Source organism: Ewingella sp. C233, from assembly GCF_055407225.1.
The window spans coordinates 1-230,686 of record NZ_JBUZRI010000004.1 but is presented as its reverse complement, the minus strand read 5'-3'; the positions used below and the strand labels follow the sequence as shown (position 1 = coordinate 230,686).

194 protein-coding genes are annotated in these 230,686 nt (G+C 53.8%); 112 read left to right on the top strand and 82 right to left on the bottom strand.

Going from position 1 to position 230,686, the window contains the following annotated elements:
* Nucleotides 1-410: 410 nt before the first annotated feature.
* The 5 genes from dppA to dppF all read left to right on the top strand — a co-directional run bounded on the left by dppA (nucleotide 411) and on the right by dppF (nucleotide 6,227).
* On the top strand, nucleotides 411-2,018 hold the full coding sequence (gene dppA / locus ACZRKO_RS18570; RefSeq protein WP_463738718.1) for a dipeptide ABC transporter periplasmic-binding protein DppA: 1,608 nt from the start codon (nucleotides 411-413) through the stop codon (nucleotides 2,016-2,018).
* Nucleotides 2,019-2,225: 207 nt separating this feature from the next.
* Nucleotides 2,226-3,245, top strand: coding sequence for a dipeptide ABC transporter permease DppB (dppB, locus tag ACZRKO_RS18565; RefSeq protein ID WP_463738717.1), 1,020 nt, complete (start codon nucleotides 2,226-2,228; stop codon nucleotides 3,243-3,245).
* Between the two features lie 10 nt (nucleotides 3,246-3,255).
* A complete protein-coding gene (dppC, locus tag ACZRKO_RS18560; RefSeq protein ID WP_463738716.1) occupies nucleotides 3,256-4,170 on the top strand; it encodes a dipeptide ABC transporter permease DppC in 915 nt (304 codons plus the stop codon).
* 10 nt (nucleotides 4,171-4,180) lie between these two features.
* Nucleotides 4,181-5,206 (top strand): dipeptide ABC transporter ATP-binding protein, encoded by a 1,026-nt coding sequence (gene dppD, locus ACZRKO_RS18555; RefSeq protein WP_463738715.1) that lies wholly within the window; start codon nucleotides 4,181-4,183, stop codon nucleotides 5,204-5,206.
* Nucleotides 5,196-6,227 carry a dipeptide ABC transporter ATP-binding subunit DppF gene (gene dppF, locus ACZRKO_RS18550; RefSeq protein ID WP_463738714.1) on the top strand — a complete coding sequence of 344 codons (1,032 nt, stop codon included), beginning with the start codon at nucleotides 5,196-5,198 and terminating at the stop codon, nucleotides 6,225-6,227. Before dppD ends, dppF begins: the two co-directional genes overlap by 11 nt.
* Nucleotides 6,228-6,292: 65 nt before the next feature.
* Here the strand turns inward: dppF and ACZRKO_RS18545 are convergent, their stop codons facing one another.
* A complete protein-coding gene (locus tag ACZRKO_RS18545; protein ID WP_463738713.1) occupies nucleotides 6,293-7,435 on the bottom strand; it encodes a glycosyltransferase family 9 protein in 1,143 nt (380 codons plus the stop codon).
* 143 nt (nucleotides 7,436-7,578) lie between these two features.
* Nucleotides 7,579-9,471: a bifunctional metallophosphatase/5'-nucleotidase gene (locus ACZRKO_RS18540; protein ID WP_463738712.1), complete on the bottom strand. Its 1,893-nt coding sequence runs from the start codon at nucleotides 9,469-9,471 to the stop codon at nucleotides 7,579-7,581.
* A 415-nt stretch (nucleotides 9,472-9,886) separates the two neighbouring features.
* Here ACZRKO_RS18540 and ACZRKO_RS18535 point away from each other — a divergent pair, with 415 nt between their 5' ends.
* Nucleotides 9,887-11,278 (top strand): carbohydrate porin, encoded by a 1,392-nt coding sequence (locus ACZRKO_RS18535; protein WP_463738711.1) that lies wholly within the window; start codon nucleotides 9,887-9,889, stop codon nucleotides 11,276-11,278.
* Between the two features lie 208 nt (nucleotides 11,279-11,486).
* Here the strand turns inward: ACZRKO_RS18535 and ACZRKO_RS18530 are convergent, their stop codons facing one another.
* The 7 genes from ACZRKO_RS18530 to ACZRKO_RS18500 form a co-directional block, all read right to left on the bottom strand.
* A complete protein-coding gene (locus tag ACZRKO_RS18530) occupies nucleotides 11,487-12,500 on the bottom strand; it encodes a glycosyl hydrolase family 8 (protein WP_463738710.1) in 1,014 nt (337 codons plus the stop codon).
* Between the two features lie 9 nt (nucleotides 12,501-12,509).
* Nucleotides 12,510-12,989 (bottom strand): cellulose biosynthesis protein BcsD, encoded by a 480-nt coding sequence (bcsD, locus tag ACZRKO_RS18525; RefSeq protein WP_463738709.1) that lies wholly within the window; start codon nucleotides 12,987-12,989, stop codon nucleotides 12,510-12,512.
* A gap of 16 nt (nucleotides 12,990-13,005) precedes the next feature.
* A complete protein-coding gene (locus ACZRKO_RS18520) occupies nucleotides 13,006-16,839 on the bottom strand; it encodes a cellulose biosynthesis protein BcsC (RefSeq protein ID WP_463738708.1) in 3,834 nt (1,277 codons plus the stop codon).
* Between the two features lie 69 nt (nucleotides 16,840-16,908).
* Complete coding sequence (bcsB, locus tag ACZRKO_RS18515; protein WP_463738707.1) at nucleotides 16,909-19,419, bottom strand: cellulose biosynthesis cyclic di-GMP-binding regulatory protein BcsB; 2,511 nt, start codon at nucleotides 19,417-19,419, stop codon at nucleotides 16,909-16,911.
* Entirely contained in the window at nucleotides 19,416-21,521 is a 2,106-nt protein-coding gene (gene bcsA, locus ACZRKO_RS18510; protein WP_463738706.1) for a UDP-forming cellulose synthase catalytic subunit, read from the bottom strand. Before bcsA ends, bcsB begins: the two co-directional genes overlap by 4 nt.
* 30 nt (nucleotides 21,522-21,551) lie before the next feature.
* Entirely contained in the window at nucleotides 21,552-22,355 is an 804-nt protein-coding gene (gene bcsQ, locus ACZRKO_RS18505) for a cellulose biosynthesis protein BcsQ (RefSeq protein ID WP_463738705.1), read from the bottom strand.
* Nucleotides 22,346-23,098: a hypothetical protein gene (locus tag ACZRKO_RS18500; RefSeq protein ID WP_463738704.1), complete on the bottom strand. Its 753-nt coding sequence runs from the start codon at nucleotides 23,096-23,098 to the stop codon at nucleotides 22,346-22,348. The genes bcsQ and ACZRKO_RS18500 overlap by 10 nt, the downstream gene beginning before the upstream one ends.
* 583 nt (nucleotides 23,099-23,681) lie before the next feature.
* Between ACZRKO_RS18500 and hmsP the strand changes: the two genes are divergently transcribed.
* From hmsP to ACZRKO_RS18485, 3 genes are all read left to right on the top strand, one after another.
* The gene (gene hmsP, locus ACZRKO_RS18495; RefSeq protein WP_463738703.1) at nucleotides 23,682-25,673 is read left to right on the top strand and encodes a biofilm formation regulator HmsP; all 1,992 of its coding nucleotides are present in this window, start codon (nucleotides 23,682-23,684) and stop codon (nucleotides 25,671-25,673) included.
* 236 nt (nucleotides 25,674-25,909) lie between these two features.
* Complete coding sequence (locus ACZRKO_RS18490; RefSeq protein WP_463738702.1) at nucleotides 25,910-27,193, top strand: dicarboxylate/amino acid:cation symporter; 1,284 nt, start codon at nucleotides 25,910-25,912, stop codon at nucleotides 27,191-27,193.
* A 336-nt stretch (nucleotides 27,194-27,529) separates the two neighbouring features.
* On the top strand, nucleotides 27,530-29,056 hold the full coding sequence (locus tag ACZRKO_RS18485; RefSeq protein ID WP_463738701.1) for a M16 family metallopeptidase: 1,527 nt from the start codon (nucleotides 27,530-27,532) through the stop codon (nucleotides 29,054-29,056).
* 131 nt (nucleotides 29,057-29,187) lie between these two features.
* Here the strand turns inward: ACZRKO_RS18485 and kdgK are convergent, their stop codons facing one another.
* Together kdgK and ACZRKO_RS18475 are read right to left on the bottom strand one after the other, a co-directional pair.
* On the bottom strand, nucleotides 29,188-30,120 hold the full coding sequence (gene kdgK, locus ACZRKO_RS18480; RefSeq protein WP_463738700.1) for a 2-dehydro-3-deoxygluconokinase: 933 nt from the start codon (nucleotides 30,118-30,120) through the stop codon (nucleotides 29,188-29,190).
* A 203-nt stretch (nucleotides 30,121-30,323) separates the two neighbouring features.
* Nucleotides 30,324-30,527, bottom strand: coding sequence for a 2-hydroxymuconate tautomerase family protein (locus ACZRKO_RS18475; RefSeq protein WP_463738699.1), 204 nt, complete (start codon nucleotides 30,525-30,527; stop codon nucleotides 30,324-30,326).
* Nucleotides 30,528-30,814: 287 nt separating this feature from the next.
* Here ACZRKO_RS18475 and pdeH point away from each other — a divergent pair, with 287 nt between their 5' ends.
* Together pdeH and ACZRKO_RS18465 are read left to right on the top strand one after the other, a co-directional pair.
* Nucleotides 30,815-31,591 carry a cyclic-guanylate-specific phosphodiesterase gene (gene pdeH / locus ACZRKO_RS18470; protein WP_463738698.1) on the top strand — a complete coding sequence of 259 codons (777 nt, stop codon included), beginning with the start codon at nucleotides 30,815-30,817 and terminating at the stop codon, nucleotides 31,589-31,591.
* A 106-nt stretch (nucleotides 31,592-31,697) separates the two neighbouring features.
* Nucleotides 31,698-33,761, top strand: a complete 2,064-nt coding sequence (locus ACZRKO_RS18465) for an AsmA family protein (RefSeq protein ID WP_463738697.1) — start codon at nucleotides 31,698-31,700, stop codon at nucleotides 33,759-33,761.
* 42 nt (nucleotides 33,762-33,803) lie between these two features.
* Here the strand turns inward: ACZRKO_RS18465 and ACZRKO_RS18460 are convergent, their stop codons facing one another.
* From ACZRKO_RS18460 to ACZRKO_RS18445, 4 genes are all read right to left on the bottom strand, one after another.
* Nucleotides 33,804-34,574, bottom strand: coding sequence for a CDP-diacylglycerol diphosphatase (locus ACZRKO_RS18460; RefSeq protein ID WP_463738696.1), 771 nt, complete (start codon nucleotides 34,572-34,574; stop codon nucleotides 33,804-33,806).
* A gap of 66 nt (nucleotides 34,575-34,640) precedes the next feature.
* Nucleotides 34,641-35,963, bottom strand: coding sequence for an MFS transporter (locus ACZRKO_RS18455; protein WP_463738695.1), 1,323 nt, complete (start codon nucleotides 35,961-35,963; stop codon nucleotides 34,641-34,643).
* 289 nt (nucleotides 35,964-36,252) lie between these two features.
* The gene (yhjD, locus tag ACZRKO_RS18450) at nucleotides 36,253-37,377 is read right to left on the bottom strand and encodes an inner membrane protein YhjD (RefSeq protein ID WP_463738694.1); all 1,125 of its coding nucleotides are present in this window, start codon (nucleotides 37,375-37,377) and stop codon (nucleotides 36,253-36,255) included.
* A 125-nt stretch (nucleotides 37,378-37,502) separates the two neighbouring features.
* Nucleotides 37,503-38,402, bottom strand: a complete 900-nt coding sequence (locus tag ACZRKO_RS18445; RefSeq protein ID WP_463738693.1) for a LysR family transcriptional regulator — start codon at nucleotides 38,400-38,402, stop codon at nucleotides 37,503-37,505.
* A 127-nt stretch (nucleotides 38,403-38,529) separates the two neighbouring features.
* On the opposite strand from ACZRKO_RS18445, the gene ACZRKO_RS18440 reads away from it, so the two are divergent.
* Nucleotides 38,530-39,288, top strand: a complete 759-nt coding sequence (locus ACZRKO_RS18440) for an SDR family NAD(P)-dependent oxidoreductase (protein WP_463738692.1) — start codon at nucleotides 38,530-38,532, stop codon at nucleotides 39,286-39,288.
* 9 nt (nucleotides 39,289-39,297) lie between these two features.
* On the opposite strand, the gene ACZRKO_RS18435 is transcribed toward ACZRKO_RS18440, so the two are convergent.
* On the bottom strand, nucleotides 39,298-40,044 hold the full coding sequence (locus tag ACZRKO_RS18435; RefSeq protein ID WP_463738691.1) for a flagellar brake protein: 747 nt from the start codon (nucleotides 40,042-40,044) through the stop codon (nucleotides 39,298-39,300).
* A 262-nt stretch (nucleotides 40,045-40,306) separates the two neighbouring features.
* On the opposite strand from ACZRKO_RS18435, the gene ACZRKO_RS18430 reads away from it, so the two are divergent.
* The 5 genes from ACZRKO_RS18430 to ACZRKO_RS18410 all read left to right on the top strand — a co-directional run bounded on the left by ACZRKO_RS18430 (nucleotide 40,307) and on the right by ACZRKO_RS18410 (nucleotide 44,765).
* Entirely contained in the window at nucleotides 40,307-40,897 is a 591-nt protein-coding gene (locus ACZRKO_RS18430) for a cytochrome b (RefSeq protein WP_463738690.1), read from the top strand.
* Between the two features lie 31 nt (nucleotides 40,898-40,928).
* On the top strand, nucleotides 40,929-41,465 hold the full coding sequence (locus tag ACZRKO_RS18425; RefSeq protein ID WP_463738689.1) for a tetratricopeptide repeat protein: 537 nt from the start codon (nucleotides 40,929-40,931) through the stop codon (nucleotides 41,463-41,465).
* 46 nt (nucleotides 41,466-41,511) lie between these two features.
* Nucleotides 41,512-42,015, top strand: a complete 504-nt coding sequence (locus ACZRKO_RS18420; RefSeq protein ID WP_463738850.1) for a sigma-70 family RNA polymerase sigma factor — start codon at nucleotides 41,512-41,514, stop codon at nucleotides 42,013-42,015.
* On the top strand, nucleotides 42,012-42,785 hold the full coding sequence (locus ACZRKO_RS18415; protein WP_463738688.1) for an anti-sigma factor family protein: 774 nt from the start codon (nucleotides 42,012-42,014) through the stop codon (nucleotides 42,783-42,785). The genes ACZRKO_RS18420 and ACZRKO_RS18415 overlap by 4 nt, the downstream gene beginning before the upstream one ends.
* Before the next feature lie 312 nt (nucleotides 42,786-43,097).
* The gene (locus ACZRKO_RS18410) at nucleotides 43,098-44,765 is read left to right on the top strand and encodes a malate:quinone oxidoreductase (RefSeq protein ID WP_463738687.1); all 1,668 of its coding nucleotides are present in this window, start codon (nucleotides 43,098-43,100) and stop codon (nucleotides 44,763-44,765) included.
* Between the two features lie 82 nt (nucleotides 44,766-44,847).
* Here the strand turns inward: ACZRKO_RS18410 and ACZRKO_RS18405 are convergent, their stop codons facing one another.
* From ACZRKO_RS18405 to ebgR, 4 genes are all read right to left on the bottom strand, one after another.
* Entirely contained in the window at nucleotides 44,848-46,344 is a 1,497-nt protein-coding gene (locus ACZRKO_RS18405) for an amino acid permease (RefSeq protein WP_463738686.1), read from the bottom strand.
* Nucleotides 46,345-46,510: 166 nt separating this feature from the next.
* Nucleotides 46,511-46,963, bottom strand: coding sequence for a beta-galactosidase subunit beta (locus tag ACZRKO_RS18400; protein WP_463738685.1), 453 nt, complete (start codon nucleotides 46,961-46,963; stop codon nucleotides 46,511-46,513).
* Nucleotides 46,963-50,025, bottom strand: a complete 3,063-nt coding sequence (ebgA, locus tag ACZRKO_RS18395; protein ID WP_463738684.1) for a beta-galactosidase subunit alpha — start codon at nucleotides 50,023-50,025, stop codon at nucleotides 46,963-46,965. The genes ACZRKO_RS18400 and ebgA overlap by 1 nt, the downstream gene beginning before the upstream one ends.
* Nucleotides 50,026-50,228: 203 nt before the next feature.
* On the bottom strand, nucleotides 50,229-51,209 hold the full coding sequence (ebgR, locus tag ACZRKO_RS18390; RefSeq protein WP_463738683.1) for a transcriptional regulator EbgR: 981 nt from the start codon (nucleotides 51,207-51,209) through the stop codon (nucleotides 50,229-50,231).
* A 254-nt stretch (nucleotides 51,210-51,463) separates the two neighbouring features.
* Between ebgR and ygjJ the strand changes: the two genes are divergently transcribed.
* Nucleotides 51,464-52,492, top strand: coding sequence for a protein YgjJ (gene ygjJ / locus ACZRKO_RS18385; protein ID WP_463738849.1), 1,029 nt, complete (start codon nucleotides 51,464-51,466; stop codon nucleotides 52,490-52,492).
* Nucleotides 52,492-54,891, top strand: coding sequence for an alpha-glucosidase (gene ygjK, locus ACZRKO_RS18380; RefSeq protein ID WP_463738682.1), 2,400 nt, complete (start codon nucleotides 52,492-52,494; stop codon nucleotides 54,889-54,891). The genes ygjJ and ygjK overlap by 1 nt, the downstream gene beginning before the upstream one ends.
* 99 nt (nucleotides 54,892-54,990) lie before the next feature.
* Here ygjK and cytX read toward each other — a convergent pair whose 3' ends face one another.
* Nucleotides 54,991-56,250: a putative hydroxymethylpyrimidine transporter CytX gene (gene cytX, locus ACZRKO_RS18375; protein ID WP_463738681.1), complete on the bottom strand. Its 1,260-nt coding sequence runs from the start codon at nucleotides 56,248-56,250 to the stop codon at nucleotides 54,991-54,993.
* Between the two features lie 112 nt (nucleotides 56,251-56,362).
* Nucleotides 56,363-57,022 carry a Qnr family pentapeptide repeat protein gene (locus ACZRKO_RS18370; RefSeq protein WP_463738680.1) on the bottom strand — a complete coding sequence of 220 codons (660 nt, stop codon included), beginning with the start codon at nucleotides 57,020-57,022 and terminating at the stop codon, nucleotides 56,363-56,365.
* A 139-nt stretch (nucleotides 57,023-57,161) separates the two neighbouring features.
* On the opposite strand from ACZRKO_RS18370, the gene dcp reads away from it, so the two are divergent.
* From dcp to ACZRKO_RS18355, 3 genes are all read left to right on the top strand, one after another.
* Complete coding sequence (gene dcp, locus ACZRKO_RS18365; protein ID WP_463738679.1) at nucleotides 57,162-59,327, top strand: peptidyl-dipeptidase Dcp; 2,166 nt, start codon at nucleotides 57,162-57,164, stop codon at nucleotides 59,325-59,327.
* Between the two features lie 156 nt (nucleotides 59,328-59,483).
* On the top strand, nucleotides 59,484-60,542 hold the full coding sequence (locus ACZRKO_RS18360; RefSeq protein ID WP_463738678.1) for a bifunctional transcriptional activator/DNA repair enzyme AdaA: 1,059 nt from the start codon (nucleotides 59,484-59,486) through the stop codon (nucleotides 60,540-60,542).
* 15 nt (nucleotides 60,543-60,557) lie between these two features.
* Entirely contained in the window at nucleotides 60,558-61,310 is a 753-nt protein-coding gene (locus ACZRKO_RS18355; protein ID WP_463738677.1) for an isocitrate lyase/PEP mutase family protein, read from the top strand.
* On the opposite strand, the gene ACZRKO_RS18350 is transcribed toward ACZRKO_RS18355, so the two are convergent.
* Both ACZRKO_RS18350 and ACZRKO_RS18345 read right to left on the bottom strand, forming a co-directional pair.
* A complete protein-coding gene (locus ACZRKO_RS18350; RefSeq protein ID WP_463738676.1) occupies nucleotides 61,282-62,508 on the bottom strand; it encodes an MFS transporter in 1,227 nt (408 codons plus the stop codon). The two genes, ACZRKO_RS18355 and ACZRKO_RS18350, sit on opposite strands and share 29 nt — an antisense overlap.
* 133 nt (nucleotides 62,509-62,641) lie before the next feature.
* A complete protein-coding gene (locus tag ACZRKO_RS18345) occupies nucleotides 62,642-63,343 on the bottom strand; it encodes a TetR/AcrR family transcriptional regulator (protein WP_463738675.1) in 702 nt (233 codons plus the stop codon).
* Nucleotides 63,344-63,427: 84 nt separating this feature from the next.
* Between ACZRKO_RS18345 and ACZRKO_RS18340 the strand changes: the two genes are divergently transcribed.
* Entirely contained in the window at nucleotides 63,428-64,927 is a 1,500-nt protein-coding gene (locus ACZRKO_RS18340; RefSeq protein WP_463738674.1) for an MDR family MFS transporter, read from the top strand.
* A gap of 629 nt (nucleotides 64,928-65,556) precedes the next feature.
* Here the strand turns inward: ACZRKO_RS18340 and ACZRKO_RS18335 are convergent.
* The gene (locus tag ACZRKO_RS18335) at nucleotides 65,557-66,369 is read right to left on the bottom strand and encodes a Cof-type HAD-IIB family hydrolase (RefSeq protein ID WP_463738673.1); all 813 of its coding nucleotides are present in this window, start codon (nucleotides 66,367-66,369) and stop codon (nucleotides 65,557-65,559) included.
* A gap of 190 nt (nucleotides 66,370-66,559) precedes the next feature.
* Here ACZRKO_RS18335 and ACZRKO_RS18330 point away from each other — a divergent pair, with 190 nt between their 5' ends.
* Complete coding sequence (locus ACZRKO_RS18330; RefSeq protein WP_463738672.1) at nucleotides 66,560-68,392, top strand: ABC transporter ATP-binding protein; 1,833 nt, start codon at nucleotides 66,560-66,562, stop codon at nucleotides 68,390-68,392.
* 25 nt (nucleotides 68,393-68,417) lie between these two features.
* On the opposite strand, the gene ACZRKO_RS18325 is transcribed toward ACZRKO_RS18330, so the two are convergent.
* The 7 genes from ACZRKO_RS18325 to ACZRKO_RS18295 all read right to left on the bottom strand — a co-directional run bounded on the left by ACZRKO_RS18325 (nucleotide 68,418) and on the right by ACZRKO_RS18295 (nucleotide 73,927).
* Nucleotides 68,418-69,539, bottom strand: a complete 1,122-nt coding sequence (locus tag ACZRKO_RS18325) for a GNAT family N-acetyltransferase (protein WP_463738848.1) — start codon at nucleotides 69,537-69,539, stop codon at nucleotides 68,418-68,420.
* A 97-nt stretch (nucleotides 69,540-69,636) separates the two neighbouring features.
* Nucleotides 69,637-69,942 (bottom strand): hypothetical protein, encoded by a 306-nt coding sequence (locus ACZRKO_RS18320; RefSeq protein ID WP_463738671.1) that lies wholly within the window; start codon nucleotides 69,940-69,942, stop codon nucleotides 69,637-69,639.
* Between the two features lie 17 nt (nucleotides 69,943-69,959).
* Entirely contained in the window at nucleotides 69,960-71,225 is a 1,266-nt protein-coding gene (locus ACZRKO_RS18315; protein ID WP_463738670.1) for a PTS sugar transporter subunit IIC, read from the bottom strand.
* A gap of 183 nt (nucleotides 71,226-71,408) precedes the next feature.
* Nucleotides 71,409-71,711, bottom strand: coding sequence for a PTS sugar transporter subunit IIB (locus ACZRKO_RS18310; RefSeq protein WP_463738669.1), 303 nt, complete (start codon nucleotides 71,709-71,711; stop codon nucleotides 71,409-71,411).
* A 37-nt stretch (nucleotides 71,712-71,748) separates the two neighbouring features.
* The gene (locus ACZRKO_RS18305; RefSeq protein WP_463738668.1) at nucleotides 71,749-72,192 is read right to left on the bottom strand and encodes a PTS sugar transporter subunit IIA; all 444 of its coding nucleotides are present in this window, start codon (nucleotides 72,190-72,192) and stop codon (nucleotides 71,749-71,751) included.
* 219 nt (nucleotides 72,193-72,411) lie between these two features.
* Nucleotides 72,412-72,990 carry a P-loop nucleotide/nucleoside kinase family protein gene (locus tag ACZRKO_RS18300; RefSeq protein ID WP_463738667.1) on the bottom strand — a complete coding sequence of 193 codons (579 nt, stop codon included), beginning with the start codon at nucleotides 72,988-72,990 and terminating at the stop codon, nucleotides 72,412-72,414.
* Nucleotides 72,983-73,927, bottom strand: coding sequence for a tagatose-bisphosphate aldolase (locus ACZRKO_RS18295; protein WP_463738666.1), 945 nt, complete (start codon nucleotides 73,925-73,927; stop codon nucleotides 72,983-72,985). The genes ACZRKO_RS18300 and ACZRKO_RS18295 overlap by 8 nt, the downstream gene beginning before the upstream one ends.
* Nucleotides 73,928-74,161: 234 nt before the next feature.
* On the opposite strand from ACZRKO_RS18295, the gene ACZRKO_RS18290 reads away from it, so the two are divergent.
* From ACZRKO_RS18290 to msrA, 3 genes are all read left to right on the top strand, one after another.
* Nucleotides 74,162-75,094: a sugar-binding transcriptional regulator gene (locus tag ACZRKO_RS18290; protein ID WP_463738665.1), complete on the top strand. Its 933-nt coding sequence runs from the start codon at nucleotides 74,162-74,164 to the stop codon at nucleotides 75,092-75,094.
* A 367-nt stretch (nucleotides 75,095-75,461) separates the two neighbouring features.
* The gene (locus tag ACZRKO_RS18285) at nucleotides 75,462-75,971 is read left to right on the top strand and encodes a DUF1003 domain-containing protein (RefSeq protein WP_463738664.1); all 510 of its coding nucleotides are present in this window, start codon (nucleotides 75,462-75,464) and stop codon (nucleotides 75,969-75,971) included.
* Nucleotides 75,972-76,163: 192 nt separating this feature from the next.
* The gene (msrA, locus tag ACZRKO_RS18280; protein WP_463738663.1) at nucleotides 76,164-76,712 is read left to right on the top strand and encodes a peptide-methionine (S)-S-oxide reductase MsrA; all 549 of its coding nucleotides are present in this window, start codon (nucleotides 76,164-76,166) and stop codon (nucleotides 76,710-76,712) included.
* 84 nt (nucleotides 76,713-76,796) lie between these two features.
* Here the strand turns inward: msrA and gorA are convergent, their stop codons facing one another.
* The 3 genes from gorA to ACZRKO_RS18265 all read right to left on the bottom strand — a co-directional run bounded on the left by gorA (nucleotide 76,797) and on the right by ACZRKO_RS18265 (nucleotide 79,957).
* The gene (gorA, locus tag ACZRKO_RS18275) at nucleotides 76,797-78,149 is read right to left on the bottom strand and encodes a glutathione-disulfide reductase (protein WP_463738662.1); all 1,353 of its coding nucleotides are present in this window, start codon (nucleotides 78,147-78,149) and stop codon (nucleotides 76,797-76,799) included.
* 178 nt (nucleotides 78,150-78,327) lie between these two features.
* On the bottom strand, nucleotides 78,328-79,170 hold the full coding sequence (locus ACZRKO_RS18270) for a 23S rRNA (adenine(2030)-N(6))-methyltransferase RlmJ (RefSeq protein ID WP_463738661.1): 843 nt from the start codon (nucleotides 79,168-79,170) through the stop codon (nucleotides 78,328-78,330).
* A 187-nt stretch (nucleotides 79,171-79,357) separates the two neighbouring features.
* Nucleotides 79,358-79,957, bottom strand: a complete 600-nt coding sequence (locus tag ACZRKO_RS18265) for a histidine phosphatase family protein (protein WP_463738660.1) — start codon at nucleotides 79,955-79,957, stop codon at nucleotides 79,358-79,360.
* A 270-nt stretch (nucleotides 79,958-80,227) separates the two neighbouring features.
* Between ACZRKO_RS18265 and prlC the strand changes: the two genes are divergently transcribed.
* Together prlC and rsmJ are read left to right on the top strand one after the other, a co-directional pair.
* Complete coding sequence (gene prlC / locus ACZRKO_RS18260; RefSeq protein WP_463738659.1) at nucleotides 80,228-82,303, top strand: oligopeptidase A; 2,076 nt, start codon at nucleotides 80,228-80,230, stop codon at nucleotides 82,301-82,303.
* Between the two features lie 14 nt (nucleotides 82,304-82,317).
* Entirely contained in the window at nucleotides 82,318-83,064 is a 747-nt protein-coding gene (gene rsmJ, locus ACZRKO_RS18255; RefSeq protein WP_463738658.1) for a 16S rRNA (guanine(1516)-N(2))-methyltransferase RsmJ, read from the top strand.
* On the opposite strand, the gene ACZRKO_RS18250 is transcribed toward rsmJ, so the two are convergent.
* Both ACZRKO_RS18250 and uspA read right to left on the bottom strand, forming a co-directional pair.
* Nucleotides 83,049-83,867: a MerR family transcriptional regulator gene (locus ACZRKO_RS18250; RefSeq protein WP_463738657.1), complete on the bottom strand. Its 819-nt coding sequence runs from the start codon at nucleotides 83,865-83,867 to the stop codon at nucleotides 83,049-83,051. The two genes, rsmJ and ACZRKO_RS18250, sit on opposite strands and share 16 nt — an antisense overlap.
* A 170-nt stretch (nucleotides 83,868-84,037) precedes the next feature.
* Entirely contained in the window at nucleotides 84,038-84,487 is a 450-nt protein-coding gene (gene uspA, locus ACZRKO_RS18245) for a universal stress protein UspA (RefSeq protein WP_463738656.1), read from the bottom strand.
* 367 nt (nucleotides 84,488-84,854) lie between these two features.
* Between uspA and uspB the strand changes: the two genes are divergently transcribed.
* A complete protein-coding gene (gene uspB / locus ACZRKO_RS18240) occupies nucleotides 84,855-85,190 on the top strand; it encodes a universal stress protein UspB (protein ID WP_463738655.1) in 336 nt (111 codons plus the stop codon).
* A gap of 101 nt (nucleotides 85,191-85,291) precedes the next feature.
* Here the strand turns inward: uspB and pitA are convergent, their stop codons facing one another.
* Nucleotides 85,292-86,806, bottom strand: coding sequence for an inorganic phosphate transporter PitA (pitA, locus tag ACZRKO_RS18235; RefSeq protein ID WP_463738654.1), 1,515 nt, complete (start codon nucleotides 86,804-86,806; stop codon nucleotides 85,292-85,294).
* 317 nt (nucleotides 86,807-87,123) lie between these two features.
* Between pitA and ACZRKO_RS18230 the strand changes: the two genes are divergently transcribed.
* The 3 genes from ACZRKO_RS18230 to ACZRKO_RS18220 all read left to right on the top strand — a co-directional run bounded on the left by ACZRKO_RS18230 (nucleotide 87,124) and on the right by ACZRKO_RS18220 (nucleotide 90,294).
* Complete coding sequence (locus ACZRKO_RS18230; protein ID WP_463738653.1) at nucleotides 87,124-88,326, top strand: BaiN/RdsA family NAD(P)/FAD-dependent oxidoreductase; 1,203 nt, start codon at nucleotides 87,124-87,126, stop codon at nucleotides 88,324-88,326.
* 406 nt (nucleotides 88,327-88,732) lie between these two features.
* The gene (locus tag ACZRKO_RS18225; RefSeq protein ID WP_463738652.1) at nucleotides 88,733-88,939 is read left to right on the top strand and encodes a DUF6434 domain-containing protein; all 207 of its coding nucleotides are present in this window, start codon (nucleotides 88,733-88,735) and stop codon (nucleotides 88,937-88,939) included.
* A 104-nt stretch (nucleotides 88,940-89,043) separates the two neighbouring features.
* A complete protein-coding gene (locus ACZRKO_RS18220) occupies nucleotides 89,044-90,294 on the top strand; it encodes a sensor domain-containing diguanylate cyclase (RefSeq protein WP_463738651.1) in 1,251 nt (416 codons plus the stop codon).
* Between the two features lie 68 nt (nucleotides 90,295-90,362).
* Here ACZRKO_RS18220 and aqpZ read toward each other — a convergent pair whose 3' ends face one another.
* Nucleotides 90,363-91,064 (bottom strand): aquaporin Z, encoded by a 702-nt coding sequence (aqpZ, locus tag ACZRKO_RS18215; protein ID WP_463738650.1) that lies wholly within the window; start codon nucleotides 91,062-91,064, stop codon nucleotides 90,363-90,365.
* A gap of 296 nt (nucleotides 91,065-91,360) precedes the next feature.
* Nucleotides 91,361-94,810, bottom strand: coding sequence for an autotransporter outer membrane beta-barrel domain-containing protein (locus ACZRKO_RS18210; RefSeq protein ID WP_463738649.1), 3,450 nt, complete (start codon nucleotides 94,808-94,810; stop codon nucleotides 91,361-91,363).
* A 346-nt stretch (nucleotides 94,811-95,156) separates the two neighbouring features.
* On the opposite strand from ACZRKO_RS18210, the gene ACZRKO_RS18205 reads away from it, so the two are divergent.
* The 3 genes from ACZRKO_RS18205 to ACZRKO_RS18195 all read left to right on the top strand — a co-directional run bounded on the left by ACZRKO_RS18205 (nucleotide 95,157) and on the right by ACZRKO_RS18195 (nucleotide 99,945).
* Nucleotides 95,157-96,467: a TolC family outer membrane protein gene (locus tag ACZRKO_RS18205; protein WP_463738847.1), complete on the top strand. Its 1,311-nt coding sequence runs from the start codon at nucleotides 95,157-95,159 to the stop codon at nucleotides 96,465-96,467.
* Nucleotides 96,468-96,606: 139 nt separating this feature from the next.
* On the top strand, nucleotides 96,607-98,766 hold the full coding sequence (locus ACZRKO_RS18200) for a type I secretion system permease/ATPase (RefSeq protein WP_463738846.1): 2,160 nt from the start codon (nucleotides 96,607-96,609) through the stop codon (nucleotides 98,764-98,766).
* Nucleotides 98,767-98,769: 3 nt separating this feature from the next.
* Nucleotides 98,770-99,945: a secretion protein HlyD gene (locus ACZRKO_RS18195; protein WP_463738648.1), complete on the top strand. Its 1,176-nt coding sequence runs from the start codon at nucleotides 98,770-98,772 to the stop codon at nucleotides 99,943-99,945.
* Nucleotides 99,946-100,273: 328 nt separating this feature from the next.
* Here the strand turns inward: ACZRKO_RS18195 and ACZRKO_RS18190 are convergent, their stop codons facing one another.
* Nucleotides 100,274-101,245, bottom strand: coding sequence for an alpha/beta hydrolase (locus ACZRKO_RS18190; protein ID WP_463738647.1), 972 nt, complete (start codon nucleotides 101,243-101,245; stop codon nucleotides 100,274-100,276).
* Nucleotides 101,246-101,335: 90 nt separating this feature from the next.
* On the bottom strand, nucleotides 101,336-101,839 hold the full coding sequence (locus ACZRKO_RS18185; protein WP_463738646.1) for a GNAT family N-acetyltransferase: 504 nt from the start codon (nucleotides 101,837-101,839) through the stop codon (nucleotides 101,336-101,338).
* 517 nt (nucleotides 101,840-102,356) lie between these two features.
* Between ACZRKO_RS18185 and ACZRKO_RS18180 the strand changes: the two genes are divergently transcribed.
* The 9 genes from ACZRKO_RS18180 to licT all read left to right on the top strand — a co-directional run bounded on the left by ACZRKO_RS18180 (nucleotide 102,357) and on the right by licT (nucleotide 112,852).
* Entirely contained in the window at nucleotides 102,357-103,052 is a 696-nt protein-coding gene (locus ACZRKO_RS18180) for a pirin family protein (protein ID WP_463738645.1), read from the top strand.
* A gap of 269 nt (nucleotides 103,053-103,321) precedes the next feature.
* The gene (locus ACZRKO_RS18175) at nucleotides 103,322-103,645 is read left to right on the top strand and encodes a PTS sugar transporter subunit IIB (RefSeq protein ID WP_463738644.1); all 324 of its coding nucleotides are present in this window, start codon (nucleotides 103,322-103,324) and stop codon (nucleotides 103,643-103,645) included.
* The gene (locus ACZRKO_RS18170) at nucleotides 103,642-104,967 is read left to right on the top strand and encodes a PTS sugar transporter subunit IIC (protein WP_463738643.1); all 1,326 of its coding nucleotides are present in this window, start codon (nucleotides 103,642-103,644) and stop codon (nucleotides 104,965-104,967) included. The genes ACZRKO_RS18175 and ACZRKO_RS18170 overlap by 4 nt, the downstream gene beginning before the upstream one ends.
* A gap of 31 nt (nucleotides 104,968-104,998) precedes the next feature.
* Nucleotides 104,999-106,381 (top strand): glycoside hydrolase family 1 protein, encoded by a 1,383-nt coding sequence (locus tag ACZRKO_RS18165; protein WP_463738845.1) that lies wholly within the window; start codon nucleotides 104,999-105,001, stop codon nucleotides 106,379-106,381.
* A gap of 11 nt (nucleotides 106,382-106,392) precedes the next feature.
* Nucleotides 106,393-107,313: a LacI family DNA-binding transcriptional regulator gene (locus ACZRKO_RS18160; RefSeq protein WP_463738642.1), complete on the top strand. Its 921-nt coding sequence runs from the start codon at nucleotides 106,393-106,395 to the stop codon at nucleotides 107,311-107,313.
* Between the two features lie 80 nt (nucleotides 107,314-107,393).
* Entirely contained in the window at nucleotides 107,394-108,389 is a 996-nt protein-coding gene (gene gntR / locus ACZRKO_RS18155; RefSeq protein ID WP_463738641.1) for a gluconate operon transcriptional repressor GntR, read from the top strand.
* Nucleotides 108,390-108,583: 194 nt separating this feature from the next.
* Nucleotides 108,584-110,452, top strand: a complete 1,869-nt coding sequence (locus ACZRKO_RS18150; RefSeq protein ID WP_463738640.1) for a beta-glucoside-specific PTS transporter subunit IIABC — start codon at nucleotides 108,584-108,586, stop codon at nucleotides 110,450-110,452.
* Nucleotides 110,453-110,483: 31 nt separating this feature from the next.
* Nucleotides 110,484-111,896 (top strand): glycoside hydrolase family 1 protein, encoded by a 1,413-nt coding sequence (locus ACZRKO_RS18145; RefSeq protein WP_463738639.1) that lies wholly within the window; start codon nucleotides 110,484-110,486, stop codon nucleotides 111,894-111,896.
* 128 nt (nucleotides 111,897-112,024) lie between these two features.
* Nucleotides 112,025-112,852, top strand: coding sequence for a BglG family transcription antiterminator LicT (gene licT / locus ACZRKO_RS18140; protein ID WP_463738638.1), 828 nt, complete (start codon nucleotides 112,025-112,027; stop codon nucleotides 112,850-112,852).
* Nucleotides 112,853-112,877: 25 nt separating this feature from the next.
* Here licT and ACZRKO_RS18135 read toward each other — a convergent pair whose 3' ends face one another.
* Entirely contained in the window at nucleotides 112,878-113,393 is a 516-nt protein-coding gene (locus ACZRKO_RS18135; RefSeq protein WP_463738637.1) for a gluconokinase, read from the bottom strand.
* A gap of 247 nt (nucleotides 113,394-113,640) precedes the next feature.
* Between ACZRKO_RS18135 and gntT the strand changes: the two genes are divergently transcribed.
* Entirely contained in the window at nucleotides 113,641-114,957 is a 1,317-nt protein-coding gene (gene gntT, locus ACZRKO_RS18130) for a gluconate transporter (RefSeq protein ID WP_463738636.1), read from the top strand.
* Between the two features lie 98 nt (nucleotides 114,958-115,055).
* On the opposite strand, the gene ACZRKO_RS18125 is transcribed toward gntT, so the two are convergent.
* Nucleotides 115,056-115,649 carry a YhgN family NAAT transporter gene (locus ACZRKO_RS18125; RefSeq protein WP_140474209.1) on the bottom strand — a complete coding sequence of 198 codons (594 nt, stop codon included), beginning with the start codon at nucleotides 115,647-115,649 and terminating at the stop codon, nucleotides 115,056-115,058.
* A gap of 202 nt (nucleotides 115,650-115,851) precedes the next feature.
* On the opposite strand from ACZRKO_RS18125, the gene asd reads away from it, so the two are divergent.
* From asd to glgP, 6 genes are all read left to right on the top strand, one after another.
* Nucleotides 115,852-116,955, top strand: coding sequence for an aspartate-semialdehyde dehydrogenase (gene asd / locus ACZRKO_RS18120; RefSeq protein ID WP_463738635.1), 1,104 nt, complete (start codon nucleotides 115,852-115,854; stop codon nucleotides 116,953-116,955).
* A gap of 401 nt (nucleotides 116,956-117,356) precedes the next feature.
* Nucleotides 117,357-119,543: a 1,4-alpha-glucan branching protein GlgB gene (gene glgB / locus ACZRKO_RS18115; protein ID WP_463738634.1), complete on the top strand. Its 2,187-nt coding sequence runs from the start codon at nucleotides 117,357-117,359 to the stop codon at nucleotides 119,541-119,543.
* Complete coding sequence (glgX, locus tag ACZRKO_RS18110; protein ID WP_463738633.1) at nucleotides 119,540-121,546, top strand: glycogen debranching protein GlgX; 2,007 nt, start codon at nucleotides 119,540-119,542, stop codon at nucleotides 121,544-121,546. The genes glgB and glgX overlap by 4 nt, the downstream gene beginning before the upstream one ends.
* Before the next feature lie 51 nt (nucleotides 121,547-121,597).
* Entirely contained in the window at nucleotides 121,598-122,875 is a 1,278-nt protein-coding gene (gene glgC, locus ACZRKO_RS18105) for a glucose-1-phosphate adenylyltransferase (protein WP_463738632.1), read from the top strand.
* A 269-nt stretch (nucleotides 122,876-123,144) separates the two neighbouring features.
* Nucleotides 123,145-124,581 carry a glycogen synthase GlgA gene (gene glgA / locus ACZRKO_RS18100; protein ID WP_463738631.1) on the top strand — a complete coding sequence of 479 codons (1,437 nt, stop codon included), beginning with the start codon at nucleotides 123,145-123,147 and terminating at the stop codon, nucleotides 124,579-124,581.
* A gap of 40 nt (nucleotides 124,582-124,621) precedes the next feature.
* Nucleotides 124,622-127,069, top strand: coding sequence for a glycogen phosphorylase (gene glgP, locus ACZRKO_RS18095; protein ID WP_463738630.1), 2,448 nt, complete (start codon nucleotides 124,622-124,624; stop codon nucleotides 127,067-127,069).
* A gap of 63 nt (nucleotides 127,070-127,132) precedes the next feature.
* Here the strand turns inward: glgP and glpD are convergent, their stop codons facing one another.
* The 7 genes from glpD to ulaG form a co-directional block, all read right to left on the bottom strand.
* Nucleotides 127,133-128,644, bottom strand: a complete 1,512-nt coding sequence (gene glpD / locus ACZRKO_RS18090; RefSeq protein ID WP_463738629.1) for a glycerol-3-phosphate dehydrogenase — start codon at nucleotides 128,642-128,644, stop codon at nucleotides 127,133-127,135.
* A 278-nt stretch (nucleotides 128,645-128,922) separates the two neighbouring features.
* Nucleotides 128,923-129,681: a DeoR/GlpR family transcriptional regulator gene (locus tag ACZRKO_RS18085; protein WP_140474201.1), complete on the bottom strand. Its 759-nt coding sequence runs from the start codon at nucleotides 129,679-129,681 to the stop codon at nucleotides 128,923-128,925.
* A gap of 9 nt (nucleotides 129,682-129,690) precedes the next feature.
* The gene (gene glpG, locus ACZRKO_RS18080; protein ID WP_463738628.1) at nucleotides 129,691-130,527 is read right to left on the bottom strand and encodes a rhomboid family intramembrane serine protease GlpG; all 837 of its coding nucleotides are present in this window, start codon (nucleotides 130,525-130,527) and stop codon (nucleotides 129,691-129,693) included.
* A gap of 305 nt (nucleotides 130,528-130,832) precedes the next feature.
* The gene (locus ACZRKO_RS18075; RefSeq protein ID WP_463738627.1) at nucleotides 130,833-132,023 is read right to left on the bottom strand and encodes a trans-sulfuration enzyme family protein; all 1,191 of its coding nucleotides are present in this window, start codon (nucleotides 132,021-132,023) and stop codon (nucleotides 130,833-130,835) included.
* A 164-nt stretch (nucleotides 132,024-132,187) separates the two neighbouring features.
* Nucleotides 132,188-132,508 (bottom strand): thiosulfate sulfurtransferase GlpE, encoded by a 321-nt coding sequence (gene glpE, locus ACZRKO_RS18070; protein WP_463738626.1) that lies wholly within the window; start codon nucleotides 132,506-132,508, stop codon nucleotides 132,188-132,190.
* A gap of 94 nt (nucleotides 132,509-132,602) precedes the next feature.
* A complete protein-coding gene (ulaR, locus tag ACZRKO_RS18065; protein ID WP_463738625.1) occupies nucleotides 132,603-133,358 on the bottom strand; it encodes an HTH-type transcriptional regulator UlaR in 756 nt (251 codons plus the stop codon).
* Nucleotides 133,359-133,477: 119 nt separating this feature from the next.
* Nucleotides 133,478-134,542, bottom strand: coding sequence for an L-ascorbate 6-phosphate lactonase (gene ulaG, locus ACZRKO_RS18060; protein WP_463738624.1), 1,065 nt, complete (start codon nucleotides 134,540-134,542; stop codon nucleotides 133,478-133,480).
* Nucleotides 134,543-134,954: 412 nt separating this feature from the next.
* Between ulaG and ulaA the strand changes: the two genes are divergently transcribed.
* From ulaA to malQ, 8 genes are all read left to right on the top strand, one after another.
* The gene (gene ulaA, locus ACZRKO_RS18055) at nucleotides 134,955-136,358 is read left to right on the top strand and encodes a PTS ascorbate transporter subunit IIC (RefSeq protein ID WP_463738623.1); all 1,404 of its coding nucleotides are present in this window, start codon (nucleotides 134,955-134,957) and stop codon (nucleotides 136,356-136,358) included.
* Nucleotides 136,359-136,372: 14 nt separating this feature from the next.
* Complete coding sequence (gene ulaB / locus ACZRKO_RS18050) at nucleotides 136,373-136,681, top strand: PTS ascorbate transporter subunit IIB (RefSeq protein ID WP_463738622.1); 309 nt, start codon at nucleotides 136,373-136,375, stop codon at nucleotides 136,679-136,681.
* A 9-nt stretch (nucleotides 136,682-136,690) separates the two neighbouring features.
* Nucleotides 136,691-137,161: a PTS ascorbate transporter subunit IIA gene (gene ulaC, locus ACZRKO_RS18045; protein WP_463738621.1), complete on the top strand. Its 471-nt coding sequence runs from the start codon at nucleotides 136,691-136,693 to the stop codon at nucleotides 137,159-137,161.
* Nucleotides 137,162-137,178: 17 nt separating this feature from the next.
* Nucleotides 137,179-137,835 (top strand): 3-keto-L-gulonate-6-phosphate decarboxylase UlaD, encoded by a 657-nt coding sequence (locus tag ACZRKO_RS18040; RefSeq protein ID WP_463738620.1) that lies wholly within the window; start codon nucleotides 137,179-137,181, stop codon nucleotides 137,833-137,835.
* 10 nt (nucleotides 137,836-137,845) lie between these two features.
* Entirely contained in the window at nucleotides 137,846-138,709 is an 864-nt protein-coding gene (locus tag ACZRKO_RS18035; RefSeq protein WP_463738619.1) for an L-ribulose-5-phosphate 3-epimerase, read from the top strand.
* Entirely contained in the window at nucleotides 138,703-139,392 is a 690-nt protein-coding gene (locus tag ACZRKO_RS18030) for an L-ribulose-5-phosphate 4-epimerase (protein WP_463738618.1), read from the top strand. The genes ACZRKO_RS18035 and ACZRKO_RS18030 overlap by 7 nt, the downstream gene beginning before the upstream one ends.
* A 177-nt stretch (nucleotides 139,393-139,569) precedes the next feature.
* Nucleotides 139,570-141,990 carry a maltodextrin phosphorylase gene (gene malP / locus ACZRKO_RS18025; protein WP_463738617.1) on the top strand — a complete coding sequence of 807 codons (2,421 nt, stop codon included), beginning with the start codon at nucleotides 139,570-139,572 and terminating at the stop codon, nucleotides 141,988-141,990.
* A gap of 8 nt (nucleotides 141,991-141,998) precedes the next feature.
* Nucleotides 141,999-144,074: a 4-alpha-glucanotransferase gene (gene malQ / locus ACZRKO_RS18020; RefSeq protein ID WP_463738616.1), complete on the top strand. Its 2,076-nt coding sequence runs from the start codon at nucleotides 141,999-142,001 to the stop codon at nucleotides 144,072-144,074.
* A gap of 45 nt (nucleotides 144,075-144,119) precedes the next feature.
* Here the strand turns inward: malQ and ACZRKO_RS18015 are convergent, their stop codons facing one another.
* From ACZRKO_RS18015 to gntX, 3 genes are all read right to left on the bottom strand, one after another.
* Nucleotides 144,120-145,538: a DUF1996 domain-containing protein gene (locus ACZRKO_RS18015; RefSeq protein WP_463738615.1), complete on the bottom strand. Its 1,419-nt coding sequence runs from the start codon at nucleotides 145,536-145,538 to the stop codon at nucleotides 144,120-144,122.
* A gap of 261 nt (nucleotides 145,539-145,799) precedes the next feature.
* Nucleotides 145,800-146,375, bottom strand: coding sequence for a Fe-S biogenesis protein NfuA (gene nfuA / locus ACZRKO_RS18010; protein WP_463738614.1), 576 nt, complete (start codon nucleotides 146,373-146,375; stop codon nucleotides 145,800-145,802).
* Between the two features lie 103 nt (nucleotides 146,376-146,478).
* Complete coding sequence (gntX, locus tag ACZRKO_RS18005) at nucleotides 146,479-147,171, bottom strand: DNA utilization protein GntX (RefSeq protein ID WP_463738613.1); 693 nt, start codon at nucleotides 147,169-147,171, stop codon at nucleotides 146,479-146,481.
* 44 nt (nucleotides 147,172-147,215) lie between these two features.
* Between gntX and bioH the strand changes: the two genes are divergently transcribed.
* The 10 genes from bioH (at nucleotide 147,216) to mdcH (ending at nucleotide 156,028) form a co-directional block, all read left to right on the top strand.
* On the top strand, nucleotides 147,216-147,986 hold the full coding sequence (gene bioH, locus ACZRKO_RS18000) for a pimeloyl-ACP methyl ester esterase BioH (protein WP_463738612.1): 771 nt from the start codon (nucleotides 147,216-147,218) through the stop codon (nucleotides 147,984-147,986).
* A 234-nt stretch (nucleotides 147,987-148,220) separates the two neighbouring features.
* On the top strand, nucleotides 148,221-148,490 hold the full coding sequence (locus tag ACZRKO_RS17995; RefSeq protein ID WP_463738611.1) for a YdgH/BhsA/McbA-like domain containing protein: 270 nt from the start codon (nucleotides 148,221-148,223) through the stop codon (nucleotides 148,488-148,490).
* A gap of 317 nt (nucleotides 148,491-148,807) precedes the next feature.
* Complete coding sequence (mdcA, locus tag ACZRKO_RS17990; RefSeq protein ID WP_463738610.1) at nucleotides 148,808-150,469, top strand: malonate decarboxylase subunit alpha; 1,662 nt, start codon at nucleotides 148,808-148,810, stop codon at nucleotides 150,467-150,469.
* Complete coding sequence (locus ACZRKO_RS17985; RefSeq protein ID WP_463738609.1) at nucleotides 150,469-151,332, top strand: triphosphoribosyl-dephospho-CoA synthase; 864 nt, start codon at nucleotides 150,469-150,471, stop codon at nucleotides 151,330-151,332. Before mdcA ends, ACZRKO_RS17985 begins: the two co-directional genes overlap by 1 nt.
* A 42-nt stretch (nucleotides 151,333-151,374) precedes the next feature.
* The gene (locus tag ACZRKO_RS17980; RefSeq protein ID WP_463738608.1) at nucleotides 151,375-151,677 is read left to right on the top strand and encodes a malonate decarboxylase subunit delta; all 303 of its coding nucleotides are present in this window, start codon (nucleotides 151,375-151,377) and stop codon (nucleotides 151,675-151,677) included.
* Nucleotides 151,667-152,503 (top strand): biotin-independent malonate decarboxylase subunit beta, encoded by an 837-nt coding sequence (locus tag ACZRKO_RS17975; RefSeq protein ID WP_463738607.1) that lies wholly within the window; start codon nucleotides 151,667-151,669, stop codon nucleotides 152,501-152,503. The genes ACZRKO_RS17980 and ACZRKO_RS17975 overlap by 11 nt, the downstream gene beginning before the upstream one ends.
* The gene (gene mdcE / locus ACZRKO_RS17970) at nucleotides 152,500-153,324 is read left to right on the top strand and encodes a biotin-independent malonate decarboxylase subunit gamma (RefSeq protein ID WP_463738606.1); all 825 of its coding nucleotides are present in this window, start codon (nucleotides 152,500-152,502) and stop codon (nucleotides 153,322-153,324) included. The genes ACZRKO_RS17975 and mdcE overlap by 4 nt, the downstream gene beginning before the upstream one ends.
* A 154-nt stretch (nucleotides 153,325-153,478) precedes the next feature.
* Nucleotides 153,479-154,441: an AEC family transporter gene (locus ACZRKO_RS17965; RefSeq protein WP_463738605.1), complete on the top strand. Its 963-nt coding sequence runs from the start codon at nucleotides 153,479-153,481 to the stop codon at nucleotides 154,439-154,441.
* A 19-nt stretch (nucleotides 154,442-154,460) separates the two neighbouring features.
* Nucleotides 154,461-155,084, top strand: coding sequence for a malonate decarboxylase holo-ACP synthase (locus tag ACZRKO_RS17960; RefSeq protein WP_463738604.1), 624 nt, complete (start codon nucleotides 154,461-154,463; stop codon nucleotides 155,082-155,084).
* Nucleotides 155,085-155,092: 8 nt separating this feature from the next.
* A complete protein-coding gene (gene mdcH, locus ACZRKO_RS17955) occupies nucleotides 155,093-156,028 on the top strand; it encodes a malonate decarboxylase subunit epsilon (protein ID WP_463738603.1) in 936 nt (311 codons plus the stop codon).
* Between the two features lie 185 nt (nucleotides 156,029-156,213).
* Here mdcH and ACZRKO_RS17950 read toward each other — a convergent pair whose 3' ends face one another.
* The 6 genes from ACZRKO_RS17950 to greB form a co-directional block, all read right to left on the bottom strand.
* Nucleotides 156,214-157,137 (bottom strand): LysR family transcriptional regulator, encoded by a 924-nt coding sequence (locus ACZRKO_RS17950; protein ID WP_463738602.1) that lies wholly within the window; start codon nucleotides 157,135-157,137, stop codon nucleotides 156,214-156,216.
* A complete protein-coding gene (locus ACZRKO_RS17945) occupies nucleotides 157,130-157,369 on the bottom strand; it encodes a FeoC-like transcriptional regulator (RefSeq protein WP_463738601.1) in 240 nt (79 codons plus the stop codon). Before ACZRKO_RS17945 ends, ACZRKO_RS17950 begins: the two co-directional genes overlap by 8 nt.
* 8 nt (nucleotides 157,370-157,377) lie before the next feature.
* Entirely contained in the window at nucleotides 157,378-159,693 is a 2,316-nt protein-coding gene (feoB, locus tag ACZRKO_RS17940) for a Fe(2+) transporter permease subunit FeoB (RefSeq protein WP_463738600.1), read from the bottom strand.
* Between the two features lie 66 nt (nucleotides 159,694-159,759).
* The gene (gene feoA, locus ACZRKO_RS17935; protein ID WP_463738599.1) at nucleotides 159,760-159,987 is read right to left on the bottom strand and encodes a ferrous iron transporter A; all 228 of its coding nucleotides are present in this window, start codon (nucleotides 159,985-159,987) and stop codon (nucleotides 159,760-159,762) included.
* 402 nt (nucleotides 159,988-160,389) lie between these two features.
* Nucleotides 160,390-162,735 (bottom strand): Tex family protein, encoded by a 2,346-nt coding sequence (locus tag ACZRKO_RS17930; protein ID WP_463738598.1) that lies wholly within the window; start codon nucleotides 162,733-162,735, stop codon nucleotides 160,390-160,392.
* Nucleotides 162,736-162,858: 123 nt separating this feature from the next.
* Nucleotides 162,859-163,347: a transcription elongation factor GreB gene (gene greB / locus ACZRKO_RS17925; protein WP_463738597.1), complete on the bottom strand. Its 489-nt coding sequence runs from the start codon at nucleotides 163,345-163,347 to the stop codon at nucleotides 162,859-162,861.
* 284 nt (nucleotides 163,348-163,631) lie between these two features.
* Between greB and ompR the strand changes: the two genes are divergently transcribed.
* Nucleotides 163,632-164,351 carry an osmolarity response regulator transcription factor OmpR gene (gene ompR, locus ACZRKO_RS17920; protein WP_049597277.1) on the top strand — a complete coding sequence of 240 codons (720 nt, stop codon included), beginning with the start codon at nucleotides 163,632-163,634 and terminating at the stop codon, nucleotides 164,349-164,351.
* Nucleotides 164,348-165,715, top strand: coding sequence for a two-component system sensor histidine kinase EnvZ (envZ, locus tag ACZRKO_RS17915; RefSeq protein WP_463738596.1), 1,368 nt, complete (start codon nucleotides 164,348-164,350; stop codon nucleotides 165,713-165,715). The genes ompR and envZ overlap by 4 nt, the downstream gene beginning before the upstream one ends.
* A 629-nt stretch (nucleotides 165,716-166,344) precedes the next feature.
* Here the strand turns inward: envZ and pckA are convergent.
* The 5 genes from pckA to ACZRKO_RS17890 form a co-directional block, all read right to left on the bottom strand.
* Complete coding sequence (gene pckA / locus ACZRKO_RS17910; RefSeq protein WP_463738595.1) at nucleotides 166,345-167,964, bottom strand: phosphoenolpyruvate carboxykinase (ATP); 1,620 nt, start codon at nucleotides 167,962-167,964, stop codon at nucleotides 166,345-166,347.
* A 243-nt stretch (nucleotides 167,965-168,207) separates the two neighbouring features.
* Nucleotides 168,208-169,092: an Hsp33 family molecular chaperone HslO gene (gene hslO / locus ACZRKO_RS17905; RefSeq protein ID WP_463738594.1), complete on the bottom strand. Its 885-nt coding sequence runs from the start codon at nucleotides 169,090-169,092 to the stop codon at nucleotides 168,208-168,210.
* A gap of 31 nt (nucleotides 169,093-169,123) precedes the next feature.
* Complete coding sequence (gene hslR / locus ACZRKO_RS17900; RefSeq protein ID WP_463738593.1) at nucleotides 169,124-169,528, bottom strand: ribosome-associated heat shock protein Hsp15; 405 nt, start codon at nucleotides 169,526-169,528, stop codon at nucleotides 169,124-169,126.
* Between the two features lie 25 nt (nucleotides 169,529-169,553).
* Nucleotides 169,554-170,243, bottom strand: coding sequence for a GMP/IMP nucleotidase (yrfG, locus tag ACZRKO_RS17895; protein ID WP_463738592.1), 690 nt, complete (start codon nucleotides 170,241-170,243; stop codon nucleotides 169,554-169,556).
* Between the two features lie 112 nt (nucleotides 170,244-170,355).
* Nucleotides 170,356-172,500 carry an intracellular growth attenuator family protein gene (locus ACZRKO_RS17890; RefSeq protein ID WP_463738591.1) on the bottom strand — a complete coding sequence of 715 codons (2,145 nt, stop codon included), beginning with the start codon at nucleotides 172,498-172,500 and terminating at the stop codon, nucleotides 170,356-170,358.
* A gap of 359 nt (nucleotides 172,501-172,859) precedes the next feature.
* On the opposite strand from ACZRKO_RS17890, the gene nudE reads away from it, so the two are divergent.
* Nucleotides 172,860-173,417 (top strand): ADP compounds hydrolase NudE, encoded by a 558-nt coding sequence (gene nudE / locus ACZRKO_RS17885; RefSeq protein WP_463738590.1) that lies wholly within the window; start codon nucleotides 172,860-172,862, stop codon nucleotides 173,415-173,417.
* A gap of 86 nt (nucleotides 173,418-173,503) precedes the next feature.
* On the opposite strand, the gene mrcA is transcribed toward nudE, so the two are convergent.
* A complete protein-coding gene (gene mrcA, locus ACZRKO_RS17880; protein WP_463738589.1) occupies nucleotides 173,504-176,062 on the bottom strand; it encodes a peptidoglycan glycosyltransferase/peptidoglycan DD-transpeptidase MrcA in 2,559 nt (852 codons plus the stop codon).
* A 121-nt stretch (nucleotides 176,063-176,183) separates the two neighbouring features.
* Between mrcA and ACZRKO_RS17875 the strand changes: the two genes are divergently transcribed.
* The 11 genes from ACZRKO_RS17875 (at nucleotide 176,184) to trpS (ending at nucleotide 186,305) form a co-directional block, all read left to right on the top strand.
* Entirely contained in the window at nucleotides 176,184-177,032 is an 849-nt protein-coding gene (locus ACZRKO_RS17875) for a pilus assembly protein HofM (protein ID WP_463738588.1), read from the top strand.
* Complete coding sequence (locus tag ACZRKO_RS17870; protein WP_463738587.1) at nucleotides 177,032-177,580, top strand: PilN domain-containing protein; 549 nt, start codon at nucleotides 177,032-177,034, stop codon at nucleotides 177,578-177,580. The genes ACZRKO_RS17875 and ACZRKO_RS17870 overlap by 1 nt, the downstream gene beginning before the upstream one ends.
* A gap of 11 nt (nucleotides 177,581-177,591) precedes the next feature.
* Nucleotides 177,592-178,476, top strand: coding sequence for a hypothetical protein (locus ACZRKO_RS17865; protein ID WP_463738586.1), 885 nt, complete (start codon nucleotides 177,592-177,594; stop codon nucleotides 178,474-178,476).
* The gene (hofQ, locus tag ACZRKO_RS17860; protein ID WP_463738585.1) at nucleotides 178,473-179,753 is read left to right on the top strand and encodes a DNA uptake porin HofQ; all 1,281 of its coding nucleotides are present in this window, start codon (nucleotides 178,473-178,475) and stop codon (nucleotides 179,751-179,753) included. Before ACZRKO_RS17865 ends, hofQ begins: the two co-directional genes overlap by 4 nt.
* A 344-nt stretch (nucleotides 179,754-180,097) precedes the next feature.
* The gene (aroK, locus tag ACZRKO_RS17855; RefSeq protein WP_104923635.1) at nucleotides 180,098-180,619 is read left to right on the top strand and encodes a shikimate kinase AroK; all 522 of its coding nucleotides are present in this window, start codon (nucleotides 180,098-180,100) and stop codon (nucleotides 180,617-180,619) included.
* 57 nt (nucleotides 180,620-180,676) lie between these two features.
* Entirely contained in the window at nucleotides 180,677-181,759 is a 1,083-nt protein-coding gene (aroB, locus tag ACZRKO_RS17850) for a 3-dehydroquinate synthase (RefSeq protein ID WP_463738584.1), read from the top strand.
* A gap of 136 nt (nucleotides 181,760-181,895) precedes the next feature.
* Nucleotides 181,896-182,954 carry an SPOR domain-containing protein gene (locus ACZRKO_RS17845; protein ID WP_463738583.1) on the top strand — a complete coding sequence of 353 codons (1,059 nt, stop codon included), beginning with the start codon at nucleotides 181,896-181,898 and terminating at the stop codon, nucleotides 182,952-182,954.
* 80 nt (nucleotides 182,955-183,034) lie between these two features.
* Nucleotides 183,035-183,847 carry an adenine-specific DNA-methyltransferase gene (gene dam, locus ACZRKO_RS17840; protein ID WP_463738582.1) on the top strand — a complete coding sequence of 271 codons (813 nt, stop codon included), beginning with the start codon at nucleotides 183,035-183,037 and terminating at the stop codon, nucleotides 183,845-183,847.
* Nucleotides 183,848-183,899: 52 nt separating this feature from the next.
* Nucleotides 183,900-184,589 carry a ribulose-phosphate 3-epimerase gene (gene rpe / locus ACZRKO_RS17835; RefSeq protein WP_463738581.1) on the top strand — a complete coding sequence of 230 codons (690 nt, stop codon included), beginning with the start codon at nucleotides 183,900-183,902 and terminating at the stop codon, nucleotides 184,587-184,589.
* Nucleotides 184,582-185,256, top strand: coding sequence for a phosphoglycolate phosphatase (locus tag ACZRKO_RS17830; RefSeq protein WP_463738580.1), 675 nt, complete (start codon nucleotides 184,582-184,584; stop codon nucleotides 185,254-185,256). Before rpe ends, ACZRKO_RS17830 begins: the two co-directional genes overlap by 8 nt.
* A 26-nt stretch (nucleotides 185,257-185,282) precedes the next feature.
* On the top strand, nucleotides 185,283-186,305 hold the full coding sequence (gene trpS, locus ACZRKO_RS17825) for a tryptophan--tRNA ligase (RefSeq protein ID WP_463738579.1): 1,023 nt from the start codon (nucleotides 185,283-185,285) through the stop codon (nucleotides 186,303-186,305).
* A 77-nt stretch (nucleotides 186,306-186,382) separates the two neighbouring features.
* On the opposite strand, the gene ACZRKO_RS17820 is transcribed toward trpS, so the two are convergent.
* From ACZRKO_RS17820 to nirB, 5 genes are all read right to left on the bottom strand, one after another.
* Nucleotides 186,383-188,095, bottom strand: coding sequence for a ShlB/FhaC/HecB family hemolysin secretion/activation protein (locus tag ACZRKO_RS17820; protein ID WP_463738578.1), 1,713 nt, complete (start codon nucleotides 188,093-188,095; stop codon nucleotides 186,383-186,385).
* A gap of 108 nt (nucleotides 188,096-188,203) precedes the next feature.
* On the bottom strand, nucleotides 188,204-189,394 hold the full coding sequence (locus ACZRKO_RS17815) for a collagen-like triple helix repeat-containing protein (RefSeq protein WP_463738577.1): 1,191 nt from the start codon (nucleotides 189,392-189,394) through the stop codon (nucleotides 188,204-188,206).
* A 246-nt stretch (nucleotides 189,395-189,640) separates the two neighbouring features.
* The gene (gene cysG, locus ACZRKO_RS17810; protein ID WP_463738576.1) at nucleotides 189,641-191,038 is read right to left on the bottom strand and encodes a siroheme synthase CysG; all 1,398 of its coding nucleotides are present in this window, start codon (nucleotides 191,036-191,038) and stop codon (nucleotides 189,641-189,643) included.
* Nucleotides 191,039-191,051: 13 nt separating this feature from the next.
* Nucleotides 191,052-191,378, bottom strand: coding sequence for a nitrite reductase small subunit NirD (gene nirD / locus ACZRKO_RS17805; protein WP_463738575.1), 327 nt, complete (start codon nucleotides 191,376-191,378; stop codon nucleotides 191,052-191,054).
* Nucleotides 191,375-193,927, bottom strand: coding sequence for a nitrite reductase large subunit NirB (gene nirB / locus ACZRKO_RS17800; RefSeq protein WP_463738574.1), 2,553 nt, complete (start codon nucleotides 193,925-193,927; stop codon nucleotides 191,375-191,377). The genes nirD and nirB overlap by 4 nt, the downstream gene beginning before the upstream one ends.
* Before the next feature lie 212 nt (nucleotides 193,928-194,139).
* Here nirB and ACZRKO_RS17795 point away from each other — a divergent pair, with 212 nt between their 5' ends.
* Nucleotides 194,140-195,423 carry a cytosine deaminase gene (locus ACZRKO_RS17795; protein WP_463738573.1) on the top strand — a complete coding sequence of 428 codons (1,284 nt, stop codon included), beginning with the start codon at nucleotides 194,140-194,142 and terminating at the stop codon, nucleotides 195,421-195,423.
* A 10-nt stretch (nucleotides 195,424-195,433) separates the two neighbouring features.
* Here ACZRKO_RS17795 and ACZRKO_RS17790 read toward each other — a convergent pair whose 3' ends face one another.
* From ACZRKO_RS17790 to ACZRKO_RS17780, 3 genes are read right to left on the bottom strand one after another with little or no spacing between them, the layout of a single operon-like run.
* Nucleotides 195,434-196,429, bottom strand: a complete 996-nt coding sequence (locus ACZRKO_RS17790; protein ID WP_463738572.1) for a LacI family DNA-binding transcriptional regulator — start codon at nucleotides 196,427-196,429, stop codon at nucleotides 195,434-195,436.
* A gap of 40 nt (nucleotides 196,430-196,469) precedes the next feature.
* Nucleotides 196,470-197,777 (bottom strand): 6-phospho-beta-glucosidase, encoded by a 1,308-nt coding sequence (locus ACZRKO_RS17785; RefSeq protein WP_463738571.1) that lies wholly within the window; start codon nucleotides 197,775-197,777, stop codon nucleotides 196,470-196,472.
* A complete protein-coding gene (locus tag ACZRKO_RS17780) occupies nucleotides 197,764-198,087 on the bottom strand; it encodes a PTS sugar transporter subunit IIB (RefSeq protein ID WP_463738570.1) in 324 nt (107 codons plus the stop codon). Before ACZRKO_RS17780 ends, ACZRKO_RS17785 begins: the two co-directional genes overlap by 14 nt.
* A gap of 324 nt (nucleotides 198,088-198,411) precedes the next feature.
* Between ACZRKO_RS17780 and ppiA the strand changes: the two genes are divergently transcribed.
* The 6 genes from ppiA (at nucleotide 198,412) to argD (ending at nucleotide 203,531) form a co-directional block, all read left to right on the top strand.
* Nucleotides 198,412-198,981, top strand: a complete 570-nt coding sequence (gene ppiA, locus ACZRKO_RS17775) for a peptidylprolyl isomerase A (protein ID WP_463738569.1) — start codon at nucleotides 198,412-198,414, stop codon at nucleotides 198,979-198,981.
* Between the two features lie 88 nt (nucleotides 198,982-199,069).
* Complete coding sequence (locus ACZRKO_RS17770) at nucleotides 199,070-200,623, top strand: helicase HerA-like domain-containing protein (RefSeq protein WP_463738568.1); 1,554 nt, start codon at nucleotides 199,070-199,072, stop codon at nucleotides 200,621-200,623.
* A gap of 115 nt (nucleotides 200,624-200,738) precedes the next feature.
* Nucleotides 200,739-200,909 carry a YhfG family protein gene (locus ACZRKO_RS17765; RefSeq protein ID WP_463738567.1) on the top strand — a complete coding sequence of 57 codons (171 nt, stop codon included), beginning with the start codon at nucleotides 200,739-200,741 and terminating at the stop codon, nucleotides 200,907-200,909.
* On the top strand, nucleotides 200,899-201,501 hold the full coding sequence (locus tag ACZRKO_RS17760; RefSeq protein ID WP_463738566.1) for a putative adenosine monophosphate-protein transferase Fic: 603 nt from the start codon (nucleotides 200,899-200,901) through the stop codon (nucleotides 201,499-201,501). Before ACZRKO_RS17765 ends, ACZRKO_RS17760 begins: the two co-directional genes overlap by 11 nt.
* A 57-nt stretch (nucleotides 201,502-201,558) precedes the next feature.
* Nucleotides 201,559-202,134 carry an aminodeoxychorismate synthase component II gene (locus tag ACZRKO_RS17755; RefSeq protein WP_463738565.1) on the top strand — a complete coding sequence of 192 codons (576 nt, stop codon included), beginning with the start codon at nucleotides 201,559-201,561 and terminating at the stop codon, nucleotides 202,132-202,134.
* 179 nt (nucleotides 202,135-202,313) lie between these two features.
* Complete coding sequence (argD, locus tag ACZRKO_RS17750) at nucleotides 202,314-203,531, top strand: bifunctional acetylornithine/succinyldiaminopimelate transaminase (RefSeq protein WP_463738564.1); 1,218 nt, start codon at nucleotides 202,314-202,316, stop codon at nucleotides 203,529-203,531.
* 600 nt (nucleotides 203,532-204,131) lie between these two features.
* Here argD and ACZRKO_RS17745 read toward each other — a convergent pair.
* Together ACZRKO_RS17745 and crp are read right to left on the bottom strand one after the other, a co-directional pair.
* Nucleotides 204,132-206,216: a YccS/YhfK family putative transporter gene (locus ACZRKO_RS17745; protein ID WP_463738563.1), complete on the bottom strand. Its 2,085-nt coding sequence runs from the start codon at nucleotides 206,214-206,216 to the stop codon at nucleotides 204,132-204,134.
* A 94-nt stretch (nucleotides 206,217-206,310) separates the two neighbouring features.
* Nucleotides 206,311-206,943: a cAMP-activated global transcriptional regulator CRP gene (gene crp / locus ACZRKO_RS17740; RefSeq protein ID WP_140474130.1), complete on the bottom strand. Its 633-nt coding sequence runs from the start codon at nucleotides 206,941-206,943 to the stop codon at nucleotides 206,311-206,313.
* A 360-nt stretch (nucleotides 206,944-207,303) separates the two neighbouring features.
* Between crp and ACZRKO_RS17735 the strand changes: the two genes are divergently transcribed.
* On the top strand, nucleotides 207,304-207,711 hold the full coding sequence (locus tag ACZRKO_RS17735) for an OsmC family protein (RefSeq protein WP_463738562.1): 408 nt from the start codon (nucleotides 207,304-207,306) through the stop codon (nucleotides 207,709-207,711).
* A gap of 4 nt (nucleotides 207,712-207,715) precedes the next feature.
* Here the strand turns inward: ACZRKO_RS17735 and ACZRKO_RS17730 are convergent, their stop codons facing one another.
* Complete coding sequence (locus ACZRKO_RS17730) at nucleotides 207,716-208,624, bottom strand: LysR substrate-binding domain-containing protein (RefSeq protein WP_463738561.1); 909 nt, start codon at nucleotides 208,622-208,624, stop codon at nucleotides 207,716-207,718.
* Nucleotides 208,625-208,816: 192 nt separating this feature from the next.
* Here ACZRKO_RS17730 and ACZRKO_RS17725 point away from each other — a divergent pair, with 192 nt between their 5' ends.
* Complete coding sequence (locus tag ACZRKO_RS17725) at nucleotides 208,817-210,013, top strand: MFS transporter (RefSeq protein WP_463738560.1); 1,197 nt, start codon at nucleotides 208,817-208,819, stop codon at nucleotides 210,011-210,013.
* Nucleotides 210,014-210,037: 24 nt separating this feature from the next.
* Nucleotides 210,038-211,222 carry an amidohydrolase gene (locus ACZRKO_RS17720; protein ID WP_463738559.1) on the top strand — a complete coding sequence of 395 codons (1,185 nt, stop codon included), beginning with the start codon at nucleotides 210,038-210,040 and terminating at the stop codon, nucleotides 211,220-211,222.
* A gap of 5 nt (nucleotides 211,223-211,227) precedes the next feature.
* Here ACZRKO_RS17720 and ACZRKO_RS17715 read toward each other — a convergent pair whose 3' ends face one another.
* From ACZRKO_RS17715 to ACZRKO_RS17705, 3 genes are all read right to left on the bottom strand, one after another.
* On the bottom strand, nucleotides 211,228-212,097 hold the full coding sequence (locus ACZRKO_RS17715) for a phosphoribulokinase (protein ID WP_463738558.1): 870 nt from the start codon (nucleotides 212,095-212,097) through the stop codon (nucleotides 211,228-211,230).
* 146 nt (nucleotides 212,098-212,243) lie between these two features.
* Nucleotides 212,244-212,492, bottom strand: a complete 249-nt coding sequence (locus ACZRKO_RS17710) for a YheU family protein (RefSeq protein WP_463738557.1) — start codon at nucleotides 212,490-212,492, stop codon at nucleotides 212,244-212,246.
* On the bottom strand, nucleotides 212,489-213,472 hold the full coding sequence (locus ACZRKO_RS17705) for a hydrolase (RefSeq protein ID WP_463738556.1): 984 nt from the start codon (nucleotides 213,470-213,472) through the stop codon (nucleotides 212,489-212,491). The genes ACZRKO_RS17710 and ACZRKO_RS17705 overlap by 4 nt, the downstream gene beginning before the upstream one ends.
* 99 nt (nucleotides 213,473-213,571) lie before the next feature.
* Between ACZRKO_RS17705 and ACZRKO_RS17700 the strand changes: the two genes are divergently transcribed.
* The 5 genes from ACZRKO_RS17700 to tauD all read left to right on the top strand — a co-directional run bounded on the left by ACZRKO_RS17700 (nucleotide 213,572) and on the right by tauD (nucleotide 217,796).
* The gene (locus tag ACZRKO_RS17700) at nucleotides 213,572-214,174 is read left to right on the top strand and encodes a LysE family translocator (RefSeq protein WP_463738555.1); all 603 of its coding nucleotides are present in this window, start codon (nucleotides 213,572-213,574) and stop codon (nucleotides 214,172-214,174) included.
* A gap of 164 nt (nucleotides 214,175-214,338) precedes the next feature.
* Nucleotides 214,339-215,340 (top strand): taurine ABC transporter substrate-binding protein, encoded by a 1,002-nt coding sequence (gene tauA, locus ACZRKO_RS17695; protein WP_463738554.1) that lies wholly within the window; start codon nucleotides 214,339-214,341, stop codon nucleotides 215,338-215,340.
* 10 nt (nucleotides 215,341-215,350) lie between these two features.
* Nucleotides 215,351-216,118, top strand: coding sequence for a taurine ABC transporter ATP-binding subunit (gene tauB / locus ACZRKO_RS17690; RefSeq protein WP_463738553.1), 768 nt, complete (start codon nucleotides 215,351-215,353; stop codon nucleotides 216,116-216,118).
* Nucleotides 216,115-216,954: a taurine ABC transporter permease TauC gene (tauC, locus tag ACZRKO_RS17685; protein ID WP_463738552.1), complete on the top strand. Its 840-nt coding sequence runs from the start codon at nucleotides 216,115-216,117 to the stop codon at nucleotides 216,952-216,954. The genes tauB and tauC overlap by 4 nt, the downstream gene beginning before the upstream one ends.
* On the top strand, nucleotides 216,951-217,796 hold the full coding sequence (gene tauD / locus ACZRKO_RS17680) for a taurine dioxygenase (RefSeq protein ID WP_463738551.1): 846 nt from the start codon (nucleotides 216,951-216,953) through the stop codon (nucleotides 217,794-217,796). Before tauC ends, tauD begins: the two co-directional genes overlap by 4 nt.
* Before the next feature lie 149 nt (nucleotides 217,797-217,945).
* On the opposite strand, the gene ACZRKO_RS17675 is transcribed toward tauD, so the two are convergent.
* Nucleotides 217,946-219,862: an ABC transporter ATP-binding protein gene (locus ACZRKO_RS17675; protein WP_463738550.1), complete on the bottom strand. Its 1,917-nt coding sequence runs from the start codon at nucleotides 219,860-219,862 to the stop codon at nucleotides 217,946-217,948.
* A 184-nt stretch (nucleotides 219,863-220,046) separates the two neighbouring features.
* Between ACZRKO_RS17675 and kefG the strand changes: the two genes are divergently transcribed.
* The 4 genes from kefG to slyD all read left to right on the top strand — a co-directional run bounded on the left by kefG (nucleotide 220,047) and on the right by slyD (nucleotide 223,529).
* Nucleotides 220,047-220,601, top strand: a complete 555-nt coding sequence (gene kefG / locus ACZRKO_RS17670) for a glutathione-regulated potassium-efflux system ancillary protein KefG (RefSeq protein ID WP_463738549.1) — start codon at nucleotides 220,047-220,049, stop codon at nucleotides 220,599-220,601.
* The gene (gene kefB / locus ACZRKO_RS17665) at nucleotides 220,601-222,409 is read left to right on the top strand and encodes a glutathione-regulated potassium-efflux system protein KefB (RefSeq protein ID WP_463738548.1); all 1,809 of its coding nucleotides are present in this window, start codon (nucleotides 220,601-220,603) and stop codon (nucleotides 222,407-222,409) included. Before kefG ends, kefB begins: the two co-directional genes overlap by 1 nt.
* Nucleotides 222,410-222,506: 97 nt before the next feature.
* A complete protein-coding gene (locus ACZRKO_RS17660) occupies nucleotides 222,507-222,710 on the top strand; it encodes a YheV family putative zinc ribbon protein (protein WP_140474107.1) in 204 nt (67 codons plus the stop codon).
* A gap of 213 nt (nucleotides 222,711-222,923) precedes the next feature.
* On the top strand, nucleotides 222,924-223,529 hold the full coding sequence (gene slyD, locus ACZRKO_RS17655; protein WP_463738547.1) for a peptidylprolyl isomerase: 606 nt from the start codon (nucleotides 222,924-222,926) through the stop codon (nucleotides 223,527-223,529).
* Nucleotides 223,530-223,599: 70 nt separating this feature from the next.
* On the opposite strand, the gene ACZRKO_RS17650 is transcribed toward slyD, so the two are convergent.
* On the bottom strand, nucleotides 223,600-223,818 hold the full coding sequence (locus tag ACZRKO_RS17650) for a protein SlyX (protein ID WP_463738546.1): 219 nt from the start codon (nucleotides 223,816-223,818) through the stop codon (nucleotides 223,600-223,602).
* A gap of 258 nt (nucleotides 223,819-224,076) precedes the next feature.
* Here ACZRKO_RS17650 and fkpA point away from each other — a divergent pair, with 258 nt between their 5' ends.
* From fkpA to ACZRKO_RS17605, 9 genes are all read left to right on the top strand, one after another.
* Nucleotides 224,077-224,937 carry an FKBP-type peptidyl-prolyl cis-trans isomerase gene (gene fkpA / locus ACZRKO_RS17645; protein ID WP_463738545.1) on the top strand — a complete coding sequence of 287 codons (861 nt, stop codon included), beginning with the start codon at nucleotides 224,077-224,079 and terminating at the stop codon, nucleotides 224,935-224,937.
* A gap of 257 nt (nucleotides 224,938-225,194) precedes the next feature.
* Nucleotides 225,195-225,917 carry a helix-turn-helix transcriptional regulator gene (locus tag ACZRKO_RS17640; protein ID WP_463738544.1) on the top strand — a complete coding sequence of 241 codons (723 nt, stop codon included), beginning with the start codon at nucleotides 225,195-225,197 and terminating at the stop codon, nucleotides 225,915-225,917.
* Nucleotides 225,914-226,306, top strand: coding sequence for a sulfurtransferase complex subunit TusD (tusD, locus tag ACZRKO_RS17635; RefSeq protein ID WP_463738543.1), 393 nt, complete (start codon nucleotides 225,914-225,916; stop codon nucleotides 226,304-226,306). Before ACZRKO_RS17640 ends, tusD begins: the two co-directional genes overlap by 4 nt.
* Nucleotides 226,307-226,326: 20 nt before the next feature.
* Nucleotides 226,327-226,686, top strand: a complete 360-nt coding sequence (tusC, locus tag ACZRKO_RS17630; protein ID WP_463738542.1) for a sulfurtransferase complex subunit TusC — start codon at nucleotides 226,327-226,329, stop codon at nucleotides 226,684-226,686.
* A gap of 13 nt (nucleotides 226,687-226,699) precedes the next feature.
* Complete coding sequence (tusB, locus tag ACZRKO_RS17625; protein WP_463738541.1) at nucleotides 226,700-226,990, top strand: sulfurtransferase complex subunit TusB; 291 nt, start codon at nucleotides 226,700-226,702, stop codon at nucleotides 226,988-226,990.
* 140 nt (nucleotides 226,991-227,130) lie between these two features.
* Nucleotides 227,131-227,505, top strand: a complete 375-nt coding sequence (rpsL, locus tag ACZRKO_RS17620) for a 30S ribosomal protein S12 (protein WP_013573668.1) — start codon at nucleotides 227,131-227,133, stop codon at nucleotides 227,503-227,505.
* A 96-nt stretch (nucleotides 227,506-227,601) separates the two neighbouring features.
* Nucleotides 227,602-228,072: a 30S ribosomal protein S7 gene (rpsG, locus tag ACZRKO_RS17615; protein ID WP_005969574.1), complete on the top strand. Its 471-nt coding sequence runs from the start codon at nucleotides 227,602-227,604 to the stop codon at nucleotides 228,070-228,072.
* A 96-nt stretch (nucleotides 228,073-228,168) separates the two neighbouring features.
* The gene (fusA, locus tag ACZRKO_RS17610; RefSeq protein ID WP_463738540.1) at nucleotides 228,169-230,283 is read left to right on the top strand and encodes an elongation factor G; all 2,115 of its coding nucleotides are present in this window, start codon (nucleotides 228,169-228,171) and stop codon (nucleotides 230,281-230,283) included.
* A gap of 70 nt (nucleotides 230,284-230,353) precedes the next feature.
* A partial coding sequence (locus tag ACZRKO_RS17605; protein ID WP_463738539.1) for a GTP-binding protein occupies nucleotides 230,354-230,686 on the top strand: 333 nt, incomplete at its 3' end.

The window sequence follows — 230,686 nt, the reverse complement described above, 5'->3', positions numbered from 1 at the left end:
AAAACGGGGTAAATCGCTAAGAAAAGTCTCATGAGAAGCCGATTCTGTTGACTTTGTCTTCATGGACTGAACATTCGTCCTGTAAATGTTAAAGAAAGGTTTTTTTATGTTTGTTTGCTGTTACTCACAGTCTTTGTAAATGCCTATTGGTTATATTGACGTCATCCTTCAGAGTTGCCAAATTGAGAGCCCGAAGTCTGACCAGAAGATTTTTCCGGTAACTACCTGTAACGCTATGTTTACAAGGTTTGCCCGAAAAAAGCGCTCCCTAGGCGTTCCTCCCTTTTCTGAGAAAACTTTCCGCAGCGAATTGGGCAACACAGTCACCCGTAAATAAAAAATAAAGGGTGGCGTGAGCTGCAAACACAACACACACATCCACATCACCATTAATAAATGGAGCAAAAGCGATGACAATCTCCTTGGGAAAAGCAGGGATACTGAAATTCGGTATTGGCCTGATTGCGCTGACCGTGGCAGCCAGCGTGCAGGCAAAAACGTTAGTGTATTGTTCTGAAGGTTCGCCTGAAGGTTTTAACCCGCAGTTGTTCACCTCTGGTACTACTTACGACGCCAGCTCCGTGCCTATCTATAACCGTCTGGTCGAATTCAAAATCGGCACCACAGAACTGCAGCCGGGTCTGGCTGAAAAGTGGGATATCTCTGCTGACGGCAAAACCTATACCTTCCATCTGCGTAAAGGCGTGAAATGGCAGGACAATAAAGACTTTAAACCGACCCGTGATTTCAACGCAGACGACGTGGTTTACTCGTTTGAGCGTCAGTTAGACAAAAACAACCCGTACCACGGTGTTTCTGGCGGCAGCTACGAATACTTCGAAGGTATGGGCATGGGCGATCTGATCAACAAGATCGTTAAAGTGGATGACAACACCGTTCAGTTCGTTCTGAACCGTCCGGAGGCCCCGTTCCTGGCTGACCTCGGTATGGACTTCGCGTCAATCCTGTCTGCGGAATACGCTGACAACATGTTGAAAGCGAAAACCCCTGAGAAAGTTGACCTGAACCCAATCGGTACCGGTCCGTTCCAGCTGCTGCAATACCAGAAAGATTCCCGCATTCTGTACAAAGCGTTCCCAGGTTACTGGGGTACCAAGCCGCAGATCGACCGTTTGGTCTTCTCCATCACGCCTGACGCGTCTATCCGTTATGCGAAATTGCAGAAAAACGAATGCCAGGTAATGCCGTACCCGAATCCGGCTGATATCGCGGCAATGAAGAAAGATAAGACGATCAACTTGATGCAACAGCCAGGTCTGAACGTCGGCTATCTCTCCTTCAACGTTGAGAAAAAACCACTGGATGAAGTGAAAGTGCGTCAGGCACTGACCATGGCTGTGAACAAACAGGCCATCATCGATGCGGTTTATCAGGGTGCTGGCCAGTCGGCTAAAAACCTGATCCCACCAACCATGTGGGGCTACAACAAAGACGTGGTGGATTACCCGTATGATCCCGCCAAAGCCAAAGAGTTGCTGAAAGAAGCCGGCCACGCCGATGGTTTCACTATCGACCTGTGGGCAATGCCAGTTCAGCGTCCGTACAACCCGAACGCACGTCGTATGGCTGAGATGATCCAGTCTGACTGGGCGAAAATTGGCGTTAAAGCCAACATCGTGACCTACGAGTGGGGCGAGTACCTGAAACGTGCCAAAGCCGGTGAACATCAGTCTGTGATGATGGGCTGGACCGGGGACAATGGGGATCCGGATAACTTCTTCGCGACCCTGTTTAGCTGTGCGGCTGCGAAAGATGGCTCTAACTATTCACGCTGGTGCTACAAGCCGTTTGAAGATCTGATTCAGCCAGCCCGTGCAGAATCCGATCACGCCAAACGTGTTGCGCTGTACCAACAGGCTCAGGTTGTGATGCATGACCAGGCGCCTGCGCTGATCATCGCTCACTCCACCGTATACGAGCCAGTGCGTAAAGAAGTTAAAGGCTATGTGGTAGACCCGTTAGGCAAACACCACTTCGAAAACGTAAGCATGGAGTGACAGCTTACTGAATGACCCGGAAACCGCGTTGTGCGGTGCTCGCAATCTTCGCCTACCTAATGGTATGTCTCGATTGCTGTGCTCCTGCGCCTCGTTCGCGGGCCATTCACTACAGCGTTAGGTTCATACGTTTAGAAAGCAATGTGAGTTAACAATAAGCCCGGCGAGCTACGGTTTTCCGGGCATTTTATACAGAGAGTACGGGATATGTTTCAGTTCATACTCCGACGTTTGGGGTTAGTTATCCCAACGTTTATCGGCATAACTTTGCTGACTTTTGCCTTCGTGCACATGATCCCAGGTGACCCGGTGACCATCATGGCCGGAGAACGCGGTATTTCTGCCGAGCGCCACGCTCAGTTGATGGCAGAGATGGGGCTCGATAAGCCTCTTTATCAACAATACTTCCACTATGTGAACGGCGTGCTGCACGGTGATTTAGGCGTGTCGTTAAAGAGCCGTATTCCGGTCTGGCAGGAGTTTGTGCCGCGCTTTAAAGCGACGCTGGAATTAGGTATCTGCGCCATGCTTTTCGCGGTGATCGTCGGTATTCCTGTGGGGGTGCTGGCTGCGGTTAAACGCGGATCCATCTTCGACCACACGGCGGTCGGTATCTCACTCACCGGTTATTCGATGCCCATCTTCTGGTGGGGGATCATGCTGGTGATGCTGGTCTCGGTACAGCTCAATCTCACGCCCGTATCGGGGCGAATAAGCGATACGGTATTCCTCGATGACAGCCAACCGTTGACCGGCTTTATGCTGATCGATTCGCTGATTTGGGGCGAACCGGGTGACTTTAAAGATGCCGTGATGCACATGATTTTACCGGCTCTGGTGCTCGGGACTATTCCTCTGGCCGTTATCGTGCGTATGACCCGCTCTTCCATGCTGGAAGTGCTGGGCGAAGATTACATTCGTACCGCGCGCGCCAAAGGCGTCAGTCGTATGCGGGTGATTGTTGTCCACGCCTTGCGTAACGCGCTGCTGCCGGTGGTGACCATCATTGGTTTGCAGGTGGGTACGCTGCTCGGCGGCGCCATCCTGACAGAAACCATCTTCTCCTGGCCGGGACTTGGCCGCTGGCTGATTGATGCATTGCAACGCCGCGACTATCCGGTCGTACAGGGCGGGGTATTGCTGGTCGCCATTCTGATTATCGTGGTTAACCTGCTGGTAGACGTGCTCTACGGCGTGGTCAATCCGCGTATTCGTCATAGAAAATAAGGGGCGCACTATGTCTCAGGTTACAGAGCCCGTCGCGAATGAAATCGTGACGGCTGCGCCAACGCCGATGCCGCCACTGCGCGAATTCTGGCACTACTTTAAGCGCAACAAAGGGGCCGTTACCGGTCTGGTTTACATCATTATCATGCTGGTCATTGCGATTGGCGCTAATGTTCTCGCCCCGCATGCTCCCGCTGAACAGTTCCGTGACGCGCTGCTGCGCCCGCCGGTCTGGATGCAGGGCGGCAGCTGGAAATTCCTGTTAGGTACCGATGACGTCGGCCGCGATATTCTCAGCCGCCTGATGTACGGCGCACGTCTGTCGCTGCTGGTCGGTTGTCTGGTGGTAGTGCTCTCCCTGATCCTCGGCGTGGTCTTCGGTCTGTTTGCCGGTTACTACGGCGGCGTAATTGATGCCGCGATCATGCGTATCGTTGACATCATGCTGGCATTGCCAAGCCTGCTCTTGGCGCTGGTGCTGGTGGCCATTTTCGGCCCGTCCATCGTCAATGCCTCACTGGCACTGACCTTCGTCGCCCTGCCACACTATGTGCGTTTAACGCGTGCGGCGGTGCTGGTGGAAGTCAACCGAGACTACGTCACCGCTTCGCGCGTGGCCGGAGCCGGTGCGACCCGTCAGATGTTCGTCAACATTCTGCCTAACTGCTTAGCACCGCTGATCGTTCAGGCATCGCTCGGTTTCTCCAACGCCATTCTGGATATGGCGGCTCTCGGCTTCCTCGGCATGGGCGCACAGCCGCCAACGCCTGAGTGGGGCACTATGCTGTCCGACGTATTGCAGTTTGCCCAAAGCGCATGGTGGGTCGTGACCTTCCCTGGCGTGGTGATCCTGCTGACGGTACTGGCATTTAACCTGATGGGTGACGGTCTGCGCGACGCCCTTGACCCTAAACTCAAGCAGTAAGGGACGAGAGATGGAAACCACATTAATTAAAGATGTACCGGTCGGCAAAACGCTGCTGACCGTGGATAAACTCTCCGTTCACTTTGGTGACGAAGGCACGCCGTTCCGCGCCGTTGACCGTATCAGCTACAGCGTAAAACAGGGCGAAGTGGTCGGGATTGTTGGCGAGTCCGGCTCCGGTAAATCGGTCAGTTCACTGGCGCTGATGGGGCTTATCGACTTCCCCGGCAAAGTGATGGCTGAGACGCTGGAGTTCGGCGGACGCGACCTGCAAAAGATGAGCGAAAAAGAGCGCCGCCAGATTGTCGGTGCTGAAGTCGCGATGATTTTCCAGGACCCGATGACCAGCCTTAACCCGTGCTACACCGTCGGGTTCCAGATTATGGAAGCCATTAAGGTGCATCAGGGCGGCAATAAAAAGACCCGTCGTCAGCGCACTATCGATTTACTCAATCTGGTCGGTATTCCTGACCCGGCTTCGCGTCTTGACGTCTATCCGCACCAGCTTTCCGGCGGGATGAGCCAGCGCGTGATGATCGCCATGGCGATCGCCTGCCGGCCAAAACTGCTGATCGCCGACGAACCTACGACGGCGCTCGACGTGACCATTCAGGCGCAAATCATCGAACTGCTGCTGGAGTTGCAGCAGAAAGAGAACATGGCGCTGATGCTGATCACGCACGATTTGGCGCTGGTCGCCGAAGCGGCGCAGCATATCATCGTGATGTACGCCGGTCAGGTGGTGGAGTCGGCTAAAGCCACGGAGATTTTCCGTGCGCCGCGCCATCCTTACACTCAGGCGCTGCTGCGATCCTTGCCGGAATTTGCCGCTGACAAGGCCCGTTTACAGTCATTGCCGGGCGTCGTGCCGGGCAAATATGACCGTCCGAACGGTTGCCTGCTGAACCCGCGTTGCCCGTATGCAACAGATCTCTGCCGTAAAGAAGAACCGGCGCTGCGTGACCTTGCGAACGGGCGTCAGTCGAAGTGCCATTATCCGCTGGATGATGCCGGGAGACCTACCTATGAGTCATGAAAACCCCACCCAGTCAGCGCCTCTGTTGCAGGCGATTGACCTGAAAAAACACTACCCGGTAAAGAAAGGGCTGTTTGCCCCTGAGCGCACGGTAAAAGCCCTCGACGGCGTTTCATTTGACCTCGAACGCGGTAAAACGCTGGCCGTGGTTGGTGAATCCGGCTGTGGTAAATCGACCCTTGGCCGTCTGCTGACCATGATTGAGATCCCAACCGGCGGTGAGCTCTATTACCGCGGGCAGGATCTGCTCAAGCCTGATGCCACCGCTGAAAAGCTGCGCCGTCAGAAAATCCAAATCGTGTTCCAGAACCCTTACGGATCGCTTAATCCGCGTAAGAAAGTCGGGCAGATCCTTGAAGAGCCTCTGCTGATTAACACCAAGCTGACCAGCAAAGAGCGCCGCGAAAAAGCGCTGGAAATGATGGCGAAAGTCGGTCTGAAAACCGAGCACTACGACCGCTATCCGCACATGTTCTCCGGCGGTCAGCGTCAGCGTATCGCTATCGCCCGTGGTCTGATGCTTGACCCGGACGTAGTGATTGCCGACGAACCGGTTTCCGCGCTCGATGTTTCGGTGCGCGCGCAGGTGCTGAACCTGATGATGGATTTGCAGCAGGATCTGGGGCTTTCTTACGTATTCATCTCCCATGACCTGTCAGTGGTTGAACACATTGCCGATGAAGTGATGGTGATGTACCTCGGCCGCTGTGTGGAGAAGGGGCCGAAAGATGCCATCTTCAACAATCCGCGCCATCCGTACACGCAGGCATTGTTATCGGCTACGCCGCGTCTGAACCCGGATGAGCGCCGTGAGCGCATCAAGTTGACCGGTGAGCTGCCAAGCCCGCTTAACCCGCCAGCCGGTTGCGCGTTCAATGCCCGCTGCCGCCGCGCCTTCACCACCTGTACCCAGTTCCAGCCGCAGCTGAAACAATATGGTGACCAGCTGGTTGCCTGTTTTGCGGTAGATCAGGATGAGATGGGCAAGACCCAGCCACTGGTTGAGGCGGGGCAGGCGTAAGTTTTTTCTTACTTCGCGACAACTGCACCCGAAAAGTTGGATAGCAACTGATTAAGGTGCAGTTTTTAAGCGACAGACAACGTATCTTCCTGCGTTAAATTGGCTACGGCTTGAGGTTGTTCTGATGATTTAAGTAACTCACTCGGAATAATGTCTTTAATTTTATCAATAATTTCCTTTGAACTAAACTCACAGATATTGGGCGTGTTGACGCGAATGACCGTTGCATTATCATAATCAGGAAGCCACATATTATAGGCAAGGAATCCGGTTTCCTCTATTCTTCCATTATTATAAAGAGCGATCATTTTTTTATTGAAAGTTCGGGATAAATGAACAATGGATGTGTCTGGTGTGATGATTAAATCTGCATTTTTCACCATCGCTGCGGCAAAAATGATCGTACTTTCAGGAAAGATAATACATCCATCAGTTTGAAATTCAGCTATTTTTTCATACTTGCCGATGAGGATTATACCAATGTTCTGGTAGTTTTTTCTGATGAATAATATAATTTCTTCAACTTGCCTTTTGGACAGGTTCTTATCCAGAGAGCTGGTCAGTGGGTTTAATGCGATTAAATAGTTGAATCTCTTTGATGACAATTTGTCACAAATGATCTTTTCATCCGCCTCACTAATACCCAGCGAATATTCATAGTTGGCAGAGTCAATCTCAAGCAGGTCCAATACTTTCTTATAGCGTGCCGTAATATGAATGTCTTTATCCATGAATTCAATAGAGTCGGAATACATTGGATATCTTGATTTATTAAATCCAATGGTGATGTTAGCATTAATCTTATATATCAGATTTATTCTTCTGAAGGTTAAGATATCATTCAAATCGATGACAATATCGAAACCCTCTCGCTTCAGCCTGCGTGGCGACCTATCCCGATCGTATAGAAAAACCTTGTGCACGAAATCTGTGTGAGAGAACAAATTTTCACATGATTTACCGCCAAGAAAGTTAACCTGGTATCCCGCATCGTGTAATTTTTTGGCTAACCCTGTCAATATTACAGCATCCCCAATTTCATCTCCGGTTCTGAGAATGAGGACCTTTAGCTGCGGCTTGTCTTTAAGGTCAATTTTTTTTGAAACACGCTTTCTTATTAATGACCGTAATTTCAAAATATTAATCCGAATATTACTTATGTCTTGTTTAAGCTTTCGGTGCTTTTTCCTATAATCAAAACCCTTCATCTTTTTTCCCTGAAGATGCTAAATACAAAAATGGTAAAGTTATAAGGGAATTATCCTGTGGTGTTGAACAAAAAGCAAGCCGCCCGTTTATAAGCGAGCGGCCTTAGTTGTTACGCGGGATTATTGCTTCTTACGCTATTCTATCAGTTAATCGCTTCAATGATCACCAACTGATCACTCAGCTGCTTTTTCACTACCGGATCGCTGGCGTTCTGTATTTGTTGCTGCAGCGCGGCCACCTGCTGCTTCTTGCCCTGAACCTCGCTAAACAACAGCGGCTTGACGTTGATGGAGGCTACGTTGGTGTAGCGGCCATCCTCTGTCGTCGGGACACTGATTTTGCCGTCATTGAGCAGCTGATCCACGATTTTTCGTTCACGTTCATAGCCTTCCATGCCGGTCAGCTTCCAACGATGTTCTGCCTTGCCCTGATACTGGCCTTTCTTCACGTCGGTCAGATAGCGGATGGTCAGATTACGGATGGTTCCGGCTTCTTCGCCATATTCCACTTTGGTATCTGACAGCATCGGGAACTGCATTCCCTCCAGTGCGCCGCCTTTTTGGGTCAGATGGCCCATGCGGTAGGCGTTCATTCCTAAACGAATTGGCGTGCTGTCGGTAACCGGCGAGCCGTCGTTCATTTTCAGATCGGTTATGCGCTGTCCGGCCGGTTTACGCAGGTCGATGGTGTAAGTGACGCCGTCGAAGAAGTCGTTGGTTGAATATTTGGACGCGCGGCGCTGCGGGTTAAAGCTGTAGGTTACGTCACCGTCGTGCTGCTGATTAAAGTAGCCTGCCGACCACTCCATGTATTTTTTCAGCTCTTTGCCGGTGAGCTGATACACGGTGATTTCGCCGCCTGCATACTGATAATTGAAGGCGATATCTTTGGCGGTGATGGTGCCCACATTCAGTTTTGGCCGGTCATTGTCGATCTGCAATGCGATGACCTGTGCTTTTGGCGCGTAATGGCGGACCGCTTCCTGATAAAGCGCGCTGATGCCGGTATCCTGGATATGCACCTGAGGAATGCCTTTTACGGCATCCGGCGGCACCAAATCCTGCCCGGTCAGCTGGGCAATCGGCCGGTTGGCGTTGGCCCGCAGGATTTTATGGAAGGGCTGGTAGATCTCTTCCATCTTCTTATCGGACGTGATGCCCTTAATCGGGTAGGTGTAGCTGTCTTTGTTGATCAGCACGTATTTGCCGTTTTGCTGTTCAAACTGCAAATCGATGCGCGACAGTGCCCGGCCATATTTATCGGGTTCAGTGACAATAACGCCGTTAATGATCTCTTTATCCACTTTCACATGCATGTGACCCGCGACAATGGCCGCCAGTTCAGGGTTCGCGCGGGCGATATCACCCACGCCAGTGCCAGGGCGCTGGTTTTCGTTATCGATACCCATGTGAGCAACCAACACAATCGCGTCCACTTTACCGTGAAGCTCGGCAATCACCTTTTTCACCGCATTGACCGGGTCGGTAAAGTTCAGGCCTGTAATGTGGTCGGTACCTTTGGCAAACTCAGCTGTCATCGGGGTATCCATGCCGATGATGCCAATCTTCACGCCCTCACGCTCAATGATTTTATAGGCAGGCAGATAGGGTTTGCCGCTGTCCCACAGAATATTCCCGGCCAGCGCCGTCCCTTTGAACTGGCTGAGCGGGGTGGCCAATGCCTTGAGACCGAAGTCGAATTCGTGATTGCCCATCACCCAGACATCGTAGTTCAGAGCGTTCAAGCCGAGGATCATCGGGCTGGTTTTATCGTTCTTGAAGGTCTCAACGAAGTTGCCCTGAATGGTGTCACCGGCGTCAACCAGGATCACATTCGGCTGTTGCGTCCGGACTTTATGCACCTGTGTAGCAATTTGGCTCAGGCTGCCCGCCAGATTTTCAGTGTCGGTAGAATAATCCCAAGGTACGAAGGTGCCATGGAGATCAGAGGTGCCCAGAATAGTGATATTGACCGGCTCGGCGGCCATGACAGAGGTACTTGCGCAAAGCAGCATGGAGAGAATCGTCTTTTTCATCTTTTCTTCTTTTTATAGGTCGCTGTATTAGAAAGAAATTATGCGAGGCCAATCTCATATTGGCTAGAAACTTTGCAAAGGCGACATTGGAAATGCGACATGGCGCACCCTATGGCTGAGATGTTTATTAGCATGTCACCCTTCGCAGCCTATTCTTCCGCAGAATAATTTCGTGTTCATTTATCTGTATTTTATATATTTAAAGTCAAAAATATAAATAATAAAAATTAGTAATAATAGCAATTAATTAAGAGGCCGATCGGCGTCACGTTTATAGTTAAAGTCTTTTGACAGGTATTATTCCCTCGCCATACATTTTCTTTGATTTATTTCTGGTGACAAAAAACTCTATAAAATTACGTTATTTATTATTTCTGTTACGTTATTTCTTTAAATAGGCAATGAAAGGGACATCATGAAAAAATTAACCGTTATCGCTTTAATGGTGGGTGCTGCAGTATCAGGTAACAGCTATGCAGCGACGTCAGCCCCCACCAGCCTGGAAGCCCGCCTGGCACAGCTTGAACAGCGCTTACAACAGGCCGAGGCCCGTGCGGACAATGCGGAAAAACAGATTCAGCAGCTAAAACATGACGACCAGACGCTGAAACAAACGCAGGAATTGCAGGTCGCTGCTGTCGATATTAAACAGAAAGAACCGGCTAATAAGAAAAGTCTCACACTTAACGGTTTCGATAATTTAAAACTTTATGGTGACGTGGAGTTTAATATGGATGGGGCGAGCCGCAGCGGGCAATTAACGTCGGCAAAAACCAGTGATAATAAAAGCTGGAAGCCCGGAAATAACGAACGCTGGGATATTAATGGTCGTCTGCTGATTGGCGTGGATGGTTACCGCCGTAACGATAATGGCCAGTTTTCTGGTTTTACGGTGCAACCCCTGGCTGACCTGCATGGCAGCATGAATGTCGATGACGCCGCCTTCTTCTTCGGGGAGGAAAATAACTGGCAGGCCAAAGTAGGGCGTTTTGAAGCCTATGATATGTTCCCGCTCAATCAGGACACCTTTGTCGAGTATTCCGGCAATACCGCCAACGATCTCTATGCAGACGGTTATGGCTACATCTACATGATGAAAGAGGGCCGCGGGCGCAGCAACAGTGGTGGTAACTTCAATCTCAGCAAAAATATCGGCAACTGGTACTTCGAACTAAACACGTTGGTGGAAGATGGCACCTCGCTGTTTGCCGATAAAAACTATCACGGCAACGATCTGACCAACGACAAAAACGTGGTCTATTTGCGTCCGATTGTGGCGTGGAAAGGGGAGGCATTCTCCGCGGCTGTCGCTATGGAAAGTAACGTGGTCAACAACGCCTACGGGTATGAAAATGCGCAGGGCGACACCGTTGATCAATCAAAACGCAATGGCTATGGCATGACCATGACGTGGGACGGACAGAAAGCCGATCCTGAGGATGGCGTGGTCGCGAACTTCAGCACCGCCTATCTTGACGCGCAGGACGAGAAAGATTTCTCCATCGGCGCCAACGTGCTGTGGCACCGTCTGGAACTCGGGTATATCTATGCGCACAACAAGATTGATGAGTTCAATAACAGCAACTTTATGCGCAATGATAATGGGGACTATGCCTTCGACGGCGCAGGCAAATACAGTATCCATACCATCCACTCCTCCTACCTGATCCCGAACATTATGGACATGCAGAACTTCAATCTCTATCTGGGAGCCTACGCGTCAATGCTTGATACGGCAGAGGGAGAGAAGAATAACGGCGATGACACACGATATGGCGTACGTGCGCGCTTCAAATACTACTTCTAATTTGCCCTTCATCCTTCAAGTGAGCTCGGCGTTGGCTGCCTTCATTCACCCCGGTCACTTACCTGAGTAAGCTCTCGGGGATTCATTCAGTTGCCGCCTAGATCTAACTCGAATGAGTTTGGGCAAATCAGTGTGCGTCTGGAAAATAAAAAACGGCATCCTCATCAGATGCCGTTTTGCCGTTTATTGAGTGGGAACTGCGTGAATCCTATTTCCCCTGACTGGCCCACCAGGTCAGCAGTTGCAGGCATGAGGAGTAGTAATCATCTTTCGGGGCGAGATTCGCGCTGAGGGCGCTGCGGTTTTCCATGGTGAAATCACGGATGGCCAGCAGGCCCGGCGACATGTTGTACGGCGCTTTCGTGCCGGTCATGACATCGACCCAGGCCGGGGTCGAATCGCGCGGTGTTTTCTGCCACAGCTGAATAAACGGGGCGAGATTCGGGCTGCCGGGGTGCGCCCAGCCGAGATAGAGCGGAATGCGCACCGCGTCAAAACTAAAGCGCGTCGGCCATCGGCTGGAGGGTTTCATGCTGCCATCGGCACTCATATCAACCCAGTCAGTCGGCAGGCGTAAATCGCCAAACGCCATTTTACCGAGCAGCGCAGTGCCACTCTCATCCAGATCTTTCCACACTTTCAGATGGCTGTGCTGATAAAACGCTTTCCACGCCGGGAAGAGGAAATAGGATGGATTCAGCGTCACCGAACTGGTCTGGTTAAAACCGGAGATACCGGGCAGCATCACTTTATAACCGGCGTAATCGATCACCGTATGTTTAATCAGCGCGGCCTGCAGTTTGTCAGAAGCTTGTGTATAGCGCGGGTTATTCCACTGATCGCCCGCCAGCAGCAGTGCCCATGCCATCAGCGTATCGCCATCGGAGGCGTTATTTTTATCCGCCACTTTTGGGGTGCTGTTTGGGTCATAGCGCCAGGAATAGAGCCCGATATCTTTGCGGTAGAGGGTGGTGTTGGCCCACTGCCACAGCTTATCGAACGTCTTTTGATCGTTGTTGAACACCGCCAGCAACATACTGAAACCTTGCCCTTCGGTGTGGCTGACGTTTTTATTCGCGGTGTCCACAATCCGCCCGTCCGGCATCAGAAAACGGCTTTTATAGTCTGACCAGCCGGTGTCCTGAGCCATCACTGCCGTAGAGAAAAGCGAGAATGCGAGGCAAAACCACAGCACCAGACTGCGGGCCCGAAATGACCACATAAAAATTCCTTACAATCCATTTTGATAACGAAAGACCAGAGCGCCTTCGCGGGTGCTTTCCTGCCAGCGCAGCGGCACAAAAGATTGCCCACCCTGCGCCAGCAGCCATTCGGCATAGGCCCCTTCGAGCAGGGCGATAAGCGCGATGGTCCACAGTTCTTGATCCTGCCCCTGCGGCGCAGCAGGCCAGGCAATATGCACCAGTGTCAGCTGTTGCTGCGTAGCTTCAATTTTGACCACACCCCAGTCGAAATGGCTCAGCAGCTGGTTAAGATTATCCTCCAGCTCGCCCAGAGTCGCCGAAGCGGGCAGCGGGTGCTGACGTGCCAGATTGCCGCCCATCAGGGTCAAAAAGCGGCGGCCATCTTCGTCATCGGCAGAAGATAGAATACCGGAAAACAGCACCTGAACCAGACTTTGCCAGCCGGTAGTTTGATGACGGTGGCGATAATATTGCTGCTCAACCTGCGCATAATCTTGTTCTTGCATGGTTTATTCCACCGGATCAGTTGTCGCCCATCAGATAACGGAAGTAGACCTGAGCCTTACTTTCATTGTAGTCGCCGAACGTGTCATAACCCACTTGTCCGCCGATCTGCATATTCTTATTAAGATGATAATTGCCGCCCACGCCCGCATTCCAGCCGATACCACTTTTGGAGCCGCCGGTATAATAGGCTTCTTGCGCGGTGTTGTTCGCCACTTTGTTCTCCAGCGCGGCCTGTAAATCAGGGTCTTCAGGGAAGTAAGGGCTTTCATCCTGAGTATAGGATTGATAGCCGACGGAGCCGCTCAGCTTGAGATCCCAGTCGTCATATTTCTGGGTATATTCCACCGGGAACGACACGCTGACATAGTTTTGCGGGCTGAAGTAACCGCCCTGACCGTAGCTGAAGTAGCTGAGGTTTTTGTCAAAATTCATGTAACCGACGTTAATCCCGGTTTTCAGCTCGCGGTCGTCATAACGATATGGGCGAATGTACATTCCGACGTTGGCATTAACCGCGCTGTTTGAGGTCACATGGGTGCCCAGATAGCTGTAGTAGCCACCGCCCGCATAGAAACCGGCATCGCCGTTATCATACGAAAGATTAACGCTGCCGCCGTTTTTGGTGACTTGCCCCCACTTGCTGCCGGTATAGCTGTCCTGCACACCGACATAAGAGAGCAAGCTGTCCGTCACGGCGCGGCGTTCAGCCGTTACCGTCAGTGTGGTGAAATCACCCAGTTTCGGCGCCCACTGCGCCCCTCCGAGCAGCGAGGTTAAATCTTGCCCGAGTGGCGTGGAACCGACATCGACTTTATAATTGTCGCCACTCAGTGCGGCGTTCACTTCCACCCCTGACTGACTTTGCGAACCGGAAGACTGCTCGGCGATGTATTGCGAGGCCGACGGTGGCGTAGTGGAGGTGTTAGCCAACGCCTGTGCTGTTGGGCTGAGCACGCCATGCAGCGCGCCGGTACCAAAGCGATTATTGGCACTGCCGCTGCTGGTGCCGGAGTCGAGCGTGATCGGCGTGACGCCGAGCGTAACGCGGGAAGTATCAAAGGGCACGAAGGAGAAGGTCATCGGCGCTTTGGCTTCGGTCAGCTGGCTCAGGCCGCTTTCGCCGTCGCGCCCGCGTACGGACAAATCGCCCTGCACCCAGGTGGAGGTTTTATCCTGCAGCGTCTCGAGCATATCGTTGATCTGCTTTTCGGTCGCATTGCGCTGAACCACGGCGGTCGGCGTGGCGCCCGGAAGCGGAGCCGTGCTGACAGATGAAACCTCATCCGACTTCTGCCACGGCATCACCGTGCCATACACAGACTGCGTGGTGCTGCGGGTACCCTGCGTGGAACGGTTGATAAATGGATTGTCGGTCAGTTGTAAACCGGCGATTTGCGACGAGCCGCCGTCCGCGCCCTCCAGCCCGATCACCTTGCCTTTGGCCGAACGTAACAGCGCCAGCGCCTGCTGGTGGTCGCCTTCGGCTTCCGCGACGCGGGCGGCCAGTAACAGGCGGTCCGGCGTGCGTGGCCCGGTCAGGCCGTTCATCAGCTCATGCGCCCGTTGGGTATTTCCTTCGGCTAGCGCCACGTTAATCGCACCGATGCGGGCATCCTGCGTTGGGGTGTCGTTACTCATCAGGTAGTTATAAACCTGACCTGCCTGTTTGTTCATTTTGCCTGACTGATAGAGGCGGGCCATCGCCAGCATCAGATCGCGGTTTTGCGGATCGGCCTGCAACGCGACGACCAGCTTGTCATAAGCGGCTGCGTACTGGCCCTGTTCACGCAGCTGATCGGCCTGATTGATCACAAAGCCGTTGCGCATATCGGCCATTTCGGTCGGCGTGGTGGTCGACTGAATCTGCGGATTTTGCAGGAAGGCCTGCGCTTCATTGCTCAGCCCGGCCTGATTGAGCACCGTCACCTGATCGGCATAGTCACCGGCATTGCCGTGGACACCTTTTTGCATATTTTGGCGAACCAGCTGCACGGCCAAGGGAATCTGTCCGGTGGCGGCGAGGTTCTTCGCCAGCGCGCCGACGTCAGCCGGTGCAGAAGGCGGATCCTGCGCCAGTGCCCGCAGCGTATTGGCGGCAGCGGCGCTGTTGCCCTGCTGCTGATAGGCTTCGGCGGTCGCCATTTGCTGGTTGAAGTTGGCACGTTGGGCCAGTTCACGCATGGCTGCGGTCTGGTTACTGCGCGGAATGCGTGACAGCAAGGCGCTGGCGGTGGACCAGTTTTTGGTCTCCGCGGCAAACAGTGCGGCAGCGTAAAGATCGGTGGCACCGGCTCCCGGACGGCCTGAAGAGGCCATCAGCGACTGTGCCTGAGCGGTTTGCCCCTGCTGTTGCAGAATGCGCGCCATATCCAGCTTCACCCAGACGTTGCCCGGCTGGCGCTGTTGCGCCTGCTGTAAAATCGTCAGAGCGCGCTGCGGGTCATTGTTGGCGACGGCCTGCGCGGCCTGACGGCGCATCGGTTCGATGACATCCGCCACGGCAGGCGGTTGTAGTTTATTGCGCAGCGCCATTGGCAGCGTTTGCAGAACCTGATTAGCCTCCGGCTTATTCTGCTGGCGCAGCACGTAATAGAGCCCGGCGCGCGCTTCCGGGTTGTCGCCCAGTGCGCTGTATTGTTGCTCGGCAGCCGCCAGATCGCCTTTACGGCGTAAAATGTCGGCGCGTAGCAATCCGGCGGAGACGCCTTTTTCGCCTTCGGCCTGTGTCAGCGGAGTGACGGCAGCGAGTGCGTTGTCATAACTGCCGGATTCTGCATCGGCTTTGGCTTTCGCCAACTGGGCATAGAACGCGGAATCTTGCGCCTGCGCGGCCAACTGGGCGCTATTGGCGCCACCCTGCTGCGCGGCGCGGTTGAGATAATCGGCGGCGGCGGCAAAATCGCCGCTGCGCTGGGCAATATAGCCCAACCCGGCCAGTGCATCAGGATCGTTTGGATTGCCCGCCAGCACGGTCTGGAACTGGGTTTTTGCGTCAGTCACATCGCCGCTGTTGAGCGCAGTAAAGCCCTGCCCCTTGGCTGCGCCACCGATATTTTTCTGGAAATAGGCCATCACGCCGGTGTCATTGGGATGACGCGCCTGATAGCCCTGATACAGTTCACGATCGCTCTCTTTCGGCGCCATCCACAACAGCGCCTGACGCAGCGAGCGGTCCGCTTCCGGGCTGCTGGCGGCCAGGCTGTTGAGCAGATTAATACCGTCGCGGCGGGTCGATTCCTGATACGTCAGCACTTTACCCAGCGCCACTTTTGCCGAGGTGTCGTCCGGGCGCTGCGCCACGCGCTGCTGCAAACCTTCAATCGCCTGTGGTTGCAGGGATTTATCCCCGGCCATCGTCAGGTAATATTCGGTCGCCAGACTGTCGAGCGGCTGGTTGCCGTTGAAAATTGTACGGTAGGTGGACAGCGCGCCGCTGATATTGCCCTGCGCTGCCATCTGCCGGGCCGACGCCAGCTGAGTGGGGGGAATAGATTGCAAAGCTTTGGCGCTGCTGAGCGAAGCCAGACGCGGGTCCTGCGGCGAGACAGCGCTCAGCTTTTCGCGCCACTTATTGGCGGCGGTTTTATCCCCGCTCTGCAACGAGTAGAGCGACATCAGGTAGAGTGCCTGAGTGTTGTTCGGGTCAACCAGCAACACTTTTTGCAGCGCATCTTTTGCCAGATCGTCATGAGCACGGTCGTGCCAGTAAGCCGCTTGGTCAAACAGTGCTTTCAGCGCCGGATTTGCCGCGTCAGCCGCGTACCCCAGCGTGCTGAAACTTCCCATTCCGGCGATCCCTACCAGATAAATGGCCCTGACCACGGCCAGTGACAGTTTATGTTTTTTCATTTTCAGCTCCGGTGATCGCCGAGTCAGGTGTCATCATCATCATCATTATTATTTTTATTGTGGTTATGTTCATTTTTTTGGCTGCTTACCGAGGCGTTTCGCAGCATGTTTTGCCAGCAGGACGTAGAGACTCAGGCCGATCAGCAGCGAAACCAGTAAGGTGATGAGCGACAGGATCACAATGTGCGTGCTGGCGTACCACACCACCATCATGTACCACGGCATCTGGCCGGTCGGGAACTGCTTACCGACGGCAAAACTGCGGATACCGTTTTCATCCGTGATGATCGCCAGATCGCCACGGATACCGGCGTTGATTTTGGATGACTTGAGGTCGTCGTGAATTTTCAGCAGTTGCTGGTCGTCGGTACCGGTCGCCACCACCACCACGTGGTCAGGTGACCAGCGCGAACGGTAGCTGATAAACCCGCGCCATGCGCCGGTCGACGACAGATAACGGTCGGCATCCACGGGCTGGCGATACCAGTCGCCGGTCAGCGCGTCGAGGGCGCGTTGCAGCTGCGTCGGCGTTTTCACGCTGAGCGAATTGTTGTTGATGGCGAACGGCGAGGCTTCCAGCAGTTGCTGGTTGAAAGCTGAATCCCCGAGCGTGGTAATAGCTAAGATGTCGCGGTCAAACAGCGGGTTTTCCCTGTCATTGCCTTTCAGGCCAAACACCACCTGCGCATGACTGACCGGTACGCCGGTCGCGTTCCCGGAACGGGCGGCCATGTTCAGCAGGGTGTGAATGTCACCCGCCGTCGGCACCGGCGGCAGCAGCAACAGGCTGTCGGAGAAGTCTGCCTGTTTCGAGAACGGATACGATGCGCCGACGAAATAGGAGAGATTCGGCAACTGGGTAAAGTGATAGCTGCTGCTCAGGTCGATATACGAGTTCGGGTCGATGCGGCTTTTGATGTTATCGCTGGTAAGAATGCTGCACGGGGCATCTTTCTTCGGCTTGATATCAAAATAGAAAGCCAGCTGGTTATCCCCGTAAATCAGATAAGGGGGCAACTTGATAGTGTAACTTTCCTGACGGCTGTCGCCGCCGAGACGCCGCCAGACGTTTTCCAGCAGGCCGACTTTATTGACCGTCAGGTTGCGCAGGAAAGTGCCGTTAATGGAGACGTTCAGCTGCGAGTTGTCCTCGTCGATCCAGTTTTCGGTGGGAAAACGATAATCGATGCGAACCGGAATGGTGTGGCCATCCCACATAAAGAGATCCGGTGCGGCGCGGAACGGCACATGGATTTCATTATGGAAGATGCCGGTCGCGGTCAGCGGGTTCTGGTCACGTGCGGCAAGCTCTCCAAGCGTCACGGGACGTGAAGTGTCAATCCAGCGGGAAGCATCATACGGTTTGCGCGTCGGGATACTTTGCTGCGTGACGGGCAGGCGATCGGTGTTATTTGGCATCGCGGCGCTGATCAGACGGTAAGAGGCCTGACGCAGCTGGTTTTCATCGTTGCCCAATACAAGCAGCAGTTTGTAGACCGGATTCAGCGGGTTATCGATGATTTGAATTGACGGGCCGTTACTGACGGGCAGCGTCAGTGAGCCAATTTTATCGCCCGGTTTGCCAAACAGAATGCCGTTTTGTTCCGGTAAATCATTCAGGACTACCGGGAAGTCGATGTCACGGTAGTCAGACAACATGCCAAGGTATGAGGCGACCATCGCGGCTGCGCTGACATCCTGCGGTTGCAGCGCGGAGGAGAACGCCATCGTCACTTTTGACTCCTGCATTTGTAGCGGGTCAAAGAAAGGACGCGGGAAGTTGCCGAGGTTACGCCCAATGTTGAGCTGCTGACCTTCCAGCCCGATGCTGGTGGAAGGCAGAACCGTGACCCAATACTTGTCCGACTGATCTTTCTCGCAGGTCATGGTGTTGATGTCATGAACGCGGAAACTCAGGTTGTTGCTCGACACCACCATCGCCGCCGGAATGTCCAGTTCGTAGACGTCGCCGCCGTTGCTGCTCTGGCTCAGCGGCAAATTGCCCAGTGGCTGGCCGTTAAGCATCAGCTCCAGCGTGGTATCTCGGGCAATCAGCGCCGGAGAGATTTTCAGTGCCAGCGACAGTTTGGCATTGGTGATCACCTGATCGCCGGGCAGGGTGAAGATAATCCCTGATTGTAACTGGCCACCGCTGAGCGTCAGCCCATTCGGCTGGCCCATGTCCGCGACGGTGATGTTACTGGTTACCGGTTGTACGAGCGGGATCACCGGCGCAGGCGCTGCGTCCTGTGATGCGGCCACCGGCGACGTGTTAACCGGCGTGGTGTCATCCTGCGGCGCGGCGTCAGCGGCAGGAATTGCGCTGGTAACGGGCTGGCTGGTCTCAACTTGCGACACATTACCGGCCGGGACTGGCGGCGTCGGTGGCAGCCAGGACGGAGCCGGTGGCAGATTACCCATTCCGCTGTCCGGTGCGATAGTCTGGCCGTTACTTTGGGTCGTGGCCAGTGCGCCGGCTGACTCTTCTGCACTGGTTTGCACCAGCGGCAAAACGCCCAGCGAAAGCAGCAATCCGGTAGTTAAACGGCGAGTGAATAATTTTTTTAATGGTCGTTTCATGCGGCTTCACTCTTACCGGCGGATTCTTTGGCTAACAATCTGTTTTTCGCACGGCGTTCGCGCCAGGTGCCAAAGAAAAGATCGAAAACACAGCGGACAATACCGAACAGCGATCGCAGCGGCCTGTCTTGCGGATATTCATCACCGAGCCATGCATCAGCACGTGACAGCACCACCCGGACCAGTTCACGGCGTTTATCCAAAGGAAGATTTTCGAACTGCAGGCGCAGGCGGTCTTTGTCAGCGCTGATTTGGCTGACCGGGAAGCTTTCGGCACCGGAAGCCAGCTGAATTTCCACCTCTTCAATCTCTTCATTCAGATAACGCACATCCGGTGTCACCAGTTGCACACCGCCCATCGACATATCAATGGTTTCAGTGCGCAGGGAGATGCCGTTGGCGTAGTGGATAATCGCCGGGATAGCGACATCGATACGGATAGTTTTACGCACCTGACGCGTCTCTTTGGCGACGGCAATAGCGGCCAGCAGAATGATCACACTGAAACTGCCCCACGCCACGTTCAGGGCAATAACGCTCGGATCGACATCAAAGTAATCGTGGAATATCACCCGGATCAAACCCCAGCCAATGCCCATCAGCATCAGCGTCAATGCAATCAGATGCGGTTTAACGATATGGAAATCGAAGAATCCGTTATCCAGTAATCCGCCTTTATCGGTCACGTTAAACTTCCCTTTTTTTGGGGAAATCAGCGTTACCAACGTCGGAATAATCAAATGGAACGCCATGACCGTGTCATACACTTCGCCCCAGAAGGAGTAGCGGAATTTGCCATTAAGCCTTGAGTTCATGTAAATCGACATCACCAGATGCGGTAAGGCGTAGGCGAAAATAAGAGCCGAAGAAGACGCAATGATATTCAGGTTGAACAGCAGGAAGGCAATCGGAGCGGTAAGAAACACCACGCGTGGTAAACCGGACTGGAAACTGATCATCGCATTGAGGTAGCAAAGTCTCTGCGCAATGGTCAGCCCCCGGCCAAACAGCGGGTTATCCATACGTAAAATTTGCGTCATGCCGCGTGCCCAGCGGGTCCGCTGGATGATATGCAAACCAAGGCGTTCTGTGGCAAGACCGGCCGCCAGCGGAATCGCCAGGAAGGAGGATTTCCAACCCAGTCGCTGCATTTTCAATGCGGTATGTGCATCTTCGGTGACGGTTTCTACGGCAAAGCCGCCGATTTCATCCAGCGCTTTACGACGGATAACGGCACAGGAGCCACAGAAGAAGGTGGCATTCCAGTTGTCATTCCCCTGCTGGATTGGGCCATAAAACAGTGACCCCTCTTTCGGAATATTGCGCCCTATCGATAAGTTGCGCTCAAAGGGATCGGGTGAATAGAAATAGTGCGGCGTTTGTACCAGTGCCAGACGTTCATCTTTAAGGAAGCCCCCCACGGTGGCTTGTAAAAATACTCGGGTTGCCACATGGTCGCAGTCAAAAATACAAATCAGCTCACCTTTGGTGAGTTTCATCGCATTGTTTAAATTCCCCGCCTTGGCGTGGGCATTGTTATCACGGGTGATATACCCGACGCCCACATCGGCGGCAAATACGGCGAATTCATTCCGCTTGCCGTCATCGAGCAGATAAATTTTTATCTTATCTTTTGGATAATCAATGCACTGCGCGGCCAGAACCGTATCGCGAACCACATCGAGGCTTTCGTTGTAACTCGGAATATACACATCGACCGTCGGCCACAGTGACATATCTTCAGGCAACGGTTCGATAGTCCGGTTTAAAGGCCACATGGTTTGCAAATAGGCCAGCATTAACACTACCCAGACATAGATGTCGGCCAGGAAAAGGCCTAATCCCAGAATGGTTTCTATTGTGGAGTTAAAATGCAGTGTTTCTGTCGCCCGGTAGTAGATATAGCGGGTGGACATTAATACCGACAGGATCACCAGCACAATAGAGATGCGTCGGTTTTTTATTCGTCCCAGGATGAATAATAAACCGATGCTGATGAGACCAAAAATATACTGTTTTTGGCTGTCCATCGGCGTGATGATAATAACTGCCGCCACCGGCAGCAAAAGAAGGACGAGCAGGGAGAATAGGAATTTATTCATCGCATTTAGGATCGCTGTCTGCTGGAGCTATTAATAATTATTAGGCTTTGGAGAGGCGTGCAGTTCCCCATCACCGACTTTGATCCCTAAAATGGCCGCGACTTTTTTGCTGATCAGTTCAATATCAAACGCCGAAGCAGATACCGGGCTGAAATCAATAATAGAGCGCTGTGAGGCGTTTGCCTCAGGCACACATTCATCCCTGTGGATGGTGCCCAGTAGCCGTTCGTTCAGGCGCTGTTCAAAGAACTGCGTCACATCACGGCTGAGTGTCCGGCGGCTATCACTTTGGTTAACAACGTAATATTCGCCTTTCTTGTTGTTGAGCGGCGTACCGATAAGCTTATTTTTTTCCATCAGCGGCAGCAGCGATAATGACGCGGTATCTGCGAGCATTACGACGACGTGTAAATCCGCCAGCGCTTGTACGGCTTTCAGCGCCGGGCTGGGGCCGGGAGGGAAATCGGCAATGACGACCAGACCGGGGTAATTGAGCACGGTATTTAAACCACGCTGTAAAAAATGCGGATCACTCGCCAGCTGATGTTCAAACTCCAGCCGCTGTTCTTCGTTCACTTCGCCATAAGGCAGTACGAAAGTATTCGACCCGGCCTTGAGGATAAACTGGCTCCAGTCTGACTCATTACCTGACCCGGCGACAAAACCACGGGTATCGGAAATGGGTACACCAAAATGCAGGCGCAGGGCGTTTTGTACATCGAAATCGATGACCAGCACTTTGCTGCCGCTTCGGGCCAGGGAGTACGCCAGATTCGCGGCCACCGTGGTTTTTCCAACCCCGCCTTTCGGGGAACACACACAAACTAACGGCATGAGGCAATCATCTCTAACAGGGGTTGAAGCGGCGTATCGCGATGTAAGAAAGCACCCGCAGATGGCGGAGCTTTTTGTTTAAACATTTGACGGAATTGTGTGCCCGGCGCTGACGCGGCAGGCACAGGTGCCGCAGCCGCAGCAGGTTGTGTCCAGGCAGGGGCCGGCGCAGATCTGACCGGCGCGGTATAGGCTGGCGCAGGCGTGACCGGCTGGTCAGGCAGAGCCTGTTTCACCGAATCCAGCAGGCTGCCCGTAGTGTCAGGCGTGACAGATTGCGCATGTAAAATCGCCGCGCTGTGTGGCGCAGAGGCCTGCGCTGCGGGTGCCTGCGAAGATACAGATGGCTGAGGAGCCAGCGGGAGGGACTCACGCAGAGCATCCATCAGGCCACCAGGGGCAGGCGCAATGGCGGAAGAAAGGGGATTCACTGTCATAGGTGTTGCGACGACCGGGGCCGCAGAATGTGCTGCCGCCACCGGCGAATTCGGCCGCTCATGGGTCTGCGGCGGGCTACGCTGAAATTCTTCAGCGGAAATGGCCTGTGGCGTCGGCTGCGTGGTGCGGCCATTGTCCAGCGTGCTCTGCGTTTCTTCGCTGGCAGATACTTGCTTAATCAATGCCCATTGATTCATTGAGCCCGTCATGCCATTACCGGTAGATTTTTCTGTTATCTCTTTATAATCAAGATCTTCTGTTTTTGATTTTTCGATAAAGCGCTTAATATCGTCATATTTATTCATATGTTCTGCCCGGTGGGGATTATATTTATCCGAGTATTTGAGACGCGAAAACGGCCAACGATCATCAGTGGCAAAATGTCAGGAAAGAAGTGATTAACACATAAATAATGTGCTTTAGGATTAGTCCTAATATATCAGCTAAGGTATAGCGTGAAGCACAATTTACAAAAAATAGGAATTAGTCCATATCATCATAGACCATCGTTAACTGCTTGGTAAAAAAGCGATTTTGGCGCAATTTGCTGTTGCAACGAGATAATGGCGTTAATTGCTCCACCTTTAATGTGATAAGTAGCACATTTATTGCTTTAACGTTGTTAAAGTCAGAATGATTACCACCTCTAAAGTGACAATTCCAAATATTAATTGAATAAATAAGGTTACTCATATTTGTATGGAAAACGTCAGGATGAGGCGGTTATGTTTTTTCCTGTCATAAACGTGTTGTTTTCATAGACTAATACGTTGCGGGCGGGGCCAGAATTTTTTCTAATCAGGTATACTGCGCCGGGGTAGGGTTCATCTTCTCTGCCTGTTACGATATGCGGGTTGAAATTACGTTAGAATATGTCGGAGAACTAGATTGCGGGTCAGGCGTTCATTAACCATAAAACAGATGGCGGCGGTATCCAGCGTCGCGGTGATCACCATCTGCTTTTTTATTGTCATCCAACTGTTTCACTTTGTGCAGCAGCGGAGGGACGATTACGCCCAACAACTTGAAAATATTGCCCATTCCGTCAGGCTCCCGTTGTCACAGGCCGTGCTGGACGTTGATCTCAAAGAAACCCAGGAAATTCTTAACACGCTGCGCCCGGTCGGCATTCTTAGCCGCGCAGAAGTGGTATCGCCGAATGAAATCACTGCGCTGAGTACCCATTTCCCTGCGGGAAGACCGGTGCCTGAGTGGGTTATCCGCGGATTTAATCTGCCGGTCACGATTTCGGTCCCGCTCTATTCGGCTGCGGCCAGCCCGACCGCGCCCAAGCCGCTGGCTTATCTTGAGTTGCAGGCCGACTCCTACCGCATGTATCAGTTTATCGTCAGCGCGCTCTCTACCATGCTCACCACGTATTTACTGCTGGCGTTGATTTTGTCGATTTCAGTGAGCTGGTGCATCAACCGCCTGGTGGTGAAACCGCTCAGGGCCATCGCCCGTGAGCTGGAAGCACTGCCCGAAAGTGAGATTGCCCATCATCAGTTGAGTCTGCCTCCGCGCCATGAGGATGATGAGTTTGGCATGCTGATCCGCAGCTATAACCGTAATCAGCTGCACTGGCTTAAGGCGCAGCAGAAAGTTCAGGAAGAAAACCCGTCGGCCAGCGCCCTGAGCAGTGAAGCGCGGTTTATGGCACATTTGCAGTTGCGGATAAACGCCACGCCAGCGGAGAAAGATTTCCACCTGCTTCTTATTGGCATTGAGAGCCTGCGCGATGACGGTCATGTTAGCTGTCCGCTGGTCACGTCGATCATGGAAATCTTGCCGCCAGATTGCTTGCTGGCACGTCTGAGCTATAACGAATTTGCCCTGCTGGCAACGGACATCGCCCGTCCCTTCATGGCAATGCGTCTCGCGCGGCAGATTATGGAACGTATCAATGCCCCGCAGGAGAGTGATATTGCCCCACTGGCGCTGCATCCAACCGGGAGCATCGGCATTGTGCATTATGACGGTGAAATACCGGTGACCGCCGCACAACTGATGGCGAATGCCCGCGCTGCACGTCTGTCGGCCTATCAGCAGGGTAAAAATCAGATTCTGTTCTTCGAGCCAGAACTGACGGAAAAAATTCAAAAGCGCCTGCTGCAGGAGAATGAAATTCTGCACGCGATGGAGCAGAACGACTTCACCCTGTTTATTCAGCCCCAGGTCAATATGGCTAACGGCACGGTGATGGGCGCGGAAGCGCTGCTGCGCCGTAAAATGGCCGACGGCAGCTACGGGCTGGAGAGTGATTTTATCGTACTGGCGGAAGAGATCGGCGTGATGGGGATGCTCGGTTATAAAGTGCTGGAATTGGGCTGTGGCATTCTGGCCCGCTGGCAGCAGTGCGGCATTACGTTGCCGCTGTCGGTCAATCTTTCTGGTATTCAGGTGCAGCAGCGCAATTTTCTGCCGGAGCTGCGCAGCCTCCTGAGCCGTTACAAAATCAACCCCGGCCAGCTGGTGCTGGAGATCACCGAAACCGCCCGTATCGAAGATTTGGATCGCGCGCTTTTATTGTTGGGTGAGCTGCGTGCGGTCGGTGTTTCCATTGAACTGGATGATTTTGGTCTGGGCTATTCCGGGCTGGATTATCTGAACCGCCTGCGCAGCTTGCCGATTGACGTGATCAAAATTGACCGCAGTTTTGTCAGCGTGCTGCCGGAGGATGATGTGATGGTCAACATCGTGGCGTCCATCGGAAAGGCGATGAATATTCAGCTGGTTGCCGAAGGTGTTGAAACCGACGAACAGCGCCGCTGGTTACTGGAAAATGACATTCTGTTTGGTCAGGGCTATTTCTTCTCCGCGCCGCTGTCGCAGGCCGAGTTTGAACGCCAGTTCTGTGATAACAAGATTGTGCCCGTCTGACGTTGTGGCCCTTTTCTATCTGCTTCTTTTTTCTTTCGCTCCCTGCTGTTTTAATGTATCCCTGACCTTGTTGCTTTTCAGCTGAATGGTTTCGGCTCTAGTTTTACAACAACAGGGATTGCGAAACGAAACAAATTATTTCCATCTTGTTATGTCGGTGTTATTTTCCCGCCTGTCGATTTTGGGTATTACCCATAATGACTGAAGGGTTTTGTACCACTACAGGATGGCCATAAATGAAAACAAATATCTTCAAAAGCCTCTATTTTCAGGTGCTGACGGCGATCACCCTGGGCGTTCTACTGGGACACTTCTACCCCGAGCTGGGTGCGCAAATGAAGCCTCTCGGTGATGGTTTTGTTAAATTAATCAAGATGATCATCGCCCCGGTGATCTTCTGTACCGTCGTTACCGGCATCGCCGGGATGGAAAGCATGAAGGCCGTGGGTCGCACCGGCGCGATTGCTTTGCTCTATTTTGAGATTGTCAGCACCATTGCTCTGATCATCGGGCTGGTTATCGTCAATCTGGTGCAGCCGGGAGCAGGGATGAACGTCGATCCCGCGGCGCTGGATGCCAAAGCCGTGGCGATGTATGCCGAGCAGGCGCAAAGTCAGGGCATCGTTCCTTTCCTGCTGGATATCATTCCGGGCAGCGTCATCGGCGCCTTCGCCAGCGGTAACATCCTGCAAGTCCTGATGTTTGCCGTGCTGTTTGGGTTTGCGCTGCACCGCCTGGGCGATAAAGGCCAGCTGGTCTTTAATTTCATCGACAGCTTCTCGCGGGTAATATTCGGCATCATCAATATGATCATGCGCCTTGCTCCGCTGGGTGCTTTCGGTGCGATGGCCTTTACCATCGGGAAATATGGAGTGGGTTCGCTGGTGCAGCTCGGTCAGCTGATTCTGTGCTTCTACCTGACCTGCGTACTGTTCGTCGTGGTGGTACTGGGGCTGATTGCCCGCTTCACCGGCTTCAGTATTTTCAAATTCATTGCTTATATAAAAGAAGAACTGCTGATTGTGCTGGGAACCTCGTCGTCTGAATCGGTTCTGCCACGTATGCTCGATAAAATGGAGCGTCTGGGCTGTAAAAAGTCGGTGGTGGGGCTGGTTATTCCGACCGGATACTCTTTCAACCTCGACGGCACCTCGATTTACCTGACTATGGCGGCGGTGTTTATCGCTCAGGCGACCAATACCCACATGGATATCTGGCATCAGATAACCCTGCTGGTGGTACTTCTGCTGTCATCGAAAGGCGCAGCGGGCGTCACGGGCAGCGGTTTCATCGTTCTGGCCGCGACTCTGTCCGCAGTAGGTCATCTGCCGGTTGCCGGTCTGGCATTGATTCTCGGTATTGACCGCTTTATGTCCGAAGCCCGTGCCCTGACCAATCTGGTGGGTAACGGTGTGGCGACGGTCGTGGTAGCCAAATGGTGTAATCAACTGGATGAAGGTCAGCTGAAAGCCACACTGGCGGGTCAGAAGGGTCTGACAGCGGCTGAGAAATCTGCCTGACGGGCGAATTCTTTCCGAAAAATCTGGTATAAAAAATCTAAAAGGCAGGTCGGAATTTCCGAATCCTGCCTTTTTCATGTTTAATTCCCCTATTAATTGACCGGTTGCTTGATGTAACCATTGGATTATCTTCATAATGTGCGTCCCCGGTGTCCCTTCGGTTATGGTTCGCAATAAATTTTCATGAGAACGGTGACATCGGCAAAAACATGCGGTCTAACAGAGTGCTAAACTTTGCCGTCTTCGTTTTTACACATTGATATCCTGTGGGTGAGTCGTAAGACGCCGGCAGGACAAGCACATTGAAAATTGGATTGTCATTACGTAGGGGTTCACATGCAGGGCACCAAAATTCGTTTACTCGTTGGTGGATTGTTGCTGGCAGTCGCCGCAGGCAACGCGCAGGCTGAAGCATTACAGCCCGATCCGGCCTGGCAGCAGGGTAAATTAGACAATGGTTTTACCTGGCAAATGCTGGCTACGCCGCAACGTCCAAGCGATCGCATCGAATTACGTTTTATCGTCAAAACCGGTTCTCTGGCGGAATCCAGTCAACAAACAGGCTTTGCGCACTTTCTTCCCCGCCTTGCCCTGACACATGCCGAAGGCTTCAGCAGCTCTCAGTTGCAGTCTTTCTGGCAGCAAAGCATTAACAGTGACCGGCCATTACCTCCGGCTATCACCTCGTATGATTTCACTATGTACAATATCAGTCTGCCTAACGGGCGGCCTGATCTGCTGAAAGAAGCGCTGGCCTGGCTGGCCGCGACCACTGGCAACATGGTGATTAATCAGGAGTCGGTAACGGATGCCGCCCGTATGCAGCAGGATCCGATAGGCGCACTGCCGATGGATACCAAAGATGCCTGGTGGCGTTATCGCCTGACCGGTTCAACACTATTGGGCCATGATCCTAGCCAGCCGCCGGTACACCCGGTGGATGTCAAAGCGCTGGGCCAGTTCTACCATCAATGGTATACCCCGGACGCCATGACGCTTTACGTGGTCGGGAATGTCGACAGCCGCAGCATAACGGAGCAGATCAACAAAACCTTCTCCGCGCTGAAAGGCACCCGTCAGACGCCGCAAACGCTGCCAACCTTGCCGGGTTTACCGCCAAAAGCGATGACGCTGATGGATGATTCGCTGACGCAGGACAAGCTTTCGTTGTTGTGGGATATGCCGTGGCAGCCGATTCAGGATTCGCAGGCACTAAGCACTTACTGGCGCAGCGATCTGGCGCGTGAAGCGTTGTTTTGGCATTTACAGCAGGCGCTGAAAATCTCGCCTGAGGGCAAAGCCAAATCCGCAGAATCGCCGGTGCCTAATCTGAGTTTTGACTGCCGTGTGCAGTATCAGCGTGCGCAGTGCGCCATCCGTATGGATGCGCCGCAGGAGAAGATGCTCGACTCACTGAAAAATCTGTCGCAGGAATTAGTCAAAGTGCGCGATAACGGCCTGTCACAGGCGGAATTCGATGCCCTGATTGCGCAGAAAAAGGATCAGCTCAGCAAACTGTTTGCCACCTACGCGCGTACCGATACCGACGTCCTGATGAGTCAGCGGCTGCGTTCGCAGCAGAATGGCGTGGTGGATATCGCCCCTGAGCAATACCAGAAACTGCGTCAGGAGTTCCTCTCCACGCTGACCTTACCGGTACTGAATCAGGAGCTCAAACAGCAGCTTTCCCGTGATCCGGCATTGTTACTGGTCCAGCCGAAAGGTGAGCCAGAGATGAGCGTTAAAGCCTTGCAGGAAACCTATGATCAAATCATGGTCCCTGCGGTAGTTCCCGATGTCGCGCCGGCTGATGCAGCCAGCAATACGGGAGAGAGTGTGCCGGGTGCGGCGCCAGCACAATAACGTTGTAGATGCTTGATGAAGGGGCTTCGGCCCCTTTTCTTTTTTAATTTCAACTTCAACTTCAACTTCAAATTCAAGGCCGTGGGCGGCGAGCCCACGGCCTTGAACCTTAGAGATTTTGCTTAGCTTTTCTAAAAAGCTAACGCTTCTGCCGGGATGATCGCCCCACGGTATTGAATCACTGTGCTGGCTGTCTGGTGTCCGCGCACAGCTGCCGCTTCGGCGCTGCCGCCGGTCAGGCGTACGGCGAGATAACCCGCGCTGAAGGAGTCTCCGGCGGCGGTAGTGTCGATGACTTTCTCTTTTGGCAGCTTCACTGCCGGAACGTCATACTGTTTGCCGTCAGAGGCGGAAACAATGCAACTGTCAGCGCCACGCTTGATCACCACTTCGCTGACACCCAACGCGTGCGTTCGGGCAATTACCTCATCAAAGGGTTTTGCGCCCCACAACATATCTTCATCATCCAGCGTCAGGAAGGCGATATCAGTACAGGCCAGCATCGCGTTGTATGCTGCCTGCGTTTTCTCTTTACTGGCCCACAGGCGCGGACGGTAGTTATTGTCGAAAATCACCTTGCCACCGCGTGAGCGGCAGGTCTGAAGCAGTGTCATCAGGCGTTCGCGGCTGTTGTCATTGAGGATCGCCAGACTGATACCGCTCAGATACAGATAATCAAATTCCGCCAGCTTCTGGCAAATTTCTGCCGAATGCGGGCTGTCGAGCCAGTAACGTGCGGCGGCGTCGTTGCGCCAGTAATAGAAGGTGCGTTCGCCGGTGTCGTCCGTTTCAATCACGTACAGACCCGGAAGTTTGTCATCGAGACGCTGAGTCAGGTCCGTTTTCACACCTTCCTGTTGCCACGCGGCCAGCATTTCGTTGCTGAAACTGTCGGTGCCAAGGGCAGTAACATAATGCACGTTGAGCGCATCGGCGGGGACCTGACGGGCGATATAGACGGAGGTATTTAGGGTGTCACCGCCAAATCCGCGGTTCAGGGAGGAGCCTTTCTGTGACAATTCAATCATGCACTCGCCGATAACGGCAATGTTTTTGCTGGTCATTGAAACGGGCCTATGTCTTGAGAAATGAAAACGGAATAAGCAAAACGATGCGCTTAGTCTCTTCGCAAGCAGCAGGGCAGTCAACACTATTAAAACGCGGTTTTATTTTTTTTCGAGGTGTCTCGAAGAAGCAAAAAAAAGTCATAAAAAAAGCGAAAGCCTTTACGCTCTCGCCATACTCTTAACTGCCGCCTCAGCCCGTATTATTTTGCTTCGCTGCGCAGTTCGGTGACGGTGCGTCCGCCCAGACCCCAGTTGTCGGTATCCACTTCATCGATGATCACCGTAGTGGTGGCCGGGTTTTTATTCAGGGTATCAACCAGCAGTTGGGTGACCCCTTCGATCAACGCTTTTTTCTGTTCAGCGGTCGCGCCGTCACGGGTAATTCTGATATTGACGAAAGGCATGGTTTTCTCCGGAGTTATCACAGTTTCAGTACGGCCTTTTACTCTAGAGCGTGCTCCGGCGAACTTCCAGTGCGACCGGCTGGCATTTTGTGCTGTCTGGTTCCCCCTCCTGATACAGGTGATTAAAGTTTCCTCTCGCTACGCCGATAGATATCACTACGAAAGAATTGCAGGGGGCCGGACTACCCGTGTGGCCACGCATAACATCTGCCGCACGTAAACGGATGAACTGACTCGGGTTCAGGTGGCAGAGAGGTTGATAGCAGAAAGCATGGCGGCATAAAAATATGATAACAAAGATGATGTTAGGTCTGATGATGCCTTCATTCGCTGTAATTGAACGCGTTCGGGCACAGTCCTACTGGCGGCAATGCCAGCGGGTGTACCGCTTTCAGCCCATTTACCGCACCACCGGAAAGTTACTGGGTATTGAGCTGCTGACCGGGGTTTTTCACCCGTCACAGCCGCAAAAATTTGTATCGCCCGAACACTACTTTGTCGCCATTGCGATAGGCAAACGTGTACAGATTGTTCAGGAACAGCTCGACCTGTTGCAGCAGTGGCAAACATTATTTATCGACCACAACCTGCTGGCTTCCATTAACGTAGACGGTCAGGTACTTGAAGCGCTACAGACCGACGGTGCGCTGAAGCGCCAGATCAACAATATGCCCTATGTGCGTTTCGAACTGGTCGAAAGTGCCGAGAACGCACTCAGTATTCCGCTGTCGCAAATTGAGCAGGCTGACCGGTTGTGGCTCGACGACTTCGGTCAGGGTATCGCCAACTTCTCGTCGTTCACAACCTGGCATTATGAGTACATCAAAATCGCCCGCGATCTGTTTATTTTACTTCGCCAAAGTGAGGAGGGAGCCCGCCTGTTTTTCACGCTGGTCACCCTGATGAACCGCTACAGTAAAGGCGTGATCATTGAAGGTGTCGAGACTGAACAGGAGTGGGCTATGGTGCGAAATTCCGATGCGCTGGCGGCTCAGGGTTACTATTTATCCCGCCCAAAAACCTTCGATTTCCTCGACCAATTGCCAATACATTTCAAAGATTAATCACTTTCTGTCACGTTGTTCCTTCCCGTGCCAATGATGCAAGCTCCCGCAAACTCAACTATGGTTAGCTCTATTAATCAGTTAATTGTCTGATAGGAATAGGCTAATGACACGCACAGGTAAAGTGGTTAGTTGGGTGGCCGGTATCATCGTTATTTTGTTGATTACCATCATTATTTTCATCGCGATGTTCGACTGGAACCGCCTGAAACCCACGATTAATCAAAAAGTCTCAACCGAGCTCAACCGCACTTTTGCCATCCGGGGAAATCTGGGTGTTGACTGGTCACGTCAGAAAGATGAAGCCGGCTGGCGTGCCTGGGTGCCGTGGCCGCACATTCATGCCGAAGACATTGTATTAGGTAACCCGGAAGATGTGCCGGGCGAGAAAAAGGATGACCAGATGGTGACGTTGGCCCGCGTGGATGCAAGCATCGCGCCGCTGGCGTTGTTGCATAAAGAGGTGCTGATCCCGCGCATCTGGCTGAAGCAGCCCAATGCGTCGCTGATCCGTCTGGCGAATGGTAAAAATAACTGGACCTTCAATCTGGCAAACAGTGACACCAAAGATGAGGTCCAGCCTGCTTCGCCGTGGTCATTTACCCTCAACGACATCGTGTTTGACCGGGGGCAGATTGATTATAAAGATGCGCCGCTGAAAGCGGATTTCCGTGCCGTCATTGACCCGCTCGGAAAACCGTTGCCATTCACCGAAGTGGTGGGGGCGAAAGGTGATAAGTCTGCTGAGGGCAAAGGCAAAACGCCGGATTACGTCTTCGGCTGGAAAGTGGACGGCAAGTACAACGGCGAACCGCTTTCCGGCAGCGGTAAAATTGGCGGTATGTTGGCTCTGAAAGACCCCGATTCCCGCTTCCCGTTACAGGCGGATGTGCGCTCGGGCGACACGCGTGTCGCGGTAGCCGGTACGCTGACGGATCCGATGAACCTGGGGGCGCTGGATTTACGCCTCAAATTCTCCGGACAAACGCTTTCGGATCTCTACGGACTGACTGGCGTACTGTTACCGCAAACGCCGCCGTACTCCACCGACGGCCATCTGAGCGCCACGCTGCATGATAAAGATGGTGCGGTGTACCGCTATCAGAACTTCAACGGCGAAATCGGCGACAGCGATATTCATGGCTCGCTGACCTATCGTGCCAGTAAGCCTCGGCCAAGTTTGGCCGGCAGCGTCGAGTCCAGACAGCTGCGGTTCGCCGATCTTGCGCCACTTATCGGTGCAGATTCCAATAAAGACAAAGCCAAACGCGGCGAGAAAACCCGTCAGCCATCGGATAAAGTCCTTCCGGTTGAGAAGTTTGATACTAAAAGCTGGGCCGTGATGGATGCCGACGTGAAATTCAGCGCCAAACGCATTGAGCACGGAAAATCCCTGCCGATTAGCGATCTGAGTACGCATCTGAAATTGACTAAAGGCGTGATCCTGATGGACCCGCTGCGCTTTGGGGTGGCAGGCGGCAACCTTAATTCGACCGTGCGGCTGGAAGGGGATAAATCCCCGATGCAGGGCCGCGTTGATATGCACGCGCGCGGGCTGAAGCTGAAACAGCTACTGCCGAGCGTGCAGTCGATGGAGCGCAGTCTGGGGGATTTGAACGGTGACGCTACGCTCACCGGTACCGGTAATTCGGTAGCTGAACTGCTCGGTACCAGCAACGGCGACATGAAATTGCTGATTAATGACGGGGTTATTAGCCGCGGCCTGATGGAGATTGTCGGCCTTAACGTCGGGAACTATGTGGTGGGCAAGCTGTTTGGTGATGACGAGGTTGCGATCAACTGCGCGGCGGCGGACGTGAATATTAAAAACGGTCTGGTTTCCCCAAGGCTGTTTGTGTTCGACACCGAGAACGCCGTCATTAACATCAGCGGTACGACCAATATGGCAACTGAACGTCTGGATTTGACGATTGATCCGCAGAGTAAAGGCGTGCGTATTCTGACGCTGCGTTCACCGCTCTACGTGCGCGGTACCTATAAAAATCCAGATGCAGGCGTGAAACCTGGGCCGCTGATTGCACGCGGTGCCGCTGCCGTGGCGCTGGGTGCCGTCGTCGCCCCTGCCGCTGCGCTGCTGGCGCTGATCTCTCCAAGTGATAATGAACAGAACCAGTGCGGCCCGATTTTACAGAAGATGAAGCAGAAGTAGGTTTCGCTTCCTCCCCTTCGCGGGGGAGGAAAATTGAGCCTGTTACTTTGGCACCGGATCCAGTACCGCACAGTCGTGGTCCTGGATCTCTTCGGTGGATGCGTTGTTCAGCTTCAGAAGATTACGTTCGCTGGCCAACAGCAGGAAATGGCCGCCCGGCAGACTGACCATCGCCATGCCGAAATGGCCCATCTTCTCCTGCGCCTGCGGAATGCCTTCGGCCAGCAGACGGAAAGCCCCTTTCTGATTTAACTCTGCCGGATCCACTTTACGCGCCAGATAGGTGTGACCCACCAGCTGATCCGGTAATTCCTTCCAGCGATAACCGACCTGTCCGGCATCCTTTGCCAGCGTGCTTTTTACTGCCGGTAAGAGGCAGGAGATATGAATATGCAGCTGATTCTGTGAACGGCCATATTGTGAGTTAATCGCCAGTGAGACATTAGTGTCGTCGATGGCTTTGCCGTATTTATCCGACATGTAGTGGCGGGCATCCCACGCCTGACTAAAGTAGTTTGGCGTACTCTCTTCGAGCAGCGCCGGGCCTTCCATACCGGTGATTTTGGCCGTGGGCATCAGCAGATATTGCAATGGTCCGTTCATGTCTTTCAGAACCACAAATCCCTGCTTTTCATCTACCTGCGCACAAGGCGCGGGCTGCCCGCTGGCGCGCTGATTCGGCACGCACTTCTGGCTGATGATGTTCCATAACGCATTCGGATTAGATTTATGCGGCAGAAGAAACCACAGGGCGGCGGCGATCACCACCAGAAGCAACACCAGTGGTATAAGCAGTCGGCGTGAGAAACGCATAAAGAGTCCTTGGCAAAGACTGACACCGCGTCGGCTGCGTCAGCACAATGAATAAAGTAACGGCGGCTAGAGTGACTGGTCGCGGGTCTCTTTGGACAACAGCAGCGCGATCAGCGTGAGCATAGCCATCGATGCCAGATAGATACCCACATAAAACAACCCATAGCGTGTGGCCAGCCAGGTCGCGATATAGGGCGCAACGGATGCACCGAGTATCGATGCCACATTATAGGAGAAGGAAGCGCCGGTGTAGCGAACTTCTGTCGGGAACAGCTCCGGCAGCAGCGCGCCCATCGGGCCAAAGGTCAGCCCCATCACCAGGAAACCGCACAGCAGGAACACCATCACCAGCGCCTGTGAGCCAGAACCCAGCAGGGTCGGGAACAGCAGGGCAAAGACGATCATCAGCAGCGTAATGCAAATCATGGTTTTACGGCGGCCAAACGCATCGGCAAGCTGACCGGCAATCGGCACCATCACACCAAATCCGACCACGCCAATCATCAGCATCAGCAGGAAATCGTTACGGGTAATACCCAGCCCCAGCGGTTTTGGCGTGGTGCCATAACCGAGCGAATAGACGGTCATGATGTAAAACAGCGTGTAAGTGGCGACCATAATAAAGGTGCCGAGCACGGTGGCTTTCAGATGTTTGCTGAACAATGTGCCAATCGGTACCCGCACCTGTTTCCCGGCTTTAGCTATTTTAGCGAACACCGGCGTTTCATGCAGCGATACGCGCACATACAGGCCGACGAGAACCAGCACTGCCGAAAGAATAAACGGCACGCGCCAGCCCCACGCGATGAACTGTTCGTCGGTCAGCAGCCACGACAGCAGCAGGAACATGCCGTTGGCAAAGAAGAAGCCTATCGGCGCGCCCAGCTGCGGGAAAGAACCGTACAGCGCACGTTTTTTCGGTGGCGCATTTTCGGTTGCGAGTAACGCCGCGCCCCCCCATTCGCCACCTAATCCCAGACCCTGACCAAAACGCGCCAGCGCCAGCAGCAGTGGCGCGAACACGCCGATGGCGGCGTAGGTCGGCAGGAAGCCAATCACCACGGTGGAGATGCCCATTGTGAGCAGCGAAGCGACCAGCGTGACTTTGCGCCCGACGCGGTCACCGAAGTGACCGAACAGCGCCGAGCCAATCGGGCGGGCGATAAAGGCGATGGCGAAAGTCGCCAGAGATTGCAGCGTGGCTGCCGTCGGGTCGCCCTGCGGGAAGAAAATATGCGGGAAAACAATCACCGCCGCCGTGGCGTAAATGTAAAAGTCGAAGAATTCAATGGCCGTGCCGATGAGCGACGCTACGATGACTTTACCGCGTGAATTCTGACTCACTAAATTCGCGTCAGCTTCTAATTCTGGTGTGATGGAGGCTTGCATAAGTGTTTCTTATTGTAGTGAGTGGGAAGGAACTAACGAATGTAAATAAATGTATAGCGTAAAAACATCTTATGCAGAGCGCGACGGCATTTCAACGCGACGGAAAAGCAGAAAGAGGGCATTTGGCGCGGAATCGGGGGATTGTTTTCTGTTGATGAGATTTCGCCAATCATAAGTTTGGCGAATGGATTAAAGGCAGAGTAACTGACTAGAAAACCGCCAAAGAAAAGTGCGGGCCTCAGTCAGTTATTCTGATTTCAACGAATGGCCGGTCGTTGGTTAGCGTTTATCACTGATTGTTGGATCTTATATCAGCATTAACGACTGCAATATGAATTTCATCTGGCACGATAGCATTGTCCTGCGTGAATTCACTGTCGTTTCCCGTTGCGGCTTTCTTCTGGTGTCCGGCTTTGGTTTTAGGGTCAGGCATGGGCGGATCGTCCTTGTACTGCGCGGTGGCTATCCACGCCGCCACAAACAGCGTCAGGCGGGCGAAGAAATAAAAGAACGCCATCAGCCCGATGACTGAACCGAATGCCGCACCCGATGGCGAACTCGCCAGCCGTGGCAGGGTCATGGTCATTACAAACTTGATCACCTCAAAGCCAATGGCCGCCAGCAGCGTACCGCGCAGCAACGCTTTTTTACGCGGCTTGTGGCGCGGCAGCATCCAGAAAATCCATAAAAATAACAGGTAGTTGGCGGCGATGGAGATCACCAGCGCCACTGAGGTCAGCACCGGTCGTAACCACTCGATACCGCCCAACCCCAGCGCATCGACAATGCTTTTCTGCGCGGAACCGGCAATCGACGTCAGGGACAGCGAAATGATCAGCGCCAGTACCAGACCGGTCAGCGAGATAAAATCGCGGACATACCGTTTGTAGATTTTCTCCTGATCCTGCGGATTACGCTCCCACACATCACGCGACTGTGCGCGGATGGCTTCGCGTAAATTCCCCATCCAGCTGATGCCGGAATAGAGCGCAATCAGCAGGCCGGACAAACCCACAGCAGTACGCTGCTGAATGGCGGTGTTTACCGTGCTTTTTAGCGTATTCGCGAGGTTCGGGTCGCTGATGCTGCTGACTATCTTGCCGATAAGTTCGGCCAGCAGATCCGGATTGGACGCCAGCACAAAACCGGCGGCAGCAAACGACACCATCAAAATGGGGATCAGCGACAGAAATGAGAAATAGGTGATAGCCGCACCGAACTGGCTGCCGAGGCGGTCATTAAAACGCTCCGTGGTGCGTATCAGGTGGGCGACCCAGCCCCATGCCTGAACGCGAGCGACCAGACGGGAAAAACGGGTGATATTTTTATCTACCGTTGTATTTCCCGTTTTGATATTTATCAGCGGCTTATTCTCTTCCTGCTCAGGGTGTTTTTTTTCGATTGTGGTCGGCATTAATCCACTCAGTCCTTAATCTAAAAGATTTCCATGCTGTCAGTATAGCCCGCCAGACGCAGCGCGCAGGCAACAGCGGCGCTGACTGCTCGCGCACTGTACAGCGCCGCGCCGGGGATCGCCGGTCAGGCAGCATAATGCCTGGCGATGTCAGTCATCCAGTCCATGAACACTTTGGCGCGTCGTGACAGGTTAAGGCGGTGAGGGTAAACCAGCGATACCGTCATAGGCGGTGCGCAAAACTGCGGCAGAATGCTCACCAGATTGCCTGCTGCCAGCGCCGCGCGAACGCCGGTCAGCGGCACCTGAATAATACCTAACCCGGCGAGGCAGGCAGCGGTGTAGGTCTGGGTACTATTCACGGTTAATGCTCCGCCCGTTTTTACCGTTTTGAGCTGTTTCCCTTCCAGATATTCAAAGCCTGAAGTGCGGTTACCCAGCGTTTGTTCGTAGTGCACCATGGCGTGCTGAATCAGTTGGTCCGGGTGTTCCGGCGTGCCGTAACGCTGTAAGTAGGCGGGGCTGGCGCAGTTGACCATGTTTAATTGTGCCAGCGGGCGGGCGATCAGGCCGGAATCTTTCATCGACCCCACCCGCACCACACAATCGAAACCTTCACGAACCACATCTACCCGGTGATCGGTGCTGCTGAGTTCAATCTCTATCGCCGGATAGCGATTCAGAAATTCCGACAATCGCGGCAATACCAGATCACGCGCCATGCTGACCGGCATATCGACGCGCAAACGACCGCTGACCGTCGCCGGATTGGACTGAAACATTGACTCCAGTTCGTCCATATTGGCCAGCAGCTCTTTGCAGCGCTCGTAAAACACCTGACCGTCCTGCGTCAACTGCACGCGCCGCGTAGAACGGTGCAGCAGGCGTGCCGCCATGCGCGTCTCCAGCTGCTGAACCAGCCGCGACACGCTGCCTTTCGGCATTCCGAGGCTTTCGGCGGCGCGGGTAAAATTACTCAGTTCCGCCACCCGCACAAAGACTTGCATTGACTGTATTTTATCCACATTTCGCCCGATTGTTGTTTGAATTGAGACAGTGAAACTCATTATTGACTCTTTATCATTTCCCTGTCGTCTAATAGTCTGTATTTCATACAGAGACAACCGACAACATTCACTGCGGAGTATGAAAATGAGCAATAAAATAGCAATAGTGACCGGCGGCAGCCGTGGTTTAGGCAAAAATGCGGTGGAAAAGCTGGCTGCACGCGGTATTGATGTGATTTTGACTTACCACAGTCAGGCCGATGCCGCGCAGGCCGTGGTGAAATCTGTTGAAGCGCAGGGTGGCAAAGCCGTTGCGGTTAAACTCGATGCGGGCGACAGCAGCACCTTTGAGGCGTTTGTCGCCGAGGTCAAAACTCAGTTGCAGCGCGTCTGGCAGCGTGAGACCTTCGATTTTCTGGTCAACAATGCCGGCGTGGGCTTACATGAGTCCTTTGCTGATACCACTGAAGCGCAGTTTGATTTGATGATGAACGTCCACCTGAAAGGGCCGTTTTTCCTGACGCAAAAACTGTTACCGGTGATGATAGACGGTGGCCGCATTCTGAACGTGTCCAGCGGGCTGGCGCGTTTTGCACTGCCGGGTTCTTCGGCTTACGCCATCATGAAGGGTGCGGTTGAAGTCCTGACCCGCTATCAGGCTAAAGAGCTGGGCGCGCGCGGTATTACCGCCAACGTTCTGGCGCCTGGTGCAATTGAAACGGATTTCAGCGGCGGAATGGTGCGCGATAACCCTGAGGTGAACAAAATCGTTTCCAATAACACCGCCCTGGGGCGTGCCGGTTTGCCGGATGATATCGGTGATATGGTCGCATTGATGCTCAGTGATGAAGCGCGCTGGATGAACGCCCAGCGCGTAGAAGCGTCAGGCGGTATGTTTATCTGATGTTAAGCATCAGTCATCCTGAAAACGTCGGGCTTTCTGATTCTGCTGCTTTTCCAGTTCGAAAATCGCCCGTTGCAGGTCACGTTCCTGCGCGGGCGACAAACAAGGGAATTTGAAACTCAGTCTCTGCGTGGTCACCGTCTCGCCTTTATTACTCACCGTTTTGCGGTCCATCGCGCTGATAAATTCCAGATCCAGCCTGAAGGAGCCAAACTCTGCCAGCTCCACCACCGTATCTTTAATCACCGCACCTGACTCAATGCTCAGTGGAATCACGTTCTCGACGTGCAGCCCCAGACCGCCGAGCGAAATATCTTTCAGTTTGAACGAAAAGCCGGTGGCATCGGGAAATACCCCGCTGCAATTGTAAGCCGCCTGTAGCGGGATATTGACGCGGAAATACTCACGACGCTGGATGAAATAGAGCTCCGGTGGAATCTCGCAGCTAAACGTCGGCAGATTTTGCCAGGTGATCTCATGGATTTTTCCGGAGATAAATTCCACTTTCGCCCCGGCAGGCTCGGCGACAAAGCTCAGTGTTTGTGCCTCTTTGGCGAGCTGATTGTCATAATCACCGCTGCCCAAATCAAACAGCAACTGGTTGGTGTCTGGCAGGACGTCGAGAATTTTACTGATAAATTGTCCGCGCCCGTGGCTCACCATCACCAGCGTGTTGTTTTTTTTCAGATCGCGCAGAACGGCCAGGATCCCCAGCTTATTGCGTCGGACAAATTGCTCTTTCGATGCTTCGTTCACCTGCCATACCCCATTAGTATTTTTATTTTGGTTATACGGTGCTCAATTTGACTTAAAAAAGCGGTCATAACGGTTATCGGCAGGCCGCCGCGAAGCTTGATGCTTTTTTGTTAATTCGGAAAAACCTCAGGAAAGAGGGGCAAGACCAATGTTGCCAGTCGATCCACGAAAATTTATTTCCCCGTATTGATAAATAAAATCGAATAAAACCCCGACCTCAAGTGTTTACTGCCTATACAGAACATTTACGGACGCTTCTTTTATGCAAAAATACTCGGCTTCTTCCGTTTCACCGCTGCGTCATCGCTATGACGGCCTGACCATTACGCTGCACTGGGTGACGGCGGCGATCGTCATCTTTATGTTTGCCAGCGCGCATATCTGGGAGGTGCTGGAACGGGGCACGCCGCTGCGCAAAGGGCTGCAATCCGTGCATATCTCGATGGGGATATTGCTGGCGGTGATTATTATCGGGCGTTTGCTCTGGCGGTTATTCACCGTCAGCACCGGGCGCAGTAAACAGGCGCCTGTTGCCATGCCAACGCTGATGAAAGCGGCGGCGCACCTGACGCATCTGGCGCTTTATTTGCTGTTGCTGGCACAGATTGTGCTCGGCTTCCTGTTCCGCTGGTCGCAGGCGGAGCCTTTCTATTTCTTCGGCCTGTTTCCCATCCCTGATGTCTTTAATTTCGACAGCGTCATGACCCGTACCTTCGGCTCGCTGCATAACAACGTGGCCTGGGCGCTGATTATTGTGGCGGGTGTTCATGCTCTGGCCGCGCTGTTCCACCATTACGTGTTACGCGACGGCATTCTGCGCCGCATGTTACCGGGCAGCCACGGCCGCTCATAATCCGTCAACGCAGTAATATCAGGACACCAACATGAACACGATGACTTCCGTTAAAGCCCTGTCAGCGCTATGTCTGGTCGCCGGGCTGTCGCTGTTTTCGCTCTCTGTCAGTGCGATGGGTGATGACTCACAGAAAACGCCGGACTGCCCGAAAGGCCAGGTTTATGACAGTAAAACCAAAAGCTGTATGGTTGAAAAAGGCAGCATGATTTCCGATCAGGATAAAACCCAGTACGCCTACCATCTGGCAAAATCGGGCCGTTATCAGGAAGCCCTGACGCTGCTCGATACCCTGCAACAGCCTAATACGCGGGAAGCCTGGAACTACCGGGGCTATGCCACGCGTAAACTGGGTCGCACCGATGAAGGGATCGGCTATTATCAACGTTCCATCGCTCTCGACGGCCATTACGCCAAAGTGCGCGAATACCTTGGCGAAGCCTATATGATCAAAGGACGCCCTGATTTAGCGAAAGCCCAGCTGGCGACCATCAAAGAAATTTGCGGTACCGGCTGCGAAGAGTATCGCGACCTGAACGCCGCCATCGGAGGGCATCCGGAATCTTGATATTTTCTGACTGATGACGAGGTAGTGAAAAATCACGTCCACTGAAATCCGGCACGAACTGAGCCTTTGCCTCGCGCGTCTCTGGCGCTATGGCATGGTGTTGTCGCGTAAGCGCGACGTGGCTGATGATCTGGTTCAATCCACCTGCGTGCGGGCGCTGGAACGCAGCCCGCAGTTTGAGGAAGGAACCCGCATCGACCGCTGGCTGTTTTCGATTCTGCATTCTATTTGGGTCAACGAACTCAGGGCGCAGCAGGTCAGACAGGGGCAGGGATTTGTCGATATTGATGACGTGGAGCCGGCCAGTGAGGCCAGTGATTTTGAAGACAACCGCTGGCAGCGGCAGGTTATGCAGCAGGTCGGCGGCCTGCCGGAAGCGCAGCGTAATGCGGTTTTTCTGGTTTACGTCGAAGGTTTTACCTATCAGGAAGCCGCGAATACGCTGGCGGTCCCCGTGGGGACTATCATGAGCCGCCTGTCTACGGCGCGCCAGACGCTGGCGAAAGCAGCGGTTTCCTCACGTCATGCGCTGCAGGGAGAGAGAAAATGACGCAGCTTCACACGCCTTTCTCTGATGAGGTGCTGGTGGCTTATCTGGATAACCAGCTCAGCCTCACTGAGCGCGAGCAGTTTGCCGAACATCTTCAGCATGATGAGATCCTCAGTGAACGTCTGATGCTGTTGTCGCACAGCAGTTTGCCTTTCCACGACGCCTTTGAACCGATGCTGGCTGAAGCTCCGCTGACCGATTTACAGGCGCGGCTTGATGCCATTCCCGATGCGGCACAACCTGTCGGGGTAAACCGCAGACAACTGCTGGCGGCGGCGGTCAGTTTTCTGGCGGTCGGCGTGCTGGTCGGGCGATACGCGCTGCCGCCTGCCACAAGCGAAAAAGATAACAATTGGCGCAATCTGGTGGCGCAATATATGTCGCTCTATTCCGCTGAAACGCTGGCGGATATTCATGATTCGCCCGCCCGCCAACAGGCCGAATTGCAGCGGGTTAAAAATATTTTAGGCATCGTGCTGACGCCTGCCCAGCTGGCTTTACCGGGCGCTGAACTGAAGAATGCCCGCATCCTCAGTTATGACGATTACCGCATCGCACAAATCTCCTACCTCGATCCCAAATATGGCTCGCTGGCGCTGTGCATCACCCGAACTTCACAGCCGGGGAAAACGGCGCAGGAAAGTGAGGTCCGCCGCGGCATGAACGTGGTGTACTGGCGCAGTAATGGGTATAACTTCATGTTAATCGGCCATAATCCGGCAGAGCAGATGGCCGCGCATGGTCATACATTGCTGCAGACGCTGAGTTAAGATAAATATAATTACACACAGAAACTATCTTGCTGAATAATTTTAAAGTTTAAATTTATTTTTAACCAACGTGGCATTAATGTTATATTGGTTACGAAAGGTTGATATTTGGAATATCCAGCAACAATATGTGTGTTTCTTTTGTTAATGCGCCAGCGAATACGCCGCGCGGTATAAAAATCCTTTCAGTTTGTCGGGAATAATCGCTTGTTCCTGCACTCATCAGGTTGCTGATTTCGCTTTTTCCCAGGGAATCTGGTCACGTTTTCACCTGCAAGCCACAAAATTAAACTTATAGAGATACAGAGAATCATGAGAAAGCACCTCGTCATGATCTTCTGCCTGACCGCATTTGCGCTTAGCCCGCGTGCGATGGCAGAAGAAGAGAAATCCGTTGATGTTGTTCTGATTGGCGGAGGGATCATGAGTGCCACGTTGGGTACTTACCTTCAGGAACTGGAGCCAGACTGGTCCATTGATATGGTTGAGCGCCTGGACGGCGTCGCACAAGAGAGCTCGAACGGCTGGAACAACGCCGGTACTGGCCACTCTGCGCTGGCAGAAATGAACTATACGCCGGAAAAAGCCGACGGTTCGATCGATATCTCCAAAGCGGTGGAAATCAACGAAGCCTTCCAGATTTCCCGTCAGTTCTGGTCTTATCAGGTACAAAATAACGTCCTGCACGACCCGCGCTCGTTCATTAACAGCGTGCCGCACATGAGTTTTGTGTGGGGCGATGACAACATTAATTTCCTGCATAAACGCTACCTTGCGCTGCAAAAAAGCACGCTGTTCCGAGGCATGGAATACTCAAACGACCCGACGCAAATCAGGCAGTGGATCCCGCTGGTGATGGAAGGTCGTGACCCGGACCAGAAAGTGGCGGCAACGCGCATTCCTATCGGTACGGACGTAAACTTCGGCGAAATCACGCGTCAGCTGGTGGCATCGTTGCAGAAACAGCCGAACTTCTCCCTGAGCCTCGGCCACGAAGTCCGCGATATCAAGCGTAACCCGGATAATACCTGGAACGTGACCGTGGCTGACCTGAAAAACGACGGCAAAGAGCGCGTCATCAAGTCGAAATTTGTGTTTATTGGTGCGGGCGGTGCGTCCCTGACGTTGCTGCAAAAATCCGGTATTCCGGAAGCGGACAACTATGGCGGTTTCCCGGTCGGCGGCGAATTCCTCGTGACCGAGAACCCGGACGTGGTGAAACGTCATCTGGCCAAAGTGTATGGTAAAGCTTCCGTTGGTGCGCCACCGATGTCGGTTCCGCATCTAGATACCCGTATTCTCGATGGCAAACAGGTTCTGCTGTTCGGTCCGTTCGCCACCTTCTCCAGCAAATTCCTGAAAAACGGTTCGCTGTGGGATCTGTTCGGTACGCTGAACTTCTCCAACATTGGCCCGATGACGCACGTCGGTATCGACAACTTTGCTCTGGTGAAATACCTGATCAGTCAGGTGATGCTGAGCGACAACGACCGTTATGAAGCGCTGAAAGAGTACTTCCCGGACGCCAAAAAAGAGGACTGGAGACTGTGGGTTGCCGGTCAGCGCGTGCAGATCATCAAGAAAGATGAGAAAGAGGGGGGCGTGTTGCGTCTGGGCACCGAAGTGGTCAGCTCGAAAGATGGCAGCATTGCGGCACTGTTAGGGGCTTCTCCGGGGGCTTCAACTGCCGCGCCGATCATGCTGCACCTGATGGAGAGCGTCTTCAAAGATAAAGTCGCCACACCGGCATGGCAAGCCAAGCTGAAGGAGATCATCCCTTCTTACGGCACCCAACTGAACGGTAACGTGGAAGCGACCGAGAAAGAGCTGAGCGACACCAGCCGCGTTCTGCAACTCGATAACCCGCAGGTGAAACAGGTTCAGCAGGCGCAATCGCCGGAAACTGTGGCACAACCGCAGGCTGACGCTGAGAAGAAAGAGCAGAAAGAGCCGAAACACCCGGCCGATATCGCGCTGTAATTGCTGTTCTGATTTTGCGAACTAAAAGCAAAAACCGCCATACCGGCGGTTTTTTTATGCCCTGATTTTGCCTGATGCTCAATTATATACGCGAGAGCGAGCTGGCAACGTCCGTTTCTCCATTATTCCTGGCTCGCTGAGTTTCCAGCGTTATTTTCGCCAGCGGCGTATCTTCGTGATAACGCGTTTTTTCATCCAGACTCTTCGAGTATTTATTGTATTTCCACCACGCATAGCCGAGGAAGATCACCAGGCCGCCGACATTATAGAAAACAATGGTCATGATACTGGCGCCGGTCGGGAAGGTGGAAGCAATAAACCCGACGGTGAAAATAACAATCAGTGTGCTGACAATGGCAATGCCCTGCATTCTCGAGCCCATGCGGAAATCCCGTTCGACCTCGTCATACTTCAGACGCAAATTCAGGTACGCCAGCATAATGAACAGCGGTGGCAACATGGAGGCTGCGGCGGTCATGTTGATCAGCGTATTCATCAAATCCTGCACGCTGTCCGAACCTAAGGTTGGGATGAGCATCAGCGGGATCACAATCAGAAACTGGAACCATGCCGCCCTGGTTGGCACGCCGTGTTTATTCAGGCGGATAGTTTTCTCGCCGAAAATCCCCTTAGGAATTTCAGTAAAGAAGATTTTAACCGGCGCGGCGGTCCACATCAGTAATGAGCCAAACATGGCGGTGAAAGAGACAATACCGACAAAGCGGTTCATCAATACCGCCGGTAAACCGAAGTGCGCGGATAACCCTTCAAAGACTTGTACGGTGCCGCCAGTGAAATGCAGCGCCGATTGCGCCACGAACACGTTAATCAGCAAGGATGCAATGGAGTAGAGCACGCCTATCACCAGCCCGGAAATAATAATCACTTTTACAAACGAGCGGCTGCCGCCTTTGACGTCATTAACATACACTGCGACTGATTCAGCACCGCCAGCGGCCTGGAATATCCAGGCAATAATACCTAAAAATGCCCAGTTAAAGTGCGGTGTCATGGCTTCGACATTAATCGGGTTAGCGGGCTCAACGCCGCCAATCAGTGCTGCACCGGCCAGAATAATATAAGAGAAGGTCAGCAATAACATTAATGTGGAGGTGACGGAGGTCATCGGCCCTAATAATTTCGCGCCACTGTTGGAAATCATTGTGGAGAAAGCAAACAGACAAATACTGATGATCGCGGTGGTGATCGGCGTGAAAATATAGTCATGGCCTAAGAACGCATACGAGGCATAGGCAATAACCCTGGGCAGCAGTGCGGTAAAGAAGAACAGGTTCACAAACCAATAGGTGTAGGCTGTCATAAAGGCCCAGCGCCCGCCCAGCGCGCTTTTTACCCAGGCGTAAACCCCCGCTTCGGAGTTTTTATTGAACGAGACAAATTCGGCGATGATCAGGCAAAAAGGGATGAAATAGAGCACCGTCGCCACCAGGAAAACCGGAGCCGAGGCGATGCCTAACTGTATATTATTATTAATGACATTATTGAAGCTGAAGACAGCCGCAAATGTCATGGATAATAAGCCAAATTTACCTATCGTATTTCTGTTCGACCCGGCCATTATAATCTCCAACTGCAATATTTGTAGGGTACATACCCTTCACCCTTCAAGCCGCAGGTGCGTTGGCTGCTCTCGCGAATCCGAATCACTGACTTCAGTCAGCTCATCGGAATTCACTCGTTTGCCGCCTTCCTGCAACTCGAATGATTGTGGGTATCTTTTATTTTTATTTGTTTAGGAAATAACTCTCTTCTACCGTCACTTTTAATATGACTTTTCTGACGTCTTTTTCGGACAGAAAACGTCGGGCTTCGTGGTTTTCGAAAATCACAACGTTGCCTTTTTTGACCGTTCTTTTTTCACCCTGACCGTCGAAATATTCGCGGTCAGTGTCGTCGTTATAAGGCGCAACGCATTGCAGCGCAGATTTGGCGGCGAACTCGATCACCTCTTCGCCTTCGAGGTAATAATGCACGTCGAAATAACGCCGGTTGCCTTCAAATTGTTCCCGCTGGATCTCAGCGCCGCCGGTCAGGCGGTAAACCAGCGAATCACCAATCGAGTGGAAAACATTGGGGCGGATATTTTCCAGATTATTAATGGCTTCCATGCAGCGCTGCCATTTCTTACCGGCGCGGTAAATTTGCTGAAATTCAGACAGTGTATCGAGAATAATCATCAGTGAGCCTCCTGAGGTTGGACGTTAAATTCAGCCAGGCTCAGGCCATCGGTATTGTGCTGATTAAAGGGCAGCAGCGTAAATCCGTAGCTGAATGCAGAGAAATAGACACGGTAGGAGTCCAGCACCTCAGAACCCCAGGAGTTAGAACCCAGCCCGAGAATTCTGTGGTCAAGATTGAGCGTCAGATAATCAGCCGGGGTTAATTCATCGATATGCTGCGCCTGCTGCAACATTTGGGCGCTGTACGGCCAGAGGCTGAAATTAATGGGCTGACGCGGCTGAATAAACAGCCCTGTGCCTGACTCTGATTTCAGCGCCAGCCAGCGCACATCCTGCCGGTTGCCGTTATCCTGCGGCATCGGATAATTTTCAAACAGGCTCTCCACCGGCTGTTGATAATGACTAATAAGATTGGCCTGACAGCTGTCCTGATAATTTTCACCCGGTCCGCGCCCGTAATATTCCACCTGCTCAAAACGGCGGCTGAGGCCAAAATCCAGACCAATTTTCGGGATCACCTGTTCAAAGTTGCCGTACGGTGTGCCGGACAGATCCAGAGTGACGGCACCCTGTGGCGAGATCTGCCAGCGGTAGGTACAACGCATCCCGAAGTCCAGAACCGGCGGGGCAATCAGGCTGTGAATTTCAATGACCACGTTGCCACCGGCGAGCTGTTCCCAGTGCAGCGAACGGAAATGCTGTTGCATGATGTTCAGATGGTTGGGTTGCCAGATCCCGTCATATTCTTGCTGATGGTTATCGATAACCGGTTTGAAGAAGTTCAGCGTTGGCGAGCGGCCGATGATCTCTTCGTCATCCACTTTCCAGGATGTCAGCCCGCCATCGAGGCGAGAAAACTCGAGGCAGAAGCCTTCACCGCTGACCCGCAGCCGGTGCTTTTGTTCATCACACTCCAGCGCGGCCACGTTGCCCGGTTTTGGCAAGGTGGCCGTCAGCGGAGCTGCCGCCTGCAACAGTAGCTGATAGTGTCCGAGGTTATGCATCGCTTCGCTGTAGAGGGTTTGGCTGTTTTTACTGACGGTAATATTGAGGAAAACTTCCTGCCCGTCTGCGCTGAATTCAGGCAGCGGTAGCGTCTGCGACTCACCCGGCTGACAAGCCGGCAGGGTTATCTCATGAGTTTGCAGACCTCGCCCTGCGACCTGTACGGTCAGCGACAGGCGGATGTCATCGAGTGAGCTGAACCAGTAACGGTTTTTGACATGCAGCGTCTTTTTATCCGCAGTTAGGCTAACGTCTACCGGGCAAAGCACCTGTTTGTATTCAAGCAGGCCAGAGCCGGGGGTCTGATCAGGGTAGATCAGACCGTCCATGCAGAAGTTATAGTTGTTTGGGTAATCGCCGTAGTCCCCGCCATAGGTATAGCGAATTTGCCCGTTTTCATCCGTTTCCAGCAGACCGTGATCGCACCACTCCCAGATGTAATGGCCCTGAAGGCTGTCGTGGCGGTTGAGTACGTTTTGATACTCGAATAAGCCGCCGGGGCCGTTGCCCATCGCATGAGCGTATTCACAAATAATGCGCGGTTTGGCGTGCGGATATTCACCGAACGCATTCATCATTTGCACGCGGGAGTACATGGTGCTGATGACATCGGCGACTTCGGCGTCGCGATCCTCTTCGTAGTGAATCAGCCGGGTCGGGTCGAGCTGTTTGCAGCGCGCCGCCATAGCGCGGATATTACAGCCATAGCCTGACTCATTTCCCAGTGACCACATGATGATAGACGGGTGGTTTTTTTGCGCCATGACGTGGCGCTCTATGCGCTCAACGTAGGCATGTTCCCAGCGCGGGTCATCGGTAATGCGGCTGAGATCGCCGACGTTGGCAAAGCCGTGGCTTTCCAGATCGGTTTCCGCCATAACAAACAGCCCGTAGCGGTCACACAGGTCGTAGAAGCGCGGGTCGTTAGGGTAGTGCGCGGTGCGCACCGAGTTAATATTGTGCTGCTTCATCAGAATGATATCGCGCTCAACCCGCGCCATATCGACCGCGCGGCCTTTGCGGTGGTCGTGATCGTGGCGGTTTACGCCATGCAGCTTAAGGTAACGGCCATTGACGTAAAACAACCCGTCACGCACGCAGATATCACGAAAGCCCACGCGCTGCGGCACCACGGAAAGTATCTGACCTGCGCCGTCATGCAGCGTCAGCAGTAACTGATATAACTCGGGGTGTTCGGCATTCCACTGGCGTGGCTGGCTGACGGGGATGTCAAACTGGCAGCGGGCCGTTTCACAAACGTCTTTCCACTGTTCTGCGACGCACTGCCCGCCGTCAAACAGCTCGGCGTGCAGGCGGTAACCGGTCAGCGGCAACGGACCCACATTATGCAGCAGCGCGTCTATTGCCAGCTGTGCATCGCCGTAGTTTTCATCAAAGGTCGTGACGACGGTTATGTCCTGAAGGTGAACAGGGTTCTGACCCATAAGGTAAACGTCGCGGAAGATACCAGCCATCCACCACATGTCCTGATCTTCTATGTAGGTGGAATCCGCCCACTGTAAAACGCGCACCGATAACAGGTTGTCGCCTTGCTGCACAAAGGCGCTGATATCAAATTCGGCGCACAGGCGGCTGCCTTTGCTGAACCCCACATAGTGGCCATTGACGTACACTTCAAAATAGGTTTCAACGCCGTCAAATTTAATCAGGGTCTGCTGATTTTCCCATGATGCGTCAAGAATAAAGCATCGCTGATAGGCACCGGTTGGGTTGTTGGTGGGCACAAACGGGACGTCAATCGGGAAGGGAAAACCTTCATCGGTATATTGCAGCTTGCCGTGGCCTTCCATCTGCCACATGCCGGGTACGGCGATGTCGCCCCAGCCGGCCATCGGCTGGCGGTAGAATTCATCCGGCACCAGATCCGGATGTTCAAAATAGCGGAATTGCCAGCGGCCGCTCAGCAATTGAAAATGCTGGCTGGCAGCACGGTCGAAACGTAAGGCTTTATCGGCGCTGGCGTAGCTGAAGAAGCTGGCCCGTGGCGGTAAACGGTTTTCTGACTGCTTGTCGATATTTTCCCAATGATTCACGTGAACTCTCCAGACGTGGTTTCTGGGAGAGACAATAGTAAATATTTAGTAAAAATATCGGATAATATTTACTGATTGTCAGTGTGATCACAAAAAAAATAAGAACAGCCTGCAAGATCAAGAGGTTAATTTTTACCGGGGGAGCCGCCGCCCTGTGGCACCGCAAGGCAGCGCCAATGAGGGAGGTTTTTTGCAGCGCAGGATCAGCGGCGGGTGGTGTCGCGAAGCTGTAACGAGCTGGGGACAAACACGGATAACGGCACGGTGCGTTCATCGCGCAGACGGTCTATCAGCAGATTGGCCGCCTGCGCACCCATAGTTTCGGAATGAATGCGAACCGTTGATAACGAAGGGAAAACAAAACGCGCTGTCGGAATATCGTTCACGCTTATCAGCGCTACCTGCTCAGGGATCTTCACTCCGTGTTCCAGCAGGGCACGCATCACGCCGAGTGCAATAGAGTCCGTGGCGATAAACAGTGCCGGAGGATATGGCGTATTTTCCTGTAGCATTTTCTTCGCACACACATAGCCGGATTGGCTGGTGAAATCACCGTAGTAAATATCCTGCGGCTGCACGACATTTTTCAAACGGCCATACTCCAGGAACGCCTGTTCCCGCTGGTCGGCAAAGGCCGGGAGATCGCGTCCGCCGATAAAACCAATGCGGGAATAGCCCTGTCCGATAAAGTGATCTATCACCTTCTGGCTGATCTTGAACAGATCGACATTTACGCAGTCAAACTGTGCATCTTCCATAACGCCATCAATGAACACCACCGGCGTCTTCTGCTGCTGTAATTGCGCGAACAGGGCCGGTTGCGGCTGCCCGACGACCAAAAAACCCTCGGCCACTGGCAACGGTTTATCGCCCGTAAAGTCATAACAGGAATTCAGTGAGATACCGAGCTTTTCACACTGCGTTTCAATGCCGTAGCGCATGGAGAGATAGTAAGGATCGTTAATTTCCAGCCCCTGTTTATAGGTAAACAGCGCGGCGAAGGTCATACGGTGGGCAGTATTACGTTTAGAAGGCGAAACTTTATATTCCAGACGTTCTGCGGCTTCCAGAATCTTTTGCCGGGTTTGCGCTTTCACGCTCAGGCTCGGATCGTCATTAAGCACGCGTGAAACCGTCGCAACGGATACGTTCGCGGCCTCAGCGATTTCCTTCAAAGTAGCCATCAGCGTCTCGTAAACAGGTAAATTTATGTCGTAGCTTAATGCGATCAGAGGCTTATGTACACCCGTCACGGCTGCCGACATGCTCAAAAGATCAGTGTGACACGGTTAACGATTTACTGATAATTACCTATATTTTACTAAAATATTTACTAGTATGCGTTTTACTTTTGGGAACACAAATAGAACAGAAGCGCATACGAATGAATAAAATATCACTCAATAAAATACTTCTATTTTTATTATTCAGCACACCTATGCCTTTAATGGCTCAGGAGCCTGTGGTGCCTGCTGAACATAATGAAATGACGCCACCGGACATTACGCCGAAGGATCCTGCTGCGACCGCACTGCGTTTTTATGGCGAAATGGGCGGCGGGGGCAGTGTCTATTTAAACGGTGAGCATCAGCATAAATACAGCGATGGCACGTATATCGAAGGCGGGCTGGAAATAAAGCATGGCAACTGGTTTGGCCTGGTTTATGGCGAAGGCTGGACAGTGCAGGCCGACCACCATGGCAATGCCTGGGTACCGGATCACAGCTGGGGTGGATTTGAAGGTGGCCTCAACCGTTTTTATGGCGGCTACCGCACCGATGACGGCACTGAAATGATCCTCAGTATGCGCAATGACTCCTCGCTGGATGACCTGCAATGGTGGGGCGATTTCACACCGGAATATGGTTATGTGATCCCTAACACCCGTGATTTAACGCAGGCAGCTAAAATCCAGAACCTGACCGGCAAGTTCCGCTATAGCGTGACTGCCGCGCCGCAAAGTCGCGTCAACGAGAGCACCGCGCTGCTGCACTTCGGAAAATATGATCGTTATTCAGACAAATATACCTATCAGGCGATGGTCAACGGTTACACCCAGTATGACCTGTTGGAGGGGCTGACTTTACTGAACGGACTGGAACTGACCGACGGAATGGGGCAGTTGTTCCTTGCCGGTTTACAGGGAAAAAATCTGGCGGGGCGCGTGTGGCATCACACCGGCAAAGGCGACGGGCATAACCCTGGCACGGAGACCGGCATGATGACCAGTGCGATGGTTGAGGCCGCCAAGGGGCTTTATCTCTCCACCGCATACAGTTACGCCCAGCACCGGCTGGATAATGCGCCAGATACCACAACCTCGTATGCGCAGGCAGGTATCTGGTACGAATACGCCGGTGGCCGGTTCGCGACTGCGCTGGACAGTAAATTTTATATGACCAACGATACTACCGGTGCCAGCAACTCGGTCTTTCTGATGCAATATTTCTATTGGGGGAAATCATAATGAAGAAAATCAGCCTGCGAAAACCTCTCGCCATTTTTGTCTCTGTGACCCTGCTTATTTCCGGCGCTGCGGCGGCCAGCGGCAGCAATAATCAACTGCGCGCCGATGCATATAAAAACGTCATCAACCGCAGCGGTGCGCCGCATTACATGCTTGATTATGACTCCGACGATCATCAGCGTTTTAATCCGTTGTTCGATGACGGCTCATGGCATGGGCATTTATTGCCAGCAGGCCCGGAAGGCATGGGCGGATTCCCCGGCCCGGCGCTGCTGACCGAAGAGTACATTAATTTTATGGCGGACAACTTCGACCGCCTGACCGTGTTTTATAAAGATAAAGACAAACAGGGCAAGAAAGTCGATTTCAGCATGAACGCTTACAGCATTCCCGGCGCGCTGATTCAGACCCTGACCGCGCCCGGTATCCGCATCGACATGACCTTACGTTTTGCCAGCGCCCGCACCTCGCTGCTGGAAACCAACATCACCACGAATGTGCCGCTGGAACTGGTGTGGGACGGTGAACTGCTGGAAAAATACCACGCAAAAGAGGGCAAACCGCAGTCTGATCACACCATCGAACAGGCGTATCCGGACTACACCCGTAAAATTCTGCCTACCGCCGATGGCCTGACCGTCACCTTTGGCAAAGTGCGTGCGCCTTCCAATTTGATGACCTCAGGTGAGTCTGAATACCAGATCCATAAATCGGTACCGATGCAAACCACGGTCGAGGGGCACCGGTTTGTGGCGAAGGCCGATATTTCCGGCTCCACCACGATTTACACCACCTATTCGCACCTGCTCACCGCCGAAGAAGTGCGAAAAGAGCAACCCAAAATCGCCGATATGCTGGCCCATCCTCAACCGTATCTGACGGCTTCCGTTCAGCGCTGGGAAGGGTATCTGAACAAGGGGCTGACCAATACACACGCCACCCCGGTTCAGGAGCGCGTGGCGGTGAAAGCCATCGAAACGCTCAACGGTAACTGGCGCGGCGCGGCCGGTGCCATGAAGTTTGATTCTGTCACTCCTTCTGTGACCGGGCGCTGGTTCTCCGGCAACCAGACCTGGCCGTGGGATACCTGGAAACAGGCCTACGCGATGGCGCATTTCAACCCGGACGTCGCCAAAGATAATATCCGCGCGGTGTTTGCGTTTCAGGTCCAGCCTGATGACCCGCTCCGCTCGTGGGACGCCGGTTTCCTGCCTGATCTCATCGCCTATAACCCGAGCCCGGAACGTGGTGGCGACGGCACCAACTGGAACGAACGCAACACCAAACCGAGCCTGGCAGCCTGGTCGGTGATGGAAGTGTATAAAACCACCGGCGACAAGCAGTGGCTGGCCGAGATGTACCCGAAACTGGTGGCCTACCACGACTGGTGGCTGCGCAACCGTGACCACAACCATAACGGCGTGCCGGAATATGGCGCAACGCGCGATAAAGCGCATAACACCGCCGGCGGGCAGATGCTGTTTACCGTCAAAGAAGGGAATAAAGAGCAGACGGAATCCGGCCTGAAGCATTACGACAAGATCGTGAAGTCAGGAAAATATGACAGCATAGAGATCCCGGCGCAGGTGGCTGCCTCGTGGGAGTCGGGCCGTGACGATGCCGCCGCCTTTGGTTTTATCGATGCCGATCAGCTGGCGAAATATGTCAAAAATGGCGGTAAAAAGCAGGACTGGCAGGTAAGTTTCGCCGAAAATCGCGCCGCAGATGGGACGCTGCTGGGCTATTCGCTGTTGCAGGAGTCGGTCGATCAGGCCAGCTATATGTACAGCGACAATAAATATCTGGCTGAAATGGCCGATATTTTAGGCAAGAAAACCGAGGCAGAGGATTTCCGCAACAAAGCCAGCAAACTGGCGGACTACATCAATACCTGCATGTTCGACAGCCGCAGCGGCTTCTTCTATGACATTCGCATCGAAGAAAAACCGCTGGCCAACGGCTGCGCGGGCAAACCGATTGTCGAACGCGGCAGAGGCCCGGAAGGCTGGTCGCCGCTGTTTAACGGTGCCGCAACCCAGCAACACGCCGACGTCGTAGTGAAAGTCATGAAAGACCCGAAAGAGTTCAACACCTACGTGCCGCTCGGCACCGCGGCGCTGACCAATCCGGCGTTTGGCGCAGACATCTACTGGCGTGGCCGCGTCTGGGTGGATCAACTCTATTTCGGCCTAAAAGGCATGGAGCAGTACGGCTACCGTAACGATGCTATTGCGATGGCGCAGACCTTCTTCGACCACGCCGACGGTCTGGTCACCGATGGCCCGATCCGCGAAAACTACAATCCACTCAACGGCCAGCAGCAGGGTGCGCCCAATTTCTCCTGGAGCGCAGCGCATCTTTATATGCTCTATAACGATTTTTTCGTGCAGGGAAAATAAGGTGAGTCGTTCGCCGTAACGGCTGAATTTCAGGCACAAAAAAACCGCTTCAGAGAGCGGTTTTTTTGTTGGGGAGTTCTCGCTCTTCGGGCGGTTTTTTTAGCTCTTTTCCTTCCGGCCTAACACCCAGCAAACTATCGCCGCGATAATCAGTGACGGAATCGTCGCACCGATATCGGGCAGGAAGTTCGCCATCAGTTGATAGACCGCAATACCGATAAACCAGGCGGTGACAGAACGGAGATTCAGGTTCTCGTTAGTCTGGCGGCGCAGGACAAAGTGATGCGTCAGCACCACGCCGAACAGTGGCGCAAAGACAGAACCAATCAGCAGCAGGAAGTTTTCGTACTGCGTAAGTGGAACGCGCCAGGCGATCAGCGTACACAGCAGGCCAATGCCCAGCGTCAGTTTGCCGATACCGAGCGGTAATGAGGTACCAGCAGATACCGCCGCGGAGTGAATATCGGCAAAAGCATTTTCGTGTTCATCCACTAAAATCAGCAGCAGCGGAATACCGAATGCCACGCCGGACAGCGCCAGCAGCAGCGCATTGGCGTCAGTCGATGTGCTGACAAACGCCAGTGTATAGGCCACACCCAGTGACATCATCCATACGCTGCCGAGGAAGAATCCGCAGGCGGTCCCCCAGAAGTTCTGCCGGGCAGATTTGCCAAAGCGGGTGTAATCGGACACCAGCGGCAGCCACGAGAAGGCCATCGACACCACGATGTCACAGGCCATGGCAAACGGCATCGAGCCATCGCCCGCTTTGTGCCACAACGCGGTGAGATCGGCATGGCGGAACAAGTACACCGTCAGCCACGCACAGCTCGCCATCAGCAGCCAGATACCCCAGCGACGCAGCACCACGCGGATAAACGCCAGCGGGCCGCTCGCCGCCAAGAGGGTAGCAACGGCGCCGAAAACAAAAGTCCACAGCGTCGGGTTCGCCCACAGGCTTTCACTTCCCCACGCCCGCTGCGCCAGCAAACTGGCCGCGTCACGCATCACGACAATTTCGAATGCGCCCCAGCCGATGAGCTGAATCAGGTTGAACAGCACCGGCAGCGCCACACCGCGTTTACCGAGGCTAAGCCTCAGCGACGCCATCGACGACATGCCCGTCTGCCCACCGATCACGCCAACCAGCGCCAGCAGCGCCACACCCACCGCCGTTCCCAGTAAAATGGCAGCCAGCGACCCGGCCAGCCCAAGGCCCGGCGCCAGAATTGCACCAGCCTGTAAGACCATCAGGCCCATACCGAGCGAGAACCACAGCGAGAATAAATCCGACCAGCCCAGCACCCGCGACTTTACCGGTACTGAGTTTTGAGGAGAGTAAATACTATTATCTTTCATGGGGTTAATTTCGTAGTCACAGCGAACGGCTGTTATAGCATATCCGTGCGAAATTCTGAGGGTGACGGATGTCACAGAGCATTTTTATACTTTCACTCTCCTCCCGAACGTCTTATTTCGAATGAATCACAATCACGCCCAACTTCTCCAGCAAATGACTCTGTTGCCAGTCGTCGATTTTCACGCCGTCGAGATCCACTTTTCGCAGGTTGAGTTCGCCAAGATCGGAGTTGGTCAGGTCGCAGTGGGTGACGTTGACGTCGTTCCAGTTAAATTCGGTGAATTCGCCGCCGGAGAGATCGGAGCCGCTGAGGTTGCTGCCTTGCATGTTAGCGCCGGTCCAGCGGTTTTCCCACAACTCGCACTTCTCCAAAATCACTTTGCTGAAGTTGGCGTAGCTGAAATTATTTTTGGTCAGGAAGGCGCTGCAAAACCAGGTGCGGGCGGTGATCATATTCATAAAATTGGCACCGGCAAAATCCGCACCGGTGGCCTTACATTCGCGCATCTCCAGGCCCAGTGCCTGAATGTTTTTGAAATCCGCCATGGTGAGATCGCAGTTTTTGAAGCTGGCATCTTTAAGCTGCGCATGTTGAAAAGAGCAGCCTTTTTGCGATTCATCGTCATAGAAAATGCAGTTAACGAACACCGTCTCTGACAGGTTGGTGCTGTCGAAACGACAGCGTAGAAAATGGCAGTCATGGAAGATTTCGCCTTCCAGCGTGTTCTGCTGGCTGAAGCGCTGATCGGTAAATATCTGATTTTTAATCATGATTAGGCCTGTAAAAATGCACAGTGTTTATGCGTCAAGCCTAGCAGAAATCACATTAATGCCGCCATGATTTTGCTGATTTCCCAACCTGTTACTATGATCAGGACCTTACTGGAATTTATAGCAAAGGAGATTATCGATGCGTTTTTCAAACCTCTTTCTGGCCATTACTCTGGCATGCGGTCAGCACGCGGTAGCAGCAGAGACTGCACCCGCGCCGGCCCCCTCGCAGGAAAATGTCATGAACAGTCCGGCAAAACACGTTAATCCGTTCTTCGAACGCAGCCCGCTTGAGTATCAGGCCCCGCAGTTCAATCTCTATCAGGAAAGCGATTATGCTCCGGCGATTGCCGAAGGGATTAAGCAAAAGCTGACGGAAGTAGACCACATCGCCAATGACACCGCGCCACCGACCTTTGAGAATACCTATGTTGCGCTGGAGAAATCCGGCCAGTTACTGACCCGTGTGATGAACGTATTTGGCGCGATGACCGGCGCGAATACTTCTGATGGTCTGCAAAAAATTGATGAAGAAACCTCGCCGAAACTGGCGGCGATGAGTGACAGTATTTACCTGAACAGCAAGCTGTTTGCACGGCTGAAAGCGGTCTATGACCAGCGTAATACGCTGAAACTGGACCCGGAGTCCCAGCGTCTGATTGAAGTAACCTACAAAGAGTTTGAGCTGGCGGGCGCGAATCTTTCTGATGCCGATAAAGAGAAGCTCAAGGCGCTGAACCAGCAGGCTGCCACGCTCAGCACCCAGTTCACCAATAAACTGCTGGCGGCCACGAAAGCAGGCGGACTGACGCTTAAAGACCAGAAACAGTTGGCCGGTCTGAGCGAGGCTGAGCTTAACGCCGCCGCGCAGGCCGCCAAAGACCGCAAGCTGGATAACGCCTGGCTGCTGGTATTACAGAACACCACGCAGCAACCTTTGTTGCTTCCGCTGGAAGATCGCGAGACGCGCAAAGCCTTGTATGACGCGTCAATTAACCGCGCTGAACGCGGTGATGCCAACGACACCCGCCAGTTGATTTCCAAACTGGCGAAAGTGCGCGCCGAGCAGGCGAAAATCCTTGGTTTCCCGTCGTATGCCGCGTGGAAGTTGCAGGATCAGATGGCGAAAACGCCGAAGGCGGCGCTGGACTTCATGCACAAAATCGTTCCGGCCGCGACGGCACGCGCGCAGCGTGAGGCTACTGACATTCAGGCGCTTATTGATAAGCAGAAAGGCGGATTTAAACTCGAAGCCTGGGACTGGCAGCACTATTCCGAACAGGTGCGCAAAGCCAAATATGACCTCGATGACGCCCAGATCAAACCTTACTTTGAGCTGAATAATGTGCTGGAAAACGGCGTGTTTTATGCCGCGAATCTGCTCTACGGCGTGACTTTTAAAGAGCGTCACGACCTGCCGGTCTATAACCCGGACGTGCGGGTATTTGAAGTATTCGACAAAGACGGTAAATCGATGGCGCTGTTCTACGCCGACTACTTCCAGCGTGACAACAAAGGCGGCGGCGCCTGGATGAGTAACTACGTCGACCAGTCCAAATTACTCGGCACCAAGCCGGTAATTTACAACGTCGCCAACTTCCAAAAACCGGCTGCGGGCCAGCCCGCATTGCTGTCGTGGGATGACGTGATAACGATGTTCCACGAGTTTGGCCATACGCTGCATGGGCTGTTCGCCGACCAGCAGTATCCGAGCCTGTCCGGTACGGCCACGCCGCGCGATTTTGTCGAATTCCCGTCGCAGTTCAACGAACACTGGGCCAGTGACCCGAAAGTATTCAACCACTTTGCGAAACACTATCAGACCGGTGAAGTGATGCCGCAGGCGTTGCAGGACAAAATCGAGAAGGCCAGCAAATTCAACAAAGGCTATGAGATGACCGAACTGCTGGCGGCGGCGTTGTTGGACATGCACTGGCACAGCCTGAGCGCCAGCGAACCGGAACAAGATGTGGACAAATTCGAAGCAGCCTCGCTGAAAAAAGACAATATTGACCTGGCTTACGTTCCGCCGCGTTACCGTTCCAGTTACTTCCAGCATATTTGGGGCAACGGTTATGCCGCCGGTTATTACGCCTATTTATGGACCGAAATGCTGGCGGACGATGCCTTTGCGGGAATCGAAGAACAGGGCGGGCTAACCCGTGAAAACGGGCAGAAATTCCGCGACCAGATCCTGTCGCGCGGCAACAGCGAAGATCTGGAAAAACTGTATAAAACCTGGCGCGGTAAAGCACCGTCGATTGAACCGATGCTGAAGAACCGGGGTCTGGAGGAGTCACTGTAAGCGTCAATATAACGCGTCCGGTAGATTGCCGGGCGCAGCTTTATTCGTGTTTTCCCTTCACTTTACGCTATCAAAAATAGACGCCCGAAAAACGTCGCATCCCTTTCTGAATATCCCCTATGCTTTTTGTTACTTATCCAGCCCGTGAGTTAAATCATGCTATTTGATTTGCCCGACGACGATGTTCTCTATGCTGCGCTAATTGCCCGCGATCCGGCTTATGACGGTTTTGCGTTTGTGGGGGTGAAAAGCACCGGTATTTTTTGCCGTCTGACGTGCCCTGCACGAAAACCTAAACGCGAGAACTCGGTATTTTATTCGTCGATGGCAGGCGCGATGGAAGCCGGTTATCGCCCCTGTAAGCGTTGTCGGCCACTCATGCAAGGCGGTGAAAAAGATCCTCTGGTGCTTAAGTTGCTGGTCGCGCTGGAGGATGAACCGGACAGGAAGTGGAGCGAAGGCGATATGCAATCAATGGATGTTGATCCGTCAACGGTTCGCCGGGCTTTTAAGCGTCAGTTTGGCATCACTTTTCTGGAGATGGCGCGTTTACGCAGGATGGGGAAGGGTGTAGATGCCCTTGCCCGTGGCAACCCTGTGATTGAGGCGCAAATGGACGCCAGTTATGAGTCCGGTAGCGGATTTCGTGCGGCTATCAGCCGCCAGATTGGTCTCAATCCCAGTCAGGCGAGAAAGCACCAATTTCTGAAAGCCGACTGGCTGGATACACCAATTGGTTCGATGCTGGCGGTAGCCAGCAGTGACGCCCTGTATTTGCTTGAGTTCATCGACAGGCCTGCACTGCCCAATGAAATCGAACGGCTAAAACAACTCACGTCTTCTGAAATTATTTTCGGTCGGACTGCACCGGTCGATCAGGTCGAACGTGAGCTCGCGGCTTATTTCACCGGACATTCACCTGCATTCCATACGCCGCTGGCCGAATTTGGTTCCGTATTTACCCGTAAAGTCTGGGATGCGCTGAGGGCCATTCCGTTGGGTGAACTGCGAAGCTACTCCTCACTGGCGGCAGATATCGGCCAGGCGTCGGCATCCCGGGCGGTGGCCCGTGCCAACGGCGCCAACCAGATTTCGATTGTTATCCCCTGTCACCGCGTGATTGGCGCAGACGGTTCGCTCACGGGTTACGGTGGCGGGTTGTGGCGCAAACGCTGGTTGATTGAACATGAAAGAAGAATGGCGCTGAGCCAGTGACATTAGGAGCAAAAGATGAGTCAGCAAAGTAAGGCATTGAATTTTTCGCAGCAGCATAAAAAATACAGCCCGGTGATGTTGTACAACATCTGGGATGCCGGAAGTGCGCAAACCGTAGCGCAGGCAGGAGCCACAGCGATTGCCACCGGAAGCTGGTCCTGTGCGGCGGCGCAGGGTTATCAGGATGGTGAGGAAATGCCCTTTTCAGCCCTTTTGCATACGGTGCAGAGAATCACCTCCACGGTCAGTCAGCCGCTTACCGTAGATTTCGAAACCGGTTATGGCGCGAATAAACGCGATAATCTGGCGGCGCTTTTACAGGCGGGCGTGGTGGGGATTAACGTTGAGGACCAACTGATGGGCTTATCGGCGTTAAACGGCATCGCGGAACAGTGCCAGTTATTGAGCGCATTACGGCAAGTCGCAGAGGCTCATGACATTGCTTTGTTTATCAATGCCAGAACAGACGTATTTCTGCGGGCTCCTGATCCGGCAGAGCACCCGCAGTTAATGGCTGAAGCGAAAGAGCGGCTGTTAGCCTATCAGGATGCGGGAGCCAGTGGCTTTTTTGTTCCCGGTTTAAGCGACCCTGCACTTATCGCTGAACTGTGTGAGTTTTCATCATTGCCGGTCAATATCATGGTTAATGACCGGACACTTCCGGTTGCGCAGCTGACAGAACTGGGCGTTAGTCGGATTAGCTTCGGCCCGCGTCCTTATATTGAGCTGATGGCCCGCCTCAGGGAACAGGCGCTTGCTCTGCTTTAACCGCCATCTGCGTCGCCAGCCTGTGACCAAGCCAGAAGAACACCAGACCACCTACGGCGGCGGCGATCAGCGCGATAAACATCACCGGGGGAGCAGCATAACTGAGCAGAAAACCGCACAGCACCGGGTTGATGGCGCCGCCGAGGTTGCTCAGGTTCTGCATACCGTAATAGCTGCCTTTCATGTTTTCCGGGGCGATAAAGTCGATAAACATATATTCCACGGGAATGACGATCAGCTCGCCGAAGGAGAAAATCACCATCGCGATCATCCAGAAAAGCACGGATTGTCCGGCGGTCATAAAGCCCAGAAGCCCGATGATAAAAAATACAGTGCCGAGGAACAGCCATTTTAGCAGCGTGTTCTGGCGCATCCGGCTACTCAAGACGTACTGAAAGACGATAACAATCACGGCGTTGGCGATCATCACCACGCCGATAATTTTGTACGCGAATGCGGCGTCTGATACCAGAATCAGATATTGCGACAGATAACCGGCAAACTGGCCGAATACGACCGAACCGAGCGTACTGCCCAGCGTGAAATAGATCAGCCGGCGGTCATGGGCCAGAATGCTCAGCGTCTGGCGCAGATTGGGCTTGGGCAGCGGTTTTTGTTCCTGCTCTGCTGACGGTGGTGAATGAGGAATATTACGTAAACCCCAGGCAAGTGAAATGACCGTGCCAAACGCCAGCGCGCCGGAAATCACAAACGGCAGCACCGGGCTGTATCCTGCCAGCCATACGCCGAGGGAGGCACCGACCGCCCAGCCGACGTTCACCAGCGTGTAATTCATCGAAAAGGCTTTTACACGCTTATTCACTGGCAGCCAGCTGGCGATACAAGCTTTGAGCGTAATACTCAGCAGCGCATAAGAGGCATTGAGCAGGGCCAATACCAACAAAACACCGGTGACGTTGGGAAGTACAGGCAGCAGTAAAAAACTCAGACCAAATGAGCTGATCGATACCGTGATCAGCGTGCGGTGGTTGAATTTATCCACCAGATAGCCGCCGTAAAGGCTACTCAGAATGCCGATCGCCAGGCTCGCACCGAGAATAATTCCGACGCTTTTCGGCAACAGATGGTAATGCTCAGTCAGGTAAATCGTGATAAACGGCAGCGTGACGCCACGTCCAATTGTAAGCACTAACGAACTGGTAAGCAGAGCGAGGATCAGTGGCGGCATTCCCTTCATTTTTAAACTCATTCCCTATTTTACTGCAACAATTTCGTTACATGATAATAGAGTCTGCACAGTATTTTCCTATACAAAAATGAGGGATTAAAGTGAGTTGCGCGGAGATCCTCCGCGCGGATAAGGATTCAATCTACGGCTTCTGCGGCGCAACGCCGTGGAACAGTAAAACGGAGACATGTTTACGCAGCATGTCGGGGGTGATGAGCGAAGCTGCCCCTTGCCGCATCTTCATGGAGGCGAGCGGGAACAGCGTCAGGCCGAACAGGGAGATGAACAGCAGGGCGGGATCGAGATCAGGATTCAGGCGGCCCTCGGCCTGCCAGCGGGTAATCGACTCCTGCACGATTTTGCGGTTCGCATCGCCGTTGCGGGCTTCCATCCGTTTTTTCAACATTCCGCTTTCACTGATCACTTCACGCACCCACAGCGGCGCCACCCACGGGTGTTTTACCGCGGCATCGATCATGCATTGTGCCATTGACGTGATAGCCATCAGCGGGTCGTCGGCATGGGTATCAAAAATGTCGGTGAAACCGGCGCGCACCGGCTGAAAACGTTCCTCAATCAGCACGTCCAGTAGCTGTTCGCGGGTATTGAAATAGTAATGCAGCATGGCGGTGGTCACACCGGCTTCTTTTGCGACAGCGCTCAGCGGCGTTTCGCCGATGCCGGACTGGGCAAACAGCTTCAGGGCGGCATCCAGCAGAAGTTCCCGCTTATCCGCGCCTTTCTTAACCCCGCTAGGGCGACCCGGACGACGCGCTGGCGTCTTGGCACCGCTTTGAACCTTTTGTGCTGATTCTTTCTTTTCTGAGATTTTTCTGTCTGTCATAAGCGGGCTGATCCATTGACCGAATGAAAGTGATGTTGCAATATTAATTATACAGTTAATTAATTACAAGTCAGGATGCAATTCATGACGACTATGAATACAGCACAGAGCGAGATAACGGAACAGAAGCCTTCAATAAAGCTGCTGTTCTGCGCGCTGATGCTGGTCATGCTGCTGGCCGCGCTCGACCAGACCATTGTCTCTACCGCGTTGCCAACCATTGTCAGCGAACTCGGCGGGTTGGATCAGCTTTCGTGGGTCGTGACCTCTTATCTGCTGGCCTCAACCATCGTGGTGCCGCTGTACGGTAAGTTCGGTGATTTGCTGGGCCGTAAAATCGTGCTGCAAACGGCGATCGTAGTCTTCCTGCTAGGCTCCGTATTGTGCGGGCTGGCGCAGAACATGACGCAGCTGATCCTGATGCGTGCTTTGCAGGGGCTGGGTGGCGGCGGGCTGATGGTGGTGAGCATGGCCGCAGTCGGCGATGTTATTCCCCCGTCTGAACGCGGGAAATACCAAGGGTTGTTTGGGGGCGTTTTCGGCCTGGCGACCGTTATCGGGCCGCTGATTGGTGGTTTCCTGGTGGAACACATGTCGTGGCGCTGGATTTTTTACATCAACCTGCCGCTCGGTATTTTCGCACTGCTGGTGATCGGCGTGGCGCTGAAATCGCAAAGTGCGCGTATTCGCCATGAAATTGACTTCCTCGGCGCGGGGTATCTGGCGGCGGCGCTAACCTGCATCATCCTGTTCACTACTGAAGGTGGCACGGTGTATGAGTGGTCGGATCCGCAGCTGTGGTGCATTTTGGCATTCGCCATCGTGACGCTTGGCGGCTTTATCTATGAAGAAACGCTGGCGGCTGAGCCTATTATTCCGCTCAGCCTGTTCCGCGACCGGACATTCCTTCTGAGCTGTGCCATCAGTTTTATTATCGGTATGTCGCTGATGGGCTCGATGACGTTCCTGCCGCTCTATTTGCAGGTGGTGAAAGGGTCTACGCCGTCGCAGGCGGGGATGCAACTGCTGCCGTTGATGGGCGCGTTGCTGGTCAGCTCGATTATCAGCGGACGTCTGATCAGCCGTATCGGCCGTTACCGTATCTTCCCGATTATCGGTACGCTGCTGAGTTTTATCGGTATGGTGTTGCTGGGCTTTTTGAAGGTCAGCACGCCGCTGCATATGCTGTATCTCTATATCGGCATACTCGGTTTTGGTCTGGGTATGGTGATGCAGATACTGGTGCTGGCGGTGCAAAACTCGGTGTCCATGAAGCAGATGGGCGTGGCGACATCGGGCGTAACGCTGTTCCGTTCGATTGGCGGTTCAATCGGCGTGGCGATGTTTGGCGCGATTTTTACCCACGTCTTACGCAATCAGCTTCAGGTACGGATCCCCGAAGGCACAGTGCTTCCCCGTTCGCTCGGCGCCCATGCCGTTCAGCAATTACCTCCGGCCATCCGGGATGATTATTTACAGGCGTTTGGCACGGCCCTGCACTCGGTTTACCAGATTGCAGCAGGCGTCATGGTACTGGCGTTTGTGCTGTCGTTGTTGCAGAAGGATTCGGTGCTGAAGAAATAGGGCTGCGGCCCTAACACGCTTTTTAAATTCAAATTCAAATTCAAATTCAAGGTCGTGGGTCTGCTGCCCACACCCGCCCAGAAGGACCGTAGGCGCGGCCCTTCTGGACATCCCGCGCCTTTTCATGAGGCACCGGCAGCTGCGCTAGTCACAATGGCCGTGTTCCAGGTGCCCCTGTTATAGCCGCAAACTCCGCCGCTGTGCGGTCCTCTCAGTTCGGGCTTCAACCCGCGTAAAAAACCACGCGGTTTTGCGCCTCTCCCTCGACGTCGTTTTGAATGCGGCCCACACTTTTTTAAAAGATAAAAACAGGTCTGGTTTTGAATTTAAGAAGCTTCGGCCGCATTCAAAAATGCCGCTGAATGAGAGGTGAGAAACGGCGAGCGGGTTTATTGCGAGCGGGTCCGAACCCGAAATGAAGGGACCGCAACGCGGCGGTATTTTGCGGCTATCACTGAGATACCTGAAACACGGCCATCCCGATTCAGCGATAGCGCGCAGTTAAAGAGCCGGAGATTTTTAAGAGGCGCGGCGATAGGCGCCTCTTAAAGCCAGTTTGGGCGGCAGCCCAAGGTTTTGACCTTGATTTTAAAAGCAAGTCTGGGCAGCCGCCCGCGAATCGCCATTCATCAATTAAACGGTTTTTCCCCTGATATCACCTTATCAATAACGGTGAGCACCCCTTCCTCATTATTCGATACCGTCCTGTAGCGCGCAGCCGCTGTTGCCACCGGCATGGCGTTCGCCATGGAGAATCCGAAACCGGCCTGTTGCAGCATTTCTACATCGTTGCCGCCGTCGCCGAAGGTGACCACTTCGCTGTCGTCGATGCCCCAAATTTTCTGCAGGATGCGCAGACCGTTGGCTTTATGGCGGCCGGGGATAATCAGGTCTGCGGAACCGTGGCCGCTGGAAACCGGGGTGATGATATGGCCGAGGGCGTTGTCGAGAGTGGCCATAAATTCCGCCAGATGCTCGTCGGAAATATTCAGCGCGAATTTGAAAATCGTGTCGTTTATTTCCTCATAACTATCGATTTTCTGCAGGCGATGGTAATAGCGGTTCATCTTGAGATAAAAATCTTCGGGTTGCGAAGACTGGATCCAGGCGCTGTTTTTACCGCAAATCACGGTGCGCAGGCCGGGTGTGTTGTCGAGGAATTCGAGGATTTTCCCGACTGAAGCTTTGCTGATTTCAGCGACAGAAACATCCTGACCTTCGTTAACGATATAAGCGCCGTTTTCGGCGACGAAAGCGATTTCAGAGGCGATTTCCGGAAAGAAGGATTTTAGCTGGAAATATTGGTTACCGCTGGCAACGACAAATTTTATACCCTGTTGTTTTAATTGCGCATATTGCGCCAGAAATTGGGTTTTATTGTATTTCTTATTATCATCGAGAAACGTGCCATCCATATCGACTGCGATTAACTTTACTGACATAAATCCCTCTCGTGGTGCTTATGGTGGTGCTCAGAATGTAATCTTCATGATAAAAGCTATGGCATAAAGATCAAACGAAAAGGCGAGTCAGCATCTACTCTTACATCTTCAACAAAATTATTCAGACCAATTCACTGGGAAAGCATCAGGGCGGGACAGCCCTGACAATAAATAACTTAAGAGGTGTGCCATGTTGTTTCGCCGTTTTGAGCGAATAATTGATATTTTCCGCGAGGCACCGGGCGCTGAGCCGCCTGATAAAGTCTGGCCTTTCTATTTCTATTATCTGCGTCAGGTGTGGCCGAGTTTTGCCGCGCTGCTGGTGGTCGGGCTGATTGCATCACTGATTGAAGTGTCGCTGTTTAGCTATCTCAGCCAGATTATCGATCTGACCAAAGAGACGCCGGGCGACAGCTTTTTCTCTGACCACGCCGGTGAACTCATCTGGATGGCGGCGGTGGCGATGATCCTGCGGCCCGTATTCTTCGGGCTGAATGATTTGTTGGTCCACCAGACGTTGACTCCCGGTATGACCAGTATGATCCGCTGGCAAAACCATAAGTACGTGCTGAAACAGAGCCTGAATTTTTTCCAGAGTGATTTTGCCGGGCGTATCGCTCAGCGCATTATGCAGACCGGCAGTTCGCTGCGGGATTCCGCAGTGCAGACGGTAGATGCCATCTGGCATGTGGCGATTTACGCCGCCAGTGCGCTGTTCCTGTTTGCCGAAGCGGACTGGCGGCTGATGATCCCGCTCATCGTGTGGATCATTTTGTATGGCCTGTGCCTGCGCTATTTCGTGCCGCGCGTGAAGCAGCGGTCGGTCGAGTCGTCGGAAGCCCGTTCAAAGCTGATGGGCTACATTGTGGATGGCTACACCAATATTTCCACGCTGAAGTTATTCGCCCATAGCGATTTGGAACAGCATTACGCCCGCGAAGCGATCAGCCATCAGACCCATAAAACCCAGCTGGCAGGACGTCTGCTGACCGGCATGGCGTTTGCCATTACATCACTGAACGGCTTGCTGATCGTCAGTACGACCGGTCTGGCACTTTGGCTGTGGACGCAGTCGCTGATCTCCGTCGGGGCTATTGCGCTGGCGACCGGTCTGGTTATCCGCATTGTGAACATGTCCGGCTGGATCATGTGGGTGGTGAACGGCATCTTTGAAAATATCGGTACCGTTCAGGATGGTTTGCACACCATTGCGCAGCCGCTGACCGTCACGGATAAACCGCAGGCGAAGCCGCTGAAGGTCGATCAGGGCGCGATCCATTTCGATCACATCGACTTCAACTACGGTAAAGGGAGTCGGGTGATCCACAATTTGGATCTGGCGATCCGCCCCGGTGAGAAGATTGGTCTGATTGGCCCATCGGGTGCCGGGAAATCGACGCTGGTGAATCTGCTGCTGCGCCTGTATGACCTCGACGGTGGCCGCATTGTGATTGACGGGCAGGATATTGCGCAGGTGACGCAGGAGAGTCTGCGTGCGCAAATCGGCATGATCACTCAGGACACCTCGTTGCTGCACCGTTCCATTCGCGACAACCTGCTGTACGGCAGGCCGGGCGCGACGGAAGAGGAGTTGCTGCTGGCTATCCGTCAGGCTCGCGCCGACGAGTTTATCCCTCAGCTCTATGACGCGCAGGGCCGGACAGGGCTGGATGCCCACGTCGGTGAGCGCGGTGTGAAACTCTCCGGCGGGCAGCGTCAGCGTATTGCTATTGCCCGCGTGCTGCTGAAAAACGCGCCGATCCTGATTCTGGATGAAGCCACGTCGGCGCTGGATTCTGAAGTAGAAGCGGCGATTCAGGAAAGTTTTGAACATCTGATGCAGGGCAAAACGGTGATCGCCATCGCTCACCGCCTGTCGACCATCGTTAAGATGGACCGGCTGATTGTGCTGGAGAAAGGTCAGATCGTCGAAGCAGGCAGCCACAGCGAACTGCTGGAGCATAACGGTCTGTATGCCCGCTTGTGGCAGCATCAGACCGGCGGTTTTGTCGGTACGGATTAATCAACCAATAGCGTCAACATGACCGTCAGGCTTTGCGATACGGCAGAGCCTGACGGGCATCCTCTTCCCACTGCAACACCGCTGCACGCTCATCAACCAGAAAGTTTTCTACCGCCGCCCGTAATCCGGGATGACGCAAGTGATGCCATGAATGGGTGATCACCGGCTCGAAGCCGCGCAGCAGTTTATGTTCGCCTTGTGCGCCGGCGTCAAAGCGCGACAAGCCGTTCGCGATGGCGTAGTCCATGCCCTGATAGAAACAGGTTTCGAAATGCAGCCGGTCGAACTCCGCCAGGCATCCCCAGTAGCGCCCGTAAAACGTGTCGCCATCCACCAGACTGAACGCCATCGCGACCGGCTGGCCGCCAAGCCGGGTCAGGACCAGACGTAAATTTTGCGGCATACCTTCGGCCAGTAAACTGAAGAACTCCCGCGTCAGATAAGGTGCACGACCGCGTACCAGATAGGTGTTGGCGTAACAGGTGTAGACAAAATCCCACTGCGCTTCACTGACCTCTGCGCCTTCCAGCCACTCAAATTCAAAGCCCTGCGCGGCGACCAATTCGCGCTCTTTGCGCATCTGTTTGCGCTTACGGGAGGCTAGGGTGTCGAGGAAATCCTGAAAGTCGCGGTAGCCTTTATTGTGCCAGTGATATTGCAGGCCGGTGCGTTGCAGCCACGCCGGGTTGCCGCTCAGCAGCTGGCTGTTGGCGGTATCAGTGAAGTTAATATGCGCACCGCTGAGATGATGCTGTGCGAGATAATCGGGCAGATTTTCCAGCAATTCTGCGGCAGCGGCCGGTTCGCCAAGCAGGCGGGCGCCGGTCACCGGGCTGAAGGGCACCGCGCCCAGCCACTTGGGGTAGTACCGGATGCCAGCCCGTTCGCTGGCTTCAGCCCAGCCCTGATCAAACACGTACTCACCGGCGGAGTGCATTTTGCGATAACCGGGAATGGCCGCCAGCATCTGGCCATCATGCTGCCACACCAAATGCTCGGGCTGCCAGCCGGAATTGGGCCCCAGACTGCCGCTCTCTTCCAGCGCCGAAAGAAAAGCGTGACGCGCAAAAGGCTGCCCGGCGGGCACCATCGCATCCCACCCGGCGGCAGGAAGTTCAGCAATGCGGCTCACCGTTTTTATAGGCATGAAAGTTATCGGCATGAAGGATCCCGGTGCAAAGTGAAAAGGCCAGCAACAGGAAGTCGCTGGCCTTTTAAGTATCAGTTTTACCGGCAGGATGCACTTAAAAACCGTAACGAATGGCGTCTTTGCTTTTTTGCATCAGCTCGTCGATTTTATTCGACCAGAGCTCCAGCCCTGTGCCGTCACCGGCCTGTGAGCATTCGCGGCGTTTGGCATTGTAGGCCTTCATTAGCTGCGCCTGCGCAAAGCCAGGTTTGCCGTAACAGGCCATACTCTTTTCCCAGCAGGCGATGGCGCTGTCGGCATCGTCTTGTTCTGCATAACGTTTTCCCAGCTCGTTGAGCGCTTTGGCGCACTCGGCCGGGGGCAAATTCTGCGCCACAATGGCATCGATTTCTGCTTTCATATTAACCTCCGTCAGGCTCAGTGGAAGAAGTTAAGGAAATGACCGAACACCAGCCCGACGCCGATAACGTCAGAATCGCTGAAGGTCACGTTGGAGAAACCGAACTTGCCGAGCAGCGGCAGCAGCAGTGCCGGAAGCAGGGTGATAAACAGGCCGTGGAAAACCCCGCCAATGATCGCTCCGCGCCGTCCGCCCACCGCATTGCCGAAAATCCCGGCGGTACCGCCCGCAAAGAAGTTGGTCAGCATTCCGGGCAGGATCATCGCCAGTCCAATGCTCGGGAAAAGGAACATGCCGATAACTGAACCGATGGTGGTAGAGATAAAGCCGATGATGACCGCGTTCGGTGCATAGGGGAACAGCACCGGGCAGTCGAGCGCCGGAATGGCGTTAGGGACGATGCGCAGGGCGATACCGCGAAACGCCGGTACGATTTCAGCCAGCAGCAGGCGGACACCAGCTAATAGCACATAGACCCCGACCACGAACTGCACCGATTGCAGGAACGAGTAAACCAGATAGTTCACGCCATTGGCGTAAGGCGCGACCACCTCTGGCCCGGCGGCAATGGCAGGGATAAGGTAAATCGGGATCATCACTACCATCATCGACAGGTAAGTGTCCTGCAAGAAAGACAAAGCTTGCGGCAGCTCAAGGTCTTCGGTGCTTTTACTGACATCACCGGTGATTTTCGCCACCCCCGCCTGCACGATATAACCGATGGTACAGAAATGGCCGAGCGCAAAGTCATCCGAGCCGGTAATTTTGCGCACAATTGGCTGTGCCAGTACCGGCATCGCCACCGCCATTACCCCGGCGATCACACCGCCGGTGACAATCAGTTCGGTGCCACGCAAACCACCCATATAACCAATCACGGAGCAGACGGTTGCCATCCATAAAGACGCCTGACCGGTGAGGAAGATATATTTATAACGGGTAAAGCGGGCGATCAGGATATTAACGATAAATGCCAATACCATAATCAATGCGGTTTCCCGCCCGAGCGTCTGCTGGGCGATACCGGCAATTGACCCGACGTCAGTCACGATGCCGCGCATATGGAAGCCTTTCTGGAATATTTCCCCCAGGAAGGTTAGGGCATTAACAATAATACTGGCCCCTGACAACAGCACTAAAAAACCGAGCAGCGTTTTTAGCGTGCCGGTAATAACCTGTCCCGGACTTTTTTTCAGGGCTATCAGCCCGATCATGGCTATCAGTGATATTAATATTGACGCCTGACCTAATACATCGTTAACAATGAAATGCAGGAAAGACATAGCGAGTCCCCTTATTCTTCATCCTTAAAATTACAGCGTTATTGGCCGCTCTGGTTCACCCGACTCACTGACTTATTTAAGTGCGTCGGGGTTTTCCCGTTTGCCGCGTAGCTGTCATTCGAATGATTTTGAATAAATATTGTAGGCTTGGAGTTATATGTTATTAAAAATAAGATGTTTATATTAGTGCGCCAGCCGCCCCATCTCTTGCAGGACAGGAGTTAGTTTGGAAATAATTTCGTTTTTATCGACCAGCCTTTTCAGATAAATAATGTTGGCGCTGATCGTATAGTGCTGAAATTGCGTTCTGAAGTTCTCGCCGGTAAATATAATATCTGCGCGGGTTGACGTTGCGCTGGATATATCACAGTGAGACAGATCAGCTTCAATACCTAAATCTTTCAGGGCGGCCTCGATACTCATTTCGCAGGCAAAGCTGCTGCCCAGACCTGCGCCACATACCGCCAATATAGAGAGTTTTTTCATAAAATTCCTCAGGTGCCAGTGAATGCTATAAGCGACGTTAGAACTGACGGATGGCTAGCAATACGTCTTGCTTGCTTTGACACCCTCTTAATTTTTTTACGGCCTCATCATCACAGAATAAATGAGACAGGCTGGCAATCATTTCAATATGTGAATGGCTGTCCACGGCGGCCAGCGCGAAGATAATATAGACAGGATCATTATCTTCACTGCCAAACTCAACGCCGTCGGAGACAATCACCAGCGAGAGCGCGGTACGGATAGCCCCCTCTTCAGGCCGGGCATGTGGCATCGCAATGCCTTCACCCAGTACATAATAGGGACCTATTTCACGGTGCATATCGTATATCGCCTGCAGGTAACGGCTTTCAACTGCCCCGACATCGATTAACGGCTGCACGGCTAATTCCACCGCCTTTTTCCAATTTTCAATATGATTAATTACGCTAATGTTATTTTCATTAATCCAGTCAGTTAACATATTACCTCTTAACAATAATTAACGGCTTTTCTCAGTATCATAGTTAACAATATTAAAAACTGTGATCTATCTGGTCCTATTTATCATTGGTGGGAAATAATATTGCTCACTTCTTCTCTTAAATTAATGACATGGAAGTACTAAGGTTACTGAAATAATATCAGCAAGCCGTTTTGAACAGTAACGTAATATTTCCCGATAATTGGACTTCGCTGATTGTTATTTCAGTGCGTTGTCTGTCCAGTCTTTAATAATCTGAATGTTTATCGGCTTGTCCTGATCGGCATAATATACCGGTCCGAATGATATTGGTTGGGCATTTGCTGCCAGTATTTTTAATTCGGGAATATATTCCGCTCCTAAATGTCCGGGAAGGCGTTGATCCAACCTGGCGCCATAACGGCTTGCGGCAAGCTCTGCGGAGATCTGACACCAGATTTCCACCACCTGCGTCACACCGGCCTGCGTCAGGTAATCCCTGAGCACCTCTTTTGGCTGAAAGCCAAACCAGGCATCGACAATAAAGGTACTGCCTTGCGGTGCATTCGCCACGATTGACCAGATAACCTGATAGCTCGCCTGTCCCAGAATGCGGTTAAACGCGCGGTCCACGCCTTCGAGCCGCTGGAGAAACGGGTTTTTTATGCCATCAAGCGACAATGGCAGCCAGCCTGTTTGTGCAGAGAGCTCAACGGCGAGACGGCTTTTACCGGAGGCAGGGATCCCGTTGACCAGAATGACCCGTTTACCCGGCTGGGCAGGGATGTCGACGTTAAAAGCCGCTCTGTTCTCAGACATGTTCCACCTGTTCTGCGCCCGCCTTGTTACCCTGCCGGGACGCATTGAAATATTGTTGTATGACAGCCTGAATTTCATTCAGACGCGGGATTGCCAGTGACTCCAGTTTAGCTTTGGTGGCGCTGCGGTCGAGGGAAATACAGTCTTTCCAAAGCGAACGCCCGGCAATCACGCCGGAAGCCCCGGCGCTCATGGCGTCGGCCACCTGTTTGAGGAAGGTTTCGTGATCGACTCCGGCTGATAGCACTGCCCAGGGAACGTCACCCGCCAGTTTGGTAATGGCCGCGCAGGCCTGCGGCGAGCCAGGATAAGGCAGTTTCAGCACTTTCGCGCCGCATTCGAGGCATATTTGGGTGCCGCCATAAATCAGCGAGGGCACTTTCTCTTTATAGGCATCTTCGGTTTCATCTTCGAGTTTGTAGGTGAGGAATTCGACGACCAGCAGCAGGTCTTCACGGCTGAAATCCTCTTCGCATTGACGCAGGATAGCAATGTTATGGCGGTTGGCTTCCGGTAAGTCTGAGCGTAAATAGACCATGATTTTGCCACCGGTGGCACCCAGTTCGCGCACACGGCGGGCATCCACACCCGGTACCAGACGCGACAGGCGATAACCTTCAGGTGACGTGTCCCAGCCGGAAGCATCAAGACCAATCAGCAGTGCGGTGTCGCGGGCAATAATACCGTCATCGACTAACTGAGGGACGGCGCAGACCGGGTCAACCAACACGCAGGAGGCTTTGCTGGCGAGATACTGGGTGATGTCGGCTTTAATCTGGCCGAGTTCATGTTCGGAAATAGCGGCTTGTAGCTGAGGGTCGCTGGCCAGCAGGCTGCGCATGGCGCCGCGCTGATCGCAGGCGACAACCAGCATCGCGCCGTTTTTGCCACAAATCTGCTGATAGCTGCGAAGTTCTGACGTTGACATTTTTGACATGAAACTCTCCTTTGCGTGAAATTTATTACAGATGAAAAAATCTCGATTACACTGGACGTTCTGTCGTAACCCTTTCGATGAAAGGGGGCCGAAAACCGTGAAAAGCGCCGGTTTACAAGGGATTCAGCCCTGTGAGGAACATTGCATTTAGCAGGCTGTTGCGCAATAATTCCTCAATCGACGATTTGAGTGTAATTCATTACTGAAAGGAATTTCAAGCTGAAAGAGCCAATTTTGCAAGATATTGCAGCAACGCGCGCTATGATGCATATGGTGGCTAAGCTGCATTACGAGTCTGATATGTCGCAGGTGGAGATCGCCCGCAAGCTGGATGTGTCAACGGCAACCATCTCCCGGTTGCTCAATAAAGCGCGCGCGGCGGGTATTGTGCGCATTGAAGTCATTGGTTTATCGTCGCCGGAGAACATGACCGCCGATCTGATTTCGCGTCTGGGGCTAAAAACGGCCTACGTGATCGATGCGCCACCCAACAACGTGCTCGGGTCGCTGGCGGCACCGCTGGCATCGATTTTGTCGCAGGCTGAGTTAGGTGCCGGTTCGGTGCTGGGTATCGGCTGGGGCAGGGCGATACGCGAAGTGACGCTGGCCGGTATGCCGCGTCTGCCGGGCATTTTGACCGTGGCGCTGAACGGCGGTATGCAGCAGGCTGCGCCCCATTTCCAGATAACCGAATTTGTGCGCCGCGCCGCCGAGCAGATGGAAGGCACGCCTTATTTTCTGCATGCGCCTTATATTTCGTCGGCGGAACTGCGTGATGCGTTCCTCAGTGATCCGAGCGTGCAGGAGATTATCTCCCTGTGGGACAGGCTGGACGTGGCGATTGTTGGCGTGGGCCTGACGCACGCGCCAAAACCAAGTGAATCGAGCACCGCGACGCCGGGCGAACAGGCGCTGAGCCACGCCGCAGGCGATGTATTGCGCCATTACGTTACCGAGGCGGGGGAGATCCTGCACTGGGAAGGGGAGGAGCGGATGATTGCAGCGTCGGCCGAACAGCTGCGCCGCACACCGCTGACCATCGGCGTGGCGGCAACCCCGGAAAAAGCCGCCGGGATCATCGGCGCGGTGCGTTCGGGGATGATTAACTCGCTGGTGACTGACGTGAATACCGCACAGGCGATCCTCGACCGCTTGCCGGTAAATTAAGAACCCGTATTCGCCCCCGTTCAGGTTTTATCTGGCGGGGGCTTATTTATTTTCGGTTCGTTTATTCATTGTTTACTCATTAACATCCTCCAGGCACCATAAATAACAAAAATTCATCTGAAAAATTCCTATGTTCATTCCTGCCATTAACCTCGGCTGTTTTATTTTATGTAATCTAATGAGTCCCTTGAAAAGGCATTGAGCATTTTTTCTGGGCGAGAATCGATACAAAGTTATTAACATGTACAAGATTTTTTAGCGGGATCCTCAATATAAAAATCTTGCTTCCATCGGGAGTGCTTTAATAGATAAATTCCATCCGCCAACTAAAATTAAATCATCCGATCCCGCCACCAGGAAACCCATAATGGAAAAGATGATGGACAGTAAAGACGAAGAGCATCTCGAGACTTTACGTGAAAAAAGTCAGGAGACGCACGCTACGTTGATGGCGGATCCCGAGGAGGCTGAAACCGAGGCAACCTACGGTGAAGTGCTGGCGGAGAAGATAACCAGTGCGATCGCCACCTGGAAGTTCATCATTGTTCAGACATCGTTGATCCTCCTGTGGACGGGATATAACATTGTTATTCGTAAGGCGGCGTTTGATCCTTATCCCTTTATTTTGCTTAATTTATTTCTTTCATTCCAGTCGGCCTATACGGCACCGGCGATTATGATGAATCAAAAGCGTCAGGCGAAAAACGATCAGATCCGTAACGAAATGGAATCGGACATCAATGTGAAAGCCGATCTGGAAATAACGGCGTTACATGACAAGGTGGACAATATCACCAAAAATGAGATTGCTGATTTAAAACAAAAAATTGAGCATTTAACTTCATTGTTAGAAAACTCTGCTGCTCAAAGAACTTGATAAATTACAGTCAGAGAATAAATCTGACTTTATTGTCATGATCGAGTCTTCATTTCTGGCGATAAATGCTACTCAGTCCGCCGCGCGTGCATCACGGTGGCAGACCCACCGTCATCCATGTACATTTATATGATGTAGCGTGGCTGTCGTCATCGCATTTGTCCCTCATACGATCTGAGCTCGGGAGAGAATATGACTATCGAATATGCCATCTTCGGCGGTGGGTGTTTCTGGTGTACTGAAGCGGTTTTTAAAGATGTGATTGGCGTCGAATCGGTAGAAAGTGTTTATACCGGCGGGCGCAGGCCAAACCCCACCTATGAGCAAGTTTGCGCTGGTGTGACCGGCCATGCAGAAGCCATCCGCGTCGGGTTCGACCCTGAAAAACTGAGCTATGGCGACCTGCTGGATATTCACTTTGTTACCCATGACCCGACCCAGCTTAACCGCCAGGGTAATGACGTCGGCACGCAGTACCGCTCGGTGATTTTCCCTGCTAATGATGAGCAGCGCGCCGAAGCCGAAGCGGCCATTCTGCGTGCGCAGGCGGACCAGAGCCAGCCGGTGGTGACTTCCATCGAGCCGTTGGGCGAAGTGTATGTCGCAGAAGATTATCATCAGAATTACTGGGACGGCGCAGGGCAGCGAAACGGTTACTGCATGGCGGTTATTCCGCCAAAACTGCAAAAACTGCGCAAGAGTTACGCCAACCGGATGAAGTCACTGCAAAGCGCCGATTAATTTCACTGATGCTCCAAAGGGTAAAAAAGGCTTTAGATCCAAGATCTAAAGCCTTTTTATTTACAGCAAGGAAATTGCCGCGTGTTATCTCATGGTAACAAATTCTTCAGCGCCGGTCGGGTGGATGGCGACGGTGTTGTCGAAGTCTCTCTTGGTGGCGCCCATTTTGACTGCAACCGCGAAGCCTTGCAGCATTTCGTCCATGCCGTAGCCGATGCCGTGAATACCGACGATCTTCTCTTCTTTACCGACACAAACCAGTTTCATACGGCAAGGCTGGCGGTGTTTCGTCACGGCGGTATACATCGCAGTGAACGCAGATTTATAGACTTTCACGCTGTCAGCGCCGTACTGCGCGATGGCCTGAGGTTCGGTCAGACCGACTGTACCAATTGGTGGGTGGCTGAAGACCACGGTGGCGATGTTGCTGTAGTCCAGATGCTCGTCTGGCTTGTTGTTAAACAAGCGCTCTGACAGGCGGCGGCCTGCGGCTACGGCGACTGGCGTCAGTTCAACTGCGCCGGTGTTATCGCCTACGGCGTAGATGCCTTTGACGCTGGTGTTCTGGAATTTATCGACTTCAATGTAGCCTTTGGCGTTGGTTTTTACACCGGTCGCTTTCAGGTTGAAGTTGTCGGTTTCCGGTTCGCGGCCAATTGCCCAGACCAGGCTATCGACTTCAAATTCTTTGCCGTTTTCCAGTTTCAGGGTCAGGCTGCCGTCAGCATTTTTCACGACTTCTTTCGGAATAGATTCTGTGTGCAGCGCCGGGCCTTCGGTGTTGATCACTTCCAGCAGGGTCTCGACGATTAACGGGTCGAAAGTACGCAGCGGGGCATGTTTACGTACGAACAGGTGAGTTTCTGCACCCAGTGCATTCATCACACCGGCAATTTCTACCGCGATATAACCTGCGCCGACGACGGCAACGCGTTTTGGCATTTCCATCAGATCAAAGAAACCGTCGGAATCGATACCGTATTCCGCACCTGGAATGTTCGGGTGGCTTGGGCGGCCACCGGTGGCGATCAGGATGTGATCCGCGGTGATCTTCTCGCCGTTCACTTCAACGGTATGATCATCAACAAAACGCGCGAAACCTTTAATCACATCAACGTTATTTTTGCCCAGCACGTTGTCGTACGAGGTATGGATACGGTCAATGTACGCGGTGCGGTTGGCGACCAGCGTTTTCCAGTTGAAGCTGTTGACGGTGGTGTCAAAGCCGTAGTCTGGGCCATAATTACGAATAGCTTCAGCGATTTGCGCCGCATGCCACATCACTTTTTTCGGCACACAACCCACGTTGACACAGGTGCCTCCGAGCTCTTTCGCTTCGATCAGCGCACATTTTTGCCCATACATGGCCGCACGGTTGATTGATGCGATACCGCCGCTGCCGCCGCCAATTGCCAGATAGTCATAATGTTTTGTCATCGGATTTTCCATGAATTGTGAAAAATGAAGAACGCCATACCGGCGCTGCTAATCTGAATAATTGCCCAAGAGTTTAGCGTGTTGTGGAAAAGATTGGATCAATGATTGCAATAGGTTTGATAGCCAAGACCTTTTGAAAAGGTCTTGGCAGGGGAGCATGGAATTTATGAAAGGCGAATTATTCAGGAACAACCCATTTCACTAACTGATGGCCGGTACCTGATGGCACCAGCGTTTCCAGCAGCCACGGAAGCACCGCTTTCATCTGCTGTTCCAGTTTCCACGGCGGGTTAATCACGATCATGCCTGAGGCGGTCATGCCGCGTTGATCGCTATCCGGGCGCACGCCCAGCTCGATTTGCAGAATACGGCGGATGCCGGTAGCTTCCAGATCACGCAGCATTTTTTTGATCTGCTGGCGCATGACCACCGGATACCACAGCGCATATGTGCCGGTGGCAAAACGTTTGTAACCTTCCTGAATACCTTTCACTACGTCCTGATAATCGGTTTTCAGCTCATACGGCGGATCCATCAGAATCAGCCCACGGCGGGAGAGTGGCGGCAGTTGAGCTTTCAGCTGCTGATAACCGTCTTCACGCAGCACTTTGGCGCGATCGTCTTTCTGGAACTCATTACGCAGCAGCGGGAAGTCGCTCGGATGCAGTTCGGTCATGTGCAGTTTGTCATCTTCACGCAGCAACTGGCGGGCGATGAGCGGAGAACCAGGATAATAGCGCAGGCTCTCGTTACGGTTAAAGTGCTTAATGACCGACATGTACGGGGCCAGCTCAGCAGGCTGATCTTCACGCTGCCAGATGCGCGCAATACCTTCCATATATTCGCCAGTACGTTCGGCGTGTTCGCCGCTCAGCAGGTAACGACCGGCACCGGCGTGGGTGTCGAGATAGAGGAAAGGTTTCTCTTTTTCTTTCAGAGATTCGATGATCAGGCTCTGAACGGTGTGTTTGAGGACGTCGGCATGGTTGCCAGCGTGAAAGCTGTGGCGGTAACTCAGCATGGATTTACGTTTCCGAATAATGAATGTAGACAGTAAAATCAGTGGGTTACCGAAATTTTATACTGTACTGGATGCGTGAGGCAGGCGGCCGTCAAAAACGGCACGCCTTTAATGCGGCTTAGTATAAACCGTCTGGACGTAAAAAAGGCAAAAGCCTTGTCCGGCATTCAGGGGGCTGGGCTGACCGTCATGCGTTCGGGCAGGTTTCAGAAACGCCGTTGAGGTTTTCGGTTTCGATTTTAAAGGTCACTTTCGGCGGCGCCCCTGATTTATCCAGCGTCACTATAAAGATACTGTCGAAATCTTTGCCCGGCCATTCCGGTACTTCTGCCGGTTCGCCGCCGTTTTCTTTAACGATCTGTTTGACGATTTTATCCAGATTTTTATGTTCCCACGCCACGAATACACGCGCGTTCTGGTATTTGTCATTTTGTAACTCTTTGGTTACGCCATCGACATCATCTGCATGGAATTGAATGTTGATCGGCAGATTCAGGCGAACTGCGGTCGGCATGATGGTGGACAACGGACGCAGTGAATCACCCTGCTTCTGCTCTTTCGGCCCGGCGGCAAAAATGAAGTCCGGATTGCCATAACGCGGCAATAAAACCCCCGGCAGCGCCAGTGCGCGGTTTAGCCCTTTGCAGGTCAACTGACCGCTGCTGCTGGCGGGTTTTTCACCGTGGCGGACAAAAATCAGTGTTTCCTGCGCGAATGCCGTCTGGCTTGCCAACATCAGCGCGACAATACCGGCTGCGCTTTTTCCAAACCGTTTTGCTGTCGTCATTTTTGCTTCCTGAGTGTCTGAAATAAAAAGCCTGTCACATCCTAACCGGCTTGCGGAAGAAAAAAGAGTACTGAGCGTCAGTGACAGCACGATTTCCAGATGCATCCCGCATGGTTGTACTCCGGTCCCCGGCGAACTCTTGATTTCCGCCTGCCTTGACCTCATGTTAGTTATTGCGTCATATAGAACATCACCCAAATTCACGGTGTGTTGCGCGAAGAGCCGAGGCCAGCGCCGCGCGCATCATGCACAAAACTACAGGACCTCCCTATGACTACAGCTTCAACCAACCCGCTCCTGCAACCTTTTACCCTGCCGCCTTTCTCTGCGATCCGTCCGGAACATATCGTTCCTGCCATGCAATCTGCTATCGAAACGTGCCGTCAGACGGTTGAAAGCGTGGTGGCACAGTCCGGGCCATACAGCTGGGAGACGCTCTGTCAGCCACTGGCGGAGAGCGACGACCGTCTGAGCCGCATCTGGTCGCCGATCGGGCATCTTAATGCGGTGAAAAACAGCCCTGAGCTGCGTGAAGCTTACGAGCAGTGCCTGCCGATTATTTCCGAATTCAGTACCTGGGTCGGCCAGCATGCTGGCCTGTATCAGGCATATCGCGATCTGAAAGAGGGCGCTAATTTTGCCAAACTGACTCTGGCGCAGAAAAAAGCGGTGGATAACGCACTGCGCGACTTCGAGCTGTCAGGCATCGGTTTGCCGCCTGAGAAGCAAAAGCGCTACGGTGAGATCTCTGCCCGTTTGTCTGAACTGGGTTCGACCTACAGCAATAATGTGCTCGACGCCACCATGGGCTGGAGCAAGCTGGTTACTGACGTCAATGACTTAAAAGGTTTACCGGAAAGCGCAGTGGCCGCTGCCAAAGCGCTGGCCGAATCGAAAGAGCAGGACGGTTGGCTGTTGACGCTGGATATTCCCAGCTATCTGCCGGTGATGACTTACGGTGAAAACCGCGAACTGCGCGAAGAGATGTACCGCGCTTTCGTCACCCGCGCGTCCGATCAAGGCCCAAATGCCGGTAAATGGGATAACAGTGAAGTGATGGCCGAAGAGTTGGCATTGCGCCATGAACTGGCCGAATTGCTGGGCTTCAAATCCTTCGCTGACATGTCGCTGGCCACCAAAATGGCGGAAAAGCCATCACAGGTGATCGACTTCCTTAATGACCTCGCCAAACGCGCGCGTCCGCAAGCTGAGCAGGAGCTCGCACAGCTGCGAGCCTTTGCCAAAGCGCATTATGACGTGGACGAAATGGAAGCCTGGGACTTGCCTTTCTATGGTGAAAAACAGAAACAGCATCTGTTCTCCATCAGTGATGAGCAACTGCGTCCGTACTTCCCGGAACAACGTGCGATCGAAGGTCTGTTTGAAGTTGTGAAACGCATTTACGGCATCACGGCAAAAGAGCGTAACGACGTGGATACCTGGCACAAAGACGTGCGCTTCTTCGACCTGTTCGATGAAGCAGGCGATCTGCGCGGCAGTTTCTATCTCGATTTGTACGCACGTGAACACAAACGCGGCGGTGCCTGGATGAACGACTGTGCAGGTAGCCTGCGCAAAGCCAATGGCGACGTGCAAAAACCCGTGGCTTACCTGATCTGTAACTTCAACGGACCGGTTGGCAACAAGCCGGCGCTGTTTACGCATAACGAAGTCACGACGCTGTTCCACGAATTCGGCCATGGTCTGCACCATATGCTGACCAAAATCGACACCGCAGGCGTTGCTGGTATCAGCGGTGTGCCGTGGGATGCAGTCGAACTGCCAAGCCAGTTTATGGAAAACTGGTGCTGGGAGCCGGAAGCGCTGGCGTTTATCTCCGGTCATTTCGAAACCGGCGAACCGCTGCCAAAAGAGATGCTGGATAAAATGCTGGCGGCTAAAAACTATCAGGCGGCGCTGTTTATTCTGCGTCAGCTGGAGTTCGGCCTGTTCGACTTCCGTATGCACGCCGAGTATGACCCGGTCAAAGGGGCGCAAATTTTGCAAACTCTCGCGGAAATCAAAAAGCAGGTTGCCGTGGTGCCATCGCCGAGCTGGGGCCGCTTCCCACATGCGTTCAGCCACATTTTCGCCGGTGGCTACGCCGCCGGTTACTACAGCTATCTGTGGGCGGAAGTGCTCTCTGCCGATGCCTATTCCCGTTTCGAAGAGGAGGGGATTTTCAATCGTCAGACCGGCCAGTCGTTCCTCGACAACATCCTGTCGCGCGGGGGTTCGGAAGAGCCGATGGAATTGTTCAAACGCTTCCGTGGGCGTGAACCTCAGCTGGATGCTATGCTGCGCCATTACGGCATTAAAGAGAGCGGCACGAAAGAGCCTGCCTGAGGAAACGTCACCCCGTGAGTGTCTGTTTAATTTGTGAAGAAGGCGCCGATGAAGGCGCCTTATCTATTCTGGCGCAGCGCTGGAATTTGACGTCAGAGCCCGACGCCGTGATGGCGCTAGTGCTGACGGCTGAACGTCTCGAGTTACGTAAGCGCGACGAGCCAAAACTGGGCGCGATTTTTGTCGATTTTGTCGGCGGCACGATGGCGCACCGGCGTAAGTTCGGCGGCGGTCGAGGTGAAGCGGTGGCGAAGGCGGTCGGCATTAAAGGCGGCTACCGGCCCAACGTGGTAGATGCAACGGCGGGGCTGGGGCGCGATGCTTTTGTACTGGCGTCGCTGGGCTGCCATGTGCGGATGCTGGAGCGCAATCCGGTGGTTGCCGCATTGCTCGACGACGGTCTGGCTCGCGGATACCGCGATGCCGAGATCGGCCCGTGGCTGCGTGAGCGCATGACGCTGTTACATGCCTCCAGCCTGACGGCGCTGGCGGATCTGACGCCAAAACCGGAAGTGGTGTACCTTGACCCGATGTATCCGCATAAGCAGAAAAGTGCATTGGTAAAAAAAGAGATGCGGGTGTTTCAGGGATTAGTCGGCCCGGATGACGATGCCGATGGTCTGCTGGAACCGGCCCGCCGCCTGGCGACCAAACGTATTGTGGTCAAACGGCCTGATTATGCGCCACCGATGGCCGGAATTCCCGCGCAAGCCGCGCTGCCCACCAAAAGCCACCGGTTCGATATTTATACGCCGTTGTAAATCAGTTTTTCGATCAGGGCGGTATCAGGCGTTGCCTGCCGTGGTTTCACGGCGGCGGCAGGCAGCTGCGTGATATTGCCGACCAGCATGACCGGTAAACCTTGCGCTTCCCAGCCCTGAAACAGCGCCTGCTGACGTTCGCTCAGCGGCTTATCCGACCAAATCACATAATGTTCCATCTTAAAGTGTGACAGATCCGGCTCTGCGATGGGGGCTGAAATCACCTCTACCCGTAAACCTTCTCCGGCCAGTGACATGGCTTCCAGCCAGATCTCCAGCGGATCGCGGATATGCATCGCCAGTAACAGCACGCTGGCTAGCCCTTTCTTGCGTGAGGTGGTGAGGATAAACGCGGTGTACTCGATGATGGCACTGTCGAGCAGCCCGAGCTGCTGTTTCATCAAAGGGTGTTTGCTGGACGCCAGAAAGCGTCGCAGCGGGCGCAGAACGTCATTCACCAGATTGGCAGACGGGTATTCGCGGCCACAGCGCCAGACCACTCGGCGCAGTTTATTGGCGTCGCAACCGTCAAGAAGGGTAAGGATTTCTGCCTGAATTTCCCGCCAGCCGTTCGGACATGCGGCGGTATCGCCCTGTATCCGGTTGCGGATCTGGGTGAGCGGTACGCCACGGTTAACCCAGTCGAGAATCACATGAATGCGTGACAGATCGTCGTCGCTGTAAAAACGCTGTCCCTGAGGTGTTCGGTGAGGTTTGAGTAATCCGTGGCGCTGCCACGTGCGCAGGGTGATAGGGTGTATGCCGCAGAGCTGGGCTGTGGTGTCGATATCGTATGTCGCCATGACGTCTGACAGTTCCTTTTGGTCTGAGTGATACCTTCCTTAGCTATAAAATAAATCCCACCGGTTGTATAGGACAATCATTAGTTTTGTGAATGTTTAAAGCAAATTGCATTGATACAAAACAAAAAGGAGATACCTGAGCATCTCCTTTTATTCCTGCTAATTAGAAATCATTGGGCAGCAGGTTCGTCTTCTTCGTCACGCAGTGGAACGATAAGCATGTCGATATGGACGGTGTTGATCAACTGGCGGGCTGAAGACATCAGCTTGCTCCAGAAGTCCTGATGGTGGCCGCACAATACTAAATCGACGCTGTATTTATTGATAGCATCAACCAGCACCTGGGCTAAATCGCCGCTGCCGCTCAGGGTTTCTGAGATCGGATAGCCGGCATTTTGAGACAGTTCATTCAGCGCGTGGTGGGTTTCTTCAGAAATACGCTTTTGCATATCCCCCAGGTTGACATCAATCAGACCGGTGTATAAATCGGAGTAATTTACGTCGACGTGGATCAAGGACACTTTGGCGTTATACGGACGCGCCATAGAAACCGCTTTCTCGACCAGCACTTTGCTTTCGGGAGACAGATCAACCGCAATAAGTATGTGTTTGTAAGACATAAGAAAACTCCTTCCATAAGTCAGTTAATAGCAATATCAGCATCATGCGAGTTTCATGCTTTCAGTATAGCGCTAAAACGCCCTGATAAATCAAGACTGTCTCCTCGTTTCCTGAAAGTGGTTCTGATGCAAATCTATAGACGTAAATAATATGAAGATGCGCCCCCCTTTTTTATTTCGTTTCCTACACTGAATATTAAGGGACCGGCGTTGTGCGCCAGACGTCTCTGGTATTTTTTTGCGACGACAGGGTGGGCGGGTGCAAGTTTACCCGGGGGGGAGATGTCTTAGGCGGTAGAACGAAGTCGCGGGCAGGCGTTATTTAAAGGCGGCACTGCGCGTGGCACATTCGTTTTGAGGGGGAATTATGATCAGTCCCGTTGCGCTGTTTTGGGCTTTATGTTTTGTCTGCGTAGTCAATATGCTGCGTTACTACTCTTCATTACGGGCACTGCTGGTGGTGTTACGCGGATGCGATCCTTTGCTGTATCAGTACGTCGATGGCGGTGGTTTTTTCACGGCCCATGGACAACCCAGCAAGCAGATCCGGTTAGTGCGATACATCTATGCTCAGCGTTATAACGATCATCATGACCCCGAGTTTATTCGCCGTTGTGAACGGGTGCGCGGCCAGTTTGTGCTGACGACGGCCCTGGTGGGTCTGATCCTGATCAGCATGATGGCGATGTTGATCTGGTACTGAAAACCGAACATAACCTGTGGAGGACGCGGTGAAGATCCGGAGCAATAAAAAGGCGGCTTGTTCTTTCGAACAGCCGCCTTTTTAACATCAGCTCATCAGACTCAGATAAACTTCAGCGCGATCCAGTACAACACACCGGAAAGAACAATCGACACCGGCAGGGTTAAGATCCATGCCATGGCGATGCTTTTCACCGTTTTGCTCTGTACGCCGCCGCCATCTACCAGCATGGTGCCGGCAACTGCGGACGAAAGAACGTGGGTCGTGGAGACCGGCATACCGGTATAACTGGCGACACCAATGGACACCGCGGCGGTTAACTGCGCCGACAGGCCTTGTGCGTAAGTCATACCTTTCTTACCAATCTTCTCGCCGATGGTGGTCGCAACGCGCTTCCAGCCAATCATAGTACCCAACGCCAGCGCCAGTGCGACCGCAATGATGATCCAGATAGGCGCATATTCTACGGTTTGCAGAATGTCGCTTTTCAGGTCACCGAGGAAGCGTTTATCAGCCGGGGTCGTTTCTTCCAGCTTGGCCGCTTTGTCTGCGGTATCCGCAACGCACATCAACAGGCGACGCATATGGCTGCGTTGTTCCGGTGACAGCTCGCTATAGGATTGCAGATTAGCCAGCAATGCCTGCGTGCGGTCAATAGCGTCAAGTGCGTGTGAACTGTCGCAATGGAACACTTTTTCCTTCGTGGTATCTGCCGCTTCTGCTTTGGACTCTTCTGGCGTTTGTACCAGTGGCGTCAGCGCGACCACGTGTGGCAGGGCATTATCGTGCTTCTGGTAGAACTGCTGCAGATGCGTCACGGCGTCGCGGGTACGGGTAATATCGTATCCCGTGGCGTTCATGTTCAGCACGAAGCCTGCTGGAGCCACACCAATCAGCACCAGCATAATCAGGCCGATTCCCTTCTGGCCGTCATTCGCCCCGTGCGAGAAACTTACGCCAATCGCTGACAGGATCAGACCGATACGGGTCCAGAATGGCGGCTTCTTCTTGCCGTCTTTCTTTTCACGTTCCGCTGGCGTCAGGTGAATTCGCGCGTGCTTTTTGGTGCCACTCCAGTAGCGGCGCAGCACGAAAATCATGGTTCCGGCCATAATCATCCCAACCAGTGGAGAAATGATTAATGACGCAAAAATCCCGATCATCTTAGGAATGTTTAAGGCATCCACCACCGAGCTGTGGGTGACTAACGCATTGGTCAAACCCACACCGATAATGGCCCCGATCAGAGTATGAGAGCTGGAGGCCGGCAGGCCAAAATACCAGGTTCCCAGGTTCCAGATGATGGCGGCCAGCAACATGGAGAACACCATGGCCAGACCGTGAGCCGAACCGACATTGAGTAATAAATCTGTTGGTAGTAAATGAACAATGGCGTAAGCCACGCTCAAACCACCAAGAATAACGCCCAGGAAGTTAAACACCCCAGCCATGACGACCGCAAGTTGCGAGCGCATTGCGCGGGTATAGATGACAGTAGCTACTGCGTTTGCCGTGTCATGAAAGCCGTTGATGGCCTCGTAGAACAGCACAAACAGTAACGCGAGAATCAATAACGAGCCGGTGTGGATATCTAACCCGGCAAATAAATGCAGCATATTTGTTACGCCAGTTAGTGGTCATGAACGCCGCGCATTATCTGCGAGAACAGGGGGACGGTAAAAGGAAAATATGACTTTTTTTTGGTGACAAACTGCTCTCAGTCTATCTTGTTCATCACTAATCTTTTTTTAATCAATAGGTTGTTGGCTGATTTATGAAGAAACATTTGCTTACTTTGGCGTTAGCTAACGTTTACTGACTGGCTTCGTGCCTGCTGGCGTCTTACAATCGCCGCCCGTAGAGGGTGTTGGTGAGATTTTTGCCCCTGCTATTTATATAACGTAGCTGAAAATGAGAGAAAAGTGAGGCCGATGTGGAACAGATTGATGTAGTGGTTGTTGGTGCAGGTGCGGCCGGTCTGTTTTGCGCGGCGCTGGCAGGACAGGGCGGTCGGCGGGTCGTATTGTTGGATAACGGCAAGAAGATCGGCCGCAAAATTCTGATGTCTGGCGGCGGGCGTTGCAACTTCACTAATCTGTATGCCGAACCGGCCGCGTACCTTTCTCAAAACCCGCATTTCTGCAAATCCGCGCTGGCGCGCTATACCCAGTGGGATTTTATCGAAATGGTTAACCGTCACGGCATCGCCTGGCATGAGAAAACCCTCGGGCAGTTGTTTTGTGATGACTCGGCGCAGCAAATTGTCGCCATGTTGGAAAGCGAATGCGCCAAAGGCAACGTCGATATCCGCCTGCGCAGTGAAATTACCGACGTGGTAAAAACGGAAACCGGCTTTGAAATCAAGGTGAATGGATCAACTGTAAGTACTCACTCACTTGTGGTTGCCAGCGGCGGATTATCGATGCCGGGTCTTGGCGCTTCACCGTGGGGATACCGCCTTGCGGAGCAATTTGGTCTGAACGTTCTGCCTACCCGCGCCGGTCTGGTGCCGTTTACGCTGCATAAACCGCTGCTCGACCATCTTCAGACCTTGTCCGGCGTTTCAGTGCCCTCCGTGCTGACCGCCGAAGACGGCACGGTATTCCGTGAAAGCATTCTTTTTACCCATCGTGGCATGTCAGGTCCGGCCGTTTTACAGCTGTCGAGTTACTGGCAACCTGGCGAGTTTGTGAGCGTTAACTTACTCCCTGATGTCGATATGGCGGGGTTTTTGGATTCACAACGCCAGCAACATCCGAATCAAAGCCTGAAAAATACGCTGGCAATGCAGTTGCCGAAACGGCTGGTGGAGTGCCTGCAAACGCTCGGTCAACTGCCGGACGTCACGCTTAAACAACTGAACGCACCGCAGCAGGCGGAACTGGTGGAGCAATTGCAAAACTGGCAGGTACAACCGAACGGTACAGAGGGCTACCGCACGGCAGAAGTCACGCTGGGTGGTGTCGATACCAAAGAGATCTCGTCAAAAACCATGGCCGCCGCCAAAGTGCCGGGTTTGTACTTTATCGGCGAAGTGGTAGACGTTACCGGCTGGCTTGGCGGGTACAACTTCCAGTGGGCATGGAGTTCTGCATGGGCCTGTGCACAGGATTTGGTGTCCGACCGGAAACAATAAACGTTGTGAACTATTTTTAAATAATGGGGTTGAAAGCGGTTACGGGTGATTACTTTGCCCTAAATATTGCTGCGCTGGTAAAATAAACCACACACGTATTAAATGCTGTTTGAGGAATAAGAACCAAGGGAAGGCTGAATGCGTTTTAGCATGATATCTGTCATTATTATCCTCTTAACTGTTTGCTTTTTTCATTAAGTCGACAATTAATATGGATAGGAAACGCATTTATTTAGAGCAGAAATAAATAAAGTGGAAAGCAGATGAAGCATGGCGTGAGGACGCTACTCGTAATAAGAAAATTCAATAGGGTAAAATTAATTATACTTCACGCGATAAACCTAGACGCTGGTATTTTATTATTTTCATTTCACCAGCTCTCACCTAACTCCTACAGGAAACCCCTATGGCCTTCAACTGGCACAGCGCGACCCTAACGACGGCAACAGTGATTAATGAAAATTATAAAAATACTCAGAATGTACGGCGTTTTATGGTTGAGCATTGCGGGGCGGGTTTTAAATTCGACCGGGATTTTATGGCCTGGATCCGCAATGGTTCGGCCAAAACTCTGGGTGACGTCGTGAAGGAGTGGAAGCGTCGTCAGGCGTGATGCATTGAAGTGTGCTGTACTCGCTGCCTTGCGCGAGAAAATCCGTGAGTTCGGGGAAAATCGTTGTATTGTGGCCGTATACCAAACAGTGATCGGGATCGCCTATGCTGCCAGCCCAACTCGACGCGTTGAATATTTTGAGCACCCCGGTTTGGGTTGTCTCGCCAAAGAACCAGGAAATCCTTTTCGCCAATACGGCAGCACAGCAGCTGGCTGGCCACAGCCAGCTACCGCCGCTACGTAACGGCCAGTTTTCTGCACATGCCCAGCACTCGCTGGAGTCCTATCTTCCTGCTTTACTTAAAGATGAACAAATCGTTGAAATTTGGACCGTTCAGCGTGATGGCACCCCTTTTCCGCTGAGTTGCCATCTCTCGCTGATGCGGCTGGAGGGGCAGGGAACGGCGATTATCTTCGAAGGTATTAATGCTTCCGGCGTCGCGATGCCGGCCGCCAGCCCGCGTCTTGACAGTGTATGCTCAGCGCAATATTGCCGCGATGAGCGGGGTTTTTATGAACGTCTGTTTCATACTAATACCGCGCCTATGCTGCTTATCGATCCGGCGAAAGAGGGGCTGATTGTGGATGCCAATCTGGCGGCCACACGTTTTTATGGCTATTCACGCGAAGCGATGTGCCAGAAACATACTTGGGAAATCAATGTTATGGGCCGCGATATCTTGCCGGTTATGCATGAAATTGCTCGGCTGCCCGGCGGTCACAAACCTCTTAACTTCATTCATAAATTGGCGGACGGCAATCTGCGTCACGTGCAGACATATGCCGGTCCGGTGGAGCTGGACGGTGTGCGGCTAATGCTGTGTATCATTCATGATATTACCGAACAAAAGCGACTGGAGCAGGAGCTGGAACATGCGGCACTGCGAGACGCGCTGACAGGGCTTGGTAATCGTCGTCAGTTTTTGCAACTGGTCGAACGCGCCTATGCCAGAAACCAATATTTTGAGCAGGATTTTAGCCTGATGCTGGTGGACGCCGATCACTTCAAAGCGATTAACGATCAGCATGGTCACCACAAGGGTGACGAAGTGCTGATCTCACTGGCAAGGGCGCTGGAGTCAGGCATTCGTGACAGCGATACGGTGTTTCGCTGGGGGGGTGAGGAGTTCGTTATCCTGCTGCCGCTGACCAATCTGCAAGGGGCACTGTACGTGGCTGAAACCCTGCGCGAAATTGTTCAGCAGCTCAGCCAGCAGAATCTCCCGCAACTCACGGTGAGTATTGGGGTCGCGCAACATCAGGCTGATGAGGACTCAGACAGCTTGTTCAAACGCATGGATGAAGCGCTTTACCGCGCAAAAACCTCCGGACGTAACAGAGTGCTGGCGGGATAGCCCGGTGCGGAGCTAAAAAAACCGCGCCTGAGCGCGGTGGGGAACAAAGTGATATCGCGAGAGTATTATTAAACCGCTTTCTTATTTTCCAGCAGGAAGCGGTAGACCAGACCACCCACGATGCCGCCGAGGATTGGCATCAGCCAGAACATCCACAATTGCTGCACAGCCCAGGTGCCCTGGAAGAGAGCTACAGCGGTGCTTCGCGCCGGGTTTACGGAGGTGTTTGTGACCGGAATACTGATTAGGTGAATCAGCGTCAGCGCCAGACCAATCGCCAGCGGGGCAAAGCCTGTCGGTGCATTTTTGTCGGTTGCGCCCAGAATGACGAGCAGGAAGAAGGCGCTCAGTACGAACTCAATCAGCATCGCTGCACCGAGTGCGTAACCATTGGGTGAATGTTCGCCGTAGCCATTGGAAGCAAAACCGCTAGCCGTGGCGTCGAATCCGGCTTTACCGCTGGCAACCATGTAGAGCACCGCTGCCGCGGCAATCCCGCCGATAACCTGTGCAATGATATAAGGTACGATGTCTTTGGCAGCGAAACGGCCACCGGCGAACAGACCAAAGGTCACCGCCGGGTTAAAGTGCCCGCCGGAAATATGGCCTACGGCATACGCCATAGTCAGCACCGTTAAACCAAATGCCAGCGCAACACCCGCAAATCCAATCCCTAACTCCGGGTATGCAGCCGCTAAAACCGCACTGCCGCAACCGCCAAATACCAGCCAAAATGTACCGAAGAATTCGGCAAATAGTCTCTTCAACATATAATCCCTTAAAATGATTTTGATTCGAATAATAAAAAACCTCGCGGATTATATGGACAATAAAGGGGGCGATCAAAAGATATTCATTAAATGAATATACAATATGCCAAATTTAAGAAATTTCTCGATAATGATAAGAGGGATTCTTATAATGCGGTGTGTCCCTTATGCATCATTGATGCGTTAAATAAATTTAATAATGTTCTCTTTATATAAAAATTGGCCGCTCCATTTTTTAAAGTATGGAGCGGCCGCTTTTTATTTCAGCGCAATTCGACTTTTCGATACGGAAATGATCAGAAGCTCACCTTCACACCGATCATTGCACTGGTATCACGGTAGCTTTCACTGCCCATCTGCTGGCCGACGTTACCCCAGAGGTTAACGCGTTGAGTCAGTTGACCGTCCACACCGGCACGCACTTCAGCGATATTCTTGCTACCGTGCTGCTGGATGCTGACATCGTTCATCGTTGCGCCCATATTCTGGCTGTTGTTCAGCCAGTTTGCTTCGATGTAGGGCTGGAATACCGGCTGTTGTTTGTCGCTGTGCGTTTTCATTGATGCACGCACGCCGGCGCGGGACTGCACGTTGCCGTTGCCCTGGCTGGTGACGCGGGTGCCGTTGTTCTCGGTCACGTCATCGGCCTGGATATTCGCCCAGACAAACTGCGCATTCGGTTCGATGAAGTAGCTGTTTTTCGCGCTGTCTTCACCCAGTTTCCAGCTGTAGCCCCCTTCGACTGACGCACTGATGCCTTTGGATTTATAGCTTTCCTGCGGCAAACCGTCGCCCTTCACGCTGTTGTTAAACCAGTTGTACTGCGCCCAGCTGTCAACATACGCACCGGTTTGCGTGGCAGCATTCTGGTACCAGGTACCGTACACGCCGAGGCTGTAACCGTTAACCTGACCCTGCGAACGGTAACCGGTGACGTTGGAATCGGTGTTGCTTTGCGCATTACCGTAACCGACCATGGTGCCGAAATGCAGGCTGTCAGTGCCGTCGAAGGACCATTTACCGAGGTCGCCGCCGATCTGCAACACGTAGCGGTTGGTCTGGGTTGTCAACAGATCGCTGCTGTCGGTGCTGGTGTTATGGCCGCCGACGTTGCGCATCCACAGACTGGTGACTTTTTTCTCACCGGTGATGGCATCTACATACTGAGTTTCACCGCCGCGATCGTGCAGGCGCAGGTTAAACATGTTGTTGGCTGCCGCCATGTTTGCCAGATAGCTGCCCGCTTCCGGACGGGTGATCATATTCACCGGTTGTACTGGTTTCTCCGGGATCACCGGATCGACAGGTTTTACAGGATCCACAGGATCTGTCGGAGAAACCGGATCAGTGGGATTCACCGGATCGACCGGCGTTACCGGATCAACAGGAATGACCGCCGCCGTATCACTGGTCAGATACCAGTTTTTGGCTTCGCTGCCGACGCCGCGCATCAGGTGGTAATCGTAAGCACCGGCTACGATACGGCCCTGCTGCTTAAATTCGCCGTCAGATTCGCCGCCGACAGAAATCACTTCGATACCCTGAATTGTCTGCGCACCGCTGCCGCCCGCTTTGTTCATCACGACGTTGGTATCGCCGGAGGTATTACCGGTGATCTGTAATGTATCGTGCGATGAGCCGTCATCGGACAATACGCTGTTCATGACTAACGTACCGCCGTTGCTGTTGTAATCGCCATCGACGGTCAGGGTTTTGAAGCTGTCTGTGTCGTGATTAAATACCACGGTACTGTCGTTCAGGTTCAGGTCGCCAACGTTAGAGTCGCCGGTCATGATCCACTGGCTGTTGTTGCTCAGGTTCAGCGTTTGCAGACCCGCAGAAGCGCCCTGCCATTGAGAGTTGTCCAATGCCATCGTGCTGCTGTCTGTGAAGTTGCGGTCAATAGAGACGTCGCCGCTAAGCTGGGAACCATGGGTTGCCGTGATGTTCATGCTCCCCACGGTGTCTCCGGCATCGTTCTCCTGACCCCCAACCATCAGGTATTTCTGGCCAATAATGGACGAGCCGTCTGCCGTCAGGTTCAGTGAAGAACCAACATCAGCTTGGATCGCCACATTATCCGTGGAGAGTTGCGTATTTTTCAGTGTCGCGTTTTGCACACCGCCAGTGGACTGCACACCAATCGCTTCTGCGCCGTTGTAGACCAGACGTGAATCTTCGAAACTCGCTGTATTCAGCCCCGTACCATTGCTCAGCAGGACCGCCGCATTTGGTGCGTCGTTGACGTTATTAATGGCAATATCGATATTTTTTGCAATCAGGGTGCCATCGTCAGTAATGGTCATGCCGTTGCCGCCCAGCGCTCCGGTCATACCCAGCCCGTCAATGTTGGCTGTCGAATTATTAATGTAAACGCCCTGCGATTTCTCAGCAGCAAGCGAGATTTCGGCATTGGTTAAGTTCAGCGCTGAGCTGCTGGTCGCTCCGATGGCTGCGCTGTATTGGCCATCAGTTTGTACCATATTGATATTATTGGCATTAATAGTACCACCCGCCAGCCACATCGCGGAGCTGTTGGCATTGATGTTTAAGCTGTCAGCGTTAATCACCGCGCCTGCACCGGAATACAACCCGGTTGCGCCATTGTAGCCAACGCTTCCTACTGCCCCGATGTTCAGATCCATATTGCTGATATTGGCTAGGGTACCGTTCATCCCCTGAATGCCATTGCTCCCTGCACCTGAGGTGGTGATACTGCCGCCGTTAACGGTCGCCTGTGCACCCACGCCCGTTAACAGAACGCCGCGGGCGTTGTCGCCGGTGGTGGTGAATGCCACATTGTTGGCCGTGGTGATCCCGCTTTGTGCGTAGATCGCACTGCCACCGGAACCGGAGGTATTGATGGTGGCATTGTTAACCGTGACGGCGCCGCTGCCGGTCGCGGCATTTTGAATGCCATAGCTATTGGTGCCCTGCGTGGTGATACTCAACGTGTCGGCAGTTAGCTGGGTATCTGCCCCCGTAGCCAGAACGCCACGCGCGCTGTCGCCTGCGGTGGAAAGGACGATGTTATTACCGGTCAGGTTGCCGCCCTGCGCCAGTAATCCGCTGGCGCCAGAACCCGCAGTGCTCATGGTGGCATTTTTAACATTCACACTGGCCGTCGCACCGGTGTAACGAATACCGTAACCGTTATCGCCGCTGGTAACGATGCTGAGTCCGTCAATATCCAGCGCGGAATCGGCAACCAGAATACCGGCTGCGGTGCTTAGAATCTGTACGTCAGTGCCGTTGAACACGCTGTTACCGAGCAGGTTAATACCGTAAGTGCCAGTACCTGTGCCCATCAGGCGCAAGTTATTGGCATTCACGGTAGAGCCGGTGGCAGCATAAAGTACGTGAGTATTGCCACCTAATGTGCCGAGGTAGACGTTATCCAGTGTCAGCGTGGAACCGTTCTGGACCAGTGCCGCATAGGCGGCGCTACCTGTGGTGGTAGCCTGGTTGTTGGTGAACGTCAGGTTGCCGCCGTTGTTCACGGTCATGGCGTAAGTAGAGCCTGCTGACGTCGCGATTTGATAATTATCGTAAGTGGCGGTAGTGCCATTAATGGACAACTGACCGTTCGGCGTCGCCGTGGCAGAGAAGGTGGCCAACAAGGCGGCAGCGGTAAGCAGGCCGGTGGTGGTGCCGGAGCTGGATTTGGTTTTGCCGGTCGCCAATTCAGAGGTGACCATAAAGCAGCGCAGGGCGCTGTTCCAGATAACGCGATAGATTTTGTTCATAGTGATAGTGCTCTCGTCCGCAGAGGGTTTAATGGCAGTGAATATATGCGAACAAGAAACAGTCATCAGTCAGGCCGGTCCTACCTTGTTGTAGGACGCGTCTGAAGAAAAAATAGTGAGGAATTTCCGCAGGAGGAAATAAGGCGTACGAAACTTCCTACTGCATGGGGTAATTATTCTTCCTGCTTTCCTCATTTCTCTCTTAATAGGCCTGCGCCTTCCTATTCACTTGTCGGTGAATAGGATAAACCTTAGGCGCTGCGTATTATTCTTGGGTCAGGAATATAAGAAATCACTCAGGAATAAACAGTTGAAACGGATTTTGAATTATTTAACCTGCGGGCTGATGGCCTTCACGGTCGCATTTTGCCTATTTCCGGCGCTGTCTGCTCCATTACCGCAGTGGGCGCAGGCGCCGAAGGTTAACGATGTCGATACCCTCACCTTAAAAGAGAGTCTGCTGCGCGCCTTTGGCCGTAACCCCGGTATCGCCCAGCAGGCGGCACAGGTCGGGATTGGTCAGGCGCAGATCCGCGAAGCCGAAAGCGCCTGGTACCCGCAGGTTGGTCTTAGCGGGAATACCGGCAGTTCTACTCAGAATGATATTGGCAACAGCCTCAATAACTCGGCCTCTTATGGTCTGACGCTCTCCCAACTGGTGTATGACTTCGGCAAAACCAATAGCAACATTAAACAGCAGGAAGCCACTCGCGAAAGCTACCGGTTCAAACTGATGTCGACCCTCAGCGAAGTCGCGGAACAAACCGCGACGGCCTATGTGCAGGTGATGCGTTATGAGGCGCTGGTCAGGGCTGTTCAGGGAAACATTGCATCGTTGGAAAGTGTGCGCAATATGGCGCGCTTACGTGCGGATGCGGGCCTGAGTACCCGTTCGGACGTGTTGCAGGCAGAAACCCGCATCTCGAGTATGCGTTCCACTTTGCAGGATTATAAAGCGCAGTTGCAAACCGCCCGTGCCCAGCTGGCGGTGCTGACCGGCGTTCAGGCCAGCCGTTATCAGCCGCTGCCCGATTCTCTGACGGACCAGCCGGTGGCGCTGGATAACATCGATTATTCGCGCATTCCTGCAGTACTGATGGCTGAAAATCAGCAGCAGGCGGCGCGTTACGGCGTCGATAAAGCCAAGTCGCAATACTGGCCGACGCTCAGCTTGCAAGGTAACCGCACCCGTTACGAAAATAACAATAATTCTTACTGGAACAACCAGTTGCAACTCAACGTGCAGGCGCCGTTATATCAGGGCGGTGCAGTCTCTTCGAGGGTCGATCAGGCGGAAGGCGGTCGGAGAATGGCGGCCTCGGTGGTGGATCAATCCAAACTGGATGTACTGCAAAAAGCCTCGGTGGCCTTTGCTAACTGGGACGGTGCGCGCGGTCGCGAACAGGCTGGCGGCCAGCAATTAACCAGTGCCCGCCAGACCCGCGATGTTTATAAAAATGAATATAAGCTCAGCACACGCAGCCTTAACGATCTATTAAGCGTCGAGCAGGATGTCTTTCAGGCCGAATTTTCACAAATCAGCGCTAATTATGACGGCTGGACCGCAGCCGTAAATTACGCCACCGCCGTGAACAACCTATTACCGCTGAGCGGAATTAACACCGCCGCCGCCGATACCTTACCGGATTTGAAATAACAGACGCTGGCCGTCGCTATTTTGATGCGCTGTTTTCTGTACCACACAGGAATTTTTTATCATGAAGATCAGCTCACAGCCTGATGCTGAAAATATTGCGGAAAGCTCAGCCGAGCCGCAAACCGCCTCCGGCCCGAAAATGAACAGCGAAGCCTGGCTTGAGGCCATGCTCGCCGTTGCCCGTCATTACCGCCTGGATTACTCAGAAGAGAACGTCCGCGTGACGTTACGCTGGGAAAGTCATACCGATCAGTCATTGTTCCTCGAAGACATGGCCCGTCAGCTCGGGATGGCGCTGGTCATGGCCGGATTTGACGCGCTACAGCTGGACCCGTGGCGGTTGCCGGTCGTCGCGCAGTTTGGCACGGGCCAGATTGGTGTGTTGAGCAAAATGGATAACGATGGGAATGTTGGTGTGGCGTTCAGCGGTGATAAAGGGCTGGAAACCACGATCCCGGCGGCTGAACTCAGTAAGTGCATTGTCCAAATTGCGGTACTGCGCCCGCTCAAATCCATCCCCGATGCGCGGGTGGATGATTACATCAAGCCGTACAAAAAAGACTGGTTCTGGAGTATCGCGCTGCGTGACTGGAAGCGCTACGGCGACGTGATGCTAACCTCGATGGTGGCGAACGTGCTGGCGCTGGCGGGGATGTTGTTCTCCATGCAGGTATATGACCGCGTGGTGCCCGCGCAGTCCATCCCGACATTGTGGGTGCTATTTGGCGGCGTGATGTTGGCGATTTTGTTCGAATTTATTATGCGCATGGTGCGCGTACATATTTCCGATGTGATCGGTAAACGCGCCGATTTACGCATTTCTGACCGGGTATTTGGCCGTGCATTGCGCATTAAAAACAGTGCCCGATCCAAATCCACCGGATCCTTTATTTCGCAGATCCGCGAGCTGGAGTCGGTGCGTGATCTGATCACCTCCACCACGCTTAGCGCGCTGTCGGACCTGCCGTTCTTCCTGCTGTTTGTCTTCATTCTGTGGATGATCGGTGGCCCGCTGGTGTTTGTCGTGCTGCTCGCGTTACCGCTGCTGATCATTCCCGGCCTGCTGATCCAGCGTCCGCTGGCGAAATTGTCCAACGAAGGGATGCGTGAGTCAGCGGTGCGTAACGCCACGCTGGTCGAAGCGGTGGAATCCATCGAAGACATCAAACTGCTGCGCGCCGAGCAGCGTTTTCAGAACCAGTGGAATAACAGTAACGACGTGGCGGCCAGCGTCAGTATGCGCCAGCGTTTCCTTACCAGTTTACTGATGTCGTGGACGCAGGAAGTGCAGTCGATTGTCTATGCGGTGGTACTGCTGGTGGGTTGCTATCTGGTGATGTCCGGCGACATGACCACCGGTGCGCTAGTCGGAACGACGATTTTAGCCTCGCGCACCATCGCGCCGCTGGCGCAGATCTCCGGTGTGCTGTCGCGCTGGCAACAGGCGAAAGTGGCGCGCAAAGGGCTGGACGAACTGATGCAGCGCCCGCTCGACGCGCCAGAAAAGGGCAAAATGGTGCACAAAGCGGTGCTGCGCGGGCACTACCAACTGAAAAATGCGGTGTTCTATTACGACGAAGAAGAGAAAATTGCCGATCTGACCCTTACCAGTTTGCACATCAAACCGGGGGAGAAAATCGCCATTTTAGGGCGCAATGGCGCGGGGAAATCCACTCTGTTGCAATTGCTCTCCGGTATGCAGATGGCGCAGGAAGGGCAGGTGCTGCTGGACAATATCAATATTAATCAGCTGGATCCGGCAGATATCCGCCGGGATATGGCGCTGCTCAATCAGAACGCGCGGCTGTTCTTTGGCTCGATTCGCGAGAACCTGACCATGGGCATGCCCAACGCCAGTGATGAAGACATTCACCGGGCGCTGGTACTCAGCGGTGCGCTGGCCTTTGTGCAGAAACAGAAGAATGGCCTGAATTACACCATCATGGAGGGCGGCAACGGCCTTTCCGGCGGCCAGCGTCAGGCGCTGCTGCTGGCACGTAACCTGATCATGCAGCCGAATATTTTACTGCTCGATGAACCGACCGCCTGGCTGGATGAGATAACCGAGCAACATATTATCGAACACCTGCGTCACTGGATCAGCAACCGCACGCTGGTGATTGCGACTCACCGTTTAGCGATGTTGCAGCTGGTTGACCGCATAATCGTGATGGATAGCGGCAAAATTGTGCTCGATGGACCGAAAGAAGAGATCCTTAAAAAGCATTTCCATCAGGCGTCACCCGCACCGGCGGCAAAACCAAAGCGGCCGGTGGTTATTCCGCAGGGAGCGGTGTAAATCATGAACGGACACATTCAAAGTAACCGTGGGCTGGTTGAGCCAAAACTGCCGCGTTCGACCTTGCTGGTATGGATTATCGTCCTGCTGCTGCTCAGTTTTCTGGGCTGGGCGTGGTTCTTCAAACTTGACGAAGTCACGACCGGCACCGGGAAAGTGGTGCCGTCTGCCCACGAGCAGGTGGTGCAATCCCTTGAGGGCGGCATTCTCTACAAACTGGACGTGCGCGAAGGCGATATCGTTGAACAGGGGCAGGTGCTGGCACAACTCGATCGCACCAAAACGGCGTCCGGCGTACAGGAGAGTTTGTCGCGTATGCATGCCGCGATGGCAACCGCCGCACGATTGCAGGCGGAAGTGAACAGCACGCCGCTGGTTTTCCCCGCAGAACTGGCTGAAGAGTCGGGGCTGGTGAACGCTGAAACGGCGCTCTATCAGTCGCGACGCGAAAGTCTGGAAAGTGGTCTTAGCGGGCTGGAGCAGGGCATGGCGCTGATTTCGCGCGAGCTGGCGATGACGCGTCCGCTGGTTAAACAGGGCGCGGCAAGTGATGTCGAAGTGTTGCGCTTACAGCGCCAGATCAACGAGATGCAGAATAAATCTACCGATCTCAAAACGCAGTATTACGTCCGCGCCCGTGAAGAACTGGCGAAAGCCAACGCCGAAGTGCAGGCACAGCGCTCGGTGACGGAGGGTCGCGAGGATTCCCTCACGCGGCTGAAATTTACCTCGCCGGTGCGCGGGATTGTGAAAGATGTTGAAGTCACTACCGTCGGCGGTGTGATCCCGCCTAATGGCAAGCTGATGACGCTGGTGCCGCTCGACGACCAAATGCTGGTTGAAGCCAAAATCTCCCCGCGCGACGTGGCCTTTATCCATCCTGGGCAGGCCGCCCGGGTGAAAATCACTGCTTACGATTACTCGATTTATGGCGGCTTACCGGGTGTGGTGACCACCATTTCGCCCGATACCATTCAGGACGAAGTGAAGCGCGATATTTACTACTACCGCGTCTATATCCGTACCGACGTTAGCTATCTGAAGAACAAATCCGGCAAAGAATTCCCGATATTTCCCGGCATGATCGCCACCGTTGATGTCAGCACCGGCAGTAAATCCGTGTTGGATTATTTGCTTAAGCCGTTTAACAAGGCGAATGAGGCACTGCGGGAGAGGTAGATTGACTGGGTGGGTGCGGCCCAGGCGCGCTTTTAAATTCAACTTCAACTTCAAGACCGTGGGCTCGCCGGCCACACTGGCCCAAAGGAGGTTTAAACGAACCTCCTTTGGAATCCTGCGTTTTTTAACTGCGCGCTATCACTGAATCGGGATGGCCGTGTTTCAGTCGCCGCTGTGATAGCCGAAAAATAGCGCCGTGTTTCGGTTCCTTCGCGACGGGTTAAAACCCGCGAAAAAAGACTCGCGGTTTCCCCCCTCTTGCTCAGCGCCATTTTTGAATGCGGCCAGGGGCTTTTTCAATTCAAAACCCTCGGGTTTTACTCTGGCTTTATTCCAGATAGTGCCTTAACGCGGCGGCGGCCTGGGCGAGGGCGGTTTTTACGGCAGGGATAGTGGCGAGCGGGTTTAGCAGGCCGTAGTCATGGATCAGTCCGTCATACCTGACGAGTGTCACTTCCACGCCTGCTTCATTCAGTTTGCGGCCATAGGCTTCGCCTTCATCGCGCAACACGTCGTATTCGGCCACCTGAATCAGTGCTGGCGGCAGCCCCGCAAGTTGTTCGGGTTTGGCCTGTAGCGGCGAAGCGTGCAGCTCCTTGCGCTTGCCCACATCGGTGGTATAGGCATCCCAGAACCACTTCATCATATTGCGTGACAGGAAGAAGCCCTCGGGGTAAGTCAGATAGGATTCGGTATCAAAATTGGCATCTGTCACCGGCCAGAGCAGAAGCTGGAAGGCGATATGCGGCGTGCCTTTCTCTTTGGCCATCAGCGCCACAACCGCTGCCATATTGCCGCCAACGCTATTACCGGCGACAGCCAGCCGCGAGGCATCTACGTTGATTTCATCGGCGTGTTCGGCCACCCATTTTGTTGCCGCATAGGCCTGATTAATCGCGACCGGATAGTGCGCTTCCGGTGAGGGCGTGTAGTTAACAAATACTGCAACGGCACCGCTGCCGACGACTAAATCGCGGACCAGACGTTTGTGGGTCGGGAAGTCGCCCAGTATCCAGCCACCGCCGTGGAAGAACATAAACACCGGTAATTTTTTGCTGTGGCCGATGGGCCGGACTATCGAAAGGGTCAGTGAGTGTTCATCGACAATAATGGTCTTTTCAGTGGTTTCAATACCGCTTAAATCCACCTCAACGGACTTTTGTGCACCAATCAGAACTTCGCGCGCCTCTTTCGGTTCCATCTGCTCCATAGGTTTACCGCCGCCGGAATTCAACTGGGTCAGAAACGCTTCAATATGGCGGTTGGTCGCTGCCTGCTCGGGCTTAATCGCTTTGCTCATCTTCGCTCCTCGGTCATTCAGAATTCAGTGAGTGAAGGATAAGTATAGGAGGCGTTGCGGCGTCCTGCCGGACGCCGCAACGCTGGGGGGTTAACGCCTTTCTGGCTTTATGCGGCCCATGTGCAGCACATCCACCAACTCACCGTTACGCATCGCGAAGCACGGACTGCGACCTTCAACGACAAAGCCGAACTTTTTGTACAGCGCGATGGCACCTTCGTTGTCGGCATACACTGTCAGTTCGATGCGTTTTATGCCCAGCCAGTTATCGCAAAGATCAACCACGGCCGCCATCAGCGCACTGCCAACGCCTCTGCCCTGAAAGGCGCTATCTACGCCGATGCCGAAAGAGGCAACGTGACGGCGGCGCAAGTTCTGTTCGATCATCATGCCCGCATTGCCAACAATTTTGTCATCAATACAGGCGACCAGTGCGAATTTCCCTGGTGCTTTGGCGGCCAGACGTTCTTCCCATAGGGATTCAGGAAAATAAGGGAGGTGCAGCGTGCCGGTATAAAGCGGAACCTGAGCGTAGAGTTGATGAAGCGCCTGTGCATCTCGGTCTTCTGCGTGGCGTATGACTATTTCGCTCATGGCTGCACCCTCTTATTGTGGTTACTGTTTGAATAACCTACACATTTATCAGGATTTCAAAAAGAGTCAAATGATAAAGTGGCTAAAAATAATCCTTTACAAGTGCGAATGATAATGATTATTATTGTCATGTGTTCCGGGGATGGCCACACACCATGGTCAAACGGGTCCCCATGAATGCACGACATTGCTCACATTGCTTCCAGTATTATTTAGCCAGCCTTATGTGCTGGCTTTTTTTTCCCTTCATACTTCGGGCTGCTAGTGCGTTGGCTGCACTTACTCACCCCAGTCACATACTGATGTATGTTCCCGGGGATTCCCTCGCTTGCCGCCTTCTCCCAGCCCAAATTATTTTGGGAAAAACCAGCATCTCTTTCTTCTTAAAACCTCAACAAATCCTTTGAATTTAGTTATCTGCGCTTGTTCATATTTTTTGAATAGAGGGGTGAAGTTTTTACGCTTTCTTATTCTCAGCCGTTGACTAGACTAGAGAAAACATTGAGGAGAGTTGAACATGATCTACTTACGCAAAGCACAAGAACGCGGTCACGCAAGTCACGGTTGGCTGGAAAGCTGGCACACGTTTTCTTTCGCCGATTACTACGATGCGAACTTTATGGGCTTCTCCGCGCTGCGGGTTATCAACGAAGATTTCATCGACGCGGGGCAGGGTTTTGGCAAGCATCCGCACAAAGACATGGAAATCCTGACCTACGTGCTGGAAGGTACCGTGGAACATCAGGACAGCATGGGCAACAAAGAGCAGATTCAGGCGGGTGAATTTCAGATTATGAGTGCCGGTACCGGCGTGACGCACTCCGAATACAACGGCAATAAAGATAAGAAATTGCACCTGTATCAGATCTGGATCATTCCTGACAAAAAAGGTCTGGAACCGCGTTATGAACAACGCATGTTCGACGCACCGCAGGGCCGACAACTGGTGCTTTCACCGGATGCCCGCGAAGGTTCGCTGAAAGTGTTCCAGGACATGGAGCTGTCACGCTGGGCGCTGAAGAAAGAGGAACAGTCCGTTTATCAGATTCAGGCAGAACGCCGCGTGTGGATCCAGGTCGTTAAAGGCACGGTATCCATCAACGGCCAGAAAGCGGGTCCGAGCGATGCACTGGCAATCTGGGATGAAACGGCGCTGTCGGTCCATGCCGATGAAGACAGTGAAATCCTGCTGTTTGACCTGCCGCCGGTCTGATAGATATCAGATTCTGTAACGTCATAATGGGCAACTCCGGTTGCCCATTTTTTTTCACTCCTCTGCGCCATAGTCTCCCCTCCCAATATTGCCGATATTTCATTCAACTTCGTGATGCCATTCACAGCCTTGCACACGCCAGCCCCCAATTTTTGAACGCGCTCTCATTCTTCGTGTTTAAGGGTGGAAACCGGTTTCCAAAATGACTCCAATGCTTGTGTGATCCATTTAACTCAGTAGCCCTTTCATCATCACTGGAGTGAAGCACTATGAAAAAAATCATGCTTTGTTGCGCGGCGGGAATGTCGACCAGTATGTTAGTTCGCAAGATGAACGAAGCGGCGCAGGCGCGCGGCGACGAGGTAGAGATTGCGGCCTTCGGGGCCAGCGAGTTCGAGGAAAAATTCCGTGACTACCAGGTGGTGCTGCTGGGACCGCAAATTCGGTATATGCATGCTGATTTATCGGCCAAAGCGGCTGAGTTCAACATTCCGGTCGCCACCATCGACATGATGGATTACGGCATGCAGCGTGGTGAGAAAGTGCTGGATCACGCACTGTCGCTGATTGAACAGGAAGGAAGTCACGCATGAGTGCCTATCAGTCGATGGTCGACTTTATAGAGCGCAGGGTGACACCGCTGGCCGGAACCGTCGGCCAGCAGCGGCATGTGATTGCTATCCGTGACGGCTTTATCGCCGCGCTGCCGTTTATGATCATCGGCTCGTTTATGCTGGTGTTTATTTTTCCGCCATTTTCACCCGATACCACCAACGGCTTTGCCCGCGGTTGGCTGAATCTCTCTCTGAAGTACCGCGAAGAGCTGATGCTGCCTTGGTATCTCAGCATGGGCGTCATGACGTTTTTTATCTCGGTGGGCATTGGTGCCAGTCTCGGTAAGCACTACAAACTGGACCCGATCATGACCGGTTTGCTGGCCTTTATGGGTTTTCTGCTGGTGGCTGCGCCCTATCATGATAAGCAGATTTCGACGCAATTCTTCTCCGGAGAGGGGATTTTCACTGCCATTCTCACCTCGATTTACACCACAGAGGTGTACGCCTTTCTGAAGCGCCACAATATTACGATCCGCTTGCCGAAAGAGGTGCCGACTGGCGTGGCGCGATCGTTTGAAATTTTGATCCCGGTTGTCGTGATTGTCGCGACGCTGCATCCACTTAACCTGCTGGTGCAGTCTGCCACCGGGATGATCATCCCTGAAGCCATCATGCATCTGCTGGCCCCACTGGTATCGGCCTCGGACTCACTGCCTGCGATCCTGCTGTCGGTGCTGGTCTGCCAGATCTTGTGGTTCGCGGGTATTCACGGTGCGCTGATTGTCACCGGCATCATGAACCCGTTCTGGCTCACCAATCTGGCGCTGAACCAAAGTGCGCTCTCCGCCGGTGCGCCGTTGCCACATATCTACCTGCAAGGATTTTGGGACCACTACCTGTTGATTGGTGGTGTTGGCTCCACCCTGCCGCTGGCGTTTTTACTGCTGCGCAGCAAAGCCATTCACCTGCGGACCATCGGCAAAATGGGCGTGGTGCCAAGCCTGTTCAATATCAACGAACCGATTCTGTTCGGCGCGCCTGTTATCATGAATCCGGTATTTTTCCTGCCGTTTATTTTTGTGCCGATGCTCAACGCCGTTTTTGCCTATACCGCCACCAAACTCGGCTGGGTTGCACAGGTGGTGTCACTGACGCCCTGGACTACGCCCGCGCCAATTGGGGCGTCATGGGCTGCCAACTGGGCGTTCAGCCCGGTGATTATGTGCCTGTTTTGCATGGTGTTGTCGGCAGTGATGTATTACCCGTTCCTCAAAGCCTATGAGCGCACCTTGCTTAAACAAGAAGAAGAAAAAGCCAGCTCACAAACGGCGGGCCATGCCGTGCCGGTTAACAGTTAATAAAATCAGCTAAAGGACAGCGAAGATGACCATGAAATATGCATTTCCAAAGGAATTCTGGTGGGGCAGCGCCAGCTCTGCACCGCAAACTGAAGGTGAAAACCTGAGTTTTGGCAAAAGTGCCACCGTCTGGGATCACTGGTTTGAGCAGGAACCTAACCGTTTCCACGGCAACGTCGGGCCGCAGCAGACTTCGACGTTCTATGAGCATTGGCGCGAAGATATCGCTTTGCTGAAACAGCTCAATCACAACACCTTCCGTACGTCGATCTCCTGGGCGCGTTTAATTCCGGCCGGGCGCGGAGAGGTCAATGCACAAGCCGTGACCTTCTATAACCAGATCATCGACGAAATGCTGGCACAGGGTGTTCAGCCGTTTATTAACCTGTTCCACTTTGATATGCCGATGGTGATGCAAGAAGCGGGCGGCTGGGAAAACCGCGACGTCGTGCAGGCCTACGGTGAATTTGCCGCGACCTGTTTCGACCTGTTCGGCGATCGCGTTAAACACTGGTTTACCTTCAATGAGCCGGTGGTGCCGGTGGAAGGCGGCTATCTGTATGACTTCCACTACCCGAACGTGGTGGATTTCAAGCGCGCCGCGACCGTGGCCTACCACACCATGCTGGCCCACGCGCTGGCGGTGAAAGCCTACCGTGAACGTCAGCAGGGCGGTGAAATCGGCATTATTCTCAACCTCACGCCGTCGTACCCGCGTTCGCAGCACCCGGCGGATATCAAAGCCGCGAACATCGCAGACCTGATGTTTAACCGCAGTTTCCTTGACCCGGCACTGCGTGGTGAATATCCGCAGGAGCTGGTAGAACTGTTGCGTGAGCAAGGTCAGCTGCCTGATTGCCGCCATGGCGACGCCGAATTGTTGCAGCAGGGGGTGGTCGATCTGCTGGGTATTAACTACTACCAGCCGCGCCGCATTCAATGTCGCGACAGTCTGGTGAATCCGCAAAGCCCGATGATGCCGGAATGGTTCTTCAGCAACTACGAGATGCCAGGGCGCAAGATGAACCCGCACCGTGGCTGGGAAATTTATGAAAAAGGTATCTATGACATTCTGACCAACCTGCGGGAAAACTACGGCAATCCGCGTTGCTTCATTTCCGAAAACGGCATGGGCGTGGAAAACGAATTACGCTTCGAGCAGGACGGGCAAATCAATGATGAGTACCGTATCGACTTCGTGCGTGAGCACCTGAAGTGGCTGCACCGTGCGTTGCAGGAAGGCAGCGGTTGTCTCGGCTACCACATGTGGACGTTTATCGACTGCTGGTCATGGATGAACGCCTACAAAAACCGTTACGGCTTCGTGCAGTTGGATCTGGCGACACAAAAGCGCACGGTGAAAAAAAGCGGTGAGTGGTTTGCTAACGTTGCCTCACAGCATGGTTTTGACTAACAGGGGAACCTATGGCAAACATCAATGACGTTTCGCGGCTGGCACAGGTGTCGAAAGCCACCGTGTCCCGCGTGCTGAGCGGCAGTCGCGGCGTAAAAGAAGAGAGCCGCCTGGCCGTCATGCGGGCGGTGGAAGTGCTGAACTACAAGCCCAACGTCATTGCCCAGTCGCTGTCGAACCAGTCTACCGGCTGCATCGGGGTGGTCTGCGCGTCGGAGAATATCAACCAGGCTACCGGTTATCTTCATGCGTTGGAAAAGCAGCTGCGGTTGCATCAGAAGCATCTGCTGCTGCGCTTCGCCACGGATGCAGCGAACGTCACCCATGCGCTGAATGAGATCGGCAACGGTTTATGCGATGCGGTAATTGTCATCGGTGCCCGTTTCCCTCTGCCTGCGTTGCCGCGAAGCGCAGTCACCATTGATTGTCTGGAAAGGCATGCTGAGCGCAGCATCCAGTTTGATCACAGCTTTGCGGCCCAAACTGCCAGCCAGTATTTGATCAATCAGGGGCGGCGTAAAATTGCGCTGATCAATCCGCACGACGGTGAGGCCGCTGAGCAGACTGCGCAGGGCTATCATCAGGCGCTTGAGCACCATTTGCTGCCCTATAACCGTCAACTGGTGTTCAGCGGGGAAAACGCGCTGCAACGGTTGCTTAATCAGAACGTCAGTTTCAATGGACTGCTGGTGCCGGATGACGCATTAGCGCAGGAGGCCCTGCGGTTATTGCCGCAGTTTGGCCGTCAGGTGCCCGCCGACGTCATGGTGTTCAGCCTCGACAGTACGTTGCCGCCAGGAGCGTCGGTGGTGCCCGCCATTAGCTATCCGCTGGAGAAACTGGCTCAGCGGGCGATTGCGCTGCTGACGTCGCCGCTTTCAGCCGGTTCGGGCGTGGCTCCCGTTCGCGGAACACTCGTGACGCCGTTCTGATTACCTTGAGGTAGCGTTATCCGTCAGGGCGAATATTTGCTAAAATCAGCCCCATCCTTTCTTAACCCAGTTCATTGAAAATGAAGAAAAAAAGACCCGTACTTCAGGACGTAGCGGATAAAGTGGGCGTCACGAAGATGACGGTCAGCCGTTATTTGCGTAATCCTGAACAGGTTTCTGCCGCGTTGCAGGAGAAAATCTCCGCGGTACTTGATGAACTGGGTTATATCCCCAACCGCGCCCCCGATATTCTGTCCAACGCCAAAAGCCGCGCCATCGGCGTGTTGCTGCCGTCGCTGACCAACCAGGTATTTGCCGAAGTGCTGCGCGGCATCGAAAGCGTGACCGATATTCACGGCTATCAGACCATGTTGGCGCACTACGGTTACAGTCCTGAACGCGAAGAGCAGCGGCTGACGTCGCTGCTTTCTTACAATATCGATGGACTGATTTTATCCGAACGCACGCACACCGCACGTACCCTGAAGATGATCGAGGTGGCGGGCATTCCGGTGGTTGAGATGATGGACAGCGTGTCGCCGTGCGTCGATCTGGCGGTGGGCTTCAATAATTTCGAAGCGGCGCGGCAGATGACCCAGCAGATTATTGCCCGCGGCCATCGTCATGTGGTCTATTTCGGCGCGCGTCAGGATGAGCGAACGCTGATCAAACAGCAGGGCTACGAACAGGCCATGCGGGAGTCCGGGCTTGAGCCTTACAGCGTGATGACCAGCCGCTCGTCGAGTTATTCGGCGGGAGCCGAGCTGCTTAAACAGGCGCAAAAAGACTGGCCGCAGATCGACAGTATTTTCAGCACCAACGACGACCTCGCGGCAGGCGCATTTTTTGAGTGCCAGCGGCAGGGGCTGCATATTCCCTCGCAGATGGCGATCGCCGGTTTCCACGGCCACAACATGGGACAGGCGATGGAGCCGCAGCTCGCCAGCGTACTGACGCCGCGCGAACGCATGGGGCAGATCACCGCCGAGCGCCTGCTGGCGAGACTGCGCGGGGAAGAGGTGTTTCCGCGCATGGTCGATGTCGGATTTACGATATCTCCGGGTGGAAGTATCTGAGAGTCCGGTCACAGAACGCCATAACCGGGCTTGTTTGAGTATGAACACAACGTTATAAACGAGCTTCGGGACGTTATCAGCGCAGTACCCTGAGCGAAACCTGATTCGAAGTCTGTCTTTACTGGCAGCCTTCGAATCAGGTTTTTTTTTGGCCTTTTTCTGGGAAATCCAGGTTGGGAATAAGGATAAAAACGATGAATATCAAATCCCTGGCAGAAGAGCTTATCCGTTTAGTCGGCGGGGAAGCCAACGTGGAAACCGTGGTGCATTGCGCGACGCGCCTGCGTTTTTCACTGCATGACGAGAGTAAAGCCGACGTGGCGGCAATTGAAAATCTGGATGGCGTGATCACCACGGTGACCGGTTCAGGCCAGTTTCAGGTAGTGATCGGCAACCGGGTGGCGGAGGTTTATCGCGAGCTGGGGAATTTCACGGCGCTTCTGGAAGACGGCCATAAGCGCGCGCAGAAACCGGCCCGGCGCAGCAGCAGCCGGGTTGGACATCTGATTGATATCGTCTCGGCCATTTTTACCCCGCTGCTGGGGGCGATGGCCGCTGCCGGTGTGCTCAAAGGGCTGCTGAATATCGCTACCTCGCAGGGCTGGATGGTGAAAACGGAATCCACCTACATTATTTTGCAGGCGGCATCAGACAGCCTGTTCTACTTCCTGCCGATCATGCTGGCCATCACCACCGCCAGAAAATTTCAGGGTAACGTGTTTGTGGCTGTGTCGATTGCCGGCGCGCTCATTTATCCTTCGATGATTGACCTCTTCACCCGTCAGGTAGAAGTGACGTTCTTCGGTATTCCGGTGGTGATGATGAAGTACACCTCGACGGTGGTGCCCATCGTCTTCTCGGTATATGTCATGTGTCATCTGGAAAGGCTGTTCGATAAATTCATCCATGAAACGGTGCGCAGCATTATCACGCCGTTCCTGCTGCTGGTGATCATGGTGCCGCTGACGCTCATCACCCTCGGCCCGGTGGGGATTTACACCAGCGAAGCCGCCGCGGGCGTGTTCATCGCCATCTTCAGCTACAACCCGATTATTGCCAGCGCCCTGTTTGCCGCACTCTGGCAGGTGTTTGTCATCTTCGGGATGCACTGGGCCTTTACGCCGGTGATCATCAACGACATCACGGTGCTGGGGCGCAGCACGCTGAAAGCCTCAACCGTGCCCGCCGTATTTGCGCAGGCCGGCGCCGTGCTTGGGGTGATGTTCAAAACCAAAAACAAAAAGATGAAGGCGCTGGCGGGCAGTACGTTCATTACCGCGCTGTTTGGCATTACTGAACCGGCGGTGTACGGCGTAACGCTAAAACTCAAAAAACCTTTTGTCTGCGCGGTAATTGCCGCCGCCGTGGGCGGTGGGGTGGTCGGATATTCCAACAGTGCGGCGATCTCCACCGGCATTCCAAGCCTGCTGACCTTACCGATCTTTTACGGCGAGGGTTTTGGTGGCCTGATTCTGGGCATCGTCATCTCCTTTGTGATGGCCGCCGTTCTTACCTATATCGTCGGTTTTGACGACCCGGTGGAAGAGTCTGCCGTTGCACCCGTTGCAAAACCCTCTCCTTCCCGCCCGGTGATTGCTGTTCCTGCCGGCGTTGCTGAACAGATCATGGTGCCCGTTGCCGGGCGCGTCATCGCGCTGGAAGAGGTGAATGACAACGTTTTCTCCAGCGGCGTGGTCGGCGATGGGATCGCTATTCAGCCGGTCAATGGGCAGGTCTATTCGCCGGTGAACGGCATCATCACTGCGACCTTTGACTCCGGCCATGCGTTGCAAATTCTCTCTGATAACGGAGCGGAAGTGCTGATCCACATCGGGCTGGATACCGTGCAGCTAAACGGCGAGCACTATGTCATGCATGTGACGGAAAATCAGTGCGTTAAGCAGGGAGATCTGCTGATTGAGTTTGATTTAGAGGCCATCAGCCTGGCCGGATACGACACCATCACGCCGGTGATCATCACCAATTCTGAGCAGTACAAAGGTTTCCATAAAACGCGTCAGCCTGATGCCATCGCGGGTGATGTGCTGCTGACACTGTCCTGACCCCATTTGTCTCAACACAGAGGAGAACACCGTGAAATACCGTGAACTTAAGCCTTTTCCCGCCGACTTTTTATGGGGCGCTTCCACCTCAGCCTATCAGGTAGAAGGCGCATGGAATGAAGAGGGCAAAGGCCCCTCGGTGATTGACGCCCGCCGTGAATATCCGGCCGGTACCACCGACTTTACCGTCGCCAGCGACCACTATCATCGCTATAAAGAAGATATCGCCCTGTTCGCCGACATTGGCCTCAAATCCTACCGGTTTTCCATTGCCTGGACCCGCATTGTGCCGGATGGCAGCGGTGACATTAACCCCGCCGGAATTGTGTTCTACCATAAACTTATTGATGAAATTCTCAGCCACGGCATCGTGCCGATTGTCACCCTGTACCACTTCGATTTACCGCAGGCGTTGCAGGAAAAAGGCGGCTGGCATAACCGCGTAACGGTGGATGCTTTTGCGCGCTATGCCGATATTCTGTTTGATGAGTACGGCAGCAAAGTCAAATATTGGCTGACCATTAACGAACAGAACCTGATGATTTTACAGGGCGCGGCGCTCGGCACGCTGGATGAAAAACTGGAAGGGCAGAAGAAGAATCTCTATCAGCAAAACCACAATATGCTGGTGGCGCAGGCGAGGGTGATGCAGTCGCTGCATAATAAAATTCCGGGGGCCAAAATCGGCCCGGCGCCAAATATTGCGGTTATTTACCCGGCCACCTCGAAACCGGAAGATATTCTGGCGGCATTTAACTATAACGCTATCCGCAACTGGCTTTATCTGGATATGGCCGCTCGCGGGGAATATAACGTCATGGCGTGGCGCTATATGGAAGAGAAGGGCTACACACCGGACATTCAGCCGGGGGATATGGAGATCCTGCGTAGCGGAAAACCGGACTTTATTGCCTTCAACTACTACACCACCCAGGCGGTAGAGGCCAGCCGTGGTGATGGTCAGGATGAAGTGGTCCGTGGCGGGAATAAGCTGCTGAAATCCGGGGAAGATGGCGTACACCGTGGCGCGGCAAATAACCATCTGCCGCGCACTGAATTTGGCACCGAAATAGACCCGGTGGGTTTTCGTAATACGCTGCGCGAAATCTACGACCGTTATCATTTGCCGTTGCTCATCACCGAAAACGGTCTGGGCGCATTCGATAAGCTGGATGAAAATGGCGAAATTAACGACCACTACCGCATCGACTATTTGCGCCGGCATCTGGAACAAATGCAGTTAGCCATCACCGATGGTGTAGAAGTGTTTGGTTATACGCCATGGTCGGCGCTGGATTTAATTTCCACCCATCAGGGCTGCTCGAAACGTTATGGTTTAATTTACGTAAACCGCGATGAATTTGACCTCAAAGATCTGCGCCGTATTCGCAAACTCAGTTCTTACTGGTATGCCGATGTGATAAAAAACAACGCATTGCCATAACGGCAATCATCACCCGGACCGGTGCTAAGGTGATAACGTGTAATGCGTTATCGCCTTTATGTTTTATCGCAGGCGAATATTTATGGCCATGAATAAAGTAGGGAATTATCCGGCATGAGATCACACTGATGAAAGTAATAAAGGTATTAAGCAATAACGCCATTATTGCGACGACAGATGATCAGCAGGAAATGGTCGCGATCGGCCGGGGCATTGGTTTTGGTAAACAGGCGGGTGACGAGGTTAATCCGGCGGATATTGAAAGTCAGTTCGTTAAAAAGGCCAGCGGCATGACCGATGTTCTGGCGCAGCTGACGGCGGCGATACCAACGGAATATCTCTTCATCACCCAGCAGGTGATTGTGCTGGCGAAATCCCGCCTAAATATCGACGTACAGGAAACACTGTTTTTCGCCCTGAGTGATCACATCAGTTTTGCAGTTGAAAGATTTAAAAAAGGACTCGAGATAAAGAACATCCTATTGTGGGATATTAAGCAGTTTTATCGGGCAGAATTTGCCGTCGCCATGGAAGCGCTGGCGCTGATTAATGAGAAATTGCAGATCGAACTGCCGGAAGATGAAGCCGGTTTTCTGGCCCTGCATCTGGCGAATGCCACCAACAATAATATGCAGAGTACGATGCAAAGCGCCGGGATGATTAAAGATATTCTGAACATCATCAAATATGATTTATGCATTAAATTTGATGAAAAATCCATCGATTATCAGCGCATCATTACGCACCTGAAATTTTTCTCTTTGCGGTTATTAAACCGGACTCCGGTCAGTCATAACGACCAAAGTATTTATGCGGGGATTCAGGAGGCGATGCCAGCGTCTTATCAGTGCGCATTAAAGATCAATGATTACGTCACGAAAAATCACCAGAGCCAGCTCACCACCGACGAGCTGATGTTTTTGACCATACATATCAATAGATTGAAGCCCGTATAAACGGGCCTGGTTCTTCTGCTAAAGATCACTGATTGTGCTTATTCAATGCTGCCACACAGCGATCCACCACACCGTCAAATTTATGGTCGATGTTGACCCGCAGCACATCGGGTTCGTCTTCGCCGGGTTCTTCCAGCGCATCAAACTGGCTTTTAAGCAGATCCATCGGCATGAAGTGCCCGGCGCGGGCTTTCAGGCGCTCGGAGATCACGTCAATACTGCCTTTCAGGTAGATAAACACTACGCCCTGATTTTCATCACGCAGCGCATCACGATAGCGGCGTTTCAACGCAGAGCAGACGATCACCCCGGATTCATTCTTGTGGTAGAGACTGTAGGCGGCGTCATTCAGGCGCTTGAGCCACGGCGCACGGTCGTCATCGTTCAGCGGATGACCACTGGCCATCTTCTTGATATTGGCGCGGGGATGGAGATCATCACCGTCGATAAATTTAGCGTTAATTGCCCGGGCTAATGCCGCGCCGACGGTTGATTTACCGCTGCCTGACACGCCCATCAGAATGATGCTTTGTCCTGCCATAAGTTGATCTCTATCCCAAAATGAAAATTTCGACTGCGGAGTGAGTCCTAATATTAGCATGTTACCGGTATCATGATACCGGTAACAAATGGAGATGTGACTAATATCACAAAGGAATGCACTGCTGATTTAGCGGTCGCGGCCTGTACCCGTTGCACTGTTAACTCCTACAATTCATTGAAAATCAAAAAATAATGCCCCGGCGATTTGCACTTAATTCGACGGATAAAGCATAAGGGGAAAAGATATGCCATTAGTCATTGTAGCGGTTGGCGTCGCGCTGCTGCTGTTGCTTATGATCCGGTTCAAACTTAACGGCTTCATCGCGTTGATTCTGGTCGCTCTGGCGGTTGGTATCATGCAGGGAATGCCGGTGGATAAGGTCATCACCTCGATTAAAAACGGCGTCGGCGGCACGCTTGGTAGCCTGGCGCTGATCATGGGCTTTGGTGCCATGCTCGGTAAAATGCTGGCGGACTGCGGCGGTGCGCAGCGCATTGCAACCACGCTGATTGCGAAATTCGGTAAAGAACATATTCAGTGGGCCATCGTGCTGACCGGTTTTATCGTCGGTTTTGCGCTGTTCTACGAAGTGGGCTTTGTGCTGATGCTGCCGCTGGTCTTCACTATTGCTGCCGCCGCACGCCTGCCGCTGCTGTACGTCGGCGTGCCGATGGCCGCTGCGCTGTCAGTCACCCACGGTTTTCTGCCGCCGCATCCGGGACCAACGGCGATTGCTACCATCTTCCACGCGGATATGGGTAAAACCCTGCTGTACGGCTCACTGCTGGCCGTGCCAACGGTGATCCTTGCTGGTCCAGTGTTTGCCCGCTTCCTGAAAGGGATTGATAAGCCGGTTCCTGAAGGCCTGTTCAACCCGAAAACCTTCACCGAAGAAGAGATGCCAAGCTTTGGCGTCAGCGTCGCCACCTCTCTGGTGCCGGTGATTCTGATGGCATTCCGCGCGGTCTGCGAAATGATTCTGCCGAAAGGCCACCCGGTTTTGGCTTACGCTGAATTCTTCGGTGACCCGGTTATGGCAACGCTGATTGCTGTGCTGATCGCCATCTTCACCTTTGGCCTGAACCGTGGACGTACCATGGATCAGGTGATGACGACGGTTACTGAGTCGATCAAAATCATCGCCATGATGCTGCTGATCATCGGCGGTGGCGGGGCGTTCAAACAGGTACTGGTGGACAGCGGCATTGAGCCGTACATCGCCAATATCATGAACGGCAGCCATCTGTCGCCAATCCTGCTGGCGTGGTCCATTGCGGCGGTACTGCGTATTGCACTGGGTTCTGCGACCGTTGCGGCTATCACGGCGGGCGGTATTGTTGCTCCGTTAATTGCCTCCAGCGGCGCCAGTCCTGAGTTAATGGTTATCGCCGTCGGTTCCGGCAGCGTGATTTTCTCCCACGTTAACGACCCCGGCTTCTGGTTGTTCAAGGAGTATTTCAACCTGACCATCGTCGAAACCTTCAAGTCATGGTCCATCCTTGAAACCATTATTTCCCTGTGCGGCCTTGGCGGCTGTCTGCTGCTGTCGATGGTGGTGTAACGGGTTACGTTTCAAGCGAAAGCGAAGAGACAGACAATAAAAAACGGCGGGCCAAAAGGTCCGCCGTTTTTGTTGGTATGGCGAACAAGTCTCAGCCACTAAATTTTCAAATATGCCCTGATCCCATCGAGGAACATTTGGGTAGAGAGCATGACCAGAATCAGGCCCATCAGGCGCTCCAGCGCGCTGACGCCTTTGTCGCCGAGCAGGCGCAGGAACAGGTTCGACAGCAGTAAAATCCCCATCGACAGCCCCCAGGCAATGAACAGCGCCAGCGTCAGGTGAGTCATTTGATTCGGATATTGATGCGACAACAGCATCAGCGTAGCCAGAATCGATGGGCCGGCGACCAGCGGGATGGCCATCGGCACCAGGAAAGGTTCTTCACCGGCCGGTAAGCCGCTGCTGCTCTTCTCTTCTGACGGGAAAATCATTTTGATGGCGATCAGGAACAGGATAATACCGCCGGAAATCGACACCGTTTCAGTGCGCAGGTTGAGGAAAGAGAGGATCTTCTCACCGGCGAACAGGAATATCAGCATCAGGATCAGTGCGATCAGCATCTCGCGAATCAGCACCACGCGGCGGCGTTTCGGATCGAGATGTTTTAATACGGACATGAAGATCGGCAAGTTACCCAGCGGATCCATAATTAAAAACAGCAAGATGGTTGCTGAAATCATTTCAGTCATGACTACCTCAGAAGAAATTCGGCCTTTTAAAAACGCCTGTTATAAGTCGCGCTGCTAAAAAAGCCCCGACTATCGATTAAATTCACTTGCCACTTCTACACCATTTTGTAAGGTGGTAGACCATTGCACTGACAGGGTCGTCAGCGCTAAAAATTTCAAACACACTTTACGCAGCTATCACCCTCAGGGCAGGACAGTAATTATGAAAAACGTAGGTTTCGTTGGTTGGCGCGGGATGGTCGGTTCTGTACTCATGCAACGCATGATTGAAGAACGCGATTTTGACGCCATTCGCCCGGTATTTTTCTCCACCTCGCAGCACGGTCAGGCCGCACCGGCATTTACCGGTCAGCAGGGCACATTGCAGGACGCTTTTGACCTCGACGCACTGAGTGCGCTGGACATTATCATCACCTGTCAGGGCGGCGATTATACCAATGAAATCTATCCAAAGCTGCGTCAAATCGGTTGGAAAGGCTACTGGATCGACGCAGCATCCTCTCTGAGAATGGAGGATGACGCGATCATTATTCTGGATCCCGTCAATAGTAAGGTGATTCATCAGGGTATCGACAAAGGCATTAAGACCTTTGCCGGCGGAAACTGTACCGTCAGCCTGATGCTGATGTCCCTCGGTGGCTTGTTCGCCAATGACCTGATCGAGTGGGCATCTGTGGCGACCTATCAGGCGGCTTCTGGCGGTGGCGCGCGCCACATGCGCGAACTGCTGACCCAAATGGGCATGCTGCACAACAGCGTAGCGAAAGAGTTGCAGGACCCGGCTTCAGCCATTCTTGATATCGAACGTAAAGTCACCACGCTGACCCGCAGCGGCACTTTACCGACCGACAACTTTGGCGTTCCGCTGGCAGGGGGGCTGATTCCGTGGATCGACAAACAGCTCGACAACGGCCAGACCAAAGAAGAGTGGAAGGGCCAGGCCGAGACTAACAAAATTCTGGGCACGTCCAGCGTGATCCCGGTTGACGGTCTGTGCGTGCGTATCGGCGCACTGCGCTGCCACAGTCAGGCATTTACCCTGAAGCTGAAAAAAGACATTTCTATTCCGGAAATCGAACAGATGCTGGCGAGCCATAACGACTGGGTACGCGTCATTCCAAATGACCGCGAACTGTCGATGCGTGAACTGACGCCAGCAGCAGTGACCGGCACCATGAACACGCCGGTCGGGCGTCTGCGTAAACTGAATATGGGCCCGCAATACCTGTCCGCATTCACTGTCGGCGACCAGCTACTGTGGGGCGCCGCGGAGCCCCTGCGCCGTATGTTGCGCATTCTTTTGTAATCTCGTCAGAACGAAAAAACTTCACTGTTTTCTTGAAGCGGGACACCAGCACGGTGTCCCGTTTTTATTTCACTCATCAATCACTTCATGCTGTTTGCCCGCCTTCCTCAGCGCTTTTGGCTGAATTTCATTACGTGAAAAATTCCTCGGTTTTTGCCCCCGCCTTTTGACGACCTTTGTCTATGCTTAGTAGATGACTCAGACGCTTTTGAGAAGCGCAAACAAGCACTTATTTGGAAATTGTGAGCGCACACGCTGGCGCGCACGATTAAGCAAAAATAAATGACACACTCGTCACAAGGTCATAACAATTTCAGGAGCAAACTGAACAGACAATAATTATTGAGCATCTGAATGATTTCATTGAACTTATTGATTTAATTAATCATAGGACGAAATGCATGTCAGTACTTCCCGATCAGCACGTTATTAATCAACTCATTTCCGGCCATTACGCTGATCCGTTTTCGCTGTTGGGAATGCATTCTGTGGCGGCGGGCATCGAAGTGCGCGCGCTGCTGCCGGATGCCGATCAGGTCTGGGTGATTGATGCCGATAAAGGCACCAAAGTGGCTGAACTGCGACGCTACGACGATCGCGGTTTCTTTGTCGGGGTGATGCCCAGGCGCAAAAATCCCTTCCGTTACCGCCTCGAAGTGCGTTGGGGTGAAAATACTCACCTGATTGACGATCCTTACCGGTTTGGGACTTTGCTTCAGGAGCTGGACATCTGGCTGCTGGCAGAAGGCACACATTTGCGGCCTTACGAAAAACTGGGCGCGCACCCGCAGGTGCTGGATGGCGTTGAAGGCGTGAGTTTTGCTTTATGGGCACCCAATGCGACGCGTATTTCCGTCGTCGGCGAATTCAACTTTTGGGACGGCCGCCGCCATCCGATGCGGCGTCGCCGTGAAAACGGCATCTGGGAGTTGTTTATCCCCGCGGTGCGTGAAGGCCAGCTCTATAAATTCGAAGTGATCGACTGCCGGGGCAATGTCTCGCTGCGCGCTGACCCTTATGCGTTTGAAGCGCAGATGCGCCCGGAAACCGCCTCACTCGTCAGCCATCTTCCCGAAAAAGTCCCGTTCTCTGCTGACCGTAAACAAGCCAATGCGCTGAACCAGCCGGTGTCGGTGTATGAAGTACATTTGGGCTCGTGGCGCCGCCATACCGATGATAACTTCTGGTTAAGCTACGGCGAACTGGCTGAACAGCTGGTCTCCTACGCCAAGTGGATGGGTTTTACGCATATCGAACTGATGCCGATTAACGAACACCCGTTCGACGGCAGCTGGGGCTACCAGCCGCTCGGTATGTACGCGCCGACCCGCCGATACGGTACGCCACAGGAGTTTAAAGCGTTTATTGATGCGGCCCATAACGCCGGGCTGAATGTGATACTCGACTGGGTGCCGGGCCACTTCCCGAGCGATGCCCACGGTCTGGCGCAATTTGACGGCACGGCGCTGTACGAATATGCCGACCCGCGTGAAGGCTACCATCAGGACTGGAACACGTTGATTTACAACTATGGCCGCCACGAAGTGCGTAACTATCTGGCGGGCAATGGTTTCTACTGGATTGAACGCTACGGCATTGATGGTCTGCGGGTCGATGCCGTGGCCTCAATGATTTACCGCGATTACAGCCGCAAACCGGGCGAGTGGATCCCTAACTATTACGGTGGCCGCGAAAACCTCGAAGCCATCGCTTTTCTGAAATACACCAATCAGACCATCGGGCGTGAACTCGACGGTGCCGTGACGCTGGCCGAAGAGTCCACGGACTATCCGGGCGTCACCATGCCGCCGGACGCCAACGGTCTGGGGTTCCATTACAAATGGAATCTGGGGTGGATGCATGACTCGCTCAATTACATGCAACTCGACCCGGTTCACCGCAAATATCACCACAATCTTATGACGTTCGGCGTGCTTTACGCCTACAGCGAAAACTTTATTTTACCGCTTTCCCATGACGAAGTGGTGCACGGTAAAGGTTCGCTGCTCGACAGAATGCCCGGCGATGCGTGGCAGAAATTTGCCAACCTGCGCGCCTATTACGGCTTTATGTGGGCACACCCCGGCAAAAAACTGATGTTTATGGGCTGTGAATTTGCGCAGGGGCGCGAGTGGGATTTTAACAACAGCCTCGACTGGCATCTCCTGGATGATCATAACGGCTGGCACATCGGCGTTCAGCATCTGGTGCGGGACCTCAATCAGGTTTACCGCCAGCAAACGCCGCTGTATGAGCTGGACTTCAACCCGCGCGGCTTCGAATGGCTGGTGGTCGATGACCACGAGAATTCGGTGTTCGCCTTCGCGCGCCGCGACGACAACGGTGACGAAATCATTGTGGTCAGTAACTTCACCCCGGTGCCGCGTTACGACTACCGTATCGGCGTCGCGCGCGCGGGGCGTTATCACGAAATCCTCAATACCGATTCGCATTTCTATCGCGGGGGCAATATTGGTAATAACGGGGAGGTTTACAGTCAGCCTTCCGGGCAGCATCAGCGTGAGCACTCCATCAGCCTGACCATTCCGCCGCTGGCGACTATCTATCTGCGGCGGGAGGAGCGATGAAAAAACTCGAGACCGGCCAGCCAGCGCCTTACGGTGCCCAGTTGCGGGCAGAGGGCGTCAATTTTTGTCTGTTTTCGGCCCATGCGGAAAAAATCGAGCTCTGCCTGTTTGATGATACCGGTAGCGAGCAGCGCCTGACGTTACCGGGCCGCACCGGGAATCTGTGGCACGGTTTTCTGCCCGGCGCGAAAGCCGGTCAGCACTATGGATACCGGGTTTACGGCCCGTTTGACCCAGCGAAGGGGCTGCGCTTCAATCCGAAAAAACTGCTGATTGACCCCAGCGCCCGTGCGCTGGAAGGCGAGTTGCGCGACAACGCGCGGATGAACGGCGGCGTTGATGCACCGGATGAAAAAGACAGTGCCGTGGCTGCGCCGAAATCGGTGGTGGTCAGTGATTCCTTCGACTGGGGCGACGATGCACCGCCCGCCACGCCGTGGGGTGAAACGGTGATTTATGAAGCCCACGTGCGCGGCCTGACGCGTCAGCATCCGCACATTCCGGCGGCCTTGCGCGGCACCTATGCCGGGCTGGCGCATCCGGTCATGCTCGAATATTTGCAGCATCTGGGCATCACGGCGATTGAATTATTGCCGGTGCAGCATCACGCCGACGAACCGCGCCTGCAACGCCTCGGGCTGAGTAACTACTGGGGCTACAACGTGCTGGCCCCCTGCGCGGTCGAACCCAGCTATGCCAGCCGCCAGAAAGGCATTTCCGCACTCAACGAATTCAAAGTGGCGGTGAAAGCGCTGCATCAGGCCGGGATCGAAGTGATCCTCGATGTGGTGTTTAACCACAGCGCCGAGCTGGACGTTGACGGGCCATTCATCTCTTTTCGCGGCATTGATAACCCCAGTTGGTACTGGCTGCGCGACGATGGCAGCGACGACAATCTCACCGGCTGTGGCAACGCGCTGCGCCTGGTGGATGAGGAGATCGTTGAATGGACTCTCGACTGCCTGCGTTACTGGGTGCGCGAATGTCACGTCGATGGCTTTCGTTTTGATCTCGCCACGCTTCTGGGTAGAACGCCGAAATTCACTGCTGATTCCCCGCTGTTCAACGCTATTCGTGCCGACAGTCTGCTGTCCGGCGTCAAACTGATTGCCGAACCCTGGGACATCGGCCAGGGCGGTTATCAGCTCGGTCATTTCCCGTCGCCTTTCGCCGAGTGGAGCGATCTGTGGCGTGACGATATGCGTAAATTCTGGCTGCACGGCGATCTTTCTCTCGGGCAATTTGCCGGGCGCTTTGCCGCGTCGGCCGATCTCTTTAACCACGGTACACGCGCACCTCACGCCAGTATCAATATGCTCACGGCGCACGACGGTTTTACCCTGCGCGATGTGGTCAGCTTCAACAATAAACATAACGAAGCCAACGGCGAAAATAACAGTGACGGCCACAATGAAAACTACAGCCAGAACCACGGCGTAGAAGGGCTGAATGCGTCGGATGAGGTGCTGCGTCAGCGGCGTCTCAGCCAGCGCGCAATGCTGGCGACATTATTATTGTCGCAGGGTACGCCGATGCTGCTGGCCGGTGATGAACACGGCAACAGCCAGTCGGGCAACAACAATGCCTACTGTCAGGACAATCCGCTGACCTGGCTGGACTGGAACAGTGCCGATGACAGCCTGACCGCTTACGTGGCCGCGCTGGTGACGCTGCGTAAAAAAATACCCGCGCTGATGCAGGATCAATGGTGGCGCGGTGAAGGGAGTGACGTCGAATGGCTGGATGCGCAGGGCCAGCCGATGCAGGCCGCCAGCTGGGAGCAGGGATCGCAGCAACTGCTGCAAATCCGTCTTTCTGGCCACTGGTTACTGGTGCTGAATGCCTCGCTGGGTGATGTCGATATGCAGCTGCCCGCAGGGCGCTGGCAGCCGGTCGCCCCGTTTAATTCGGTCCTTTTTGGAGAAGAACCCCAGCGTGTCAGGGATGATTTGACCTGGCGTGCGGCAGCAAAAACCCTCTGCGTGCTCCATTGCTATGAATAACAACACCGCACGCACACAGGAAAGTCAGCAGAGTTATGCAAGGAGTCAGCCATGAACATAAAAGAAAACAGAGATCCGGTAATGCTGGCAAGGCAGTTACCCCTGAAATCCGTCGCGCTGATCCTGGCCGGTGGGCGGGGCTCGCGTCTTAAGGATTTAACCGCTACCCGTGCCAAACCTGCGGTGCACTTTGGCGGCAAGTTCCGCATCATCGATTTCGCTCTGTCGAACTGCCTCAATTCCGGCATCCGCCGTATCGGCGTGATCACGCAATATCAGTCACATACGCTGGTTCAGCACATTCAGCGCGGCTGGTCGTTCCTCAACGAAGAGATGAACGAATTTGTGGATTTACTGCCCGCGCAGCAACGCCAGAGCACCGAGCATTGGTACAAAGGCACCGCCGATGCGGTCTATCAAAATCTGGATATCATCCGCCGTTACGAAGCCGAATACGTGGTGATCCTCGCCGGTGACCACATCTACAAAATGGATTACTCGCGCATGTTGGTCGATCACGTCGAAAAGGGCGGCGAATGCACCGTTGCCTGTCTCGCGGTTCCGCTGAATGAGGCCAGTGAGTTTGGCGTGATGGACGTCGGCGAAGATTATCAAATCAAGAGCTTCCTCGAAAAACCGCAGAACCCGCCTTCCATTCCCGGTCAGCCGGACATGGCGCTGGCGAGCATGGGGGTCTACATTTTTAATGCCGACTACCTGTTCCGGCTGCTTGAAGAGGACATGGCCAGCGAAGAGTCCAGCCATGATTTCGGCAAAGACCTGCTGCCGAAAATCACCCGTGAGGGGGCGGCATGGGCGCACCCGTTCGGTCTGTCATGCGTCACGCAAAATACTGAGTTGCCGCCTTACTGGCGTGATGTCGGCACACTTGATGCGTATTGGAAAGCCAATCTGGATCTGGCCTCTGTGACCCCGGAACTGGATATGTACGACCGTTCGTGGCCAATCCGCACCCATATGGAACCGCTGCCGCCCGCCAAGTTTGTGCAGGACCGCTCCGGCAGCCACGGCATGACCATGAATTCTCTGGTCGCCGGTGGCTGTATTGTTTCAGGTTCGGTGGTTGTCAACGCCGTGCTGTTCCCGCGCGTGCGGGTGAATTCGTTCTGCAATATCGATTCGACCATCCTGTTGCCGGACGTCAACGTCGGCCGCTCATGCCGCTTACGTAAATGTGTTATCGACCGCGCCTGCCATATTCCCGAAGGCATGGTGATCGGCGAAAACGCCGACGAAGACAGTAAACGTTTTTACCGCTCAGAGGACGGCGTAGTCCTGGTAACCAGAGCGATGTTAGCGAAATTGTAATACCCGGCGTCCTTGAAGCCGTGGCTGCATTAGCTCCATTCGTGAATCCGACTCACTTACCTGTGTAAGCTCATCGGAATTCACGCATTTGCCGCCTTGCCACAACTCCAATGACTTGGGTATGTCTGTGAGAAATTGAAAACGAGATAACTCGGAATGATAGTGGTCCGGGACGGTGCAACAGGGAGAATGTTGACGTCTGCCCCGATAATTTTTGCTCACCATCCCGGTAATGATCCCGTGGTGGTGATGATAATTCAGGAGCGCGAATGCAGGTTTTACATGTTTGTTCAGAGCTGTTTCCCCTGTTAAAAACCGGGGGACTTGCTGACGTCGCGGGTGCGCTTCCCGCCGCTCAAATAGCGGGAGGGACAGACGTACGCGTACTGATCCCGGCCTTCCCCGATATCAAACGGGGCATCGGAGAGACGCACATTGTTGGCCACCTTGATACTTTCGCCGGACACGTGACGCTGCGCTACGGCGTATTTCAGGGCGTGGGGATTTATATCATTGATGTGCCGGGGCTGTATGACCGTCCCGGCAGCCCGTATCACGATCAATCATCTTTTGCGTATCCGGATAACCATCTGCGCTTTGCCCTGCTGAGCTGGATGGCGGCGGAACTGGGGAGTGGTTTTGACGGAATGTGGAAGCCGGACATTATTCAGTCGCACGACTGGCACGCCGGGCTGACGTCGGCCTATGTGCGTGCGCGGCATATTCCGGTTAAAACGGTCTTCACCGTCCACAATCTGGCGTTTCAGGGGCTGTTCGACAGCTACCATTTGCAGCATTTACAGATCCCCTTTGAGTTCTTCCAGATGCACGGTCTGGAGTTCTACGGGCAGATTTCCTACCTGAAGGCCGGGCTATTCTATTCAGACCACATTACTACCGTCAGCCCGACCTATGCCAAAGAGATCACCCGCCCAGAATTTGGTTACGGGATGGAGGCTTTGCTGCTTGAGCGTGAACGCGAAGGGCGGCTGACGGGGATTCTCAACGGCGTGGATGATGCTATCTGGCAGCCGCGCGACGATGCATTGCTGTCCGCGCGCTATGACGCTGATGACCTGCGTTCGAAGATGATTAACAAAGCTTATCTGCAACGGGCGATGGGACTGGACGTAGACGACTCGCGGCTGGTGTTCGCCGTGGTGAGCCGTCTGACCAGTCAGAAAGGATTGGATCTGGTGCTCGAAGCGCTGCCGGACCTGCTTGAACGTGGCGGCCAGCTGGCGGTGCTTGGCGCGGGTGACGTAGTGCTTCAACAGGCTTTTCTGGCGGCTGCGGCAGACAATCCGGGGCAGGTTGGCGTACAACTTGGTTATCACGAGGCGTTCTCGCACCGCATTATCGGTGGTGCTGACGTCATTATGGTGCCGAGCCGTTTCGAACCCTGCGGGCTGACCCAGCTTTATGGGTTGAAGTATGGCACCTTGCCGCTGGTACGCCGCACCGGCGGACTGGCCGATACGGTGGTGGACTGCGCGCTGGAGAATCTGGCCGACGGCACAGCCAGCGGATTTGTGTTTGAAGAGGCGAACGGGCAATCGTTAGCCAGTGCTATCCGCCGGGCCTTCGTGCTGTGGAGCCGGCCAAAACACTGGCGCCACGTGCAGCGTCACGCGATGGGGCTCGACTTCGGCTGGCAGGTCGCGGCTCAGGCCTATCTTTCACTTTATCAACGCTTGCTGCCTTAAAGACTGAGAAGCGGCATTATTTGATTGGGAACGCAACGCTATGACTTCACCTTTTAATTACACTTCGCCGACCGTCAGTGTTGAAGCGCTGAAACACTCTATCGCTTACAAACTGATGTTTATTATCGGCAAAGATCCCTCGATTGCCACTCAGCATGACTGGCTGAACGCCACGCTGTTTGCCGTGCGTGACCGCATGGTGGAGCGCTGGTTGCGCTCCAACCGCGCACAGACCTCGCAGGATGTGCGGCAGGTGTATTACCTGTCGATGGAGTTCCTGATTGGCCGCACGTTGTCGAATGCGCTGCTGTCGATGGGCATTTACGATGACATCAAACAAGCGCTCGATGAGATGGGTTTCGACCTCGAAGAGCTGATTGGCGAAGAGAACGACCCGGGCCTCGGCAACGGCGGTCTGGGGCGACTGGCAGCCTGTTTCCTGGATTCGCTGGCCACCCTGGCGCTGCCGGGGCGCGGTTACGGCATCCGCTACGAATACGGCATGTTCGCGCAGAACATCATCAACGGTGAGCAGAAAGAGTCACCGGATTACTGGCTGGAATACGGTAACCCGTGGGAATTTCAGCGCCATAACACCCGCTATAAAGTGCGTTTCGGTGGACGCCTGCAGCACGAAGGGGCGAAAACCCGCTGGCTGGAAACGGAAGAAGTTATTGCCTGCGCTTACGACCAGATTATCCCCGGTTTTGATACCGATGCCACCAACACGCTGCGGCTGTGGGGCGCGCAAGCCAGTAATGAAATCAACCTCGGTAAATTTAATCAGGGGGACTACTTTGCGGCGGTAGAAGATAAAAACCACTCGGAAAACGTTTCGCGAGTGCTCTACCCGGATGACTCCACTTACTCAGGCCGCGAACTGCGCCTGCGTCAGGAGTATTTCCTGGTCTCCGCCACTGTGCAAGACATTCTCAACCGCCATTACGTCACCCACCATACCTATGAGAATCTGGCTGATAAGATTGCCATCCATCTCAATGATACCCATCCGGTGCTCTCCATCCCCGAGCTGCTGCGACTGCTGATCGACGAGCATAAATTCGATTGGGATAAAGCTTGGGATACGGTGAGTAAAGTCTTCTCCTACACCAACCACACCCTGATGAGTGAAGCGCTGGAGACCTGGCCGGTGGATATGATCGGTAAAATTCTGCCGCGCCATCTGGAGATCATCTTCCAGATTAACGATCACTTCCTCAAAGAAGTGGCGGTGAAGGTGCCGGATGACAGCGGTATTTTGTCGCGCGTGTCGATTATCGACGAAGAGCATGGCCGCAAGGTGCGTATGGCGTGGCTGGCGGTGATCGCCAGTCATAAAGTCAACGGCGTCTCGGCGCTGCACTCCGAGCTGATGGTGCAGTCGTTGTTTGCTGATTTTGCCAAAGTATATCCGGACCGCTTCTGCAACAAAACCAACGGTGTTACGCCGCGTCGCTGGCTGGGGCTGGCCAACAAGCCGCTGTCGAAAGTGCTGGATGATGCCATCGGTCATAACTGGCGCACCGATCTGAGCCAGCTGGAAGAGCTGAAACAGAACATTGACTACCCAAGTTTCCTTGAGGCACTGCGCAAGGCCAAGCTGGAGAACAAAAAACGGCTGGCGGTTTTCATCGCGCAGAAACTCGATGTGGTGGTTGATCCTAAAAGCCTGTTCGACGTGCAGATCAAGCGTATTCACGAATACAAACGCCAGCTGATGAACGTTCTGCATGTGATCACCCGCTACAACCGCATTATTGAAGACCCCGATGCAGGCTGGGTGCCACGTACGGTGATCTTCGCCGGTAAAGCGGCATCGGCTTATTATGCCGCCAAGCAGATTATCCGCCTGATCAACGACGTTGCCAGCGTGATCAACAACGATCCGCGCGTGCGCGACAAACTCAAAGTGGTGTTTATTCCAAACTACAGCGTCAGTCTGGCGCAGATGATCATTCCGGCTGCTGACCTCTCCGAGCAGATCTCTCTGGCAGGTACTGAAGCTTCAGGCACCAGTAATATGAAATTTGCCCTTAATGGCGCGCTGACCATCGGCACACTGGACGGGGCTAACGTCGAAATGCTCGAACACGTTGGTGAGGAGAACATCTTCATCTTCGGCAACACCACGCCGCAGGTCGAGCAGCTGCGCCGCGATGGCTATAACCCGCACACCTACTACGAGCAGGATGCCGAGCTGCATCAGGTGCTGACCCAAATCGCCACCGGCGTTTTCAGCCCCGGCGAGCCGAAGCGCTACAGCAACCTGTTCGACACGCTGGTGAACCTCGGTGATCACTATCAGGTACTGGCGGATTACCGCAGCTACGTTGATATGCAGGACAAAGTTGACGAGCTTTATAAAGAGCCGGAAGAGTGGACACGCCGGACTCTGCTAAATATCGCCAACATGGGCTATTTCTCATCCGACCGTACCATTCAGGAGTACGCCGACGAGATCTGGAACATTAAGCCGATTAAGCTGTAGCAGTAGAGCATTGATATGAAAAAGGCACCCGATGGGTGCCTTTTTGCGTTGGTCTGCTGAAGTTTAAGATGCCAGCGACAAATGTTTCTTTTGCTGCTTATGGGTTGCCAGCCACTCGGCGACGCGCTGTTGCTGGGCTTTGTCCAGCCACATGCCGAGTTTGGTACGCCGCCAGATGGCGTCGTCCAGCTCGATAACCCACTCTTTTTCCACCAGATAACGCAGTTCGGCTTCGTACAGACCGTGGCCGAAATCTTCGCCGAGCGATTCCAGACTGGTAGCATCCGCGATAAACAACTCGGTCTGACTGCCGTAAGTATGGGTATAGCGACGGGCCAGCGATTCAGGCAACCATTTGAAGCGGTTGCGCAGGTTGGCAGCGTAAGTTTCGCGATCTCCGCCCAGTTTTCCGCCCGGCAATACAGCATTTTTGGTCCAGGCGGGACCGGCTTTCGGGTAGTACTTAGTCAGTTTTTCCAGCGCGTGTTCAGCCAGTTTACGGTAGGTGGTGAGCTTGCCGCCGAAGACTGACAGCAGCGGAGCCTTACCGTCCTGATCGTGCACGTCCAGCGTGTAATCGCGGGTGACTGCCTGCGGAGAATCAGACTCATCGTCACACAGCGGACGCACACCGGAATAGCTCCAGACGATATCCTCTGTGGTCAGCTGCTTCTTAAAGTGATCGTTGTACACTTTAAGCAGGTAACTGGTCTCTTTATCATCGATTTTCACATCTTTCGGATCACCGTGATACTCCACGTCGGTGGTGCCGATGATGGAGAACTCATCCAGCCACGGGATCACAAACACAATGCGGTGATCTTCGTTCTGCAGAATATAAGCCTGCGGCTGATTGTGGGCGCGTGGTACCACAATGTGGCTGCCTTTGATCAGACGAATGCCGTAAGGGGATTTTAACTTCAGGCCATCGTCGAAGAAATGTTTGACCCACGGGCCAGTGGCATTCACCAGACCTTTGGCGCGCAAGGTGAAGGTTTTGCCGGTATCAATCTCTTCGGCTTCCACCATCCACAGTCCGTCTTCACGCCATGCACGGGTCACACGGGTACGGGTACGCACTTCGCCACCGCGTTCTTCCACTTCCTGAGCGTTGAGCACCACTAAACGCGCATCATCAACCCAGCAGTCGGAATATTCGAAGCCTTTGGTCAGCTCAGGTTTCAGCACGGAATCCGCGCCAAATTTCAGCCCTTTACTGGATGGCAAACTGGTGCGTTTTCCCAGATGGTCGTACATGAACAGACCGATGCGGATCATCCAGGCCGGGCGCAGATGTGGCTGGTGCGGCAGGCGGAAACGCATCGGGAAAGCGATGTGTGGCGCAAGGCGCAGCAGGACTTCGCGTTCGGCCAGTGCTTCACTGACCAGGCGGAATTCGTAGTGTTCAAGATAGCGCAAACCACCGTGAATCAGCTTTGAACTGGCCGAAGACGTTGCGCTGGCCAAGTCTTGCGCTTCCAGCAGCAGAACGGACAGCCCACGGCCAGCCGCATCCGCAGCGATGCCGGTACCATTAATACCGCCACCGATTACGATCAAGTCTTTGGTTTCCACGTCATCTTCCTCCAGATGTTCGAAATAGCTCTTTTATGTTCGTTTTCGCTCACGATTGTAATCGAGAATCATCAAACAAGCCAAGCGTTAACCAAATAAAAACATTTAGGCGTGATGCAGGTAACATTATTTTGTCGTTTTTGCGCAAAAAGGTCAGGGATAAAGCAAAAGGAAAGAGAAAAGCGCGGAGTTTTTCGCAATTGTTCGTTTGACGGCGGGGATGAATTGGGAGAAAGCACCGGATGCGTGTCAGGAACGCATCCGGCGGGCAGGGCGGTTTAGCAGAGTTCGAGCTGAACGTCGTACTTGTCGATGATTTTCATGACGCTTTCCGGTGGCTGCTGGTCGGTGAACAGATAGTCGATCAGACTCATGTTACCGAGGTTAACCATTGCGTTACGGCCAAACTTGGAGTGGTCGGTGACCAGCATCACGCAGCGCGAGTTCTCAATGATGGCGCGTTTGGTACGCACTTCATGGTAGTCAAACTCCAGCAGCGAGCCATCCATGTCGATGCCGCTGATGCCCAGAATGCCGTAGTCGAGGCGAAACTGAGAGATAAAGTCCAGCGTGGCTTCGCCCATGATACCGCCGTCGCGGGTGCGTACTTCGCCTCCGGCCAGGATCAGGCGGAAATCTTCTTTGGCCGTCAGCAGCGTGGCGACGTTCAGGTTATTGGTCACGACGCGCAGATTCTTATGGTTGAGCAGCGCATGAGCCACGGCTTCCGGCGTGGTGCCGATATCAATAAACAGCGTTGCCCCATCAGGGATCTGCGCAGCGACGCGCTGGGCAATACGCGCTTTCTCTTCCGACCACATGATTTTTCGGTCGTTGTAGGCGGCGTTGACCGAACTCGATGGCAGTGCTGCGCCGCCGTGATGACGGTGAATTTTGTTCTGCTCGGCCAGATCGTTGAGGTCGCGGCGGATCGTCTGCGGGCTGACGGCAAAGTGCTCAACCAGTTCTTCCGTGCTGACGTAACCCTGCTGGCGTACGAGGTCAATAATGGCGTCATGGCGTTGTGTCTGTTTCACCGAAATCCCCTAATTCTGTTTTTTATGTGACGTGCGGGTGTCAACAAAGGCCATGAGCAGGCCAAGCACCAGACCGAAAACGTGCGCGGCATTGGCAATCGCCATGCCCATCACGTTGAAGTAGCCCAGCACCAGCCAGGCAATGGAAAATACCATTAGTCCGCGCGGCAGAGAAATTCCGCGTTCGGGTTTGAGTTCGCCGGTCAGCCAGACGTAACCCATCAGCGCGTAAACCACGCCGGACAAACCGCCAAACCAGATGCCGCTGAATAACGACTGCCCCCAGCCGCTGACCAGTGCAGAGACCAGAGTAATGGTGAACAGTTTGCCGGTGCCGAGGCGTTTTTCCACCGGTCCGCCGAGATACCACCACCACAGCAGATTGAACAGAATATGCAGCAGGGAGAAGTGCAGCAATGCCGGGCTGAACCAGCGCCAGATTTCAGCATACTGACTACTGCCCATCGGCCATGCCAGCACGCGCATCACGCTTTCATCACCGTAAATTTGTTGCAGGATATAAACTGCGATGCACAGGAAAATGACTGCCATAGTCAGCGGTCCGGCCTGGCTGCGAATGCGCTGCCAGTAAGAGTAGTGCTGATAGCTCAGGTGCGCATCGGTGCTGCCGGTGTGCCAGCTCGCGGCCAGATAACGCTCATGCAACGGATCTTCTAAAAACAGCGCGACCTGCTGCTCAACTTCGGGCAAACGGGATTCATCGTCCAGCCACAGTTGCACTTCCTGACTCTCTTTTTTGACCTGCAGTTTTATCCCCTGCGTCGCCATGTAATCAACAAAGGCCAGGGCCAGACGGGGATTGTTCAGGCTAAGAATGCGTACCATATTATTTTGCTGGTCCTGTAATAGTTTGATTTTTCGACGACATGGGTAGGGTAACCCTATCTGCCAGCTTTAGGAAAATCGATTATACCCGTCATACTGCAAGTTGCAGCATTGTTGGCTGCTTTCACTCAGCCCGGTCACAAGGTACGGCCATGCTCCCTGGGATTCGTTCTATTGCCGCCGTGCTGCGACTCGAATTATTTTGGGAATATCACGTCAGAGGCGCGGCTGTATGCTGCATAAAAAAAACCGACCGGGCAAACCCTGGTCGGTTTTTTTGTCAAAACAGTGACGCGAAGGGGAAATTACAACCCTTCGAGCGCCTGCTGAATATCGTCCACTAAATCTTCCACATCTTCAATGCCGATGCTGATACGCACCAGACCGTCAGTGATGCCGCTTTGACGGCGTACTTCCGGCGATACCGCGCTGTGCGTGGTAGTGGCCGGATGGCAGGCCAGCGAGTCGGTGTCACCCACTGAAACAGCCTGCGTAATAAGGGTCAGCTTATCGAGGAACGTCCTTGCCGCGTCGCGACCGCCGCGCAGTTCAATGGCCATAATGCCGCCGAATAATTTCATCTGGCGCGCCGCAATCTCATGGCCCGGATGGCTTTTCAGCCCCGGATAAAACACCTGCGATACTGCCGGGTGCGCATCCAGCACTTCAGCAATGTGCGCGGCGCTGAGTGAACTGGCTTCAACGCGCAGAGGCAGGGTTTTCAGGCCACGGGTCAGCAGGGCGGCTTCGAACGGACTTAAGCAGCCGCCGAATTGTTTCAGGCTCAGGGTACGGATCGGGTCAATCAGCGCTTTGCTGCCGACGACGACACCGCCGGTCGCATCACCGTGGCCGCTGATGTATTTGGTGGCGGAGTGCAGGGAAATGTCGATGCCCAGATCCAGCGGACGCGTCAGATAAGGGGTGGCGAAAGTATTATCTACTACGCTGACCGCACCCGCCTGTTTTGCAATACGCGCAATTTCGGCGATATCTGCAATACCCAACACCGGGTTCGCCGGGGTTTCAACAAACACCATCTTGGTGTGTACCGTCAGCGCTGCCTGCAAATCTTTCGTGTCAGCCACGAATACCGGTTTGATGCCATAACGCGGCAACAGGTTGCGGATCACCCCTTCGGTGCCACCGTAAAGTGTACCGACGTGGATGATTTCATCGCCCGGAGAGAGCAGGGCAAACAGTACGGCGCTGATGGCCGCCATTCCACTGGCACAGGCTACGGCGCTTTCTCCGCCTTCGAGGGCGGCCATTTTCTGCTCAACAACGGCAACGGTCGGGTTAGCGAAGCGGCTGTAAGAGTAGCCCGGTTCTTCGCCGCTGAAACGCCGTGCGCCGCTGTCGAAATCATCGTAGGAGAAAGCCGACGTGGCAGTAATTGGCGTGGCAATGGCGCCGGTCAGTTTGTCAGGTTGCTGGCCGGCATGAACCGCCAGCGTACGCATGCCCAGAGGGCGGGAGTTTTCCAGGTGTTTCATCTTCATATCCTATAAATATCAGAGATAAATTATACCAATACTTAAAAGGTGCAGCTTATTCGGCTTAAGAACATTTAAGATGCAGACCAAACCAATGGTTATAACCAAGCGGTCGCGCCACGAGGGGCCGCTATCTAAAATGCGAAGGGGAGAAACGCCTGGGATCAGGCTTCTACATCTTGAGGGAAGGTTTTTGACCAGGCTTCGAAGCCGCCGTCAACGCTGTAGACCGACTCGAAACCTTGTCCGATCAAGAATTGCGCGGCGCCGCGGCTGCTGATGCCGTGGTAACACATCACCAGCACCGGCGTTTTGGCGTCGGCGGTTTGCATGAAGGCTGCCATGCTTTCATTACTCAGATGGAATGCGCCGGGAGCGTGGGCCGCACCAAAACTTTGTGGGTCGCGGATATCGACCATCACCGCGTCGCCGGATTTCAGACGGGTATGTGCAAGCTCTACGCTGATTGCTTCAAATTGTTCCATGCGGACTGGCCTCGTTAAGGATCACTGAGGCTATTCTACCGAATTATTGCGCCACCAAGACCAGACAAACCGCAGGGATAACCAAAATAAACATTCAGACCAGAATCACCTTCACGCCTTTTGCGCGCAGCTGATCGAGGATCGTCGCATCGGCGTCCTGCCCGGTGATAAGCACATCGATTTGCTCGGTGCGGCTAAACAGCATCCCGGCACGCTGGCCGACTTTAGTGCTGTCTACCAGTACCGCCAGTTTACCGACGTAATTCAGCATCTTCTGTTCGGCCATTGCGGTGAGCATATCGGTTTTATAGAGACCGTCGCTGGTCAGCCCTGCGCCGCTGGTGAACATCCAGTGACCGGCATACAGACTGGCGTCACCATCTTGCGGAGCCAGCGTGATGGACTGACTTTTATTGTACTGGCCACCCATGATAACCACGCTCTCGTGCTCCTGCTCAATCAGATAATTGGCCAGCGGCAGATAGTTGGTGATCACCTGAATATCTTTACCGCACATTTCACGGCCCAGCAGAAAGGCAGTAGAACCGCAGTTAATCACCACGCTTTCACCCGGCTGGCAGAGTTGCGCCGCCGCCTGAGCGATACGCATTTTTTCATTAAGATTTTGCGTCTGGTGAATGTTCAGCGGCGTCCAGTTTTGGCGCGGGGAGGTGACGGCTTCGGCACCGTTGCGCACTTTACGCAGCTTGCCCAGCTCATTGAGTTTGGTGATATCGCGGCGCGCCGTAGCGGGCGAAATATCAAAATTGCCGATCACATCTGAGACAGAAATCTGGCCCTGACGCTGTAAAAGCTCAAGGATCGCATTGTGGCGTTGTGGTTCTGTCATGGTGTCTCCGCGGGGGTAATGATTACCGCGTGATTATAGACGAGCATTTAAAGCATTCAATCATCATTTTCTGAGAGGGCGCGGAGAAGGAGATCCCCGCACCTTCCCTTATTGACTTATTAAAGGAATGATTTGAAAGGCAAATCTGTTTCTGTGGTGAAGCAATCATCGAAGCCACGCGGATAGTGATATTCGAAATTATCTTTGTCATCCGGGTAAGTAAACTTGCCACCAACCTGCCAGATAAACGGCTTGAAGCCATATTTCAGGCGATCTTTTTTCATCTCCCACAGTACGCGGATCTCCTGCGGGTCAGCCTGGAAGTTAGACCAGATATCATGGTGGAAGGGAATAACTACCTGTGTTTTCAGTGACTCAGCCATGCGCAACATATCGACGCTGGTCATTTTATCGGTCACGCCGCGCGGGTTTTCGCCGTAGGAGCCGAGTGCTACGTCGACTTTATATTCGTTACCGTGCTTGGCGTAGTAGTTGGAATAGTGGGAATCACCGCTGTGGTACAGGTTACCGCCCGGCGTTTTAAACAGATAGTTTACCGCGCGCTGATCCATCATGTCCGGCAGCACGCCAGCCGCCTTCTGGTCTGCTGGCAAGGTGATGAGCACGGTGCGGTCAAACGAATCCAGCGCGTGAATTTCCACATCTTTAATTCGCACGACTTTCCCCGGCGTCATCACAATGCAGCGCTCTGCCGGAACGCCCCAGCTCATCCATAAATCCACGCAGGTTTGCGGGCCGATAAACGGCACGTCTGCGGCACAGTTTTGCATGACGGCTGCTGCTACGTTGACGTCAATGTGGTCATTGTGGTCATGCGTTGACAGGACGGCGTCGATCTCTCTGATAGCAAAGGGATCCAGTACGAACGGCGTGGTGCGCAGGTTAGGTTGCAGTTTCTTCACGCCTGCCATGCGCTGCATCTGGTGACCAGTTTTCATCAGCGGGCTGCTGTGATTTTGCTTGCCCACGCCACACCAGAAGTCGACACAAATATTGGCACCCCCTTCTGATTTCAACCAAATACCCGTACAACCCAGCCACCACATGGCGAAGGTACCCGGCGCGACGCGCTCCTGTTCGATCTCCTCGTTTAACCAGGTACCCCACTCAGGAAAGGTGCTGAGGATCCAGGACTCGCGGCTGATGGTTTCTACTTTACTCATGGTCTTCCCTCGTCATGTGTTGAAGTGCGAATTTAATCACATGAAGTCATTTTGTGATTAAATATGATTTGTTGTGAGGAAATTATCATTGATTTAAGCCACTGACAATGGAAAAAATGCGGATAAAGCGTACGGTATACGATGGTGTATTGCAGGAAATATATTCTGAAAATCGCCTGTAATTGATGGAATAATGATTTATATATATGAATTTATTACTATAATTATCTGAGTGTAAACAGGGGGTATAGCAACGTTCAACGATAACTTGCGAGCACGCTCACAAATAATCACATTGAATCTTTTACTGACTGTCGGTGAGCATTAGAGTTCCAGCGTCCCTACATCGTTTGTGGCTAATGCATCAGGGTAAAAGCCTGGGCGGGTCTCTCGAAGGTTAACGGAGTGTTTTATGGAATTCCTCTATACCGTATTTACCGTATTTTTTAATCAGGTGATGACCAACGCCCCGCTGTTGCTGGGTATCGTCACTATGTTGGGTTACATCCTGCTCAGGAAAAGCGCGAGTGTGATCATCAAAGGCACCATCAAAACCATTATCGGTTTTATGTTGCTGCAGGCCGGTTCCGGGATTCTGACAGGTACATTCAAACCGGTGGTCGCCAAACTGTCAGAAGTTTACGGCATCAACGGCGCGATATCTGACACCTACGCCTCGATGATGGCAACGGTTGAGCGCATGGGCGATGCCTATAGCTGGGTCGGTTACGCAGTGCTTATTGCGCTTGGCCTCAATATTCTTTATGTCGTTTTTCGCCGCATCACGGGCATCCGCACCATCATGCTCACCGGCCACATCATGTTTCAGCAGGCCGGGCTGATTGCCGTGTTCTTCTACATCATGGGATATTCGATGTGGACGACCATCTGGTCAACGGCGTTTCTTGTGTCGCTCTACTGGGGCATCACCTCCAACATGATGTACAAACCGACGCAAGCCGTGACGGAAAACAGCGGCTTTTCCATCGGTCACCAGCAACAGTTTGCCTCATGGATTGCCTATAAAATCGCGCCATATCTGGGCAAGAAAGAAGAGAGTGTGGAAGACCTTAAACTGCCGGGCTGGCTGAACATTTTCCATGACAATATCGTTTCAACTGCCATCGTTATGACCGTTTTCTTCGGCATTATCCTCTGCTCGTTTGGTCTTGATACCCTGCAAAAGATGGCCGGTAAAACGCACTGGACCATTTATATCCTGCAGACCGGCCTGATGTTCGCCGTGGCTATTTTCATCATCATTCAGGGCGTGCGCATGTTTGTCGCCGAATTGACGGAAGCCTTCAACGGTATTTCTCAACGTTTAATCCCCGGTGCCGTTCTGGCTATCGACTGCGCGGCGATTTACAGCTTCGCGCCAAATGCGGTGGTCTGGGGCTTTATGTGGGGCACCATCGGTCAGTTGATTGCCGTCGGCATTCTGTTTGCGATGGGCTCATCCATCATGATCATCCCCGGCTTCATCCCGATGTTCTTCTCCAACGCGACTATCGGCGTATTTGCTAATCACTTCGGTGGCTGGCGCGCCGCACTGAAAATCTGTCTGGTGATGGGCATGCTCGAAATATTCGGTTGTGTTTGGGCCATCAAACTGACGGGCCTGAGTGCCTGGATGGGCATGGCAGACTGGTCAATTCTCGCACCTCCGATGATGCAGGGCTTCTTCAGCATCGGGATGGCCTTTATGGGCGTCATCGTGGTCATTGCACTGCTTTATATGTTCTTTGCGGGGCGTACATTGCGCGCCGAAGAGGACGCTGAAAAACAAACGCTTAATCAATCTACTTCTCACTAATCAACGAGGTTCCCATGACAGTACGAATTTTGGCGGTATGCGGTTGCGGGCAAGGCAGTTCGATGATCATGAAGATGAAAATTGGGCAGTTCCTGACGCAGGAAGGGGTGGATCACACCATGAACAGTTGCGCAGTCGGTGAGTACAAATCTGAACTGGGTGGAGCTGACATTATCGTCGCCTCTACGCACGTGGCAGATGAGATCACCGTCAGTGGCAATAAATACGTAGTGGGCGTGCGCAATATGCTCTCTGCCGCTGACTTTGGCCCGAAGGTGATGGAAGTGATCAACGCGCACTTCGCCAAAGACCTGAAGAAATAAGGAGCATCCATGAAACTGCGTGATTCTCTGGCTGAAAATCAGTCTATCCGCCTGAACGCGGAAGCAGAAACCTGGCAGGAAGCCGTAAAGATTGGTGTCGATTTACTGGTGGACGCCGGCGTGGTGGAACCTCGCTACTACCAGGCGATTTTGGATGGCGTTGAGCGCTTTGGTCCCTATTTTGTTATCGCGCCTGGCCTCGCCATGCCACATGGCCGTCCGGAAGAAGGCGTTATCGAGACAGGATTCGCACTGGTAACGCTGAAAAAACCGCTGGTGTTTAACCATGAAGATAATGATCCGGTCGATATTCTGATCACGCTGGCCGCCGTTGACGCTAACGCCCATCAGGAAGTTGGCATCATGCAGGTGGTTAACCTGTTTGAAGATGAAGAAAACTTTGACCGCCTGCGCGCCTGCACCACGCCCCAGCAGGTACTGGATTTAATCGATCAGACGTCCGCTGCGGCGGCGCAATAAAAGAGAAGGAATTCATTATGTCTCACCCATTACCGATGTTGCAGGTGGCGCTGGATAACCAGTCGATGGACGATGCCTACAAAACCACCCGCTTAATTGCCAGTGAAGTCGACATTATCGAAGTCGGCACCATTTTGTGTGTCGCTGAAGGCGTGCGCGCCGTTCGCGACCTGAAAGCGCTCTACCCGGAAAAAATTGTCCTGGCCGATGCCAAAATTGCCGATGCCGGGAAAATCCTGTCGCGCATGTGCTTTGAAGCCAATGCGGACTGGGTAACGGTGATTTGCTGCGCTGATATCAACACCACCAAAGGTGCGCTGGAAGTGGCGAAAGAGTTTGGTGGCGACGTGCAGATTGAACTGACCGGTTACTGGACCTGGGAACAGGCCAAAGAGTGGCACGACGCGGGCATCCAGCAGGTCGTTTATCACCGCAGCCGTGACGCGCAGGCCGCCGGTGTCGCATGGAGTGATGCTGACATTACTGCCATCAAGCGCTTGTCTGGTATGGGCTTCAAAGTGACCATTACCGGCGGTTTGGCACTGGAAGATTTGCCGCTGTTTAAAGACATTCCGGTGCACGTGTTTATCGCCGGTCGCAGCATCCGCGATGCCAAAGATCCGGTCGACGCCGCCCGTCAGTTTAAAAAATCAATCAGCCAGCTTTGGGGCTAAGGACTGCGTAATGATGCATAAAGCCGTGCCGCTTGGGATCTATGAAAAAGCCCTGCCTGCGGGAGAAGACTGGTTTGAACGCCTGAGTCTGGCGAAAGAGTTGGGTTTTGATTTCGTCGAAATGTCTGTTGACGAAAGCGACAACCGGCTTGCACGGCTTGACTGGAGCCGTGAACAGCGGATGGCGGTGGTTGATGCCGTCGCCCGCACCGGGATTCGCATCCCGTCGATGTGCCTCAGTGCGCACCGCCGATTCCCGCTGGGATCGGAAGATAACAAAACCCGCAACCAGGGCTTGGAAATCATGCGTAAAGCCATTGTGCTGGCGCAAGACCTCGGTATCAGGGTTATTCAGCTAGCGGGTTACGATGTCTATTATCAGGATGCCAACGACCATACCCGTGAACGTTTTCGCGATGGGTTACAGGAATCTGTCGAGATGGCCAGCCGTGCACAGGTGACGCTGGCGATGGAGATCATGGACTATCCGCTGATGAACTCCATCAGCAAGGCACTGGGCTACGCGCATTACCTGAATAACCCGTGGTTTCAGCTGTATCCGGATATCGGCAATCTCTCCGCCTGGGACAATGACGTGCAAATGGAGCTTGCCAGCGGCGCAGGCCATATCGTCGCCGTGCATATTAAAGATACCCAACCCGGCGTATTCAAAAACGTTCCGTTCGGCACCGGTGTGGTCGAGTTCGAACGCTGCTTCAGCACCTTACTCAACAGCGGTTACCGAGGCCCCTATCTTATCGAAATGTGGAGTGAAAGCGCTGCGGATCCGTTGAAAGAAGTGCGCGAGGCCCGCGCATGGGTGATCGACAAGATGCAAAAAGCCGGACTGAACATGGAGGAAACCGTATGTTAGAACTGCTCAAAGAACAGGTCTTCTCCGCCAACATGGCGCTTCCTGCCCGCGGCCTTGTGACCTTCACCTGGGGAAACGTCAGTGGCATTGATCGGGCCTCTGGTCTGGTGGTTATCAAACCCAGCGGCGTGGAGTACGAAGTGATGACCGCTGCCGACATGGTGGTAGTGAATATGCAGGGCGAGGTCGTAGAGGGGCACTTCAAACCTTCGTCTGATACGGCCACTCATCTCGAGCTTTATAGGCGATATGCCGGGCTTGGCGGCATTGTGCATACCCATTCGACCTACGCTACGTCATGGGCGCAGGCCAGTGTGGCGATTCCGGCGCTGGGCACCACCCATGCGGACTATTTCGCGGGCGCGATCCCCTGCACAAGGCCATTAAGCCGGGATGAAGTGGCGGGGAAATATGAACTGGAAACCGGCAAAGTGATCGCCGAAACGCTGGGTGACACCGATCCGCTGCACATGCCGGGAATTCTGGTATCGCAGCATGGGCCGTTTTGCTGGGGTACGACGCCTGAGCTTGCCGTACACAATGCGGTAGTACTGGAGGAAGTGGCGAAAATGGCGTGGATCACCGGCACGCTGAACCGCCAGATGCCGCCAATGGATAACTATTTACTGAACAAACATTTCACCCGCAAACACGGGCCGGATGCTTACTACGGGCAAAAATAGCCGCAACATCATTAATATTTATCGACAAATCCCTCAGCTCATCACGTCACTGCGGTGAGCTTTTTTGCATTATAGGGTTTATACCTATAACTGATCACAGATCACGCTTTGATCCCTGAATAAAGCTAAAACAGACTTCTCCTCCCGGTTGATTAACGAAAAGGAAAGAGCTGCCTTATGACCAAACCCACTCTCAAACATGATGTTTTTTTGGCTGCGTTAACCCGCCAGTGGCAAGCGTTTGGACTCACTTCCGCCTGGGACATGACCCGGCATCAGTGGTGGCATGCCATCAGCGCCGCCGTGGCTGAACAATTGCCGCCGCAAAATGATACCGTCCCTGCCAGTAAGAAACATCATAAAATTCATCGGCATGTGAATTATATTTCAATGGAATTTTTGGTCGGGCGCCTGACCGGCAACAACCTGATTAATCTGGGTTGGTATGAAAAAATTGCCAGTGCACTGGAGCAGTTTGATATCAATCTGACTGACCTGTTAGAAGAAGAAATTGACCCGGCGCTGGGCAACGGCGGCTTGGGCAGACTGGCTGCCTGCTACCTTGATGCGATGGCGTCGGTCGGGCAACCGGCTATCGGCTACGGGCTGAACTATCAGTACGGCCTGTTCCGCCAGCGCTTTGTTGACGGGCATCAGAAAGAGTCACCGGACGACTGGCACCGCAGCGACTACCCGTGGTTTCGCCACAACAGTTCATTGGCCGTCAGCGTGGGTATTGGTGGCAACGTGGTGAAAAATGACAACGGAACACTACGCTGGGAGCCGGAATTTACCTTGCGCGGTGAAGCCTGGGACCTGCCGGTACTCGGTTACCGCAACGGTGTGACTCAGCCGTTGCGGCTTTGGGAAGCCACCCATCCGCACCCGTTTGATCTGGAAAAATTTAACGACGGCGAATTCCTCAAAGCGGAGCAGCAGGGCATCGACGCCGCGAAGCTGACCAAAGTGCTTTACCCGAATGACAACCATCAGGCCGGTAAACGTCTGCGTCTGATGCAGCAATATTTCCAGTGCGCCTGCTCGGTGGCCGATATCCTGCGCCGCCATCACTTCCTCGGGCGCAAAATTTCTGAATTACCCGACTACGAAGTGATTCAGCTTAACGATACCCACCCGACCATCGCGATCCCTGAAATGCTGCGTATCCTGCTCGATGAACACCAGATGAGCTGGAAAGATGCCTGGCACATTACCAGTCGTACTTTCGCCTACACCAACCACACGCTGATGCCGGAAGCGCTGGAAACCTGGGACGAAAAACTGGTGCGCAGCCTGCTGCCGCGACACTTCCAGATAATCAAACAGATCAACGCCAACTTTAAGAAACAGGTCAGCAAAGTGTGGCCGGGCGATGAAGCCGTCTGGGCCAAACTGGCGGTGCATCACGACAAACAGGTGCGTATGGCCAACCTGTGCGTAGTGGCTGGTTTTGCGGTAAACGGCGTCGCCGCCCTGCATTCTGATTTAGTGGTAAAAGATCTGTTCCCCGAATATCACCAACTGTGGCCTGAAAAATTCCACAACGTCACCAACGGCATCACGCCGCGCCGCTGGATAAAACAGTGTAATCCGGCGCTGTCGGCCCTGATTGATGAGCGGCTGAAAACAGACAGTTGGGTAACCGATCTCGACTTGCTGAAAGGGCTGGAAAGCGGCGTTAAAGACAAAAAATTCTGCAAACATTATCGCAAAATCAAGCATGAGAATAAGGTCAGGCTGGCAGAGTATGTCTGGCATCGCATGGGGATCAAGCTCAATCCAGATGCCATTTTTGATGTGCAGATCAAACGCCTGCATGAATATAAACGCCAGCACCTGAACCTGCTGCATATTCTTTCGCTCTATCGGCAAATCCGTGATAACCCTGCGCTGGACATTGTACCGCGCGTGTTTCTGTTCGGGGCCAAAGCCGCACCGGGCTACTATCTGGCGAAAAATATCATCTATGCGATCAATCAGGTCGCGAAGAAGATCAATAACGATCCGATCGTCGGTGATCGCCTTAAAGTGGTGTTCATTCCTGACTATTCGGTTTCGGTCGCTGAAATGATGATCCCCGCGGCTGACGTTTCTGAGCAAATTTCTACCGCCGGAAAAGAGGCTTCAGGAACCGGCAACATGAAACTGGCGCTTAACGGTGCCCTGACTATCGGTACGCTCGACGGCGCGAATGTTGAAATTGCTGAACAGGTTGGTGATGAAAATATCTTTATTTTTGGTCTGGACGTTGACGGCGTCAAAGCGCTGCAAAAGAAAGGCTATAAACCGCAAAGCGTAGTGAAAAAAGATAAACACCTGAAAGCCATTCTGGATGAATTGGCCAGCGGTTTCTTCAGCCACGGTGACAAACACGCCTTTGATCTGATGCTCAACAGCTTCAAAGAGGGCGGTGACCCCTATCTGGTACTGGCCGACTTCGCGGCATATTGCGAGGCGCAGAAAAAAGTGGATGCATTGTACCGCGACGCTGATGAATGGACGCGCCGGGCGATACTCAACACAGCCCGCGTAGGGATGTTCAGCGCAGACCGTTCCATCCGCGATTATCAGCAGCGCATCTGGCAGGCAAAACGTTAGGAGCAGGCATGGAGGGCAAGCAACTCGGACAGGCAGCACAGCAGGCAGGGATTGTAGACAGTTTCATTAATATGCGTGAGGAGGTGCAGTCGGTTTCCGATGACACCAAACAGGCGCTGTTAGCGGCGATGGGGCGCGGAGAGGTCAGTCAGGAAGAAACCCTGCCGCTACCTTTCGTAAAGGTATTTTATCAGGACGCGTCGGTGGTGCTTACGCCGCAGGGCAGTCAGGCATTCCGCTGGCAACTGACGCAAGAAAATGGCGACCGGACGGAAGGGAAACTGTCCGCCGGGGCAACACTCCGGCTACCCGCGGATTTACCGGTGGGTTATCACCATCTGACCCTTAACTGGGGCAAAAATACGTGCGGATGCCGCATTATTATTGCACCGCGCCGCTGCTATGAACCGCCTCAGTTGCTGGCGGGGGAAAAGTTGTGGGGCGCGACTGTGCAGCTTTATACCCTGAGATCGGAACAGAACTGGGGCGTCGGCGATTTCGGCGACCTCAAACGAATGGTGGAAGAGGTCGGTAAGCGTGGCGGGGCTTTTGTCGGCCTCAACCCGATTCACGCGCTGTATCCGGCCAATCCGCTGAGCGCCAGCCCTTATAGCCCGTCGTCACGCCGCTGGCTGAATATCACCTATATCGACGTCAATCAGGTGGAGGAGTTTGTACAAAGCGAGGAGGCTCAGCGCTGGTGGCAGTTACCCGCTACCCGTGACACGCTGCATCAGGCGCGAAGCGTGGAGTATGTGGATTATCCACAGGTGATGAAGTTAAAGCTGGAAGCGCTCAATCTGGCGTGGAAAATGTTTTGCGATGTCCCCGAAGCCAGCCAGCGCAAGCGAGACTTTCGCCGCTTTGTGCATCTTGGCGGCGACAGCCTGCGTCAGCAGGGCGTGTTCGACGCACTGCATGTCCATCTGCGCGACCTCGATTTAGGCCTGTGGGGCTGGCCGGTCTGGCCAGAACCCTACCGTGATATTCATAGCCCGGACGTGGCAGAATTTTGCGAACGCTATGCCGACGAAATTGAATTCTATCTGTGGTTACAGTGGCTGGCGCATGTGCAGTTTTCTGACTGTTATCAGACTAGCGTTGCGCTGGGGATGCCGCTCGGACTTTACCGGGATCTGGCCGTTGGCGTGGCAGAAGGGGGGGCCGAAACCTGGTCGGACACGGCGCTCTACTGCCTGAAAGCGACCATTGGTGCACCGCCGGATATCCTCGGGCCACAAGGCCAGAACTGGGGGCTTCCACCCATCGATCCGCATGTGATGAAAGAGCGTGCCTATCAACCATTTATCGATTTGCTGCGGGCGAATATGGCGGAATGCGGCGCACTGCGCATTGACCATGTGATGGGGTTGATGCGCCTGTGGTGGATTCCGGCGCATGAACATGCAGGCAAGGGTGCCTATGTGCGTTATCCGCTCGACGATCTGCTTGGCGTGCTGGCGCTGGAGAGTCAGCGTCATCAGTGCATGGTGATTGGTGAAGATCTCGGCACCGTGCCAAAAGAGATCATTGCCAGCCTGCATGACAGCGGCGTTTACTCTTATAAGGTGCTCTATTTCGAGCAGGAGAAGAACGGCGTTTACCGTGCGCCGCAGGATTACGTGGTGCAGGCGATGGCGACCGCCACAACCCACGATTTACCCACGCTGCGCGGTTATTGGGAGGCTGGTGATTTAACCCTCGGTGAAACGTTGGGCATTTACCCTGACCCGACCGTGCTGGCGGCCCTGCGCGTTGAGCGGGAAGCCAGCAAACAGGCGCTGCTTGATGCGCTGCACCGACATGGCTGCGTAGCGAAAAGCATCGGGCACTTGGCTGAGAAAATGGCGATGACACCTGCGCTCAACCTTGGCCTGCAACGGTATCTGGCTGACAGCGCCAGTGCCTTACTTGGTCTGCAGCCGGAAGACTGGCTGGACATGGCGACGCCGGTAAACGTGCCGGGGACCAACACCGAATACCCAAACTGGCGGCGAAAACTGACGCGAACGCTGGAGGAAATGTTTGATGATGCGCAAATTGATGCGTTGCTCGGTGATTTGAACCGGCGGCGAAAGGCGTAATCCTGGCTGCAGAAAAGGGCCTGAGTTTCCTCAGGCCCGTAGTGATTAATTCTCTGTTGCTGCTTTATAGCCTTTCACAATCAGCAATGGCGGATGGTTGGTTTCGGTAGAATCGAAAGTGTACGTACCACCGTTCTGGTCACCGCCAAGATAGAAAGCGACTTCCGTTTTGCCTTCTGCCAGCGCTTGGCGAACAGCCGTATCCACGGTGATATCGCGATACTGACGGTTATTGTTCATGGAAACTGATCCAGCGGATTGATAATCCGTAACCGGATGGTTATCCCAGTTCACGGTTTTGCCATCCCAGTCTGTTGAGGTGCTGTAGACATATAATCTGCCGGTGGCGCTGGAAGCCGCATTGCCACCAAACACCCGCAGACGGTAGACGAATAATCCTTCCTCAGAAGCCGGGATCGCTTCCGGCAGTGCAGGAATTTTAAACTTGAACAGGATCAGGCTTTCAGGATTGCTGGCATGACCGCCGTTTTTCCAGTTGTCGCTGGCGGTCAGTACTGTGCTACTGCCGTAATTGGTGGTGCTACTGGTGCTGCTGACGACCGTGTCTTCCAGTGCAGGCTCGTAGCTGTAGGGGATGGTGTTACTGCAATCGAATGCCAGATTCATGCACAAATCGGTCATGTATTTTGCTGACTGTTCAGGCCAGCCATTCACGAAATCGGCATGTGCGGTGTAAATGCTTCCCCAGTTCTCGATACGTTGATCACCGACCATGGTCGGGTCCATCGAAAGCTGTATTTTGCTGGTATCCAGTGAGGTGATCTGTGGTAACACGTAGGCAATATTCATGTTGACCTTAGGTATTTTCACCGGGAAATTCGCCGGACAAACATTGTTTGAATCATAGGCGGCATTCGCCTGTCCTTTTACGGGTGCCAGGTGAACACCATCCCAGCAGTTAGGGAAGTTAATGCCGATGTTGAATTGCACGGCATCCCCGCCTGAGCGCAAACCACAGACCTGATCGGCCTTATTGGTATAACCGTTGCCATTGGCACATAAGAAACTGACGTTAGGATTCGGCGTCGTTCCCACGTGATCGCCGGCCAGCAATTGCAGCCCTTTCGGGAACGGCGTCAGCGGGTACTTTTCAACCGAGTTAGCCTGATAATAGGTTTTCTGATAGGACGGCTTCACGACTTCACCTGAAGGCAGTTTCATGGTGGGTGCCCAGTAGGCTGTGGAATCCGCCTTGTTGTCGCAGGTGGTTTCGGGCTTTGCCTGCAGCGTGTCGTAGGTAGAATACGCATCGGTGCTGGTATTACCGAAGAAGTCGTGCAGCATCGCGTGATTGGGCATGCCAAACATCAGAATGGCATCGTCGCCGAGGGTATGGCTGTAGGAACAGGAAACATTCGACTGGCCTGACGCCGCATGAGAAGCCAGCGGCATTAGCGCGAACAGACCAGTGAGAGGGACTAAAAAGCCAAAGGTATTTTTCATCGTAGACTCCGGACAGACAGTAATTTCCTTAGAAATGACATCCGGGGAAGTGTGTATTCCGGGCCTGACTCTCGCTTGAGAAAGCAGGTCTGTACATGATTCCTTTTCCCCTGCTCTGTTGTATTCGCAATCCGCAGGCGCTGATAGCAACTCTGGTTGTGCCATCACAGGCACAACAGGAAGGGGGAAATTGCAGGCAATAAAAAGGGCCCAGCAGTGCTGAACCCTAAAGCATTGGGATACTGAAACGGCGTTAACTGATCAGTAGAACGAGTGTTCGCCGCGCTGGTGTTCGGTCAGATCACGAACGCCTTTCAGTTCCGGGAAGTTTTTTAGCAGATCTTTTTCGATGCCGTCTTTCAGGGTGACATCAATCATAGAACAGCCGTTACAACCGCCGCCGAACTGCAAAATGGCGATGCCGTCATCGGTGATTTCCATCAATGACACGCGGCCGCCGTGGCTGGCGAGCTGCGGGTTAATCTGCGATTGCAGCTGATATTCAACACGTTCCATCAGCGGTGCATCGTCAGCCACTTTACGCATTTTGGCGTTCGGGGCTTTCAGCGTCAGCTGTGAACCGAGCTGGTCGGTGACAAAGTCGATCTCAGCTTCCGCCAGATACGGCCTGCTGAGTTCATCGATGTAAGCGGACAGCTTCTCGAATTTCAGTTCGGTATCGGTTGATTCCACCGCGTCAGGTGGACAGTAGGAGACACCGCATTCGGCGGTAGGCGTACCGGGGTTAATCACGAATACGCGGATCTGGGTGCCTTCTTCCTGGTTTGCCAGCAATTTGGCAAAGTGCTCTTGGGCAGCATCGGTAATAAGGATCATAGTATTTGCTCAATAGTTGACTGCTTCAGTTGGTTATAATACGCCCTTTGCTTTTACCCGTCATCTTTCAAGTAGCCACTATGTTAGCTGTGTGTGCTCAAGGTTACAGCGTGCGGCAGATACACCAGATTTGTAACGACGCAACACCCTGATTGCGCAGCAGTTTGCTGATTTCTCGCAGCGTGCTGCCGGTCGTCACGACATCATCGATCAGGGCGACGTGTTTCCCTTGAAAGTTTTCATCGCAGACGAACGCCTTACGTAAATTCAGTTTGCGTGCCGCTTCCGACAGGTGTTGTTGCGGCGCAGTGGAACGGATACGGCGCAGTGCCTGAGGGCGAAACTGACAGCCCAACCAGCGTGCCAGCGGTTGGGCGAGTAATTCGCTTTGATTGTAACCGCGAGAAAAATAGCGCCTGCGGTGTAACGGTACACTGAGCACCACGTCGGGGCGCACGACATCACCGGCACGAAAACGGGCGAGCCAGCGCAACAGCAACAGTCGCGCCAGCGTAAGGGCCAGCTCCGGTTGACGGGAAAACTTCAGCCGCATCACCAGCCCGCTCAGCGGCGGCAGATAATCAGTGGTATAAATCATGGCGTCCCACGGTGGCGGCTTGTGCAGGCAGCGGCCGCAGTCTAAGTTCTGGCTGGCGCTGGGTAAGCCGCAACGCGGGCAACAGGGCGGCGACAATGGCAGGCTTTTAACGCACAGGCTGCACATACCGTGTCGGGCAAGATGTAACGGCTGCTGACATAGCCAGCAAAGGCCGTGAATTGTTATCCTTAACGTCATCTTTATCACTTCCCTAATTTGTGAAATCAAACGGACATTACCTTATGAACAGGCTCTACTGGCAGACCTTTGGCGAAGGAGATCGCAATCTTGTGCTGCTTCACGGATGGGGACTGAATGCAGAGGTGTGGCGTTACATTGCGCCTCGACTCGCGCCGCATTTCCGTCTGCATCTGGTGGATTTACCGGGCTATGGCCGCAGCCAGGGTTTTGGACCGATGGGCCTCGTGGAGATGGCTGAGGTAGTGCTGGCTGCGGCACCGGAAAGAGCGGTGTGGCTGGGCTGGTCGCTTGGCGGGCTGATCGCCAGCCAGATTGCGCTGAACGCCCCGCAGCGTGTGGAGGCGCTGATCACCGTGGCGTCATCACCGTGCTTTGCTGCGCAGGATGAGTGGCCGGGTATCCGCCCGGAAGTTCTGCAGGGGTTTGAACATCAGCTGAGCGAAGATTTTCAGCGCACCGTCGAGCGTTTTCTGGCGCTGCAAACGCTGGGCAGCGAGAGCGCCCGTCAGGATGCGCGTATGTTGAAAGCCGTGGTGCTCGATCAGCCGATGCCGCCGGTTGAGGTGCTGAACGGCGGGCTGGAGATCCTGCGACAGGTCGATTTACGTCAGGCGATGTGCCTGTTGCCGATGCCTTTACTGCGCATGTATGGGGCGCTGGACGGTCTGGTACCGCGCAAGGTTGCATTTTTACTCGATGCATTATGGCCGGATTCCATTTCACGGGTGATGGAAAAAGCCGCCCATGCACCATTTGTGTCTCATCCGGAGGCCTTTTGTGAAGAAATTATGCGATTCATGGTCACAAATTGAAATGTAATGTAATTATTTTGCACATTTAGACTGGCTAATTTTTAGAAGTGATTAATACTGAAGAGGATAATACCGCGTGGTGACTGAATGGTTGCGTTCCGGCCATTGCGGAAAAAGCTGCGTTTCTGGGGAAACTTTGGTGTCTGACCGGGAAGGTTCACGCCAGCGCAGGCTTCACCCGCGTTATTGTCACAGGAGTTTCATTAATAATAATCACTCTTTAGAGGTAACTTCATGAAATCTTATAAAATTATGGCAGTGGCGTTGGTGGCAGGTTTGTTCTCAGTGAGCGCAATGTCTGCAGAGCTGATCACCAAAGAAGTTGCAAAAGAAAAAGGCTACACCAGCGTAGGGACTGTGAGCACCAGCGGTGAATACACAGCACCAATGGATGCTCGTGAAGAGCTGTCCAAACTGGCTGATGAGAAAGGCGGTAAGTACTTCGTGATCATCGGTGGCCAAGAGAAGAAGAAAATTAGCGCAACGGCTGAAGTCTTCAAATAATATCCTTTATATCCATGATTCTATGGCTCGAATGATTCTGGATAGAGTGTGAATAAAACAAGAGAGGGATGCCTGCGGGCGTCCCTTTTTTTGTGCCATTTTTGTGCACCGCATCGTTTTTTTCATTCTTATCCTGCTGATATAACGCACCTGTTTTTAAACGTTACTCTCAGGGTAACGATCGGTTCCTGCGCTTGATTGATGCCACGTCATCCCCTTCCTACACTTAACGCACTTATTATCCGACGCATATACGATGTACCGCCACTTGTCAGAGCCGCACGCTGCTCGGCAAGTTAACCCAGGGAGGTTAAGGCATGACGCAACATCCGCAGTCCACCAGAGCTTGGGACACCCGCCGCAGTGAGAAACAACGGCGGATTGAGAGTGTCCGGACCGTGGCTCAGGGCAAAGTGTTACCCACCGACCAGATTATCTCCATCCTCGAAACGCTGATTGCCCCCGGCGACCGCGTTGTCATGGAAGGGAATAACCAGAAGCAGGCCGATTTTCTCTCCCGCTCGCTGGCGAAAGCCAATCCGGAAAAGCTTCATGACTTGCATATGATCATGCCGAGCGTCAGCCGTGCCGAGCATCTTGATCTTTTTGAGCGCGGTATCGCCCGCAAACTCGATTTTGCCTTCTCCGGCCCGCAAAGCCTGCGCATTGCACAGTTGCTGGAAGACGGGCAGATGGAGATCGGTGCCATTCATACCTATATCGAGCTCTATTCCCGTCTTTACGTGGATTTAGTGCCCAATATTGCCCTGATCGCCGGTTTCAAAGCTGACCGCAAAGGCAATCTTTATACCGGCGCCAGCACTGAGGATACGCCTGCGCTGGTGGAAGCCGCTGCCTTCAAAAATGGCATCGTTATCGCTCAGGTCAATGAACTGGTCGAAGAGGGCTGCGATCTGCCGCGCGTGGATATTCCCGGCGACTGGATTGATTTTGTGGTCGTCGCCGACCGTCCGTTCTTTATCGAACCGCTGTTCACCCGCGACCCGCGCCTGATCAAACCGGTACATGTCCTGATGGCGATGATGGCTATCAAAGGCATTTATGCCAAACACAACGTGCAGTCGCTCAACCACGGTATTGGCTTTAACACGGCGGCGATCGAACTGCTGCTGCCAACTTACGGCGAGCAGCTCGGCCTGCGCGGCAAAATCTGTAAACACTGGACGCTGAATCCTCACCCGACGCTGATCCCGGCCATCGAAAGCGGCTGGGTCGATACCGTGCACTGTTTCGGCGGTGAACTGGGAATGGAGGAGTATATCCGCGCCCGTCCGGATGTGTTCTTCACCGGCTCAGACGGCTCGATGCGCTCTAACCGCGCCTTCTGCCAGATGGCCGGTCAGTACGCGGTTGACATGTTTATCGGTTCGACGTTGCAGGTTGACGGTTTGGCTAACTCATCGACGGTGACTCGTGGTCGTCTGGCCGGTTTTGGCGGCGCGCCCAATATGGGCCACGACCCGCATGGCCGCCGCCATGCCACTCCCGCCTGGCTCGACATGATTGAAGAGCCGGATCCGCTGGCGCGCGGTAAGAAGCTGGTGGTGCAGATGGTGGAAACCTATCAGGCCGGTGGCAAACCGACCTTTGTGGAGAAGCTCGAAGCGGTTGACGTCGGTAAAGAGTCCGGTATGCCGCTGGCGCCGGTGATGATTTACGGCGACGACGTGACTCACGTCCTGACCGAAGAAGGGATCGCCTATCTGCACCGGGCGCGATCGCTTGAAGAGCGCCGCGCCATGGTAGCCGCGGTGGCGGGTATCACGGATATCGGACTGGGCGTGGATGCCAAACGCGTTGCCGAACTACGCCGTCAGGAACTGGTGGTCTTCCCGGAGGATATGGGCATTCGCCGCACCGACGCCACACGTTCGCTGCTGGCGGCGGGCAGTGTCAGTGATCTGGTCGACTGGTCTGGCGGTTTGTATAACCCGCCGGCGAAATTCCGGAGCTGGTAATGACGATACCGCAGATTTTATCGGTCAGGGGCGAAAGTGCCGCTGAACAGTTAGCCGCAAGGCTGGCACACGAGGCGACGCAGGCGCTGATCGATGAAGCGCGGCTCAGCCCGAAACCGGGTCTGGTGGACAGCCGGGGTTCAGGAGCCCATCAGGATCTGACGCTGGCGCTGATGGAACGTTCGGCGCACAGCCTGACTTCTACTTTCCATGCTCTGGCGCTGCACAGTTTTCAGCGCCCGGCGGATATCGCGCTGCGTCAGGAAGTGGGGCGTCTGGGGCGCGAAGGCGAGGCCGTGATGATGGAAGCCACCGGCGGAGTGAATACTCACCGGGGCGCAATCTGGGCGATGGGCTTGCTGGTCAGCGCCGTCGCAATGCAGCCTGAAACCGTTAGCCCGGCGATCATCGCCGGACGGGCGGCAAAACTGGCGACGCTGCCCGATGCGTTCAGCCCGAAAAGCTTTAGCAAGGGTTCCCATGCCGTTCAGCGCTACCAAGTGCCGGGCGCGCGGGAGGAGGCACAGGGTGGTTTTCCACACATTCTCGAACTCGCCTTGCCGCAGCTGCGTACCAGCCGTCAGTCTGGCGCGACGGAAAGTCAGTCGCGGCTCAATGCGCTGCTGGCCGTGATGACCCGCCTTACCGATACCTGTGTGCTGTCGCGTGGTGGCCTGCCCGCTTTATGGGCAATGCACGCCGGTTCCCGCGCGGTGCTAGACGCTGGCGGCACGCAAACGGCCGCCGGACGCAGGCGCCTTCAGGCGCTGGAAAAACGGATGCTCAATGACAACGCCTCACCCGGCGGCGCGGCGGACTTACTGGCTGCCACTCTGTTTCTCGATCGCGTCTCTCTGGCGTGACCGGCCCGATTATTAACATCATGATTTGTATAAAGAGGTGTTATGGAACGTTTTGAATTTACTTACCCGGCCCAAACGCCGCTGACCGGACGCGCACAGGCTGGCGTAGTCGGTTCCGGCGATTTAGAAGCGCTGTATGAAGCGACAACGGGCGATGCGCTGCGCGTCACCGTCACGACCTCCGTCGACGGCAGCCACACTTTGTGGCAACGCTTTTTCGACCGTCTGAGTCAGCTGCGTGAACTGCCTGCCGGCCAGCTCGACATCAATGATTTTGGCGCAACGCCCGGCGTAGCGCGCCTGCGGATTGAACAGGTATTTGAGGAGGCGGGTTATGCCAACTGATCAAAGCTTTATTGAGCTGAATGCCCGCCAGCGTGCGCGCAATCTGCTTGACGCAGGAACTTTCCGCGAGCTGCTGGGACCGTTCGAACGCATCATGTCACCGTGGCTGGAACCGCAAGGCATCGTGCCGCAGACGGACGACGGCATGGTGGTCGCCAAAGGTACGATCGCAGGCCTGCCCGCCGTCATTGTTGCTATTGAGGGCGCATTCCAGGGCGGTAGCATGGGGGAAGTGTCCGGTGCAAAAATGGCCGCCGCATTAGAGCTGGCTGCGGAAGATAACCGCAACGGCATCCCGACGCAGGCCGTGCTGCTGCTGGAAACCGGCGGTGTACGTTTGCAGGAGGCGAATCTCGGCCTGGCGGCTATCGCCGATATTCACGCCGCCATTGTGGATTTACGCCGTTACACGCCGGTGATTGGCGTGGTGGCCGGTACCGTCGGTTGTTTCGGCGGGATGTCGATTGCCGCCGCGTTGTGCAGTTATCTCATCGTGACCCGTGAAGCGCGCCTTGGCCTGAACGGCCCGCAGGTTATCGAGCAGGAAGCGGGCATCGAAGAGTATGACTCCCGTGACCGGCCGTTTATCTGGAGCATGACCGGCGGCGAAGTGCGTTATCACAGCGGCTTTGTTGACGCGCTGGTGAAAGATTCCCTGAACGAAGTGAAAAGCCATCTGCTGAGGTTTATGGCCAAAGGCGTTCCGGTGCAGCATCGCTCCGATAAATTCGATTATTACCTGCCAAAACTTACCGGTTTTGATACCCGCCGGCAGGCCAGCCGTGAAATTACGCAAGAGCTGTTTAACCGGGAGGATCTCGTATGAGCACGCTTGAAAATATTGCCAAAAATGCCGTCAGCCGCGGCGATTACTGGTTTGCTGAACTGACCAAAGACGCCACACGACTGACCGGGCTGTGCCCGTCAGTGAAAGCGGCGGACGGGAAAATCAACGATCAGGACGTGCGTTATATCGCCGTGGTACCGGATAAAAATAACCACTATCCGCGTGCCGCAGGCGGCGAAGTTGGGCTGCTGGAAGGCTGGACGCTGGCTAAAGTGGTAAGCCAGACGGTTGCCGAAGACGCTGGCAAAGCGATTAAACGGGCGATTGTGGCGGTGATTGACGTGCCAAGTCAGGCTTATGGCCGCCGCGAAGAGGCTTTCGGGATTCATCAGGCGCTGGCCGGTGCCGCCGGGGCCTATGCCAATGCGAGACTGGCCGGACACCCGGTGATCGGGCTGATTGTCGGCAAAGCCATGTCCGGCGCGTTTCTGGCGCACGGCTATCAGGCCAACAAGCTCATCGCTTTCAATAATCCGGACGTGATGATCCACGCGATGGGCAAAGCGTCAGCGGCGCGTATTACGCTGCGCTCGGTTGCGGCGCTAGAGAAACTGGCCGCGACCATCCCGCCGATGGCCTATGACATCGAAAACTACGCCACACTCGGGCTGCTGGCGCAGCTGATGGAGGTCGGTAATCCCGACAGCGCGACGCCGGACGATATCGTCAACGTGCAATCGGCGCTGTGGAACAACATTCTCGCTGCCCGTAAGGAGGGCGTCGGCCTTAACAATCGCTTAGGTGCCGACAACCGCGCCAGTTCGCAGCTTGTCCGCGAACGAATGCGCCAGGAATGGTAATCCCTTAACTTTTCAGTCTTTCAGCCGGTAAAGGCACCTGCATACAGCGAGGTGCGGCACAGAGTTCAGCGTGCCGCATCCGACTGGAATTTATAAAAAACATCGTAACCGGCGGACTGGGTAATTCCTTTTTATTTACCTCAGGTACATCGCTATGACTTATGTGATTTTGCACGCCCTCGCCCCGATTTTCGTCATCATGCTGCTCGGCTATTTTGCTGGGAAGGCGAAAATGGTGGATAACAAAAACGTCTCGTTACTGAACGTCTTTGTGATGGATTTTGCTTTGCCCGCTACGCTGTTTGCCGCTACGGTGCAGACGCCATGGGCCGGGATTGTCGAACAGACACCGCTGATTGTGGTGCTGGTTCTGGCGATGTGGATAACTTATGCGGCGATTTATTTCACCTGCACCAAGGTTTTCCACAAATCCCCGCAGGACGCCGCAGTGCTGACACTGACCGTAGCGTTGCCAAACTATGCGGCACTCGGTTTGCCGATTTTGGGCAGCGTACTCGGGGAATCTTCCACCACGTCGCTGTCGGTCGCGGTGGCGATTGCCTGCGGTTCGGTACTGATGACGCCGTTCTGTCTGTTGATCCTCGAGCGTGAAAAAGCGCGCCTCGGCGGTGAAGGTCAGGGCTCTTCGCTGGCGCTGCTGCCGGTGCTGATGTGGCGTTCGGTGAAAAAACCGATTGTTTGGGGACCGCTGCTGGGTGTGGTGCTGTCAGCCATTGGCATCAAAATGCCGGAGATTGTGCTGGCCTCGATTAAACCGCTGGGCCTGTCTGCAACGGCGTCGGCACTGTTCCTGACCGGGGTGATCCTGTCGGCGCGTCAGTTGAAAATCAACGGTCCGGTGCTGGTTTCCTGCGTAGCGAAAAACCTGATCCAGCCGTTTATCGCCTGGGGTCTGGTGCTGGCCTTTGGCCTAAGCGGACAGATGGCGGTGACGGCGATTCTGATGATTGCGCTGTCAGCCGGTTTCTTCGGGATCGTGTTCGGTAATCGTTTCGGCGTTCAGTCGCCAGATGCAGAAGCGTCACTGTTGATCAGTTCAGTGTTGTGTATCATTACGTTACCGCTGTTTATAACACTGACTGCTTCACTGCACTGATGAATAAGGAACCGTAACGATGAGTCTGCCGCGTGCCCATGACCTGATTTGGATTGCCGACCGTGCTTTGCTGGAAAACGACCAGGGCTTACCCGACTGGGTGAGCAACTGGCGGCCGCATTTGCCGCTGGTGGTGCGTCGTGACCGGCGCGGCGATGGCGCCATCCCGGTCGGGATACGCGGTATGACCAAAATTCAGCGCGCAGCCGCCTGGGTAAAACCTGAAGACGTGCTGCGCGTGGTGACGCCCGAATCACTGGTGGCCGATCCCGTTACGTTGCTGCATTCGCGCTTTATCTCCCTGCAACCTATGCAGGCGCTGATCACCCTCGCCAGCCTGAAACTGCCTTGGCAGTGGGGCGTTACCGGCAGCTGTGCCTATGCCATGGTCAGTGATATTCCGGTGATGCACACCGAGAGCGATCTGGACTTACTCATCCGCTGCGATCAGCCGGTGGATTCCATTGAGTTTTCCGCTTTCCACACCAGCCTTGAAGAGATGCCGTGCCGCGTCGATGTACAAATCTCCACGCCGCAGGGCGGTTTCTCGCTGACAGAATGGCTGCGCGGCGGGGAATTTATGCTGAAAACTGACTCAGGCCCGGTTCTGGTCACTGACCCGTGGAGCAAGCCTGCAGTCTGAGGAGTGTTATGAACATCCTGTTTACCTTTCCCGGTCAGGGCCCTCAGGTGCCGGATATGCTGCACCGCCTGCCAGAAAATCCTGTTACTCAGGATCTCCTTACCGGGGCCAGCACTGCGCTGGGCTCGGACGTTTTACTGCTCGACAGCGCCGATGCGCTGCGCTCCACCCGCGCGGTGCAGCTGTGCCTGCTGATAGCCGGTGTCGTCTGGGCAAAACAGCTGGAAGCCGAAGGTGTACAACCTGATTTTTGCAGCGGGCTGTCGATTGGGGCATTTGCGGCGGCAGTTATTGCCGGTGCTTTACGCTTTGACGATGCCGTGCGTCTGGTGGCGCTGCGCGGCGAACTGATGCAGCAGGCCTATCCGCAGGGGTACGGCTTGTCGGCCATCACCGGGCTGAGTCAGGGTAAGGTTTCTGCGCTGCTGGAGCAGGTGAATGACCCGCAGACGCCGGTGTATCTGGCAAATATCAATGCCGAAGATCAGATGGTGATCGCCGGCAGCGACGTTGCCATGCGACAGGTACTGAATTTAGCCAAAGCGCAGGGCGCGCAGAAAACTCACCGGCTGGCGGTCAGTGTACCGTCTCACTGCGCTTTACTGGATGCACCCGCAGCTAAACTGGTTAACGCCTTCGAGTCCGTCACGCTTCAGCGCCCGACCTGCGGTTATCTCAGCGGCACTTCGGGCCGGGTGTACTGGCAGCCGCAGAAGATTACAGACGATCTGGCGATGAACATGGCGCGCACCGTCAACTGGCGCGATGCGATGGTGGCGGCATACCAACGTGACGTGCGTCTGGCGATAGAAATGCCGCCCGGTTCAGTGCTTACTGGCCTGACGCGACGTGCTATGGATCAGGGCGAAGCGCTGTCTTTATGTCAGTCCGGCATACAGGTTGCGAGGACTCTCGCAATGCGGTTACGGGAAAATGCAGAATAATTTCCGGCATGCTAGCTTTATCGATAGTTAACTTAACGGTTGTTGGAGGGGGCCGTTTCACTTATCGACACAAGGAATGTGGTGGTATGCCGGTGATATTGCGATACAAAACTTATACGTTTTTTTTCTCTTCCAATTAGGGATATCCACCCGAAGCGGCCCACATTCATGTACGATTTTCACACTCATCTGTGCACCGGTTTCCCTAACGCATACATCCGGCATTCAGCGGCCAGAGCCAGCAGGTTAGGGTCGTGTTCACGGCTGTGCGGATAGACGAGGGAGATCGTCTGGCGCATCTGATAAGGCTCGGCCAACGGTATCAGGCGCACGGTGTTTTCATAGACGCCTTTCATACGCCCCGGAATTAACGTATAGCCCACACCCGCCTGCACCAGACTCAGCATCGAAAAAATATCATTTACCCGGGTAACAATGTCCGGGTCGAACCCTGCGACATGAAAAGCTTCCTGAAAGCCGTGATAGGTAGCAAATCCTTCTGCCAGCGCCACAAACTTCTCCTGAGTGAAATCGCGTAAATCGGCGGTACCAGCTGTGGCCAGCGCAGAACTGGCCGGTGCGGCGAGAAAAATATCATCCTGAAACAGCGGGATTTGGTCATAACGCTGGGTATCGATCGGCGAATCGCTGGTGGAGACCAGCACGGCGTCCAACTGGCCTTCTTCCATTCTGGCAAGCAGATGACTGTTTGAGCCCATCATGAGTTCGAGTTCGAGTTCGGGGCGGCGCAGTTTGAGGCCCATAATCAGCCGGGGAATGGTTTGCAGCGTCAATGAATAGAGCGTGCCTAGCTTGAGCCTTTTCTGACCGAAACCGGCAGCAAGGCGTGTGGCTTCGATGCCATGCTCCATCTGCTCAATCACCTGCGTGGCGTGTTCCAGCAGTGCGCGGGCGGCAGGCAGCGGCAGCAGATTACGGCCTTTATGAATAAATAACGGGCAACGTAGCCCCTCTTCGAGCGAATGCAGCGCGCGGTGCACGCTGACGCTGCTCAGGCCCAGATGTTCAGCGGCTCGGGTGATGTTGAGCTTTTCCATGTAAGCGATGAAGATTTCCAGCTTACGGAAGGTGATTTCACTATCAATCATGCATCAGCCGGTAGCTGACGGTCAGACATTTTTGTCCGTCGGCGCAGCTTTTACAGCCGCCGCTCAGGCAACTGTCATCAGGTTCGACGGCTTCTACTTTTCGCATGGCAACCAGCCGGTCGAGCATCGCCTGTACCAGCGGTTGTGGTGCTTGTAACTGATGGCTCAGTTGGCGGGCATCAACCCTCCCAGCCAGTGCCACGCCATCGCGAACAGCAATCAATGAGGTCATCCTTTCTCCTAGTGGCAGTCGCCTGACGGCGAGCTGCAGCAGGCGGCAGCCTGGCGCGGTTTTAACGTGACGCTGACGCGGCTGCGCATTTTGCGCAAGGTCAGCAGCACCAGCGCATTGAAAATAATCACCGTCAGGATGATCCCTGCGCTTCGCCCCGGATGGTCGCTGAATGTCGCGGCCTGGAAGAACAGCGTTGCCAGCGAATAAGCGACGTTCAGCCCCCAGACGATGGAGAATGTCATCCAGCCACGGCTGGTTTCACGCGCAATAGCGCCCATTACTGAGACGCACGGAACGTAAAGCAGGACGAAAATCAGGTAGCTGTAGGCTGAAATGGCGGTGCCGAACTTACTGCTCATCACACCCATTGAGGTAGCTGCCATCTCGCCGTCGCCTTTGCTGGCTTCAATTGGGTTGGAGAGCACGCTCAGGCTAAAGGTGTCTTTCAGCCCCTGCCAGGTCTGGCGCATGGCGCCGTTCAGTTCGCCCAGCAGATCGAAACTGGCAGCGTCGAACTGTTGCGTGGTGATGTGCTCGGCGGTGTAGAGGGTATTGAGCGTACCGACCACCACTTCTTTTGCCATCGCGCCGGTGACTAAACCGACAGTCGCCTGCCAGTTGTCTTCGTGCACACCCATCGGACTGAGGATTGGCGTCAGCACTTTACTGACGGTCGCCAGCGCGGAGTCGTTAATGTTGTCGACGGCTTTGCCACTGAAGGAGAAGCTGTTGAGCGCGCCAATGAAAATACTGGCGATGACAATCACTTTACCGGCGCGCAGCACAAAGCCTTTCAGGCGTTGCCAGGTCTGCAGCAGCAGGCTTTTCAGATGTGGAATATGATAAACCGGCAACTCCATGACGAACGGCGAGGCTTCACCGCGCATGATGGTGTACTTCAGCACCAGCCCGGTGAGTATGGCGACCACGATACCCAAAAGATAAAGCGAGAAGACCACCGACGCGCCGCTCTGCCCAAAGAATGCGGCGGAGAAGACGGCGAAAATCGCCAGACGTGCGCCGCATGACATGAACGGTGCCATCATGACGGTCATCAGGCGTTCACGCGGGGCGTCCAGCGTGCGGGCACCCATGATAGAAGGCACGTTACAGCCGAAGCCAACGATCAGCGGTACGAAGGATTTTCCCGGTAGCCCCAGCGCCTGCATCAGGCGGTCCATCACAAAGGCGGCGCGCGCCATGTAACCAGAGTCTTCCAGAAACGACAGAAACAGATACATCATGCCAATTTGCGGAACAAGCGGCAGAACGGTGTTAATCCCTCCGCCTACGCCCTGAGCGAGGAAAATAGTCAGCCACTGTGGGAAGTGCAGGGTAAAGCCCACCCACTGTGTTCCCTGAATAAAAATAGCCGCCGAACCGATATCGAAAATCGGTTGCAGTGCGCCACCAATGTTAATCGCCAATAGGAACATCAGATACATAACCAGCAGGAAAATCGGTACGCCGAGGAAACGGTTGAGGATCACCCGGTCAAGGATTTGCGTCATACGGTTGGGCGCCGTCAGGTGCGAGTTACTCACTGCTTCACACAGGCTGACAATGCACTGATAACGCGCATCGGCAATCAGCAATGCAGGGTCTTCATGCTGCTGTTCGGCCAGGCGGGCGCGTACCTGTGGCAGGATATTGGCGGCGTTACCCGCATGGGTCTGGCTGTAGATATCCCCTTCGAGTATTTGCAGGGCCAGCCAGCGGCGCTGTTGCAACGGCATTTCTGCTGGCATCTCGGTGGCCAGTAAATCCACTTCATGTTGCAGGACTGGCGGGTAGGTTACGCGGGTCAGGTTCGACGCTTGCGGGCACTGGTCAATGGCGGCTTTTAGCTCGCTAATCCCACTTGCGCGGGTGGAAACCAGCGCGATCACCGGACAGCCAAGGCGCTTGGCGAGCGCCGGAATGTCGATAGTGATGTTTTGGGTTTTGGCGATATCGAGCATATTCAGAGCCACGATGCACGGAATGCCGAGTTCAAGCAGTTGCAGCGTCAAGTACAGATTACGTTCCAGATTGGACGCATCCACCACGTTGATCATCAGATCAGCTTCATCACTGAGGATGTAATGGCAGGCAATTTGTTCGTCGAGCGAGGTCTGCTCCGAAATGGTGGTCAGTGAATAGGTGCCCGGTAAATCCACCAGCGTGACCTGATGTTGCTGAGTGGCAAACTGCCCTTCTTTACGCTCAACCGTGACGCCTGCCCAGTTACCCACGCGCTGACGAGCACCGGTTAATTGGTTGAAAAGGGTGGTTTTACCTGAATTCGGATTACCAATTAACCCAATGGTCAGTGCTTTCATAGGTTTTGTCTGTGTGGAAATAAAAGGGAAGAGATGGGGGCAAAAAGAACGGCCCGCACTGAAAAATTAGCAGGCCTGGATTTCAAGTTTCAATAGGTCGAGGTCTTTTTTGCGCACAACCAAACTGGTGCGACGAGTTTCGATTTGCACCGGATCGCCCATCGGCGCAACGCGAATAATATTGAACAATGAACCGGGTAGCATACCCAGTGACAACAGTTTCTGCCGGTACGCCGGGCTTATCTCAGCAGAGAAACCGATAATTTTGTAAGCACGTTGTGAGATAAGTTGCATAGTTCCTCGCGAAGCGTTCAGGCGTTATGGGAGCGGCAGTTGTTTAATGCGCCGCGCTTCCTTGCCAGGATTTCCACTGGTCATTGCGAAATAATGTGTGATTTATCAGGAGCCAAAAATGCTCATCTATTGGAGATTAGGTCAAATACTCAAAGAAGTAAAAACGAGAATAATTATCATAATCAATTCGTGAGCAAGGGAATAAAAAAAGGATATTCTCCTCTGTACCCCTACGCGACAGCCTTCATCACAGGGATATCCTATGCCGCCACCCTTGCGATTTTATTGATTTAACTCAGTGATTGCGTGATTAGTTATCATTCAGCAAACAGGGTCTTTCTAAAGTCATGAAAAAAGCCGCTGAAATTCAGCGGCTTTGGTTTACAAATGAACAGGTAGCTTTTAGTGCTTTTTCCCCATCGCGGCGGCCAGTGCATCCATCATGGCGCTGTTGCCCGCATTGTTTGATGATGGTCGCGTGGCCGGTTTATTCGGTACACCGCGTTTTTGCTGGTCACGGCCATTTGTCGCCGCGGGTGCTACGGTACCGCTGTTTCGCCGCGCTGGCGCTTCACCCGGCTGTTCGTCGAGACGCATGGTCAGGGCGATACGTTTACGCTGCAGGTCCACTTCCATCACTTTGACTTTGACGATATCCCCCGCCTTCACTACGGTGTGCGGATCCTCGACGAACTTGTTCGCCAGAGAGGAAATATGCACCAGACCATCCTGGTGCACGCCGATATCCACAAACGCACCAAAGTTAGTGACGTTAGTGACCGACCCTTCCAGAATCATGCCCGGCATCAGGTCATTCATGGTTTCGACGCCGTCGGCAAAGGTGGCAGTTTTGAACTCTGGGCGCGGATCGTGCCCCGGTTTTTCCAGCTCTTTGATGATGTCGGTAACGGTTGGCATTCCGAAACGTTCGTCGGTGAACTCGCTGGCCTTCAGGCTGCGCAGCGCGTTGGAGTCGCCCATCAGCTCTCTCAGCGCGAGATTTGTCGCCGCCAGAATGCGCTGCACCACTGGGTAGGTTTCCGGGTGAACCGTCGAGGCATCCAGCGGGTTATCGCCGTGGTTGATACGTAAGAAGCCCGCGCACTGCTCGAAGGCTTTTGGTCCCAAACGGCTGACTTTCAGCAGCTGTTCACGGTTGCGGAACTGGCCGTTCTCATCGCGCCAGTTAACGATATTTTGCGCCATCATACGGGTCAGGCCTGCGACACGGGTCAGCAGAGGCACCGATGCGGTGTTGAGATCCACACCGACGGCGTTCACGCAGTCTTCCACTACGGTATCGAGTTTCTTCGCCAACTGGCTCTGGCTCACGTCATGCTGGTACTGGCCAACACCGATGGATTTCGGGTCAATTTTCACCAGTTCAGCCAGCGGATCCTGCAGTCGGCGGGCGATAGAAACCGCACCGCGAATAGAAACGTCAAGATCTGGGAATTCCAGTGCCGCCAGCTCAGAAGCGGAATATACCGACGCGCCTGCTTCACTCACGATGACTTTTTGCGCTTTCACTTCAGGGAACTGTTTTTGCAGGTCGAGGAAGAAACGCTCTGTTTCGCGTGACGCGGTACCGTTACCGATAGCAACCAGTTCGACATTATGTTTGATACACAGTGCGGCAACCTGCTGCGCGGCTTTGGCGGCCTGACCGGTATGTGGATAAACCGTATCAATACCTACCAATTTGCCAGTGTTATCCACAACGGCAACTTTTACGCCGGTGCGCAGGCCCGGATCGAGGCCCATGGTGGCGCGCATTCCCGCCGGAGCGGCCATCAGCAGGTCGTGCATATTGCGGGCGAATACATTAATCGCTTCGTCTTCTGCGCGTTCGCGGATGGTGCTCATCAGTTCGGTTTCAAGATGCAGCAGCACTTTGATACGCCAGGTCCAGTTCACCACGGCACGACGCCAGACATCAGCCGGTGCGTTGTTTAAGCGTAGCTTCAGATGATCGATGATCAGCTGTTCGGCGTAACTCTCTTTCGGCGTTTCATCTTGTTGCGGGTCAGCGTTCAGCGACAGTTGCAGTACGCCTTCGTTGCGTCCACGGAACATGGCCAGTGCGCGGTGCGAAGGAACTTTGGCAATCGGTTCGTGGTGATCGAAATAGTCGCTGAATTTTGCACCTTCCTGCTCTTTTCCCTCGACCACGCGTGAGACGAGATGGGCATTTTTCCAAAGATAGTCGCGGACTTTTGCCAGCAGGGCAGCATCTTCGGCGAAGCGCTCCATCAGAATATAACGTGCACCGTCGAGGGCCGCTTTGGTATCGGCTACGCCCTTATCGGCATCAACAAATTTGGCTGCGGTGGTATCAGGATCGTGTTGTGGCTCGTTCCATAGCAGCTCGGCCAGCGGTTCCAGCCCGGCTTCGATAGCGATTTGTCCGCGGGTACGACGCTTAGGTTTATACGGCAGGTATAAATCTTCCAGCTCCGTTTTACTCAGCGTGGTGGTGATGGCTTTCCCCAGTTCGTCGCTCAGTTTTCCCTGATCTTCGATCGATTTGAGAATGGTCTGGCGGCGATCTTCCAGCTCACGCAGATAACTCAGACGGGTGTCCAACTGACGCAGTTGGGTATCATCCAACCCACCGGTGACTTCCTTACGATACCGTGCAATAAAGGGCACGGTATTACCTTCATCCAGCAAGCGCACCACGGAAGCAACCTGCTCCGGGCGAACCTGCAATTCAGTTGCGATAATGCGGCTCAGTTGATCATTCATAGGTCTGGTATCTGTTTTTCACTGTGTAAGAGACATAAAATCAGGGGACAGTTATACGTTTTGAAGCTCAGAATTGCCAGCGCTGCGGGCCTTCAGCCCGGTGTTTTGAGACTTATGAACGGTTTATGAATCCGGCCGCTCTTCACCGTAATGGATTTCATTGATGTACCACAGTGCGTCACCCACCGGTGTCTGTACTACGGCGCTATCACCCACTTCTTTCTTCAGTAAGGCGCGTGCCATCGGAGCATCAATGGAGATGTAATCTTTGCGGCCAAAAATTTCGTCATAGCCGACGATGCGAAAAAATTTAACGTCGCCGTCGTCATTTTCCACTTCTACCCAGGCGCCAAAGAACACTTTGCCATCCTGTTGCGGCGAGTGATCCACAATGCGCAGTTCTTCCATGCACTTGGTCAGATAACGGATGCGTCGGTCGATTTCACGCAGACGCTTTTTGTTGTACTGATAATCTGCGTTCTCGCTGCGGTCACCAAGGCTGGCCGCCCAGGTGACCTTTTTCGTCACTTCGGGACGCTCTTCGCGCCACAGAAAGTCCAGTTCTTGCTTGAGCTTGTTGTAACCTTCGCGGGTAATGAGTTTGGTTTTCATGTTTTTTTCACAGAGTAAGCCTGTTCGTTATTGTGCGATCTTTCCACAGCCTTGTGGAAGGTACAACATGACTAACGCGATTTCGCCGTAAAGAGGTAAAGTGCAGGTAAGCGTACTATTAAGGATGACATAGGCTTTACTGGACGAAAATTGTTGATAAATTAGGGAAAGCATAAGCTTTGTAACAATTTCGACTAGAATGTATACCATTAATCGCTGTCTGTTTTAGCACATTTTTCTAACAATACAGGCTTGGGTATTAATGCCTTTGGGAGTAATAAAAAATGCAAGAGAATCACAAGATTCTGGTCGTTGATGACGACATGCGACTGCGTGCACTTTTAGAACGCTATCTGACCGAACAAGGCTTCCAGGTACGTAGCGTAGCCAATGCTGAACAAATGGATCGCCTGCTGACCCGAGAATCATTCCATCTGATGGTGCTTGATCTCATGTTGCCGGGTGAAGATGGTTTGTCCATCTGCCGCCGCTTGCGCAGCCAGAGCAATCCGATGCCAATAATCATGGTCACCGCCAAAGGCGAAGAAGTGGACCGCATCGTCGGCCTTGAAATTGGTGCCGATGACTATATTCCTAAGCCGTTCAACCCGCGTGAACTGCTGGCTCGTATTCGTGCTGTTCTGCGCCGTCAGGCCAACGAACTGCCGGGCGCACCTTCTCAGGAGGAAGCTATTATTTCCTTCGGAAAATTCAAGCTCAATCTCGGTACGCGCGAAATGTTCCGTGAAGACGAACCTATGCCTCTGACTAGTGGTGAGTTCGCTGTGCTGAAAGCGCTGGTGAGCCATCCGCGTGAACCGCTGTCCCGTGACAAGCTGATGAATCTGGCGCGTGGCCGCGAATACAGCGCCATGGAACGCTCTATTGACGTGCAGATTTCACGCCTGCGCCGCATGGTAGAAGAAGATCCTGCGCATCCACGTTATATCCAGACCGTTTGGGGCCTGGGCTATGTCTTCGTGCCGGACGGCAGTAAGGCATGAGACGAATACGCTTTTCACCGCGTAGCTCGTTTGCCCGAACCCTGCTGTTGATCGTCACCTTGCTGTTCGTCAGCCTGGTGACGACCTATCTGGTGGTGCTGAACTTTGCCATCCTGCCCAGTCTGCAACAGTTCAATAAGGTGCTGGCTTACGAAGTTCGTATGCTGATGACCGACCGGTTGCAACTGGAGGATGGCACACTGCTGGCTGTGCCACCGGCGTTTCGTCGCGAAATTTATCGCGAGCTCGGCATCTCTCTCTACACCAATTCCGCGGCTGAAGAGAGCGGTCTGCGCTGGGCGCAACATTACGAATTCCTCAGTCAGCAAATGGCGCAGCAACTCGGTGGCCCGACCGATGTTCGCGTTGAAGTAAATAAAAATACCCCGGTGGTGTGGCTCAAAACCTGGTTGTCTCCTGACATCTGGGTGCGCGTCCCGTTGACCGAAATTCATCAGGGCGATTTCTCTCCGTTATTCCGCTACACGCTGGCGATCATGTTGCTTGCTATTGGCGGTGCATGGCTGTTTATTCGTATTCAGAACCGACCCTTGGTTGAACTTGAACATGCCGCTTTGCAAGTCGGGAAGGGGATCATTCCCCCGCCGCTGCGTGAATACGGTGCGTCCGAAGTGCGCTCCGTGACGCGGGCATTTAATCAGATGGCTGCGGGAGTGAAGCAACTTGCGGACGACCGAACCCTGCTGATGGCGGGTGTCAGCCACGACTTACGAACGCCACTGACCCGTATTCGTCTTGCGACAGAAATGATGAGTGACGGCGATGGCTATCTCGCGGAGTCCATCAATAAGGATATCGAAGAGTGCAATGCCATCATCGAGCAGTTTATCGACTATCTGCGAACGGGTCAGGAGTTGCAGACTGAAGAGTGCGATTTGAACTCGATTCTCGGTGAAGTGATTGCTGCTGAAAGCGGGTATGAGCGTGAAATTGAGAGTGACTTGATCGACGGTGAAGTGCTGGTCAATGTGCATCCGCTCTCTATCAAGCGCGCCGTGGCGAATATGGTGGTGAACGCAGCCCGCTATGGCAATGGCTGGATTAAAGTCAGCAGCGGCAAAGAGCTACAACGCGGCTGGTTCCAAGTAGAAGACGATGGCCCTGGCATTGAGCAGAGTCAGCTCAAGCACCTGTTCCAACCCTTCGTGCGTGGCGACAGCGCCCGAACCACCAGCGGTACCGGGCTTGGTCTGGCCATTGTACAGCGCATTATCGATGCTCATGCAGGCTCTCTGGATATTGGACGCAGCCCACGCGGGGGGTTACGCATCCGGGCGTATCTGCCGTTGCCACTCGGCCAAGAGAAAGTCGTTACGCGGGCCTTACCGCAAAAACCGGTTTGATTTAAGGGGCGATGCCCCTTTTACCCCGTTTAAATCTTTTTAATTCAAATTCAAATTCAAATTCAAATTCAAGGTCGTGGGCATCGGCCCACACCGACCAGAGACCCGCAGTCGCGCGGGTCTCTGGACTCTACGCTCTTTTAAAAACAGCAGCTGCGCTGGTCACAATGGCCGTGTTTCATGGGCCAAGACGATAGCCGCAAACTCCGCCGCTGCACGGTCCTCTCCGTTCGGGTTACAACCCGTTCGAATAAATTCCTCTCACGGTTTTCCACCTCTTCGTCGACGTCGTTTTGAACGCGGCCTCAACATTATTAAAGGCAAGCATCGTGCCGGTTTTGAATTTAAAGAAGCTTCGGCCGCATTCAAAAATGATGCCGAACGAACGGTGAGAAACTGTGAGCGGGTTTAATGCGAGCAGGTCCGAACCTGAAGTGAGGGCACCGCTTAAGCGGCGACATTTTGCGGCTGTAACAGCGGTGACTGGAACACGGCCATCCCGATTCAGCGACAGCGCGCAGTTAAAAAACGCAGGATTCCAAAGGAGGCACGTTTATGCCTCCTTTGGGCCAGTGTGGGCGGCGAGCCCACGGTTTTGACGTTGGATTTAAAAAGTTTCCTCAAGCTTTTTAAAGCTTTGGCCCCGCCTGGACCAATTTAGCCCCCGCCTCCGTATCGGTATACTTGTCAAAGTTAGTCACAAATCTTTGCGCCAGGTCCTGCGCCTTCTCCTCCCACTGCTCGCGGCTGGCGTAGGTATTACGTGGGTCAAGAATATGCGTATCAACGCCCGGTAACTCTGTAGGCACCGCGAGATTAAAGATCGGAAGGGTGAAGGTTTCGGCTTCGTCGATTTTTCCGTTAAGAATGGCGTCGATAATGGCGCGGGTATTTTGGATGGAAATGCGTTTACCGGTACCGTTCCAGCCAGTATTAACCAGATAAGCCTGCGCGCCTGCGGCTTGCATACGCTTCACCAGCACCTCAGCATACTGCGTTGGATGCAGGGTAAGGAAAGCCGCACCGAAGCAGGCAGAGAAGGTTGGAGTCGGTTCTGTGACGCCTCGCTCGGTACCTGCCAGCTTGGCAGTGAAGCCGGAGAGGAAGTGATATTGCGTCTGGTCTGCGGTCAAGCGTGATACCGGCGGCAAAACGCCAAAGGCATCGGCGGTCAGGAAGATCACTTTGGTGGCGTGACCGGCTTTCGATACCGGTTTAACGATATTGTTAATGTGGTAAATCGGGTAAGAGACGCGTGTGTTTTCTGTTTTGGCATTGTCGTCGAAGTCGATTTTACCGTCTTTGCTGACCACGACGTTTTCCAGCAGGGCGTCACGGATGATCGCACCGTAGATGTCGGGTTCCGCCTCTTTGCTCAGCTTGATGGTTTTTGCGTAGCAGCCGCCTTCGAAGTTGAATACGCCGTCGTCATCCCAGCCATGTTCGTCATCGCCAATCAGCTTACGTTTCGGATCAGTGGATAGCGTGGTTTTACCCGTACCAGACAGCCCGAAGAAAATCGCCACATCGCCTTTTTCGCCGACGTTCGCCGAGCAGTGCATGGAGGCAATGCCTTTAAGCGGTAACAGGTAGTTCATGACAGAGAACATCCCTTTCTTCATCTCGCCGCCGTACCAGGTGCCACCGATCAGCTGAATACGTTCTGTCAGATTGAACGCAACAAAGTTTTCGGAATTCAGGCCCTGCTGCTGCCAGTTTGGATTGGTGCATTTCGCGCCGTTCATCACGATGAAATCGGGCTCGAAGTTCTCCAGTTCGGCATCGTCTGGGCGGATAAACATGTTTTTGACGAAGTGTGCCTGCCAGGCCACTTCGGTAATGAACCGGACCTTCAGACGTGAGTCGGGGTTAGCACCGCAAAAGGCGTCGATGATAAACAGGCGTTTGCCGGAAAGCTGCTGCGTCACCAGCTCCTTCAGTGCGCTCCACACTTCCTGCGTCAGCGGTTGGTTGTCATTTTTACCTTTGCCCTGATCGGCCCACCAGACAGTGTCGCGGGTGGTGTCATCGCGTACGATGTACTTATCTTTCGGCGAGCGGCCGGTGAAAATGCCGGTATCGACATTCACTGCGCCCAATTCAGTTACCTGACCGCGTTCAAAACCCTCAAGTCCCGGTGCCGTCTCTTCTTTGAAAAGTAAGTCGTAATCGGGGTTGTAAATGATCTCGCTGGTGTCGTTGATACCGTAGGTGGCCAGCGTTTCTTTCGTGAGATGACGTGTTGGCATATCCCTGCTCCTCAATCGAATGGTCAAACCTGAACGGCCAGTCAGCCGCTATGATTAATTTGACTGTAATTGTAGGGTTTTGTGGCGTTTTATCCGCGATTGCTATCAAAGAATGGCATCAGTGACGGGATTTTTGGTGATTATGCGAGACAGTGCACGTGAATGGTGTAACGGAGGAAAAAGGCTGCAATGAAGCCGGAGCAATGTCAGACATTGCTCCGTTTTACGGGGAGTTAATGGTGCTTAATGAACTGAGCTGTCAGCCTCTGGCAGGCTGCCGCTGGCTTTCAGCGTCGCCATATCCATGGCGTCAAAGACATAATCGCTGCCGCAGTAGTCACAATGCATTTCGATTTTGCCATCTTCTTCCAGCATTTCGAGCACTTCGCCGTCCGGCAGAGTCATCAGCGCATCGGCACAGCGGTCGCGTGAGCAGGTGCAACGGAAGCAGACATCCTGCGGTTCATACAGCGTGACCTCTTCCTGATGGTACAGGCGGTAGAGCACTTCGTTAGCTGGCAGGGTGAACAGCTCGTCGGCTTTAATGGTGTGAGTCAGTTGAGCAAGATGGTTAAGCTCTTCCGGATCGGTCTCCTGCGCCGGAAGCACCTGCAACAGCAAGCCACCCGCAGCGGGTTTGCCTTCAGACTGGCCGGTACGAATGAAAATTCGCGTCGGCAACTGCTCTGACTGCATGAAGTAGTTTTCCAGACACTCCGCCAGCGTTTCGCCTTCCAGGCCTACTACGCCCTGATAGCGCTCGCCTTCGGTCGGGGAGATGGTGATCACCATGTAGCCGTTGCCGATCATCTGACGCAGCGTGCTGTCCGGGGCAATTTCACCTTGCAGACGCGCGACGCCGCGCATTTCTTGCAGGTTATTGCCGTTGATGACGGCCAGTTTCAGCGGGCCATCGCCCTGAAGCTGAACGGTAATGTCGCCGTCAAATTTCAGGGTGGCGGTTAGCAGGCTGGTGGCCACTAACATTTCGCCAAGCAGGGTACGGACTTCGGCCGGGTAGTCATGGCCTGCAACGATCTGCTGGAATGTCTCGCTAAGTGAAACCAGCTCACCGCGTACGGAATGGTGAGTGAAAAGATAGCGGTGTAGTTGGTCGTGATTTGACATAGATTCTCTCTGTTTAACTGCCTGGCGAAGTTTAATCAGTATCGCCATTTTTAAATTTGATCAGGTCGCGGCGTTCCTTTTTATCCGGACGACGGTCCGGATGAGGCATCGCATTCATTTTACGCGCCAGGGCGACTTTCTCCCGTTTGGCGACGCTTGCCTCGGTTTCCTGATAGAGCTTTTGGGCTTCTTCCGCAGTGCGACGCTGAGTGGTTAAGCCCAGCACCATGACCGTTCTTTCGTCATTCCCCTGACGCAGGGTGATTTCGGCGTTCATTTCCATCAGCTTGCTGGGCTTACTTCGCTGACCGTTGTAATGCACTTTGCCGCCGTCCACCATCTCCCGCGCCAGCGCACGGGTTTTATAAAAACGTGCCGCCCACAACCATTTGTCGAGGCGAATCGCGTTGTCATCTTCTGCCGTTTTACCCTTCATACGTCTCTCCCCAGGTGAGCGATGATCAAGCGACCCTGCCAGCCACCGGACGAATCGAAGGTAACAGGCTACGGAAATCGTTAATCGACGGATGCGCGGCAAATGACTTGTCCGCCAGGGTGGAATCCGGATTTTCTATACCCAGACAATAGCGGATACCAAAGGCTTTTGCCGCATTGAGGATAGGTTCGCCGTCGTCAACAAACAGGGTGCGCGCCGGGTCAAAACCGGTTTGCTGCTGCACTGCCGCCCACAACCGCTGATCTTCCTTTGGATAACCAAATGTGTGGGTGGAAAGTAATAAATCAAGGTGCTGGTCCAAACCCGTGTGCTGACATTTCACCGCGAGGCTGTGCGGATGCGCATTGGTCAGCAAAATCGCTTCGCGGCCACTCGCCCGTAATTGCTGCAAAAAAGGAAGAGTGTCGTCGCGTAATTTGGCGTTGCTGCCGATATCGGTAGTCATCTGATAGATATCGAGATCCAGCTTCTGGCACCAGTAGTCGAAGCAGTACCAGTTCATCGTGTGCTGGACGGCGAGGTATTCAGCCTGAATATATTGCCGCGCTTCGTCAAAAGCGATGGCGCGTTGCTGGCTCAGCGCCAGAGGGACGTCCTGCAACCAGAACTGGCTGTCAAAAGCCAGATCCAGCAAGGTGCCATCCATATCAAGCAGGACGGTATCAATGGTGTTCCAGTCGAAATCGGGGGACATGCAAACTCCATATCGCCCGCCCGGTGGCATCAGACAGCCACCGCGGGGAGCAAATGTTCAATAGCAGGGAAGGGGTTCAGGGTAGCACAGGGCCTTCTGACACAGAAAGCGGTCAGTCCAGATGGCGGGCCGACGTACCGACCAGCGTCGGGTTAAAGCAGTTGGTATAGTAATTTTGAATGTCATTCATGCGGCGCTTGTCTTTCAGCCGGCGCTTCACCAGCAAAACGCTGTTGGTGATGAGGCAAACAATCAGTAACAGCAGTAAAAGGCTGGTGCCGATATAGCGCCACAGCGTAGAGATGTCCGGTTCACTGTGCAGCGAAATATGGCGGGTTCCGTTGGCATCGATGCTGATGCTGGTAATAACGCCCTGCGCACTGAACGGCGTGTGTAACAACGTGGAGGACAAGTTTTGCAGCTGCTTCCACTGGGCGAGCGGGTTATACGCATACAGTGACACCGGCGGAACCGGCTGGTCTACCAGCTGCTTACCTTCGTCATTAGTGATCAGGAAGCCGCCCGGTGGCGGGCTGTTCAATGCTTCTGCCGCTCGGCGTGTTTCGTGGGCGAAGAAGGAGGAGGTCGCCGTATTGACCAGCTCACTGAGTGTCTGGGCACTGACCGGTCGCAGCAACACATTCATGCCTTTCAGCGTGCCGGATTTCGCGCGTTTCACGAGCGTTGCCCAGTTATCCGCATTGCCCAGATTGACCAGCGCATTTTTCAGCCTGACGCAGTCATCGCTGTTGCTGCAAAGCGCCTGGGTTTTCAGCACGATGTCAGAGAAGTCATCCAGCAAGATCATGCCCGATTTCTCAATGGCGGTGGCCAACTGCGGGTTGATATTTTGTTCGGTGCTGTCGCCCGGATGCAACTGAGTATTGACGGTGGTCAGCAGCGCAGTGGCGGCATCAATTAATTCTGATTCCGGCATCGGCAGGGGCGGTGCTTCATTCCAGTAAATACCGGAGCAATCAAACGGCACGAACCCGCCGGGTGCCGTTCGGGCATTGGCCGGAGGAACGTAGCACATACCTGTGCCTTGTACTTTAAGCGTATCGCCCACGCGCAGTGGAGTTTTTTCCAATACCTGTACGCTGTTCACTTGCGTGCTTTGTGCGCCCTGTAACCAGGCAACACTGAGTTTCAGCGGCAGGCCGAGGGGAACATAAATCAGCAACATCAGCAGCAGCACCAGCGCACTGGCGGCCAGTACCAGGTTTTTCCCCCACTGCTGCAACGGGAAGTTTTTAACTTCGTCATGCAGTGAAAGATACGCACCCTGACGGACTACATGGCTGTTCATATAGAGCTCGACGTCGGTCGGTTGCCCTAAATTCCTGCTAATGTAAGGCTGCCAGTGCGGTGGATAAACCAGATCGACAGCACCTAATGAAATATTGCTGATATCACCCTGTTTGGACTCACCAAACAGACCCCAGCGTTTAGGCTGGCCACGCAGACAGTGGATCTCCTTACGATTTTTCCCCAGCCGTTCAGCCAGCAAACGCCAGCCTGCCCAGCCGAGTAGCACAGCCGCGATCGCCATCGTCCACGGCAGGATCATCGCCGGGCCGACCAGTGTGATAAACAGCAGCAGCATTACCGCAGATATCGCCAGCGCTTCGCGCACGCCGTTGGAGCGGGTCAGAGCGTGCTCTTCACGGGTTTCATGACGCACTTTTACCAGCTGAATATGCTCACTCTCTTCGTGACGAATCGAGGCGTTTTGCGGCGGCACTGGAATGACAGAAGGGGCAGGGGTTGGGCGTTCATAAATATGGTCGACAAGCGAGTGGCCATTGAGCGAGATAACCAGAGGGACCGTCTGAGTTTTGATCAACTCAACGTGATTTTCATGCGCGATATACTGTTCCCAGAACGGAGGCAGGTGGATTTCAGTCGTATCGAGAAAGTAACGCCATTTATTGGGATCTTCGCTGGCAACACCATAACGGGTGATCGCGCGAGTGATGGTATAGACATTTTCGCTTTTGGCCGTCAGCGTGAGCTTATCGCGAAGAACCATGAGATCGCTGCGATGTGTGATAGGTGTTTGGCTGAGTTTTTCATTCTGACGCAGGTATTGCTCGACGGCGTCACGTTCCTGCTGCGTCATCTTACGTTGGTTGGGTTTGGAGAAATGAACGCTCGACGTCGCCGTATTACGGCGTCGTACGATAAACCAAAGGAATAACCCAGCGGCAATGACGGTGATACACAATAAAAAAAGTGTAACGACTACTGTGCTCATCCGATCCCCTGACTAAGATGACTGATGTCGATGCGTTGGAATGACATAGTTATTCATTGTTATTTTTCTTACATTTTCCGTAAAAACAGCCACTTTTGATCATACCAATAATCTCACCGCGACGGGTATCGGTATAATCCTATTTTTAATAGTGTGGTTTTTTGTTAGAGATTTTTATCGGGTTTGAGAAGCCGATCGCGAACTCCAATGCGAAAATTCCCCTGTGGATAACGTTACACCGAATTTATGTCGCACAAATATTGCGATAAAGGTTCGCATTAACGCACAATGCCATCAAGTGACAATAAATTGAACCCATTGCGACACCGATATCAGGTGAACAATAAATTGGGGAACACATGGATAAGCACCTGCAAAAACCTGAGATTCAGAAAATAGAAAAGGTAGCGAGCTCACGCTTGTTCACCATCGAATCCGTTGATCTCACATTCAGCAACGGCGTGCAGCGTGTTTATGAGCGTATGCGCCCGTCTAATCGTGAAGCGGTACTGATTGTCCCGGTCATCGGGGATGATCTGCTGCTGATCCACGAATATGCCGTAGGTATCGACGGTTATGAATTAGGCTTCCCTAAAGGGCTGATTGATCCGGGCGAAAGTGTGCTTGAGGCTGCGAACCGTGAGTTGATGGAAGAGGTGGGTTATGGCGCTCAGCATTTTGATTACCTGATGCAGCTGACCATGGCGCCCTCGTACTTCTCAAGTCGCATGAATATCGTCATCGCCAAAGGGCTTTATCCGCAAAGCCTGGAAGGGGATGAACCCGAACCGTTGCCACAAACCCGCTGGCCGATTGCCCGCATGATGGAACTGCTGAACGAGCCAGATTTCAACGAAGCCAGAAACGTCAGCGCACTGTTTCTTGCTCGCGATTTCCTGATGAGAAACGCCGTTTAGCCACTGATTCATTTAGCGTAATCTTCCCCATAAAAAAAGCCGGCCTGCGTACATGCATGACCGGCTTTTTTGACGTCTTTAGTTCATCAGAACAGTTCGTGCGCCTGACCGTTGTCCATCAGCGTCGTCCCTACTTCGTGAACAGCATGTTCAGTCGGTTGAGTGCCATCGATGAAATATTCAGGGCGGCTTGCGCCACCGCCATCAGACAGTTTGCCGGTTTGTTTATCGATGGTGACCGTCACAATACCCGGTGGCGGGGTCTGTTTCTGTTCCGGTACGCCATCAAGCACGGCTTTCATGTAGTCATCCCAGGCTGGCTGAGCACTCTTGGCACCGCCTTCCGCACCAGAAATCTGGTCAGGAATGACACCTGACGCCGTCGAACGACCAAGGTCACGGCGGTGATCGTCAAAGCCGATCCACACAGAGGTCACTACGTTCGGGCCATAGCCGGAGAACCACGCATCTTTGGAGCTGTTGGTGGTACCCGTTTTGCCGCCGATATCATGACGTTTCAGGTCACGCCCTGCACGCCAGCCTGTTCCCATCCAGCCCGGTTCACCAAAGATGTTGGTGTTGAGCGCATCACTGATGAGGAACGATAGCGGTGTGCTGATCACATGTGGCGCGTACTGCTGATCACCGTCCTGCTGAGCTTGGCCAGCCGGAACCTGCTCAAGCTGCGGCATCGGCACGCTGTTGTTGTTATTGCCTTCGCTGGAAACCGCGACGTTCTCGACGTTGTCATCGGAGAGGACGGCTGACTTTTGTGAATCACCATAAATCACCGGGATGTTGCAGGTACGGCAGGCAATTTTCGGCTTGGCTTCAAACTGAACCTGACCGGATTCATCAACGATTTTGGTGATGAAATAGGGGTCAACCAGATAACCACCGTTAGTCAGCGCAGCATAACCACGAACAACTTGCAGCGGCGTGAAGGACGCAGAACCTAGCGCCAGTGATTCTGAGTGAACAATGTTGGCCGCTGGGAAGCCGAAGCGGAGCAGATATTCTGCCGCATAATCGACACCCATCGCACGCATCGCACGCACCATCACCACGTTTTTCGACTCACCCAGCCCCTGACGCAGGCGAATTGGGCCTGCATAAGTTGGTGGTGAGTTCTTCGGACGCCAGTCCTGACCGGCACCGGCATCCCAGCGGGTGATCGGCATGTCGTTGAGGATGGTCGCCAGCGTCAGGCCTTTGTCCATCGCAGCGGTGTAAAGGAACGGTTTGATGTTCGAACCGAGCTGACGCAATGCCTGCGTTGCACGGTTGAATTTGCTCTGATTAAAGTCGAAACCACCAACCAGCGCTTCTACTGCGCCATCGTTCGGATTCAGGGAAACAATGGCAGAATTCACATCAGGAACCTGTGTCAGCCACCAGACATCACCCACTTTACGCACCCAGATCTGCTGACCAGGCTGCACCACATCAGATACTTTCTTCGGCGTTGGCCCTTGACTGTTATCGGAACGGAAAGGGCGTGCCCAGCGCATTCCGCTAAACGGCAATGAAATCACCGCGCGGTTTGCCATGGTGGCCGTGGCCTGTTCACCGTCAATTTGTGTCACGACCGCAGGGAAGAGCGGGCCATAAACAGGCAGGGTTTTCAGGGACTGAACAATTTTGTTCTCATCCCAAGGTGTTTCACCCACTTTCCACAGCTGATTCGACGGCCCACGGTAGCCGTGACGCATATCGTAGTTCAGCACGTTGGTGCGCAGGGCTTCCTGAGCGGCCAACTGGGTTTTCTTGGTAATGGTGGTGTAGACCTTGTAGCCGTCGTTATAGGCGTTGTCGCCATAACGTTTCACCATCTCCTGACGCACCATTTCTGTCAGATACGGCGCAGAAAACTCAATATGCGGTGCATGGTAATTGGCGACCAGCGGTTCAGCACGTGCCTCATCATACTGTGCCTGGGTGATGTATTTCTCATCAAGCATACGGGACAGCACAGTGTTGCGACGCGCCAGAGAGCGGTCGTGAGAGTAAAGCGGGTTGAACGTTGATGGCGCTTTTGGTAGTCCGGCAATCACGGCCATCTCGCTGAGCGTCAGCTGGCTGACATCCTTACCGAAATAGACCTGCGCCGCCGCCCCTACGCCATAAGCGCGGTAGCCGAGGTAGATCTTATTGAGATACAACTCAAGGATCTCATCCTTGGTCATCATCTGTTCGATGCGGATCGCCAAAAACGCTTCTTTGATCTTACGCGTCAGTGTCCGTTCCGGGCTCAGGAAGAAGTTACGTGCCAGCTGCTGAGTGATGGTACTTGCCCCTTGGGAAGCATGGCCAGAGACCAGTGCCACAGAAGCTGCACGGAAAATACCGATCGGATCAACGCCGTGATGTTCATAAAAACGGCTGTCTTCGGTTGCGATGAATGCATGAACCATCTCCGGAGGGATCTGGCCAAGTTTCAGGGGAATACGACGTTTTTCGCCGTATTGGGCGATTAAATCGCCTTCAGCACTGTAAACCTGCATCGGTGTTTGCAAGCGCACGTCTTTGAGCGTGGCGACATCGGGCAGCTGCGGCTCGATATATTTGTACAAGCCAAATATCGAGGCTGCTCCCAGCAAAATGCAACACAGTGCAAGAATCAAAAAATACTTTACGAACTTCACCTGAGATTTCCCATTTAGTGTCAATTGGGCAGTTTATAAACAACCGCGCGGTAGTATAAAGGCAAGCCTACGACATGGATACGTTCTTTTCTTAACTTGACCCTATGGAGATTGGGCGAAAATGCGACTACAAGCATGGCAGGTAGGTCTGGATATTCAAGCCGGTTATGCCCGGGCGATCGCGGTTCAGCGACGCCGTTACGGCTGGCAATTACGGCATTGGTGGCAACACCCATTACCGCCCCTCACGCTGCGCGGGGGGATTTTACATGAGAGCGCGCCGCTTTCCGCTATTTTATCTGTCTGGCGTAATACCCTGCCGGCAAAGATCTCGCTGCGTATTTCTCTTCCTGCTCAGCGAGCCATGCAGCACATCCTTCCTCCGCCGGATGACCGCCTTAGCGCAACCATGCGCAGCGCCTTTATTTTCTCCAGCGCAGCGCGCCATTTTCCGCTGAGTGTCGAGCAACTGGTGATGGACTACCGGACGGATCCCTGTGGCGACAAAAATATTATTGTCACGGCGGCGAGGCAGCAGGAGATTCAACAGTGGCAACACTGCCTGGCCCAGTCCCGCCTCTTTCCCGACGTCTTTGAACTCGCACCCTGTGCGTTGCAGTCAGCGGCCAGTGCGGCGGGTGTCAGCGCTGAACAACTGCTACTGCACCGATTGGATGATGGCTGGTTATGGGCTGCGCCTCACGGGCTGCCTTTCCAATTTGGCATGTTTGATGAAAATGAGATCGGCGATATTGCCCAGCTTGTATTCCGCGTCCGTGAACAGTATCGGGCAGCAAAGTTATGCGATGAAGAATGTCTGTTCAGTAGCGTGAATACCGAAGCGTTGCCCGCAGGCGTGCTTGCCTGGTCACCGTTAACGGCAATCGGGCAACTCTTGCCGCCTCTTCCGGCGAATCCGGGGGCTTTTACGCTCGCCACCGGTCTGGCCCTGCGCCCGGAGGACCGCTAATGCTACATGTTAATCTGCTGCCCTGGCGCAGCATTCAACAACGGCAGCAGCAGAGGCAGTGGCTGCAGCACGTTATGCTATTCATCACGCTGACGGCGGTGCTGATGTCGCTCTGGTCTGCTTCCACGCGACATGCGTTGCGCAAAGAACAAAGCCACCTGCTGATGCTGAGCGACAGCCAGACACGGTTAGCCTTGCAGCTTAAAAAAGTCAATGGTGCGACGCAGCAGCTACAGACGTTGCAACGCGTCGCCAGAGAGCAGGAGCAGCGGCGGATTAAAAGTCTGGGATATCTCGCCCTGCTGACCTCCCTCGCCAGACATATTCCTGACAGCCTGTGGTTGACAGAACTGATCGACGAGCCGGAAGGGCGCATTCAGCTGCGTGGCGAAAGCGCCGTGTATCCGGTTGTGATGGAATTTGCTCAGAGATTGAAAGATGACGCGCTATTCAGTGAGGTTCGTTTGCTGGATATCCAGCGTCTGCCAGCGCAGAACCTGCGGTTTGTCTTACAGATACGGTTTGCACAGCAGTCGGGCATCCAGTGAAGGATTACGCCATGAGCAATATCTTTTCACTGTTCTTCAGCCAGATGATGGAGCGACCTCGGTGGCAGCAATGGGCATTGTGGATAGCGGGTGGTCTCACTCTGTGGTTTCTGCTCTATTTAACGATGCTGAAAGCCCCGATCCGGGAGTTGCAGCAGGGCCTGCAAGACGCAGAGGCTCTGCAAAAAAGTCTCTCTGCGCAGCAGCGCAGTTTACTGGAACAGCCTTCGCTGAATGAACTTTTGCAGCAACTGGCGCTTTTAAAGCCCGTGAGCTCCGCGGGGATAACTCTGGTGGATAAAATCGCCGGGCCATTACACCGGTCGGCAGGCACGCTTTTACAATGGCAGCCTGAGGCCGGTGGTGTTGAAAATGAAGAACGGGGAACTCTGACATTCCGGTCAGATTTCAAAGGGGTGTTAGCGCTGCTGACGGGGTTACTCAACGATCCGGCAGCACCGGTGGTGCGTCAGTTGCAGTTGCGTGCGGAAAAACCGTTGCTTCACATTACGCTCGCGCTCGCAGAAGAACCGTTTTATTCGCCGATTTTCTCCGCGCTTTCAACTGCTGAAGGAGTAAAGCGTGATCCGTTTTCTGCACAGGATATTGAGGACTGTTCGGATAACGCCAACACCCTCAGGGATGTGACTTTGGGAGGAATGATTAGTGATACAGAACATCAGCAGGGCTGGATGTTATGGCCCGGCCGTGGCTGGCAACCCGCTGAGGTCGGGTGGCGTGATGATCAATCCGGCTGGCAGGTTGTTGCCGTCGGGAACGGGCAAATTACGTTCAACTTACAGCGCGAACCTTGTGCTGAAAAACAACATTCGCTGACATTGTCGCGCCAGAGTGGGCTTCAGCCAATGAAATTCCAGGGAGAGGAAAAAAAATGAAGAGAGTTAAAAGAGCCGTATGGGGGGCAGCAATTATCGCGTTACTGGCGCTGAATGGTCCCTGTATGGCGGCGGAGCAAGCGGCTATAAAGCCCGTTACCCTGGAATTTCAGGACACGCCGCTAACCGTCATTTTGCAGGCGCTGGCCGAGCACCGCCAGATGAATCTGGTCACCGCGCCGGGTGTGGAAGGTAAACTCAGCGTCCGGCTGACAGAAGTACCATGGCAGCAGGCGATGGAGATCATCCTGCAGATGGGAAAGCTGACGCTGCGGCAGCAGGGCAACGTGCTGATGATCTTTCCTCAAATTGATCCCGCGGCTCAACGGCAAAAACAGCAGGAGGAGAGCGAGCGTGAACTTCAGCAGCGCCCGCTGGAGAGCCTGACGCTGGCATTGCAAAATGCAGATGCTACCGAAACCGCTGCCAGCCTGAATGCACAGAAAGGAACGTTGTTGTCAGATAAAGGCCATGCTTCTGCTGATGTTCGTACTAATACGCTGCTAATCCGCGATACCCGGCATGCGCTCGATACCATCACGCCCTGGTTAAAAGAGATGGATACGCCATTACAGCAGGTACAACTGGCTGCCCATATTGTCACGATGAACACTGAGAGTCTGCGTGAGCTTGGTGTCCGCTGGGGATTTACGGGTGACAACCCGATCACAAAATCGGTCAGAATGAATAACTTCAGCATGGGAATGCCGGTGGAGAACCCCATTGCGACGATGGGCTTTAACCTGGCACACATCAGCGGGCGAATATTGGATCTGGAGCTGACGGCGCTGGAGCAGGAAGATCAGGTGGAAATTATCGCCAGCCCGCGCCTGCTGACTGCGCATATGCAGACGGCCAGCATCAAACAGGGGACGGAAATCCCCTATCAGGTTTCCAGCGGGGCTAGCGGAAGCACGTCGATAGAATTTAAAGAGGCGGTGCTGGGCATGGAGGTTACGCCGAAAATTCAGCGTAACGGTGATATTACGCTGGCGCTACAAATCAGTCAGAACATGCCGGGGCGCACCATCAAACAGGCTGAAGGCGAAGCGCTTGCCATCGATAAACAGGAAATTAAGACTCAGGTAACGGTCAAAGATGGAGAAACTATTGTGTTAGGTGGCATTTTTCAGCGCCAAAATCAGAACACGGAAAATAAAGTACCGGTGCTCGGTGACATCCCCGTCGTGGGATCTTTATTCAAACAGCAAACAAAAAGCATGAAGCGCCGCGAATTGGTCATTTTTATTACACCAACCTTAATTAGCCGCCATTAATCGGGGTGTTGGCGTGACTAAAACGGCAGAATAGCGTTGAGCTTATGCAACTTTTTGTGTCACGAAAGGCTTCTGAGTTTGACGCTGCGGCCGATTTAGCTTACAAGGGTTACCGAATTGAGCACCGTGATTTTTAATGACTGCTGAAACGCCGATAAAAACGTACGGTTTCCCTCCCGCGGCGCGCGATGCGATTTATTCGGTTGCCAAACTACCAAGAGTGTTGAGATAATTTTTGTCTGATCTCGCACTACCGCTCATGAGGTTTCAGTTTAGGTCCCGCCGCTAATTTGATTGGCGGGGCGGGTTATCATCAACGAATTGTCTTAGTAATACCAAAAAACATGGCAGAGAAACGCAATATCTTTCTGGTTGGGCCTATGGGTGCCGGCAAAAGCACTATTGGTCGACAGTTAGCTCAGCAACTCAATATGGAGTTTTTTGACTCCGATCACGAAATTGAGCGACGCACCGGAGCTGATGTGGGCTGGGTATTTGATTTAGAAGGCGAAGACGGATTCCGCGACCGCGAAGAAAAAGTGATCAACGAACTCACAGAAAAGCAAGGCATCGTTCTGGCGACCGGCGGGGGTTCTGTTAAATCACGTGAAACCCGTAACCGTTTGTCAGCGCGTGGCGTTGTCGTCTATCTTGAAACTACCATCGAAAAACAATTGGCGCGTACACAACGCGACAAAAAACGTCCATTATTACAGGTGAGTGCACCCCCACGCGAAGTGCTTGAAGCACTGGCGAAAGAACGCAATCCGCTGTATGAAGAAATTGCGGATGTGACTATCCGTACTGACGATCAAAGCGCCAAAGTGGTTGCCAACCAAATCATTAACATGTTGGAAAGCAACTGATTTTTGGCATTCTGTTATTGCCTGAGGGTGTAAGTTAAGAAGGTCACTGAGCGCGAAATGGAGAGGATTACCGTAACGTTAGGGGAGCGAAGCTACCCCATTACGATTGCTGCCGGATTGTTTCACGATCCGGCTTCTTTTATGCCTGTAAAGGCGGGTGATCAGGTCATGCTGGTGACAAACCAGACTCTGGCACCTCTCTATCTGGACTCAGTTCGCTCAGTCCTGGAGCAGGCAGGCGTTCGTGTTGATCAGGTGATACTGCCTGATGGTGAACAATACAAATCCCTGTCTGTTCTTAATGAGGTTTTTTCGGCTCTGCTGGAAAAACCTCATGGTCGTGATACCACGCTTATTGCCCTCGGTGGCGGCGTGGTTGGCGATTTGACCGGCTTTGCTGCCGCCAGTTATCAGCGTGGGGTACGCTTTATTCAGGTACCTACCACGCTGTTATCTCAGGTCGATTCCTCCGTTGGTGGCAAAACTGCTGTCAACCACCCGCTCGGCAAAAACATGATTGGTGCGTTCTATCAACCGGCTTCGGTTGTGGTCGATCTTGATTGCCTGCGCACTCTTCCTGCCCGTGAGATGTCTTCCGGCATGGCAGAGGTCATAAAATACGGCATTATTTTGGATGCCGACTTCTTTGTATGGCTTGAAGACAACATGGATGCTCTGTTAGCGCTGGATATAAATGCGCTGGCCTATTGCATCCGTCGTTGCTGCGAGCTGAAAGCTGAAGTCGTCGCTGCCGATGAACGCGAAAACGGTATGCGCGCTTTGCTTAATCTTGGTCATACTTACGGGCATGCCATTGAAGCTGAAATGGGCTACGGTAACTGGTTGCATGGTGAAGCCGTTGCGGCCGGCATGGTGATGGCTTGCTACACCGCGCATCGTTTAGGCCAGTTCAGCCTGACCGACATTGCGCGAGTTAAAAACCTGCTGCTGCGTGCCGGGTTGCCTGTCACCGGACCTTTGGAAATGGCGGCTGAAGCCTATTTGCCGCACATGATGCGTGATAAAAAAGTGCTGGCCGGCGAGCTGCGCCTGGTTTTACCGAAAGCGATTGGTCAGTCTGAAGTTCGCTCTGGTGTGTCACATGAAATGGTGCTGGCGTCGATTGAGGATTGCCGGTAACAGAGTTTGTGGGCTATCTCACAGGCCTTGTCTTACCGATTAACCCTTTGCCAGCAAAGCGTTATATTTATCAGTCAGGATAGTTGCTCCGCATAAAGCCGCTTTTGCAGGCTTTTAGCCGGGTTGGAGGTTTTAGATGGATGATTTAACACCGGAAGACGATCTTAAGCCAGACACCAGCGATCGCCGTCCACCGCGCTCGCGTAAACCGGCCCCTTCTGCACCAAAACTTGCAGTATCACGTCAACACCTGATGATTGGTGTAGGCATTTTGGTACTGATTTTACTGATCGTCGGTATCGGCTCCGCTCTTAAAGCCCCAACACAGCACGAAACCAATAATGCACCGGGCAATGGCCCTAAAGACATTAATTTGTCGGGTTCGGGCAATGATGCTGCGGCTCCTGCACAGCCATCAGCTCAGGCGCAAGAAAACACCGCTCAGGCAAGTAATACCGCGCAGGCGAATAATGGTCAGCAGCCACAACAAAATGTGGGTATGCCACCTATTTCGCCTACGCCGACCGATGCCCAGCCGCAACCTGACAACGGTCAGGCAAAAGAGCGCGTTGATCTGCCGGGAGACATGTCTGATGCACTTTCTTCGCAGCAAGGGCAGGTTAACGCCGCCGCACAGGATGGCATGAATGCCGGTACGCAATCCTTGACGTCGTTGCCGACGGCACCTGCCACCGTTGACGGTGCAGCGAAAGGCAAAGCGCCAGTCGCGACACGTACCCCTCAGCAAACGGCGAACACCAAACCAGCAGTGACCAAACCGGCTAAGACGCATACCACCGCGCCAGCCCATGAGTCCAAAAAGCCGGTACAGGCAAAGCCTGCGACTGCGGCATCCCATCCGGCCAAAGAAACCACGAAACCTGTTGCGACGGCAAGCGCAGCAACCGGTACTGGTGGTGCTATCAAATCTGCTCCGGGCAGCCACTTTACGCTGCAACTGAGCGGGGCTTCCCAGTCCAATAGCCTGAATGCGTTTGCTAAGCAGCAGGGTCTGAAAAACTATCTGGTTTATCAGACATCACGAGACGGCAAGCCGTGGTATGTGTTGGTGAGCGGTAATTACGCGTCATCGGCCGAAGCCAAAAGCGCCATCTCCAGCTTGCCTGCTGAAGTACAGGCTAAGAAACCGTGGGTTAAGCCTGTACACCAGGTACAGCAAGACCTGAAAAAATGAATCTGATCTCAACGCGATTTGCTGTCTAAAAACAGGGTACAATCCGCGGCTGTGAATTGTATAAGTAGCTAACTGACGGCATGAAGAAAAACCGCGCTTTTTTGAAATGGGCTGGTGGCAAATATCCGCTTGTAGATGACATCAAACGTCATCTACCAGCAGGAGATTGCCTGATAGAGCCTTTTGTTGGTGCGGGATCGGTATTTCTGAATACCGATTACAAATCGTACATTCTGGCCGACATCAACAGTGATCTGATTAACCTCTACGATATTGTGAAAACACGCACCGATGAATTCGTGCGTGATGCACGCGTGTTTTTTTCCCCTGAGTTTAATCAGTCAGAGCAATTTTATGCCCTGAGAGCGGAATTTAACCAGAGTACGGATATCTACCGCCGTTCGGTGCTTTTTCTCTATCTCAACCGCCATTGTTACAATGGTCTGTGCCGTTATAACCTCAGCGGTGCGTTCAACGTGCCGTTTGGCCGCTATAAAAAGCCCTATTTCCCTGAGACTGAACTCTACTGGTTTGCCGAAAAAGCGCAGAATGCACGGTTTGTCTGTGAGCATTACCAAGAAACATTGCTGAAAGCGGAGTCAGGTTCGGTGGTGTATTGTGATCCTCCGTATGCACCACTGTCGGCAACGGCGAATTTTACGGCCTACCACACCAACAGCTTCAGCATGGATGATCAAATGAACCTGGCGCGCCTGGCGTACCAGCTCTCGTCAGAAAATGACGTACCGGTTCTGATCTCCAACCATGAGACCCCGTTGACGCTGGAATGGTATGCCCAGGCGACGTTGCACCGGGTTTCGGCCCGCCGGACCATCAGCAGCAACGTATCGCAACGCAGTAAAGTGAACGAACTTTTGGCGCTCTATCGCTGATTTGCGTGAAGTCGCGTAGACCAGCTCGTAACCCTCTTGTCTGGAGAAGCGGATGAAAAAGTTTTTGATTGCCCCGTCCATTTTATCAGCTGATTTCGCCCGTCTGGGTGAAGACACGGCTAAAGCACTGGAAGCTGGCGGAGACGTCGTACACTTTGACGTAATGGATAACCACTACGTGCCTAATCTGACGATAGGACCGCTGGTGTGCCAGTCGCTGCATAATTACCTGCAAAAAGCCGGGATTAACGCACCGATTGACGTGCACTTGATGGTAAAACCGGTCGATCGCCTGATCCCGGATTTTGCCGCCGCCGGTGCCACCTATATCTCTTTCCACCCGGAAGCCTCTGAGCACGTTGACCGCACCATCCAGCTGATCAGAGAGCACGGCTGTAAAGCTGGTCTGGTGTTTAACCCTGCGACGTCATTGAGCTATCTGGATTACGTGATGGATAAACTCGACGTGATCCTGCTGATGTCGGTTAACCCGGGTTTTGGTGGTCAGTCGTTTATTCCTGGTACCCTCGATAAGCTGCGTCAGGTGCGTAAGCTGATCGATGACAGTGGTTACGACATTCGTCTGGAAATCGACGGCGGCGTGAAAGCTGAAAACATTGGTGAGATCGCAGCCGCAGGCGCAGACATGTTTGTTGCCGGTTCCGCTATCTTTAACCAGCCTGATTACCGTACTGTGATTGACCACATGCGCAGCGAACTTGCGAAGGTTCCCCATGGCTGAGTCAATGCAACCGCTGGGCATCGCTTTTGATCTCGATGGCACGTTAGTCGACAGCGCACCGGGACTGGCTGATGCCGTTGATATGGCATTGAAAGCGTTCGGTCTGCCCGCTGCTGGCGTTGAGCGCATCAGCACCTGGATTGGCAACGGCGCTGATGTAATGGTTGAGCGCGCAGTACGCTGGGCCGAAGGTGATATGTCGCCCGAGTTTTGCCAAAAAGTACGCGACAAATTTGACCATTACTACGCAGAAACGGCCGCCAGCGGCAGCAAGCTGTACCCGCAAGTTAAAGAGACGCTGGCAGCGCTGAAAGCAAAAGGCGTGCCGATGGGACTTATCACCAACAAGCCCACGCCTTTTGTTGCACCACTGCTGAACTCGCTCGATATTGAAGAATTTTTTTCAGTGGTGATCGGTGGCGATGACGTCGCACAGAAAAAACCACATCCGGCCCCCATGTACCTGATGCTCGCGAAGCTCGGTCTGCGTGCCAGCGAACTGGTTTTTGTTGGTGATTCACGCAATGATATTCAGGCGGCACAGGCCGCCGGTTGCCGCTGCGTCGGTTTGACGTACGGCTACAATTACGGTGAAAGCATCGCGCTGAGCAAGCCCGATCGCGTCCTCGAACATTTCGCCGACCTCTTGCCCACTTTTGGGCTGTAATCCTTAAAAGATCAGGAAGCATAAAAATGAGTAAACCCATCGTATTTAGTGGTGCACAACCTTCTGGTGAACTGACCATTGGCAACTACATGGGTGCGCTGCGTCAGTGGGTAAAATTGCAAGACGACTACGAGTGTATTTACTGCATTGTTGACCTTCATGCCATCACCGTACGTCAGGATGCTGCGCAACTGCGTAAAGCGACCCTCGACACGCTGGCGCTGTATCTGGCTTGCGGTATTGACCCGCAAAAAAGTACCATTTTTGTGCAGTCACACGTTCCTGAGCATACTCAGCTGAGCTGGGCGCTGAACTGCTACACCTACTTCGGTGAACTGGGCCGTATGACGCAGTTCAAAGACAAATCAGCGCGTTATGAAAACTCCAGCAGCGAAAACTCCAGCATTACCGCCGGTCTGTTTGACTATCCGGTGCTGATGGCCGCCGACATCCTGCTTTACCAGACCAATCAGGTGCCGGTTGGTGAAGATCAGAAACAGCATCTTGAGTTGAGCCGCGATATCGCAAACCGCTTCAATGCGCTTTATGGCGATGTGTTCACCATACCTGAGCCATTTATTCCAAAATCTGGCGCGCGCGTGATGTCGTTGCAGGAACCGACTAAGAAGATGTCCAAGTCGGACGATAACCGCAATAACGTGATCGGCCTGCTGGAAGATCCGAAGTCAGTGACTAAGAAAATCAAACGCGCAATGACCGACTCCGAAGAGCCGCCTGTTGTGCGTTACGATATCGCGACCAAAGCCGGTGTATCCAATCTGTTAGATATCCTTTCCGGTGTGAATGGCAAAACCATTGCCGAGCTGGAAGCGGAATTCGAAGGCCAGATGTATGGCCATTTGAAAGGGGCCGTAGCAGAAGCCGTTGCCGGGATGCTGACTGAGTTGCAGGAACGCTACAACCGTTTCCGCAACGACGAGGCTTTACTACAGGAAATCATGCGTGACGGTGCCAATAAAGCCCGCGCCCGTGCGCAGGTTACGCTGGCAAAAGTTTATGAAGCAATCGGATTCGTACCCGCTTCCTGATCATTGCCCGGCACTGAAAAACCATGCTAATGAGCGTGGTTTTTTTATGTCTGCTTTAAACCGGTGGAATCTGGCGGTCAGGAACCCGCATTGAAGTTATAAGTGAACGTAGCGTTATAGCGCCAATCACGTTTATCGCTGTCCAATGGCACATCACCGATAGGGCGCGCAGCTTCAACGGAAATGGTGTAATGGCGGTTATCCCCAAACATCACACCCAGGGCATAAGAAGACAGGTTTTGCTTCGGGATGCCCCCCTGATTAAAGCCGGTATGAGCGGCATCGACGACCACATAGGGCTGAATGGTCTTCAGCCACGGCCCTTGATCGACACCATAGAGATAGCGCATATCGACCTGCCCGCCGACGCCATAGTCACCAGACGCATCACTGTCCGGATAACCGCGGCCATAATGCAGCGCACCAAAGTTCACGCGCTCCGGCTCGGGTAAATCGTTATCTGACCAGTCGCCTTCTACTGAGGCGCTCAGCCGCCACTTTTTGTCGAACAGATAGGCGGTGTCGCCGTTGAATTTCCAGCGAGTAAAGTTGAGATCAGCATTTGGCGTCGAGTTGGTTGCCCCCAATCCATCGATGCCCTGACGTACATTGAAACGGGTGTTCCAGTACGCCTGATCAAATTCGCGGTAACCCGCTAACGTAATGTCCGCCGCCGGGTAACGCACGCGCTGGTTTACATCCGGCAACTGAACCTGTCGCGCACCCTGCGTCGCCCACAGGTCATAGGTGTATTTTTTGTCGGTATAGTCCAGACCGCCGCTGAGCGTCCACTGATTTTTACGGGTTAATTCCAGCGGATAGCTGAACACCACGCCGCCGTTGTACTGCGTTTGGGTATTTTTGGAGCCGATATTTATTCCATCAGGTAGCGCCAGTATCTGATTGTAATCTTTGTCTTTCTGCTGGTAATAACTGCCTTTGAGTTGCATTAGCAGGCCATCGTCGCCGATATACTGCTGATAGTTCAGACCTGCATAGGTTTTGCGCGTACTGCTTTCCAGCGGGATTAAGGTGGCAATGCCCAACTGCTCGCCATACGTGTTCAGACCGCTCAGCGTAGCGTTGACGATGGCCGAACTGTCATCTTTTCGCGTATCCACCGCCGTGGCGATGTTCCAGTTACGCTGACGTTGTGCGTCTACGTTCAGGATCGTCGCGCCATAGATATTATTTGGGTTGTTGGCGGAGGCGGTGACTTTGGTGTCTGGCGTGCGGTTCATCAGCAAGGTATAGCGTTCGAAGGTGTCCTGCGTGAGCGGGTTTTCGGCCATGATGTGTTGCGACAGCTTGCTGAGCCAGCGCCCGATCTGGGTGTTGTCACTGTGAATTTGCGTGGCAGAGATATAGCCCTCCACCAGCCCTATTTTTACCACGCCATCGTGAAAGTTATCTGCCGGTAAATAGGCATACGAAAGAATAAAACCGTCGGAATGGTAGCGCTGAGTGATGCTGTCGGTGGCTGCGAGCAGGGCTGAAAGTGGTACTTTCCTGCCGACGTCTTTGGCGAAGGGTTGCGCGAGCGATTCCAGCGGATAGCGCGTACCGCCAATAAACTGAATATGTCTGACATCGATCAGGGTTTGCGGTGTCACTGAAGTAACAGGACTTGGGGTAGAAATGGTGATTTTTTGTGATTTGGCAGGAGGCTGGGAAACCGGCTGAGCCAGTTTCGCTGGGTTGTTCGGGTCAATCAGCGTCGGGAACATGTCGGCAGAGCTATAGCCAATGACTGTTCCAAACAGCGCCACTATGCAGGATTTTATTTTCATAAGCATTCCTTTGGTCGCATAGATAAAAGGTCGGACTCAGCTTGCAGAAGCTCACTCCCCGACCTCGCCGGGGAGTGCTTGATGCTTTTTGTTCTGCCTTGCGGCGGTTTATTGTTTAGGTTTTTGCACGGTGAGACCGGCAGTTACGCTGGTCAGGCCGCTTACGGTGCCCTGAAGCCCGGAAATTAATCCGCCAGCCGGTGAAGCCGAAGCACCGGCACCCGCTGAGATCCCGCCGGAATTACTGGCGGTGGATGTCGTGGTACTGCTGGCCGGAACCACTAACACGCCCGTTCTTGATACCGCCTGTCCGGTATCAGTGACCGTGGTGCCAAGGCCTGCCAGTGCCGGTGTTGAGCTGGTTAATTGTGTGCCCGCTGAGCTGACGCTGGTACCGACCTGATTAAGCAAACCGCTAACCGGCGTACCTAACCCCGTTGCGCCACCTACATTCTGGGTCACGCCCTGAACCTGAGCGACAACCGGTGTGACGATGCCCGTTGCAGACGTTGTTACGCCGGATAATGCCCCGTTTTGCAGGTTCTGCGCCAGACCGTTTCCGGTGTTGGTCGTCAACTGGCCGACGTTATTTACCAGCCCGCCTGCCGCACCCGTCACTCCACCGAGCGGCGTACCCACCGTGTTAGTGGCCAGTGATGTGCCCAGCCCGGAAACACCGGTGCCTAAATCAGCCACGGCTTTAGGTACGCCAGCGGCGGTAGTGCCCAGCGCATTGGGATTGACGCCGAGCTGCCCGACGCCAGTTTGCACGCCACCACCGACATCCGTCACGGCCTTACCCGCGCTGTCGACGATGGTCACGACACCCGTTCCGGCGACCGGGATATTACCGATAGGCGTTTGGGTCGCAATGCTGCTGACCTGAGTGCCGAGTCCACTGACTGCGCCACCGGCGCTGCTGAGTATGGTTCCGGTAGCCAGAGGGGTGACCGTTGTTCCGCCCGTACCCGTACCGCTTCCTGAGCCGGTTCCTGTCCCTGTGCCCGTTCCTGTCCCCGAACCAGAGCCAGAGCCAGAACCGTTGCCTGCCGTTGTGGTGCCATCACCGGTTGTTGTGCCGGTACCGCTTCCTGTGGTGGTGGTTCCATTACCCGCCGTCGTCGTTCCATCGCTGCCTGATGTTGTACCGTCACCGGTTGTCGCAGAACCGGTCGTTGAGGTTTTTGCCGTATGAGATGAACCCCCGCCGCCGCTGCCGCTACAGGCAGCCAGAGACAGGGCGATCAGGATTGCCATGGCAATCTTGTTTATATGACCAACATGAATGATAGGGCGCATAATTTGACCCTCCACGGGCGAAGGCGCCACAGTTGGCGCTCTTTAAGTTTAAGTGGAAGGTTCTGAATATTCCATTTGGGGTGGTTTTATATTTTTAATAACGTCGGTGATTATCTAAAATTCAGCCCTTATATTCTGTTGTATTTTTCTCCTGTGAAATAAAAAAGGGCGTGAAGAAATATTCACGCCCCTGAATTGATTAAATAATATTCTTAGTTTCCGCCTGTTAATAAGACACCGTTGACATTACTGTGGGTGCTTATCGACAACCGTTTCACTGGCAAACCAATTGAGTTTTTTGCGCAGGCTGACCACCGATCCGACAATAATCAGACTCGGGCTTTGCACTTTTTCAGCAAGGGAGCCGAGCTGCGTCAGTTCACCAGTCACCACCCGCTGCTGTTTGGTGGTGCCGTTTTCTACCAGTGCCACCGGGGTGGCAGCGGGCAGGCCATGTTCCAGCAGGCGGCGCTGAATTTCAGCGGCCTGCGTCAATCCCATATAAAACACCAGCGTCTGTTGGCTTTGCGCCAGACAGGTCCAGTCGAGGTCGCCGTCCTGTTTCGCATGGCCGGTTATCAGGCGAACGCTTTGTGCGTGATCCCTGTGTGTCAGCGGAATACCGCTGTAAGCGGAACAACCGGATGCGGCGGTGATCCCTGGCACGACAGAGAAGGCAATGCCTTCGGCTTTCAGCGCTTCCAGCTCTTCGCCGCCACGTCCGAAGATGAACGGATCGCCGCCTTTAAGGCGAACGACGCGTTTACCCAGCTTGGCCTGCTCAAGCAGGATCTGATTGATTTGATCCTGCGGCACGCAGTGGTGACCTGCACGCTTGCCGACAAAAATCCGCTCGGCGTCGCGGCGCACCAGATTCAGCACCTCTTCAGACACCAGGCGGTCATACACTACGACGTCAGCCAGTTGCATCTGTTGCAGGCCTTTGAGCGTCAGTAGGCCCGCATCACCGGGACCGGCACCCACCAGAATCACTTCGCCATGATGCTCAACCGGTTCACTGAACAGTTCTTCGATATAGGCATCACTTTGTTGCTGGTCATTGTTAGCCAGCGACTGCGCCAGACGGTGATGGTTGAACAGCTTTTCCCACCAGCGGCGGCGCAGGACCATATCAGAGAAATGCTGTTTCACTCGATGACGCAATCCACCTGCAGCCTGCGCCAGCTTGCCCAGATGTTGCGGCAGAATAGCTTCGAGACGCTCACGCAATAGCCGCGCCAGCACTGGCGCGTTGCCTCCGGAGGAGACGGCAATCATCAGCGGTGAGCGGTCGATAATCGACGGCATGATAAAGCTGGCACTTTGCGGTGCATCCACCACATTGCAAAAAACGCGACGCTGTTCGGCGGCAACGCTGACTGCCTGATTCACCTGTTCGGAATCGGTCGCGGCGATCACCAGCCACTTATCATCCAGCAAAAGGGGTGAAAACTCACCGGTCAGCAGTTCGGCGTTGCCTTCGGCTGCCCAGACGTCGAACTGCGGGGTGAAGCTCATGGCGTTAACCGTCAGTTTCGCCCCGGCATCCAGCAGTAACCGGGCCTTGCGCTCTGCGACTTCACCCGCGCCAACCAGCAGACAGGCTTTATTGTGTAACTGGCAAAACAGCGGGAAGTAGTCCATGGCAGAGGCGCTCCTAAAGGTGAATTTGTACGTTGCCGTCTTTCACGCGCGTTTCAAAAGCCGCGATGGAGTGACTGTCGTCTTCCATGCACAGGCCGTCGGTCAGGCGGAAATGCTGCTTTTTCAGCGGACTGGCAACCCACAATTCGCCCTGATGCTCGCCGATAATGCCGCGCGACAATACGCTGGCCTGGGCGAACGGGTCAATGTTTGAAAGCGCGAAAATTTGCTCGTCGGTAAACGGGCGGAACAGCGCCACCTGCTGGTCGCCTGCCAGTGCGCAGACGCCGCAGCCCGGCAGGATTTGCTCGATGGAACAGAGTGTCAGCCACTGGTTCATAATACTTCCTCCCCGGCGTTAATCACGGTGACCGGTATACGTTCGTCCGGACGGGCCGGGCGGTGTTGCAGACGTTCGCCAACAAACTGTACGTTCGGGTCACGCTGTTCGCTGTTGATGAAATGAGTGAAGCGGGTTTGCGCCGACGGGTCATTGAGCGTTTCCTGCCATTCGCAGACGGCGGAATCACGCAGGCGCGCCAGTTCGGCTTCCAGCTGAGCGTTAAGGCCGAGTTTGTCGTCGACAATCACTTTGCGCAAATAGTCGATGCCGCCTTCCAGACTTTCCAGCCATACCGAGGTGCGTTGCAGTTTATCGGCGGTGCGGATGTAGAACATCATGAAGCGGTCGAGATATTGCAAGATCTGGTCGTTATCCAAATCCGCTGCCAGCAGGTCGCCGTGGCGCGGTTTCATGCCACCGTTGCCGCAGACGTACAGATTCCAGCCATTTTCGGTGGCAATAATTCCGACGTCTTTGCCTTGGGCTTCAGAACATTCACGGGTACAGCCGGAGACGCCAAATTTCATCTTGTGCGGCGTACGGATGCCCTTGTAGCGGTTTTCAAGACTGATACCAAAGCCGAGGCTGTCGCCGACGCCGTAACGGCACCAGGTGCTGCCGACGCAGGTTTTTGCCATACGTAAGGCTTTGGCGTAGGCCTGACCGGTTTCAAAGCCAGCGTTAATCAGTTTTTGCCAGATGGCAGGTAAATCATCTTTCTGCGCACCAAACATGCCGATGCGCTGTGAGCCGGTGATCTTGGTGTAGAGATTGTATTCGGCAGCAATTTCGCCAATAGCCTGCAGGCCCTGCGGGGTAATTTCACCACCCGGCGAGCGTGGGATGACGGAGTAAGTGCCGTCTTTTTGCATATTGGCGAGGAACACGTCGTTGGTGTCCTGCAACTTGGTGTGTTGCGGTTTGAGCACAAACTCATTCCAGCACGACGCCAGCAGTGAACCGACGGTCGGTTTACACACCTCGCAGCCGTAGCCTTTGCCATATTTTGCCAGCAACTGGTCGTAGGATTTTATGCCTTCGACGCGGATCAGGTGGTACAGCTCCTGACGGGAATAAGCAAAGTGCTCACAAAGGTGGTGATTGACTTCAATGCCTTGCTTGCTCAGTTCGGCGTTCAGCACCTGCGTCACCAGCGGAATACAGCCGCCGCAGCCGGTACCGGCTTTGGTCGCTGATTTCAGCGCTGCTACGGTGTGGCAGCCGCCCTGAACCGCTTTGATGATGTCGCCTTTGGTGACGTCAAAACAGGAGCAGATTTGCGCGGTATCAGGCAGGGAGTCCGTGCCGATTGCCGCACCGCCGCTGCCCGCGTGCGCAGGCAGGATCAGCGCGTCCGGATTTTCCGGCAGTTCAATATTGTTCAACACCAGTTGCAGCAGATTGCCGTAATCGCTGGTGTCGCCAACCAGCACTGCGCCTAACAGCGTTTTGTTGTTTTCGCTGACGATCAGGCGTTTGTAGAGCGCTTTGCTTTCGTCGAGATAGACATAACTGCGCGCGCCCGGCGTTCGGGCATGGGCATCGCCGATACCGGCGACGTCAACGCCCAGCAGTTTCAGCTTGGCGCTCATGTCAGCACCGGTGAACTGATTGTCACGCCCCAGCAGATGGTCGGCAGTTACCTGCGCCATTTTGTAGCCCGGCGCGACCAGGCCGAAAGTACGCTGGTTCCATGAGGCGCATTCGCCGATGGCGTACACGTCCGGGTCGCTGGTCTGGCACTGGTCGTTGATCACGATGCCGCCGCGTGGCGCAATCTCGAGATCGCACTGGCGGGCCAGTTTGTCCTGCGGGCGGATGCCGGTGGAGAAGACAATGAAATCGACTTCAAGCGACGTGCCGTCAGCGAACTCCATGGTTTTACGGGCGCTGCTTCCGCCCTGAACGATCTCTTTGGTATTTTTTGCCGTATGAACCCGCACGCCCATGCTTTCGATTTTCTGGCGCAACTGGTTGCCGCCCATCACGTCGAGCTGTTCAGCCATCAGGCCCGGAGCAAATTCAATGACGTGAGTTTCCACGCCGAGGTTTTTCAGCGCGCCCGCGGCTTCTAGACCGAGCAGACCGCCGCCGACCACCGCGCCGCGTTTACTGCGGCGGGCGCAGGCTTCGATGGCGTGTAAATCTTCAATCGTGCGGTAGACGAAACAGTCCTGACCGTCAGACCCTGCGATTGGGGGTACCCAGGGGTAGGAGCCGGTGGCGATAATCAGTTTGTCGTAATACAGCGTACGGCCACTGCTGGAGTGAATGACTTTCTCTTCGCGGTTCAGCGTAATGGCGCGCTCGCCGATCAGCACGTTGACGCCGTGCTTCTCGTAGAAGCCTTCGCGTACCAGCGACAGCTCTTCCGCCGTGTGGTGCGAGAAGTAGGAGGAAAGATGAACGCGGTCGTAGGCCACGCGCGGCTCTTCACAAAATACCGTGATATCGAACTGGCCGGGTTCGGCTTTATCCAGTAAATCTTCGATAAAGCGATGGCCGACCATGCCGTTGCCAATAATCGCGAGTCTGACTTTGCTCATGTTTGCCTCAAAATTGATTTCTATCGGCTCAACATAGCGCGCGTGAAGGAGGGGGTATTGATGCAAATCAAGCAGCCCCCAATATACCTCTTAGGTAGTATTTGACTGATTTTATTGAATTTTTATGTAACCTTTCGATTTATAAACACTTTCAGGCTATTGTTCAGGTATTGGCAATTATTTAGCCTTCATTCCAAACGATGAGGTAACGCGTGACGACACCCCTTTTGCGTACCATTAAGAACGTACAAATACCTGACCGTGAAGGGTTATGGCAGATTGATATAGCCGATGGCCGCATACGTCAGATCATCAGGCAGCCAGAAGACACGGCAGAAAAAGACGGCGTACTGGATGCACAGGGCGGGCTGGCGATACCGCCGTTTATCGAACCCCATATTCATCTCGATACCACACAGACCGCTGGGCAACCGACCTGGAATCAGTCCGGTACGCTGTTTGAAGGCATTGAACGCTGGGCAGAACGCAAAGCATTACTGACCCATGAAGACGTCAAGCAGCGCGCATGGCAGACGCTGAAATGGCAAATCGCTAACGGCATTCAGCACGTGCGCACCCATGTGGATGTGTCGGACCCAACACTGACCGCGCTGAAAGCGATGCTGGAAGTGAAGGCCGAGGTCGCGCCGTGGGTTGAGGTTCAGATCGTGGCGTTTCCGCAGGAAGGCATTATGTCGTATCCGAACGGCGAAGCCCTGCTGGAAGAGGCGCTGAAGCTCGGCGCTGACGTGGTCGGTGCGATCCCGCATTTTGAATTCACCCGCGAATACGGCGTGGAGTCCCTGCATAAAACCTTCGCACTGGCGCAGAAATACGACAAGCTGATCGATGTGCACTGTGACGAAATCGATGACGAACAGTCGCGCTTTGTCGAAACCGTCGCTGCACTGGCGCTGCGTGAAAACATGGGCGAACGTGTCACGGCCAGCCACACTACTGCCATGCACTCCTACAACGGCGCGTACACCTCGCGCTTGTTCCGCCTGCTGAAGATGTCGGGGATTAACTTTGTCGCCAATCCGCTGGTGAATATTCATCTGCAAGGTCGCTTTGATACTTACCCGAAACGCCGGGGTATCACGCGGGTCAAAGAGATGCTCGACGCCGGGATTAACGTCTGTTTCGGCCATGATGATGTCTTCGATCCGTGGTATCCGCTCGGTACGGCCAACATGTTGCAGGTGCTGCATATGGGGCTGCATGTCTGTCAACTGATGGGCTATCAGCAGATAGATGATGGCCTCAAACTGATCACCACCTACAGCGCGCGCACCATGAACCTGCAAGGCTATGGTCTGAAAAGCGGTAATGACGCGAATTTGGTGATCTTACCGGCGCAAAGCGGCTTTGACGCGGTGCGCAGGCAGACGCCAGCGCGTTATTCGATCCGTCGTGGTCTGGTGATCGCCGAAACACAGCCGGCGCAGACGGTGATTCATCTGGATAAAACCGAGTCCGTCGATTTCAACAGTTAAGGGCAGGGATTCAGCCTGGCGGCGGGGCGACCGAATCACGGCTGACAATTTTCGGCGTAAACTGCTGGCGGAGAAGTTCACCATCCAGTGACAGCTCGTCGAGCAACAGACAGGTGGCAAATTGCGCCATGTCGGTGATTGGAAAATGGACGCTGGTCAGGGCCGGGCGGACAAAGTCTGCGCGCTCACCGCTGTCATAGCAGATCAGCGAAATATCCTGCGGAACGCGCAGGCGGTGCTCACTGATCGCCAGCAGCGCGCCCATCGCCATATCTTCATTACAGCAGTAAATCGCCGTTGGTCTGACCGGTTGGCGCAGCAGCGTATCAGTGTGGCTGAATCCGCTGTCGATCCGGTAATTCCCTTCGAGCGTGGCCAGCGGCGTAATGCCTGCCTGCTCCATGGCATCGGTAAAACCCTGCCAGCGCAGGCGGGCAGAGAACCGCGTCAGCGGCCCGCTGATGCAGGCAATTTTACGGTGTCCGGCGTCGAGTAAATGTTGGGTGGCGAGATGACTGGCGAGGGCGTGATCAAAGCTAATGCAGCGTGACTCCAGCCCCGGCACCAGCCGGTCGAGCAGGACAAACGGATTGCTGTTATGAGCAAGCTCCCGCAAGCGTTCATCGGTGATATGGCGGACGTGCAAAATCAGGCCATCACAGCGCAGGCCGAACAGCCGCGAAATCGCCTGCTGTTCGTTTTCTTCGCTGTCACGACCTTGCGTCACCACCAGTTGTTTTCCCTGTGACTCGGCTTCGGTCTGGACCACATCCATCAGCGCGCCAAAAAATCCGCCGCGATAAGAGGTGGTGACCAGCCCGAGGGTATTGCTGTGACTCGACGCCAGCGCGCGTGCCGCCGGATGCGGGCTGTAACCCAGCATCGCGATGGCCCTGACCACAATTTCACGCGTGGCCGCTTTCACCTTCTGATCGCCGTTGACCACGCGGGAAACGGTGGCACGGGATACTCCGGCATAGGCTGCGACGTCTTCCAATGTCACCATACTGGCTCCTGTAGCCCCGCCAGTCAGGGGCAGGGAAAGATCATCTGAACTGAGGTAAATACGGCGCGTTAAGCTGTAAAACCTCGTCGAAGAGTTGTTGTGCCAGTGCGGCATCGCCGACCAGCGGATTGGTCATTAGCGCCAGCAGGCCGCTTTGTCTGTCGCCGTGCACCGCGCAATCGATGGTCAGACGCTCGAAGGTTTTCACCTGATCTGCCAGCGTGTGCAGCACCGGTGGCAGGCGTCCGAACACCAGTGGCGATGCCCCATTGGCGTCAATAATACAGTTGGTTTCTACCACGGCGTCGTCCGGTAAGCCATGAATAGCACCATGATTTGATGTATTTACCACCATCTGGGTGCCGAGATTATTATGTATCGAGCGGATCAGTTCCAGTGCGACTTCGGAATAGAACGAACCGCCACGGAAACTCAGCTGCTCTGGCTTGGTGTTCAGATGCGGATCGGCGTAGAGCGCAAATAGCTCTTTCTCGACTTTCATCACTTTCTCAGCGCGAGTTCCGCCGTCGGCAGCCTGCTCCAGTTCTTCGGCCAGCATCGCACGCGGCAGATAGAAATAGCGGTGATACGGGCAGGGGATCACCCCCAGCGCACGCAGCAGTTCCGGCTTCCACGGCTGCTCTTTAATGTTGTTCATGGTCAACGTTGCGCCATCGCACAGCATATCCAGCGCGGTTTGGGTGACGTCTTGGCCGTTTTGCAGCACGCGGTGTACCCAAACCATATGGTTCAGACCCGCGAATTGCAGGTGGATCTCATCATCTTTCGCACCGAGCATTTTGGCGATCATGTGATGCATGGTGATCGGCACATTACACAGACCAATGATTTTGGCTTTGCTGTGGCGGGCCACCGCTTCGGTCACAATACCGGCCGGGTTGGTGAAGTTGATGATAAACGCGTCAGGCGACAGCGCTTCGACTTTACGGGCGATCTCGAGTAAGACCGGGATAGTGCGCAGCGCTTTGGCAAAACCACCAACGCCGGTGGTCTCCTGACCAATCAAACCGTATTTCAAACCCAGACGCTCGTCGGCGGCGCGGGCTGGCAACTGCCCGACGCGCAACTGCGTGAGCACAAATTTTGCGCCTCTGATGGCGTCATCCAGCGCAAAGTGCACGCTGACCTTCACATGTTCCAGTCCGGCACGAGCCAGCATCCGGCGTGTGAGATCGGCGATGATGCCCACTTTTTCGCGTCCGGCTTCCACATCTACCAGCGCCAGTTCGGTGACCGGCAGCTCATCGATGCGCTGAATTAACCCTTCGACCAGTTCAGGTGTGTAGCTGCTGCCGCCGCCGATAATGGCAATTTTAAACGGATTCATGTGTACCTCCGATAAGTTCCAGCGCCTTGTTCAGCACGTTGTCGCCGCGCATGGTGCCGTAATCCATCATGTCGATCACGGCCACGGTTTTGCCCAGTGGCTGAGCAATATCCACCAGGCGTGCCAGTTCGTAGCGCACCTGCGGCCCGAGCAGCACGACGTCGGCCTCGTCAATAATGGCTTCAAACTCCGCCACCGGCACGGCGCGCACGTCGACCTCAAGGCCGCGCGTTTGTGCTTCACTCAGCATTCGCTGAACCAACATACTGGTCGACATTCCTGCGGCACAACAAAGGACTATTTTCTTCATGTTCGACTCCTGGCTGTTTTTAGAAAGTGTGATTCAGTGAAATTTGATGAATGAAACAGAAAATGAGAGCGCTCTCATTTTTTATATCTTAGCCTGAACCCGAAGTCAAAAATTGAACAATATGCAAAAGCGCGACACACCCGACAAAAAAAACAGTCTCTGCTACGTAAATAAAAGTAAAGGTCTGGCGCCGCGTGGATTGGCTCTTTAGAATCAATGGGTTTAGCCCGATAGATTTCGAGCTGCCGCGATGTGAGTCTCTACCTCGTGGCAGCTCGAAATCTATCGGGTACAGTGGTTTGTATTTTTGATAAAGGAATCGTCATGTTTAAACGTACTTTAGTGACCGTCACCGCGCTGCTTTCCCTGACCGCGCTGTCACCTGCCGCGCTGGCCGCCGCACAGCAACACGTACTGCTGACGACCTCCGCAGGGAATATTGAAGTAGAACTCGACAGTGCCAAGGCTCCGGTTTCTGTGAAAAATTTCGTTGATTACGCCCAAAGCGGCTATTACAACAACACCATATTCCATCGCGTCATCCCGGGCTTTATGATCCAAGGTGGCGGGTTCACTTCTGACATGCAGCAGAAGAAAACCAATGCGCCAATCGCCAACGAGGCGGATAACGGCCTGCGTAACCTGCGCGGCACCATCGCCATGGCCCGTACCGCCGAGAAAGACAGCGCAACCAGCCAGTTCTTCTTCAACGTGGCCGATAACGCCTTCCTTGACCATGGCCAGCGTGACTTCGGTTATGCCGTCTTTGGTAAAGTAATCAAAGGCATGGACGTCGTGGACAAAATTGCCCAGGTGAAAACTGACAATGTCGGTCCTTACCAGAACGTACCCACCACGCCGGTTGTGATCCTTTCTGCCAAAGTCCTGCCATAATTTCTGGTAGTGTCTAAGAACATCAAAAGCCTTCCATCGTGAAGGCTTTTTTATGCCCAAAATTGAGCTGAATTCAAAGGACAATCAAATGAGTGAAGCACGTCTGATAGCCAAAGCCATGCATGACGGCAAACCGGCACAAGATCTGGTCATTTTACCTGCGCTGGCTAACCGCCACGGTTTAATCACCGGCGCAACCGGCACCGGGAAAACCGTCACCTTGCAGAGAATGGCCGAGCAGTTTTCCCGCATCGGCGTGCCGGTATTTCTGGCTGATGTAAAAGGCGATTTGTCCGGCATCGGCGCGCAGGCAGTGGTCTCTGACAAACTGAATGCCCGGCTTCAGGAAATTGGCGTCACCGACTGGCAGCCGCAGGCCTGCACGATTATTCCGTGGGATGTCTTCGGCGAGAAAGGCCACCCCATCCGCGCCACGGTCTCCGACCTTGGCCCGTTGCTTCTGGCGCGCCTATTGGATTTAAACGACGTGCAGGGCGGCGTGCTCAATCTGGTGTTTAAAATTGCCGATGACAACGGCCTGCTGCTGCTCGACATGAAAGATTTGCGGGCGATGGTGCAGTTTGTCGGGGATAACGCCAAACAGTTCCAGACGCAGTACGGCAATATTTCGCCCGCGTCAGTCGGGGCAATTCAGCGCGGACTGATGTCGCTGGAAAGTCAGGGGGCCAATCAGTTCTTCGGCGAGCCGATGCTCGATATCAACGATTTGATGAAAACGGATACCAGCGGGCACGGCATCATTAACCTGCTGGCGGCAGATAAATTGATTAATCAGCCGAAACTTTACGCCGTATTCCTGCTGTGGCTGCTGGCGGAATTGTTCGAGCATCTGCCGGAAGTGGGCGACCCGGAACAGCCAAAACTGGTGTTCTTCTTCGACGAGGCGCACCTGCTGTTTACCGATGCGCCCGCCGCGCTACTGACTAAAATCGAGCAGGTAGTGCGGCTTATCCGTTCCAAAGGCGTTGGCATCTTTTTTGTTACCCAGAACCCGCTGGATATTCCCGACAGCGTGCTCGGCCAGCTCGGTAACCGCGTACAGCATGCGCTTCGGGCCTTTACCCCACGTGACCAGAAGGCGGTGAAAGCGGCAGCACAAACGCTGCGCGCCAATCCGGCTTTCGATGCGGAAACAGCGATATCTGAACTGGGTGTCGGCGAAGCGCTGGTCTCGTTCCTCGATGAAAAGGGGCGGCCGAATGTGGTTGAACGGGCGATGGTGATCGCGCCTGAATCCAAAATGGGCCTGCTGGGTGATGACGGCCTCAACCGTGCGCTGAACAAATCGCCGCTGTATGGGCGTTATGAAGATGCGATTGACCGCGAATCGGCGTACGAGAAAATCACCGCGCAGGGTTTCGGCACGGTGAATCAGCCGCAAGCTTCTTCACCGCAAAACTCTGCGTCACCCAATTCTGCGCCACAGAAACCGGCTGAAAATCAGGCAAGTGGCGGCGGCCTGATGGGCGGGCTGAATGACATTCTGTTCGGTTCCACCGGCCCGCGTGGCGGAAAGCATGACGGCGTGGTGCAGTCGGTGGCGAAAAGTATGGCGCGTGATGTAGGGCGTCAGATCCTGCGAGGTGTACTGGGCTCCATCATGGGTGGCCGTAAAAAATAACCGGTTTCTGTACTGACTGAACCCTGCTGCGGCAGGGTTTTTTTTCGCCCGTCTTTTCCCTGTCTATACTTAATCCCAGAAGAGAGGAGCCAAAACCCACGCCACAGGAGTTGAGATGAGTAGCAAGCTGACCCAGAAACAGAAAGAAAAGCTGTTCCGTGAGCGACAAAACCCCAACTTTATGGCCAGCAGTCTGCTGGATGGTTTACAGATTGACCTGATCCGGCTCAGCGACGAGCAAATTGCCCAACGGCTTGAAGATTTGAGGGCACACTATGAACGATAAGCTGAACGCAGGTATCGATTCTTACCTCTATCCCGGCCTCCAGGTGCTGAAAAATAAGCTGGAGATCCACGAAACTAACCGGCTCGCTCAGGCCGAGATGGCCTTCACCGCGCTGCGTGCGGCGACGATCACACTCGGGCCTCCCGTGATGGGGCTACCGCATCTGTGTGCCATTCATGAGACGCTGTTTCAGGATATCTATCCCTGGGCGGGTGAACTGCGTGAAATGGATATCTACAAAGAGGACACCCCATTCTGTCATTTCACCTATATCGAGAAAGAGGGCAATGCGCTGATGCAGGCGCTGGAAGATGAAGGGTATCTGGCTGATTTGCCGCTGGATACCTTGTGCAAAAAATTGGCTCATTACTATACGGGTATCAACCTGCTGCACCCATTTCGTGAGGGTAACGGCCGCGCCCAGCGCATCTTCTTTGAGCAGTTGATCATTCATGCCGGCTATGACATTCAATGGTCGAAAGTCGGACAGGTCCGTTGGCTGGAAGCCAATAAAGCTGCGGTATTTGGTGATGAAAAACAGCTGACGGAAATCTTTAATAAAGTGGTCAGTGAAATCGACAGCGGCAACTGACGGCGAAAGTGGGTAGAATCGGCCGGGTAATTTCATCGACTGAAAACCCGGAACGCCATGCTGCTGCTGATCGACAACTACGATTCGTTTACCTACAACCTCTATCAATATTTCTGCGAGTTGGGTGCCGAGGTTCTGGTCAAACGCAACGATCAGCTTAGCCTTGCTGATATTGAACAGCTGGCCCCATCCCATCTGGTGATTTCACCCGGACCTTGTACGCCGGACGACGCCGGGATCTCTCTGGCCACAATCGCTCATTTTGCCGAACGTTTGCCGATCCTCGGTGTTTGTCTCGGGCATCAGGCGATAGCGCAGGCTTTTGGCGGCCAGGTGGTGCGGGCACGGCAAGCAGTTCATGGCAAAACCTCACCCATTCGCCACAACGGGCAAAGCGTATTTCGCGGCCTGAATAATCCCCTGACCGTAACGCGCTACCATTCGCTGATCGTCGCCGCCCAGAGCCTGCCAGAGTGCTTCACGCTCACTGCCTGGACCGAGCGTGAGGGTCAGCCGGATGAGATTATGGGTATCGCCCATAAAACGCTGCCGCTGCACGGTGTCCAGTTCCATCCTGAAAGTATTCTCAGCGAACAGGGTCATCAGTTGCTGGATAATTTCCTTAAGATTTAGCCGCTTAACCTCCACGAACAAATTACTTCCCCGCAAAGGCAGATTTTCGTTTGCCTGCGGATGATTTATTATGCATATTTTATGACTATATTTTCACATTCGACTCGGGTGTGAATACGCTTTTATAATGATGAATGACGTGTGATAACACGTGTAACAGATTGAAGGGGATGAAATTAATGGCAGAGAAAGCAGTGGTGAGTCGTGACGTGTTTGATCGGGTGATTTTGCCTGTTTTTGCACCTGCGCAGTTTATTCCGGTTAAAGGGAAGGGCAGCCGCGTGTGGGACCAGCAGGGCACTGAATACATCGATTTCGCCGGAGGTATCGCGGTGACGGCGCTGGGCCATTGTCATCCTGCGCTGGTGAAAGCTTTGCACGAACAGGGCCAAACCCTGTGGCACGTGAGTAACGTTTTCACCAACGAACCTGCTTTGCGACTGGCGCAGAAGCTGATCGACGCCACTTTTGCCGACCGGGTGTTCTTTGCTAACTCTGGCGCGGAAGCCAACGAAGCAGCCTTCAAGCTGGCGCGTTATTACGCATCGCACCGCCACAGCCCGTACAAAAGCAAAATCATTGCCTTTCATAATGCTTTCCACGGCCGCACGCTGTTCACGGTTTCCGTCGGCGGTCAGCCGAAATATTCCGACGGCTTCGGCCCGAAACCGGCGGACATTGTCCACGTTCCTTTCAACGATCTTGATGCAGTGAAAGCGGTGATTGATGACCATACCTGCGCCATTGTAGTCGAACCCGTTCAGGGCGAGGGCGGCGTGACGCCAGCCACTCAGGAGTTCCTGCAAGGTTTGCGCGATCTCTGCGATCAGCATCAGGCCCTGTTGGTATTCGACGAAGTACAAAGCGGTATGGGCCGCAGCGGTAAGCTGTTCAGCTACATGAATTATGGTGTTACCCCGGATATTCTGACCACCGCCAAAGCGCTCGGTGGCGGTTTCCCGGTCAGCGCGATGTTGGCAACCGAAGAGGTGGCTGCGGTCATGGAGCCGGGCAAACACGGTACCACCTACGGCGGTAATCCGCTGGCCTGCGCCGTCGCCGAAGCCGCACTGGATATCATCAACACGCCGGAAGTGCTGGCTGGCATCAGCGAGCGCCGCGAGAAATTTATTCAGGGGCTCGACGCCATTAATCAGAAATATGGTGTGTTCAAAGAGTTCCGGGGTCAGGGGCTGTTGATTGGCGCCGAGTTGTCCTACGCCTACCAAAATCGCGCCGGTGACTTCCACAAAGCCGCCGCCGAGTTTGGCCTGATGATCCTGGTTGCCGGTCCGAACGTCATCCGGCTTGCGCCATCTCTGGTGATTGAGTTCGCAGACATCAGCGAGGGGATGAATCGCTTTGAGAAAGCGATTGGTAAAGTTTTGGGGGGCTGAGCGAGCTCTGGCGCTTTAAAATTCAAATTCAAGGTCGTGGGCGTCGGCCCACACCGACTTGGGGGCCGCAGTCGCTTGTCCCTCTGGACTCCGAGCTTTTTAAAAAACAGCAGCTGCGCTGGTCACAATGGCCGTGTTTCAGTCACCGCAGTTACAGCCGCAAAATGCCGCCGCTTAGGCGGTGCCCTCCGTTCGGGTTACAACCCGCGCCAAAATACGCGCGGTTTTCCACCCCTTCGTCGGCGTCATTTTTGAATGCGGCCTAGGCTTTCTTAAATTCAAAACCAGACAGATTTATTGTCTTTTATTCTGTTTTTTATCTTTTGACCTACATAGCCGCTAAGGCGCAGTCAGAAATGGCACCGGATGAGAGGTTCGAGACCTGAGGCTCGAATCCCGAAATTCGGGGACGGCGAAGCCGTGACATTTTGCGCCTCACGCGCAAGTTTCAGAACATGTCCAATAACCCAGCGATAGCGCGCAGTTTAAAAACGCAGGATTCCAAAGGAGGTTCGTTTAAACCTCCTTTGGGCCAGTGTGGGCGGCGAGCCCACGGTCTTGACGTTGAAGTCGAATTGGCAATTGAACAGCCGAAACTGTTCAACTCTCCCTGACACGCCGTGTCAACCAGATCCCGTGATGTGGCCTTTGCTTCCACGCCAGTGACGAAATCGTATGCATGACGCTCAGATGTGACAATACCCGTCGCAGATGGCGTTCCATCTCCGTGATGGGCATGTCGGGGTGCAATTCTGGCGTGGCGAACAGGCTGCTTTCGCTGCTCGGGCCGTCGTAGGTCAGGCGCTGCTGACAACTTTGTAGGGCAATTTCGCAACGTTGCAGATAGTCCATCGCCAGCTGTGGCGTCAGCATGTAGTGCTCGCGGGCCAGAATGGTCATGGCATTGATGTGCTCGACAATAAACTGACTGTGCGTCACCCATAAGCGCATGTCGGCCAGATAGCGCGAGTTAAAGCCCGGTTCCTGCATCGCCTGATTGAGCGACGTGAACAGGGCATTGTGCGCCTGGGTAACCTGCATACGGGCGTACGCCAGTTTCACGGGATCGGGATTTTCCTCCAGCAATAAACGGATCGCGTCCTGATCACTTTCCAGCGCCTGCCAGGCGTTCTGGCGCAGCAAACCACTCTGCCACTGCGGCCACAGCCAGAGCGTGCCGCCAAACGCCAGTGCGCAGCCAATCAGGGTATCGATAAGCCGTGGAACGAGAAAATGTGCGCCATTCATCGCCAGCAACTGCAAGGTATAAACAGCGGTGACTGTCATGCCAATCATAGCCAGCCCGTAGTTTTTGCGCAGTACGGTGTAAGACACCACGGTGATCAGCAACATACACAGCAACGTAATGCTTTCGGGCAATTCGAGTTGCAGTAATCCGGCAGCAAGCAGTAAACCTATCAGCGTGCCGAGCGCACGGTGCTGAATGCGTACGCGCGTGGCGTTGTAACCGTTCTGGCTGACCAGCATTACCGTGAGCAAAATCCAGTAAGGTTTTGGCAAATTGAAAAACAGGCCCAGGCTGCTGCCGATGGCCAGTGCCACGCCAAGACGTGCCGCATTGCGCAGCGCCACGGACTTAAACGACAGATAACCTTTCAGCGCCGCCCAGAATGGCAGGCGGTTTTGCGTCTGCATCAGATCGCGTCGGTATAGCGGGCGCTGGGTGCGCAGCAGGCGGGCAATGCGGCTGAAATGGTAATAACAGAACTGGCCGACCGGGTTATCACGGTACCGTGAGGCGATTTTTTCCAGCGCGGCCAGCTCATTCGCCATGGTGAAGCGTTCAGAACGCCGGTGATAAAGAATGTCGTCGGCAATTACCCGCAGACGGGCGGCAATCACCTGGGCGTTACGGCGGATCACGGCTTCGGCGTGGCTCTCTTCCACCAGTTTTTGGACTTCTTCTGGCAGATGCAGGCTGACGGTAATGTGCTCTTGTAAATCCAGTGCGACCTGAAAACGCTGGAATAGCCGTTTGTGCTGATGATGGTGGCCGTTATTGGGCAACATGTGCAGTTGTTGATAGAGCAGGGCGATCAGATCGATGACCTGCTGCTGGCGCTTAAGCAGCGGCGGCAGCGCGGTTTCGGGATCGGTGTGCTGGGTCAGCAGGCTATATTTAGCTTCGAAATAATCCGCCAGTTGCAGATAGAGCTGGCTGAGGCTTTCGCGCATCGGCTGCTCTTCTGACAGCCGGAACCACGCCCAGTTAAACAGCCCGTACCAGGCGGTACCGACGATATACAACAGGGGCGCATGCCAGACAGGCACCACGCCTGCCATGCTGAGTGTGAAGATGGTGGCGACCAGTGCACCGGGCAGCAAACGGGCGTGCAGCGGGCTGATTTCACCCGTCACGCCAAGCACCAGCGCGAACGACAGCATGATAAGCGGGAGCGGAACGTGCCAGTTCACCAGCATCAGTTGCAGCATCAGGCTGCTGAAAGCAAAGAGAGAGCCCCCCACGATCAGGCGTTTGAAAAAGCGCTTATGCGGGGTATCAAGGCCGGAGATATTGCAGCAGGCGGGGACCAGAGAAAATAAGAGTCCCATTTGCAACTGACCGAGCATCCAGCCAATCGCCACAGGAATAGACAGCACCAGCGTCTGGCGCAGGGCATAGTTGACTTCGGGATGGTAAAAAAAACGACGCCATAACGTCATGCGTTGCTTCTTCAGCCGCGCTATCACTGTGTTGTATCCCTATTTCCCAATAAAAACGGCGCGACAGTTGCCTGCCGCGCCGTTTTTCAGGGAATTAACGGGTGCCGTAAACGACAATCGTTTTACCGTGTGCGGAGATCAGGCTCTGATCTTCCAGCATTTTGAGAATGCGACCCACCGTCTCGCGTGAACAACCGACGATTTGACCAATTTCCTGACGGGTGATTTTGATCTGCATACCATCCGGATGGGTCATCGCATCCGGTTGTTTTGCCAGATTCAGCAAGGTTTGCGCGATACGGCCCGTCACGTCGAGGAAGGCGAGGTTACCCACTTTCTCTGAAGTCACTTGCAAGCGTGTCGCCATCTGAGCGGAAAGGCGCATCAGAATGTCCGGATTAACCTGAATCAACTGGCGGAATTTTTTATAAGAAATTTCAGCCACTTCACAGGCAGATTTAGCACGAACCCATGCACTACGTTCCTGCCCTTCTTCGAAGAGTCCCAGCTCGCCGATGAAGTCACCTTGGTTCAGGTAGGAAAGTATCATCTCTTTGCCTTCTTCATCTTTAATCAGGACGGCAACCGACCCTTTCACGATGTAGTAAAGCGTTTCGGCTTTTTCACCTTGGTGAATCAGCGTACTTTTGGAAGGATACTTATGTATATGACAGTGAGACAGGAACCATTCGAGAGTAGGGTCTGTTTGTGGCTTGCCGAGAACCATTAGCTATTATCCTCTGTTGTTATCGCTGCCCAAAATCACAGGGCTCAGAGTTCCCTGTACGGCGTCTTAAAAAGTACGCGCCCTTTTAGCATAAGAACTGTCCAGTAATGCTGCAAGCGGGAGTCGGAGTGAAACAGCGTTATTATTGTTGTTAGCACCGTGGTTTCATGTGAAAACCACAAACCCATCACCGCAATTTACTGAAAAGTGTGTATCGGCTTCGTTTGTAGCACAGGTTTGCGCGGGTGTCTTCTGTTGTCTCGCTTCAGCATGATGGGGATCGGGTTACGTTGCCGGTTTTTGCCTAAAAGGGTAGTCTGAGATAAATTTGGCTGAATATTTATACCAGGAGTAAGGCACATGCAGGCACGGGTAAAATGGGTTGAAGGACTGACGTTTTTGGGTGAATCTGCGTCAGGTCACCAGATTTTGATGGACGGCAATGCGGGCGATAAAGCCCCAAGTCCGATGGAAATGTTGCTGATGTCGGCAGGCGGTTGCAGCGCTATCGACGTCGTCTCTATTTTGCAAAAAGGCCGCAACGATGTGCAGAACTGCGAAGTGAAGCTGACGTCCGAACGCCGTGAAGAAGCGCCGCGTCTGTTCACGCACATCAACCTGCACTTTATTGTGACTGGCAAGAACTTGTCCGACAAAGTCGTCGAGCGCGCGGTGGCGCTTTCTGCTGAAAAATATTGCTCGGTTTCTCTGATGCTGGGGAAAGCCGCATCGATAACGCACAGTTTTGAAGTAGTGGAACCGGAATAAGGCTTTACCAGCGATAAGCCAGACAATGGGCCCGCAGTAAATCCAGAAATCGTCGCGCCGCAAAGGTTAGCGGCGATTTTTGCGAATAGAGTACGCAGTATTCCGCCTGCGGCAGGCTATCGATCGGCAGCAGATGCAATTTGCCCTCTAATCCGAACGGCGCTCCCATCGCCCGCGCCACAATGGTCAGGTAATCCGACTGCAATACCAGATTCAGCCCGCAGACCACAGAGTCGGTGCGCACTGGCATTTCCGCCGACTGATGGTAAAACGTCCCCATCGACAGCTGAAGCTGCTGGTAATAACCCATGTCCGTTTCGGGCAGCACCCAGCGTGCATTCTGCAACGCCTCCAGCGTTGTGGCGTTCTCCAGCGGATGTCCGCGCCGTGCAATAATGCCAAACGACGCGCTGAACAACGGCTCGCGCACCAAATCCTCCAGCGGCAGCCCTGGACCAATCGTTCCCACGGCAAAATCCAGCCGGCCTTCGCGCAGCGCGGGTAGCAGCGTCGAGAGTTGCCCCTCTTTAATCAGCATTTTGGCCTGCGGAAAGGCGCCCTTGAACTCATCGGCCAGGGCCGGGAAAACCGTCATCGCAATAAGCGAAGAGCAGCCAATGGCGACGGAACCCTGCGTGTACTGATTCATCTGCTGGATTTCATCGGCGGCCCGCTCGAGTTCTTCAAGAATAAACTGCATACGCTGCGCAAAAGCTCGTCCGGTCGCTGTCAGGGTCAGTCCTTCATTGCCACGCAGTACCAACTGGGTGTCGAGGGTGTGTTCAAGCTCGCGCAGCGCACGGCTTACCGCGGGTTGGGAGAGACTCATGGCGCGTGCGGCGCCACGAATACTGCCGCTGCGGATAACCTGCTGGAAAACCTTCAATTGCTGCAATTTTGGCAAATACCGCATCTCTCACCCCTATCAGTAAAAAGTATCACCTGTCTGAAAATTACATCTTATGGCAGGGCTGTAAAGCTGATAGCGTGATTTGGCTATAAATAACTCTTTGTAATTAAACAAATAAGTGATGTGCGTCGCACTTTGGCCTTCGTCCGGCAGTGGATAAAACTGAACGGGTGATAACAGAAAGGGATATCCGCTATGAAAAGTCGTTCCCTGATGATTTTTTTGCTGTTCGTCGGTTACGCGGTGGTTTATATCGATAAAACCGTCATTGGCTTTGCGCTGTTGCCAATAGAAAAAGAATTTAATCTTAAACCTGAGCAACTTGGCTACATTACCGGTGTGTTTTTCCTCGCCTACTCCCTGTTTCAGATCCCTGCCGGTTGGCTCAACGATCGGGTCGGGTTCAAAAAGGTGCTGATCCTGTCGCTATTTATGCTCGGCGGTTTCGCGCTGTGCTTTGGTTTGCTGGGGTTCGGATTCGGTCTGCTGGTGGCTTTCCGCTTTCTGGCCGGCGTCGGCCATTCGGGATATCCCACGTCCTGCGCGAAAGCGGTGGTGGCGAACTTCCCCCTTGAGCAGCGCACGTTCGCGCAATCTATTTTGCTCTCTTCGGCCGGTCTGGCGATGACCGCCGGACCGCTGATTGCGGTCTACAGTCTGGATTCCCTTGGCTGGCGCGGCTCGTTCTCGGTGCTGGGAATTATGGCGTTTGTTATCGCCCTGTGTATCGTGATTTTTGTGCCAAAACCCCCGCAGGCACTTACCCCGAAATCGGCGTCGGCCAGTAGCAGTTACCGTGCATTGTTGAGAAATCCGATTGTGCTGCTGCTGTTTGTTTCTATTTTCTGTATCAACATTCCTTCCTACGGCCTGATGGCGTGGTTGCCGAAATATCTGGTGCAGCAGCGTGGTATGTCGCTGGATACCTCGGGGCTGGTGGTTGCGACCGGCGGTCTGGGGATCTGGATCTCTTCACTTGTAACCGGCTGGCTGGTGGGGCGCTATATGCAGGGCAAAGAGCCGAAAGTGGTGTTTTGCAGCTCAATGCTGAGCGCACTTTGTATCTGGATGGTCTACACCACAACGTCGGCCCTGACCGCAGGGTTGTTCTTATTCCTCGGGTATATTTTCCTGATGGCTTCTTTTGTGACGGTGTTTACCCTGCCGATGAAACGTCTGCCCACGGACGTGATGGGCGCAGCGATGGGCATTATTAACACCGGCGGCACGTTAGGCGGCTTTGTGGCACCGATCGCGATGGGGTATTTGATCACCGTGACGCAAAGCTATTTTTCGACCTTTATTTTTCTGGCGATGGCCATGGTGGTATCGGGTCTGGTGATCCTGCCGCTGGCCCGTCGCTCCCAGGCGCTGCTGCGTGATGCGGCTTAACGGAATATGACTGAGGACATGATCATGACAGTGTGTTTTGAAACCTTACTGAGCGACGTTAAACAGAAAGTTATCGGCTGGCGCAGACACATTCATGCCCATCCTGAGCTCTCTTTTCAGGAGCAGGCGACGGCCGATTATATCGCCGGTGAGCTGGCAACCTTCGGCCCTCTTAAATTAACGCGCCTTACGCCAAACAGCGTGGTGGCAGATTTACAGGGCGCACATCCTGGCCCGACCTATGCGCTGCGGGCAGATATTGACGCGTTGCCGATTCAGGAAGAAACCGACGAGCCCTTCTGCTCGACGGTGCCGGGGGTGATGCACGCCTGTGGGCATGATGCGCACGCCGCAATGTTATTAGGTGCGGCCTGGGTACTGAGCCAGTGTCAGGCTGATTTGCACGGTTCGGTACGTTTTATCTTCCAGCATGCCGAAGAGCTGCCGCCGGGCGGTGCGCAGGAGTTGGTGGATTTAGGCGTGCTGGATAACGTGGAGAAAATTTTCGGTCTGCACGTCCTGCCGAACTTCCCGACCGGCGACGTCGGTCTGAAAGAGGGGGTTTTCTGCGCTTCAACCGATAATTTCGATATCGTGATCCACGGTAAAGGCGGCCACGGCTCAATGCCGCATCTGTGTATCGATCCGGTCGTGATTGGGGCTGAAGTGGTGACGTCGCTGCAAAATGTGGTGTCGCGCAGGCTGGACCCGCTGCTGGTACCAGTGCTGACTATCGCCACTTTCCAGACGGGCGAAAGCTACAACGTGATCCCGGAGCGCGTAAGGCTGGCGGGCACGCTGCGTACCCATAACAATGTGGTGCGTGAGCAGGTGCCGAAGCTGATGGAGCAAACGGTGGCGGGGATCACCTCCGCATATGGTGCAACGCATGAGATCCGCTGGACGCGCGGTTATGTCAATGGGGACAACCATCCGGATGCCTGCGTGATTGCGCGGCAGGTAATCGGAGATACTCTCGGCCAGCAGGCACTGAAGGAGATTGCCCAGCCGATGTTTGGTGGCGAGGATTTCTCTTCTTATCAGCAGAAAGTCCCCGGCTGCTTCCTGTTTATCGGCAGTGGTAATGAAGCCATCGGTGCGACCTATGGCGTGCATCACCCGCGCTTTAAGCTCGACGAAGAGGTTCTACAGATTGGCGTCAGACTCCACGTCGGATTTATCCGCCAATTGTTGATGAACGCCGCGTAAGGCGGTCACTCAATTTTCTTCCCTTCGATCAGGCGCTGCACTAGCGGCGCCATGATCAGCTCCATCGCCAGCCCCATTTTCCCTCCTGGCACCACTAACGTATTGATGTGCGAGATAAATGAGCCCTGCAACATCGCCAGCAAGTAAGGGAAATCAATATCATCAATGCCACGGAAATGAATCACCACGAAACTTTCGTCCAGTGACGGAATGGCTTTAGCGGCGAAGGGGTTGGAGGTATCCACCGTCGGCACGCGCTGGAAGTTGATATGCGTGCGGGAGAATTGCGGCGTGATGTAGTTGATGTAGTCGTCCATCGAGCGCACCACGGAATCCATCACCGCTTCACGCGAATGCCCGCGCTCACCGGTATCACGCACCAGTTTCTGGATCCACTCCAGGTTAACAATGGGTACCACGCCGACCAGCAAATCCACCTGCGCGGCGACGTCAATTTTGTCCGCCACTACGCCGCCGTGCAGCCCTTCATAGAATAAAACGTCGGTCGGTTCCGGCAACGCCTGCCACGGTGTAAAGGTGCCGGGTACCTGGTTGTAAGGCACGGCTTCGTCATAAGTATGCAGATATTTGCGTGAGCGGCCGCTGCCGTTTTTACCGTACTCTTTGAAGCTCTGTTCCAGTAAACCGAAGTCATTGGCTTCTGGCCCGAAATAGCTGATATGGCGACCGAGGTCACGGGCTTTGCGGATCGCTGCGTCCATTTCAGGGCGGGTAAAGTGATGGAAGCTGTCGCCTTCCAGCTCGGCGGCACGCAGGCCAAGCTGTTGGAATATCTTACGAAACGCCAGACTGGTGGTGGTGGTTCCTGCACCGCTCGAACCGGTGACCGCAATAACGGGATGTTTGGCTGACATAATGCGCTGTTCTCCGTAAAGGTGATGCTGGCAGACGTGCGGCGGTCTTTTCTTTGGTTGAAGACGTGGCGTCAACGCTGTGCATAATTACGCCTATTGTTACCATAATTATTCGAAAAGTGACAGGCAGTGGAGAGTTGACGGACTCAGTTCCAGTCGTCCTGACGTTCTTCTTCTCCCGCACGAAACTGCCCGCGCGGCATGATGTTCAGTGTTTCGTGCAGTTCCGACCACACCAGTACCACGTCACCACTTTTTAACTGGCGTCTGACATCTTCTACTTTCCGTTCCAGCGTCCGTTCCTGCTCGCCGTAATCGGTGCCTTCACGCAGCACAAAGGCTTCAATCACGCTGGTGAGGATCTCAGCGTCCAGCTCTTTCCAGGGAATAATCACTCAATTTGCTCCTTTAAATAGGGGGCGATCCACGCGGGGATACGCTGTTCAAGCCACATGGTGGGATTGCGCAGGCTGCCGGAGACGAAGCCAACGTGGCCGCCATGCTCGGTTAACTGATACTCTACGCCCGGCGGTAAATCGGCCAACTGCGGGATCACGTCGGGTGTCATAAACGGGTCGTCTTTGGCGTGAATAATCAGTAGCGGAATGCGTACCTGCGACAGCATCGGCAGGCCGCTGCAACGGCGGTAGTAATCCAGCGCATCGGTAAAACCGTGGGCTTTCGAAGTAATGGCGTCGTCGAAATCACGGATGCGCCGCATCGATTTCAGCTCCGCCAGCGTCACCGGCAGAGTGCCGGGATACTTCACCAGTTTTCGCGAAGCATTACCTTTGAGCTGATCGAGCAAATAGCGTTGATAAAATCGCGAAGAGCCGCGTTCTAACCGGTAGGCGCAGGGCTCGAGCATCAGCGGTGCCGAGACCACGACGGCTGCGTTGAGCTTACAGTTTTCCCCCTCCTGCCCGAGATAACAGGCCAGCATGTTGCCGCCGAGTGAGACACCCACGGCACCGGTCGGTACATCCCCATAAGTGTCCCGCAACCAGTTCAGGAAAAAGCGGGCGTCTTCGGTTTCGCCTGAGTGGTAAATGCGTTGCATCTTATTGGGTTCACCGCTGCAACCGCGAAAATGCATCACGACACCAAGCCAGCCCTGTTCGCGCCAGGCGTGCAGCAGGCCGTGGGCATAGGGGCTGTAGAAATTCCCCTCCAGGCCGTGAAACAGCACCATGCGGGGTTTATGGCGCGCCAGCGCCGGGTCTTCGCTCCAGGCTAGATCAACGAAATCGCCGTCGGGTGTGTCCAGTCTTTGCCAGTGTGGTTTGAGCATCGGATGTCGCCGGACCAGCCGTGGCAGCAGCGTTTGCAGGTGCGGATTACTGGCTCCGCGCAGAGGGTGAAAGGATTCATGCATATGATGAATAATTTTCTCGTTAACAGGTCTTGTGCGATCAATATCACACTGATAGCTTCAATCCTATCGCACATTCTTCGGGTCGGAGTACCCAAATAAATGGAACTTAGTTTATTCTTTTCGATGCTCGGTTTTTTGTGGGTTGCGGCTATCACGCCTGGCCCGAACAATATGCTGCTTACCACGTCTGGCGCTAACTTCGGTTTCTTTCGTTCAACATGGCTGATGATTGGCATCATGCTTGGGATGCAAAGTATCCTGCTGCTGGTGGCGTTTGGTGTTGGCAGTCTGATCATGGTGTATCCGGCGTTGCACTTGTTCCTTAAAGTTGCCGGGAGCTTGTATCTGTTGTGGCTGGCGTGGAAGATTGCCACGTCTGCCTATGAAAAGCTGGAAGTCGGCGCTGCACCACCAAAACCGCTGCAGTGGTATCAGGGCTGGTTATTGCAGTTCCTCAACCCAAAAGCTTGGTTGATGGGGCTGGGCGCGGTCGCCAGTTTTAGTCTCGCTGGGGCGGGCTATAACCACTCCATTGCGGCCATTAGCCTCGGCATGTTCATGGTCAATCTGGTTTCCGGCATTATCTGGCTGGGATTTGGCACGGTGATTGGCCGTTTGCTCAGTACCCGCCGCGCCTGGTATACGTTTAATGTGGCGATGGGTGTTTTGACCGCGGCCTGCGTGCTGCTGATCTGGCACTGATTTTCTCGCATGTTACCAACGGCTTCCCATCGGAGGCCGTTTTTGCTCCCCCTTATATATCATAAAGTAATTAAAGATAATTTATAATTACTTTATATCCTTTTTCGCCTCCGCTAAAACTGTCTGACAAACCACCATCATTCCCCTGCGCGGAGCAACTTTTTATGGCGAGCAAGACTTATACCCGTTTCAAATTTCATGGCGTGGCTCTGGCGCTGAGCCTGGGCGCGTTTGGCGCGCAGGCGGCGGATGTCACCGTGGCGTATCAGACATCTGCGGAGCCAGCCAAAGTGGCGCAGGCGGAAAATACTTTCGCCAAAGATTCCGGTGCCAAGGTGGACTGGCGCAAGTTTGACAGCGGCTCCAGCGTGTTGCGTGCGCTGGCCTCCGGCGACGTGCAGATCGGTAATATCGGCTCCAGCCCGCTGGCCGTGGCGGCCAGTCAGAAGCTGCCCATCGAAGTGTTCCTGCTGGCTTCTGAGCTTGGCAGTTCAGAAGCGCTGGTGGTGAAAAAAGAGATTAAAGATCCGAAAGACTTGGTAGGTAAACGCATTGCGGTGCCGTTTATTTCCACCACCCATTACAGCCTGCTGTCGGCGCTCAAACATTGGGGTATCAATCCGAAACAGGTCACCATCGTGAATCTTCAGCCACCGGCCATTGCTGCAGCCTGGGCGCGTGGCGATATTGACGGCGCTTATGTGTGGGCACCGGCGGTCAACGAACTGGAGAAGACCGGCAAGGTGCTGACGGATTCCTCTCAGGTCGGCAAGTGGGGTTCACCAACGCTGGATGTCTGGGTCGTGCGCAAAGATTTCGCCAAAGCACATCCGGAGATTGTGACGGCCTTTGCCCGCAGCGCACTGAAAGCGCAGGGCGACTATCTGCAACAGCCGGAGAAGTGGCTACAGAATAGAAGCAACCTCGACACGCTGTCGCGCCTGAGCGGCGTGCCGGATGAGCAAATTCCTGATCTGGTCAAAGGTAACCGCTATCTGCCGGTGGACGAACAGATCACCCAGCTCGGCCAGCCGGTGAACAAAGCGATTAAAGACACGGCGGCGTTTCTCAAAGAGCAGGGAAAAATTCAGCAGACTGACGATGATTACAGCGACTACGTGACCAACGAATTCGTGAAAGCCGTCAAGGCTGACCCGAAATCCTGAGGAGCCAACTATGTTAAACGTCTCGCACCTGTCGGCTGAATATCAGGGGAAACCTGCGCTGAAAGACATTTCATTGCAGATTGCCAGTGGTGAACTGGTGGTGGTGCTCGGCCCGTCGGGCTGTGGCAAAACCACGCTGCTCAATTTGGTCGCCGGTTTTCTGCCTGCGTCCGGCGGTTCAATCACGCTTGACGGCCAGCCGGTCAGCGGACCGGGAGCCGATCGCGGCGTGGTGTTTCAGCATGAAGGTCTGCTGCCGTGGCGGGACGTGCAGAGCAATGTGGAGTTTGGCCTGCAACTGGCGGGTGTGAATAAAACCCAAAGGCGCGACACCGCACAACGTATGTTGAGCAAGGTCGGGCTGGCGGGTTACGAAAAACATTTCATCTGGCAGCTCTCCGGCGGTATGCGCCAGCGCGTGGGGATCGCCCGCGCACTGGCAGCAGATCCGCGTTTGCTGCTGCTCGACGAGCCGTTCGGCGCGCTCGATGCCTTTACCCGCGAACAGATGCAGGAGTTATTGCTGACGATCTGGCGCGATACCGGCAAGCAGATTCTGTTGATCACCCATGACATCGAAGAAGCGGTGTTTCTGGCCAGCGAGCTGTTGCTGCTCTCCCCGGGACCGGGGCAGGTGGTGGAGCGGCTGAAACTCAATTTCGGGCAGCGTTATGCCGACGGAGAAAACTGCCGGGCCATCAAATCTGACCCGGAATTTATTGCCCAACGTGAATATGTGCTGAGTAAAGTCTTCCAGCAGCGCGAGGTGCTGATATGAGCCTGGATTCCACCTTGAAAGAAACAGTGCGCACGGCCACGCCGCGTCGCCTGTGGTCGCTCCGAATTCCGCGCAATGTGCGTCTGAGCATCCTCACGCTGGCGGTTCTGTTGTTTGTCTGGTGGGCGGTGACCGCACTGAAGTTAATCAGCCCGCTGTTTTTACCTGCACCGCAGCAGGTGTTGCATCAACTGTACGTAATTGCCAGCCCGCAGGGATTTATGGACGCCACGCTGTGGCAGCACCTGGCCGCCAGCTTGACGCGCATCGTGATTGCGCTGCTGGCTGCGGTGATTATCGGCGTGCCGGTTGGGATCGCGATGGGCCTGAACGATACGGTGCGCGGAATATTGGACCCGCTGATTGAGCTGTACCGTCCCGTGCCGCCGCTGGCTTATTTGCCGCTGATGGTGATCTGGTTTGGTATTGGCGAGACGTCCAAAATTTTGCTGATTTATCTGGCGATTTTCGCACCGGTGGCACTTTCCGCCGTCGCCGGAGTACGCAGTGTTTCGCAGGTGCGGGTTCGTGCGGCACAGGCGCTGGGTGCCAGCAAATTTCAGGTGCTGCGCTATGTCATCTTGCCGAGTGCGCTGCCGGAAATTTTAACCGGTATCCGCATCGGGCTGGGCGTTGGCTGGTCCACACTGGTGGCAGCAGAGCTGATTGCCGCCACGCGCGGCCTGGGATTTATGGTGCAGTCCGCCGGAGAGTTTCTGGCGACTGACGTGGTGATTGCCGGTATCAGCGTGATTGCGCTGATCGCTTTTAGTCTTGAACTCGGGCTGCGCGCCTTGCAGCGCAAACTGACCCCGTGGCATGGAGAACAACAATGAATGAACGTCTGGATATCACGCCGTTAGGCCCTTATATCGGTGCGCAGATTGAGAATATTTCGCTGGCCCGTCCGCTCTCTGACGCGCAATTTGAGCAGTTGTACCATGCGCTGCTCAAGTATCAGGTGCTGTTTCTGCGCAACCAGCCGGTGACGCCGTTGCAGCAGCGCGCGCTGGCAGCACGCTTCGGCGATTTGCATATTCATCCGGTTTACCCTCATGCGCCAGACGTCGAAGAGATCATCGTGCTGGATACCCATGATAATAATCCGCCGGACAACGATAACTGGCACACCGACGTGACCTTTATCGAAACGCCGCCGGCGATTGCGATACTGGCGTCAAAACATCTGCCTTCTACCGGCGGAGATACGCTGTGGACCAGCGGCATTGCAGCTTATGAGGCGCTGTCAGAACCCTTTCGACAACTGCTGGCGGGGTTGCAGGCCGAACATGATTTCACCAAGTCGTTTCAGGAGTTCAAATACCGCAAGTCGGAGGAAGAGCATCAGCAGTGGCTGAAAGCTAAAGAGAAGAACCCGCCGCTGTTGCACCCGGTGATCCGCACGCATCCGGTGAGTGGCAGGCAGGCGCTGTTCGTCAACGAGGGGTTTACCACGCGGATTGTCGGGCTGAGTGAGAAAGAGAGTACGGCAATTTTGAATTTCCTGTTCAGCCATGTGACCAAACCGGAATTTCAGGTGCGCTGGCGCTGGCAGGAGAACGACATCGCGATCTGGGATAACCGTGTGACCCAGCATTATGCCAATGCGGATTATTTGCCGCAGCGACGCATCATGCACAGAGCAACGGTTCTGGGCGACAAACCTTTCTATCGATAGTCGCGTTTTTGTACGGGGCTGCGGCGGCGTTGCTGCGTCACCTTGGGTTGCTCACATACTGGAGTATGCTCCGCTCCCAAGGTGTCTGGCGCCTTGCCTCGCTCCCGTACAATCACGCTGAGTTTGGTGGTAGTACGGGAAACGGGATTCTAGCCTTCTAAATCAAACCCTTTTGCTAACTCTTCCAGCTGTTCCTGGGCATCGAGCCAGGTCATTTCAGTATCGTCGAGCGCGCTTTTGACTTTGATCTGTTGTTGCAGGCATTCGGTCAGTTCGGCTTTACGGCTGATGTCATAAAGCGCTGAGTCGGCCAGTTTCTCTTCGATAGCCGTCAGCTCTTTGGTCAGTTTTTCCATTTGAGATTCCAGCTTGGTGATCTGCTTACGCAGTGGCTGAGTCTGGTTACGGAAATCGGCTTCGCGGCGTTTCTGATCTTTACGCGATTGCGCGCTGTTCACGCCATCTTTAGATGGCGCTTCCTGTTGACTCTCCTGACGCTGAATGTCCACGAGCCATTGCTGGTAATCTTCCAGATCGCCGTCGAATTGTTCGACTTTACCGCCGTGAACCAGATAGAGGTCATCGGTGGTGGATCGTAATAAGTGGCGGTCATGCGAGACCACAACCATTGCGCCTTCGAAGTCGATCAGCGCTTCGGTCAGCGCCTGACGCATATCGAGATCCAGGTGGTTGGTCGGTTCATCGAGCAGCAGCAGGTTAGGGCGCTGCCAGACGATTAACGCCAGCACCAGACGGGCTTTTTCGCCACCGGAGAAACGTTCTGTCGGGTCTGTGACTTTGTCGCCGTGGAAACCAAAACCGCCTAAATAGTCACGCAGCTGTTGCTCTGTCTCTTTGGCGGCAATGCGCGTCAGATGCTGTAACGGCGATTCGTCGGCCCGCAGGAATTCCAACTGATGCTGGGCGAAGTAACCCAGTTTCACGCCCTTCGCCAGACCAATATCGCCCTGCAACGGCGGCATGGTGCCCGCCAGCAGTTTGATCAACGTCGATTTACCCGCGCCGTTACGGCCCAGCAGACCGATGCGCGAACCCGGTACCAGATTGAGCTTGATGGAGTCCAGAATGGTGTTATCGCCATAACCGGCGCTGACTTTTTCCATACGCAGCAGCGGATCAGGCAAACTTTCCGGCGAACGGAAGCTAAAATGAAAAGGATTGTCGACGTGCGCCGGGGCAATCAGCTCCATGCGCTCGAGCATCTTGATGCGGCTCTGCGCCTGTTTAGCTTTGGTCGCCTGCGCGCGGAAACGGTCAATATAGCTTTGCAGATGCGCCACTTTTTCCTGCTGACTTTCAAACAGCGACTGCTGCTGCGACAGTTTGGTCGCACGCTGGCGTTCAAATGACGAGTAGTTGCCGGTGTATTCGTTCAGCGTCTGCTGTTCGATGTGCAGGATTTTGTCGACAATCGGGTCGAGGAAGTCACGGTCATGGGAGATAAGCACCAGCGTGCCCGCATAGCTTTTCAGCCACTTTTCCAGCCAGATCACGGCGTCCAGATCAAGGTGGTTGGTCGGTTCATCGAGCAGCAGCAGGTCAGAGCGGCAAATCAGCGCCTGCGCCAGATTAAGACGCATCCGCCAGCCGCCGGAGAAGGATTTCACCGGCTGCTGCAACTGATTCTGGGTGAAGCCGAGGCCGCTGAGTAAACTGGCAGCACGCGCTGGAATGGTCCAGGCCTGAATGGCGTCGAGTTTGCCGTGCACGTGGGCGATGGCGTGGCCGTCGTCACGATCGTTGGCGGACTGCAATTCGGATTCTAACTGACGAAATTCGCGGTCGCCGTCGATAACATACTCAATGGCAGGGACGTCAAGCGCAGGTGTTTCCTGATTAACCCAGGCCAATGCCCAGTTATTGGGAAACGTCAGGTTGCCTGCATCGGCGCTCATTTCGTTTTTCAGCAGTGATATCAGCGTGGATTTACCACAGCCGTTTTTACCGACCAGACCGACTTTCTGGCCGGGATTAATGGTCGCTGACGCGTTGTCCAGCAGGACATTGGTACCGCGTCGGATTTGTAATGAGGAGAAAACAATCATAAAGCGCCGTGTTGAGAGTATGTTAAATTGTCATCTAAATTCGAGATGATTTATGCGGTTTCTGCACCGCTTATTTGTACCAAAATTGTCAAAATATTAAACAAGACGTATTGCGTCCTATTTTTAGTCTTTGCGAAGCATGGTAACGGAAAAACCGCACCCTGACGACGCTTTGGAGGTATTGATGTCGCAGCCACCCAAGGTTTTGCTGCTGTATGCCCACCCGGAATCGCCCGATTCGGTTGCCAACCGTGTTTTATTGCAACACGCCCGACAGTTAGAGCATGTGACCGTCCATGATTTATATGCTCATTACCCTGATTTCTTTATCGATATCCACCGCGAACAGGAGTTGTTGCGCGAGCATAAGGTGATCGTCTTTCAGCACCCGCTCTATACCTACAGTTGCCCGGCTTTGCTGAAAGAGTGGATGGACCGCGTGCTGGCCCGTGGTTTCGCCAGCGGTGCAGGCGGCAATGCACTGCGTGGCAAGTACTGGCGCTCAGTGGTGACCACCGGTGAGCCGGAAGGCGCGTATAAAGCGGGGGGGTACAACCGTTACCCTATGAGCGACATCATGCGGCCGTTCGAGCTGACGTCGGCCATGTGCCATATGCATTGGATGACGCCGATCATTATCTACTGGGCACGGCGGCAGAAGCCTGACGTGTTGCAAAGCCACGCGCAGGCATATGGCGAATGGTTGCACTCTCCGGTTCCGCACGGGGGGCTTAAATAATGGACGGTTCTAATTTACCGGCGGCCATTCTGTTGTTTCTGTTTGCGGCGGTCGTCGCGGTGCCTATTGCGCAGCGTCTGGGGATTGGCGCGGTGCTCGGCTATCTGCTTGCCGGTATCGCCATCGGCCCGTGGGGGCTGGGTTTTATTCGCGACGTAGATGAAATTCTGCACTTCTCCGAGCTCGGCGTAGTGTTTCTGATGTTTATCATCGGGCTGGAGCTGAACCCCGGCAAGCTGTGGGAATTGCGGCGGCAAATTTTTGGCGTCGGTGCCGGGCAGGTCATATTGACCGCCGCGGTGCTCGGCGGCTTATTGTACCTCACAAAGTTCTCATGGCAGGCCGCGCTGATTGGTGGTATCGGTCTGGCCATGTCATCGACGGCGATGGCCTTGCAGCTGATGCGCGACAAGAGCATGACCCGCAACGAAGGGGGGCAACTGGGTTTTGCGGTACTGCTGTTTCAGGACATCGCGGTTATCCCTGCGTTGGCACTGATCCCGCTGCTGGCCGGTGGACCGGAGGGCACCAATAACTGGGCGCTGATTGGCCTCAAGGTGCTGGCGTTCGCCGGGATGCTGATTGGCGGGCGTTTCCTGCTGCGGCCGATTTTCCGCCTGATTGTGGCTTCTGGCGTGCGGGAGGTTTTCACTGCCGCCGCGCTGCTGCTGGTGCTCGGATCGGCGCTGTTTATGGATTCGCTCGGCTTTTCGATGGCGCTTGGCACCTTTATCGCCGGGGTCTTGCTGGCGGAAAGCGAGTATCAGCACGAGCTGGAAATCGCGATCGAGCCGTTTAAAGGCCTGCTGCTCGGGCTGTTCTTTATTTCGGTCGGTATGGCGCTGAATTTGGGCGTGCTTTATACCCATGTGCTGCTGGTTTTGGCGGGCGTTTTGGTGCTGGTCGCGGTGAAAGGTTGCGTCCTGTACACGCTTTCCAGAATATTTGGTCTACGAACCTCGGTGCGGTTGCAGTTTGCGGCGGTGCTCAGCCAGGGCGGTGAATTTGCCTTTGTGTTGTTCTCGGCAGCTGGCGCGCAGAAAGTGATCTCTTCTTCGCAGCTCTCACTGTTGCTGGTGGTGGTGACGCTGTCGATGATGACGACGCCGCTGTTAATGCAGGGAGTGGACCGGATTCTGGTTCGCCGCTACAACGACAAAGAGGAGAGCGACGAAAAGCATTTTGTGCAGGATGATGAACCGCAGGTGATTATTGTCGGTTTCGGGCGATTCGGTCAGGTGATTGGCCGCCTGCTGATGGCCAACAAAATGCGCATTACGGTGCTGGAGCGAGATATCAGCGCAGTGGGTCTGATGCGCACCTACGGTTATAAAGTTTATTACGGCGATGCGACGGAGCTTGAGTTGCTCAGGGCATCCGGTGCGGAGAAGGCCAAATCTATCGTCATCACCTGTAATGAACCGGAAGATACGATGGTGATCGTGCATCTTTGCCAGCAACATTTTCCGCATCTGAATATTCTGGCGCGTGCCCGCGGGCGTGTTGAAGCGCATGAACTGTTGCAGGCGGGTGTTACGCACTTCTCGCGTGAGACATTCTCCAGTGCGCTGGAGCTGGGTAAGAAGGCACTGGTAACGCTGGGGATGCATCCGCACAGCGCGTATCGCGCGCAGCAACATTTCCGACGTCTGGATATGCGTATGTTACGTGAACTGGTGCCGCAAAACCGGGGCGACGTGGCGCAGATTTCCCGCGTTAAAGAGGCGCGCCGCGAGCTGGAAGATATCTTCCAGAGTGAAATGCACAATGAACGTCGTCAGCTTGATGGCTGGGACGACGACGAATAGCTTTTTTTGCGACCGGATAAATTTTTTTTTGCAAAACGTTTCTGCCGCCCCAACTATAGATGCAGGCGCAAGACGCAACCTTTCTGGAGAGTAAGTGATGGCAACAACCCGTAAGCGTTTCATTGCAGGGGCCGTTTGCCCGCAGTGTAAGGCGCTGGATACGCTGGCTTTATGGACAGAGGATCAGGTCGAAGTGGTCGAGTGCATCAAGTGTGGGCTGCACAAGCGTCAGACGGATGAGCAGGTCAGCAAGACTTTGCGTCCGGAAGAACAAGTTATCGGTATTTTTGATCCGAAGTAGCGTTATTGGCCGCGTTTTTTTATGCTGTTCGGTACAGAGGCGTGGATTTCCGCTACACTCTTCGCCAAATTTATTCGGCACGCTACAGGTATCCGGTTTTTGTTCACCGGATACGGACCACGGGCCGTCACTGAATTAGCCTGAAACGAAGTGGCGTTCGTTACCCGAAACGTTCGCAGACAATAAATTAAGTTTCCAACGGTAGGAGTTATCATGAAAGTATCTAAAGACCTGGTCGTCAGCGTGGCATATCAGGTACGTACAGAAGACGGTGTGTTGGTTGATGAATCTCCGGTGAGTGCACCGTTGGATTACCTGCATGGCCATGGTTCACTGATCTCCGGCCTGGAAACTGCGCTGGACGGTCATGCGATTGGCGACGTTTTTGATGTACACGTTGGCGCCAATGACGCTTACGGCAACTACGACGAAAACCTGGTGCAGCGCGTTCCTAAAGACGTGTTCATGGGTGTTGAAGAGCTGGAAGTCGGTATGCGCTTCCTGGCTGACACCGATCAGGGCCCGGTTCCGGTTGAAATCACAGAAGTTGACGGCGACCACGTTGTGGTTGACGGCAACCACATGCTGGCAGGTCAGGATCTGAACTTCCACGTAGAAGTGGTAGCCATCCGTGAAGCGACTGAAGAAGAGCTGGCTCATGGCCATGTTCACGGTGAGCACGGTCACGACCATGGTCACGATCACGAACATGGCGACGGTTGCTGCGGCGGCCACGGCCACAGCCATGATCACGATCACGGCCATGACGAAGTGAAAAAAGGCGGTTGCGGCGGCAACGGCGGCTGCGGTTGTCATTAATCGCCAGTCATGAAGAAAAGGCATCCTGCGGGATGCCTTTTTTGTTTCTGCCGCTGTGCGGCCGTTAGAATCAATAGTGCGGCGGTGGCGTCTCTTCCGACGGGTCAGCAATCTGCGAAGGCTGCGAAGCGCGCAGTTTGTCGGTCAGCAGACGCAGGTGGTCGTGCAGACGGCTCATCTCCAACTGATGCGATGTGACGATAGTGTTGAGTTCATCAATGGTCACTTCCTGGAACGCCAGGCGGCTTTCCATCAATTCCAGCCGGTGTTCAAATGTGTTCTGGTCCATAGCATTTCCCTCTAAGTGCACTGACAGGACGGTCAGAAGCGCGATTCTACCTGCAATGAAAGAGAATTACCTGACCTCAACGGGTCGGACTTTTCGTAATATTGCACCTTGTCGAAACTAATTGGATCAAAAAAGGTCCGAATAAGACGCTATTGGTTAGTATAGATATTGTCTTGTCTGAACAGGGACAGTTATAGTAACCGACGAATTTTCGTAATTGTTACCTGAGGTAATATGCTTCAGGTCTTGGAGAAATGGATGAAATCACTGTTTAAAGTAACACTGTTAGCGACCACGATGGCACTGGCTCTGAATGCTACGCAGGTTATGGCAGCCGACGCAGCGAAAGCCGCTGAGACACCAGCTGCTGCACCAGCCGCCGCCGCGCCGGCCGCGACTGATACTACCAAGTTTAAAAGTGATGACGAGCAGGCTGCTTACGCGCTGGGTGCTTCACTTGGCCGCTACATGGACAATTCTCTGAAAGAACAGGAGAAACTGGGTATCAAACTGGATAAAGACCAGCTGATCTCCGGTGTTCAGGACGCGTTTGCTAATAAGAGCAAGCTGTCTGATCAGGAAATCGAAAAAACCCTGCAAACCTTCGAAGGCCGTGTGAAAGCTTCTGCTCAGGCTAAAATGGAGCAGGACGCTAAAGCTAACGCTGACAAAGGCGACAAATTCCGCGCAGATTTCGCCAAAACCAAAGGCGTGAAGAAAACGGAATCAGGTCTGCTGTATCAGGTTGAGAAACCAGGTACCGGCGAAGCGCCTAAAGACAGCGACACTGTCGTTGTTAACTACAAAGGTACCCTGACCGACGGTACAGAGTTTGATAACTCTTATACCCGCGGTGAGCCACTGTCCTTCCGTCTTGACGGTGTTATCCCAGGCTGGACCGAAGGCCTGAAACACGTTAAGAAGGGCGGCAAAATCAAGCTGGTCATTCCACCAGAACTGGCTTACGGCAAAACCGGCGTTCCGGGGATCCCTGCTAACTCCACTCTGGTCTTCGACGTAGAGTTGCTGGATGTTAAAGCAGCACCGAAAGCGGATCCAAAAGCGGCTGAACAGCCTGCTGATGACGCGGCCGCAGCTGCAGCGCCTAAAGCAAAATAATTTTTGCCCGGTGTGATAAAACCGTCGCTTAATGCGGCGGTTTTTTTTGCCTGCTGAATTAATCACACGCAGACCCTCATTTTACTGCGGTTACTCTATGATGATTACTTGACGCATTTGCCCGTCGGGCATAACGTCACTATTCCACGTGACCCAGGGGCGTCTAACCGTACGCTTGTTACAGTAACGGACCCGGGATATTGATTGATACGTATTGCTGCTGTCAGGCCAATGCGATGTAGAGGGTGGTAGCTTCGATGTCTAATTCGCTTATATCTGGCGAAACCGGCGAACTGGATTTGCTGGACCAACGTCCTTTCAATCAGACTGACCATGAAATACTCACTTCCTATGAGGCAGTGGTAGATGGTCTGGCCATGCTGATTGGTGAACATTGCGAAATTGTCCTGCATTCATTAGAAGATCTAAAATGCTCGGCGATTCGGATCGCTAATGGAGAACATACCGGACGGAAAATCGGCTCGCCGATCACCGATCTGGCGCTGCGCATGTTGCACGATATGACCGGTGCGGACAGTAATGTCTCCAGAGCCTATTTTACCCGCGCAAAAAGCGGCGTTCTGATGAAGTCTGTCACGATTGCCATTCGTAATCGTGAACAGCGTGTTATCGGGCTGCTGTGCATCAACATGAATCTTGATGTGCCTTTCTCGCAAATTATTCAAACCTTTATGCCGCCTGAAACACAGGAAGTGGCACCGTCGGTGAACTTTGCTTCATCAGTCGACGATCTGGTTGCACAAACGCTGGAGTTCACTATCGAAGAGGTGAATGCCGACCGTAATGTGTCGAACAACGCTAAGAACCGTCAGGTGGTACTGAATCTTTATGAGAAAGGTATTTTTGATATTAAAGACGCCATTAATCAAGTTGCTGACCGGCTGAATATTTCAAAACACACTGTTTATCTCTATATCCGCCAGTTCAAAAGCGGTGATTTGGTGGGGAACGAGCGTTGAAGCTGCGTTATTGCCTGCTGGTTACCGGCCCTGCGTACGGTACGCAACAAGCCAGTGCCGCCTATCAGTTCGCTCTGGCGTTGATCGCCTGTGGGCATCAGCTTGAGAGCATCTTTTTCTACCGTGACGGCGTACTTAATGGTAATCAGCTGTCGGCGCCCGCCTCGGACGAGTTCGACCTGGTCCGCGCGTGGCACCGTTTGGCCGCTGATAACGCGATTGCGCTGAATATTTGCGTGGCAGCTGCTTTGCGTCGTGGCGTTATCGACAACGCTGAAGCACGTAATCAGGGAACAGAATTCGCTAATCTTCAGCCTGGGTTTACGCTTACCGGGCTCGGAAGCCTCGCAGAGGCGTCGCTGACCTGTGATCGGCTGGTGCAGTTTTAAAGGCAAGGTGTGAACCCAATATGAAGAAAGTCGCTTTTATTTTTACGCATGGGCCACACGGGACGTCTTCTGGACGGGAAGGGCTGGATGCATTGCTTGCAACATCAGCCTTAACGGAGGATATCGGCGTATTCTTCGTGGCAGATGGCGTATTTCAGCTGTTAACCAATCAACAGCCAGATAAAATTTTAGCGCGTAATTACATCGCAACGTACGGCGTTTTGTCCCTGTATGACATCGATCAGTGCTTTGCCTGTGCGGCATCATTAAAGGCCCGCGGGTTGGCAGATGAGCGCAATTGGGTGCTCGATGCTGAGGTACTTGCGGAAGATGAATTACGTTTAAAATTGTCTGAATATGATGTCGTCATGACCTTTTAATGCAGGAATACTCATGCTTTTTACCCTGGCTAATTCACCGCAATCTTGTGATTTAACGGCACTTCTTCGTCTTGTTGGCCCACAGGATGCACTTTTGCTTATACAGGACGGCGTGCTGGCGGCAGTGCGGAACAGTGAGGCTGGTGAACGTCTGGTCGCCCTAGGATTACCGGTTTATGTACTGAGTGAGGATCTGGCGGCTCGTGGGTTGATTGGTCAAATTTCACACAATACGACCTTAATCGACTATACTGGTTTCGTTGCGCTGACCGAGAAACATCCTCAGCATATGGCATGGCGATAAACGCTAATACTGTATATTTCTTGACACCCTCGTAGGTCAGCCCTAAAATTCTGCGTCCCCATATTGGCTCATGCTGATTGTGGGGCGATTTATCACGCGTTTACAAAGTAGTTTATGAAACAAAATCCAGGAGCTTTTTAATGGCAACAATTAATCAGCTGGTACGCAAACCACGCTCTACGAAGGTTGCTAAAAGCAACGTTCCAGCGCTGGAAGCCTGCCCGCAGAAACGTGGCGTATGTACTCGTGTATATACCACCACTCCTAAAAAACCGAACTCCGCATTACGTAAAGTTTGCCGCGTTCGTTTGACTAACGGTTTTGAAGTTACCTCCTACATCGGCGGTGAAGGTCATAACCTGCAGGAACACTCCGTGATCCTGATCCGTGGCGGTCGTGTAAAAGACTTGCCAGGTGTGCGTTACCACACCGTCCGCGGCGCACTGGACTGTTCAGGCGTTAAAGACCGTAAGCAATCTCGTTCTAAATACGGCGTTAAAAAGCCGAAGTCTTAATGGTTCTCCGTTAAGTAAGGCCAAACATTTTCACATTACTGTCAAAATAAACTCTTAGAGTTTTGGACAATCCTGAATTAACAACGGAGTATTTCCATGCCACGTCGTCGCGTCATTGGTCAACGTAAAATTCTGCCAGATCCTAAGTTCGGATCCGAACTTCTGGCTAAATTCGTAAACATTCTGATGGTAGATGGTAAAAAATCTACTGCAGAAGCAATCGTCTACACTGCTCTTGAGACCCTGGCTCAACGCAGCGGTAAAGGCCATCTGGAAGCTTTCGAAGTCGCTCTGGACAACGTTCGTCCGACTGTCGAAGTTAAGTCCCGCCGTGTAGGTGGTTCAACTTACCAGGTTCCAGTTGAAGTACGTCCGGTTCGTCGTAATGCTTTGGCAATGCGTTGGATCGTTGAAGCTGCTCGTAAACGCGGTGATAAATCCATGGCTCTTCGCCTGGCGAACGAACTTTCTGATGCAGCAGAGAACAAAGGTACTGCTGTTAAGAAACGTGAAGACGTTCACCGTATGGCTGAAGCCAACAAGGCGTTCGCCCACTACCGCTGGTAATCACTACGCAGTAGTTATGCTAACCAAGCGGGCGCTTCAAGAAGCCAACCCGCTTGGCTTAACTGAACTTGAACGTCCTAGTAATAGAGGAATCAAATGGCTCGTAAAACACCCATTGAGCGCTATCGCAACATCGGTATCAGCGCGCACATCGACGCCGGTAAAACGACGACGACCGAACGTGTTCTGTTCTACACCGGCGTAAACCATAAAATCGGTGAAGTTCATGACGGCGCAGCCACCATGGACTGGATGGAGCAGGAGCAGGAACGTGGTATTACCATCACGTCCGCTGCGACCACCTGTTTCTGGTCTGGTATGGCTAAGCAGTTCGAACCACACCACATCAACATCATCGACACCCCAGGGCACGTTGACTTCACCATCGAAGTTGAACGTTCCATGCGTGTTCTTGATGGCGCGGTAATGGTTTACTGTGCAGTTGGTGGTGTTCAGCCACAGTCTGAAACCGTATGGCGTCAGGCAAACAAATATAAAGTTCCTCGTATCGCGTTCGTTAACAAAATGGACCGTATGGGTGCTAACTTCCTGAAAGTTGTTGATCAAATTCAGAAACGTCTGGGTGCAAACCCGGTTCCTCTGCAGCTGGCTATTGGCGCTGAAGAGAAATTCACCGGTGTTGTTGACCTGGTGAAGATGAAAGCAATCAACTGGAACGAAGCCGATCAGGGCGTGACCTTCGAATACGAAGAGATCCCAGCTGATATGCAAGAACTGGCTGAAGAATGGCGTCAGAAACTGGTCGAAGCCGCTGCTGAAGGCTCTGATGAGCTGATGGAGAAATTCTTTGGTGGCGAAGAGCTGACTGAAGAAGAGATCAAAACCTCACTTCGTGCGCGCGTATTGCGTAACGAAATTATCCTGGTTACCTGTGGTTCTGCGTTTAAAAACAAAGGCGTACAGGCAATGCTGGATGCGGTTGTTGAGTATCTGCCAGCACCAACTGACGTTGAAGCTATCAACGGTTTGTTGGATGACGGTAAAGACACTCCGGCAGTTCGCCATTCTGACGATTCTGAGCCGTTCTCTGCTCTGGCGTTCAAAATCGCTACTGACCCATTCGTGGGCAACTTGACGTTCTTCCGTGTTTATTCCGGTCTCGTCAACTCAGGTGACACTGTATTTAACCCAGTGAAATCGCAGCGTGAACGTCTGGGTCGTATCGTTCAGATGCACGCTAACAAGCGTGAAGAGATCAAGGAAGTTCGTGCAGGCGATATCGCTGCAGCGATCGGTCTGAAAGACGTGACTACTGGTGATACCCTGTGTGATCCGGATAATGTGATCATTCTGGAGCGCATGGAATTCCCAGAGCCGGTAATCTCCGTTGCTGTAGAACCAAAAACCAAAGCTGACCAGGAAAAAATGGGTCTGGCTCTGGGACGTCTGGCAAAAGAAGATCCATCATTCCGCGTATGGACGGATGAAGAATCTGGTCAGACAATCATCGCAGGTATGGGTGAGCTTCACCTGGACATCCTGGTTGACCGTATGCGTCGTGAATTTAACGTTGAAGCGAACGTAGGTAAGCCGCAGGTTGCTTACCGTGAAGCGATTCGTGCCAAAGTTACTGACATCGAAGGTAAACACGCCAAGCAGTCTGGTGGTCGTGGTCAGTATGGTCACGTTGTGATCGATATGTACCCGTTGGAGCCTGGCTCGAATCCGAAAGGTTACGAGTTTGTCAACGAAATCAAAGGTGGTGTAATTCCTGGTGAATTCATCTCTGCGATTGATAAAGGCATCCAGGAACAGCTGAAGTCTGGTCCACTTGCAGGTTACCCAGTAGTAGATCTCGGTGTGCGTCTGCACTTCGGTTCTTACCACGACGTTGACTCCTCCGAGTTGGCGTTTAAACTGGCTGCTTCTATTGCCTTTAAAGATGGTTTTAAGAAAGCGAAACCTGTTCTGCTTGAGCCGATTATGAAGGTTGAAGTAGAAACGCCGGAAGAGAATACTGGTGACGTAATCGGTGACCTTAGCCGTCGCCGTGGCCAGCTGAAAGGTCAGGAATCTAACGCTACTGGCGTTCAAATTCACGCTGAAGTTCCGCTGTCTGAAATGTTCGGATACGCAACTCAACTGCGTTCTCTGACCAAAGGCCGTGCATCTTACACCATGGAATTCCTGAAGTACGATGATGCGCCGAATAACGTGGCCCTGGCCGTTATTGAAGCTCGTGGCAAATAAGCCACTGGTTTAACACAATGATCCCGTGCTCTCTCTTTGAAGGGAGAGCACAAGAGTAAGGAATATAGCCGTGTCTAAAGAAAAATTTGAACGTTCCAAACCGCACGTTAACGTTGGTACTATCGGCCACGTTGACCACGGTAAAACTACCCTGACTGCTGCAATCACCACCGTTCTGGCTAAAACCTACGGCGGTTCTGCTCGTGCATTCGACCAGATCGATAACGCACCAGAAGAAAAAGCTCGTGGTATCACCATCAACACTTCTCACGTTGAATATGATACCCCAGCTCGTCACTACGCGCACGTTGACTGCCCAGGCCACGCCGACTATGTGAAAAACATGATCACCGGTGCTGCTCAGATGGATGGCGCTATCCTGGTTGTTGCTGCGACTGATGGC

Coding starts and splice junctions, on each gene's coding strand:
- ACZRKO_RS18195 (WP_463738648.1), top strand. CDS start 98,770: ATGAACGGACACATTCAAAGTAACCGTGGGCTGGTTGAGCCAAAACTG.
- envZ (WP_463738596.1), top strand. CDS start 164,348: ATGAGACGAATACGCTTTTCACCGCGTAGCTCGTTTGCCCGAACCCTG.
- ACZRKO_RS18035 (WP_463738619.1), top strand. CDS start 137,846: ATGATGCATAAAGCCGTGCCGCTTGGGATCTATGAAAAAGCCCTGCCT.
- prlC (WP_463738659.1), top strand. CDS start 80,228: ATGACTACAGCTTCAACCAACCCGCTCCTGCAACCTTTTACCCTGCCG.
- ACZRKO_RS18185 (WP_463738646.1), bottom strand. CDS start 101,839: ATGAGCGAAATAGTCATACGCCACGCAGAAGACCGAGATGCACAGGCG.
- aqpZ (WP_463738650.1), bottom strand. CDS start 91,064: ATGTTGAAGAGACTATTTGCCGAATTCTTCGGTACATTTTGGCTGGTA.
- bioH (WP_463738612.1), top strand. CDS start 147,216: ATGAACAGGCTCTACTGGCAGACCTTTGGCGAAGGAGATCGCAATCTT.
- ACZRKO_RS17820 (WP_463738578.1), bottom strand. CDS start 188,095: ATGAAAATAAAATCCTGCATAGTGGCGCTGTTTGGAACAGTCATTGGC.
- ACZRKO_RS18360 (WP_463738678.1), top strand. CDS start 59,484: ATGCTATTTGATTTGCCCGACGACGATGTTCTCTATGCTGCGCTAATT.
- ACZRKO_RS17780 (WP_463738570.1), bottom strand. CDS start 198,087: ATGAAGAAAATAGTCCTTTGTTGTGCCGCAGGAATGTCGACCAGTATG.
- dppD (WP_463738715.1), top strand. CDS start 4,181: ATGGAAACCACATTAATTAAAGATGTACCGGTCGGCAAAACGCTGCTG.
- malQ (WP_463738616.1), top strand. CDS start 141,999: ATGGAGGGCAAGCAACTCGGACAGGCAGCACAGCAGGCAGGGATTGTA.
- ACZRKO_RS18200 (WP_463738846.1), top strand. CDS start 96,607: ATGAACAGCGAAGCCTGGCTTGAGGCCATGCTCGCCGTTGCCCGTCAT.
- ACZRKO_RS17660 (WP_140474107.1), top strand. CDS start 222,507: ATGGCAACAACCCGTAAGCGTTTCATTGCAGGGGCCGTTTGCCCGCAG.
- kefG (WP_463738549.1), top strand. CDS start 220,047: ATGTCGCAGCCACCCAAGGTTTTGCTGCTGTATGCCCACCCGGAATCG.
- cysG (WP_463738576.1), bottom strand. CDS start 191,038: ATGGACTACTTCCCGCTGTTTTGCCAGTTACACAATAAAGCCTGTCTG.
- ACZRKO_RS18325 (WP_463738848.1), bottom strand. CDS start 69,539: ATGCCTATAAAAACGGTGAGCCGCATTGCTGAACTTCCTGCCGCCGGG.
- ACZRKO_RS17755 (WP_463738565.1), top strand. CDS start 201,559: ATGCTGCTGCTGATCGACAACTACGATTCGTTTACCTACAACCTCTAT.
- hofQ (WP_463738585.1), top strand. CDS start 178,473: ATGAAGAGAGTTAAAAGAGCCGTATGGGGGGCAGCAATTATCGCGTTA.
- aroB (WP_463738584.1), top strand. CDS start 180,677: ATGGAGAGGATTACCGTAACGTTAGGGGAGCGAAGCTACCCCATTACG.
- uspA (WP_463738656.1), bottom strand. CDS start 84,487: ATGTCTTACAAACACATACTTATTGCGGTTGATCTGTCTCCCGAAAGC.
- crp (WP_140474130.1), bottom strand. CDS start 206,943: ATGGTTCTCGGCAAGCCACAAACAGACCCTACTCTCGAATGGTTCCTG.
- bcsD (WP_463738709.1), bottom strand. CDS start 12,989: ATGCAAGAACAAGATTATGCGCAGGTTGAGCAGCAATATTATCGCCAC.
- hslR (WP_463738593.1), bottom strand. CDS start 169,528: ATGAAGGGTAAAACGGCAGAAGATGACAACGCGATTCGCCTCGACAAA.
- ACZRKO_RS18315 (WP_463738670.1), bottom strand. CDS start 71,225: ATGTCTTTCCTGCATTTCATTGTTAACGATGTATTAGGTCAGGCGTCA.
- nirB (WP_463738574.1), bottom strand. CDS start 193,927: ATGAGCAAAGTCAGACTCGCGATTATTGGCAACGGCATGGTCGGCCAT.
- ACZRKO_RS17815 (WP_463738577.1), bottom strand. CDS start 189,394: ATGCGCCCTATCATTCATGTTGGTCATATAAACAAGATTGCCATGGCA.
- ulaR (WP_463738625.1), bottom strand. CDS start 133,358: ATGACAGAACCACAACGCCACAATGCGATCCTTGAGCTTTTACAGCGT.
- ygjK (WP_463738682.1), top strand. CDS start 52,492: ATGAAGAAAATCAGCCTGCGAAAACCTCTCGCCATTTTTGTCTCTGTG.
- ACZRKO_RS18530 (WP_463738710.1), bottom strand. CDS start 12,500: ATGTGGTCATTTCGGGCCCGCAGTCTGGTGCTGTGGTTTTGCCTCGCA.
- glgC (WP_463738632.1), top strand. CDS start 121,598: ATGAACATAAAAGAAAACAGAGATCCGGTAATGCTGGCAAGGCAGTTA.
- feoB (WP_463738600.1), bottom strand. CDS start 159,693: ATGAAAGCACTGACCATTGGGTTAATTGGTAATCCGAATTCAGGTAAA.
- ACZRKO_RS18220 (WP_463738651.1), top strand. CDS start 89,044: ATGCTGCCAGCCCAACTCGACGCGTTGAATATTTTGAGCACCCCGGTT.
- ACZRKO_RS17875 (WP_463738588.1), top strand. CDS start 176,184: ATGCGACTACAAGCATGGCAGGTAGGTCTGGATATTCAAGCCGGTTAT.
- ACZRKO_RS17785 (WP_463738571.1), bottom strand. CDS start 197,777: ATGAATCCGTTTAAAATTGCCATTATCGGCGGCGGCAGCAGCTACACA.
- ulaA (WP_463738623.1), top strand. CDS start 134,955: ATGGAATTCCTCTATACCGTATTTACCGTATTTTTTAATCAGGTGATG.
- rpsG (WP_005969574.1), top strand. CDS start 227,602: ATGCCACGTCGTCGCGTCATTGGTCAACGTAAAATTCTGCCAGATCCT.
- ACZRKO_RS18295 (WP_463738666.1), bottom strand. CDS start 73,927: ATGTCAAAAATGTCAACGTCAGAACTTCGCAGCTATCAGCAGATTTGT.
- cytX (WP_463738681.1), bottom strand. CDS start 56,250: ATGAAAGATAATAGTATTTACTCTCCTCAAAACTCAGTACCGGTAAAG.
- ACZRKO_RS18500 (WP_463738704.1), bottom strand. CDS start 23,098: ATGAATAAATATGACGATATTAAGCGCTTTATCGAAAAATCAAAAACA.
- ebgR (WP_463738683.1), bottom strand. CDS start 51,209: ATGGCTACTTTGAAGGAAATCGCTGAGGCCGCGAACGTATCCGTTGCG.
- glgP (WP_463738630.1), top strand. CDS start 124,622: ATGACTTCACCTTTTAATTACACTTCGCCGACCGTCAGTGTTGAAGCG.
- ACZRKO_RS17720 (WP_463738559.1), top strand. CDS start 210,038: ATGACAGTGTGTTTTGAAACCTTACTGAGCGACGTTAAACAGAAAGTT.
- ACZRKO_RS18160 (WP_463738642.1), top strand. CDS start 106,393: ATGGCAAACATCAATGACGTTTCGCGGCTGGCACAGGTGTCGAAAGCC.
- ACZRKO_RS18405 (WP_463738686.1), bottom strand. CDS start 46,344: ATGGCCGGGTCGAACAGAAATACGATAGGTAAATTTGGCTTATTATCC.
- ACZRKO_RS18210 (WP_463738649.1), bottom strand. CDS start 94,810: ATGAACAAAATCTATCGCGTTATCTGGAACAGCGCCCTGCGCTGCTTT.
- tauA (WP_463738554.1), top strand. CDS start 214,339: ATGGCGAGCAAGACTTATACCCGTTTCAAATTTCATGGCGTGGCTCTG.
- ACZRKO_RS18485 (WP_463738701.1), top strand. CDS start 27,530: ATGCAGGGCACCAAAATTCGTTTACTCGTTGGTGGATTGTTGCTGGCA.
- ACZRKO_RS18440 (WP_463738692.1), top strand. CDS start 38,530: ATGAGCAATAAAATAGCAATAGTGACCGGCGGCAGCCGTGGTTTAGGC.
- ACZRKO_RS17650 (WP_463738546.1), bottom strand. CDS start 223,818: ATGGACCAGAACACATTTGAACACCGGCTGGAATTGATGGAAAGCCGC.
- rpsL (WP_013573668.1), top strand. CDS start 227,131: ATGGCAACAATTAATCAGCTGGTACGCAAACCACGCTCTACGAAGGTT.
- ACZRKO_RS18490 (WP_463738702.1), top strand. CDS start 25,910: ATGAAAACAAATATCTTCAAAAGCCTCTATTTTCAGGTGCTGACGGCG.
- ulaG (WP_463738624.1), bottom strand. CDS start 134,542: ATGAGTAAAGTAGAAACCATCAGCCGCGAGTCCTGGATCCTCAGCACC.
- ACZRKO_RS18015 (WP_463738615.1), bottom strand. CDS start 145,538: ATGAAAAATACCTTTGGCTTTTTAGTCCCTCTCACTGGTCTGTTCGCG.
- ACZRKO_RS18425 (WP_463738689.1), top strand. CDS start 40,929: ATGAACACGATGACTTCCGTTAAAGCCCTGTCAGCGCTATGTCTGGTC.
- dam (WP_463738582.1), top strand. CDS start 183,035: ATGAAGAAAAACCGCGCTTTTTTGAAATGGGCTGGTGGCAAATATCCG.
- ompR (WP_049597277.1), top strand. CDS start 163,632: ATGCAAGAGAATCACAAGATTCTGGTCGTTGATGACGACATGCGACTG.
- ACZRKO_RS18135 (WP_463738637.1), bottom strand. CDS start 113,393: ATGGCAGGACAAAGCATCATTCTGATGGGCGTGTCAGGCAGCGGTAAA.
- ACZRKO_RS17930 (WP_463738598.1), bottom strand. CDS start 162,735: ATGAATGATCAACTGAGCCGCATTATCGCAACTGAATTGCAGGTTCGC.
- ACZRKO_RS18460 (WP_463738696.1), bottom strand. CDS start 34,574: ATGCGTTTCTCACGCCGACTGCTTATACCACTGGTGTTGCTTCTGGTG.
- rpe (WP_463738581.1), top strand. CDS start 183,900: ATGAAAAAGTTTTTGATTGCCCCGTCCATTTTATCAGCTGATTTCGCC.
- ACZRKO_RS17965 (WP_463738605.1), top strand. CDS start 153,479: ATGACTTATGTGATTTTGCACGCCCTCGCCCCGATTTTCGTCATCATG.
- glgX (WP_463738633.1), top strand. CDS start 119,540: ATGAAAAAACTCGAGACCGGCCAGCCAGCGCCTTACGGTGCCCAGTTG.
- tusB (WP_463738541.1), top strand. CDS start 226,700: ATGCTTTTTACCCTGGCTAATTCACCGCAATCTTGTGATTTAACGGCA.
- ACZRKO_RS17640 (WP_463738544.1), top strand. CDS start 225,195: ATGTCTAATTCGCTTATATCTGGCGAAACCGGCGAACTGGATTTGCTG.
- tauD (WP_463738551.1), top strand. CDS start 216,951: ATGAATGAACGTCTGGATATCACGCCGTTAGGCCCTTATATCGGTGCG.
- ACZRKO_RS17725 (WP_463738560.1), top strand. CDS start 208,817: ATGAAAAGTCGTTCCCTGATGATTTTTTTGCTGTTCGTCGGTTACGCG.
- pckA (WP_463738595.1), bottom strand. CDS start 167,964: ATGCCAACACGTCATCTCACGAAAGAAACGCTGGCCACCTACGGTATC.
- gntX (WP_463738613.1), bottom strand. CDS start 147,171: ATGACGTTAAGGATAACAATTCACGGCCTTTGCTGGCTATGTCAGCAG.
- ACZRKO_RS18250 (WP_463738657.1), bottom strand. CDS start 83,867: ATGGCGACATACGATATCGACACCACAGCCCAGCTCTGCGGCATACAC.
- nudE (WP_463738590.1), top strand. CDS start 172,860: ATGGATAAGCACCTGCAAAAACCTGAGATTCAGAAAATAGAAAAGGTA.
- bcsQ (WP_463738705.1), bottom strand. CDS start 22,355: ATGCCGTTAGTTTGTGTGTGTTCCCCGAAAGGCGGGGTTGGAAAAACC.
- ACZRKO_RS18205 (WP_463738847.1), top strand. CDS start 95,157: ATGGCCTTCACGGTCGCATTTTGCCTATTTCCGGCGCTGTCTGCTCCA.
- ACZRKO_RS18465 (WP_463738697.1), top strand. CDS start 31,698: ATGACACGCACAGGTAAAGTGGTTAGTTGGGTGGCCGGTATCATCGTT.
- ACZRKO_RS18345 (WP_463738675.1), bottom strand. CDS start 63,343: ATGACAGACAGAAAAATCTCAGAAAAGAAAGAATCAGCACAAAAGGTT.
- ACZRKO_RS17765 (WP_463738567.1), top strand. CDS start 200,739: ATGAGTAGCAAGCTGACCCAGAAACAGAAAGAAAAGCTGTTCCGTGAG.
- ACZRKO_RS18370 (WP_463738680.1), bottom strand. CDS start 57,022: ATGATTAAAAATCAGATATTTACCGATCAGCGCTTCAGCCAGCAGAAC.
- ACZRKO_RS17700 (WP_463738555.1), top strand. CDS start 213,572: ATGGAACTTAGTTTATTCTTTTCGATGCTCGGTTTTTTGTGGGTTGCG.
- gorA (WP_463738662.1), bottom strand. CDS start 78,149: ATGACAAAACATTATGACTATCTGGCAATTGGCGGCGGCAGCGGCGGT.
- ACZRKO_RS18030 (WP_463738618.1), top strand. CDS start 138,703: ATGTTAGAACTGCTCAAAGAACAGGTCTTCTCCGCCAACATGGCGCTT.
- ACZRKO_RS17705 (WP_463738556.1), bottom strand. CDS start 213,472: ATGCATGAATCCTTTCACCCTCTGCGCGGAGCCAGTAATCCGCACCTG.
- ACZRKO_RS18170 (WP_463738643.1), top strand. CDS start 103,642: ATGAGTGCCTATCAGTCGATGGTCGACTTTATAGAGCGCAGGGTGACA.
- ACZRKO_RS18265 (WP_463738660.1), bottom strand. CDS start 79,957: ATGACGACAGCAAAACGGTTTGGAAAAAGCGCAGCCGGTATTGTCGCG.
- ACZRKO_RS17950 (WP_463738602.1), bottom strand. CDS start 157,137: ATGATTGATAGTGAAATCACCTTCCGTAAGCTGGAAATCTTCATCGCT.
- ACZRKO_RS17735 (WP_463738562.1), top strand. CDS start 207,304: ATGCAGGCACGGGTAAAATGGGTTGAAGGACTGACGTTTTTGGGTGAA.
- ACZRKO_RS18410 (WP_463738687.1), top strand. CDS start 43,098: ATGAGAAAGCACCTCGTCATGATCTTCTGCCTGACCGCATTTGCGCTT.
- ACZRKO_RS18355 (WP_463738677.1), top strand. CDS start 60,558: ATGAGTCAGCAAAGTAAGGCATTGAATTTTTCGCAGCAGCATAAAAAA.
- ACZRKO_RS18400 (WP_463738685.1), bottom strand. CDS start 46,963: ATGATTATTCTCGATACACTGTCTGAATTTCAGCAAATTTACCGCGCC.
- ACZRKO_RS17715 (WP_463738558.1), bottom strand. CDS start 212,097: ATGTCAGCCAAACATCCCGTTATTGCGGTCACCGGTTCGAGCGGTGCA.
- glpE (WP_463738626.1), bottom strand. CDS start 132,508: ATGGAACAATTTGAAGCAATCAGCGTAGAGCTTGCACATACCCGTCTG.
- ACZRKO_RS18075 (WP_463738627.1), bottom strand. CDS start 132,023: ATGAAACACCTGGAAAACTCCCGCCCTCTGGGCATGCGTACGCTGGCG.
- ACZRKO_RS18540 (WP_463738712.1), bottom strand. CDS start 9,471: ATGAAAAAGACGATTCTCTCCATGCTGCTTTGCGCAAGTACCTCTGTC.
- ACZRKO_RS18310 (WP_463738669.1), bottom strand. CDS start 71,711: ATGAAAAAACTCTCTATATTGGCGGTATGTGGCGCAGGTCTGGGCAGC.
- ACZRKO_RS17960 (WP_463738604.1), top strand. CDS start 154,461: ATGAGTCTGCCGCGTGCCCATGACCTGATTTGGATTGCCGACCGTGCT.
- ACZRKO_RS18300 (WP_463738667.1), bottom strand. CDS start 72,990: ATGTCTGAGAACAGAGCGGCTTTTAACGTCGACATCCCTGCCCAGCCG.
- malP (WP_463738617.1), top strand. CDS start 139,570: ATGACCAAACCCACTCTCAAACATGATGTTTTTTTGGCTGCGTTAACC.
- ACZRKO_RS18350 (WP_463738676.1), bottom strand. CDS start 62,508: ATGAAGGGAATGCCGCCACTGATCCTCGCTCTGCTTACCAGTTCGTTA.
- ppiA (WP_463738569.1), top strand. CDS start 198,412: ATGTTTAAACGTACTTTAGTGACCGTCACCGCGCTGCTTTCCCTGACC.
- ACZRKO_RS18475 (WP_463738699.1), bottom strand. CDS start 30,527: ATGCCTTTCGTCAATATCAGAATTACCCGTGACGGCGCGACCGCTGAA.
- ACZRKO_RS17770 (WP_463738568.1), top strand. CDS start 199,070: ATGAGTGAAGCACGTCTGATAGCCAAAGCCATGCATGACGGCAAACCG.
- kdgK (WP_463738700.1), bottom strand. CDS start 30,120: ATGACCAGCAAAAACATTGCCGTTATCGGCGAGTGCATGATTGAATTG.
- ACZRKO_RS18175 (WP_463738644.1), top strand. CDS start 103,322: ATGAAAAAAATCATGCTTTGTTGCGCGGCGGGAATGTCGACCAGTATG.
- ACZRKO_RS18455 (WP_463738695.1), bottom strand. CDS start 35,963: ATGCAAGCCTCCATCACACCAGAATTAGAAGCTGACGCGAATTTAGTG.
- pitA (WP_463738654.1), bottom strand. CDS start 86,806: ATGCTGCATTTATTTGCCGGGTTAGATATCCACACCGGCTCGTTATTG.
- ACZRKO_RS18340 (WP_463738674.1), top strand. CDS start 63,428: ATGACGACTATGAATACAGCACAGAGCGAGATAACGGAACAGAAGCCT.
- ACZRKO_RS18040 (WP_463738620.1), top strand. CDS start 137,179: ATGTCTCACCCATTACCGATGTTGCAGGTGGCGCTGGATAACCAGTCG.
- ACZRKO_RS18545 (WP_463738713.1), bottom strand. CDS start 7,435: ATGAAGGGTTTTGATTATAGGAAAAAGCACCGAAAGCTTAAACAAGAC.
- ACZRKO_RS18335 (WP_463738673.1), bottom strand. CDS start 66,369: ATGTCAGTAAAGTTAATCGCAGTCGATATGGATGGCACGTTTCTCGAT.
- ACZRKO_RS17830 (WP_463738580.1), top strand. CDS start 184,582: ATGGCTGAGTCAATGCAACCGCTGGGCATCGCTTTTGATCTCGATGGC.
- ACZRKO_RS18320 (WP_463738671.1), bottom strand. CDS start 69,942: ATGAAAGCAGAAATCGATGCCATTGTGGCGCAGAATTTGCCCCCGGCC.
- ACZRKO_RS17890 (WP_463738591.1), bottom strand. CDS start 172,500: ATGAGCACAGTAGTCGTTACACTTTTTTTATTGTGTATCACCGTCATT.
- ACZRKO_RS17980 (WP_463738608.1), top strand. CDS start 151,375: ATGGAACGTTTTGAATTTACTTACCCGGCCCAAACGCCGCTGACCGGA.
- uspB (WP_463738655.1), top strand. CDS start 84,855: ATGATCAGTCCCGTTGCGCTGTTTTGGGCTTTATGTTTTGTCTGCGTA.
- trpS (WP_463738579.1), top strand. CDS start 185,283: ATGAGTAAACCCATCGTATTTAGTGGTGCACAACCTTCTGGTGAACTG.
- dppC (WP_463738716.1), top strand. CDS start 3,256: ATGTCTCAGGTTACAGAGCCCGTCGCGAATGAAATCGTGACGGCTGCG.
- feoA (WP_463738599.1), bottom strand. CDS start 159,987: ATGCAACTTATCTCACAACGTGCTTACAAAATTATCGGTTTCTCTGCT.
- slyD (WP_463738547.1), top strand. CDS start 222,924: ATGAAAGTATCTAAAGACCTGGTCGTCAGCGTGGCATATCAGGTACGT.
- pdeH (WP_463738698.1), top strand. CDS start 30,815: ATGATAACAAAGATGATGTTAGGTCTGATGATGCCTTCATTCGCTGTA.
- ACZRKO_RS18150 (WP_463738640.1), top strand. CDS start 108,584: ATGAATATCAAATCCCTGGCAGAAGAGCTTATCCGTTTAGTCGGCGGG.
- bcsB (WP_463738707.1), bottom strand. CDS start 19,419: ATGAAACGACCATTAAAAAAATTATTCACTCGCCGTTTAACTACCGGA.
- ACZRKO_RS18225 (WP_463738652.1), top strand. CDS start 88,733: ATGGCCTTCAACTGGCACAGCGCGACCCTAACGACGGCAACAGTGATT.
- ACZRKO_RS17945 (WP_463738601.1), bottom strand. CDS start 157,369: ATGACCTCATTGATTGCTGTTCGCGATGGCGTGGCACTGGCTGGGAGG.
- dppA (WP_463738718.1), top strand. CDS start 411: ATGACAATCTCCTTGGGAAAAGCAGGGATACTGAAATTCGGTATTGGC.
- ACZRKO_RS17865 (WP_463738586.1), top strand. CDS start 177,592: ATGAGCAATATCTTTTCACTGTTCTTCAGCCAGATGATGGAGCGACCT.
- ACZRKO_RS17790 (WP_463738572.1), bottom strand. CDS start 196,429: ATGGTGACATTGGAAGACGTCGCAGCCTATGCCGGAGTATCCCGTGCC.
- dppB (WP_463738717.1), top strand. CDS start 2,226: ATGTTTCAGTTCATACTCCGACGTTTGGGGTTAGTTATCCCAACGTTT.
- ACZRKO_RS18270 (WP_463738661.1), bottom strand. CDS start 79,170: ATGCTGAGTTACCGCCACAGCTTTCACGCTGGCAACCATGCCGACGTC.
- yhjD (WP_463738694.1), bottom strand. CDS start 37,377: ATGCCGACCACAATCGAAAAAAAACACCCTGAGCAGGAAGAGAATAAG.
- ACZRKO_RS18430 (WP_463738690.1), top strand. CDS start 40,307: ATGCAAAAATACTCGGCTTCTTCCGTTTCACCGCTGCGTCATCGCTAT.
- argD (WP_463738564.1), top strand. CDS start 202,314: ATGGCAGAGAAAGCAGTGGTGAGTCGTGACGTGTTTGATCGGGTGATT.
- ACZRKO_RS18330 (WP_463738672.1), top strand. CDS start 66,560: ATGTTGTTTCGCCGTTTTGAGCGAATAATTGATATTTTCCGCGAGGCA.
- ACZRKO_RS18520 (WP_463738708.1), bottom strand. CDS start 16,839: ATGAAAAAACATAAACTGTCACTGGCCGTGGTCAGGGCCATTTATCTG.
- nfuA (WP_463738614.1), bottom strand. CDS start 146,375: ATGATCCTTATTACCGATGCTGCCCAAGAGCACTTTGCCAAATTGCTG.
- ACZRKO_RS17870 (WP_463738587.1), top strand. CDS start 177,032: ATGCTACATGTTAATCTGCTGCCCTGGCGCAGCATTCAACAACGGCAG.
- tauB (WP_463738553.1), top strand. CDS start 215,351: ATGTTAAACGTCTCGCACCTGTCGGCTGAATATCAGGGGAAACCTGCG.
- ACZRKO_RS17985 (WP_463738609.1), top strand. CDS start 150,469: ATGACGATACCGCAGATTTTATCGGTCAGGGGCGAAAGTGCCGCTGAA.
- dcp (WP_463738679.1), top strand. CDS start 57,162: ATGCGTTTTTCAAACCTCTTTCTGGCCATTACTCTGGCATGCGGTCAG.
- ACZRKO_RS18165 (WP_463738845.1), top strand. CDS start 104,999: ATGAAATATGCATTTCCAAAGGAATTCTGGTGGGGCAGCGCCAGCTCT.
- glgB (WP_463738634.1), top strand. CDS start 117,357: ATGTCAGTACTTCCCGATCAGCACGTTATTAATCAACTCATTTCCGGC.
- ACZRKO_RS17845 (WP_463738583.1), top strand. CDS start 181,896: ATGGATGATTTAACACCGGAAGACGATCTTAAGCCAGACACCAGCGAT.
- gntT (WP_463738636.1), top strand. CDS start 113,641: ATGCCATTAGTCATTGTAGCGGTTGGCGTCGCGCTGCTGCTGTTGCTT.
- ACZRKO_RS18285 (WP_463738664.1), top strand. CDS start 75,462: ATGGAAAAGATGATGGACAGTAAAGACGAAGAGCATCTCGAGACTTTA.
- ACZRKO_RS18180 (WP_463738645.1), top strand. CDS start 102,357: ATGATCTACTTACGCAAAGCACAAGAACGCGGTCACGCAAGTCACGGT.
- msrA (WP_463738663.1), top strand. CDS start 76,164: ATGACTATCGAATATGCCATCTTCGGCGGTGGGTGTTTCTGGTGTACT.
- tauC (WP_463738552.1), top strand. CDS start 216,115: ATGAGCCTGGATTCCACCTTGAAAGAAACAGTGCGCACGGCCACGCCG.
- mdcH (WP_463738603.1), top strand. CDS start 155,093: ATGAACATCCTGTTTACCTTTCCCGGTCAGGGCCCTCAGGTGCCGGAT.
- nirD (WP_463738575.1), bottom strand. CDS start 191,378: ATGAACCAGTGGCTGACACTCTGTTCCATCGAGCAAATCCTGCCGGGC.
- fkpA (WP_463738545.1), top strand. CDS start 224,077: ATGAAATCACTGTTTAAAGTAACACTGTTAGCGACCACGATGGCACTG.
- ACZRKO_RS17975 (WP_463738607.1), top strand. CDS start 151,667: ATGCCAACTGATCAAAGCTTTATTGAGCTGAATGCCCGCCAGCGTGCG.
- ACZRKO_RS17730 (WP_463738561.1), bottom strand. CDS start 208,624: ATGCGGTATTTGCCAAAATTGCAGCAATTGAAGGTTTTCCAGCAGGTT.
- ACZRKO_RS17760 (WP_463738566.1), top strand. CDS start 200,899: ATGAACGATAAGCTGAACGCAGGTATCGATTCTTACCTCTATCCCGGC.
- ACZRKO_RS17745 (WP_463738563.1), bottom strand. CDS start 206,216: ATGACGTTATGGCGTCGTTTTTTTTACCATCCCGAAGTCAACTATGCC.
- ACZRKO_RS17995 (WP_463738611.1), top strand. CDS start 148,221: ATGAAATCTTATAAAATTATGGCAGTGGCGTTGGTGGCAGGTTTGTTC.
- dppF (WP_463738714.1), top strand. CDS start 5,196: ATGAGTCATGAAAACCCCACCCAGTCAGCGCCTCTGTTGCAGGCGATT.
- glpG (WP_463738628.1), bottom strand. CDS start 130,527: ATGGTACGCATTCTTAGCCTGAACAATCCCCGTCTGGCCCTGGCCTTT.
- ACZRKO_RS18415 (WP_463738688.1), top strand. CDS start 42,012: ATGACGCAGCTTCACACGCCTTTCTCTGATGAGGTGCTGGTGGCTTAT.
- kefB (WP_463738548.1), top strand. CDS start 220,601: ATGGACGGTTCTAATTTACCGGCGGCCATTCTGTTGTTTCTGTTTGCG.
- aroK (WP_104923635.1), top strand. CDS start 180,098: ATGGCAGAGAAACGCAATATCTTTCTGGTTGGGCCTATGGGTGCCGGC.
- hslO (WP_463738594.1), bottom strand. CDS start 169,092: ATGTCAAATCACGACCAACTACACCGCTATCTTTTCACTCACCATTCC.
- ulaB (WP_463738622.1), top strand. CDS start 136,373: ATGACAGTACGAATTTTGGCGGTATGCGGTTGCGGGCAAGGCAGTTCG.
- bcsA (WP_463738706.1), bottom strand. CDS start 21,521: ATGAATAAATTCCTATTCTCCCTGCTCGTCCTTCTTTTGCTGCCGGTG.
- ygjJ (WP_463738849.1), top strand. CDS start 51,464: ATGCCTTTAATGGCTCAGGAGCCTGTGGTGCCTGCTGAACATAATGAA.
- mdcA (WP_463738610.1), top strand. CDS start 148,808: ATGACGCAACATCCGCAGTCCACCAGAGCTTGGGACACCCGCCGCAGT.
- tusC (WP_463738542.1), top strand. CDS start 226,327: ATGAAGAAAGTCGCTTTTATTTTTACGCATGGGCCACACGGGACGTCT.
- ACZRKO_RS18125 (WP_140474209.1), bottom strand. CDS start 115,649: ATGACTGAAATGATTTCAGCAACCATCTTGCTGTTTTTAATTATGGAT.
- glgA (WP_463738631.1), top strand. CDS start 123,145: ATGCAGGTTTTACATGTTTGTTCAGAGCTGTTTCCCCTGTTAAAAACC.
- ACZRKO_RS18305 (WP_463738668.1), bottom strand. CDS start 72,192: ATGTTAACTGACTGGATTAATGAAAATAACATTAGCGTAATTAATCAT.
- ulaC (WP_463738621.1), top strand. CDS start 136,691: ATGAAACTGCGTGATTCTCTGGCTGAAAATCAGTCTATCCGCCTGAAC.
- yrfG (WP_463738592.1), bottom strand. CDS start 170,243: ATGTCCCCCGATTTCGACTGGAACACCATTGATACCGTCCTGCTTGAT.
- ACZRKO_RS18190 (WP_463738647.1), bottom strand. CDS start 101,245: ATGAGCAAAGCGATTAAGCCCGAGCAGGCAGCGACCAACCGCCATATT.
- mdcE (WP_463738606.1), top strand. CDS start 152,500: ATGAGCACGCTTGAAAATATTGCCAAAAATGCCGTCAGCCGCGGCGAT.
- ACZRKO_RS18535 (WP_463738711.1), top strand. CDS start 9,887: ATGAAAAAATTAACCGTTATCGCTTTAATGGTGGGTGCTGCAGTATCA.
- fusA (WP_463738540.1), top strand. CDS start 228,169: ATGGCTCGTAAAACACCCATTGAGCGCTATCGCAACATCGGTATCAGC.
- asd (WP_463738635.1), top strand. CDS start 115,852: ATGAAAAACGTAGGTTTCGTTGGTTGGCGCGGGATGGTCGGTTCTGTA.
- ACZRKO_RS17675 (WP_463738550.1), bottom strand. CDS start 219,862: ATGATTGTTTTCTCCTCATTACAAATCCGACGCGGTACCAATGTCCTG.
- greB (WP_463738597.1), bottom strand. CDS start 163,347: ATGAAAACCAAACTCATTACCCGCGAAGGTTACAACAAGCTCAAGCAA.
- gntR (WP_463738641.1), top strand. CDS start 107,394: ATGAAGAAAAAAAGACCCGTACTTCAGGACGTAGCGGATAAAGTGGGC.
- licT (WP_463738638.1), top strand. CDS start 112,025: ATGAAAGTAATAAAGGTATTAAGCAATAACGCCATTATTGCGACGACA.